Source organism: Streptomyces sp. H27-H1 (genome assembly GCF_026627445.1).
Classification (GTDB): domain Bacteria; phylum Actinomycetota; class Actinomycetes; order Streptomycetales; family Streptomycetaceae; genus Streptomyces.
In genome coordinates this window covers 1-223667 of sequence record NZ_JAPNLJ010000005.1, presented here as the reverse complement: position 1 = coordinate 223667, position 223667 = coordinate 1, and the positions used below count along the sequence as shown (strand labels likewise).

The following is a 223667-nucleotide window of genomic DNA, read 5'->3' as shown; positions in this document are numbered from 1 at the left end:
CGGTCGGTGACCGAGATCCCGATTCCCCAGCAGCCCGGCGGCAGTTGGTCCGATCCCTCCGCGGGGCGCCCTCCGGTGCACCCCTCCCTCAGCGAGGCCGGCCGCTTCCTCTGTGCGGGCACGTATCTCGACGCCGGGTACCGCGACCGGGTCATCGACGAGCTGTACGTCCACGAGGAACGGATAGTCGCCCCCTCCTACGGCTACGACGCCTCCCGGGTGCTCGCCCACGCGCTGCGCGCCCGCCGCGCCGAACTCGGCTGGGCCGCCGGCGTCCTCGGGGCCTGGTTCGTCGGCTCCCTGCTCACGGGCGGCGCTCTCGCGGCGCTGATCCTGCCCTTCCTGCTGCTGAGCCTGGCCGACTGGCTGCGCCCCCGCGGCGGAGCGGTGCTGCGCGTGCTGTCCGTGATCCTGCGGATCTACGCCTGGTGCGTGCTGGCCGTCATCCTGCTCGCCCTCGGATTCGGCGGGTTCGCGCCTGCCGGCGGCCTGGACGAGGTGGGTGGGAGCGTCTTCGTGCCGTTCTCGCCGGGGGGCGGGGGTCTCGTCGTCGCCGGATTCTGGTGGCCGCCGGTGGTCTTCGCCGGTGTGGTCACCGTCGTGGGACTCCAGCGCGGTCACGTCTTCCGGACCATTGCCGGCGACCTCTCCGAGCACCGCTACGCCGACCACGCGAACGACCCGGCCGAGGCCGGCGCCGGGGCCCGCTTCCAGCGGGTCCGCCAGCGCATCAGGGCCGAGCAGCACGCCCCGATGATCATGTACGACGTCAACGACCCGTTCTGCGGGGCGGGTGATTCCTTCCGGCCCTGGCAGCTGTCCGTGGAGCTGCGCCCGCGCGAGGACCTCGGCCCCGACCGCAAGCCGGTCCCGGTCACCAACGCCCACATCCTGGCGCGGATCGTGCCGCTGCTGGAGCGCCTGCGGGTGCCCTCCCCGCACGGTTCCCCGGCGCAGGCCGATGCCGTGGGCGACCGGATGCGCGAACTGGTCCTGGACGAGTGCGTGTTCCTGCCCGCGAGCGGCCTTCCGCACCGGGATACCGCGCAGGTCGTGCACGGACAGTTCGGCGAGCAGCGGGCCGCCTCCATCGAGGAGGGCGGCGAGCGCCGCCGGCACTTCCTGCGCGTACGGGTGGGCGGCTGGGACGAGAACCTCGTCGTCACCGTCTTCGTACGGGTCCACACGCAGGGCGGGATGATGATGCTCGAGGTGGCGCCGCACGTGCTGCTGCCCGTCCGGACCGCATTCCACAACGCGGACGCGGACGCCCAGCGCTACCGCAACAACAACGGCTTCGGCAAGGCCGTCTGGGCCCTGCGCCACACCCCCGGCTCCCTCGTGGCCTCCGCCACCACACTGGGCCGCGGTCTGGCGAGCTGGTGGCGGATCGCCACCGGCGGGCACGGCGGGGCCCGGCCCGAGGGACCGTGGGTGTCGGTGCGCGAGCTGGCTTCCCAGGACAACGGCTCGCTGTTCCACCTGATGGACCTCGACCGCTTCCTGAAGACCATTCAGGACCGCGTCGTCGGGGGCGTCGTCGTCGCACTGCACGAAGCGGGCTGGCACACGGAGGAGTTCGCGCAGCGCGCGGTCCACGTGGCCGAGGGCGGCGTGTTCATCCAGTCGGTGAACGGCAGTTCCTTCAGCGTCGGCGGTGGCAACAACACCAACAGCACCAAGGTCAGGGGGAGCACCGGTGGCAACTGAAAACGACGGTACGGGTAACGGTGCGGGCGCGGCCGGGCGGGAGCCCGCGGTCCGGATCGGCCAGGTCACGGGCAGCGCGTTCAGCATCGGCGGCGGCGACAACATCAACACCGTCCACCACGGGGGCGCGGGGGCGGACACCGTGGGGCCGCAGGAGTTGCTGGACGCGGTACTGGAGCTGCGCGCGGCCCTCGTGAGGCTGCCGCGCGGCGAGGACAGGGCGGCGCTCGACGCCGAACTGGACGGGGTCGCCGAGGGGCTGGAGGGGGCCGTGGAGATCACCCCCGGCCTGCTGCCCCGGCTGCGAGGCGCCCTGGAACGGTGGGCACCGCTGGTGGACTCGGTCAGCGCCGCCACGGCCCTGGCCGGCCTCCTGACCTCCCTGGGAGGCTGACCCGTGCCCCCGCACCCCCAGAACACCCCCCGCTGGGACCCCGCCGCCCAACGCTGGGTCACCGAGCCCCCGGCCCCGGGGCACGACCCGGGGGAGGCCCCGGCTCCGGCTCCGGGCCACGATCCGGATCAGGCTCCCGGTCCGGCTCCGGGCCACGACCCGGTGCCCGGCCCGGCTGCGGCACCCGCTCCCGGCCCGGACCCCGCACCCGCCCCGGGCTACGGCCCGGCCCCGGGCTACGACCCGATCCCGGGCCCGGCTCCGGCGTCCGGTCCCCGGCCCGCTCCGGCCTACGACCCGGCTGTCGGCCCCGCTCCGGCCCCCGGTTACGACCCGGGGCCGGCTCCGCAGTCCGGGCCGCAGTCCGGGCCGGGTGGGTACGGCCCTGCGGTGTCGCCGCAGGACCCGTACGCACCGCAGCCCCGTCCGTATCCGCAGCCCGTACTGCCCGCGTACCCCGATCCGCCCCGGCCCGAGCGGCCCCGGGGGCGGTGGCTGACGCCGGCCACGGCGGCCGTAGCGGTGGCCGCGCTCGCGATCGGCGCGGCCGCCGTGTGGTTCGTGCAGCGGGACTCGGGCGAGCCCGCGCACGCGGGGCCGACGGCTTCGAGCGCTCCGCCGAGCGGCGACGGGCCGGGCACACCGGCTCCTTCGGCCACCGGGACCCCCTCCCAGTCGCAGACCGGCGCCGGCACCGCATCCCCCACCCCCAGCCCGAGCGGCAGCGACCCCGCACGCGAGACCGTGCGCGACGCGAAGGGGTTCACCGTCGCCGTTCCCGCCGGGTGGGTCCGGGAGGACGGTCCCGCGGGAGTCTTCTACCGCTCTCCCGACCGCACCGCCCTGATCCAGATCTTCCAGGTGAGCGAGCCCGAACTGACCCCGCTCGCGGCCGTCCAGGGCGCCTCCTCCTACCTCCGCGCCCAGACCACCGGCTACCAGGAGATCGGTGTCGGCCCGGCCCCGGACGCCCCGGAGGGCGGGGAGCTCGTCTACGAGTACGACAGCGCGGAATCACACGGCCGGCGCCGCAGCGTGGAACGGGTCTTCGTCGCGGAGGACGGCAAGAAGTGGGCCGTCCTGACGGCCGGTCCGGCCGCCGGGTGGACGCTCACCCAAGCGCACCACAGGGCCGCGCTGGACGCCTTCCGCCCCACGGGCGGCTGACGCGGGAAAGGACCGGCTGCTACTTGTACATCCCCGCGGTGTAGTGCCCCGGGGACAGGCGCGTGGTGACACCGATGCGGTTCCACACGTTGATCACCGCGATCAGGGCGATCACCTGGGCCAGCTCCTCGTCCTCGAAGTGACGCGAGGCCCGCTCGTAGACCTCGTCGGGAACGAAACCGTCGGTCAGAACGGTCACGGCCTCCGTCAGCTCGATCGCCGCGAGCTCCTTCTCCGTGTAGAAGTGCCGCGACTCGTCCCAGGCGGCCAGGAGCAGCAGCCGCTCCACGTCCTCGCCCGCAGCGAGAGCGTCCTTGGAGTGCATGTCGATGCAGAAGGCGCAGTGGTTGATCTGCGAGGCGCGCAGTTTGACGAGCTCCACCAGGGCCGGGTCCAGCCCCTTGACGGCAGCCGCGTCCAGGGCCACGGCGGCCTTGTAGAACTCCGGGGCGAGCTTCGCCAGCTGCATGCGGGGGGTGCGCTCGGCCGCCTTCTTCGAGGCGTCCGTGTTGTCGGTGTTGTCCATGCCGTTCGTGTGGGTCATGGAACCAGCCTATGAGGCAGGCGGCCCGCCTATATGGTCCATATCCATGACGGAATCAAGGGCCACTTTCAGCGCTGACCTGCATCTGGAACCCGCTCCCGGGCGCGGTGTCCGGGCCGGGCTCAGCGAGGCGCTGCGCGAGGCCGCGCGCAGCGGCCGACTCGCCCCGGGGGCCCGGCTGCCCTCCTCGCGGTCGCTCGCCGTGGACCTCGGGATCGCCCGCAACACCGTCGCCGAGGCCTATGCCGAACTCGTCGCCGAGGGCTGGCTGACGGCCCGCCGGGGCTCCGGGACCCGGGTCGCGGAGCGGGCCCGGGTACGGCATCCCGCGGTGGCCGTTCCCGTACGGCGCCCCGTGCGCGCGCAGACCTCGTACAGCCTGAAGCCCGGTTCCCCGGACCTGGGCGGCTTCCCGCGCGCCGCCTGGCTGGCGGCGGCCCGGCGGGCGCTGACCGAGGCCCCGAACGAGGCCTTCGGGTACGCGGACCCGCGCGGCCGGGTGGAGCTGCGGGAGGCCCTCGCCGGGTACCTGGCGCGGGCCCGCGGGGTGTACGCGGACCCGGCGCACATCGTGCTGTGCGCCGGGTTCGGCCAGGCCCTGCTGCTGCTGGCGAGGATGCTGCGGGCGCGGCGGGTCCGGGAGGTGGCCGTGGAGGGGTACGGGCTGGACTTCCACCGGGACCTGCTGACCGGCGCCGGCCTGCGGACGCGGCCGCTGGCGGTGGACGCGGAGGGGGCCCGCACCACCGAGCTGGCCGGTTCGGGAGCGGGGGCCGTCCTGCTGACGCCGGCGCACCAGTTCCCGACGGGGGCCGCGCTGACGCCCCGTCGGCGGGCGGCGGCGGTGGACTGGGCCCGGTCCACGGGCGGGCTGATCCTGGAGGACGACTACGACGGGGAGTTCCGCTACGACCGCCAGCCGGTCGGCGCGCTCCAGGGGCTGGACCCGGACCGGGTGGTGTACCTGGGCACCGCGAGCAAGTCCCTGGCGCCGGGGCTGCGCATGGGCTGGATGGCGCTGCCCCGGCCGTTGATGGACGAGGTGCTCGCCGCGAAGGGCCGGACCGACTGGAGCTCCAGTGCGCTGGACCAGCTGACGCTCGCGGAGTTCATCCGGTCGGGGGCGTACGACCGGCACGTGCGGGAGATGCGGCTGCGCTACCGGCGGCGGCGCGACGAGCTGGTGGCGGCCGTCGGGGACCGTGCGGTGGTCTCCGGCATCGCCGCGGGCCTGCACGCGGTACTGGACCTCCCGCCGGGCGGCGAACGGGCGGCCCTGCGGTCGGCCGCCTGGCAGGACCTGGGCCTGCCACCGCTCTCGTTCTTCCGCCACCCGCAAGCGGCCATGCCCCCGCGCGAGGCCCTGGTCGTCGGTTTCGGCACCCCGTCGCAGAGCGCCTGGACCCCCACCTTGGCGGCCCTGGTGGCGTCCCTCCCGTAGCGACCGGACCGCCCGGGGCCGCAGGACCGGGCCAGGCTCGGCCGGGCTCCGGCCAGGGCCGGTCAGGGACAGCCTGGACCCCGGTCAGGGGCAGGCCGGACCCCGGTCAGGGCCCGGTCAGGGACCCGGGCGACGGCCCGGTCGGGGCCCCGGCGTCCGCAGGGGGCTCGCCGAAGCGGGCCAGGGCCAGGGCTCCGGCCACGGCCACCGCGAAGCCCGCGACCGCCAGCCAGGTCAGGCCGTCGCGGGTGCGGTCGCCCAGCCAGGCCACGCCCGCCACCGCAGGCCCGATCGTCTCGCCCAGCACCATCCCGGCGGTCGCCGCCGTCACCGAGCCCCGCTGGAGCGCCGAGGTGAGGAGCAGGAACGCGGAGCCGCCGCCGAGCAGCAGCGCGTACAGCGCCGGGTTCGCCAGTGTGGAGAGCGAGATGTCGTCGATGAGCCGGACCGCGACCTCCACCACCCCGAAGCCCGTCCCGGCGGCCAGGCCCAGGGTCAGTGCCCGGCTGCGGTCCGGCAGCCCGCCCGCCACGGCCCCGACGACCAGCACCAGCCCCGCCACCGCCAGCAGTCCCAGTTTCAGCGCGAGCGTGCCCTCCAGGGTGCCCTCCTCCCCGGAGGCCAGCCCCAGCATCACCAGCCCCACGCACACCACCGCGACCGCGCCCCACTCCGTCCGGCTCAGCCGCACCCGCAGCAGCCGCGCCGCGACCACGGCGGTCACCGCGAGGCTGGCCGCGAGCGCCGCGCCCACCGCGTAGATCGGGATGTGCCGCAGGGCGATGATCTGGAGGACGAAGCCGACCCCGTCCAGCCCGAGGCCGGCGAGATAGCGCCACTGGCGCAGTGCCCGCAGGAGGAGGGCGGTGTCGACCCCGGAGCCCGTTCCCGGCTCCGCCGCCCGCGCCGCCACCGCTTGCAGGACCGACGCCGTGCCGAAGCAGACCGCCGCACCGAGCGCGCAAATCATCCCAATGAGCACGAACCGACTCTAGGTCACGGATCCCGCGTCGGCCGGATTCCGTCGGCCCGGGCGGCCGTTCTAGTCTGTCCGGAGCCGGCCACCCAGGGGGAGCGAACAGTCCATGGACAGCAGCAGCACCGACACCACGCGCACCAAGCGCCGCATGCGCTCCGGCACCGTCGCGCTCGGCGGTATGGGCCTGCTCGCCGCGGCCCTGGTCGCCTGCGGCAGCAGCAACGAGCCCGACAAGCGCTGCGCGGACCGCGCCACCTTGGAGAAGCTGAACACCAAGGAGTGCAAGAGCGGCGGCCGCGGGGCCTACTACTACGGCGGCTCCGTCGCGCGGAACAAGGTCAGCGGCGGCAGCTTCGAGAAGTCGGCCGTCACCCGCGGCGGCATCGGCGGCAGCCACAAAAGCTCCTCGGGCGGCTGATCCCGCGTGCGACGCCACACCATCGAGCCCCGCCCCGACTGGCAGAAGACCGTCGAGGAGCAGGGGCTGATCTACCCCCTGACCCGCTACCCCGACGACTCCCTGCGCCCCTACTGGGACGAGAGCGCGTACTACTCCTTCACCCTCCCCGAGGTCGAGGCGCTGGAGAACGTCGTCGAGGAACTGCACGCCATGTGCCTGGCCGCGGCCGCGCACATCGTCGAGCACGACCGCTTCGCCGACCTCGGCATCACCGATCCGAAGCTCGCCGCGCTCATCGCCGAGTCCTGGCGGCGCCGCGCCGAACAGCCCTCGCTCTACGGGCGCTTCGACCTGCGCTACGAAGGCACCGGCAGCCCCGCCAAGATGCTGGAGTACAACGCCGACACCCCCACCTCCCTCGTGGAGGCGGCCAGTCCGCAGTGGTTCTGGATGGAGGAGCGCTTCCCCGGCGCCGACCAGTGGAACTCCCTCCACGAGCGGCTCGTCGAGGCCTGGCGCCGCCAGGCGGAGCTGCTGCCGCCCGGACCGGTGCACTTCGCGCACTCCGAGACCGACGAGCTCGGCGAGGACCTGATGACGGTCGCCTACCTCCAGGAGACCGCGGAGCAGGCCGGCATCGAGACGCGGGAGCTGTCGGTGGAGCGGATCGGCTGGGACGGCCTGTCCGGCCGGTTCGTCGACGAGAAGCTCGGCTTCATCCGCGCGATCTTCAAGCTCTACCCGTGGGAATGGCTGGCCACGGACGAGTTCGCCCCGCAGGTCCTCGGCACGTACGACCACGGCGGCGGCTCCGGCACCACCGCCTGGATCGAGCCGCTGTGGAAGATGCTGCTCTCCAACAAGGCGCTGCTGGCGGTCCTGTGGGAGCTCTTCCCGGAGCACCCGAACCTGCTGCCCGCCTACCTGGACGGCCCGCGCGAGCTCGCCGGAACGACCGGCTACGCCGCGAAGCCGCTGCTGGGGCGCGAGGGCGCGGGCGTCACCCTGCACCCGGTCGGCGGCGAGCCGTTCGTACCGGAGGAGGACGAGACCTACGTCTTCCAGGGCCTCGCCCCGCTGCCCGACTTCGACGGCAACCGGGTGGTGCTCGGCGCGTGGGTCGTCGAGGACGAGGCGGCGGGACTCGGCATCCGCGAATCGGCGGGGCCGGTCACGGACGAGTACGCCCGCTTTCTGCCCCACGTGATCCTCTAGTCCCGGCGGCCTTCCCGGCCGCCTGGTGCCGCGGCCGGGAGACCCGTCGGCGGGTCAGGCGCCGAGGACCGACCTGAGCTGGTCCAGCCCCCAGTCCAGGTCCTCCTTGGAGATCACCAGCGGCGGAGCGATCCGGATCGTCGACCCGTGGGTGTCCTTCACCAGCACCCCGAGCCCCATCAGCTTCTCGGAGATCTCCCGGCCGGTGCCGCGCGACGGGTCGATGTCGACGCCCGCCCACAGCCCGCGGCCCCGTACGGCCTTCACCGCGCCGCCGCCCACCAGCAGGTTCAGCTCCCGGTGCAGGTGGTCGCCGAGCTCGGTGGCGCGCTGCTGGTGCTCGCCGGTGCGGAGCATCGCGATGACCTCCAGGGCGACCGCGCAGGCCAGCGGATTGCCGCCGAAGGTGGAGCCGTGCTCGCCCGGCTTGAACACGCCGAGCACGTCCATGTCGGCCACCACCGCCGACACGGGCACGACCCCGCCGCCCAGCGCCTTGCCGAGGATGTACACGTCGGGGACGACGTCCTCGTGCTCGCACGCGAAGGTCTTGCCGGTGCGGCCCAGGCCCGACTGGATCTCGTCCGCCATGAACAGGACGTTCCGCTCGCGCGTCAGTTCCCGTACGCCCCGCAGGTATCCGGCGGGCGGTACGAGCACGCCCGCCTCGCCCTGGATGGGCTCCAGGAGCACGGCGACGGTGTTGGAGGTGACGGCGGCGGCGAGCGCGGTGAGGTCCCCGTACGGGACGATCTCGAACCCGGGGGTGTACGGGCCGAAGTGGTCGCGGGCCTCGTGGTCGGTGGAGAAGGACACGATGGTCGTCGTCCGGCCGTGGAAGTTGTCGGCCGCCACCACGATCTTGGCGTGGCCGTCCGGTACGCCCTTGACCTCGTAACCCCACTTGCGCGCGGTCTTCACCGCCGTCTCCACGGCCTCCGCGCCGGTGTTCATGGGAAGCACCGCCTCCTTGCCGCACAGCGCCGCGAGCTCGGTACAGAAGTCGGCGAAACGGTCGTGGTGGAAGGCGCGGGAGGTCAGGGTGACCCGCTCCAACTGGGCGCGGGCGGCGTCGAGGAGACGTCGGTTGCCGTGGCCGAAGTTCAGGGCGGAGTAGCCCGCGAGCATGTCGAGGTAGCGGCGGCCCTCCACGTCGGTCATCCACGCGCCTTCTGCCGTGGCCACGACGATGGGCAGGGGGTGGTAGTTGTGCGCGCTGTGCGCGTCGGCGGAGCGGATGGCATCTGCAGTTGTCGACACGGGGTCTCCGATCGTCCGTCAGGCCGGTGACGAGGGTGGCGTCACCCTCCATCCTCGCTCGTAGCGCGGACGGAGAAACCTTTCTCGCGGCGTGCCCGCTAAGGTGTCGGGTACGCACGGCGACTGGCGCACGGAGAACGGACTCCGGGGGAGTCGTGCGCGCACGACCGCATACAGGGCCGCTCGCCTGGGCCTCGCGGGGACGAGATCTGACATCGACCCCGGAGGAGCCGCCATGAGCGCGAACCACCACCACCCCGCCCTGCTTGCCACCGACCCCGAGCTGGCGTCCTTCATCGCCGCCGAGGAAACCCTCCAAGCGGAGACCCTGCGCCTCATCCCCAGCGAGAACTACGTGTCCGCGGCCGTGCTGGAGGCCTCCGGCACGGTGCTGCAGAACAAGTACAGCGAGGGCTACCCGGGCCGCCGCTACTACGAGGGCCAGCAGAACATCGACCGCATCGAGGCGCTGGCCGTCGAGCGGGCGAAGGGCCTCTTCGGAGTCGACCACGCCAACGTGCAGCCGTACTCCGGCTCGCCCGCCAACCTCGCCGTCTACCTGGCCTTCGCCAAGCCCGGCGACACGGTGATGGGCATGGCGCTGCCCATGGGCGGTCACCTGACGCACGGCTGGGGGGTCTCGGCGACGGGCTCCTGGTTCCGGGGCGTGCAGTACGGGGTCCGCGCCGACACCGGCCTCATCGACTACGACGCCGTACGCGACCTCGCGCTGGCCGAGCGCCCCAGGCTGATCTTCTGCGGCGGTACGGCGCTCCCGCGCACGATCGACTTCGAGGCGTTCGCGTCGATCGCGAAGGAGGCGGGCTCGGTCCTCGTCGCCGACGTGGCGCACATCGCCGGCCTGATCGCGGGCGGGGCCCACCCCTCGCCGGCCGGTCACGTGGACGTGATCTCGACGACCACGCACAAGACCCTGCGCGGGCCGCGCGGCGCGATGCTGATGTGCCGCGAGGAGCACGCGAAGGCCATCGACAAGGCGGTCTTCCCCGGCCTCCAGGGCGGGCCGCACAACCAGACGACGGCCGGTATCGCGGTGGCGCTCCACGAGGCGGCGCAGCCCTCGTTCGTGTCGTACGCGCACGCGGTCGTGGCCAACGCGAAGGCGCTGGCCGCGGAGCTCGTCGGGCGGGGCTTCGACCTGGTCTCCGGCGGTACCGACAACCACCTGATCCTGATCGACCTCACCGGCAAGGAGGTCTCGGGCAAGATCGCGGCGAAGGCGCTGGACCGGGCGGGGATCGTCGTGAACTACAACACGGTGCCGTTCGACCCGCGGAAGCCCTTCGACCCCTCGGGGATCCGGATCGGCACGCCGTCGCTGACCTCGCGGGGGCTGGCGCCGGAGCACATGCCGGTGGTCGCCGACTGGATGGCCCGGGCGGTCTCCGCCGCCGCGAAGGGTGACGAGCCGGCCCTGGCCGCCATCCGCGCGGAGGTCGCAGACCTCATGGCCGCCTTCCCGGCCCCGGGCCTCCCCCTCTCGTAACCCGCGGCCCGCCGCCCTGGGGCTCCGCCCACGGAGCCCCAGGGCGGCGGGCTCCGGCGGGAGCGGGGGAAAGCGGTCGCTCGGCCGAGGCAGGATCCGGACGGGTCGCTACCGTCCGGTACCCGTACGGGCGGCGGCAACCCGCGGAGCGACCCGTCCGGTTCAGGCCAGCGGCGGGCCCGAGCCCGCCACCGCACCTGAGAGAATGGAGCCATGGCTTTCGATCGTCCTCGCGCGCTCTCCGGCATCCAGCCCACCTCCGGTTCGTTCCACCTCGGGAACTACCTCGGAGCCATCCGCCAGTACGTCGCCCTGCAGGAGACGCACGACGCCTTCTACATGGTCGTCGACCTGCACGCGATCACCATGCCGCAGGATCCGAAGGATCTCCGCGCGAACACCCGGCTCTCCGCCGCACAGCTTCTCGCCGCCGGTCTCGACCCCGAGCGCTGCACCCTCTTCATCCAGAGCCACGTGCCCGAGCACGCGCAGCTCGGCTGGGTCATGAACTGCATCACCGGTTTCGGCGAGGCCAGCCGGATGACCCAGTTCAAGGACAAGTCCGCCAAGTCCGGCGCCAACAACGCCACCGTCGGCCTGTTCACGTACCCGATCCTCCAGGTCGCCGACATCCTGCTCTACCAGGCGAACGCCGTCCCCGTCGGCGAGGACCAGCGTCAGCACATCGAGCTGACCCGCGACCTGGCCGAGCGCTTCAACCAGCGCTTCGGCCAGACCTTCACCCTCCCCGCGGCGCACATCGTCAAGGAGGTCGCGAAGATCTACGACCTCCAGGACCCGGCGATCAAGATGTCGAAGTCGGCGTCTTCCCCCAAGGGCCTGATCAACCTCCTCGACGAGCCCAAGGCCACCGAGAAGAAGATCAAGAGCGCGGTCACCGACACCGAGGCCGTGGTCCGTTTCGACGCCAAGGAAAAGCCCGGCGTCAGCAATCTGCTCACGATCTACTCCACTCTTACGGGCGAGTCCATCCCCGCGCTGGAGGCCGCGTACGAGGGCAAGGGCTACGGCGCGCTCAAGACCGATCTGGCCGGCGTGATGGTCGATTTCGTCACACCCTTCAAGCAGCGCACCCAGGAGTACCTGGACGACCCGGAGACCCTGGATTCCTTGCTGGCCAAGGGCGCGGAGAAGGCCAGGGCGGTCGCCGCCGAGACCCTGGCACAGGCGTACGACCACCTCGGTTTCCTCCCCGCGAAGCACTGACGGGCACCGAAGAGAAAGTGGGCCCTGGCGATCTGGGGGGTGCTGCCGCCACACTGGGGCGGCAGCACCCGCGCGGCGCACACGCCGCGCACAGACGACGCACAGGACTACAGGCGGAGGAGAGACACGTGGGGACCGTAACGCTCGGCGTTTCGATCGCGGTCCCGGAGCCGTACGGCAGCAGCCTCCAAGAGCTGCGAGCCGGCTTCGGGGACGTCGCCGCGCACGGCATTCCCACGCACGTCACCCTCGTACCGCCGACCGAGGTGGCCGCGGACCGGCTTCCCGCTGTCCGCGCCCACCTGGCCGCGGTCGCGGCCGCCGGCCGCTCCTTCGCGATGCGGCTGACCGGCACGGGCACCTTCCGTCCCCTCTCGCCGGTGGTCTTCGTCCAGGTCGTCGAGGGCGGTCCCGACTGCACCCGGCTCCAGGGCCAGGTCCGCGACCCGAAGGGGCCGCTCGACCGGGAACTCTCGTTCCCGTACCACCCGCACGTCACGGTCGCCCACGGGATCTCCGAGGAGGCGATGGACCGGGCGTACAGCGAGCTCGCGGACTACGCGGCCGAGTGGATCTGCTCCGGCTTCGCCCTCTACGAGCAGGGCTCGGACGGGGTCTGGCGCAAGCTGCGGGAGTATCCGTTCGGCAGCGGCGCGAGCGGTGTGCCGGCGCAGCTCGGCTCGGTCACCGACAGCAGTGCGCCGGCCGGCGCCGGCGAGGCGACCGTACGCCGTTCCTGACGCAGGAACCGGAGCCGGAAGCTGATCCTTCGCAGGACCAGGGCATGGAACGGCCGAGCCGTCGGGCGAAAAGTCACAATCGACGACCGTAGTCCCCGCAAGCGGCAATCCCGGCTATTTACGACAGCTCATTTACGGTGACCGTATGGACTGGCTGACGAAACTCCCGCTGATCGGGTCCCTTGTGTCCGCCCTGATGCGGACGCACCTGTGGCGTTCGTACGAGCGGCTCGACCGCGTGCACTGGAGCCGCCTCGCCGCTGCCATCACCTTCATCAGCTTCCTCGCGCTCTTTCCGCTGATCACCGTGGCCGCCGCGATCGGCGCCGGACTGCTCACCCAGGACCAGCTCGACCGGCTCCAGAAGAACCTCGCCGAGCAGGTCCCCGGCATCTCCGACCAGCTGGACATCAACGCCCTCGTCGCCAACGCCGGCACGGTCGGGCTGGTCGCCGCCGGCCTGCTCCTCTTCACCGGCATCGGCTGGGTCGGCTCGATGCGGGACTGCCTGCGGGCGGTGTGGGACAAGGACGACGACGACCAGGGCAACCCCATCGTCCGCAAGGGCAAGGACGCGCTGGTCCTCATCGGCCTCGGCGGCGTCGGCGTGTGCTCGGCCGCCGCCTCGGTCTTCGGCTCCAGCGCCGTCGGCAAGGCCGGGGACTGGCTGGGCGTACCGCGCGAGGGCGCGGGCGGCGGCCTGCTGCGGGGTGGGGCCTTCCTCGTCGGAGTGCTGGCCGCCTTCCTCCTCCTGCTCTACGTACTGACCCTGCTCCCGGGCGTCGAGCCGCCCCGCCGCCGCCTGATCGAGGCGGCCCTCCTCGGCGCGGCCGGCTTCGAGCTGCTGAAGCTGCTGCTCAGCGGCTACATGCGGGAGGTCGCCACGAAGAGCATGTACGGGGCCTTCGGCGTGCCGATCGCGCTGCTGATCTGGATCAACCTGACGGCGAAGCTGCTGCTGTTCTGCGCGGCGTGGACCGCGAGCCGCGACGACGCGGACGGGGACGGCGTGGAGGACCCGGAACCGGACCCGGACGCGGAGCCCGGCTCCGACCCGGAGCCCGCCCCGGACCCGGACCCGACCCCGGACCCCGCAGGCTCCGCTACGCCCGGCCGCGAGCCCGGCGGCCGCGCCCCTGCGGCCAGCGCCGGTTGACCGCGTAGGCCCCGCCGGCCACCACGGCCAGCACCCCGCCCGCCACGCCGAAGGCGGTGCCCACGCCGCCGCCGGAGTCGGCGCCGGACGCCGACGGGTTGTTCTCGTGGGACTGGGCCGGGGAGCCGAGGGATGAGGTGTCCGCGCTCTTGGGCGGCACCAGCTCACCCACCGGCTTGACCTTGCCCACCGCCGCGAAGCCCCAGTCGAGCAGGTCGGCGGTCTCCTCGTACACGGAGTTGACGCCCCCGGTCCCCGGGTTCATCACCGTGACCAGCAGCTTCTTGTTGCCCTGCTGGGCGGCGCCGGTGAAGGTGGAGCCGGCCATCGTGGTGTTGCCGTTCTTCACCCCGGCGATCCCCTTGTAGGGGGGCAGTCCGCCGGCGCCGGTCATCAGCCGGTTGGTGTTCTGGATCTCGAAGGTCTCGCGCGGCTTCCCCGCGTCCTGCCGGCCGGGGAACTTCGCGCTGGCCGTGCCGCAGTACTCCCGGAAGTCCTGCTTCTGCAGTCCGGAGCGGGCGATGAGGGTGAGGTCGTAGGCACTGGAGACCTGGCCCGGAGCGTCGTAGCCGTCCGGGGACACCACGTGCGTGTCGAGGGCCTGGAGCTCCTCGGCGTGCGACTGCATGTCCTTGACGGTCTTCTCGACGCCGCCGTTCATGGCCGAAAGGACATGCACGGCGTCGTTCCCGGAGCGCAGGAACACCCCGAGCCACAGGTCGTGGACGCTGTACTCGGCGTCCTCCTTGATGCCCACCAGGCTGGAGCCGGAGCCGACCCCGGACAGCTCCTGCTCGGTGACCTTGTGGAGCTGCTCCTTGGGCAGGCCCGGCAGCACGGTGTCGGCGAAGAGCATCTTCATGGTCGAGGCCGGGGGGAGCCGCCAGTGCGCGTTGTGCGAGGCGAGGACCTCGCCGGTCTCGGCGTCGGCCACGATCCACGAACGGCCCGTCAGGCTCGTGGGTAGCGCCGGCGCGCCGGGCAGCAGGCTGACCTGCGTACCGGGCTGTCCGAGCGAAGCGCCGCCGACCGTCGACATCGACGCGGGCGGCGCGGGCGCCTTGGGCGCCTTGGGCGGCTGTCCCTTCCCGTCAGCGGGCGGCGTCGGTGACGGCGCGGCGTACGCCGGCGAGGCCAGCAGCGCCGGGACCAGCAGAGCGGGCAGTGCGGCGGAAAGGACCGTCAACGCGGTCTTCTTGGCAGACACGCAGGTGAAAGTACATCCCGATGCTGTGCTTAGCGTCACGGACCGGCCAACCCGCCGCAACCACCGCCGGGACAGCCCACCCCGGCGTGTCCGTCCTGGGGACGAAACCGATACTGAACCCATGAGACTCAGCCGCACCGCTTCCTGGTTCCTGCTCGCCTTCGGGGTGTGGAGCTGGTTCATCTGGGTGTCTTTCGTCCGGAACCTGTTGAAGGACGGCAGCGGTCTGGCCTTCGACGACGCGGGAGACCCGACCGGTTACTTCTGGGTCCACCTTCTCCTGGCGGTGGCTTCCTTTCTCCTGGGGACGGCCGTCGGAGTGATCGGGTTGCGCGGAGTGCGGGCTCTGCGGCGTGAATCACGTACGGAGGCGGGAGCGTGACGATCCTCCTCGTCGTGGCCGGGGTGCTGCTGGTACTGGCCCTCCTGGTCCTGGTGCACCGCTGGCTCTGGATCCGCCTGATCCGCGACACCACCGCCCCGGGCGGCCGGATCCGCCGGGCGGGCACCGCCCTGGCCTTCGCGCTCCCGCTGCTGTCCGTGGCCGCCCTCGTCGCGGGCCGCGCGGGCGCCCCCTTCTGGCTGGAGCGCACGGTCGCCTGGCCGGGCTACCTCTGGCTGGCCGTCCTGCTCTACCTCTCCCTGGCGATGCTGGTGGCGGAGCCCGTGCGGGCGCTGTGGCTCCGCCGGTCGGACGCGGCGGCCCGGCGCACCGGGGCCGACGGCCCCGCCGCGCCCGGAGCGGAGCCCCTGCTCGTGCCCGCCTCCGGCCCGGACCCCACGGAGTTTGCGGCGGAGCCCCACGCTCCGGCGCGGCGCGCGGGAGCGGGCAGGGCGACCGCCCCGCAGGCCACCCTCGCGGCAGTGGCCGGGCTCACGGCCGAACCCGCGGCCTCCGCCGGACCGGGGTCCGACGCGGACGCCCCGCGCGATCCCGAAACCGGGGCACGGACCACGGGGCCCGGCGCCGCCGGGAGCGGCGTCAGCCGCCGGCGCTTCGCACGCGTCGTTGCCGGGACGGCCGCCGCCGCGACGGTCGGCACCGTCGGCTACGGCACGTACGGCGTCCTGCGCGGCCCGCGCGTGAAAAGGGTCCAGGTCCCCCTCGCGAAGCTGCCCCGGGCGGCCCACGGCTTCCGCATCGCCGTGGTCAGCGACATCCACCTCGGCCCCATCCTCGGCCGCGCCCACACCACGCGCATCGTCGACACCATCAACCGCACGCAGCCCGACCTCATCGCCGTCGTGGGCGACCTGGTCGACGGCAGCGTCGAAGACCTCGGCCCCGCCGCCGAGCCGCTCCGCGGCCTGCGCGCCCGCCACGGCTCGTACTTCGTGACGGGCAACCACGAGTACTTCTCCGGCGCCCAGCAGTGGGTCGACCACGTCCGCGAGCTCGGGCTCACCCCGCTGGAGAACGCCCGCCGCCCGCTCCCGTACTTCGACCTCGCCGGGGTCAACGACATCGCGGGCGAGAGCGAGGGCCAGGGCCCCGACTTCCAGGCGGCCCTGGGCGACCGGGACCGCTCCCGCAGCGCCGTACTCCTCGCCCACCAGCCGGTGGTCATCGACGAGGCCGTCCGGCACGGGGTCGACCTCCAGCTGTCAGGCCACACCCACGGGGGCCAGCTCTGGCCCGGCGAGTACGTCGCCGAGCTCGCCAATCCCACCGTCGCCGGACTGGAGCGCTACGGGGACACCCAGCTGTACGTCTCGCGGGGCGCAGGCGCCTGGGGGCCGCCGGTCCGGGTCGGCGCGCCGTCGGACATCACAGTCGTCGAACTCGCCTCATATCAGGCCTGAACCGCCCGAACCGCCAATGACACACCGTTAATCGGCCTTCCCGAGGCCGAAATTCCATGATGGGATGACCGATAATCGGATAACTGGTCTCGCGCAGCGGTGCGCGGCCACATGGGGTGGAGTCAAGGATGTTGCGGTCTGTCCGCTCGAAAGTCATCGCGGCCGGGCTGGTCCTCGGCGTGGTCGGCGTCGGCACCTGGCAGTTGCTGCCGCAGGGTGTCGGCGGCGGGAAGACGGTCCGGGTCGGAACGAGCGACGTGGTCTCCTCCCTCGACCCCGCCGGGGCGTACGACGCCGGTTCCTGGGCCCTGTTCAGCAACGTCTACCAGTCGCTGCTGACCATCAAGCCCGGCTCGGACGCCCCGGTCCCCGACGCGGCCTCCACCTGCAACTTCATCGGGGACAAGCTCACCACCTACCAGTGCGAGCTGCGCCCGGACGTGAAGTTCTCCTCCGGCCGCCAGGTCACCGCCGAGGACGTCAAGTACTCCTTCGACCGGATCAAGGCGATCAACTCCGACCAGGGTCCGGGGCCGCTGTTCAACACCCTGGAGTCGGTCAAGGCCGAGGGCCGCACCGTCACCTTCAACCTCTCCGCCGGGGACGCCACCTTCCCGTTCAAGATCGCGACGGGCGCCGCCTCGATCGTGGACAAGGGCAAGTACCCGGCCAAGGGCCTGCGCGAGGACGAGAAGGTCGACGGCTCCGGCCCCTTCACCCTCGAGGACTACAAGGCCGGTGAGAGCGCCGAGCTCGAGCCCAACTCCTCGTACAAGGGCCAGGGCAAGATCTCCGACAGCGCCGTCACCGTGCGGTACTTCAAGGACTCCGCGCAGCTGGAGCAGGCCTGGGCCGACCACGGGATCGACGTCGCCCACCGCGACATGCCTCCCGCGGTCCTGGCCGGCCTGAACCCCGGCATGGAGGACACCCGGTACCAGGCCTCGGGCGGTACGGAGATCCGCAGCATGGTCTTCAACCTCCGCCCCGGCTCCCCGGTGGCCCAGCCCGCCATCCGGCAGGCCGTGGCCGCCGTCCTGGACCGCGCCAAGCTCGCCGGGGACATCTACAAGGGCACCGTCACCCCGCTCTACTCGCTCGTTCCGGCGGGCATCGCCGCCCACAGCACGCCGTTCTTCGACGCGTGGCCCTCGCCGAACGGCCTCACCGCGAAGAAGCTGCTCAAGGACGCCGGGATCAACACCGCGGTCTCCCTCACCCTCGGGGTCAACGCGCGCGGCGCGACCGTGGCCGAGGCGGAGGAGCTCAAGAGGCAGCTGGAGCTGACCGGGCTGTTCCATGTGACCGTCAAGCCGGTCGAGAAGTGGAGCGACTTCCAGAAGGCCTACGCGGCGGGCGAGTTCGACGCCTACACCATCGGCTGGATCGCCGACTTCCCGGACCCGGACAACTTCCTCGCCCCGCTCGTCGGCGCCGACTCCTCGATGAACAACGGCTACACCGACAAGGCCGTCGACGACCTCATCACCCGCACCCAGTCCTTCTCGGACCGCGGCGCCGCCGCCAACGACTTCCGCGACCTTCAGAAGCTGGTCGCGCAGCAGGTCCCGATGCTCCCGCTCTGGCAGAAGAAGGACTACGTGATGTCGCGCGAGGGCGTCACCGGCGGGCAGCACCTCTCGGACGGCACCGGCGTGTGGCGCCTGTGGGAACTCAACTGGCTGTAGAACCGGGGTCCGCGGCCGGGTCCGGGTCCGAGGCCCGCTTGCGGCCCGGCCGGGACACGGCGCTCTGCGCCATCCCCGGCAGGAAGTCCGCGAACAGCTCGTGCACCTCCCGCACCAGCGGCCGCAGTACGCGGAACCGGGCCAGGACGATGCCCCTGGTCGTCAGCTGCGCGCCGCGGTCGGCGAGCCGCCGGGTCTTCTCGCTGTTCGGAGAACGGTCGAAGACCCAGTAGAGGACCAGGCCCATCTGCGAGAGCCACATCAGCTCCGGCAGTACGTCGGCCAGCTCCTCGGGGACCTTCGTCTTCGCCCCGGCCAGCACCTCGCGGTGCATGTCGATCGCCTGCTTGCGTGCCGACTCCGACTCCGGGGAGAACGGGCTGAGCGGGCTCTCCGGGTCCGCGGCGTTCTTGAAGAACTGCGAGGCGAACTCGTGGTACGGCGCCGCGATGTCCAGCCAGCTGGTCAGTACGCCCGCGAGCCGCTTCTGCAGATCGCCCTCCCGGTCCAGGATCGGCCGGACCGCCGCCAGGTGGGCGGCGCCGATCCGGTCGTAGAAGCCCTGGACCAGGTGTTCCTTCGACTCGAAGTAGTAGTAGGCGTTGCCGACCGACACTCCGGCCTCCTTGGCGATCCCACGCATCGTCGTCTTGTCGAAGCCGCGCTCCTGGAAGAGGCGGAGCGCGGTTTCGAGGATGAGCGTACGGGTCTGTTCGCTCTTGGGAGCCTTCTGATCAGTCACGGTGCACGAGCCTATCGGGGCGTGGAGCAATGGTCGGCACAGGCCGGTTCCGCGAGGTCCGCCGAGCCGTCCCGCACGGCTTCGCGCCAGGTGGAGGCGGTGTACACGGCCGCCCTGGCGAAGGGCCGGCCGGCCGCGGTGGCCAGCCAGTTCGCCTTCGGCCGGTGCTCGGCCAGCGCCCACAGGCAGACGATGAAGGCATCCGTCCCGGTCCACACCTGCCCGGTGTCGGAGATGACGGTGATCTCCTTCAGCGTCGAGGCGTGGTCGAGCTGCGGGAACCGCCGCTGCGCCTCGAAGGAGGCCGCGGGGACGAGCCGTAGCGGCACCAGCCGGCGCTGGCCGAGCAGCCAGTGCCGGATGTGGACGCAGAGCGGGCAGTTCGCGTCGTAGAGCACCGTCAGGTGCCGGGTAGCGGTGGTGGTCACGGGGGATCAGACCCCGGCGGGCGCGGTCCACCCCTGGGGGGCGACCGGCGGGGTCTGCTGGCGCTCCATGATTCCCCGGCGGCGCATCTTGCTCAGCACCCAGACGTTCGCGAGGTGCATGAAGCCGAGGACCAGGAGCACGACGCCGAGCTTGACCGACAGTGCCTCGAAGAGGCCGCGGGCCGCGGTGATCTCCTCGCCCGACCGCAGGTAGAGGGTCACGAAGCCGATGTTGACGAGGTAGAAGCCGACCACCAGGAGCTGGTTGACGGCGTCCGCGAGCTTCTCGTTCCCCTGGAGGACGTCGCCGATGAAGACGCGGCCGTTGTGGCTGAGCGTGCGGGCCACCCAGACGGTGAGTCCGATGCTGATGAACAGGTAGATGACGTACGCGACAACGGTGAGGTCCATGGTCCCCAGCCCCCTTGAACGTGTTCAACTGCTGACAGCGCCGACTCTAGACCCATTTTTGAACAGGTTCAAGCGAATGCGCGGGGCCGCCTTCCCCGACGCCCGCGCGAGGCACCGCGCGGGTCCGGGGCGGCGCGGCCACCCGGCCCGGTCAGGCGCGGGGGAGGAACTCCAGCAGCATCCGGGTGGTCTCCGCGGGGCGTTCCAGGGAGGGGAAATGGCCCGCCCAGGGGAGGTCGACGTGGACCGTGCCGGGGATGAGGGCGGCGAGGTCGGCCGGGATGCGGCGGAACTCGGGGATGTCGTGCGCGCCGCTGACGGCGAGGACGGGCACGGTGAGGGCCGACAGGTCGACCGCGGGCTCGGGGAGCTCGTGGTCACCGGTGGCGGCCGGCTCCGACCGGAAGTTGCCCAGTTGCATGTCCCGTACGAGGCGCCCCGCCTCGGGGGAGGCCTCCGGGCCGAGCCACTGGCGGGCGTTGAGCTCGGCCGCCCCCACCAGGTCCCCCGCATCGAGCAGCGCGTCCTCGGCGGCCCCGAACGCCAACTGCGCCGGTCCCGGCCGGTGACCGGGCCGTACGGGGCACAGCAGGGCCAGCGCGCTCACCCGGTCCGGGTGCAGCGCGGCGAGCGTCAGGGCCACCTTGCCGCCGTAGGAGGAGCCGACGAGGGCGGCCCGCCGGATCCCGAGGTGGTCCAGCAGCTCCCGTACGTCCTCGTGGTCGCTGTACGGGACCTCGGAGGCGGGAGAGTCCCCGCAGGTCCGGAAGTCCGGCCGCACCACCCGCAATCCGGCGGCGGCCAGCGCCTCCCACTGCGGCTCCCACATCCGCCGGTCGCATACGGAGGAATGGAGCAGTACGACGGCCGGCGCGCCCGCGGGGCCGTCCACATCATGAGAAAGGATCATCCGGTGATCTTGCGCGACCGGGCCGCGGTCGCGCCACCGGGTTCCGCCGCGGACCGTGCTACATGCTCAGCGCGCGTGCCTGGTTGATCTGGCCCATGACCCACATGTACGTGCCCGGGTCGACGGCCTGGACCATCGTGGAGTGGTGTCGGCCGCCGCTGTTGACCGTGATCTGGATGTAGCCCGTCGTACGGCGCTCCTTCATCAGGAGGAAGAACAGGCCCAGCAGGCAGAACAGGAAGAAGATGACCGCCAGCACGATCGCGTGCGCCGGGATCTTCTCCTCGGTCCGGGAGAAGTCCGAGGCGTTCCAGATCGCGCCCCTGAGCGGCATGTTGCCCGACGGGGTGATGATCTGGTCCCCGGCGATGGTGATGTCGCCGAGGGAGAGCCCGGCGGCCGGGTACCCCCCGGGCGGCGCCGCGGGCATCGGGGCCGGCATGCCGGGCCCGCCGATGGTCGGCTGGTAGGCCGGCGGCTGCGGGTAGCCGTAGCCGGACTGGTCCGGCGCCGGGTAGCCGTAGCCGGGCTGCGGCGGGCCCGCGGCCGGGTAGCCGTAGCCGGGCTGCGCCGGGTAGCCGTAACTCGGCTGGCCCGGAGTGGCGTTGTGGTCCCCTTGGCCGCCCGGGCCGGAACCGCTCTTGTACGGATTGGGTTGCTGCTCGCTCATGCGCCCGATAATTCCACAGCCGTCGGCGGGCGAGTAGGCCGAACGGGGGTCACCCGCCCGATCCGGGGACACCGGCCCGATCCGCGGAGCCGATGTGCCGAGGGCCCCGCGCCCGGTGCGAACACCGGGCGCGGGGCCCTCGTACGGCAGACGGACTCAGCCGTTACCGCCGGACGGAGTCCGGCGCAGCGCCTCGAAGCGCGGGAGGCCCGCTAGGGCCGAGCGCTGCGAGAGGCGCGTCGAAAAGGTCAGAAGCGGCGGGTGATGAGCGCCCGCTTGACTTCCTGGATCGCCTTGGTGACCTCGATGCCGCGCGGGCACGCGTCGGTGCAGTTGAAGGTCGTGCGGCAACGCCACACGCCGTCCTTGTCGTTCAGGATCTCGAGCCGCTGCTCGCCCGCCTCGTCACGCGAGTCGAAGATGAAGCGGTGCGCGTTGACGATCGCCGCCGGGCCGAAGTACTGGCCGTCGTTCCAGAACACCGGGCACGAGGACGTGCACGCGGCGCACAGGATGCACTTGGTGGTGTCGTCGAAGCGCTCGCGGTCCTCGGCGGACTGCAGGCGCTCGCGCGTCGGCTCGTTGCCCTTGGTGACCAGGAACGGCATGACGTCCCGGTACGCCTGGAAGAAGGGCTCCATGTCGACGATGAGGTCCTTCATCACCGTCAGTCCCTTGATGGCCTCGACCGTGATCGGCTTCTCCGGGTTGATGTCCTTGATCAGCGTCTTGCAGGCGAGCCTGTTCTTGCCGTTGATCCGCATCGCGTCGGAGCCGCAGATGCCGTGCGCGCACGACCGGCGGAAGGTCAGCGTGCCGTCGAGGTCCCACTTGATCTTGTGGAGACCGTCGAGCACGCGCTCCTTCGGGTCGATCTCGATCTGGAAGTCCTGCCACTGCGCCTCGTCCGAGATCTCGGGGTTGAAGCGGCGGATCCGGAACGTGACCGTGATGAAGGGTGAGGCGGCGGCGGCCGCCTCCATCTCGTCCGTCTTGGACAGGGTCGGGGTGGCCATCAGTACTTACGCTCCATCGGCTGGTAGCGGGTGACGACGACGGGCTTGTAGTCCAGCCGGATCGAGTCCTGACCGTTGTCGTCGACCTCGCGGTACGCCATGGTGTGGCGCATGAAGTTGACGTCGTCGCGGTTCGGGTAGTCCTCGCGGTAGTGACCGCCGCGGGATTCCTTGCGCGCGAGCGCGGACACGGCCATGACCTCGGCCAGGTCGAGCAGGTTGCCCAGCTCGATGGCTTCCAGCAGGTCCGTGTTGAAGCGCTTGCCCTTGTCCTGGACGGACACGTTCTTGTACCGCGCGCGCAGCTCCGCGATCTTCTCGACCGCGGTCTTGATCGTCTGCTCGGTGCGGAACACCATCACGCAGGCGTCCATCGTCTCCTGGAGCTCCAGGCGCAGGTCCGCGACCCGCTCGTTGCCCGTGGAGGCGCGCAGGTGCTCGACCTGGTCGACGACCTGCTGCGCCGGGTTCTCCGGCAGCTCGACGTAGTCGTGCGAGTGGGCGTACGCGGCCGCCGCGATGCCCGAGCGCTTGCCGAAGACGTTGATGTCCAGCAGCGAGTTGGTGCCCAGGCGGTTCGCGCCGTGCACCGAGACGCACGCGACCTCGCCGGCCGCGTACAGGCCCGGGACGACGGTGGTGTTGTCGCGCAGGACCTCACCCTCGACGTTGGTCGGGATGCCGCCCATGGCGTAGTGCGCGGTGGGCTGGATCGGGATCGGGTCCGTGTACGGCTCGATGCCCAGGTACGTACGCGCGAACTCGGTGATGTCCGGGAGCTTCGCGTCGAGCTGCTCCGGCGGCAGGTGCGTCAGGTCCAGGTACACGTGGTCACCGGCCGGACCGCAGCCGCGGCCCTCACGGATCTCGGTGTAGATGGAGCGCGAGACGACGTCACGGGACGCGAGGTCCTTCATGACCGGCGCGTACTTCTCCATGAAGCGCTCGCCGTCCTTGTTGCGCAGGATGCCGCCCTCACCGCGGGCGCCCTCCGTCAGCAGGATGCCCATGCGCCAGATGCCCGTCGGGTGGAACTGGAAGAACTCCATGTCCTCGAGCGGCAGGCCGCGGCGGTAGCAGGCCGCCTGGCCGTCACCCGTGAGGGTGTGCGCGTTGGAGGTCACCTTGAAGAACTTGCCGGTGCCGCCGGAGGCGTAGATGACGGACTTCGCCTGGAACACGTGGATCTCGCCGGTGGCGAGCTCGTACGCGACCACGCCGGCCGACTTCTGTACGCCGTCCTCCTCGACCAGGAGCTGGTCCAGGACGTAGAACTCGTTGAAGAACTCCACGCCCTCCTTGACGCAGTTCTGGTACAGCGTCTGGAGGATCATGTGGCCGGTGCGGTCCGCGGCGTAGCAGGACCGGCGGACCGGCGCCTCGCCGTGGTTGCGGGAGTGCCCGCCGAAGCGGCGCTGGTCGATGGTGCCGTCCGGAGTGCGGTTGAACGGCAGGCCCATCTTCTCCAGGTCGAGGACCGCGTCGATGGCCTCCTTCGCCAGGATCTCGGCGGCGTCCTGGTCGACCAGGTAGTCACCGCCCTTGACCGTGTCGAAGGTGTGCCACTCCCAGTTGTCGTCCTCCACGTTGGCGAGCGCGGCGGCCATGCCGCCCTGCGCGGCGCCCGTGTGGGAGCGGGTGGGGTAGAGCTTGGTCAGCACCGCGGTGCGGCTGCGCTTCGTCGATTCGATGGCGGCGCGCATGCCTGCGCCGCCCGCCCCGACGATGACGGTGTCGTACTTGTGGATCTTCATTGGTTTCGCCTCAGCCCCGTTGCCTAGCGGATGTTCGGGTCGAAGGTGAAGATCACCAGCGTGCCCAGAAGAATGGTGAACACGGTGGCGGTGTAGAGCAGGCCCTTGAGCCACAGCCGCGTGTTGGCGCGCTCCGCGTAGTCGTTGATGACGGTACGCAGACCGTTCGCGCCGTGGAGCATCGCGAGCCACAGCATCAGCAGGTCCCAGCCCTGCCAGAACGGGGACGCCCAGCGGCCCGCCACGAAGGCGAAGCCGATCTTGGACACACCGCCGTCCAGGACGAGCTGGATCAGCAGGTGACCGAGGACCAGGACGACCAGCACGATGCCCGAGAGGCGCATGAAGAGCCACGCGACCATCTCGAAGTTGCCGCGCGTCGAGCGCGGGGTCCTGCTGGTGCGCTTGCGCGGGGCCTCGATGTACGGCGCCGGGTTGTCGGCGTCGTAGAGGGAGACTGCCTCCACGTCGCCGATGCCCTTGGTGAGGTTGGCGGGAGAAGTGTCAGAAGACATGCGTGTCACTTCCCGAACAGTTCGAGGTAGGCGTGTCCGAGGACGGGGTAAAGGGCCCCGACCATCAGCACGACCCAGATGCCCACCACGGTCCAGAGCATCTGCTTCTGGTAGCGCGGTCCCTTGGACCAGAAGTCCACGGCGATGACACGGAGACCGTTGAGCGCGTGGAAGAGGATTGCGGCGACGAGGCCGTATTCCAGCAGCGCGACGATCGGGGTCTTGTAGGTAGCCACGACATCGTCGTACGCCTCGGGAGAGACGCGGACGAGAGCGGTGTCGAGGACGTGTACGAACAGGAAGAAGAAGATGAGGACGCCGGTGACTCGATGAGCCACCCAGGACCACATACCTTCCCGGCCGCGGTACAGCGTTCCAGCCGGCACGGAAAACCCTCCGGAAGCGGGGCGGGGGCCAGCCGGCTTCTTTGTCGGTCGGGCCCGGCCGGGTACGGTCCTCCGGCCCCGGACATCGTAGCGACGCTTTGTCGGTTCCCTTGCGCGGGGGCCGCCGGTGTGATCAAACAGGCACGGACGGACTATCCCACAGGGGCGAATAGCCCGAATTCGGCAGCAGATACCCCATCTGCCGAGGTCAGCCAATGTGTCAGGTCGGACAGCCGGGCCTGCGCGACGCGGCGGAGCTCGTCCGCGGAGATCGCCCGCTCCTCGTCCACGTCGAGCTCCATCCGCCGCCGGATCGCGGCCAGCAGCTGGTCCGCCTGCTCCTCCGGAGGGTGCCCGTCGAGGCAGATCACGAAGGCGTGGCGATAGGTCCGCTCGTACTCCGCGTGGGCCGCGTCGAGCGCGAGGAGCGCGGCGTACGAGGCCCCGCGCTCCAGCTCCGGCGGGAACTCGCAGGCCAGGGCCTCGGAGAGGTCTGCTTGAGAGAGGTCGTACGAGGCTTCGTCCGCAGCGGCGAGTAGCGCGCCGAAGTCGGGGTACGGGCGGTGCGCGGCCACCCGGTGGGCCCAGCGCCGGCTGCCGCAGCAGTGCAACAGGGCGGAGTGGGCGGATTCGGGGGACAGGGTGTTGAACCGCGCGAGCCCTGAGCCGTGGAATGGGTCGGAGCCTCCGCGGGCCTGTGCCGGAAGGTGGCTGGACAGCGGGGGGCTCCTCGTGGCGTGGCGCGGGTGTCCCGCCACGCTATCGACGAGGGGCCGGGTGTGTCGTATTCATTCCGGGATTTCACCCGGAAGTGAGCCGAAAGGATGACGGGGGTGCGCGTGGGACCTGGTGCCGGGCCGCCGGGAGCACTCACGGAAGGCCGGGGGATGATGGCCCCGGAGGGGGCTGGAGAAGGGGAGGGCGACCGAGGCCGCCACCCCCCACAGGAGAGGCCCCGGCCGCCATCCGTCGCGGACTCGTGCGACAAGCCCGCACCCCTGTCAGCGTCGTCGGTGCGTTTTGTGTCACACCTCGCTCCGCGCAGGGATGGTTGCTCGTTGTACAACTCGTGGACGAAGGTGCTTGAAAGCCGTAACGTGCTGATTTGCGCCACACACACGGGACTGTGAACGGGTTGGGGATTTTGCTGGGGGACGACGCGGAGCTGACCACCGCGGTGCTCGCGGCACAAGACGGCGACGAGCTCGCGTTCCGTTCTGTGTACCGCTCCGTGCACCCGCGCCTGCTCGGGTACGTCCGCACGCTCGTCGGGGACGGCGAGGCGGAGGACGTCACTTCCGAAGCCTGGCTGCAGATCGCCCGCGACCTCGACTCCTTCACCGGCGACGCCGACCGCTTCCGCGGCTGGGCCGCCCGCATCGCACGCAACCGCGCCCTCGACCACATCCGCATGCGCGGGCGTCGGCCCGCCGTCGGCGGGGACGAGACCGAGCTGACGGGCCACGCCGCCGAGTCCGACACCGCCGGCGAGGCCATCGAGTCCCTCTCCACCTCCCGCACGATGGAACTCATAGCCCAGCTCCCGCAGGACCAGGCCGAGGCCGTCGTCCTGAGGGTGGTCGTCGGCCTGGACGCCAAGAGCGCGGCCGAGACCCTGGGCAAGCGCCCCGGCGCGGTACGCACCGCCGCGCACCGGGGCCTGAAGAAACTGGCCGAGCTGCTCGACGCGGACGACGGCTTCGAGCCCGGCTCCGACCCCGATGCCGGTATCGGCTCCGGTCGGGTGCGCGGCCTGGGCGATAATGACGGGAGTCGCGCACGGGGCGCCGGGGGCGGGCGGGACCTGGACGCCGTACCGGCGCAGCGAGCCAGGGGCGGAGGCCTCGTAGAACAAACCGGTGTGACGCATTCACGTTGGCGGACGCAGAAGGACATGTGATGGCCGACGAGCGCGACAGGTGGCTGAACAGAGCCGCGGCGGACAGGATGCTGCGCGGAGAACCGGCCGCACCTGACGCCGGGCACCTCGCCGGAGTCCGGGCCGAGCGGCTGCGCGCCGCCCTCGACGTACTGGCCGAGCCGCCGCCCGCGGACCCCGGCGCTCTGCCCGGGGAACTGCGCGGAGAGGCCGCCGCCGTGGCCGCGTTCCGCGCGGCGCGCGGCTCCGTACTCCAGGGGGAACTCCAGGCGCAGGCTTCGGACGCCGAGTTGTTCGGGTCCCGGGACACCGTGGTCGAGCTCGTCCCGCCGCCCGGCACGGGCGCGTCCCGCTCCCGGCGGGCCCGGCCGGTCCGCTTCGCCCTCGCGGCCGCGGTGGCCGGCGTCGCCGTGGGCGGCCTGGCGGCCGCCGCGGGCGCCGGACTGCTGGACCAGGACACCCGGGACTCCGCCGGCCAGGTGCCGGCCGTCTCGGTGACGGCCGGATCCTCCTCCGAGGCGCTCCAGGACGACGCGTACGCGAAGCCCTTCTCGTCGCCTCGCACCACCGTGCCGCCCGGCGGCAAGGGGTCGAGCGGCAGCCCGAGCCCGGGCAACACCCCCGGTGCGGACGGACGTACGACGACCGGCCCCGGCGACGGGCCCAGCGGCGGCGCCGGCACGGAACCCTCCGTGAGCGGCACCACCGGAGGCAGGGACGGCAGGGACCGTTCCCTCCAGGGCGGCTCCGACGGGGAGACGGCCGGAACCTCCGACGGGGACCGCGAGGGCCGCACCGGCGCGGTGCAGCTGTGCCGGGACTACCGGGCGGGGCGGCTCGACGAGGAACGCCGGGAGAAGCTCGTACGCCTGGCCAAGGGACTGCTGCGGGTCCCGCGCTACTGCCAGGTGGTGCTCGACGTGGCCACCGGCGGAGGACCGAGCGGCGACGCGCCGGGCTCCCCGTCGCGCTCGCTGGACCTGGCCCCGGCCAAGACGGCCCCACCGCTGCTCCCCGGCGCGGGCGAGCGCCGCTGAGAGAGGCCCCCGCCCGAGGGCGGGAACGGGTACCGGAAACGGGTGCCGGAGCGGGCACGGGACCGGTTATCGGACACTGGCCTGAAATGGCTCGCACCGCGCAGTAACACTTTTGGAACCGGTGGCGCAGTACGTAATGAGCCGACTGGTCATCGGCTGCGCATGAGCCGGGGTTCCCCCCGTACCCCTGGGCTCTGCGCAACTGGCGCGGGCGGGATTCGTTCCCCCGATCCCGCCCGCGCCCTCAACTTCCGGCCCCACACCGCCCGGCAGCAGGCATCCGGCCTTCGATGGCCGGCCGCTGACGTCCGGTGTCCGGCGCCCGGTGTCCGACCGCGAATGTCCGGCCTTCGATGGCCGGCCGCCGATGTCCGGCCGACTGCGGGCTCACCAGTAGACGACGACCTTGTCGCCGACCCGGACCGCGTCGAACAGCGTCGCCAGCTTGGCCTTGTCCCGGACGTTCACACACCCGTGCGAGGCACCGGCGTAGCCGCGGGCGGCGAAGTCCGCCGAGAAGTGCACGGCCTGGCCCCGGCTGAAGAACATCGAGTACGGCATCGGCGTGTGGTAGAGCGTCGAGGTCCAGGTGCGCTCCTTGCGGTCCACCTTGAACTCACCCTCGCGGGTCGGGGTGTTCTCCGAGCCGAAGCGCACGTCCAGCGTGGAGACGACCTTCCCGTCGATCATCCAGGCGAGGGTGCGGCTCTCCTTGCTGATGCACATCACCCGGCCCGTCATACAGCGAGCGTCGGGAGCGTCGGGCTCGTTGACGGTCGGCGGGCGCAGCTCGTCGGCGGTCGGCCTCTTGGTGAGGTTCTGGATCCTCTTCCAGGTGGCTTCGTCCACGCCGCCGGTGGCGGACAGGCCGTTCTTCGTCTGGAAGGACCTGACCGCCGCGGTCGTCTTCGAGCCGTAGAAACCGGTCGGAGCGACCGACATCAGCTTGAGCTGACGCAGCCGGGCCTGCAGTTCGCGGACCAGCTCGCTGTCGTCGCCGTTCGCCATGACCTGCTTCACGGTCGGCGAGGGCGAGGGCGAGGCGGAGGCCGAAGGCGACGGCGCCGCGGAACTGGACGCGGAGGCGGACGGCGAGGCATCGCCGGGCTTGCCGTCCGAGGAGGGTGAGGTCTCGGGGGAGGCGACCGCCGTGGGCGACGCGGGTGCGGAGGAACTGGAGCCCGTCGACTCCGTCCCCTGCGGCCCACAGGCGGTCGCGGCAAGTGCGACGGCGGTGGCCAGGCCCAGTGCGCGGACTATTGCTTTCTGGCGGTGCATTGCGGTCCCCCGATTTCTACGTGTGTATCTAGGTGATGCGACGTGGGCGTGGACAGTTGCAGGGAGTGCCGTGATGTTGCGCCATTGTGACCAGCGGCCGTCGCGCGGCCGCCGCGGGGACGTTTTATCAGCCCCGGACCGGCCCCGCGGACCCACGAAGGAGCGCGTCACATGGAGCGTCACAACGAGAGCGGGATCCCGGTCGCGCCCGTCTACCGCCCGGAGGACCTCGCGGGCTGGGACCCCGGGACCGAACTGGGGGAGCCCGGGGAGTACCCGTACACCCGGGGCGTCTACCCGACGATGTACACGGGACGGCCCGGACGGCCCTGGACCATGCGCCAGTACGCCGGCTTCGGCACTGCCGCCGAGTCCAATGCCCGCTACCGCCGGCTCATCCAGGGCGGCGCCACCGGGCTGTCCGTGGCCTTCGACCTGCCCACCCAGATGGGGCACGACTCCGACGCCCCGCTCGCGCACGGCGAGGTCGGCAAGGTGGGCGTGGCGATCGACTCGGTCGAGGACATGCGGGTGCTGTTCGACGGGATCCCGCTCGACCGGGTGTCCACGTCCATGACGATCAACGCGCCGGCCGCGCTGCTGCTCCTGCTCTACCAACTGGTCGCGGAGGAACGGGGGATCGAGGCCGTCCGGCTGACCGGCACGATCCAGAACGACGTGCTGAAGGAGTACGTCGCACGGGGGACCTACATCTTCCCGCCGGGCCCCTCCCTGAGGTTGACGGCCGATACCTTCCGCTACTGCCGGGCGGAGATCCCCAAGTGGAACACCATCTCCGTCTCCGGCTACCACATGGCCGAGGCCGGGGCCTCGCCCGCGCAGGAGATCGCCTTCACGCTGGCCGACGCGATCGCCTACGTACGGACCGCGCTGGCCGCCGGGATGGAGGTCGACGCGTTCGCGCCGAGGCTGTCGTTCTTCTTCGTCGCCCGCACCACCCTCCTGGAGGAGGTGGCGAAGTTCCGCGCGGCCCGGCGGATCTGGGCCCGCGTCATGCGCGAGGAGTTCGGGGCCCGGGACCCCAGGTCGATGATGCTGCGCTTCCACACCCAGACCGCCGGAGTGCAGCTGACGGCGCAGCAGCCGGAACTCAACCTGGTACGCGTCGCCGTGCAGGGCCTGGCCGCCGTGCTGGGCGGCACCCAGTCGCTGCACACCAACTCCTTCGACGAGGCGCTCGCGCTGCCCACCGAGAAGTCGGCCCGCCTCGCGCTCGGGACCCAGCAGGTGCTGGCGTACGAGACGGACGCGGCGCACACCGTCGACCCCTTCGCCGGGTCCTACGCGGTGGAGCGGATGACGGACGAGGTGGAGGCGGCGGCGCTCGCCCTGATGGCCCGGGTCGAGGCGATGGGCGGGGCGGTGGCCGCTATCGAGGCGGGCTTCCAGAAGGGGGAGATCGAGCGCAACGCCTACCGGATCGCCCGGGAGACCGAGAGCGGCGAGCGGGTGGTGGTCGGGGTCAACCGCTTCGCGCTGGACGAGGAGGATCCCTACGACCCGCTCAGGGTGGACCCGGCGATCGAGGACCGGCAGCGGGCGGCGCTGGCCGCGCTGCGCGCCGGGCGCGACGGGGCGGCCGTGGACGAGGCGCTGGCGGCGGTCAGGGAGGCGGCGGCGGGCACGGAGAACATGCTCTATCCGATGCGGGAGGCGCTACGGGCCAGGGCCACCGTAGGAGAGGTGTGCGGGGTGCTGCGGGAGGTGTGGGGGACGTACGTCCCGGCTGATTCGGGCTGGTGACCAGGCGGGTGACCAGGGCGGATTCCATTCTGTGAAATCGAGTGGCGCGACAGGTGCGTACTCATGGGACACTCCTGCACATGCTGGGTGTCACAGATCTTCCGACGTATCTCGCCGGCCTGGTGCTGATCATTTTGCTGCCGGGTCCGAACTCGCTCTACGTGCTGTCCGTCGCCGCGCGCGGCGGGGTGCGCACGGGGTACAGGGCGGCCTTCGGCGTGTTCTCCGGCGACGCCCTGCTCATGACCCTGGCCGCGGTCGGCGCCGGGGCCCTGCTGCAGACCAGCCCGATGCTGTTCGGCATCGTCAAACTGCTCGGCGCCGGGTACCTGACCTGGCTCGCCATCGGCATGCTGCGCGGAGCGTGGACCATATGGCGCGCCCGCCGCGAGCGCGCCGGGGCCGACGCCCCGGCGGCCCCCGCGGCTCAGGCCGTGGACACGGAGCGGCCCTACCGGCGCGCGCTGCTGATCAGCGTGTTCAACCCGAAGGCCATCCTCTTCCTGATGTCGTTCTTCGTGCAGTTCGTGGACCCGTCCTACGCCTACCCGGCGCTGTCCTTCCTGCTGCTGGGCGGCCTGCTGCAGATCGGCAGCTTCCTCTACCTGACCACGCTGATCTTCGGCGGGAACCGCCTGGCGGCCGCCTTCCGGAGCCGCAAGCGGCTCGCCGCCGGAGCCAGCTCGGCGGCGGGCGTGCTGTTCCTGGGCTTCGCGGCGAAGCTCGCGGTCAGCTGACCGGACCGCTTCCCCGTACGGCCGTCGGGACCGTGGCGCGGACCGTCGGCCGGCGGAGCGCCGGTCGGCTAGCGGACCGCCCTGCGCAACAGCCGGGCCACGCGGCGCGCCGCGCGGCTGCGGGGCAGGAAGGACAACTGCGCCGGGATGCCGCCCGGCAGGCCCAGGCCGGTGAGCCGGCGGCGGGTGAAGTAGCGCCAGGTGTCCGGGGTCAGGTTCGCGCTCAGCCAGCGCTCGGCCTCCGGGCGCCGCCGCGCCAGGATCTTGGGCTGCATGGTGAAGCCCACCGCCGTGAGCAGCCCCTGCAGTTCGGCCGCGACGCGGTCGGGCCCCGGCGGTGTCCAGGAGCGTACGGCCGCCGGGTCCGCGAGGTCGGGCAGCAGGACGTCGGCCAGCACGAGCGGGATCCGGTTGCTGTTCGGGTACGGGGACAGCCGCGCCAGCACGGCCCCCGTGCCGGTCCGGGCGACCGGGAGCCCGTACAGGGTGGCGGCGGTCAGCAGTCCCGTGGAGAAGCAGCCGACGACCAGGGCCGGGCGCAGCCGCGCGTAGAGGGTCTCGGCGAGCACCGGGGTGCTCAGCACGGTGAGCCGGACGCCGAGCCGCCCGGCCTCTTCCTCCGCCCGGCGGGAGTAGGCCGCGGGGGCGCTGGGGTGCGGTTTGAACACCAGCTCGCGGTGGCCCAGCGCGTGCGCGCCCCGGACCATCTCCGCGTGCAGTTCCTCCTCCTCGGCGGCCGGCACGAGGTCGAGCGCGGACAGGTACTGGCCCAGCAGGAGCGCGGGGGGCTCGGCGGACGCCGCCGGTGTTCCCGTCGGAGCCTCCGCCGCCGCCTCCACCGCCGCCTCGAGCTCGCCGATGACCTTGAGGAAGGCAGCGGCGGGAATCGCCTCGGCCCGTACGCCGAACTCGGTCAGCAGCAGCGGCTCCAGGCCCGGTACGAGGTCCAGGTGCAGCATCCGCCGTATGCGCATCCCGATCCCGGGGTCGATGCGGGAGCGGGTGGGGCCGTAGCTCATCAGCCCGTCGGCGTAGACCTCCACGGCCGCGCCGGGGAAGAGCCGGCACAGGCTCGGGGCGGGCGGCACCTGCAGGGATTCCACGATCAGCTCGACGCGATCGGTGCCGAGGTCCCAGGAGGCGCGCAACTGGCGTTCCCACAGGGGGACGTCGTCGGCGCGTGGGCTCCAGCTGCCGGGGTGCTGCGGGGCGATGAACGCGTTCCAGTCGAGGACCGTGTCGAAGCGGGAGCGCAGGGCGCCGAAGCCGGGCGCGCTGGTGAAACCGGGGGTGATCTCGGCGGTGACGGAGTGGTTGCTGGTCAGCAGGATCCGGCGGCCGGCGGGAGGGAAGAGGCCCGCGTCGAGGGCGGCGGCGAGGGTGGCCGTGCCGTAGAGGGTGGAGGCCTGGAAGATCTGGGTCACGCTCACGCCGTCACCCCGGCGGGGGCCGAGGGGGCGTCGAGGGCCGCGGGGGAGGATCCGGCCGTGGCGCGCCGTCGCAGCCGGCGGAGCAGGGCCGCGCGGTCGGCGTCCATCGTGTCCAGAGTCTGGTCCAGGACCTGCCGGGGCATTCTGCCGAGTGCGGCCGCGCTCATCGAGCGGAGTTTTCTGGCCACGGGTGGTTGGAACCTTTCGATGGACCCGATGTGGTGAGCGATAATTGCGCAGTATGTTCGGACGGCCTTCGGGAGAAGGAGATCGGATTCCCGGTCGGCGGCTGTCTCGAGAAGAACCTGATCGAATGCCCGAATGAAATCGAGCTGACGATCGTCCCCGATTTGCGTCAGCGAGGTGGAAACCCCACGTCGGTAGAAGATTCCAGGCAGGCCCACCGGCGCGAAGGACTCCGCCTCCCGGTGCAGTCGCCAGATCCACGGCCGGTCCTCCGCCGTCCGCAGACCGTCCGTGAAGTGCAGCAGCCCGCGGTCCAGCAGCCGCCGGTGGTACATCCCCGCCCAGGCGTACGGGTAGTCGACCGAGGTCGCGCGGTCTGCGGGCAGGATGCCGGTGCGCGGATCGGCCACCACCGACTCCGGCCCGTAGGGGACGCGCTGCACACTGCGCGTCCTGCCCGTGCACTGGACATGGTCGGTCCGGACGAAGTCGCAGTTCAGCGCCTCGATGGCGGCCAGGGTACGGGCGAGATGGCCCGGCGCCAGCCAGTCGTCCCCGTCCAGGAAGGCGATGTACTCGCCGCGGGCCGCGTCCAGACCGGTGTTCCGGGCCGTCGCCAGCCCGCCGTTGCGCTCGTGTCTGAGGTGCACGGCGCCGGGCAGCTCGCGGGCCGCCCGTTCCAGGAGCGCGGGCGTCCCGTCCGTCGAGCGGTCGTCGACGAGCAGGAACTCGAAATCGTCCCGAGCGTTGAGTTCCAGGCTTTTCAGGGCATCCGGCGCATACGTCTGCACGTTGAAGAACGGCACGACAACAGAGAGCTTGAGCACCTGCGAGACATTAGGGCGCCGTTCGGCATTCACTGTGGCCCGGACGCGGATTCCATGTGAACGACGAACGGCGGGGGCGTTAACCCGGACGCTTTCGCATTTCGTCGACGGGTTGTTAACCCGCTGTTGTGCGCTCGTTGGGCCGATCACCGGAAAGCCGGAATAGCTTCTGCCGGGTGCCAGCAAGCAACCGCACGGCCCATCGGGCCGCCCTCCGCGTGGCCGTACTCGCCGATTCCGACACCCGCTGGAAATGGGGAGCGCTCACCGCGCGCCGCCTCGTCCCGGAGCCGGACTCCCTTCACCTGACCGGATACCTGCTCCGCGGCCGGGCCACGCCCACCGCCCGCCAGCTCGGCGAGGTCGGGGTCCGGGCGGACCGGCTCACCGAGGTGACCTGCGCGGGGTTCCTCTCCGAACTGTCCGCGCCGGGAAGGCAGTCGTACGACGTGGTCGTCCTCGCCCTGGTCGGCGGCGCCGTGCAGGCGGTCCTGCACGGCGCGCGGGCCCTGTGGCCGGAGCCGGGTGCGCGGCCGGTGTTCGTCACCGGGTACGTCGGAGTCGTCTACGAGAGACTCGCCGACGGTCTGCTGCTGCGGCACGGGGCCGATCTCGTCCTCGCCAACTCCCGCCACGACGCGGGGCGGTTCCGCTCGGTGTACGAGGGTGTCGGCGCGGCCGCCGGGGCCGTCGTGGAGACCGCCCTCCCCTTCCTCGACGGAAAGCCGTACGAGCCCGTCGGCGCCACCGCCCACCGGGTGGTCTTCGCGGTCCAGCCGTCCGTGCCGGACACCCGCGCGGACCGCGCGTACCTGCTCGGGCGCGCGGCGCAACACGCCAGGCTGCACCCGGAGCGCGAGGTGCTGGTCAAACTCCGCAGCCGGCCCGGGGAGCACACCACACACCTGGAGGAGCTCCCGTACCAGCGCCTCGCGGAGCGGCTGCCGGGCGGCCTCCCCTCCAACTGCCGTCTGGGGTACGGGAACATGGGCGAGGTCCTGGACAGCACGGACCTGCTGGTCACCGTCTCCTCCACGGCGGCCCTGGAATCCCTCCACCGGGGCATCCCGACCGCCGTCCTGACCGACCTCGGCGTCCGCGAGAGCCTCGGCAACCACCACTTCCTGGGCTCCGGCTGCCTGGCCTCCTGGACCCAGCTGGACGCGGGCCTGCTCCCGAAGGGGGATCCGGACTGGCTGGCGGCCCAAGGCGTGGGCACCGGCTCGGGCACAGGCGTGAGCACCGGTTCGGGCACCGACGCGGCTACCGGCGCGGCCACCGGTGTGGGCGCCCCGGCGGCGGCCACACCGGCCGCGACCGCCGCCGGGCGGGACCCCTACGCCGCCGCGCGGGCTCGCCTCGCGGAGCTGCTGGCCCGGGCCCGCCTCCCGGCCGTGGCGCCCTACTACACGCAGGACACCGCGCCGGGATACCTGCCCGGAATCCTGGCCAGGCACCATCTCGGCCCGGACGGACGCCCGTTGCCCGGCGCCGTCCGCACCGGCGCCGGGAAGTCGCGCCTGCGCCGCCGGCTCCGGGCCCACCTGCGCGAAGCGGCCCGGGGCGCCTACCGCCACGGCGTCCAGCGCGTCGCACCGGTGATCCGCCGCCTGGGGGAGCTGTGAGCCCCCGCCCGGCCGGAGCCGGTAGGAACGCCTCCGCCGCCGGAGCCGGCGGCGAGGCCCGCGCCGTGCCCAGGGTGCTCGCCGTGATTCCCGCCCGCGGGGGGTCCAAGGGGGTGCCCGGGAAGAACCTGGCCGACGTCGGTGGGATGCCCCTCGTGGTGCGGGCCGTCCGGGCCTGCCTGGGGGCCGGGACCGTCACCGACGTCCTGGTGTCCACCGATTCCGAGGCCATCGGCGCCGCCGCCCGCGGGGCCGGGGCCGAGGTGCTGCGCCGGCCCGCCGGGATCTCCGGGGACACCGCCACCAGCGAGGCCGCCCTGCTGCACGCGCTCGACGCCTTCGAGGAGATGCACTGCGACACCGTCGACGTGGTCCTCCTCGTCCAGTGCACCAGCCCCTTCGTCACCGCCTGCGACGTGGAGTCCGTCGCCGCCGCCGTCGCGTCCGGCGACGCCGACTCCGCGCTCACCGCGGCCCCCTTCCACGGATTCCTCTGGCGGGCGGCCCCCGACGGCTCCGGGACCGGCGTCAACCACGACACCGCGCACCGCCCCCGCCGCCAGGACCGCCCCCAGGACCTGCTGGAGACCGGAGCCGCCTACGCCATGAACGCGGCCGGCTTCCGGACCGCCCGCCACCGCTTCTTCGGGCGGACCGTCCCGGTCGCCACCGACCCCGCCCGGGTCCTGGAGATCGACGACCCCCACGACCTGGCCCGCGCCCGCGCCCTCGTACCCGTACTCACCCCCGTGCCCGCTCCCGTGCCCGCATCCGCGCGTACACCCCACGCTCCTAAGGACAGCCCTGCCATGACGGTCAACCCCGCCTCCCGCCTCCGTGCCTTCGGCTCCCGCACCGCCGGCCCCGGCCGGCCCGTCTACGTCGTCGGCGAGATCGGCATCAACCACAACGGCGAGCTCGGCAACGCCCTCGCCCTCATCGACGCCGCCGCCGAGGCCGGCTGCGACGCCGTGAAGTTCCAGAAGCGCACCCCCGAGATCTGCACCCCCCGCGACCAGTGGGACATCGAGCGCGACACCCCCTGGGGCCGGATGACCTACATCGACTACCGCCACCGCGTGGAGTTCGGCGAGAGCGAGTACCGGGCCATCGACGAGCACTGCGCCAAGCGCGGCATCGACTGGTTCGCCTCCCCCTGGGACACCGAGGCCGTCGCCTTCCTGGAGAAGTTCGACGTCCCCGCCCACAAGGTCGCCTCCGCCTCACTGACCGACGACGAGCTGCTGCGCGCCCTGCGCGCCACCGGCCGCACCGTGGTCCTCTCCACCGGCATGTCCACCCCGAAGCAGATCCGGCACGCGGTGGAGGTCCTCGGCAGCGAGAACATCCTGCTCTGCCACGCCACCTCCACCTACCCCGCCAAGGCCGAGGAGCTCAACCTGCGGGTCATCAACACCCTGCGGGAGGAGTACCCGAACGTCCCCATCGGCTACTCCGGCCACGAGACGGGCCTGCAGACCACCCTGGCCGCCGTGGCCCTCGGCGCCACCTTCGTGGAACGCCACATCACCCTCGACCGCGCGATGTGGGGTTCCGACCAGGCCGCTTCCGTCGAGCCGGGCGGCCTGACCCGCCTGGTCCGCGACATCCGCACCATCGAGACCGCCCTGGGTGACGGCGTCAAGCGGGTCTACGCCTCCGAGCTCGGCCCCATGAAGAAGCTCCGCCGCGTCCAGGGGGAGCTCGCCACGGTGTGACCGGCCCGCCGCGGACGCGGGTGTGCGGCTCCGCGCGGCAAGTCCCCCACCTCCCTTCCACCGTTCCCCGGGCGCTGCCCGGACCCGTCCCGGGGCTGCGCCCCGGGCCCCGCGCCCAGAACCCCGGCGGGGCCGAATCCGACGAGGAGTACGTGGTGACCCCCTCAGACCCCGACCGCACCCTGGCTTTCGTGGAGAGCCCGGTCCAGCTCCTCAACGTCCTGGAGTGGGCCCACGCCCAAGGCGGCGGCCGGCTCCTCGGAGCCGTCCCCGGCCAGCCGGCCCGCGGCGGAGGCTCCGACGCCCGGCCCACCGGCCCGGCGGCCGGGCCGGGCCTGCGGATCGTCGTACTCCCGCCCACCGACCCGATGTCCAGGGGCCAGCTCCGCCGGATGGCCGGGCTGGCCCGGGACGAGGGGCACGAGGTGCGGTGGAAGGAGGCGCGCGGCGGCCGGTTCGCGCCGTTCAAGGCGCTCGCAGCCCTCGCGCGGGAGGTGCGGGCGGCCGAGCGGGTGGTGGTGGGGGACCCGTTCTCCCGCTACGTGCAGCTCCTGCTCACCCTGGTCCGGGCCGAGGAGCTCGTCGTGGTCGACGACGGCACCGCCACCATGGAGTTCGTCGCCCAGACCGCCCGCGGCGAGCGCCTCGTGCGCTGGCACCGGGTCGGCGGCGGGGGCCTCCCGGGCCGGCTTCGGGAGCTGGCGTACGCACCGGTCTCGGCGACGGCCCGCAGGCGGTTCACCCCCGGCCCGGCCGGCCGCCGCCGCGTCGAGGTGTTCAGCTCGATGCCGGTCACCGCCCACGGCGCGATGACCGTACGGCTCAACGACTTCGCGTGGACCCGGGCCCGCTTCGGCCCGCCGCGCCTGACCAAGGGCACCGACCTGGTCGGGACCTCGCTGGTGGAGACCGGCGTGGTCGACCCGGGCCGCTACCTGCAAGCCGTCCGCGCCCTGACCCTGGAACACGGCGCCACCCGCTACTTCGCCCACCGCCGGGAATCCCCGGAGAAGCTGCGCACCCTGAGCGAGGCGACCGGGCTGGAGATCGTACGTCCGGACCTGCCGTTGGAGCTGATCGCCCGGCGGGGTCCGGTCGGCCGGACGATCGTCAGCTTTCCGTCCACGGTCGTCCACACACTGCCCTACGCCCTGATCGGCACCGGGGTGACCGTGGCGGTATGCGATGTCGATCCGAGCTGGCTCACCCCCGCGGCCTCGGAGCGGGCCCGGGGATTCCTCGCCGGGGTCACCGCCGCGGCCCGCGATGTCCACAGACTTCCTGCTCAGGCGGCTCCGACGGCCGGATGAACGCTTGAGTGGGCCTGCGAGTTTACCCGCGCCGTCATCCGGTCATGCGTCCAGAGGCCGGGTTTCTTTCCCCTAACGGCATGAACTTTTTGTGATCTCCAGCCAGTTGACCCATGGGTGGGCCTACCCTTCAACGGGTGAACCAGTTGATGTCCCGCGAGTCCCAGCCCGCCCAGCCCGCCGCGCCCGACCGGCCCGAGCTGCCCGGCAAGCTTCCGGACCACCTGCGTGCCGAACTGATCGCCTTCCGCCGGGACTTGCACATGCATCCCGAGCTGGGACACCACGAGTTCCGCACCACGGCGGCGATCAAGGCCCGGCTGGAAAAAGCGGGCCTGCGGCCGAAGGTGCTGGAGTCGGGCACCGGGCTCATCTGTGACGTGGGCACGTGGGACGAAGGGGCGCGTAGCTCCGTTGAGGGTGGTGGTGGGCGACGGGAGGGCGGCGTACGCCCGATGCTGGCACTGCGCGCGGACATCGACGCCCTGCCCATCCCGGACGCCAAGACGCACGTCTCGTACCGCTCGACCGTCCCGGACCGCGCCCACGCCTGCGGCCACGACGTGCACACCGCCGTGGTGCTCGGCGCCGGCCTCGTCCTGGCCGAGCTCGACCGCCGGGGCGCGCTGCCCCGGCCGGTACGGCTGATCTTCCAGCCCGCCGAGGAGGTGCTGCCCGGCGGCGCCACCGAGGCCATCGACTCCGGGGTGCTGGACGGCGTGGGCAAGATCATCGCGGTGCATTGCGACCCGCGCGTCGACGCGGGCCGGATCGGCCTGCGCAGCGGGCCCATCACCTCGGCCTGCGACCGCCTCGAGGTCACCCTCGAAGGTCCCGGCGGGCACACCGCCCGCCCGCATCTGACCACCGACCTGGTGACGGCCGCCGCCCGGCTCGCCCTCGACCTGCCGGCCGTGCTGGCCAAGCGGATGGACGCCCGCTCGGGCATGTCCATCACCTGGGGCCGGATCGAGGCCGGGCACGCCTGCAACGTCATCCCGATGCACGCGGAATTGTCCGGAACCGTTCGCTGCCTGGACCTGAACTCCTGGCACGAGGCCCCCGACCAGATCCACGCGGTCATCGACGAGATCGCCTCGATGCACCGCGCCAAGCACGAGATCACCTACGTGCGCGGAGTGCCCCCGGTCGTCAACGATCCGGCGGTCACCGAGCTGCTGCGCGAGGCGATGAGCGCCCGGCGCGGAGCCGACTCGGTCGAGGACACCGATCAGAGCCTCGGCGGCGAGGACTTCTCCTGGTACCTGGAGCACGTCCCCGGAGCCATGGCGCGCCTGGGTGTCCGTACGCCCGGAGACACGGCGAAGAGGGATCTGCACCGGGGCGACTTCGACGTGGACGAGGCCGCGATCGCGGTCGGCGTGGAGTTCTTCACGGCCGCCGCGCTGCTCGACGGCCTCCCCCTCGAAGGACGCCACGCCAGGGTCTCGGACGGCCACTGACCTTGAGGGGCCGGGCAGGGACACGTCCCAGGCCGGCCCCTCCAACCGTGAGAATCAGTCGCCTATGCCGATTTTCCACCGCTGGTAGCCGAGCTTGTAGATGCCCACGTTCGGGCTGTCGGGGCACGAAGCCGCCGATGTCTGACCGTTTTCCCTGGCAGGTCCCCTGACTACTGCCTGCGAACCCCGGCTGTCAATACACGTGACCTTGACCTGGAAACGCTCGAGGATCGGGATCATGCCGGTGCATTTCGCGTAGCCGGTCCGGCCTGACGACCACGTTGTGCAGCTAAAGCTGGCGGTTCCGCTAGTTGCGGCTGATGCCGCGGGAGCAGAAATTAGAGAAGTCGCGGCCATCGCTATCCCGATGAATCCCGCCATCTTTACCCTATACATTCTCTTCCTCCATGGTTCGTTCCGGTGGGGTCGGCTAGCGCTTTCACGCGTTTTCTTCGGTACCTACAGTCAAAACGCCGACGTTCGGGTCCGTTGCGCAGATCGCACTGGATGTGTTGTTGGTTTTCTTCCAGGGGCCGTAGACGGTGAAGATTTGGCCGCGGTAGGTGACGCATGTGAGCTTCACGCGGAACTTGTCCCCCCAGGGCAGTCCGCTGCAGTACGCCGACCCGCCCCAAGGTGCGCGGTTGGTCTTCGTTAGGTTGCAGCTCGAGTTCACGCCAGAGGGTCCTGGCGTCGGACCGGCTGCGACGGCTGGTGTCGCAACAGTCAGTGAAATCGCGGCAATGACGACAGAGCTCAGCTGGGCAACAATTCTATTCTTCATTCTTTCTTCTACCCCCCAGGTAATCCGAACGATTGAGCCGACGTGCGAGGATATTCTGGTGTGAATAGGAACCTACGCCAAATGGCAGGCCTCTGCGCTGAATTCGTCGACCTTTTGGTTACTCCATCTGATCATGATGCTACGAGGCGTCGTCAATTGAAATTTCCCAAGTGTGACGTGAGTCATGCTCCAAAGGTGTGGAATTAGCCAGACCTTCAGTGAATCTGCGACGTGCTGGCTCGAATTGAATGCTCCATGGGCTGATTTCCGGATTGCTGAAATCCGCATACGTTCACGGTGTGCGAGAGATGCGAGAATTTCCTGATGTTCAAACGTGGGTGTCCGGGTTGCCGCCAGTGTTGCGGTCGCCTCTCAGGTCGCGTGGCTGAGGGCGCCTTCGCGCGCGCCGTACGCAGCGTGTTCCATCCAACGCGTTCTGTAGCCATCCGGCAGAGTGTGCGCGTCGATCCGGTAACGACTCATGAACAGGCCTTTAACTGACATCTACGCGCGTTACGATCGCCGCAAAACCAGCGCCGACCGTGGCGCTTCGGTCAGGTTTTGAAGGAGCCTCCCCTTGCGCCGGATCATCAGGATCGCCACAGTGGGCTTCGCGGCCTCCGCGCTGGCCCTCTCGGCCACCGCCTGTGGCGGTAAGAAGTCCTCGGACTCGTCTTCGCCGTCCTCTTCTGCGGAGAAGTCCGCCGCCATTGCGTACGACGTCGGCGGCCGCGGCGACCAGTCCTTCAATGACGCCGCCTATGACGGTCTCGCGAGGGCCGAGAAGGACCTGCAGATCAAGGGCGCCCAGGCGGAGCCCACCGACGGCGAGGGTGAGGCCGACAAGGTCCAGCGCCTCACCGAGCTGGCCCGCAAGGGCAACAACCCGGTCATCGGCGTCGGCTTCGCCTACGCGCCGGCCATCAAGAAGGTCGCTGAGAAGTACCCGAACACCACGTTCGGCATCATCGACGACACTTCGGTGACCGGGAAGAATGTAGCCAACCTCGTCTTCAATGAGGAGCAGGGCTCCTACCTGGCGGGCGTCGCCGCCGCCAAGGCGTCCAAGACCGGCACGGTCGGCTTCATCGGCGGTGTCGAGGTTCCGCTGATCAAGAAGTTCGAGGCGGGCTTTGTTCAGGGCGTCAAGGCCACGAACCCGAACGCCAAGGTGCTGACTCAGTACCTGACCCAGCCTCCCAACACGGATGGCTTCACGAAGCCCGACCTGGGCAAGGCCGCGGCCGAGGGCCAGCTCGACAAGGGCGCCGACGTGATCTACTCGGCCGCCGGTCTGGCCGGCTCCGGTGCCATCGAGGCCGCCGCCGCCAAGGGCAAGTGGGCCATCGGCGTGGACTCGGACCAGTACAACCAGGCCGGTCTGTCGAAGTACAAGGACTTCATCCTGACCTCGGTCACCAAGGACGTCTCCGACTCGGTCTACAACCTGATCAAGTCGGTCAAGGACGGCAAGCCCGAGTCCGGCGAGGTCCGCTACGGCCTGGACAAGGACGGCGTCGGCCTGGCCGACTCCAACCCGAAGTACAAGGCGATGGCTGACGTCGTCGCCGCGGTGGAGAAGGCCAAGGCCGACATCATCGCCAAGAAGATCGAGGTCAAGACCGCGCCGTAAGGCACCGTCTGACCTGCTGTAAGCGTGGTCCCCGGGGTCCGGGTAGCGGTCTCCATCGCTCCCGGGCCCCGGCCCGTATCACGTGGTTTCATGTGATCTTGTGGCCGGTTGGCCGCAAGTTTTCACTTTCGACAGTGCTACGCGCGTAGAAGCATCGTGGACGCGATACTTTCTCTCCCCGCCCTGTCCCTCCCTGCCTTCAGCTCCTTCCGCGCCAAGGAGAGTGCGTCATCAACGCGTCCAGCCCGCCCCCCGCCGTAGAACTGCACGGCATCACCAAGCGCTTCCCCGGCGTCGTCGCCAACAAGGACATCGCGATCACCGTCCGCAAGGGCACGGTCCATGCCCTCGTCGGTGAGAACGGCGCCGGCAAGTCGACGCTGATGAAGATCCTCTACGGCATGCAGAAGCCGGACGAGGGCACCATCGCCATCGACGGGGAACAGGTCTCCTTCAGCAGCCCCGGCGATGCCATCGCCCGCGGCATCGGCATGGTGCACCAGCACTTCATGCTCGCCGACAACCTCACCGTCCTGGAGAACGTGGTCCTCGGCGGCGAGAAGCTCTACGGCATCGGCGCGAAGGCCCGTAAGAAGATCAAGGAGATCTCGGACGCGTACGGCCTCGGCGTACGTCCCGACGCCCTGGTCGAGGACCTCGGTGTCGCCGACCGCCAGCGCGTGGAGATCCTCAAGGTCCTCTACCGCGGTGCGAAGATCCTCATCCTCGACGAGCCGACCGCCGTGCTCGTGCCGCAGGAAGTGGACGCGCTCTTCGACAACCTGCGAGAGCTCAAGTCCGAGGGCCTGACCGTCATCTTCATCTCGCACAAACTGGGCGAGGTCCTGAAGGTCGCGGACGACATCACCGTCATCCGGCGCGGCACCACGGTCGGCACCGCCGACCCCCGCACCACCACGACCAAGCAGCTCGCCGAGCTGATGGTCGGCTCCGAGCTGCCCTCCCCGGAGACCCGCGAGTCCACGGTGACCACCACTGCGATGCTCCAGGTCGAGCGCCTGACCATCGCCGAGGGGGGCGCGCCCGTCGCCACCGAGGACACCGCCCGCACGCCGGGCCTGCCGGACGCCAACCTGCGCGAGAGCGCGGTCGCCGGGCGCCTGCTGCTCGACGGGATCACCTTCACGATCCACAAGGGCGAGATCCTCGGCATCGCGGGCGTCGAGGGCAACGGCCAGACCGAGCTCATCGAGGCCCTCATGGGCATGATGACCCCCGACGCGGGCGTCATCACCCTCGACGGCAAGGACATCACCAAGTCTTCGGTGCGGGGGCGCCGCGAGGGCGGCATCGGCTACATCCCCGAGGACCGCCACCGCCACGGCCTGCTGCTGGAGTCCTCCCTCTGGGAGAACCGCATCCTCGGCCACGTCACCGAGGCCCCCAACTCCAAGCGCGGCATCCTCGACCCGAAGGCCGCCCGCAAGGACACCGAGCGGATCGTGCGCGAGTACGACGTCCGCACGCCCGGCATCGAGGTCACCGCGGCCTCGCTCTCCGGCGGCAACCAGCAGAAGCTGATCGTCGGCCGCGAGATGAGCCACAACCCGAAGTTCCTCATCGCCGCCCACCCCACCCGCGGTGTGGACGTAGGCGCGCAGGCGCAGATCTGGGACGCGATCCGCGAGGCCCGCCGCGAAGGCCTGGCGGTCCTGCTGATCTCCGCCGACCTGGACGAGCTCATCGGCCTGTCCGACACCCTGCGCGTGATCTACCGCGGCCGCCTGGTCGCGGACGCCGACCCCGCGACCGTGACCCCCGAGGAACTCGGCACCGCCATGACGGGCGCCGCCTCGGGTCACCTCGAAGCACCCGTCGACGAGACCGAAGCCACCGACAACCGCTCCGACGCCGGCACGGACGCCCGTACCGACTCCCCGGAGGACGAGGCCCGATGAAGAAACTCGACAAGGACCGGCTGCTCCTCGGCTTCGCCGGGCCCGCGCTCGCGCTGGTCACCGCCTTCGTGCTGACCATGGCCGTACTGGCGGCGACGGGTGTGGACCCGATCGAACCGCTGCGGCTCATGGTGGAGAACGCGGGCTACGAGGACGTCCAGGTCCTCATCGTCAACCAGGCCGGTACGTACTACCTGGCCGCCCTGGCCGTGGCCGTCGGCTTCCGGATGAACCTCTTCAACATCGGCGTCGACGGCCAGTACCGCCTCGCGGCGATGCTGTCGGCGGTCGTGGGCGCCGCGGTCTCGCTGCCCGGCCCGCTGCACATCCTGCTGATCGTGCTCGTCGCCATGCTGGTCGGCGCCTCCTGGGCCGGCATCGCCGGCATCCTGAAGGCCAAGCGCGGAGTCAGCGAGGTCGTCTCCACGATCATGCTGAACGCGATCGCCACCAGCCTGATCGCCTGGCTGATCCTGCCGAAGAACCTCGGCGTCCAGCCCGAGGGCTCGAACGACCTGACCACCGGCGAGATCGCCAAGTCCGGCTGGTTCCCGGCCGTCTCCCTCGGTGACGGCCTGGAGATCTACGGCTTCACCTTCCTCGCCTTCGCGCTGGGCATCGTCTACTGGTTCGTGCTGGGCCGCACCCGCTTCGGCTTCGACCTGCGCGCCACCGGCGCCAGCGAATCCGCCGCGCAGGCCTCCGGCGTGGACGCCAAGAAGATGATCATCACCTCGATGCTCATCTCCGGCGCCGTCGCCGGCCTCGCCGGCATGCCGGTGCTGCTGGGCGAGAGCCACACGTACAGCCTGTCCTTCCCGGTCGGTGTCGGCTTCACCGGCATCACCATCGCGCTGCTCGGCCGCAACCATCCGGTCGGGATCTTCTTCGCCGCGTTCCTGATGGCCTTCATCGACAAGGCCTCGGCCTCGCTCGACACGGCCGGGTACGCGAAGGAGATCGGCACGATCATGAAGGGCCTGATCGTGATCGCGGTGGTCGTCTCCTACGAGCTCGTCCGCCGCTACGGGATCCGACGCCAGCAGCAGAAGGTCGGCGAGGAACTCGCCGCCGGCGGCGCCATCAAGACCGACAAGGAGGTCGCGGCGTGAGCACCAGCACCGTTTCCGCGACGAGCGCCGCCCCCAAGAAGCAGGGCGGCCGCAAGAAGCTCACCCTGCCCTGGATCATGCTGATCATCGCGGGCGGCCTCGCGCTGGTCTCGCTGGTCCGCGTGATCAGCGGCGCCGACGACCTGACCTCCATCGGCCAGGTCTCCGGAGCACTCTCCCTCGCCGTCCCGATCGGCCTCGCCGGACTCGGCGGCCTGTGGGCCGAGCGCGCGGGCGTGGTCAACATCGGCCTCGAAGGCATGATGATCCTCGGCACCTGGTTCGGTGCATGGGCCGGCTACCAGTGGGGCCCGTGGACCGGCGTCATCGCCGGCCTGATCGGCGGCGCCATCGGCGGCCTGCTGCACGCGATCATCACGGTCACCTTCAACGTGAACCACATCGTCTCCGGTGTGGCCATCAACATCCTGGCCCTGGGCTTCACCCAGTACCTGTCGAACTTCACGTTCGCCGAGGCGCCCGGCGGCTCCTCCAAGCAGTCCCCGCGCGTCGAGCCGATCTACGAGATCACCGTGCCAGGGCTGTCGGACTGGATGGCCACCCTCCAGGGCAAGCACTGGTTCTTCGTCTCCGACGTCGCGGGCGTCGTCGGCGGCCTGGTCACCGGCCTGTCGCTGCTGACCGTCGTCGCGCTGCTGCTGATCCCCGGCACCTGGTGGGTGCTGTGGCGCACCACCTTCGGCCTGCGGCTGCGCTCCTGCGGCGAGAACCCCATCGCCGCCGAATCGCTCGGCGTCAACGTCTACAAGTACAAGTACATCGCCGTGATCGTCTCGGGCGCTCTGGCGGGCCTGGGCGGCGCGTTCCTGTCGATCGTGGCCAGCCCGATCTACCAGGAGGGCCAGACCGGCGGCCGCGGCTACATCGGCCTCGCCGCGATGATCTTCGGCAACTGGATGCCGGGCGGCATGGCACTGGGCGCCGGCCTGTTCGGCTTCACCGACAGCCTCAAGCTGCGCGGCGGCGCCGAGAACGTCCACGCGATGCTGCTGCTCATCGCGATCCTGCTCGTCCTGGTCGTGGCCTGGCAGCTCTACAAGAAGCGCTACGTCCCGGCCGGCATCTCGGCGGTCTTCGCCGTGCTGCTGTTCCTCTGGTACGGGTTCACCGACGCGGTGCCCAGCCAGTTCGTGGACGCCGCCCCGTACCTGACCACGCTGCTGGTGCTCGCGCTGTCCGCGCAGCGCCTGCGCATGCCCAAGGCGGACGGCATGCCGTACCGCAAGGGTCAGGGCAAGTGACGGCCGCCCCCGACTGGGACGCCCTGCGCGACGCCGCTCGGGAGGCCATGTCCCGGGCGTACGCCCCGTACTCGGGCTTCCCCGTCGGCGTCGCGGCGCTGGTCGACGACGGCCGCACCATCGTCGGCTGCAACGTCGAGAACGCCAGCTACGGCCTCGGCCTGTGCGCCGAATGCGGCCTGGTCTCCTCCCTCCAGGCCACGGGCGGCGGCCGCCTGACGCACTTCACGTGCGTGGACGGCAAGGGCGAGATCCTCGTCCCGTGCGGGCGCTGCCGCCAGCTGCTGTTCGAGTTCGGCGGCCCCGGACTCCAGGTGGAGACACCGGAAGGCGTCCTGCCGCTCTCCGCGATGCTGCCGCAGGCCTTCGGGCCGGACCACCTGAGATAGCCGTGACAACGGCCCTCCGCCCTGCCGGGCGGGGGGCCGTCGTCAACCCCTCTCCTCTTCTCTATGCGCGTAGAAGGAAGCACTTCCATGGACGTCATCTCCGTCATCCGCACCAAGCGCGACCGCGGTGAACTGAGCCCCGAGCAGATCGACTGGGTCATCGACGCGTACACGCGCGGCGTGGTCGCCGACGAGCAGATGTCGGCGCTGGCGATGGCCATCCTGCTCAACGGCATGAACCGGACCGAGATCGCCCGCTGGACCGCCGCGATGATCGCGAGCGGCGAGCGGATGAACTTCGACTCCCTCTCCCGCCCGACCGCGGACAAGCACTCCACCGGCGGAGTCGGCGACAAGATCACCCTGCCGCTGGCCCCGCTCGTCGCCGCCTGCGGCGCGGCCGTACCGCAGCTCTCGGGCCGCGGCCTCGGCCACACCGGCGGCACCCTGGACAAGCTGGAGTCCATCCCCGGCTGGCGCGCCCTGCTCTCCAACGAGGAGATGCTGCACGTACTGGACACCACCGGCGCCGTCATCTGCGCGGCCGGCGACGGCCTGGCCCCGGCCGACAAGAAGCTCTACGCGCTGCGCGACGTGACGGGCACCGTCGAGGCGATCCCGCTGATCGCCTCCTCGATCATGTCCAAGAAGATCGCCGAGGGCACCGGCTCGCTCGTCCTGGACGTGAAGGTCGGCACCGGCGCCTTCATGAAGAACATCGAGGACGCGCGCGAGCTGGCACGCACCATGGTGGGCCTGGGCACCGACTCGGGAGTCAAGACCGTCGCCCTGCTCACCGACATGTCCACCCCGCTCGGCCTCACCGCCGGCAACGCCCTGGAGATCCGCGAGTCGGTCGAGGTCCTGGCAGGCGGCGGCCCCTCGGACGTCGTCGAACTGACCCTGGCCCTGGCCCGGGAGATGCTGGACGCGGCGGGCATCAAGGACGCCGACCCGGCGAAGGCCCTGGCCGACGGCTCCGCGATGGACGTGTGGCGCCGGATGATCGCGGCGCAGGGCGGCGACCCCGACGCGGCGCTGCCGGTCGCGCGCGAGCAGCACGTGGTCACCGCCTCCGCCTCGGGCGTCCTGACGCGTCTGGACGCGTACGGGGTGGGCGTGGGCGCCTGGCGCCTGGGCGCCGGCCGCGCGCGCAAGGAGGACCCGGTCCAGGCGGGCGCGGGCATCGAGCTGCACGCGAAGCCGGGCGACACGGTGGTCGCGGGCCAGCCGCTGATGACCCTGCACACGGACACCCCGGAGAAGTTCGACTACGCCCTGGCGGCACTGGACGGCATCGCCGACATCGCCCCGGCGGGCACGCCCTTCTCCGCCACGCCGATCGTGCTGGACCGCATCGCCTGACCTGCGGCTTCCCTTTCGGGCGAACGGGACCGGTGGACGCCCACCGGTCCCGTTCTGCACGCTGGGACCGGTGACGAACGATTGAGGAGCACACCCATGAGCGCACTCACCGTCCGACACGAACCACAGAGCGACGACGGCTGGGGAGCAGACCGTCCGTCTCTGGGAGGAGACGGATTGGCCCGAGGGCTTCAAGGTGGAGATCATCGAGGGGATCACTCCGTAGCCGGGACCCATCGGCACCGATGAGTTCGTGCGGGTCGGGCAGTCACCCTCATGTGGAGACCACCCGACTCGTACTGCCCGGCCCCAGCCCGACCGCCCGCGACGCCTTACTGCTCTGCACGCGCCTCGCCAGGCTCTACGAGGACGGGGCGGCGGCCGTGGTCTGCGACGCCTCAGGCGTCACGGCGCCGGGCCTCGCCGCCGTAGAGGCACTGGCCCGGCTGCGGCTCACCGCCGCCGCCCGGCCCTTCCGGGTCATCGGGGCCGGGCCCTCCCTACGCGCCCTGCTGGGCCTCGTAGGACTCGTCGAGCTGCTCGGGGAGCCCGAAGAGCGGGAACCACCGGGCGGTGTCGAGGAAGGCGTTGAGCCCGACGATCTTCCCGTCTGAGATCTCCAGGACCTGGAGCGCCCAGGGGGTCCAGCCCGGCTGCCCGTCCTCGCGCGGCCGGTACTGGCCGAAGGCCGGCATGCCGTTCGCCGTGGTCGGGAGCATCCGCGAGCCCTTGCAGCCGATGCCCTGGTTCAGGTGCCAGGCCGCGATGTCCTCGTGGCCCTGGAGCCACAGGTCGAACGGCGGCATCGACAGCACCGCGTCCTCGTGGAGGAGGGCGGTCAGCCGGGTGATGTCGTACGCCTCGAAGGCGGCGAGGTACTGCCCCAGCAGCTTCACCTGGTCCGCGTCCAGCGGGTCCGCGGCTTCGCTCTCGCGGATGCGGGTGGCGGCGAGCGTCGCGCGGGCCCGCTGCAGGGCGCTGTTCACCGATGCGACGGTGGTGTCCAGCAGGGTGGCGACCTCGTCGGCCTTCCAGGCCAGCACCTCGCGCAGGATCAGCACCGCCCGCTGCTTGGCCGGCAGGTGCTGCAGCGCCGCGACGAAGGCCAGCCGTACGGACTCCTTGGCCAGCGCCATCTCCGCCGGATCGGCGGTCTGCGGCAGCACCCGCCCGTCGGGCACCGGCTCCAGCCAGGTCACCTCGGGCCGCTCGCTCAGTACGGCGGACGCCTGGTGCTGCGGAGCGGTCAGGTCCATGGGCCGGGCCCGCTTGTTCCCCGCGTTCAGCAGGTCCAGGCAGACATTGGTGGCGATCCGGTACAGCCACGACCGCAGGGAGGAACGCCCCTCGAACTTCTCGAAGCTCCGCCAGGCACGGATGTACGTGTCCTGCACCGCGTCCTCGGCGTCGAAGGAGGAGCCGAGCATGCGGTAGCAGTACCCGGTGAGCTCGACGCGGTAGCGGTCGAGCGCCGCATCCAGCTCGGGTCCGAGGTCGGTGGCTTCGGTCATGTCCCTTGATCCCCCTGATAGTTCCCGGTCCTTCGGAAACTACCCGAGGGGTCTGACAACCGCAGCCCGGCACGCGGCGCCCCGTCCGCTACACCTGCCACCGGGCCCGCACCACCCCGTCCGCGTCCGGCAGCACACCGGTGAACAGGGGGTCGTGCTCGTGGGCGTAGACCGGCAGCAGCGCGGCGGCCCGGGCACCGGCGAGAGCCCCGCGATCGGGTTCTCGTCGACCAGCTCCGCCGCACCGCACGCCTCGGCGGCCCGCACCCGTTCCCAGAACTCCTCGTCCGCGCGGCGCAGCTCGTACTCGCCGTCCTGGGAGGGGTCGTACGGCGAGGCCTCGATGGTCTCCGCGAAGAGCCCGAGTTACCGGGTGCGGGCCACGGCCGCCGGGCAGGGCACGTACTGGTCCCACCCGACGTGCACGGCGAAGGCACCCACCGAGTCCGCGTCCGCGTTCGCCTGAGCCTGCGCCTCCAGCCGGCACGAGGCGCCGTGCTCGCGCAGCATGCCGCGCAGGAGTTCCAGCGCGAGCGGCACCGGCACGCTCGCACCGTCGTGGAAGCCACCCACACCGTCCGGGAAGAGCCAGGCCAGGCCGCCCCCCTCCACCGCGGCCTTCCGGCCGAAGTTCGCGAACCGTCATCTCAGAGCGCGGCATCCTCGTCGGGCACGTACGCCGGGACGGTCCAGCGCAGGACGGCCTCGCCCGCCCGCTCCTCCAGGGTGACCGGGTACACCTGCCCGTGCGCACGTTCCCCGCGGTGCCGCATCGAGTGGTCCCCGGGGTCCCACCCGAGGCCGAGCACCCGGCAGCCGCCGACCTCGATGGTTCCGGCCAGCAGCGGGCGGCTCCATCCGGCGCGCTTGAAGCGGTGGAAGTCGGTGTGGGCGTCCACCGAGACCATCAGGCCGTTGCCCGGGCCCTCGCGGACCCAGTCCTCGATCCGCCTTTTCAGGGCCCGTGCCTCGGCGAGGGGGATGTCGAGGAAGCCGTGCGGACCGGTACCGCCGGGATGCGGGAGTACCAGCTCCCCGCCGAACACCGCGTGGGCTTCCTCCCAGTACCTGCCCCAGTACGTGACGTCGGCCAGCCCGTCCACCGACTCTCCGGACAGCCCCTCGAAGCGGTCCAGCGCCCGCGCGTCGCCGAGGACCGTCCCGCAGCGGTCGACCGGGAGGTCGCCGAGGGGGACCGGGCCGTCGCCGTGCGCGTCCCGGTCCCACTGGAGGCCGAGTTCCACCTCCAGGGCCGAGAGCACCGGCTCGCCGTCGAAGGGAGAGGGAGAGGTCCAGGCCCGTACCGGCAGCGGCCGGTCGAGGGCGGCCGGGACGGCTATCGCCTCGTACCCCCAGGCCAAGGGCTCGGCGCTCTCGCCCTCGTGGATGTGGCCGCCGCCCGCCGCCGCTGCGGCCAGGGCGCGCTCCGACCAGGGCCGACTGCCGTCCTGCCGGTGGCCGATCCAGCTCGCCTTCCCCAGGACGAGCGCCCCCGAGGGGGCGGTGACCGGGCCGAGGGGGAGGGGCGGGCGGTCCGGGACGGGCCATGACGCCGGTGGGCGGAAGTCGCACCAGGTGCCGTCGAAGGGGTACGAGGCCGAGTCGATGAGCCGGGTGACGCGGACCCCCTCCGCACGGATGGCGGCGGCCTCGGCCGCCGTCCAGTACACCGGGTGGCCCGTCTTCGCGGCGAAGGCCTCCTCGTCCTTCCACTCCCACGCGCGGTCCGGAGCCACCGTGATGTCCAGCTCCTGGTCGGTGACGTGGACGTCCGCGCCGTCCCGGGTACGGGTGCGGGATTCGAGGTTCACGTACCAGCTGCGGAACTCCTGCTCCTCCGTGAAGCTCCACCACACCGCGTGCCCCGCCCCCGCCGGCTGCAGGATCAGCGCGCCCGCGTGCCGCCACCGGTCCGCCCGCAGCGGGTACGAGCCCTCCGTCGGCAGGTCCCGCAGATGGGTGCCGGGCGGGATGGTGGCGCGCCAGAGCGGAGTGCCCGGGGCCACCCACAGCAGCAGGCCGTCGGCGCCGGCCTCCACCACGCGGGCCGGGCAGACCAGGCTGACCGTGCTGCCGAGGATGAGGTGAACGTTGACTATGGCCATGACCGGCGATCATGCCATCCGGGTCGGTGGCCCCCCCGGCCCCCGGGCCCTTCATCAGCGGGCGGGCAGCGCCGCGATCCGGGCCGTACGGGCCGCGCGGGACCCGTACAGGGTGATCGTGACGACTCCGGCGACCGCGAGCAGCGCGAGGGTGACCGTGGCCGCCCAGCCCGCCGAGTGGTAGGCGAGGGCGCCCAGCGTGCCACCGGCGCTGGAGCCGGCGTAGTACGCCGACTGGTAGAGCGCCGAGGCCTGCGCGCGGCCCGTCTTCGCCGTACGGCTCACCGCCGCGGAGGCCACCGCGTGGCCCGCGAAGAAGCCCGCCGTGATCAGGACCAGGCCCAGCAGGATCGAGGTGAGCGAGTCCGCGAGGGAGAGGAACAGGCCCAGTGCCGTCGTGGTCACCGCCAGGTACAGCGCGCCGCGCCGGCCCAGCCGGGCCACGAGCTGCCCGGCCGCCGCCGAGGAGGCCGTACCGACCAGGTAGACGAGGAAGATCGAGCCGATGAGGCCCTGCCCGAGCGAGAACGGCTCGTCCACCAGGCGGTAGCCGATGACCGTGTAGACCGCCCCGAACACGGTCATGAACAGCGCGCCGATCCCGTACAGCCGCAGCAGCAGCGGATCGCGCAGATGGCCGGAGACGGTACGTCCCACCGCGCGCGGGTTCAGCGAGGCCGGGCTGAAGAACCGGGCCCGGGGGAGGAGGACCAGGAACGCCACCGCGCAGGCCAGTGACATCAGGCCGACGGCCAGCAGACCGCCGCGCCAGCCCCAGGCCTGGGCCGCCCAGCCCGTGACGAGGCGGCCGCTCATGCCGCCGATGGAGTTGCCCGCCACGAACAGGCCGATCGCGGCGACCAGCGCCTTCGGCTTGACCTCCTCCGCCAGGTACGCCATCGCGGAGGCCGGGATGCCGGCGATCGCCGCGCCCTGGACGGCGCGCAGCGCGATCAGCCACTCCAGGTTCGGCGCGAAGGGTACGAGGAGGCCGACGCCGACCGCGAGCACCATCGAGCAGGTCATCATCCGGGTCCGCCCGAACCGCTCGGAGAGCGCGCTGAGCGGCAGGACGAAGAGGGCGAGCGCGCCGGTGGCCGCGGAGACCGTCCAGCTGGCCTGACCCGCCGTCACGCCGAACCCGTCGGAGATCGCGGGCAGCAGCGCCTGGGTGGAGTAGAGGAGGGCGAAGGTGGCCAGTCCGGCGGCGAAGAGCGCGAGGCTGAGGCGGCGGTAGCCGGGACGGCCGGGCTCGTGCGCCTCGGGTGCGGAGGCGGGGAACGACGGGGTGGAGGCACCCGGGATGACGGGTGCCCCGGTATGAGCGGGAGGCATGGTGACGACGGTAGAGCCGTCGTTTTCATGCGTCCAATGCACGAATTCGCGATAATCAATCCAGCCCTGCATCAACACAGGTCAGATGGGTGCCTATCGATGAGTCGTTACGAAGAAGACATGGCAGTGACACATGTGCTGGCCCCGCGCCTCGCGTACTTCGTCGCCGTCGCCCGGCACGAGCACGTCACCCGCGCCGCGCACGAGCTCGGTGTTCCGCAGTCCACCCTGTCGCGGGCCATGGTCCGCCTCGAACAGGACCTGGGTGTCACGCTGTTCGCCCGCAAGGGCCGTACGGTCGCGCTCACCACCGCCGGCCGCACCTTCCTCGCCTCGGCGGAACGCTCGCTGGCCGAGATCGCCCGCGCCGCCGGTTCCGTACAGCAGGACGCGGACCCCTCCTTCGGCAAGGTCGCCTTCGGCTTCCTGCACACCCTGGGCCCCGAGACCGTGCCCGGCCTGATCCGGGCCTTCCGGGCCGACCATCCGGGCGTGCGGTTCTCCCTGGTCCAGAACTACGGCGAGGCCATGCTGGAGAAGCTGCGGGCCGGCGAGCTCGACCTCTGCCTGACCTCGCCGCTGCCGGACGCCCCGGGTCTGGTGACCCGGCGCCTCGACGAGCAGCGGCTGCGCCTGGTGGTCCCCGACGACCACCGGCTCGCCGCGCGCAAGCGGATCCGCCTCGCGGAGGCCGCCGAGGAAACCTTCGTCACCCTGGAGCCCGGCTACGGACTGCGCCGCATCACCGACGACCTGTGCGCGGAGGCCGGGTTCACGCCCCGGGTCGCCTTCGAGGGGGAGGAGGCCGAGACCCTGCGCGGGCTCGTCGCCGCCGGTCTCGGCGTGGCGCTGCTGCCGCCGCCCGCGGTGCCCCGGCCCGGGGTCGTGGAGCTGACGGTCACCGCCCCGCGTGCGGTCCGCGAGATCGGGGTGGCCTGGCGCGAGGGGCATCCGGACACACCGCCGGTGGCGGAGTTCAAGCGGTTCCTGCTGTCCCGTCGGGGGCGGCTGATTCCGGAGCTGCAGCCGGGGGCGTGAGCGGGGCGCGGGAAGCCGCGGAGGCCGCCGCCGTGGCCGACAGCAGGAACCCGGCCTGGAAGCGGGACTTGGCCCCCACCGCCCGCATGATCTCGGCGATGTGGCGCTGACAGGTCCGTTCCGACATGCCCAGCCGGCGGGCGATGACCTTGTCCTCCAGCCCCTCCGCCAGGAGCCGCACGATGGTCTGACGCAGCTCGTCGGAGATGGAGCGGGCCTGGTCCGGACCGACGGTGGTGCTGAAGGGCTCCGCCTCCGCCCAGCAGCGTTCGAAGGTCTGCTCCATGAAGCGGACGACGTTGGGCTCGCGCACGATCAGTGCGGCCTTGATGTCGTCCTGCACCTCCATCAGCCCGGTGTGCCCGTCGACGAGGATCATCCGCATCAGCCCGTCACCGACGGTACGGACCTGCGAGCCGAGCGCGGTCACCCGCTCGACGTAGGCGGCCGTGGGGCGGGAGTAGCGGGCGGTGTGCTGGTAGAGGGTGCGCATCCGCACGCCCCGGGCCAGCATCGCCTCGTCCCGGACCACCGCCCCCTCCAGGGTCTCCGGACGGCGGCCGCCGCCCGGGTGGCAGGTCAGCACCTCGGACTCGGCAGAGGCGATGAGCTCCCCGATCATGATCTGCAGCGCGGCCGGGTCGGTGACCAGCTCCAGGGCGTTCGCCCCGCCGCGGTTGCGCAGGTCGGTGCCCGCCTCGTACTCGGGGAGCAGCTTCTCCAGCCGGACGCGCAGCCGGTCCATCTCGTCGTGGGCCTCACGCACCTGCAGGGCCAGCGGGGCCAGTGTCCGGGCCACCGCGGCCTGTGGGGACACCGCGCTCCAGCACACGCCCACCGGCCCGCCGGGGCAACCGTCCGCGGTGGCGGGGTCCGGACGCGGGCGGGGCTGGATCAGGTGCGCCGCCGCGAGTTCGGCGATGGCGGCGCCGACGGATTCACCGAGGGCCTCGCCGGCTTCCGATTCGGAAAAGGCGTGCCTTTCGGCCGCGTACCCGTAGAGACGCCGGGCCACGGAGCTCAGTTGGTCCGTTTCATCCGATGGCATATGCATATTCGTCCCGGATTGCGCCGATTCGTAAACCCCTCGTGTTCCCGCAAGGCACCAAGACGATGCCCTCCGATCTTCGTGAGGATAGGCCGAACCGGCACAGTGGTACCACGGCGTTCTCGGGGGAGGGCGCGGGCATCCTGAGTCCGCGCTTCGCCGGCCTGGCACAGCGCCCTCGCGCGGGCGTGTGCCCAAGGTGGTCGCGCCGGGCCCGCCCGTGTCATCCGACCGGGAGGGGGCGGCGCGGCCGGCACGTGCGGCCCCGCGCGACCACCGCGGCATCAGGGCGCCCGCGGCCGCGGCTCCTCGGCGCGCCCCGGGGCCTCCCGCGGTCCCCTCACATCCCGTGCGGGCGCTCGCGGTCACTCGCAGCCCCTCGCCCGCTGCCTTCCGGCGCGCCCGCTGCCTTCGCCGGGTCCGTCGCCCTGCGCCGCGTCCACGCCGTGTCAGCGGCGCGGGGACCGCCCGTAGCCGGAGGCCAGCGGCATCCGCAGGCCCAGCGGCGGGGGAGCCGCCAGCGCGTCGGTGACCGGCCGGGAGTAGGGGCCCGAGAACACGGAGCCCAGTACGAAGTCCACGGACAGTGCCACGACTTCGGCCTGGTGCTCGCGCAGGCCGTGCCCGTCGGAGTGCACCTCGAAGCGGCACGTCGTACGGTTCGCCTTCTTCGCCCGGGTCGCCAGCCGGAAGGACAACTCCGGGTCGCTGCGCGCGTCGTTGGTGCCGTGCACGATCAGGACCCGGCGGCCCGAGAGCTGTTTCACCGGTTCGGGGGTGTCCGCCGCGGACTGCTCGGGGAGCGAAGGGGCGAGCGCCAGAACGGAGTTGACGGCTTCGTGGCCGGCCGCGGCGAGCGCCGCCCGGCCTCCCGCGCCGTAGCCGGCCAGGCACACCGGGACGTCCCCGTACAGCCGGACCACCTCGTCCGCGGCCCATTCGGCGTCCCCTTCCCGGGTGCCCGCGCCGTGGATGACCTGGTGCGTGACCAGCCCGTCCGCAGCGCCGGCCCGAGCCAGGGCCCGGGCCAGCGGGCGCACCGGACCGGGGGACAATCTGGACGCTCCGGGGAGAAGGAGCACCACACCACTGACCGTTGAGACCGAGCCGGTCGCGCCGGCCGCCCGCCCCAGGCGGGCCCCGCGCGCCGGCGGCGCATGCTGTGCCATGACGGAACAGTCTCAGACGCCGAGGTGTACGCCACCCGTCCGCGCGGTCACTGTTACATATCGGGGGTGGGCACCGTCTCACCGCTCTACGCGCGTAGGAGCTAGAGTGCCCAGATGACGAGCGAGACCCCCAACCTGCCCACCCCGGATCAGATCCGCCGCTCCCCGAAGGTGCTCCTGCACGACCACCTCGACGGTGGACTGCGCCCCGGGACCATCATCGAGCTGGCCCGCGAGGTCGGCTACGAGAACCTTCCCGAGACCGATGCCGACAAGCTCGGCATCTGGTTCCGGGAAGCGGCCGACTCCGGTTCCCTTCCGCGCTACCTGGAGACGTTCGCCCACACCTGCGCGGTCATGCAGACGAAGGCGGCCCTCTTCCGGGTGGCCGCCGAGTGTGCCGAGGACCTCGCCGAGGACGGCGTCGTCTACGCCGAGATCCGCTACGCGCCCGAGCAGCACCTGGAAGCCGGCCTGAGCCTCGAAGAGGTCGTCGAGACGGTCAACGAGGGCTTCCGCGAGGGTGAGCGCCGTGCGAAGGCCAACGGCCGCCGGATCCGCGTCGGCGCACTGCTGACCGCGATGCGGCACGCGGCCCGCGCGCTGGAGATCGCCGAACTGGCCAACCGCTATCGCGACAAGGGCGTCGTCGGCTTCGACATCGCCGGCGCCGAGGCCGGGTTCCCTCCCACCCGCCACCTCGATGCCTTCGAGTACCTCAAGCGCGAGAACAACCACTTCACCATCCACGCGGGCGAGGCCTTCGGCCTGCCGTCCATCTGGCAGGCCCTGCAGTGGTGCGGCGCGGACCGGCTCGGCCACGGCGTGAAGATCATCGATGACATCGAGGTCGCCGCCGACGGTTCCGTGACGCTGGGCCGCCTGGCGTCCTACGTCCGGGACAAGCGGATCCCGCTGGAGATGTGCCCGACGTCGAACCTGCAGACGGGTGCGGCGCTCTCCTACGCCGAGCACCCGATCGGCCTGCTGCGGAAACTGCACTTCAGGCTGACCGTCAATACCGACAACCGGTTGATGAGCGGGACCAGCATGAGCCGCGAATTCGAGCACCTGGTCGACACCTTCGGCTACTCCCTCGACGACATGCAGTGGTTCACTGTCAATGCGATGAAGTCTGCGTTCATTCCTTTCGATGAACGGCTGGCCATGATCAACGACGTGATCAAGCCTGGTTATGCGGAGCTGAAGTCGGAATGGCTGTTCCGTCAGACCGCTTCCACCAGCGGTTCTGTTTCAGCCTAGGGCAAGGCTTGACGGACTGAAAGCGCCCGGGAGGAGCAATTCCCGGGCGCTTTCTCGTATTTAATGATGTTTGCGGGAGAGGGTTTGAAGTGACTAGCTTGCAGAGCCGCTCAATTCCCCGTCGCAAGGACGATTCTTCATGAAGCAGTCAGCTGCCAAGACCCTCGGTGTCGCCGCTCTCGGTGCCGCCTTCGCCGCCGTCGCCGCCGGCACCGCCTCGGCCGCCGTCCCCGCCGTCGGTCTCACTGACGCGCTGGGCACCGTCACGGGCGCCGTCCAGGGCGCCACCAGCCAGCAGCACGTCAGCCCCGAAGACGGCCAGCAGGCCCCCGAGGCGACCGACCCGGCCGCCGCGCTCGGCTCGGTGACCGGACTGCTCGGCGGCCTGCCGACCAGCGGCCTCGGCGCCTGATCCCCTCCGGCTCCCCGACGGATCCGTACGCGACCCGTACGTGATTCGTACGCACGACCACGCGGCGCACGCCTCTTCGACCAGGTGTGTGCCGCGTCGCCGCGTGTGCCAGGATCACCGCCAACTGCCCGCCGACACCCTGGGTATGAGGTTTCGATCATGCGCATGAAGGCACGAACGGCCACGGCCGTACTGCTCCCCGCCCTGCTGGCCGCGATGGCGGGATGCGGCGGTACGAACACGCCCTCGTCCGGCAAGGACCCGGACCCGAAGGGCTCCGCGAGCGCACCCGGCCAGTCCGCGTCGGCCGGCTCCTCGGGGTCGACGGCAGCCCCCGGCTCCGCAGGCACCGGCGACGCCGGTGGTACGGGCGGTACGGGCGCCTCCAGCCGGCTCGAGCGCTCCGCCCTGGAACAGGGCGACCTGCCCGGCTACCAGATCTCCGCGGGCGGCAAGAACCCGAACGCCCCCGACGGCCAGCCCCAGGCGGACCGCAAGGCCTGCCAGCCGCTCGCCGACATCATGGGGGACAAGCCCGACCCGGCGGCGCGCGAGACGGTCAACCGCGGCATCGGCTCCCAGAAGCGGATGGGCCTGGCCGTCTCCGCCTCCGTCAGCTCCTACGCCGAGTCCGACGCCAAGGCGCTGATCGCCCGGCTGAAGAACGCCGTGGCCGCCTGTGCCACGGGCTTCAACGCCACCGTCGAGAAGCAGAGCGGTGCGTACAGCGAGGTGAAGGCCGCGGAGTACAAGACGGGCGGCGACGAGAGCGTCAGCTGGACCACGACCGCGTCCGCCGAGGGCGTCACCGCCCAGGTGCACCTGGTCGTCGTACGCCAAGGGGACACTGTCGTGCGTCTCATGGCCCTCAACGTCGCGGGCGGCCGTCAGACCCCCCAGGTCCCGCACGAGGTGGCCGACAAGCAGCTCCAGAAGGTCGGCGCCGCCGGCTGAATTCCCGGTCCGGCCGGCTACCAGCCGGTGGCGGCGGAGGAGGTGCTCGACTTCTCGTTCGGCAGGAGCACCCACAGCGCCAGGTAAAGGAGGAACTGCGGGCCGGGCAGCAGGCACGAAACGACGAAGATGATCCGCATCGTGTTCGCGGATATTCCGAACCGGCGCGCCAGACCGGCACAGACTCCGCCGATCCATCGTCCGTCACGGGGGCGGGCAAGGGCGCTCATGGTCTCTCCTCTGTCGGTTCTGTCGGTTGTGTCGATGTGCGGCTTCGCGGGACGCTTTCCCGCGATGCCTCAATACTCCCGCTGAACAGAGGACAGAACGTCGGTCCAGGGGCCGAGCGCGACCCTGGTAATTCTCGGGGTCGCCCCCTGAGAACGCCGCCGCCGGGCCCGCAGGGCCGGGACCACGGCCAGGTGCGCGAGCATCACGCCGAGGGTGTTCAGCAGCACCGAATCCACATCGACCACCTGCCCCGGGACCGCCGTCTGGAGCATCTCGATGCCGACCGAGACCAGCACGCCCGCCGCGGCGGTCCGGGCCGGCGAGGACCAGGTGGCCAGCGGCGAAAGCTCCACACGGCCACTGATCAGCGGCAGCAGCACCCCGAGCGGGGCCAGCAGCGCCAGCCCGCCGCCGATCCGGCGAGCGGCCTCCAGAGGACCGTAGGAGAGGTCCGCCCTGATCCCCTCCAGCGGGGTCAGATTGGCCGCCGCCGCCCACGGCACGTCCAGTGGGCGCAGCATCAGCCAGCAGACGAGGAGGAGATGGGAGGCCAGCAGGACCCCGGCGAGAAGCCGGATCCGGGGGTGTACGGCGGCCCTGCCGCTGCCCTTGGCGCGGCTGCCCTTGAGACGGTTGCCCTTGAGACGGTGCACGCCAGTGGAGACGCGGGTTCCGGTGCCCGTGGTTCCGGGGAAACCGCCGGTCAGCCGGTGGCGAGCAGCACAATCAGGATCAGGGCGCCGATCACCGCGGGCGCGATGATTTCGTACGACCAGGAGACCTTCACGGGGCCCTGGGCGCCGGGCCGCGAGGCGCAGCGCTCCTGCAGTTCCCGCAGTTCGTTCACGGTCGTGTCCGCCGCCGCCCGCCGTACCTCCTCCTCCGGAGTCCTGCCCTGGCTCCCGCCCGAGCCGATCCGGCCGGCCTGGCGGCGGTTGGCCTTCTTGCGCTCGCGCAGGGAGACCGGCACGGACCACAGCTGGTACGTCGCCCCCTCGGCCAGCACCTCGGCGGAGAACCGGGCCCGCACGGTGTCCACCGCGGCCCAGGGCAGTTCGATGATCCGGAAGGGGTTGCGCACCCGCAGCCGGTCGTCGTTGGCGAAGACCGCGGGGCGGACCGTGAACGCCACGATGACCGGGGCCAGGCACAGGGCGACGGCGAGGGCGATCCACGGGACGTTCCCGGAGCCCCGCACCACCGCGTCCCCGCAGAGCCACCCGAGCAGCGCCAGCAGCACCACCCCGGTGACCGTGGCCATCGGGGAGCGGTAGACCCGGTCGTCGTACGCCGGCTCGTCAGTGGGCTGCTCGCTGCTCATGCGGCCGATTCTGCCTCAAGCCGTCTCACCCCACGAGATCGGCATACAGAATGATGTTGTCCGGGCGGTGACCGTCGGTGATCTCACCGCCGCAGGTGATCACGCGGAGCTCGGGTCGGGCGGTGTCCCCGTAGACCTTGTCGGTGGGGAACCGCTGCTTGTCGACCTGCTCCAGCTCGCGGACGCGGAAGACGGCGGTGCTGCCGTCCTTGCGGGAGACGGTCACCTCGTCGCCGATGCGGACCTTGGAGACGTCCTTGAGCACGGCCGGGCCGCGGGCGGTGTCGAAGTGGCCGATCAGCACGGCGGGCCCGGTCTCCCCGGGGGTCACGCCCTTGTCGTACCAGCCGATCTTGTCCCCGTCGGCCACGGAGGGCACCTCGACGGTGCCGTCGGCGGCCAGACCGAGCGACAGCAGCGGCGAGGCGTCGACCCCGGCTGCCGGGATCCTTACGCGTACCGGCGCGGAGGCGGGCTTCGGGGCGGCCGGGGCCGGGGCCGGCGGAGCGGAGGTGGGGGTGACGGCGGGCGGTGCGGAGGCCGCGGCCGGGGCGGCGGGCGTGGCACCGCCGCATCCGGTCAGCACGGTGGCGAGGAGAGCGGCGGCGATCAGCGGGCCGGCGGTGCGGCGGTTCATGGGAGGCTCCGGCGAAACGGGCCGCGGCGGGCCACCGAGGGTGGCCCGCCGGAGGCGAGTCGAGATCTGGACGGGGTGGTGTCAGCCCTGGGCGCGGTGGCGGCGCAGGAACACGCTCGCGCCGAGCGCACCGAAGACCGCGACCAGACCGGCGCCGGCCGCCGCCGTGGTGGTGTTGTCGGTGTCGGCGACGACCGACAGCTCGGCACCCGCGGCCACCGGGCCCTTGGGGACGACGGTGGTCTGCGTGCCCGTCTTCGGCTTCGGCTTCGGCGCGGGCTTCGAGCCCTGCTCCTCGGTGATCTGGTAGTCGAGCTTGCAGCCCTTGGGGAGCGCGGGGAAGGAGGCGCTCTTGAACGAAGACTCCTCGACCTGGTACTTCCACCGGAACACGGGCTTGGCGCCGCTCGGGTTGTCGATGCGCACGGAGTCCGACTTCGGGCTCTTGGGGTGGGTGCGGTCCAGGGTCACCGTGAAGGGCGCCCCTTCCAGGTTGTTCACCACGGCCTTCGGGCCCTTGGGGGACATCGTCAGGTCTGCGGCCTGGTACTCGCCGAGCCGCACCGTCTTGACCTCGGAGACGCAGGACGCGGGCGAGGTGGCAGTGCCCTTCGGCAGCGGGTAGGACTTGGTGGTGCCGCCCTCGGCCGTCACCACGACCACGGTGAGGACCGGCTCGGCCGTCAGGGCCTTGGTGAGGGTGAAGGTGGTGCCCTGGCGCGAGAAGACCGTGTGGGAGCGGTCGAGGGTCGTCATCGTCTTGGGCTGGGTCACGCCGTCCACCACGATGTGGATGGCGACGCGCGGGCCCTGGGCCGCGGAGTTGCTCATGTGCGCCATCAGGTTGTCGCCGATGTCCACCTTCACGACAGACGCGGCCGCTGCCGTCGTCCCTGCCACGGTGTGCGGAACAGGTGCGGCGAACGCGGAACCGGCGGCGGGTGCGAGCAGAGCGCCGGCGAGCGCGGCGGTGACGATCGAGGTGCGGAGGGCGGTACGCATAACGACTCCAGAAGCGTGGGTGAGGAAAGTGGAAGAGAGTCGCATGCCGCGTTGAGTCTGTTCGGTCTGGTTCACCGGGTCAGGTGTGGCGGGCTGCTGAGAAAGAATTTACGGATCTTGTGCGTGCGAACGATCTGCTCCCTGTCATGGCCGCGTAACAGCAAACGGGGTGTCCGATTCCGAATGAATCGAGGGGAGGGGGTGACAGGTCGCTACGCGCGTAGATATGCTCATGTGGTGACCATGCCCACCACCCTCACCGCATTCGCTGACGTGACGACGTCCGACAGTGCGCTACGCCGCTTCCTGCACGGGCTGCCCGGCGTCGACGCTGTCGGCCTGGAGGCCCGTGCGGCCTCCCTCGGCACCCGCTCGATCAAGACGACGGCCAAGGCGTACGCCATCGACCTCGCCATCTCGATGATCGACCTGACGACGCTGGAAGGCGCGGATACCCCGGGCAAGGTCCGGGCGCTCTCCGCCAAGGCAGCCAACCCCGATCCGACCGACCGCACCACGCCCATGACGGCCGCCGTCTGCGTGTACCCCGACATGGTGGCCACCGCCAAGGCCGCCCTGAACGGCGCCGACGTCAAAGTCGCCTCCGTTGCCACCGCCTTCCCGGCCGGCCGCGCGGCCCTGCCCGTCAAGCTCGCCGACACGGCCGACGCCGTGGCCGCCGGCGCCGACGAGATCGACATGGTCATCGACCGTGGCGCCTTCCTCGCCGGCCACTACCTCGACACCTACGAGCTGATCCGCTCCGTCAAGGAGGCCTGCGTCCGCCCCGACGGCAGCGCGGCCCGACTCAAGGTGATCTTCGAGACCGGCGAGCTGTCCACGTACGACAACATCCGCCGCGCATCCTGGATCGGCATGATGGCCGGGGCCGACTTCATCAAGACGTCCACCGGCAAGGTCGGCGTCAACGCGACCCCCGCGAACACGCTCCTCATGCTCGAAGCCGTCCGCGACTTCAAGGCGCAGACTGGAATCCAGATCGGCGTGAAGCCGGCCGGAGGCATCCGGACCACCAAGGACGCGATCAAGTTCCTGGTCCTGGTCAACGAGACCGCGGGCGAGGACTGGCTGACCAACCACTGGTTCCGCTTCGGAGCGTCCAGCCTGCTCAACGACCTGTTGATGCAGCGCCAGAAGCTGAGCACCGGCCGCTACTCCGGTCCCGACTACGTGACGGTGGACTGATCGCCATGGCATCTGCATTCGAGTACGCACCCGCCCCCGAGTCCCGCTCCGTCGTCGACATCGCCCCCTCCTACGGGCTCTTCATCGACGGCGAGTTCACCGACGCGGCGGACGGCAAGGTCTTCAAGACCGTCTCCCCGGCCTCCGAAGAGGTCCTCGCCGAGATCGCGCAGGCCGGCGCCGCCGATGTGGACCGCGCCGTGAAGGCCGCCCGCAAGGCCTTCGAGAAGTGGTCCGCGCTGCCCGGCTCCGAGCGCGCCAAGTACCTCTTCCGCATCGCCCGGATCATCCAGGAGCGCAGCCGCGAGCTGGCCGTCCTGGAGACCCTCGACAACGGCAAGCCGATCCGGGAGACCCGCGACGCGGACCTCCCGCTCGTCGCCGCGCACTTCTTCTACTACGCGGGCTGGGCCGACAAGCTCGACCACGCCGGCTACGGGGCCAACCCGCGGCCCCTCGGCGTGGCCGGCCAGGTCATCCCGTGGAACTTCCCGCTGATGATGCTCGCGTGGAAGATCGCCCCGGCGCTCGCCACCGGCAACACGGTCGTCCTCAAGCCGGCCCAGACGACCCCGCTCTCCGCGCTCTTCTTCGCCGACATCTGCCGCCAGGCGGGCCTGCCCAAGGGTGTCGTCAACATCCTCACCGGGTACGGCGACGCGGGCGCGGCCCTCGTCGAGCACCCGGACGTGAACAAGGTCGCCTTCACCGGCTCCACCGCCGTCGGCAAGGCCATCGCGCGCCAGGTCGCCGGTACGTCCAAGAAGGTCACCCTGGAGCTGGGCGGCAAGGGCGCCAACATCGTCTTCGACGACGCCCCCATCGACCAGGCCGTCGAGGGCATCGTCAGCGGCATCTTCTTCAACCAGGGCCAGGTCTGCTGCGCGGGCTCGCGCCTCCTGGTCCAGGAGTCGATCCACGACGAGCTGATCGACTCCCTCAAGCGCCGGCTGACCACGCTGCGCCTCGGCGACCCGCTCGACAAGAACACCGACATCGGTGCGATCAACTCCGCCGAGCAGCTCGCCCGGATCGCCGCCCTCGCGGACACCGGCGAGGCGGAGGGAGCCGAGCGCTGGTCCGCCCCCTGCGAACTGCCCTCCGCGGGCTACTGGTTCGCACCGACGCTCTTCACGAACGTCTCCCAGTCGCACACCGTCGCCCGCGACGAGATCTTCGGCCCGGTGCTGTCCGTACTGACCTTCCGTACGCCCGACGAGGCCGTCGCCAAGGCCAACAACAGCCAGTACGGCCTGTCCGCCGGCATCTGGACGGAGAAGGGCAGCCGCATCCTCGCGGTCGCGAGCAAGCTCCGCGCGGGTGTGGTGTGGGCCAACACGTTCAACAAGTTCGACCCGACCTCGCCCTTCGGCGGCTACAAGGAGTCGGGCTTCGGGCGCGAAGGCGGCCGTCACGGCCTGGAGGGCTACCTCGATGTCTGAGCGAAGTGTGGAAAAGGGCGGCTCCGCCGCCGGGCGTCTGAGCGTCTTCAAGACCTACAAGCTGTACGTGGGCGGGAAGTTCCCGCGATCCGAGAGCGGCCGGGTGTACGAGGTGAGCGACTCGAAGGGCAAGTGGCTGGCCAACGCCCCGCTGTCCTCCCGCAAGGACGGCCGTGACGCGGTCGTCGCCGCCCGCAAGGCCTTCGGCGGCTGGTCGGGCGCGACCGCGTACAACCGCGGCCAGATCCTCTACCGCGTCGCCGAGATGCTGGAGGGCCGCCGCGAACAGTTCGTCCGCGAGGTCGGCGAGGCCGAGGGCCTGTCCAAGCAGAAGGCCGCGGCCGTCGTCGACGCGGCGATCGACCGCTGGGTCTGGTACGCGGGCTGGACCGACAAGATCGGCCAGATCGTGGGCGGGGCCAACCCGGTCGCCGGCCCGTTCTTCAACCTCTCCACCGCCGAGCCGACCGGCGTGGTCACGGTCATCGCCCCGCAGACCTCGTCCTTCCTCGGACTGGTCTCCGTGATCGCCCCGGTGATCGCCACGGGCAACACGGTCGTCGTCATCGCCTCCGAGGAGGCGCCGCTCCCGGCGCTCTCCCTCGGCGAGGTACTGGCCACCTCCGACCTGCCCGGCGGCGTGGTCAACATCCTGTCCGGCAAGGCCGCAGAAATGGGCCCGCACCTGGCATCCCACCAGGACGTCAACGCGATCGATCTGGCGGGCGCCGACGAGGCGCTGGCCAAGGAGCTGGAGATCGCGGCCGCGGACAACCTCAAGCGCGTCCTGCGTCCACAGCCTGTGGACGACTGGAGCGCGGACCCGGGGACGGCGCGCATGACGGCGTTCCTGGAGACCAAGACCGTCTGGCACCCGACCGGGTCGCTGGGCGCGGGCGGCTCCTCGTACTAGCGGACCCTCCCCCCGAAGACCGGCCCCGGCAGCGTCCCCCGCGCTGTCGGGGCCTCTTCGTGCCCGCGGGAGCTACCGGACGGCGCCCGGCAGCAACGGGCCGAGCAGCGAGGAGGCCGCCGCGGTCGGCAGTTGGCCGATCGACGAGCCGCGGGTCAGGCTGCCGGTCACCATGCCCGTGCCGACCGACGGGAAATCCGCGACCTGGGTGGCGACCCCGTTGTCCAGCGGGTCCACCCCGGTGTTGGCCAGCGGATTCACCTTGAGGTTCGCGATCGGATCCGCCACTCCCGACAGGGCCGCCGGAACCGAGAGCTCCCCCGCCTGCGCACCGCCGGCGGCCATCGCGAGGGCCGCGCCGGCCATCGAGAGGGTCAGGCCTGCGGTGCGCAGCGCCTTGGGGTGGGGCGCTTTGGGGGCTGCGTGACGTGCCATGGGTTCCCGCCTGTGGGCTCGTACGGAGTCGTGGTCGCGTGCGCACGCAGCGTAGTGGAGGTGTGATCCTGGATACCAACGGGCCTTTGGGTAGGTCCCCTGCGCGAGGTAATAGTTCACACTTGTCTCCCGTGAGCCGTTCCTCTCCTTCGCCGACGCGTGTCGTCCTGCTGACCGGACCCTCGGGATCCGGCAAGTCCTCGCTCGCGGCCCGTTCAGGGCTGCCCGTGCTGCGCCTGGACGACTTCTACAAGGACGGTGACGACCCCACCCTCCCGCTCGTCGAGGGCAGCGCCGACATCGACTGGGACTCCCCGCTGTCCTGGGACGCGGAAGCCGCCGTGGCCGCGATCGTCGCGCTGTGCGCGGCCGGGCGGACCGAGGTTCCCGTCTACGACATCGCCACCTCCTCGCGGACCGGTACGGAGGCGCTGGACATCTCCCGTACCCCGCTGTTCATAGCCGAGGGCATCTTCGCGGCGGACGTCGTGGGGCGGTGCCAGGAGCTCGGGCTACTGGCCGACGCGATCTGCTTGCGCGGGCGGCCCAGTACGACCTTCCGGCGGCGGCTGGCCCGTGATCTGCGGGAGGGGCGCAAGTCGGTGCTGATGCTTTTGCGGCGGGGGTGGCGGCTGATGCGGGCCGAGCGGGGGATCGTGGCTCGGCATATCGCGCTGGGCGCGCATGCCTGTGGTCGTGACGAGGCCCTCGGGCGGCTCGCCGCTGCGGCGGCCGGGCGTCATCGCGCGGCCGCTCCCGCCTGACCGGGGCGTTTCGGCTTCGCGCCGCTGCCGGGGACCAGCCCCCGGACCCCCGCGCCTCAAACGCCGGCGGGGCTGGGTTTGGCCCGGGCGGGGCTGAAGGGTCGTCTCAAACGCCGGCGGGGTTGGGTTGGTGTGGCCGGCGCCGGGCTCCGGATGTGAAAAGGCGGGATCCTGCGGACCCCCGGCCGCATGATCCCGCCTTTTTCCCCCGTGGCCCCCGTCCCACCCCCGTGGGACGGGCCCCCTGGCCCGATGGCTTTTGTGTGGTCGTCTACGCGACCAGGTCCTCGAAGGACTCCGCGTCGTCGCGGCCGAAGCTCAGCGCCTCGTCCTCCCGCATGCGGCGCAGCGAACGCCAGATGCTCGACTTCACCGTGCCGACGCTGATGCCCAGGATCTCGGCGATCTCCGGGTCCGTGCGGCCCTCGTAGTAGCGGAGCACCAGCATCGTGCGCTGCGGCTCCGGGATGCGGGTGAGTGCCTGCCACAGCACGGCGCGCAGCTCCGTACCGCCCATGGCGTCCGTGTCCGAGGCCGTCTCCGGCAGCTCTTCCGTCGGGTACTCGTTGAGCTTGCGCCGGCGCCAGGCGCTGATGTGCAGGTTCGTCATCGTGCGCCGCAGGTACCCGCCGACGGCGGCCTTGTCGCTGATGCGGTCCCAGGCGCGGTACGTGGAGAACAGCGCGGTCTGCAGCAGGTCCTCGGCCTCGTAGCGGTCGCCGGTCAGGTGGAAGGCCGTCGCGTAGAGGGCGGCCCGCCGCTCCTGGACGTAGGCCGTGAACTCGGCTTCGTTGGAGGAGTCCGGGGAGCCCGCCGTGCGCTGGGCGGGGACGGAGGGGCGCTCGTAGGTCTTCGCGTCGATGGCCACCACGTGCGCCGGCCGCCGGGCGGGGGCCGTCACCGTACGGATTGCCGTGCGGCGGTTCACATCGTGCAGCCGCGTGACAACCGCGCTGGTGGTGATGCTGTGCAGCGTGTTCATCTCGCGCCCCCCGTCGTGGAGTCTGTCTGGTCCGTTGCCAAGAAGACTGCCCGCCCGACATAACCGCGGTGTCCTTCGACTGTCACAGGCCTGTCACAGGGGGCCCGGCGGGGACGGTTCCGCAACGACGCCCGGATTGCACGTGCAGGGCGGTCGAAGTCCCGCGGAGCGATGGGACAGAATGAGCCCGTGCCCTTCCTGTTGCTCATCGAGGACGACGACGCCATCCGCACGGCCCTCGAACTCTCCCTGACCCGTCAGGGCCACCGTGTGGCCACCGCGGCGACGGGCGAGGACGGCCTCAAACTGCTGCGCGAGCAGCGGCCCGACCTGATCGTGCTCGACGTCATGCTGCCCGGCATCGACGGCTTCGAGGTGTGCCGGCGTGTCCGCCGCACCGACCAGCTGCCGATCATCCTGCTGACCGCGCGCAACGACGACATCGACGTGGTCGTCGGCCTGGAGTCGGGAGCCGACGACTACGTCGTCAAGCCCGTCCAGGGGCGGGTGCTCGACGCCCGCATCCGGGCCGTGCTGCGCCGCGGCGAGCGCGAGGCCACCGACTCCGCCGTCTTCGGCTCGCTGGTCATCGACCGCTCCGCCATGACGGTGACCAAGAACGGCGAGGACCTCCAGCTCACCCCGACCGAGCTGCGGCTGCTCCTGGAGCTCAGCCGACGGCCCGGCCAGGCGCTCTCCCGCCAGCAGCTGCTGCGGCTGGTGTGGGAGCACGACTACCTCGGTGACTCGCGCCTCGTCGACGCCTGCGTGCAGCGGCTGCGCGCCAAGGTCGAGGAAATCCCCTCGTCGCCCACGCTGATCCGTACCGTCCGGGGTGTCGGCTACCGACTGGACTCCCCTCAGTGATCAGAGCCCTGTTCGCGGGCCGGCGCTGGACCAGCCTGCGGCTGCGGCTCCTCGTGGTGTTCGCACTGGTCGCGCTGACGGCCGCCGTTTCCGCGTCCGGGATCGCGTACTGGCTCAACCGCGAGGCCGTCCTCACCCGGACCCAGGACGCCGCCCTCGGCGACTTCCGGCAGGAGATGCAGGACCGGGCCGCGGCGCTGCCCGCCGACCCGACCCAGGAGGAACTGCAGCACACCGCCGAGATGATGGCGGGCAGCAGCCCCGGTTACAGCGTGCTCCTGGTGGACGAGAAGGACGGCCGGAAGGTGGCCGGGGCGGCCGGGCCCGACGCCTTCTCGCTGGCCGACGTACCGAAGTCCCTCCAGCACGCCGTCGACGACCGGCAGAAGACGACCTCGGCCAACGACGCCGAGTACCACATGTACTGGCAGCGGACGAAGCCGCACGGGAACCCGTACCTGGTCGGCGGCACCCGGATCGTCGGCGGCGGGCCGACCGGCTACATGTACAAGTCCCTCGCCCAGGAACGCGACGACCTCAACGCCCTGGCCTGGTCGCTGACCATCGCCACCGGGCTCGCGCTGCTCGGCTCCGCGCTCCTCGCGCAGGCCGCGGCCCGTACGGTGCTGCGGCCCGTGCAGCGGCTCGGCGACGCGGCGCGGCGGCTCGGCGAAGGGGAGCTCGACCACCGGCTGGAGGTGTCTGGGACGGACGAACTCGCCGACCTGGCACACACCTTCAACAAGACGGCCGAGGCGCTGGAGAAGAAGGTCGCCGACATGAGCGCGCGGGAGCAGTCCAGCCGGCGTTTCGTCGCGGACATGTCCCACGAACTGCGCACGCCGCTGACGGCGTTGACGGCGGTCGCCGAGGTGCTGGAGGAAGAGGTCGACGGCCTCGATCCGATGATCGCACCGGCGGTGGGCCTGGTCGTGAGCGAGACCAGGCGGCTGAACGACCTCGTGGAGAACCTCATGGAGGTCACCCGCTTCGACGCGGGAACGGCGCGGCTGGTGCTCGACGACGTGGACGTCGCCGACCAGGTGACGGCGTGCATCGACGCGCGGGCGTGGCTCGACGCGGTCGAACTCGACGCGGAGCGCGGGATCATGGTGCGGCTCGATCCGCGGCGGCTCGACGTGATCCTGGCCAATCTCATCGGCAACGCCCTCAAACACGGCGGATCGCCGGTCCGGGTCTCCATCCGGGTGGAGGGGGAGTGGCTGGTCATGGCCGTACGGGACAACGGACCGGGCATCCCCGAGGCCGTACTGCCGCACGTCTTCGACCGGTTCTACAAGGCGAGCGCGTCGCGGCCGAAGTCGGACGGCAGCGGGCTCGGCCTGTCCATCGCGATGGAGAACGCGCACATCCACGGCGGCGACATCACCGCGGAGAACGGGGCGGAGGGCGGTGCGCTGTTCACGCTGCGGCTGCCGGTGGACGTGGGGAAGGTGATCGCCGATGACGAGGCGTAGCGCTACGGCCGCGGTGGCGGCCCTGAGCCTGTTGTCCGTGGGCCTCCTGTCGGGGTGCGGGATCCGGGCGACCACCGTGCCGGTGGACGTGGGCGCGGCGCCCTCCAGGGTGTCGTGCAAGACCCCGGCGGGTACGTCGGCCTCGGCCGGAACGGGCGGGGTGCAGGGCGTGCGGGCCACGGTGGAACTGGTCTGCGGGGCGCAGCTGGTGGGCGTCCAGCGGGTGGTGCAGGTGCCGGAGAAGAGGCCCTCGCGGGACGCGGCGCTGCTCGTCGGCCGAGCACTGCTGGAAGCGCTCCAGCGGGAGCTGTCCGCGGAGGACCGGGAGGCCGGCTTCACGACGGAGGTCCCGGCCGGGCTGACGGCCGGGGCGCCGCGGCCGGGTGATCCGGCGGGCACGCTACGGCTGAGCCGCAAGCCGGAGGACCTGCCGCCGGTGGCGCTGTCCCAGCTGGTGTGCACGCTCGCGGCGAGCGACGTGGTGTCGCCGGGGCCGGGGCCGGGGCCGGTGGTCCTGGGCGGCCCGGACACGGATCCGCCGAGGGCATGGGAGTGCACGGACGCCGTCCGCTCCCGCCCGGAGTCGGTCACGACGCTGGGCGACGTGGTGCGCCCCACGGCGAGTCCGGCCCCTTCGCCTTCCTGAGGCTCTGCCCGGACGGGCCCCGGACGGCTGGAACCGGCGCGGCCCCCCGAGCGGTGCTCGGGGGGCCGATGGTGCCTGGTGCCTGGGGGCGGGTGTCAGATGCCCATGGCCGCGGCGAGGTCCTTCTTGACCGCGTCGAGGACTTCCCGGCCGCGTGCGCGGGCCGGGGCCAGGTCGGAGGCCTCCGCCACCGGGACCACGACCTCCAGGTAGCACTTCAGCTTGGGTTCCGTACCGGACGGGCGGACGATCACCCGGGCCTTGTAGTCGCCCTCCAGCTGGTAGCGCAGCCCGTCCGTGGGCGGGAGGGTCGCGGTGCCCCGGCTCAGGTCCTCCGCCGAGGCGACCCGCAGGCCCGCCAGCGAGACCGGGGGCTCCGCGCGCAGCGCCGCCATCGCCGAGGCGATGACCGACAGGTCCTCCACGCGGACCGAAAGCTGGTCGGTGGCGTGCAGCCCGTGGGCCATCGCCAGGTCGTCCAGCAGGTCGGTGAGGGTACGGCCCTGCTCCTTGAGCTCCGAGGCCAGTTCGGTGACGAGCAGGGCGGCGGTGATCCCGTCCTTGTCGCGGACGCCCTCGGGGTCCACGCAGTAGCCGAGCGCCTCCTCGTACCCGTAGCGCAGGCCCTCGACGCGGGAGATCCACTTGAAGCCCGTGAGGGTCTCCTCGTAGCCCACGCCCGCGGCCTCCGCGATCCGGCCCAGCAGGCTGGAGGACACGATGGACTCGGCGAAGACGCCGCGCGCGCCCTTGTGCACCAGGTGTGCGGCCAGCAGCGCGCCGACCTCGTCGCCGCGCAGCATCCGCCAGCCGGAGGCCGAGGCCTCGTCCGGGACGGCCACCGCGCAGCGGTCGGCGTCCGGGTCGTTGGCGATCACGATGTCGGGGCGGACCTCGGCGGCCTTCGCGAAGGACAGGTCCATCGCGCCCGGCTCCTCCGGGTTGGGGAAGGCGACCGTCGGGAAGGCCGGGTCCGGCTCCGCCTGCTCGGCCACCAGGACCGGGGCGGGGAAGCCGGCGCGGGCGAAGGCGGCCAGGACCACGTCCTTGCCGACACCGTGCATGGCCGTGTAGACGGTCCGCGCGCCCCGCGGGGAGCCGGGGGTCAGGACGGCGTCCGTTCGCGCCAGGTAGGCCTCCAGGACCTCGTCGCCGAGGTCCTGCCAGCCGCCCTCGGCCCGCGGTACGTCGGCCAGCGCGGCGATCGCGTCGATCTGCGCGGCGATCTCCGCGTCGGCCGGGGAGACGATCTGCGAGCCGTCGCCGAGGTAGACCTTGTAGCCGTTGTCCCGGGGCGGGTTGTGGCTCGCGGTGACCTCGACGCCGGCGACGGCGCCCAGGTGCCTTATGGCGTACGCGAGGACGGGCGTCGGCAGCGGGCGGGGCAGGACGGCCGCGCGCAGCCCGGCGCCGGTCATCACCGCGGCGGTGTCGCGGGCGAAGTCGGCCGACTTGTAGCGGGCGTCGTAGCCGACGACGACCAGGCCGCCGTCGTGGCCCCGGGCCTTGAGGTAGGCCGCGAGGCCCGCCGCGGCCCGGATCACCACGTTGCGGTTCATCCGCATCGGGCCCGCGCCCAGTTCGCCGCGCAGCCCGGCGGTGCCGAACTGCAGCATGCCGGAGAAGCGGTCCGCGAGCTCGGCCGTGTCACCGGCGTCGATGAGCTTCGCGAGCTCGTCCGCCGTGTCCGGGTCCGGGTCCTCGGCCAGCCATGCCCGGGCCCGGGTGATCAGATCGTCCTGCACGTCCTGCACTACTTCCGCCTTACCTCTCGTACGGTCGGTGGCCGATCAGATCCGGGCGAGGACCTGGGTCAGCAGTTTGCCCATGCGCGCGGCCGAGTCGCGGCCGGCCTGGAGCACCTCTTCGTGGTTGAGCGGCTCGCCGGAGAGGCCCGCCGCCAGGTTGGTGACCAGCGAGATGCCGAGCACCTCGGCTCCGGCCTCACGGGCGGCGATGGCCTCCAGCACGGTGGACATGCCGACCAGGTCGGCGCCCATGACGCGGATCATGTTGATCTCGGCCGGGGTCTCGTAGTGCGGGCCGGGGAACTGCACGTAGACGCCCTCTTCGAGGGTCTCGTCGATCTCCTTGCACATCGCGCGCAGGCGCGGCGAGTACAGGTCGGTCAGGTCCACGAAGTTCGCGCCGACGATCGGCGAGGTGGCCGTGAGGTTGAGGTGGTCGCTGATCAGGACCGGCTGGCCGGGCTTCATGCCCTCGCGCAGACCACCGCAGCCGTTGGTCAGGACGATGGTCTTGCAGCCGGCGGCGACGGCCGTGCGCACGCCGTGGGCGACGGCGGCGACGCCGCGGCCCTCGTAGTAGTGGGTCCGGCCGAGGAAGAGCAGCGCGCGCTTCTCGCCGATCTTGTACGAGCGGATCTTGCCGCCGTGGCCCTCGACGGCGGGCGGCGGGAAGCCGGGCAGCTCGGTCACGGAGAACTCGGCCTCGGGGGCGCCGAGCGCCTCCGCGGCGGGGGCCCAGCCGGAGCCCATCACGAGGGCGACATCGTGGGTCTCGGAGCCGGTCAGCTCGCGCAGACGGGCGGCGGCGGCGTCGGCGGCGGCGAAGGGGTCGGTAACAGATGCGTTCACGCGGAAGAGCGTAGCCGCTCTCTGCCTACGCGCGTAGATGGCGCAGCTCACGGTGTTCGGATCGTTGCCTTGTCGTTTCCGCCGAAACGTCCCGGATGGGTGTTCGAGGGAAGGTGCGGCGCCGCTCCCGGGGCTCCGCGCCCCAGCTGTCGCCGGGACGGGCCCCGGCCTGGCCGGATTGGGCTCAGCAGGGGCGCTTGCGGAGTTCCATCACGTAGTCGTGCGGGGCGCCCGCGGATTCGGCCGCGTCGGCGAGTTCACCGAGGTAGCGGGCAGAGGGGAGACCGCCCTCGTAGCCGTTGAGGACGTACACCCAGGCCGCTTCCTCGCCGTCCAGCGTGTGCACGCGCACCCGCATGCGCCGGTAGATGTCGAGCCCGACGCCCTCCCAGCGGTCCAGGGAGTCCTCGTCCAGCGGTGCGACGTCGTACAGCGCGACGAAGATCTGGTGGCGCGGCGCTTCGACGATCGTCGCCAGCGCGCCCTCCCAGCCCATCTGCTCGCCGCCGAACGTCAGCCGCCAGTCGTTGATCCAGCCCGTGCCGCGCAGCGGCGAATGCGGAGCGCGGCGCGTCATCAGCCGCGGGTCGAGGTTGCCGGCGTACGCGGCGTAGAGCGACATGAGGTCGAGGGTACGGGAGGGGCGGACCCGGCCGCGCTCCCGGCCGCGTACGGGGCCGCCGTCCCGGATGGTGGGACCGGGCGTGAAGCACCTTGATGAGTGCGGGACAATGGGGCACGCAATGCATCTCCCGGGGAGACTCCCCGGAAGCCCCGGCCGGGGCGGCAGCCGGCCGGGTAGACGTGAGGCGGAGTTTTCGTGACCCGGATCGTGATCATCGGCGGCGGCCCCGGCGGGTATGAGGCGGCCCTCGTGGGGGCCCAGCTCGGCGCGGAGGTGACCGTCGTGGACTGCGACGGTCTGGGCGGAGCGTCGGTACTCACCGACTGCGTGCCCTCCAAGACTCTCATCGCGACCGCCGAGGTCATGACGACCTTCGACTCGTCGTACGAGGAACTCGGCATCGTCGTCGCCGACGACACCCCGCACATCGAGCAGGCCGCGCGCGTCGTCGGCGTGGACCTCGGCAAGGTGAACCGGCGCGTCAAGCGTCTGGCGCTCGCCCAGTCCCACGACATCACCGCCTCCGTCACCCGGGCCGGCGCCCGGGTCGTGCGGGGACGCGCCAAACTCGGCGGCCCGCAGGGCATCGACGGCACGCGGGACGTCATCGTCACCGCCGCCGACGGCTCGGAGACGATCCTCACCGCCGACGCCGTGCTCATCGCGACCGGCGGACACCCCCGCGAGATCCCCGACGCGATGCCCGACGGCGAGCGGATCCTGAACTGGACCCAGGTCTACGACCTCGAAGAGCTCCCGGAGGAGCTGATCGTGGTCGGCTCCGGCGTGACCGGCGCCGAGTTCGCCGGCGCGTACCAGGCCCTCGGCTCCCGGGTGACCCTCGTGTCCTCCCGCGACCGCGTGCTCCCCGGCGAGGACCCGGACGCCGCCGCCGTACTGGAGGACGTCTTCCGCCGCCGCGGCATGAACGTCATCGGCCGCTCGCGCGCCGAGTCCGCCAAGCGGGTGGGCGACCGGGTCGAGGTCACCCTCTCCGACGGCCGGGTCCTCAGCGGTACGCACTGCCTGATGGCGGTCGGCGCGATCCCGAACACGAGCAACATGAACCTGGAGGAGTCCGGGGTCAAGCTCAAGGAGTCCGGGCACATCTGGACCGACAAGGTCTCCCGTACCTCCTCGCCCGGCGTGTACGCGGCCGGCGACGTGACCGGGATCTTCGCGCTGGCCTCGGTGGCCGCCATGCAGGGGCGCATCGCGATGTACCACTTCCTCGGCGACGCGGTGGCCCCGCTGAACCTGAAGACGGTCTCGTCGAACGTCTTCACCGACCCCGAGATCGCCACCGTCGGCTACACCCAGGCCGACGTGGACTCCGGCAAGATCGACGCCCGGGTCGTGAAGCTCCCGCTGCTGCGCAACCCCCGCGCCAAGATGCAGGGCATCCGCGACGGCTTCGTGAAGATGTTCTGCCGGCCCGGCACCGGGATCGTCGTGGGCGGAGTCGTCGTCTCCCCGCGCGCGAGCGAGCTCATCCACCCGATCTCGATCGCCGTCGACAACAACCTGACGGTCGAGCAGATCGCAAACGCGTTCACCGTGTACCCCTCGCTGTCCGGTTCGATCGCCGAGGTCGCCCGCCAGCTGCACACGCGCAAGGCCGCCGACGAGGCGTAGATACCGATAACGGCCCTTGTGCGCAAGGGTTTTGGAACGGCCGGTCGGCCCGTCGCGGAGCAGGTGCGCGGCGGGCCGACCGCGTATACCACTAGTTGCCGCACGGTATGGACAACTTCGGAATTCCAGCGCAAAGAGCTGAAAGCAGATGGTCGTTGGGGTTACTGTCAGTTTCGTGTTCGCTGCAGAACGTCGCCAATTGATCCTCGAAATGGTGCGGGCCAACGGAGCGGTATCGCTCCGGGAGCTCGCCCGCGTCGTCCAGACCTCCGAAGTGACCGTACGGCGGGACGTGCGGGCGCTGGAGGCAGAAGGACTCCTCGACCGCCGGCACGGCGGTGCGGTACTGCCGGGCGGTTTCACGCGGGAATCCGGCTTTCCGCAAAAGTCCCATCTCGCGACGGCGGAGAAGACCGCCATCGCCGATGTCGCGGCCGGTCTCGTCGAAGAAGGCGAAGCCGTGGTCGTCGGCGCCGGCACCACGACCCAGGAGCTGGCCCGCCGGCTCGCCCGGGTGCCCGGACTCACCGTCGTCACCAACTCCCTGCTCGTCGCACAGGCGCTGGCCCATGCGAACCGGGTGGAAGTGGTGATGACGGGCGGAACCCTCCGCGGGTCCAACTACGCGCTGGTCGGCAGCGGTGCCGAGCAGTCCCTCCAGGGGCTGCGGGTCTCGCGGGCCTTCCTGTCCGGCAGCGGTCTCACCGCCGAGCGCGGGCTGTCCACGTCCAACATGCTCTCCGCGAGCGTGGACCGGGCGCTGGTGCAGGCCGCGGCGGAGGTGGTGGTCCTCGCCGACCACACGAAGCTCGGTACGGACACCATGTTCCAGACCGTGCCGACCGATGTGATCACACGGCTGGTCACGGACGAGCCGCCGGCGCACGACGACCGGGCCGGTACGGAGTTGCAGGCCCTGGCCGACCAGGGTGTGCAGATCACCGTGGCGGGCGGGGCCAGTGCCTCCGGCGGCGGTGAGGGGATGGCCGGCCGGCGTCCGCGCCGGGAGTCCCCGCTCCCCGTCCAGCGGCGGGGCGGCCCCACGGCCCAGCTGCGTAGTGCGGGTGCGCCCCTGCATGAACAGCAGGCGGGGGAGAGGGCCAGAGTCGCGGACATGCGGCGCCGCTAGCTGAACATGGTCGCCTCAAGCGCCGGCGGGGCTGGATTTATCCAGCCCCGCCGGCGCTTGAGGCGCGGGTCTGGGCGGAGCCCAGGGAACGGTGGAAGGGCGGGTAGGGAACTCCGCCCCGCGCAGCGGACGAGCGTGCCCGCGGCGGGTTGCCCGGGGGCGGTGCCCCCGGGCAACCCGGACAAGGACGTCAGTCCTTGATCTCGCAGATGGTCGCGCCGGAGGTGAGCGACGCGCCGACCTCCGCCGACAGACCGACGATCGTGCCCGAACGGTGGGCGTTCAGCGGCTGTTCCATCTTCATGGCCTCGAGGACGACGATCAGGTCGCCTTCGTTGACCTGCTGGCCTTCCTCGACGGCGACCTTGACGATCGTGCCCTGCATGGGCGAGGCCAGGGTGTCGCCGGAGGCGGCCGGGCCGGACTTCTTGGCGGCGCGGCGCTTGGGCTTGGCGCCACCGGCGGCGGCGGTGCGGGCCAGGGTCATGCCCAGGGAGGACGGGAGGGAGACCTCCAGGCGCTTGCCGCCGACCTCGACGACCACCGTTTCGCGGCCCGGCTCGTCCTCGGAGTCGTCCGCGGCGGGGACCACGAACGCCGGGATCTCGTTGACGAACTCGGTCTCGATCCAGCGGGTGTGGATCGTGAACGGGTCCGAGGTGAAGGCCGGGTCGGCGACGACCGCGCGGTGGAAGGGGATGGCGGTGGCCATGCCCTCCACCTCGAACTCCGCCAGCGCGCGGGCCGCCCGCTGCAAGGCCTGCTCGCGGGTGGCACCCGTAACGATGAGCTTGGCGAGCAGGGAGTCCCATGCCGGTCCGATGACCGAGCCGCTCTCGACGCCCGCGTCGAGGCGAACGCCGGGGCCGGACGGGCCGTTGAACTTGGTGACGGTGCCCGGTGCGGGCAGGAAGCCGCGGCCGGGGTCTTCGCCGTTGATGCGGAACTCGAAGGAGTGGCCGCGCAGGACCGGGTCTGCGTAACCGAGTTCTTCGCCGTCGGCAATGCGGAACATTTCCCGGACCAGGTCGATGCCGGCGACCTCTTCGGTGACGGGGTGTTCGACCTGCAGGCGGGTGTTGACCTCGAGGAAGGAGATCAGGCCGTCGGCGGAGACGAGGAACTCGACGGTGCCGGCGCCGACGTAGCCGGCTTCCTTCAGGATCGCCTTGGAGGCGGCGTACAGCTCCGCGTTCTGGGCGTCGGTCAGGAACGGGGCCGGGGCCTCTTCGACCAGCTTCTGGTGGCGGCGCTGCAGCGAGCAGTCACGGGTGGAGACGACGACCACGTTGCCGTGGGAGTCGGCCAGGCACTGGGTCTCCACGTGGCGGGGCTTGTCGAGGTACTGCTCGACGAAGCATTCGCCGCGGCCGAAGGCGGCGACGGCCTCGCGGACGGCGGAGTCGTAGAGCTCGGGGATCTCTTCGATGTTGCGGGCGACCTTCAGACCACGGCCGCCGCCACCGAAGGCGGCCTTGATCGCGACGGGCAGGCCGTGCTCCTTGGCGAAGGCGACGACCTCGTCGGAACCCGAGACGGGGTCCGGCGTGCCCGCGACGAGCGGTGCGCCGGCGCGCAGTGCGATGTGGCGGGCGGCGACCTTGTCGCCGAGGTCGCGGATGGCCTGCGGGGGCGGGCCGATCCAGATGAGGCCCGCGTCGGTGACGGCCTGCGCGAAGTCGGCGTTCTCGGAGAGGAAGCCGTATCCGGGATGGATGGCGTCCGCACCGGAATCGGCTGCGGCCTGCAGGATCTTGGAGATGTCCAAGTAGCTGGCGGCCGGGGTGTCACCGCCCAACGCGAAGGCTTCGTCGGCGGCCCGGACGTGCAGAGCGTCCCGGTCCGGATCGGCGTAGACGGCTACGCTCCCGATTCCGGCATCCCGGCAGGCCCGAGCAACGCGGACTGCGATTTCGCCACGGTTGGCGATGAGCACCTTGCGCACGATGGCTCCCTCCTTGGAACAAGCTGAGTTTAGGGACAGCCCACACGGCCTTTCGACCCTTTCCCGGTGGTGACCTTGCCCACACGGACTGTTATCCGAGTCGACTCGGAGTCGAGAAAACCCTTGTGGCGCCCCATGTCAGGGGGATCCCCGACTGCACAGTAACCCTGCCGCGTGTCCGGGGTCTCTGTTCCCCCGGTCAGCGGGCCGGGGTGATTCTTTGTCGAATCCCTACGAACGGCCCATCCGCTCCTCGCGCGGGCGCGCCTCCGGAGCGGGGCGGCCCCGTGCGGCAGCCTCACCGTAACGAAGCGGTCCCGGCCCCTTGTCCCGAGGATTACCCGTTAGTAGCCTCCAGGCGTCGAACGGGCTTGTGCATACGGGGTGGGGGCGTCGTGGCTGGTGTGGGTGGCGTGGTGCTGCGGAGATCCGTGGCCGGAGCGACCGCGGTCGTACTCGTCGTGGAGGCGGCGGTGCTCGGCTTCGTCCACCTCGTGCTGGGCCGGACCACCGCGAACCAGTCGATGTCCATCGCGGGCGCCGATCCGGACGTCATGTCCAAAGCCACCTATGCGCTGGGCGCGGGCATGGCCGCTTTCCTGTTGGCCTGCGCGGTGTTCCTCGTCATGTCCGCGGTCCGGGACCGGGCCCCGGGCACCTTCGCGCGCGTGCTCCTTGTGAGCGCCGCCGTCACCCACGGAGTGCTCGGCGCTCTCGTCGTCGGCCTGGTGGGCTGGGGCGCCTTCGCGGCGATGATGCTGATCCTCTGCCTGCTGGTGCTCAGCCTGACGCTCTACGCGGCCAAGGGCGCGGCCGGGGCCGACGGCGCGGGCCGGGGCGCGGACGGCCCGGACGCCCCCGGCGACGGGCCCGAGATCCGGGACACGCCGCCGGGCCACCCGCTCGCGGATTTCGGGGACTTCGGCAAGTTCGGGGACGTCAAGCCCACAAGTCCGTGATCGAAACGCCCAGTTCGGCCAGCAGCGAGCGCAGCAGCGGCAGGGAGATTCCGATCACATTGCCGTGATCCCCGTCGATGCCGTCGATGAACGGGGCCGACAGCCCGTCCAGGGTGAACGCCCCTGCCACGTGCAGCGGTTCCCCGCTCGACACGTATGCCGCGACTTCGGCGTCCGTCGGCTCGCCGAAGCGGACCGTCGTCGACGCCGTGGCCGAAACCCGGCGGCCGCTCACCGTGTCGATCACGCAGTGCCCGGTCCGCAGTACCCCGGCCCGCCCGCGCATCGACTTCCAGCGGGCCGTGGCCTCCTCGGCGTCCGCCGGCTTGCCCAGCGCCTCGCCGTCCAGCTCCAGCACGGAGTCGCAGCCGATCACCAGGGCGCCCGCGGCCTCGTCCAGGGCCGCCACGACGGCCGCCTTCGCCTCGGCCAGCGCGAGCGCCAGGTCGGCGGGGGAATCGGCGTTGACGGAGTCCTCGTCGAATCCGCTCACGATCACGTGCGGGGAGAGCCCGGCCTGCCGCAGCAGGTTCAGCCGGGCGGGGGAGGCGGAGGCGAGGACGAGGGCGTGGCGGGGGTCAGCAGTCATGCCTGACATCGTAGGGGCGCCAGGCCCGGCCCCCGGCGGGTCCCGGGCGGGTCAGGCGGTGGGGTCCGCGGCCCGGCGGCGGGGCCCGGCGGCGGCTCAGAAGCCGCCCACGCCCAGTACGTACACCACGACGACCATCGCGATGACGACGATCACCGTCATCCGCCGGACCATCGCCGCGGCGTCGCGCATGTCCTGCGGCGGCTCGTTCTTCGGGTCTGACCAGAGCATGCCTCGATCCTGGCCCCGAGCACACGAGTGGCGCCTGAGTACGGGTACTCAGGCGCCACAGGCGGTTCACGTCATCTTCGCGCGGCTCGCGCCGCACGGCCTCGTGCTAGCCGGGCCAGTACGTACGGCCCCACGCGCCCGGCCCGGGGCGCGGCAGCGTCCGCCGGGCCACCCGGCCCGGGGCCGCCCACGCGTCGTCCACGCGCGCCGCGTCCGACGGCACCGACGCGAGTGCCGCCGCGCGCGCCCGGACCACCGCCAGTGCGGCGGCCAGCTCCTCAGGGGTCGGGTTCCCCTTGACGACCTTGATCACCACGGGACTGCCTCCTAACGTCCTAGCGTCCTAGAGGGGGATGTTGCCATGCTTCTTCGGGGGCAGGGACTCCCGCTTGGTGCGCAGCTGCCGCAGTCCCTTCACCACGTGCGCCCGGGTCTCGGACGGCATGGTCACCGCGTCGACGTACCCGCGCTCGGCGGCCGTGTACGGGTTCAGCAGCGCGTCCTCGTACTCGGTGATGAGCCGCGCCCGGGTCTCCTCGGCGGTACCGGCCTCCTCGGCCTCGGCGATCGCACGGCGGTGCAGGATGTTGACGGCTCCCTGCGCGCCCATGACGGCGATCTGCGCCGTCGGCCAGGCCAGGTTGAGGTCGGCGCCCAGGTGCTTGGAGCCCATCACATCGTAGGCACCGCCGAAGGCCTTGCGCGTGATGACGGTGATCAGGGGGACGGTCGCCTCGGCGTACGCGTAGATCAGCTTGGCGCCGCGCCGGATGATTCCGTTGTACTCCTGGTCGGTGCCCGGCAGGAAGCCCGGTACGTCGACGAAGGTCAGCACCGGGACGTTGAAGGCGTCGCAGGTCCGCACGAAGCGGGCCGCCTTCTCGGAGGCGTCGATGTCCAGACAGCCGGCGAACTGCATCGGCTGGTTGGCGACGACCCCGACCGGGTGCCCCTCGACGCGGCCGAAGCCGGTGAGGATGTTCGGCGCGAACAGCGACTGCGTCTCCAGGAACTCGGCGTCGTCGAGGACGTGCTCGATCACCTTGTGCATGTCGTACGGCTGGTTCGCGCTGTCCGGGATCAGTACGTCGAGCTCCCGGTCGGTCTCGGAGACCTCGGTGTCGGCTTCCTCGGGGAAGGCCGGGGGCTCGGAGAGGTTGTTCGACGGGAGGTAGGAGAGCAGCGACTTCACGTACTCGATGGCGTCCTTCTCGTCACCCGCCATGTGGTGTGCGACGCCTGACGTGCTGTTGTGCGTGCGCGCCCCGCCCAGCTCCTCGAAGCCGACGTCCTCGCCGGTGACCGTCTTGATGACGTCGGGGCCGGTGATGAACATGTGCGAGGTCTGGTCGACCATGACGGTGAAGTCGGTGATGGCCGGGGAGTACACGGCCCCGCCGGCGCAGGGGCCGACGACCAGACTGATCTGCGGGATCACGCCGGAGGCGTGCACGTTGCGGCGGAAGATCTCGCCGTACATGCCGAGCGCGCTGACGCCCTCCTGGATGCGGGCGCCGCCGGAGTCGTTGATTCCGATCAGCGGGCAGCCGGTCTTCAGCGCGAAGTCCATCACCTTCATGATCTTCTGGCCGTAGACCTCGCCGAGGGCCCCGCCGAAAACGGTGAAGTCCTGCGAGAACAGGGCGACGGGCCGCCCGTCGACGGTTCCGTAGCCGGTGACCACACCGTCCCCGTAGGGACGGGTCTTCTCCAGCCCGAAGTTCGTCGACCGGTGCCGGGCGAACTCGTCCAGCTCGACGAAGGACCCCTCGTCCAGCAGCAGGGCCACCCGCTCACGCGCCGTCAGCTTGCCCTTGGCGTGCTGCTTCTCCACCGCCCGCCCGGACCCGGCGTGCGTGGCTTCCTCGATGCGGCGCTGCAGATCCGCGATCTTCCCCGCGGTGGTGTGCATGTCGATCGGCTCTGACGGTTGTGACATCGGGGTCGCGGCTCCCTGCGTGGTGTCAACTGCCTGGTGACTTACTTGGTTTTTACTAGCTACTGGTGCGTAGCGTATCGGCGGGCATGGCGCTCGGCGGTGCGGCGTTTGACACACCTAATCTGGGTTGCATGACGCCATCAGATGCATCAGGCGGGGCTTCGACCGGAGCTTCCGCAGGCCGCTGGTCGAGTTTGGACCGGCCGCCCTTGAACGCCGTCGCGCTGCAGCGGGCCCTCGTGGTTCCGGGCGGGCTGTGGACTTCGGTGGAGGTGGTGGACTCCACCGGCTCCACCAACAGCGATCTCGCCGCGCGGGCCGCGGAGCTGCCCGAGGGTGCCGTGCTCGTCGCCGAACAGCAGACCGCCGGGCGGGGCAGGCTCGACCGGAGCTGGGTCGCGCCCGCGCGCTCCGGGATGTTCTTCTCCGTACTGCTCAAGCCCGGGCCGGACGTGCCGCAGGAGCGGTGGGGGTGGCTGACGCTGCTGGCCGGGGTGGCCACCGCCACCGGGCTCTCGCGCGCCGCCGGGGTGGACACCGCCCTCAAGTGGCCCAACGACCTGCTGGTCACCGTGGACGGGGACGAGCGCAAGACCGGCGGGATCCTCGCCGAGCGGGTCGGCGACGGGGTCGTCGTCGGCATCGGGATCAACGCGACGCTGACCGAGGACGAGCTGCCCGTGCCCACGGCGGGATCGCTGATGCTCGCCAAGGCCACCGTCACCGACCGGGACCCGCTGCTCAGGTCCGTACTGCGCTCCCTGGAGCAGTGGTACGAGCGCTGGCGCGCGGCCGGCGGCGATCCGGCGGCCAGCGGGCTGCAGGAGACGTACGCGGCGGGCTGCGCCACCCTCGGCAGGCACGTGCGGGCGGAGCTGCCCGGAGGGCGCATCCTCACCGGGACGGCCGAAGCGGTCGACACGGACGGACGGCTGGTCGTAAGGACGGCGGACGAGGCGCACGAGGCCGTGGGGGCAGGGGACGTCATCCATTTGCGGTCCATCCACTAGCCCGCCGGGCGGCCCGCCCCGGGTGACGGCGTGGGGAGTGAGCTACGGCACACCTGCCGTATGGTTTAGGCGATCCCGGTCCTCCCGGTGATCACCCGGTTCGGCAGTGCGCACGGAATGGACAGGAGGCGGCCCTTGACCGTCGACGACCCTCAGTCCGGCGCGTCCGCCCCCGCAGAGGCGGCGGGCGGTGCGGGCGGCTCCGGCGGCTCGGGAGTCCACGCCGCCCCGATCGGGCGCGAGCAGCACACTCCCCACCACGAGGTGGACCACACGGCCCAGCCGACGGCCGATCCGCTCGCCATCCGGCTGGAGCAGCTGATCCTGGGCGCCGAGCGCCGGTACACGCCGTTCCAGGCGGCCCGCAGCGCCGGGGTCTCGATGGAGCTCGCCTCCCGCTTCTGGCGGGCCATGGGCTTCGCGGACATCGGCCAGGCCAAGGCCCTGACGGAGGCGGACGTACTGGCGCTGCGCCGGCTCGCCGGCCTGGTCGAGGCCGGGCTGCTGAGCGAGCCGATGGCGGTGCAGGTGGCCCGGTCCACCGGGCAGACCACGGCCCGGCTCGCGGAGTGGCAGATCGACTCCTTCCTGGAGGGGCTGACGGAGCCGCCGGAGCCGGGAATGACCCGTACCGAGGTCACGTACCCGCTGGTCGAGCTGTTGCTGCCGGAGCTTGAGGAGTTCCTCGTCTACGTGTGGCGGCGCCAGCTGGCGGCCGCGACCGGCCGGGTCGTGCAGGTGGCGGACGACGAGGAGATGGTCGACCGGCGGCTCGCGGTGGGCTTCGCCGACCTGGTGGGCTTCACCCGCCTGACGCGGCGGCTGGAGGAGGAGGAGCTCGGCGAGCTGGTCGAGTCCTTCGAGACGACTTCGGCGGACCTGGTGGCGGCGCACGGCGGCCGGCTGATCAAGACCCTGGGCGACGAGGTGCTGTACTGCGCCGACGACGCGGCGACGGCCGCGGAGATCGCGCTGCGGCTGATCGAGACGATGAGCGCCGATCCGCAGATGCCCGAGCTGCGCGTGGGGATCGCCTTCGGGACGGTGACCACGCGGATGGGCGATGTCTTCGGGACCACGGTGAACCTGGCCTCGAGGCTGACGTCGATAGCGCCGAAGGACGCGGTCCTGGTGGACGGCGCGATGGCCGAGGAGCTGGGCCGCACGGGCGCGGCGCCGGTGTCGGAGAAGGAAGCGGAGAACGAGGAGGGCGGCGGCGCCTACCGTTTCGCGCTCCAGCCGATGTGGCAGCGGCCGGTGCGCGGGCTCGGGGTCGTGGAGCCCTGGTCGCTGACGCGGCGGAGCCCTAAGATCCCCGGGTAACGTTCGTTAACCCGGAGGGTCGCCCTGTGTACGAATCCACTGAGTCCTCCGAATCCGCGGCGGTCCCGGGATCCTCGGAATCCTTGGGGTCCTTCGGTTTCGTGGCCGTGCGCCGCCACGAGGGCGGGGTCGCCGAGCTGGTCCTGGACCGGCCCAAGGCGATGAACGCCGTATCGACGGAGATGGCGCGCGGCATCGTCGCCGCGTGTGCGCAGCTGGCCTCGGACCCCTCGGTACGGGTGGTCGTGCTCTCCTCGACCGCCGAGAGGGCATTCTGCGTGGGCGCGGACCTCAAGGAGCGGAACTCGTTCTCGGACGCCGAGCTGCTGCGCCAGCGGCCGACCACGCGGGGCGCGTACGGGGGAGTGCTGGAACTCCCGATGCCGGTGATCGCGGCGGTGCACGGGTTCGCGCTGGGGGGCGGCTTCGAGCTGGCCCTCGCGTGCGATGTCATCGTGGCCGACGAGACGGCGGTCGTGGGCCTGCCGGAGGTGTCGGTGGGGGTGATCCCCGGAGGCGGCGGTACACAGCTGCTGCCCCGGCGCGTGGGGGCGGCGCGGGCCGCGGAGCTGATCTTCACCGCCCGGCGGGTGGAGGCCGGTGAGGCGCTCGCCCTGGGCCTGGTGGACTCCGTGGTCCCGGCGGGGTCGGACCGGGAGGCCGCTCTGGCGATGGCGGCGGCGATGGCCGCGAACTCCCCGGTCGGGCTGCGGGCCGCCAAGAGGGCGCTGCGGCTGGGGCACGGCATGGACCTGACGGCCGGGCTCGAGATCGAGGACGCGGCGTGGCGGACGGTGGCCTTCTCGGGGGACCGGGCCGAGGGTGTGGCGGCGTTCAACGAGAAGCGGAAGCCGCGGTGGCCGGGGGTCTGACCCCCTTGGAGCCCCTGGGCCCTGTGTGGGCCCGCGGGCGCACCCCGGATCGTGACCGCGCGTGATCTTGATACCACCGAATGTCGCGCTAATTATCACTAAAGCGGATAAAACTCCCTAACCTGGGGTGATGGGTGTCAACGGGCGGCTTCGAGCCGTTGTGGGCCTCGCGCAGGCCATGGCGGCAGCGTGCGAGCCGCGGGACAGTGTCCGGGCCGCCGCGCGCGGGGCGAGGCTGGCGATGGACGGATCGTTCGCCGCGATCTCCGCGTGGGAACGGGAGCGCGGGCGCCTGCGCGTGCTCGTCAACGAGGGCGAGCGCAGGTCCGGGGAGGAGGAGTTCCCCGAGGACGAGTCGTACCCCGTGCACGACTTCCCCGAGATCACGGAGTTCCTGCACGAACGCTGGGTCGGCGGGGGCGGGCCCCACGCCTGGGTGGACAGCGCGGCCGGCAGCCGGCCGGGACGCAGGGGCGAGGCGCTGCGGCGGCGCGGGCGCGGCACCTGTGTGGTCGCCCCGATCGTGCTGAACGGGCGTGCCTGGGGAGAGCTGTACGTGGCCCGGGACGAGGGGATGGCGGACTTCGACGAGGACGACGCGGAGTTCGGATCCGTCCTCGCGGCGGTGATCGCGGCCGGGCTCGCGCAGAGCGACCGGCTGGAGGAGGCCCGGCGGCTCGCCTTCACCGACCCGCTGACCGGGCTGGCCAACCGGCGGGCCGTGGACATGCGGCTCGACGAGGCGCTGGAGGAGCACCGGCGGAGCGGGGCCGAGACCGTCGTGAGTCTGGTCGTCTGCGACCTGAACGGCCTCAAGAGGGTCAACGACACCCTGGGCCACGCCATGGGCGACCGGCTGCTGGAACGGTTCGGCTCCGTGCTCAGCCTGTGCGGGGCGATGCTGCCGGGTGCGCTGGTCGCACGGCTGGGCGGCGACGAGTTCTGCCTGGTCAGCGTGGGGCCTTCGGCGGACGAGGTGGTACGGGTCACCGAGGAGGTGTGCCTGCGGGCCGCCGAGCTCGAGCTGGGCGAGGGGGTCGCCTGCGGGGTCGCGTCCACGGGGGACCCGATCGGCCCGGTGCAGTCCTCGCGGCGGCTGTTCCGGCTGGCGGACGCGGCGCAGTACAAGGCGAAGGCGGCGCGGTCGGCGAAGCCGGTGGTGGCGGGGCGGGACACGGCGGTGGTCCGGCTGGCCGACGCGGAGCCCGGGGGGCCGGGGGAGCGGCGGCGGTTCCGGGGGCGCGCGTAGCCCGTGCGCCGGGGTGCTGCCCGGGCCCGGCCCTCAAGCGCCGGACGGGCTGAACCCGCCCCGGGGGCCGGCCCCCGGGAGCGGCGCCGCACGTGGCGTCGAGAGGGGCCGTGCGAGTGGCGCGTCACGAGGGAGTGACATGAAGAGATTCAGTCCGTAGTGTGCTGAATATGGATATGCACACTGTCGTGGTGGGAACGTCCGGGACCACCGCCGAGGACGTGATCGCCGTCGCCCGCGGCAACGCCCGCGTCGAGCTCTCCGCGGAAGCACTCGCCGCGCTCGCCCGCGCCCGCGAGATCGTGGAAGCCCTCGCCGCGAAGCCCGAGCCCGTCTACGGGGTGTCCACCGGGTTCGGGGCGCTCGCCTCCCGCCACATCAGCCCCGAGCTGCGCGCGCAGCTCCAGCGCAACATCGTCCGCTCGCACGCCGCCGGCATGGGCCCGCGCGTCGAGCGGGAGGTCGTGCGCGCGCTGATGTTCCTGCGGCTGAAGACCGTCGCCTCCGGGCACACCGGCGTCCGCCCGTCCGTCGCGCAGACGATGGCCGACGTGCTCAACGCCGGGATCACCCCCGTCGTGCACGAGTACGGCTCGCTCGGCTGCTCCGGAGACCTCGCCCCGCTCTCGCACTGCGCCCTCGCGCTCATGGGCGAAGGTGACGCGGAGGGCCCCGACGGGACCGTCCGGCCGGCCGGGGAACTGCTCGCCGAGGCCGGGATCACCCCCGTCGAACTCCGCGAGAAGGAGGGCCTCGCCCTCCTCAACGGCACCGACGGCATGCTCGGCATGCTGGTCATGGCCCTCGCCGACCTCGGCAAGCTGTACACCTCCGCCGACATCACCGCCGCACTGACGCTGGAGGCGCTGCTCGGCACCGAGAAGGTGCTGCAGCCCGAGCTGCACGCCATCCGCCCGCACCCCGGTCAGGGCGCCTCCGCCGCGAACATGGCCGCCGTCCTGAAGGACTCCGGGCTCACCGGGCACTTCCAGGAGGAGTCCGCCCCGCGCGTCCAGGACGCCTACTCCGTGCGCTGCGCCCCGCAGGTCGCCGGCGCGGGCCGCGACACCATGGCGCACGCCGCCCTCGTGGCCTCCCGCGAGCTGGCCGCCGCCGTGGACAACCCGGTGGTGCTGCCCGACGGCCGCGTGGAGTCCAACGGCAACTTCCACGGCGCCCCGGTCGCGTACGTCCTGGACTTCCTGGCCATCGCCGCCGCCGACCTCGGCTCCATCGCCGAGCGCCGCACCGACCGGCTGCTCGACAAGAACCGCTCGCACGGCCTGCCGCCGTTCCTCGCGGACGACGCCGGCGTGGACTCCGGTCTGATGATCGCCCAGTACACGCAGGCCGCCCTGGTCAGCGAGATGAAGCGGCTCGCGGTCCCGGCCTCCGCCGACTCGATCCCCTCCTCCGCCATGCAGGAGGACCACGTGTCGATGGGCTGGTCGGCCGCGCGCAAGCTCCGTACCGCCATCGACAACCTCACCCGGATCCTCGCGATCGAGATGTACGCGGCCACCCGCGCCATCGAGCTGCGCCACGGGCTCACCCCCGCGCCGGCCAGCCGGGCCGCCATCGCGGCGGCGCGCGCGGCGGGTGTGGAGGGTCCCGGGCCGGACCGCTTCCTCGCGCCCGACCTGGCCGCGGCGGACGCCTTCGTCCGCTCGGGCGCCCTCGTGGACGCCGTCGAGGCCGTGACCGGACCCCTCGCCTGAGCGGGTCCCGTAGCGGCGGTACGTCCAGCACACGCGGTACGTAGAAGGGTGCGGGCCGGGGGATGCCCCCGGCCCGCACCCTTTCGTCTGTCCGCCGCCGCTACGCCGTGCGCGCGCGGCGTACGGAGAAGGCCACGAAGCCGGCTCCGGCGCCCAGGCAGAGGGTGCCGCCCAGCAGGTACGGCGTGGTGTCGACGCCGCCCGTGTCGGCGAGCGCGAGGGTGGGCCCTGTCGCCGAGGCGGCCTGTATCCGGGTGTTCGCGGCGGCGGGCGCGCCGGCCCCGGTCTTCGCGTGCCCGGGTGCGGTGGCGTTGGCCGAGGGGACGAACCACAGGACGGCGAGCAGGGTGGTCGCTCCGAGAGCGGTGACTGTTGATCGGCGTGCGGACACGGTGCGATCCCCCTTGTGGCAGCAGCGAATTGACCCCGTGCGGTGATGCTACGGAAAGGGGCGGGTCGTGGGAAAGTCGGGGCTGTCGCGGGATTACTCTCCGTCGTATGAACCCTTCTGAGACCTCACGATACGTTCGCCTTCGGGTGGATTTGGTGCTTGAAGTACCGGACGTCGACGCGCTCACCGGAGCCGCCCTCGCGCACATCAAGGCCGACGAGTTCATGCCGGACGAGGAGCGCGGCCACGCCGAGGCGGCGGTCCGCGAGGACGAGTCGGAGGCCCTGGCCTACCTGGTGGACCCCACCGACCTGGTCGCGGACATCCCCGGTGTGGAGCTCGCACAGGCCTCGTGGAGCAGCGAGCCCGTGGAATACGACCCCGAGTCCATGGAGTGGGACCTCGACGAGGAAGATGGGGACAGCGACGAAGAGACTGACAACGCCTGACGGTGGGGTTGACCACATTCGAACCGGATGTGGCAGCACCTTGGGGTGTAATGCGTTGTCAGGACGAGGCAGGGGGGTCATGCCCCCTGCCCGGGGAGTTCGGGGTTCAGGCAACGATGGAGTGGCGTGTGAGGACGGACAGCAAGCGGCGGAGAAGGTCCCTGGTGGCCATATCCGCCGTACTCGGCGGCGTACTGGTGCTCGCGGGATGCAACGACGCGGGGGGCGGCGGTGAGCCGAAGGCCAACGGCGAGGCATCGGCCAAGTCCCAGGCGGACGTGGACGCGGCCGCGGCCAAGGACGCGTCCAAGGCGAAGATAGCCATCACGCCCAAGGACGGCGCGACCAATATCGGCCTGAACGACGCGGCCGCCGTGGCCGTCAGTGACGGCACGCTCACCCAGGTCGAGCTGAAGAGCTCCGAGGGCACGGTGGTGGCGGGGAAGATAGCCGCCGACGGCAAGAGCTGGAAGCCGCAGGGCGCTCTGAAGCGCTCGACCAAGTACGCGCTGTCGGCGACCGCGAAGGACGAGGCGGGCCGCGAGGCGCACGAGAACGCCTCCTTCACCACGGTCTCCCCGGAGAACAGCTTCGTGGGCTCCTTCATCCCGGACGAGGGCCAGACCGTCGGCGTGGGCATGCCGGTCTCGATCACCTTCAACAAGCCGATCAAGGACAAGAAGGCCGTCCAGGCGGGCATCACGGTCAGCTCCAGCAGCGGCCAGGAGGTCGTGGGTCACTGGTTCAGCACCCAGCGCCTGGACTTCCGCCCGGAGAACTACTGGAAGGGCGGCTCCACCGTCACCCTGAAGCTGGCGCTGGACGGGGTCCAGGGCGGCCCGGGCATCCAGGGCGTGCAGAGCAAGACCGTCACCTTCAAGATCGGCCGGAACCAGGTCACCACGGTCGACGCGAAGACGAAGAAGATGACGGTCACCCGGGACGGCGCGGTCCTCAGGACCATCCCGATCTCGGCCGGCTCCCCGGAGAACCCGACGTACAACGGCCAGATGGTGATCTCCGAGAAGTTCAAGGAGACCCGGATGAACGGCGCCACCGTCGGCTTCACGGACGACGACGGCAAGGGCGAGTACGACATCAAGGACGTTCCGCACGCGATGCGCCTGTCGAACTCCGGCACCTTCGTCCACGGCAACTACTGGGGCGCGGACTCGATCTTCGGCACCGCCAACACCAGCCACGGCTGTGTCGGCCTGAACGACGCCAAGGGTGCGAACGACCCGAACCAGCCGGCAGCCTGGTTCTACGACAACTCCCTCATCGGAGACGTCGTCACGGTCGTCAACTCCCCCGACAAGACCATCAAGCCCGACAACGGCCTCAACGGCTGGAACATGAGCTGGGCGGACTGGAAGGCGGGCGCGGCCGCCTGACGCACCGGTAGCAGCGCGGCCGGCGCCGGTGGAGTCCACCCGCCCGGGTGGCGGTCCACCGGCGCCAACGAGAACAGAACCCCGCGACGAACGGCGGGGAGCCCCGGCCAGGGGGCTCCCCGCCGTTCGCGTTCTCATCCGACTCTTATCGTCGGCTTATCCGGCCATCACGGGCGCTGCCTACCTTCGGCCCCATGTTCTTCCCCTACCTCCGGCGCGAGCTGCGCCGTCGCAGGAAGGCGGCGCTCGTCGTCGCCTCCGGACTCGCCCTGGGCATCGCCCTCGTCATCGTCGTCACCTCCGTGTCGGCCGGCATGGTGCGGGCCCAGGACAAGGTCCTCCAGTCGCTCTACGGCCTCGGCACGGACATGACCGTCACCAAGGCCCAGACCCCGCCGGCCGAGGGTGACGCCGCGGCCCGGCCCCGCTTCAGGTTCGACGCGAAGGGCGAGGGCGACACGAACGCCGAGGCCGAGCAGAGCAGCGACCTCGTGATGCCGCAGGGCTTCGAGACGCTCGACGCCGCGATCGTGGACAAGGTGTCCGGCCAGACCGGTGTCGCGCAGGCCGTCGGTGGCCTCAGCCTCCAGGTGATGAAGGTCAACGGGCAGTTCAAGCGCGGGGAGTTCAAGCGCTCGCAGGGCGCCGAGGGCGGCGCCACGGGCGCCAAGCCGGGCGCCGCGGGCGGCTCGGGCGCCGCGAACGGCACGGTCGAGGGCGGCGGCGCGGACTTCGACGTCAACTCCTTCTCCGTCTACGGCGCGGACGTCACCCGGACCGGGCTGGGCCCGCTCACCACCTCCGAGATCACCTCGGGCCGCACCTTCGCGGCCGGCGAGTCCGACGCCGCCGTCGCGGTCCTCGACAGTGCCTACGCCACGAAGAACAAGCTCGCCGTGGACTCCGAAGTCACCGTCAAGGGTGCCAAGTTCAAGGTGATCGGGATAGCCACCGTCGACAGCGGTGACGCGGCGGCCAACGTCTACGTCCCGCTCAAGCAGGCCCAGACCCTCGCCGAAACCCCCGGCAAGATCACCACGGTGTACGTCCAGGCCAAGGACTCCCAGGCGATCGGCTCCGTCAAGGAGGCCATCCAGAAGAACGTCCCGGACACCACCGTCACCACCTCGGCCGACCTGGCCGACACCGTCTCCGGATCGCTCTCCACCGCCGCCTCCCTCGCCTCCACCGTCGGCACCTGGCTCTCGTACGCGGTACTCCTCGCCGCCTTCCTCGTCGCCGGTCTGCTGACCTCCTCCGCGGTGTCCCGGCGCGTCCGCGAGTTCGGCACCCTCAAGGCGCTCGGCTGGAAGAGCGGCCGCGTCACCGGCCAGGTCGCCGGCGAGGCCCTGGTCAACGGCCTCATCGGCGGAGCACTGGGCATCGGCCTCGGGCTCGGGGCCGCGTACGCCATCACCGCGATCAGCCCGAACCTGACCGCGCAGCTCGCGGGCGGGGCCGGCCGGACACAGGGCCCGGGCGGCGGGGGCGGCGGGATGATGCGCTCCGCGCGCCAGCCCGCCGGCAAGGCCCTCGACATCGCGCTCACCGCGCCCGTCTCGCTCGCCACCATCGCACTGGCCGTCGCCCTCGCCGTCGCGGGCGGACTCATCGCGGGCGGCTTCGGCGGCTGGCGCGCCTCCCGGCTGCGACCCGCGGACGCCCTGCGCCGCGTCGAATAGGCCGCCCGCGTCCGCACGCCCGCCCAAGGGCCCGTCCGCGCCCGTCCCACCGCCCCGCAACCCGAGGGAACGAACCAGATGTACCAACTCACCGGTGTCACCAAGCGCTACCGGCGCGGCAAGGAATCCATCGACGCGCTCGCCGGCGTCGACCTGACCATCGAGGACGGCGGCCGCCTCGTCATCCAGGGCCCCACCGGCGGCGGCAAGTCCACCCTGCTCCAGATGCTCGGAGCCCTGGACCGCCCGACGGCGGGACAGATCGTCCTCGACGGACTCGACCTCGCCACCGTCTCCGAATCCCGCCTCACCCGGGTCCGCGCGGAGAGCATCGGCTTCGTGTTCCAGTCCTTCAACCTGATCCCGACGCTCACCGCACAGGAGAACGTCGAGACGGCCCTCGTCCCGCTCGGCCTCAAGGCCCGCGAGCGGCGCGACCGCGCCGCCGAGGCACTGGACTCCGTAGGCCTCGGCGAGCGGATGAGCCACCTGCCCGGGGAGATGTCCGGCGGCCAGCAGCAGCGCGTGGCCATCGCACGGGCGCTGGTGAAGCGGCCGAAGGTGCTGCTGGCCGACGAGCCGACCGGCAACCTCGACGAGTCCATGCGCGACGAGGTCATGGAACTGCTCGAAGGGCTGTGGAAGGAACACGGCCTGACCTTCGTCATGGTCACCCACGACAGCGCGCTCGCGAAGCGGGCCCCGCGGGTGGCGACGATCCGCCGGGGAAGGGTCACGGTCACCGAAAACGCCTGAGCGCGCCGCCGCGCTCCGGATTAGGGTCCGGAACATGACGATCACCCCGCTCTCCGTGCCCCCGACCGACACCGAGGTCGACCACTGGTGGGCCGTCCTGGCCTCCGCCCGGACGGCCGACCTGCCGGGGACACCGCCGCCCTCCCGGACGGAGGTGGCCGGACGGCTGCGCGTGCCATCGGCGCGGGGCCGCGCGGTGCACTGGGCCGCGGAGGGCGCCATCGCCTCCCTGGTCCTCTTCGCGGACGGCAGCAACGACCACACCGCGTTCCTGGACGAGCTGACCGTACGCCCGGACGCGCGGCGGCGCGGCGAGGGCACGGCCCTGTGGGAGCGGGTCCGCGAGGAGCTGCGCGCGCAGGGCCGTACCTCGGTCTCCGCCGAGGTGGACCTCGGCGGACCGGGCCAGGCGTTCGCGGAGTCACTGGGGTTCGAGAACGTCCTGCCGATGGCCTGGTACGTACAGGAGGTGCCCGGCGTACGGAACCTCCCGGCCGCCGGCCCGGCCGCCGGCTACGAGCTGCGCTGCTGGCCCGGACCGGTCCCCGAAGACTGGGCACAGGCGGTGGCCGTCGCCCACGGGGCGATGGACGACGCGCCGAGCGGGGACCTGGACCAGCGGATCCAGACCTGGACGGCGGAGCGCCTGCACGCGGCCCACGGGCTGATCCTGGCCCGCGGCGGCGCGCTGACCACGGTCGCCGCCGTCACCCCCGACGGCGAGGTGGCCGCCTACACGGAACTGGTCCTCCCCGACCCGGCGGGCCCGCGCGGGCTCCAGTACGACACGGTGGTGGTCCCCGCCCACCGGGGCCACGGCCTCGGCCGCACCGTCAAACTCCGCATGCTCGCCGAGGCGGCGGCCCTCCACCCCTCGCTGCGCACCATCGCCACCTCGGTGGCGGACGACAACACCCCGATGCTCGCGGTCAACGCCTCCCTGGGCTACCGGCGCGAACGCCCGGCCGGGTACTTCCAGCTGAAGCTCTAGTGCTGTGACCGGGATGGTTCACCGTGTCGCGGTGGACGGTGCGACGGGCGGTGGCCGCCCTCACGGACCGGAGGCCGGGACGTCGCGGGGCGGCGCGGACTCCGGGGCGGGGTCCGCGGCACGGTCCGGGGTGCGGTCAGGGGCGGCGGGCGACGCGGACCAGGAGGCCAGGAGGCGCAGGGCGTCGGCCGAAGGGGAGCCCGGGGGCGCGTGGTAGGTGACCAGGAACTGCGCCGGGTCGTCCGGGAGCGCCAGGGTCTCGAAGGAGAGCTGGAGCTCGCCGACCAGCGGATGACGCAGCCGCTTGACGCCGTGCGTCTTGTTGTCCGCCACCGTGTGGGCCGCCCACAGCCGGCGGAACTCCTCGTTCTTCACCGACAGCTCGCCGACCAGCGCGGACAGCCGCTCGTCGTCCGGATACTGCCCGGCGTACATGCGCAGATTGCTCACCACCTCGCACGCCCGGCACTCCCAGTCCGCGTACAGCTCCGCCGTCGCCGGGTCCAGGAACACCAGCCGCACCAGGTTGCGCTCCTGCGCCGGGAGCGTCCCGAAGTCGCCGAAGACCGCCGCGGCCAGCCCGTTCCAGCCGATGACGTCCTGGCGCCGGCCGACCAGGTACGCCGGAACCCCGTCCATCGCGTCCAGCAGCGTGCGCAGCTCCGGCCGCACCCTCTCGGCGCGCGGGGCCTGGCGGCGCTTGCGCGACCTCGGGCCGGCCAGGTGGCTCAGGTGCGCGCGCTCCGTGCCGTCCAGGCGCAGCGCCCGCGCGATGGCGTCGAGGATCTCCGCCGACACGTTCTGCCCGTGGCCCTGCTCCAGCCGGGTGTAGTACGCCACCGACACCCCGGCCAGCTGTGCCAGCTCCTCGCGGCGGAGCCCCGGTACCCGGCGGTGGCGCCCGTAGTCGGGCAGGCCCACGTCCTCGGGGCGCAGCCGGGCACGCCGGGATCGCAGGAATTCGCCGAGCTCGGCTCGCTGATCAAGCTGGTCCATTACCCCAGTATCGCCGCGCGGGCGCGTCGGCCGGGTGGGTGAGCCTGACCCCGCCAAGGGTAGGTTCACCGTTCCTACGCAGGACAGGGGGATGGGTGACGGGACCCGGATCGGGCAGGGTGACGATTGGCAGAAACGAATCACCGCAGTCTTCCGAGGAGCCCCACCGTGTCCGTCACCCAGGTCGCCGCCTACGCCGCTCCCGCACCCAAGGCCCCGCTGGAGCGCACCACCGTCCCGCGCCGTCCGGTCGGCGCACACGACGTCCTCATCGACATCAAGTTCGCCGGCATCTGCCACTCCGACATCCACCAGGCCACCGACGGCTGGGGCGAGGGCATCTTCCCCATGGTCCCGGGCCACGAGATCGCCGGTGTCGTCACCGAGGTCGGCGCGGGCGTCACCAGGTTCGCGGTCGGCGACCGGGTCGGCGTCGGCTGCTTCGTCGACTCCTGCCGCGAGTGCGCGCAGTGCCTCGCCGGGCAGGAGCAGTTCTGCGCCAAGGGCATGACCGGCACGTACAACGGCCTCGACAAGACCGGCGAGCCCACGTACGGCGGCTACTCCACGCACATCGTCGTCGACGAGAACTACACCGTCCGCATCCCCGACGGCCTCGCCCTCGACGTCGCCGCCCCGCTGCTGTGCGCCGGCATCACCCTCTACTCCCCGCTCAAGCGCTGGCAGGCCGGCCCGGGCAAGCAGGTCGCGATCGTCGGCCTCGGCGGCCTCGGCCACATGGGCGTCAAGATCGCCCACGCGCTCGGCGCGGAGGTCACCGTCCTCTCGCAGACCCTGCGCAAGAAGGAGGACGGCCTCAAGCTGGGCGCCGACCACTTCTACGCCACCAACGACGAGACCACCTTCGAGCAGCTGGCCGGACGCTTCGACCTGATCGTCTCCACCGTCTCCGCGCCGCTCCCCCTCGACGCCTACCTGGGGCTGCTCAAGGTGGACGGAGCCATGGTGAACGTCGGTGCCCCGGAGGAGCCGGTCTCGCTGAATCTGTTCTCCGTCATCGGCGGCCGCAAGACGCTGGCCGGCTCGATGATCGGCGGGATCGCCGAGACCCAGGAGATGCTCGACTTCTGCGCCCAGCACGGGCTCGGCTCGGAGATCGAGGTGATCCGCGCCGAGGAGGTCAACGAGGCCTACGAGCGCGTCCAGTCGGGCGACGTCCGCTACCGCTTCGTCATCGACACCTCGACGATCTGAGCCGCCTGAACCCCACCTGAACCACCTGAACCACCTGGACCGTCTGACGGTCGGACCCGGCCCCGAGCCGTCCGCGCCGTCCGTCCCGGCCTCACGCCGTCGGCCCCCTGGGGCGAGCTCACCGCTCGCCCCAGGGGGCCGTCACGCGTTCTTCGTGCCCCGTGCATGGTCCCGATGCCCGTCCGCGCGGACGATCTTCCTACCGGCCATCGCCACCGGGGAGCCGATTCCGCCATGCCCAGCCGCCGCCACTTCCTCGCGGGTTCCGCGGCCGCCGCCACCGGCCTGGCGACCTTCCCGCAGCTCGTCCCGCCCGCGCAGGCAGCCGCCGTCGCCGAACCGCAGACACCGCCGAACCTCGTGGTGATCCTGGCCGACGACCTCGGCTACGGCGACCTGGGCTCCTCCACCTGGTGGTGGAGGACGCGAACGCGAACTCCGCCTTCGGCCACACCTCGTGGGCGCGGGCCCGGGTGACGCCGGCCTGAGCCCCCGCGCACGACGGAGCCCCCGGGGGCTCCGTCTCCCGGACCCTCAGCCGTCGCCGCGGGCCACGCCGACCGGGCAGGAGACACCGGTGCCGCCGATGCCGCAGTAGCCGCCGGGGTTCTTGTCGAGGTACTGCTGGTGGTGCGCTTCCGCAGGCCAGAAGGGCCGCTCCGCCGCGGGCAGTACGGCCGTGCTGATCTTGCCGTAGCCGGAGCCGGTCAGCACGCGCTGGTAGGCCTCGCGGGAGGCTTCGGCGGTGGCCTGGTCGGCGGCGGAGTGGGTGTAGGCCGCCGAGCGGTACTGGGTGCCGACGTCGTTGCCCTGGCGGAAGCCCTGGGTGGGGTCGTGGGACTCCCAGAACAGCTTCAGCAGGGCCTCGTAGGAGACCAGCGACGGGTCGAAGACGACCCGGACGACCTCCGTGTGACCCGTGCCGCCCGAGCACACCTCCTCGTAGGTCGGATTCTCGGTGAAGCCGCCCTGGTACCCGGCGAGCGTGGTCCACACCCCCGGGGTCTGCCAGAACTTGCGCTCGGCACCCCAGAAACAGCCGAGGCCGAAGTCCGCGACGTGCAGGTGGGCGGGGTAGGGGCCCGCGAGCGGGTTGCCGAGCACGGTGTGTACGGCGGGCAGTGCGAAAAGCGGCTCCGCGCGGCCGGTCAGGGCTTCCTCGCGGGTGGGGAGCTCGGGCGTGCGGCGGTACGAAAACATGGATGGCCTCCTCGTGGTCTACCGATAACGGGGAACGACGGGCCGGGATTCCCCCTCCGGCCGCCGCTCCGTCGCCGTCAGTGCGGCAGCGTCGCCGGGGAGCCGCCGTTGGCTTCGTAGCCCGCGACGGCCAGGGCGCGGTAGACCGCGTACGAGGCCGCCGGGTCCGGGTCGGCCGACCAGGGGAGGGCGCCGACGTAGCCGTCGATGTGGCGGATCTGGTCCATGGCCTCGGCCCAGCGTTCGCCGCCGACCAGGAAGAGGAGCAGGAGGTGGCGTACGTGCGCCAGCATCGGGTCGTCGGGACGCGCGCTGTGGACCGCGTACAGGGCGCCCTCCACCGCCCGGGTGACGGTCGCGCTCTGGTGGAAGCTGCGGATCAGGACCACGTCGGGGATGTGCTCGTAGAGCGCGAAGAGGGGGAGCGCCGCGAGGAGCGAGCCCTGCGGGTCGCGGGCCGCCGCGTGGTGGGTGAAGGCGTCGGCCTTCTCGCGGGAGCCGTGCCACTTCTCGCACCAGTAGTTCAGCGCCGCCAGGTGCGCGCCCATGTGCTGCGGGGCCCTGTCGATGATCTTCGCCCACAGTGCGTCGTACTCGGGCTCCGGGTAGTGCAGCATGCGGGCGACGCCCAGCTCGACGACGTACGGGACCGGGTCGCCCGGGGCCAGCAGCGCGGCCTTGGCGCAGGACTCCCGGGCCTCCTCCGCGATGATCCGGACATCGGCCTCGCTCATGCCCTCCGGGCGCCGCCACATCTGCTGCGCCAGCAGCTCCGCGTGGACCTGGGCACCGCCCGCGTCCTTCGGGGCCTCCAGCCGCCACGCCTTCAGCCACCCGGCGCCCGCCCTGGGCTCCCGGGCCAGCTCCAGCGCCGCCGAGCCGGCGAAGGCCTGGACGCGCTGCCAGCGCACCTCACCCTCCCGGGCGGTGCCGGCCAGCAGCTGGGAGGCGGCCTGCCACTGCCCGGTCCGCCGCACGTTCTCGAGGGCGTCCATCAGGTCCTGGTCGGGGCCGGGGATCCGGATGTCGAGCTCTTCCTGGAGGGCGAATCCGTAGTCCGCCGGGTCGGCGGCGTCCGGGCTCCCGGGCGCGACCAGGCGCAGTCCGCCGCGCCTGCGCCGCAGGAACGGTCCGACGGCGGCCAAGAGCAGCGCCATCGCGAGCAGGAACCACAGAATCTCCATCCCCCCAGCGAACCAGACCCACCCCGGGAAAGGCCAATAGGCGGCAAGGAGGAGGCAAAGGAGGATGCGAAACGGTCTCCCGGCGGACCCGCGCCGGGCACCCCGCGGGCGGGGCCGCGCCAGGTCCGGACGGGGCATAGCATCGGGCCATGAGCGACCACAGCCACGAGCACCAGAGCTTCGAGACCCGCGCCATCCACGCGGGCAATACGGCGGACCCGCTGACCGGCGCGGTCGTACCCCCGATCTACCAGGTGTCCACGTACAAGCAGGACGGCGTCGGCGGACTGCGCGGCGGCTACGAGTACAGCCGCAGCGGCAACCCGACCCGTACCGCGCTGGAGGAGAACCTCGCGGCGCTGGAGGGCGGCCGGCGCGGCCTCGCCTTCGCGTCCGGGCTCGCCGCCGAGGACTGCCTGCTGCGCACGCTGCTCTCCCCGGGCGACCACGTGGTCATCCCGAACGACGCCTACGGCGGCACCTTCCGCCTCTTCGCGAAGGTCGTCTCCCGCTGGGGCGTCGAGTGGTCGGTCGCCGACACCTCCGACCCGGCGTCCGTACGCGCCGCCCTCACCCCGAAGACCAAGGTCATCTGGGTCGAGACCCCGTCCAACCCGCTGCTCGGCATCACCGACATCGCGCTCGTCGCCGATATCGCGCGGACCGCCGGCGCCAAGCTGGTCGTGGACAACACCTTCGCGTCCCCCTACCTCCAGCAACCCATCGCGCTCGGCGCGGACGTGGTCGTGCACTCGCTCACCAAGTACATGGGCGGCCACTCCGACGTCGTCGGCGGCGCGCTCGTCGCCGCCGACGCGGCGCTGGGCGAGGAACTGGCCTACCACCAGAACGCCATGGGCGCCGTCGCCGGACCCTTCGACTCCTGGCTGGTGCTGCGCGGCATCAAGACGCTCGCCGTCCGCATGGACCGGCACGCGGAGAACGCGGGCAAGATCGCCGAACTGCTGACCCGCCACCCCAAGGTCCACAAGGTCCTCTACCCGGGCCTGCCCGAGCACCCGGGCCACGAGATCGCCGCCAAGCAGATGCGCAACTTCGGCGGCATGATCTCCTTCCGCGTCACCGGCGGAGAGGAAGAGGCGGTCGCGATCTGCGACCGCACCAAGATCTTCACGCTGGGCGAGTCCCTCGGCGGCGTCGAGTCCCTCATCGAGCACCCGGGCCGCATGACCCACGCCTCGGTGGCCGGCTCGGCCCTGGAGGTGCCGGGCGACCTGGTCCGCCTGTCGGTCGGCATCGAGAACATCGACGACCTGCTGGCCGACCTGACGCAGGCGCTGGGTTAGCAACTCCGCCGGCCGGCCCGCCAGCTGGCCGGCCGGTCGCAGGGTCGCCCCTGCGCACCACCACCGGCGGGCGTACGAAGCCACGCGCCCCCGTCCCGAGCCGCAGACCCCGGCTCCGGGCGGGGCCGCGTACCCGCCGGCCGCCTACCAGGGCGGGGAGACCTCGCTCGACGGCGGCGTCCACGCCCGGGTCAGCGAGGCCCACACCACGAAGGCCACCACCGCCGCCCACAGCAGGACCCAGCCGATCCGGTGCACGACCCTGCGACGCCGCAGCAGCCGGTCGCCGCGGGCCGCCGCGCCCGCCGCCAGATCGGGCGGCACCGCCGGGTACGGGCCCTCCAACAGCTGCTTGACCTGGGCTTCCCTGGGATCGGCGGGACTCATGCCGCCTCCTGCCCGCGCTTGTCCGGGCGTGGTCCGGGATCGGCGCCGGGGCGGGAGCGCAGTTCGCCCACGGCCCGGTCGCACAGGGCGCGCAGCCGCTCGGGCGCCAGCCCCAGCTGCGCCGCCGTGACCTCCTCCGCGACCCCTTCGTAGAGCCGCAGCACCACGACGAGCCGCTCCAGCGGACCCAGCCGCGCGAGCACCCCGCTGCCCCCGTGGTGGCGGCGGCCGGTGCGCGCGAAGGCGGCGCACAGCTCCTGGCGCGTGTAGTCGTACGGGTCGTCCCCGCGCAGCCTGCGCCAGTTCGCGTAGGTACGGGCCAGCGCGCCGCCGAGCAGTCCGCGGGCGGCCGGGGCGTCGGCCGCGGTCGTCGCGGGCTCCGCCGTCAGCAGGATCGCGACGCGCAGGAGCCGCCCCGCCGCACCCGCGACGAAGGCTTCGAACTCCGCGTAGGGGCCCGGGCCGTGGTCCACAATCCACATAGTGCGGCCAGGCGGACCGACCCGGAAGGGGTCGGGCGTCAGGAGGCGGGGCCGGCCTCGGAACCGGGCTCGGCGCCGGCCGACATCAGCTCGGACAGCGAGACGTTGAAACGGGTCAGCAGAGCGGTGAACGACTCGCGCTCCTCCTCGATCCAACCGTCCGTCACCCGGGCCATCAGCTCGCGCCGCGAGGAACGGACCTCCTCCAGCCGCGCCAGCCCGCGCGGGGACAGCGCGAGCACCACGGCCCGGCCGTCCTCGGGGTGCGATGTCCGCTTGACCAGGCCGCTGTCGACGAGGGGCGCGACCTGGCGGGTGACGGTGGAGGAGTCGATGCCCATACCGCCGGCGAGCGCCTTGACGCCCATCGGGCCTTCCAGGTCGAGCCGGTTCAGCAGCAGGTACGCGGCCCGGTCCATGGAGTTGCGGGCCTGGCCGACCCCGCCCAGGCGGGTCTGCTCGGCGCGCCGGGCGAAGACCGCCACCTGGTGCTGGAGCGCGTCGAGGAGAGCGGCTTCGGCGGGCGCGCCGGCCGGCGCGGGCAGGTCGGAACTGGCCGGAGTGGAGGGCATGGCCGTGGGCTCTCTTCGCATGGGGCCGACAAGGATGGGGGACAGAGTACGCGGCCGTGCGACGGCTCGTACTCCTCGTACGAGAACTGATACGGCAGCGGTGGAACGGGGACCACGACCCGTCCCGCATGGCGAGATTCCGCCTCTCCCGCACCCCGGCCGCCCGCCTCTCCCGCGCCTGCGGCGGCCGCCTTCCCGCCCGCGGGCGCCGACCCCTCCCGTCCGACCTTCCGGGCCCGCTGACGCCCGCTCTTCCCGCCCGCTGACGCCCGCACCTCCCGTATCCCGCCGCCAGGCCCTCCCGCACCCCCGGCGGCCCGGCCCGCTCACCCGTCCCGCCCAGCACAGCGGAACGCGCGGCGGACCGGCTGCGAGACTGGCCGAATGAACTACCGCGTGCCGCAGCCCGTCCCTCAGGTCATCCTCGACGACATCCGGGGGGCCCAGAAGATGCTCTCCGGCGTCTCCCGGGTGACCGCGATGGAGGGCAGCCGGTACCTCTCCTCGCTCACCGGCTCCCCGGTCCACCTCAAGTGCGAGAACCTCCAGCGCACCGGCTCCTTCAAACTGCGCGGCGCCTACGTGCGGATCGCCGGCCTGCGCCCCGAGCAGCGCGCCGCCGGCGTCGTCGCCGCCAGCGCCGGCAACCACGCGCAGGGCGTGGCGCTGGCCTCCTCGCTCCTCGGGGTCCGCTCGACCGTGTTCATGCCGGTCGGGGCGCCCCTGCCGAAGGTGGCCGCGACCCAGGACTACGGCGCCGAGGTGCGGATGTACGGGGAGGTCGTGGACGAGACGCTGGCCGCGGCCCAGGACTACGCGGACCGTACGGGCGCGGTGTTCATCCACCCCTTCGACCACCGCGACATCATCGCGGGCCAGGGCACGGTCGGCCTGGAGATCCTGGAGCAGTGCCCCGAGGTCCGCACGATCCTGGTCGGCATCGGCGGCGGCGGGCTCGCCGCCGGGGTGGCGGTCGCGGTGAAGGCGCTGCGCCCCGACGTCCGGGTGATCGGGGTGCAGGCGGCGGGGGCGGCCGCGTACCCGCCCTCGCTGAAGGTCGGGCACCCGGTGTCCATCGACAACCCGAACACGATGGCGGACGGCATCAAGGTCGGCCGCCCCGGGGACATCCCCTTCAAAATCATTGGCGAACTGCTCGACGACGTCCGTACGGTGTCGGAGGACGCGCTCTCCAGCGCCCTCCTGCTCTGCCTGGAGCGGGCGAAGATGGTGGTCGAGCCGGCCGGGTGCAGCCCGGTGGCCGCGCTGCTGAGCGAGCCCGAACTGTACGGGGACGGCCCGGTGGTGGCCGTCCTGTCCGGCGGCAACGTCGACCCGCTGCTCCTGCAGCGGATCCTGCGCCACGGCATGGCGGCCGCCGGCCGCTACTTGTCGCTGCGGCTGCGGGTGACCGACCGGCCGGGGGCGTTGGCAGGTCTGCTGGGGGAACTGTCAGTGGTGGATGCGAACGTGCTGGACGTGAGCCACGTACGGACGGACCCGAGGCTGGGGCTCACGGAGGTGGAGGTGGAGCTGCACCTGGAGACGAAGGGGCCGGAGCACTGCGCGCAGGTCGCGCGTGCGCTGCACGGCGCCGGGTACAAGGTCATCGGCTGAACTCCCTGGCGAGACGCGATATGACGCGATATTTTATTGCCGATCGGGCGGGGTCGACCAGACGATCGTACGATTTGCCCAATAATCCGAGTTTCAGTCGAGGAAGGAATCGCTTCCCCGAGTGGTGGTAGCTTCTGCCTGTTCCGTAAGGAATCGGTTCGGGCTGGACCGCAACCCTCGGGTTGGAAGCCCCTTCCCAGTAAGGGAGCGGAGTCACATGCCAGGCGCCATCTACGCCGAAGGCCTGGTCAAGACCTTCGGCGACGTACGGGCTCTGGACGGGGTGGACCTCGATGTCCCCGAAGGTACGGTCTTGGGCTTGCTCGGCCCCAACGGTGCGGGCAAGACCACGACCGTGCGCGTCCTGACCACCCTCCTCCAGCCCGACAGCGGCAAAGCGGTCGTCGCGGGCATCGACGTCCTCAAGCACCCCAACGAAGTCCGGCGCGCGATCGGCCTCTCCGGCCAGTTCGCCGCCGTCGACGAGTACCTCACCGGCCGCGAGAACCTCCAAATGGTCGGCCAACTCTACCAGATGAGCTCCAAGGCGGCGAAGGTCCGGGCCGCCGAACTGCTGGAGCGCTTCAACCTCGGCGACGCCGCCGACCGCACGGCCAAGACGTACTCCGGCGGCATGCGCAGGCGCCTCGACCTCGCCGCGGCCCTCGTCGTCAGCCCGCCCGTGATGTTCATGGACGAGCCCACCACCGGCCTCGACCCGCGCAACCGCCAGCAGCTGTGGGGGATCATCCAGGAGCTCGTCGCGGGCGGCACCACCCTGCTGCTCACCACGCAGTACCTGGAGGAGGCCGACCACCTCGCGCACGACATCTGCGTGGTCGACCACGGCAAGGTCATCGCCCGCGGCACCTCCGACCAGCTCAAGGCCCAGACGGGCGGCGAGCGCGTAGAGGTCGTCGTGCACGACCGCGAACGCATGGCCACCGCCCGCGAGGTGCTCGCGGGCTTCGGCAAGGGCGAGACCACCGTCGAGGAGCACACCCGCAAGCTGACCGTGCCGGTCTCCGGCGGCGCCAAGCTGCTCGCCGAGGTCATCCGCGAACTCGACGGGCGCGGCATCGAGATAGACGACATCGGCCTGCGCCGTCCCACCCTGGACGACGTGTTCATCTCCCTGACCGGCCACGCGGCGGAACTGGCCGCAGAGGAGAACGGCGAGGCGCCCGCCGAGGCGAAGCCCAAGGGCGGCCGCAAGGCCCGTAAGGAGGCGGCGAAGTGACCCTCACCTCCACGACCCCGGATCTGAAGGCACCCCGCCCGCGCGGCGGCATCGTCCAGGGGGTCAACGACTCCCTGGTGATGGCCAAGCGGAACCTCATCCGCATGTCCCGCATCCCCGAGATGATCATCTTCGGCGTCATCCAGCCGGTGATGTTCGTCGTCCTCTTCAGCTACGTCTTCGGCGGCTCGATCGCCGTCGGCGGAAACACCTCGCCCGCCGCCTACCGCGAGTTCCTGATGGCGGGCATCTTCGCCCAGACCGTCACCTTCGCCACGGCCGGCGCGGGCGCGGGCATCGCGGACGACATGCACAAGGGCCTCATCGACCGCTTCCGGTCGCTGCCCATGGCCCGCGGCGCGGTCCTGACCGGCCGCACCCTCGCCGACCTCGTGCAGACCACCCTCACGCTCGTCGTCCTGGCGATCGTGGCCCTGCTCGTCGGCTGGCGCACCCACACCAACATCGGGGAGGTACTGGCCGGCTTCGCGCTGCTGCTCCTGCTCGGCTACGCGTTCTCCTGGATCGGCGCCCTCATCGGCCTGTCGGTGCGCACCCCGGAGGCGGCCACCTCGGGCGGGCTGATCTGGCTCTTCCCGCTCACCTTCATCTCGAACGCCTTCGTCCCCTCCGACAACATGCCGACGTTCCTGCGGCACATCGCGGAGTGGAACCCCTTCAGCGCCACCGTCCAGGCGGCCCGCCAGCTCTTCGGGAACCTCCCCGACGGCTATCCGGTCCCCGACGCCTGGCCCATGCAGCACCCGGTCATCGCTTCCATCATCTGGTCGGTGCTGATCATCGTGGTGTTCCGGACCCTGGCGGTACGCAAGTACCGCTCGGCAACGGCGTAGGGCAACCACCGGGGCCGGCGCCGCCACTGCGACCCGCGGCAAGCACGACGCCCACGGCAAGTACGACGCCCCACAGCAAGCACGACGCCCCGCCGGGCAGCAGCCCGGCGGGGCGTCGTGCTTGGTAAAAGAAGGGGGGTGATCAGCCGGTGAAGGGCTTGACGTCAAGGATCTTGACCGAGGCCAGCTTGCCGTTCGGCAGCTCGTACTGGGCGTCCTCGCCGATCTTCTTGTCCATCACACCGCTGCCCAGCGGGGACTGCGGCGAGTAGGTCTCGAAGTCCGAGGAGGCGTACTCGCGCGAGGCCAGCAGGAACTCCATGGTGTCGTCCTCGTCGCCGTCGAAGGCGATCTTGACCAGGGTGCCGGGGGCCACCACACCGTCGGAGGCGGGGGCCGTGCCGACCTTGGCCTTCTCCAGCAGCTGCGTGAGCTGGCGGATGCGCAGCTCCTGCTTGCCCTGCTCCTCCTTGGCCGCGTGGTAACCGCCGTTCTCGCGGAGGTCGCCCTCCTCGCGGGCGGCGGCGATCTTGACCGTGATCTCACTGCGCGCGGGACCAGAGAGGTACTCCAGCTCGGTCTTCAGCTGGTCGTACGCCGCCTGCGTCAGCCAGGTGACGCTCTCGCTCGTCTGGGTCACGGGTTGCTCCTCGTCGGTACAGGGGACTGCAAAGCCGCCAGCGGCGGACGAAACCACGAGCCTAACAATTCGGGAAGAAAAGGGGGAGGACGCCAGGTGTGTGAACTGCGTCGAGTCAGCCCGCGGAGCCGGCGGGGCGACAGCCCACCAGTTCGATCATCGTGGCGCGGGCGGTGGTCTTCAGCGTGACCACCCGGTCCACGCGCTTCGTGTTCTCCGCGAAGGTGAAGTCGGCCCGGCCCACTTCGCCGTGCCCCTCGTCCTGCGAACTCAGCGTGCACACCCCGGTGACCGAGGCCTCCTTGCGCACTTCCAGGTGCACGTCGACCGCGGTGTCGGAGACGACCTTGAACTTGATGACCTCGGCGCTCACGCTCTGCCCGGCCACGTAGTCCCAGCCGATCCAGCCGACCACACCCAGCAGCGCGACCCCGAGAACCGATCCGATGATCTTCAGCCTGCGGTCCGCACGCTCGTCCGCCGACCGGCCGTAGCGGCCCTCGGGCAGCTCTTCGCGCACCGCGCTCATCGATCGTTCCCTTCGAGGTGGGCGAACACCGGAATCCCGAGGTGACCCCCCGGAATTTTTCCACCCCCCGATTCGGTCACTATAGAAGGCGCCCGCCCTGACGACTCAAAGAGGATCCTGTCTTGACCGAGCAGCTTCGACTGATGGCCGTCCACGCCCACCCCGACGATGAGTCGAGCAAGGGCGCGGCCACCATGGCCAAGTACGTGTCCGAGGGGGTGTCCGTGCTGGTCGTGACCTGCACGGGCGGTGAGCGCGGCTCCGTCCTCAACCCCAAGCTCCAGGGCGACAAGTACATCGAGGAGCACATCCACGAGGTGCGCGCCAAGGAGATGGACGAGGCGCGCGAGATCCTCGGCATCGACCAGGAGTGGCTGGGATACGTCGACTCCGGGCTGCCCGAGGGCGACCCGCTGCCCCCGCTGCCCCAGGGCTGCTTCGCCCTCGACGACATCGACGAGGCGGCCGGCCGCCTGGTGAAGAAGATCCGCGGCTTCCGGCCGCAGGTCGTCACCACGTACGACGAGAACGGCGGCTACCCGCACCCCGACCACATCATGACCCACAAGATCTCGATGGTGGCCTTCGAGCACGCGGCCGACACCGAGAAGTACCCCGAGGCCGAGTTCGGCCCGGCGTACCAGCCGCAGAAGCTCTACTACAACCAGGGCTTCAACAAGCCGCGCACCGTCGCCCTGCACGAGGCACTGCTCGCCCGCGGCCTGGAATCCCCCTACGGGGAGTGGCTGGAGCGGTGGAAGGAGTTCGAGCGCACGGAGCGGACCCTGACCACCCACGTGCCCTGCGCCGACTTCTTCGAGATCCGCGACAAGGCACTCATCGCCCACGCCACGCAGATCGACCCCGACGGCGGCTGGTTCCGCGTCCCGATGGAGATCCAGAAGGAGGTCTGGCCGACGGAGGAGTACGAGCTCGTGAAGTCCCTCGTGGACACTTCCCTCCCCGAGTCCGACCTCTTCGCGGGCATCCGGGAGAATGCGTAGCTATGAGCGCTACGCAAGCAGCAATCGTCCAGCTCCTTCCGCTGGCCGGCGACACCTTCGACAAGAACAAGGTGACCCCGGGCCTCCTCGGCTTCCTCGTGTTCGCCGCCCTCGCCCTCGGGGTGTGGGGCCTGATGAAGTCGATGAGCCGGCACATGGGCCGCGTCGACTTCAAGGAAGCCCCCGAGCCCTCCCCGGCAGAGAGCCCGCGCACCCCGTAGGGGAGCCCGCAAGGGACCTTCGCCCGACCGCCGCCCCGCCGTGCACCGCGGGGCGGCGGGCACTCGCGCGCCCTACGCCTGAGCCACGCGCGGCCTACGCCGAAGGCAGTGGAACCGGGACGCCCATGATCTCCCGCGAGTGCAGGTTCGGTACGAGCGACAGCCGCCACGCCTGCCAGCCCTCCGCCGGGTCCACCCCCCGCCCCAGGATCACCGCGTAGGACTCCAGACAGTCCTCCAGCCGCCCGTCCCGCATCGGGTGCGGGGCCGCCGACAGCCGCGCCAGCTCCGTCCGCGCCTCCTCCGGGGCCCCCGGAAGCGCGTACGGCAGGAGCGTGCAGCGCAGGAAACGCGCCCAGTCCTCCCCGCGCCGGTCCCCGTAGGAGATGAACAGACGCACCGCCTCCTCGCACAGGCCCAGCGCCTGCGCGACCCGGCCGTTGCCCGCGTCCACCACCGCCAGCTCCAGACAGGTCCACGCCTCACCGTGGGCCAGCCCGATCCGCCGGAAGTCCGCCCGTGCGTCCACCAGCAGCTGGCGGGCGAACCCCGAGTTCTTCAGGTTCCCCGTCTGCGCCGCCCGCTGGTCGCGCGTGACCCGGCCCGAATGGTGGCGGGCGTGCGCCAGCCCGTACACGTCCCGCATCCGGGAGAACATCGTGCGGGCCCGCTCCAGCTCCCGTACCGCCCGGTCCCGCTCCCCGGCCTCCTCCAGCGCCTGCCCGAGGTAGTACAGCGTCCACGCCTCGCCGCGCGCGTCCTCCGCCTCCCGGTGCCGGGCCAGCGCGTCCCGGAGCCGCTCCAGCGCCGGCCCCGGATCCCCGTCGACGACCCGGGCCCGCCCCAGCTGCGTCAGCGCCCAGGCCTGGCCGCGGTCGTCGCGGGTGCGCCCGTACAGCTCCAGCGCCAGGCGCAGCTCCGCCTCCGCAAGCGGCACCGCGCCCAGCCGCAGGTACACCTGGCCCAGCTGCAGGTGCGCCCAGGCCTCGCCGTGCACGCTCTCGCTCTCACGGTGCAGGACCAGCGACTCGCGCAGCAGCCGCAGCGCCTCCGCGAGGTGCGCACGGTCGCGTTCCACGGCGCCGAGCGCGTGCAGCCCCCACGCCCGGTCACCCGCCAGCTCGTCCGAGGCCTGGAGCGCGAGCGCCTCGCGGATGCGGGCCGCGGCCTCGGGAAGGTTGCCCTGGTGGTGCAGGGTGATGCCCAGCGAGACCAGCGCCATGCCCGCGCCGGCCTCCTGGTCGGCCTCCCTGTACTGGTCGACCAGCGAGGTCAGGGTGGTGCGCGACTTGTCCAGCTCACCGAGCTGGCGGGCCGCGATACCCGTACGCCACTGCACCGAGCGGACCAGCAGCCCCTGGTCCACGGCCTGCGTGAGCTCGTTGATCTCACCGAGCCGGTACAGGTCCCCGCGCAGCAGACAGAAGTCGCAGAGCGCGCCCAGCAGATCGAGTACCGCCTGCTGGTCCACCCCCTCCGAGTGCCGCAGCGCCGCCGTGATGAAGCTCGACTCGTCGTCCAGCCAGCGCAGGGCCGCATCCAGGGAGGCGAACCCGTGCCCGCCGACGGTGCTCGCCTTGGACAGGGCATTGGCCCGCGTGGACATCTTCCCGTCGACCATCCGGATCACCGAGTCGGCGAGCTGCGCGTACGTACGGATCAGCCGCTCGTGCGCCGCCGATGCCTCGGCCCGGTCCTCGTCCCGCGCCAGGCGCGCCGCCGCGTACGCGCGCACCGCGTCGTGCATCCGGAACCGGTCCCCGCGCACGTGGTCCAGCAGCCCCGCCCGCGCCAGCTCGCGCAGCAGCCGCCCGGCCTCCACCTGGTCCGCGTCGATCAACGCCGCCGCGGCCGCCGCGCCCAGCGAGGCCCGGCCCGCCAGGGTCAGCCGCCGGAGCAGCCGACGCCGCTCCTCCGGCAGCGCCGCGTAGGCCAGGTCCAGGGCGGCCTCCAGGGAGCCGCCGGCCACCGGGGGCGGGGCGGCCGCCCCGCCGAGGGCGGCCAGCACGCGCAGCGCCAGCGGCAGACCGGCACCGAGCGCGAGCAGCCCCCGCACCGTCTCCTCCTCCGGGTACGGGGCCCCGGCCGCGGCCCCTCCCGGGTCCGCTGCTCCCGGCGACTGCGCCCCCGCCGCCGCGGCTCCCGCCGCCCGGACCAGCTCGGCGCCCGCCTCCTGCGCCAGCCGCGTCACCGGCAGCTGGTACACCCAGGCCGCCAGATCGGCGGGCAGCTCCAGCGGCTCCCGGGCCGTGACCAGCACCAGGCTCTCCGAACGCTCGGGCACGAGCATCCGTACCTGCGCGGAGTCCACGGCGTCGTCCAGCACCACCGCCACCGGGGTGCCCTGCACATGCTGGTGGTACAACTCGCCCAGCCTGCGAACCTGTTGCTCAGCAGACGAGCCCTCGCGGAACAGCAGCTGCTCACGCGGGGCGCCGAGCCGGTTCATCAGGTGCAACAGCGCCTCGCGGGTCGGCAGCGGACTCTCGGAGGCCCCGCCACCCCGCAGGTCCACCACACAGGCCCCCCGGAACTGGTCCCGCAGCGCGTGCGCGACATGCAGCGCGAGCGTGGTGCGACCCACCCCGGGCTCCCCGTGCAGCACCACGACCACCGGTCGGGTCTCCGTACTGGCCCGGGCGCTGTGCACCCACTGGGCGATCCGCGCCAGCTCGGCCTTACGGCCCACGAACGTGGCGTCCAGCGACGGGAGTTGCCCGAAGCTCTGCTCCAGCATGCTCCGCCGCCGGGCCTCCGCACTGCGGTTGGCGCCGCGCAACTGGAGGCCGGAGCCGCCCTTCCCGACCCCGTTCACCTTGTGCGGGGCCGCGGCCACCTTGCGCTGCTGCTCCAGGAAGGGCCGTATCCCGCGCACCTCCAGCGCCGACAGCCACTGCAGCTTCAGCTGCTCCGCACCGCCGGGGCGGCCCAGTTCCCCGGCGCGCCGGTTCGCCGCGGGCAGGTGCAGGGCGGTCACCTTGACCACGGTCGCCGTCGCCCCGGCGACACCCACGACGGTGCCCGCGGTCAGCGCCGTACCGACCGCCACACCGAAGGCCAGGTCGGCCCCGACCGCGGCCGCCGCCGCGACCGCCGTCACCAGCAGCGCCGTCGAGGTGTTCGCACGCCGGAACGCCTCACCGAGCGACTCGTCCCCGGCCGCAGCCTCGTCCAGCGCGCGCGTGTACGCCTCGTACTCGGTGGACGCACTCTCCGCGAGCGCGTCCAGAGCCTGCTTGCCGCGCGCCAGCAGCGCAGCCTTTGCCTCCGCACTCCCGGCCGCCCCGCCCGCTCCCCGCCGGGACTCCTCCTCCACGGCCCGTCCCAGCAGCCGCTCGGCCTCACCGCGATGACTGTCCCGCATCGGGATCCCCCTCAGAGAGCTCCGGCATGGTGACCCAAGTGTCCTTCGGGACGCTCGCGAGCGCGAGGGAATCTGAGCTAGTTCAGAGGGAGTTGGCGTGCAACCGGACGTTTATGGTGACCTGGTGAACAGACGGTGGGGGACTCCGGGACTGTGCGCGGCGATGACGGCGCTGCTGCTGGCGGTGCCCGGATGTAAAATCCTGCCGGAGGAACAACCACCCGAGCGGGGCTTCTGGCTCCACTACGAGAAGCCCGCGCCGGCCGACGAACTGAACGCCCGCTTCCTCCAGGACCGGCACCTCGCGGAGTTCACCCTCACCGACCTCAACGCGTACGTCGAACTTCCCCACCTCGTCACCGTCCTCGCCAAGTCCTGCCACGGCGAAGGCAGCGGCTACGACCCGGAAACCCACCGCATCCAGCTCTGCTACGACGACCTGACCGAGCAGCGCGAGCTGCCCGCCCACGACGACGAGGACCTCGCCGAAGTAGTCCGCGAGACCCTCTACCACGAGGCCGGCCACGCCCTCATCGACGCCCTCGGCCTCCCGGACGACGGAGCCCGGGCCGAGGAGGACGCCGCCGACCGCTTCGCCCAAGTGGCCCTGCTCCTACACGATCCCGAGGGCGACGAGACCCTCCTGGCCGCGGCCCGGGCCTACGACCTGCTCGCCGCCGCCGACCCCACCCCCGACCCCACGGACGAACACGCCCCGGACGCCACCCGCGCGCAATCCCACCGCTGCGCGGTCTACGGCGCGTTCCCCGCCCGCCACAAGAACCTGGCCACCCCGCCCCGCGCCGACTGCGCCGCCACCTGGACCCAAACCCGCGACACCTGGACCGACGACCTGGCTCCACTGCTACGGGACTGACCGGGTCGTGGACGCCATGCCGCAACGCGTTGTCTAATCAAGATCTGCGAGACCGATGCATTTCCCGGCCTGAGGGATCTGCTCCACGGCTTCGTTCAATCGGATCAAGACGTCGCCGGCGGACTGTGCGGGATTCGTGAAGGAAACCTCGACGGACGGAATTCGACCGTAGGTGACCAATTTCCGAATGGCGCCGGCTGATTCGGTGGCGGTCTTCTCGTCCAGCACCCAGTCCACGCCATTGACCGTCATGCAGCTGTCGGTAGTGGGCGGAACGGGGGTAACCCCGCAACGCAGGACCACCGAGCCGTCTCCCCACGCCGCTGCACCAGCCGCGGAGACCTTGCTCCTGCTCAGTTGCTGGAGCTCCCCGGGAAGGCGTGCCACGACGGAAGAGCATGCGGGATCGCCAGCGTGCGCCGCAGCCTCGACGGTCACGTCGGGAGCCCACGCGAAGTAGCCGCCGATCGCGACTGCCGCTCCCAGGCCCAGGGCGAGGGCTGCTGCTCCTGTACGACGGCTCGTGCGCATGTGGTCAATATATGGTTCTCCCCGGTATGGAAATGGGCTGACCGCATAGAGGCCGCCGAACCGGCGGCCTGACGGCCCCGTAACCAGGCGCACGCTGGGCGGTGCGGCAGGATGGCCCCATGTCGAACCGCCTCGCGAACGAGACCTCGCCGTATCTGCTGCAACACGCGGACAACCCCGTCGACTGGTGGCCCTGGTCGCCCGAGGCGTTCGCGGAGGCACGGGGGCGGGGGGTGCCCGTTCTGCTGAGCGTTGGCTACAGCAGTTGCCATTGGTGTCATGTACTCGCCAAGGAAAGCTTCGAAGATGAACTAGTCGCCGCCTACATGAACGAGCACTTCGTCAACGTCAAGGTCGACCGCGAAGAGCGGCCCGACATCGACTCCGTCTACATGGAGGCCGTGCAGGCCGCCACCGGGCAGGGTGGGTGGCCGATGACGGTGTTCCTGACCGCCGACGCCGAGCCCTTCTACTTCGGGACCTACTTCCCCCCCGAGCCCCGGCACGGGATGCCCTCCTTCATGCAGGTGCTCGAAGGGGTGCGTACCGCGTGGGTCGGGCGGCCCGAGGAGGTGGCCGAGGTCGCGCAGCGGATCGTACGGGACCTCGCGGGGCGGCAGCTGGACTACGGGAAGGCCGGTACTCCCGGTCCCGAGGAGCTCGCGCAGGCGCTGCTCGGGCTGACGCGGGAGTACGACGAGGCCCGGGGCGGATTCGGGGGGGCGCCGAAGTTCCCGCCGTCCATGGTGCTGGAGTTCCTGCTGCGCCACCATGCCCGGACCGGGTCGGAGGGGGCCCTGCAGATGGCCGCCGACACGTGTGAGGCCATGGCCCGGGGCGGGATCTACGACCAGCTCGGGGGCGGGTTCGCGCGGTACTCCGTGGACCGGGAGTGGGTCGTTCCGCACTTCGAGAAGATGCTCTACGACAATGCGCTGCTGTGCCGGGTCTACGCCCACCTGTGGCGTGCCACCGGGTCGGACCTGGCGCGGCGCGTGGCCGTCGAGACCGCCGACTTCATGGTCCGTGAACTGCGCACCCAGGAGGGTGGTTTCGCCTCCGCCCTGGACGCCGACAGCGAGGACCCGCAGAGCGGTGCGCACGTGGAGGGGGTCTACTACGCCTGGACCCCCGCCCAGCTGCGGGAGGTGCTGGGTGAGGAGGACGGGGACCTGGCCGCCGCCTGCTTCGGGGTGACGGAGGAGGGGACCTTCGAACACGGGATGTCCGTGCTGCAACTCCCGGCTCAGGGGCCGGACATCGACGCCGAGCGGCTCGCCGGGATCAGGGAGCGGCTGCTCGCCGAGCGGGGGAAGCGGCCCGCGCCCGGCCGGGACGACAAGATCGTGGCCGCCTGGAACGGGCTGGCCATCGCGGCGCTGGCCGAGTGCGGGGCCTTCTTCGACCGGCCCGACCTGATCGAGCGGGCGACGGAGGCCGCCGACCTCCTCGTACGGGTGCACATGGACGGGCGGGCCCGCCTCGCGCGGACGAGCAAGGACGGGCGTGTCGGGGTCAACGCCGGGGTGCTGGAGGACTACGGCGACGTCGCCGAGGGATTCCTCGCGCTGGCCGCGGTCACCGGTGAAGGGGTCTGGCTGGAGTTCGCCGGCTTCCTCGTGGACCTGGTCCTGGACCGGTTCACCGCCGAGGACGGCTCGCTGTACGACACCGCGCACGATGCGGAGCGGCTGATCAGGCGGCCGCAGGACCCGACCGACACCGCGGCCCCCTCCGGGTGGACCGCCGCCGCAGGGGCCCTGCTCTCCTACGCCGCGCACACCGGCTCGGAGCCGCACCGTACGGCGGCCGAGCGGGCGCTCGCCGTGGTGCACGCGCTCGGGCCGCGCGCGCCGCGCTTCATCGGGCACGGGCTGGCGGTCGCCGAGGCGCTGGTCGACGGGCCGCGCGAGGTCGCGGTGGTCGGCCACATGGAGGATCCGGCGCGGGCGGAGCTGCATCGGGTCGCGTTGCTGGGGACGGCTCCCGGGGCGGTCGTGGCGACGGGACTGCCGTGGGCGGCGGACGGCAGCGGCGGGGAGTTCCCCCTGCTGGTGGAGCGCACGCTGGTGGACGGCCTTCCGACGGCGTACGTGTGCCGGCATTTCGTCTGCGCGCGGCCCACGGCCGATCCGGCAGAGCTGGCGGAGCAGTTGGGAGCGGTCCGCTCCTGAAGGGGCTGAGCGTGCGACAGGGCCCCGGCGCATCGCGCCGGGGCCCTGTCGCGTACGTGCTCCCAGTCTGGAGGACCGCCTAGTGCGAGTAGGCCGCCATCGAGATGCCCACGTAGTGGGCCACGAAGGCGGCGAGCGTCAGCGAGTGGAAGACCTCGTGGAAGCCGAAGAAGCGGGGGGAGGGGTTCGGCCGCTTCATCCCGTAGATGACGCCGCCGACGCTGTAGAGGAGGCCGCCGACGATGACCAGGACCAGGACGGCGATGCCGCCGGTGCGCATGAAGTCGGGGAGGAAGAAGACCGCCGCCCAGCCCATGGCGATGTAGCAGGGGGTGTAGAGCCAGCGCGGGGCGCCGACCCAGAAGACACGGAAGGCGATGCCGGCCGTGGCCGCGATCCAGACCGCCCAGAGCAGGGTCCGGCCGGTGGAGTCCGGCAGGAGCAGCACGGTCAGCGGGGTGTACGTGCCCGCGATGATCAGGAAGATGTTGGCGTGGTCGAGCCGCCGCAGGATGGCTTCGCCGCGCGGGCCCCACGTACCGCGGTGGTAGACGGCGCTGACTCCGAAGAGGAGGCAGGCGGTGAGGATGTACACCCCGCACGCCACCCGGGCCCGGGTCGAGTCGGTGAGGGCCATCAGGACGAGGCCGGCGATCACGACGGCGGGGAACATGCCGGTGTGGAGCCAGCCGCGCATCAGCGGCTTGGCCTCCTGATCGGCGAGTTCGACCACCGGAGCGGCCACGGCAGCGGCGTCAGAAGTCATACCGGCCATGCTACCTACGGTTGCGTAGGTTTCCGTTAGTGCGCTTTACGGAAGATTGACCGGAGTGGCGATGCTCACGTGAGAGGCCCTCTGGACATATGCGCACACGCACCGGATGATCAGATGAGTGCGGTCGACACCGGATGAGCGGAGCGCGAAGCGTCCGGGTCGCGGCCCCCACGGGGCAACACCTGTCAAACCCCTCAACAAGGAGCGATCGTGGCGCGCGACATCGCGGCTGGCACCACTTCCGAAGTCCCGACCAAGCACGAGGAGCTCGTCTCCTGGGTCGGTGACATCGCAGCCCTCACCCAGCCGGACCGCATCATCTGGTGTGACGGCTCCGAGGCCGAGTACGAGGCCCTCTGCGAGGAGCTCGTCTTCAAGGGCACCTTCAAGAAGCTGGACCCGGCCAAGCGCCCGAACTCGTACTACGCCGCCTCCGACCCCTCCGACGTCGCGCGCGTCGAGGACCGGACCTTCATCTGCTCCGAGAAGGAGGAGGACGCGGGCCCGACCAATCACTGGAAGGCCCCTTCCGAGATGAAGGCGCTCTTCGCCGGAGAGGGTGCGCAAGGCGGCATCTTCCGCGGCTCCATGAAGGGCCGCACGATGTACGTCGTCCCCTTCTGCATGGGCCCCCTCGGCTCCGAGCTCTCCGCCATCGGCGTCGAGATCACCGACTCCGCCTACGTCGCGGTCGCCATGCGCACCATGACCCGCATGGGCCAGGCCGTCCTCGACGAACTCGGCACCGACGGGTTCTTCGTCAAGGCCGTCCACACCCTCGGCGCTCCGCTCGCCGAGGGCGAGAGCGACGTGCCGTGGCCGTGCAACACCACCAAGTACATCTCGCACTTCCCCGAGAGCCGCGAGATCTGGTCCTACGGATCGGGCTACGGCGGCAACGCCCTGCTCGGCAAGAAGTGCTACGCCCTGCGCATCGCGTCCGTCATGGCCCGCGACGAGGGCTGGCTCGCCGAGCACATGCTGATCCTCAAGCTCACCCCGCCGCAGGGCGAGTCGAAGTACATCGCCGCCGCCTTCCCCAGCGCCTGCGGCAAGACCAACCTGGCCATGCTGGAGCCCACGATCCCCGGCTGGACCGTCGAGACCGTCGGTGACGACATCGCCTGGATGCGCTTCGGCGAGGACGGTCGCCTGTACGCGATCAACCCCGAGGCCGGCTTCTTCGGCGTGGCCCCCGGCACCGGCGACCACACCAACGCCAACGCCATGAAGACCATGTACGCGAACACCGTCTTCACCAACGTCGCGCTCACCCCCGACGGCTCCGACGTCTGGTGGGAGGGCATGACCGAAGAGGCGCCCGCGCACCTGATCGACTGGAAGGGCAACGCCTGGACCCCGTCGAGCGACAGCCCGGCGGCCCACCCCAACGCCCGCTTCGCCGTCCCCGCCTCGCAGTGCCCGACGATCGCCGCCGAGTGGGAGGACCCCAAGGGCGTCCCGATCTCCGCGATCCTCTTCGGCGGCCGCCGCGCCTCCGCCGTGCCGCTGGTCACCGAGTCCTTCGACTGGAACCACGGCGTCTTCATCGGATCGAACATCGCCTCCGAGAAGACCGCCGCCGCCGAGGGCAAGGTCGGCGAACTGCGCCGCGACCCCTTCGCCATGCTGCCGTTCTGCGGCTACAACATGGGCGACTACATGGGTCACTGGGTCGACGTGGCCAAGGACAAGGACCAGTCCAAGCTCCCGAAGATCTACTACGTGAACTGGTTCCGCAAGAACGACGCGGGCAAGTTCGTGTGGCCCGGCTTCGGCGAGAACAGCCGCGTCCTGAAGTGGATCGTCGAGCGCCTCGAGGGGACCGCCGAGGGCGCCCTGACCCCCATCGGCATCCTGCCGACCGTCGCGTCCCTGGACACCGACGGCCTGGACCTGCCCGCCGCCGACCTGGAGTTCCTGCTCACGGTCGACAAGGAGGTCTGGCGCGACGAGGCCTCGCTCGTCCCCGCGCACCTGAACACCTACGGCGACCACACGCCGAAGGAGCTGTGGGACCAGTACGAAGCGCTCGTCGAGCGCCTGGGCTGACCCCGGCCCCACCGAACTCCTGCGGCCGGCTGTCCCCGGCCACGGGTTGACGCGGGATTCCCCGACCTAGGATTCCCTGCGACCTTCCAAATAGGTCGTGTGCGTCTGCTGACGGCGGGCCTCCGTTTCACGGAGGTCCGCCGTCATGCGTTCCGCTTCCTCCCGGAGCAGCGACAGCTGCCGCTCGAGGTGTCGCTCGGGCGATTCGCCGCCCGCCGTGAGCCGGGTCCACCAGCGGGTCCGGTTGAAGGTGTCCACGCACTCCGGCACGTCCGTGCGGATGGCCCGGGTCAGCGCGTGCACCGCCTCCGCGTCGGCGGCCAGCACCCCCGCCACCCAGCCCGGCTCCAGCATCGCCGAGTACAGCTCCAGCAGCCCGGCCAGTGCGGCGGCCGCTTCCTCCGGCAGGTCCACCTCGCCGAGGTACTCCCGCAGCCGCGCGAAGTCCTCCCGTACGAAGCCCAGCTGCTCGGCGGGGACCGGAGGCGTCGGGGGAGCGGGCCGGTCCGGCGGGGCGATCAGCGCGCCCGCCGCGTACAGCCCGGCGACCACCACCGGCCAGTACGGGCCGGCCACCCCGGTGAGGGTCAGGCCCAGCCCGAGGACCCCGCAGGCGCTGCCGGTCAGGTTCTTCTTCGACTCCAGGTAGCGCAGCGCCCCTTCGGCCGGCCTACTGGTAGCCACGGATCTCCTCGAAGGCGCCGTCCAGCGAACCGTTGCCGTCGGTGGCGTCGAAGAGCCGACCGCCGGTCAGCTCGGTGATGTGGACGAGTTCCCTGCGGTCCGAGTCGCCGAACAGGATCGCGAAGACCGGTGTGTGCTTCTGGGCCGCAGGCAGCTGCGCGTAGAAGCGGTCGAAGTCCTTGACCTTGTCGCCGCTCTGCCCGTCCGTCATCAGCACGATCGAGGTGAACGCGTCCTCGCTGCCCCGGCCCAGGTGGTGGTAGGCCGCTTTCAGACTCCCGTACACGGCCGTGCCGCCCTCCGGCTTCAGCGCGCTCACGTCCCCCCGGATCGCGTCCAGGGCGGGTCCGGGGTTGCCCGGCTCGACCACGTGCGTCAGGACCTTCTTCACCTTGTCCCCGAAGGGCAGCAGGGTCACCTCCTCGCGGTCCCGGAACCGCTGCCCGGTGCCCGAACTCCCGCTCCCCGTAAGGTCGGTGAGGGTCGACTTCAGTCGTCCGATCCGGTCCTCCTCGGCCATCGACCCCGAGGTGTCCAGCACGTACACCGTGCGCGAGGGCCGGCGCAGCTCGTTCTCGTAGCTGGCCAGCAGCCCGTCCGCGACCGGCCGGGTGCCCGGGAAGGGCAGCTCGCGGCGCTTGTCCGCGTCCAGCCCGGACGCCGGACCCACCCCGGCCGCGACGGGCCGCCGGAAGGTCTGCTCGGTGATCGCCTTCTGGGCCTCGGCGCCGCGCAGGTACTCGGTGAGCGCGCGCCCCGACTCGCGGGCCCCGGGCGGGGCCGAGGTCAGCAGGGTCAGCGGGTAGTGGGCCGTGACCACGCCGTCGACCGGCCGGATCACCGTGAGGTCCGTCTTGGCGTCCCGGTTCATCGACAGCAGCACCGACTCGTAGTTCACCAGCGCGTCCACGTCCCCGCGCTGGGTGTACGCCGTCGCCAGCCAGCCCGAGGAACCCGAGGTCAGCTTCTGTCCGGTGAAGAACTCCTTCAGCTTCGGCTGCGCCTTCGCCACGTCCGCGCCGGTCAGCGCCGCCTGCGCGCCCGACAGCGCGGAGGCCACCGAAACCAGTGCGGAGAAACCCGAGTTGGAGCGCACCGGATCCGTCATCCCGTACGTCAGTTTGCCGCCGGTGACGGCCTCGTGGACCGCTGACCAGGTGACCGCCCCGGGCTTCCAGCCGAGCCGGGCCAGCGCCTCGGGCTTCACGCCGAGGGCGACGGGCGAGGACATCACCGGCGTCTCGCTCGACAGCTTGCCCGCGGCCTCGGGCCGTAGCCGCAGGTAGTCGTTGGAGGAGAGCCAGACGGCGTCGTACTTCCCGTCGGCCGTGCCGGAGACGATCTGCTCGACCGCGTCGAGGGTGCCCGACATGGTCAGCTCCACGCCCACCCCGGTGGCCGCCTTCGCCGCCTTCAGCACCTCGTCCATGTCGGACAGCTCGCTGGAGGCCAGTACGCGCAGCGTGCCCTCCTTGTACGCCGACCGCTCCGGCTTCCGCGGGGAGTCCCCGGACGTGCAGGCGCTCGCTCCCAGCAGGGTCGCGGCGAGCGCCACCGCGGCGGCCGGGCGTCTGCGCATCACAGCGCTGAGGATGTTCATCGGTCGCCGCCTTCCAGGGCGCTCGCGGTACGGGTGCGCGCCAGGTACGCGGAGGCGTGCCGGAGTTCGCCGGTCAGGGATTCCACGGTGGCGGCCATGTTCTCGGTGGCCTGCGTCTTGAAGGTGTCGATGGTGTCGAGCGTCTTGTAGATCTGGGCGAAGGCCGTCCGCAGTGTCTCCGCGCCCACGGCCGGGTCGGCGGCGATCCGCTGGATCTCCCCGCTCTGCGTGGACAGCATCTGCGCGTTGCCGCGGATCAGACTCTCGGTGGTGTCGCGCAGGGTGTCGATCTGCTTGATCACCTCGCCCTGGGTCTTCAGCGCCTGCGCCAGCATCACGGCGATCCGCAGTGCGGACACCGTCGTGGTCGCGGCCCGGTCGACGCCCTTGATCAGCTCTTCGTTGTTGCGCCGGACCACGTCCATCGCCAGGTAGCCCTGCGCGCAGACGGCCAGCTGGGTCAGCAGGTCCTGGTGCTTCTGCCGTACGGGGAAGAGCACGTCGGCGCGCAGCGCGTCGGCCTGCCCGGGGTCGCCGTGGTCGGCGATCCGCTGTTCGACGGCCGCGTCCAGGGCTTCGGTGAGGACCGCGTACTCCTGGAGCTTGCCCATGGTCTCCCACAGGCGGGCCCGCTCGGTGTGCAGGGCCGCGTTGTCGCGCCGCAGCTCGTCCTGGCCGCCGCGCAGTGCGCCGACGATCCGGTTGAGGGTGGTCTGCGAGGAGGCGTACTTGGCCACGTGGTCGCGGAACCTGTTGCCGCCGGGCAGCTTGGAGAAGAGCTTGCCGAACCCCTTGGCCGAGCTCTCGCCCGGATCCAAGTCCGTCACCGTGCGGCGCAGTTCGACCAGCGAGCCCGCGACGCGGGCCTGGGCGTCGCCGCCGCCGTCCGCGGCGAGGGAGCGTACGGCCCGCTCCAGCATCCGGTTGGACTGCTGGGCGGCGCCGCGGATGTCGGCGGAGCCGAGGCCGGAGATCTCCCCGATGCGCTGCGCGAAGTCCGGGGAGCGGCTGTCGATGCCGGCCAGCGAGCCGACGTACTCCCCGGCCCGGCGGGCCATCTCCTCGCGCACCCCGTCCTGGAGCGGTACCAGGCCGGAGGCCTGCTCCCGCTTGACGGGGGCCACGGGAGCAGGGGCGGTGAGGATGAGCGGCGTGTCCTCGGGCGGTGTCAATGACATGGTGTGGTCCCCCTAGCCCTTGGCGCGCGCGGCCAGCGCCATCAGGATCTGGACGGTGGGTGCGCCGACCTGGCGGATGCCGGTCAGCCCCGGGTTGAGGTACGCGGCGTGCGGCGCGGTGGCGGCGGTGAACTCGGCCACCCCCTCCTGCGGCCGGAACCCGTGGCGGATCGCGAGGGCGCGCAGCTTCGGGTCGGTGGCCAGCAGGGGGCCGAGGCCCTTGGCGTTCTCGCTGATCGGCACGAAGGTGTGCGGGGAGTTGACCGTGGTGTCCGGGTAGAGGACCACCATGGTGGCGATGTCCCCGGCCGTCTGCTTCTGCTGGAGCAGGCTGGCCACCTGGGATTCGTAGGCGAGGATGAGCGGTTCGCCGCTGCCGCTGATGAAGGACCGGAAGGGGTCGTCCGTGCTCTGTTCCAGGGCGCCCTGGACGGAGATCAGTTTGCGCATCAGGGGCGCGGTCCGCTCGATGCCGGCGTCGTCGGAGACCACGGTCGAGTTGTTGGCGACGTTCGAGGCGGTGGCGAGGAAGAGCGCGCCCGAGTTGGAGGTGGCGGGGTCGGTGGTCTTGATGAACACCGTGCCGGCCAGTTCGGGGTGGGCGGTGGCGCCGCCCTGGAGGCCCTGCCAGGTCTCGTCCTCGGCGGCGGCCTTCAGGAAGGGGCCGAGGAGGAGGGTGCCGGAGTTCTTGCCCGTCATCTTCGCGAGGCCGTGGCCGGTGAGGACCTCGGCCGCGTTGGCCCGGGCGATGACGACGAGCGGGGAGAAGAAGGGCTTGGTGTTCTGGGCGCCCTTCACGCCGGCCGCGGCCTCGATCTCCTTGGCCGGTTCATTGCTGCTGGGGAAGGCGAAGTCGAATTCCTTCAGGGCGAGTTGGTCCATCGCCCAGGAACCCGAGGTTTCGGTCTTCACGGTGTAGCCCTTGTCAGCAAGGGCCTTGACGACGTCGGGGTCGCGGAAGAACTCGGACTTCTCCGAACCGATGACGCCACGCACGGTCTTCGTTGCCGTGCCCTCCGGCTTCTTTCCCCCGATGGCGATGGCGGCTATGACGCCGCCGACCAGGAGGACCGCCAGGGCGATTCCTAGGATGCGTCTCACGGGTGCAGCGTGCTCGCGGAAACCCACATTCCGCGCTGAGTTGAATGAACGGAAGGTGACCAGGCGGTCCCACTTCGAAATGCTGTGTGGGCCCGTGGGTGCTGGTGACCGGGGCGGGTGGCCGGGAGGATCGTGGCATGGGCGTAGTTGCGTTGAAGTGGCAGGGCTGGCTGGTCGCATTGGTGTTCGTGGCGGGACTGCTGGTCTTCGCCCCGCTGGGGCTGTACGTGTGGGCAGGCGGGGCGCCGGCCGCGCGGCCGGCCGGGTCCGCACGGGACGATGTACGGATCTCGGGCTGCCGAATCGATCCGGCGAGCCGGCGCGTGGTCGCCTCCGTCGAGGCGGTGAACCGCTTCCCCGGGCCGGGCGCGTACGTGGTCACGGTGGAGTTCCGCGACCATCCGACTCGGGACCTGGACGGGGGGCAGGCCTCGGGTTCGGCCCGGGCTGCGGCCTCGGGCTCGGCCGGGGCTCCGGCCTCAGGACCGGATCAGGTGTCGCCCCCGACTCCGGAGCGGGCTGCGGCCTCGGGCTCGGCCGGGACTCCGGATCGCGCGCCGGGTGCGGCTGCGGACCGGGTGGCGGATCCGGTGGTGGCTCCGGCGGCGGGGGTGTCCGGCTCGGCGGCTCCGGCGGTCATGGGACCGCAGGTGCTGGTGCGGATTCCGGGCGTACGCGCGGGTGCGGCAGAGCATGCCGATGTCCTCGGGCCGGTGTGGCCCCCGGCCACGGTCCCCTGGTGCGGTATCGCGGCGGCGGATTTCACCCTTGCCCCGTAGCGGGGCCGCCGGCACGGCGTACGGGGGCCGGTCCGGGCCCCACGGGCCGGGCCGAGGCGGGTCGCGGTTTCAGCCCCGCAGGGTAATGGCACCCGGTCCGGAGCCTCCGCGGCCCCGGACCGGGGCCGTCAGTGGGCGCCGACGAGGTCGAGCGCGGCGGCGTGCGCGTCCATGCGCTCGGCGGCGAGGATCGCGACCGTGGTGTCGGCGCGGGATGCGGCGACGAGCAGGGCGCGGGCGGCGAGGTCGTGGGCGCGCTGGTGCAGCGAGGCGGTGGTCTCGGCGTCGCGCTCCTGGCCGGAGTGCCGGGGCGCGCGGGCGGGCTGCGCCCCGCGCAGGCGGGTCACCTGGGCGGCGATGACGGCGGCGGCTTCGTCGAGGCCGAGCTCGTCGGTGACGGTGAGCAGCGCGGCGAGATGTCCGGCGAGCTGGATGTCCAGGGCTTCGGCGCGGCTGCTGCGGGGGTAGTCGCTGCGGTGGACGCCTATGCGGGGGTCGACTGCCTTGGTGCGAATCGGCTCGTACATGAGGGCGCCTCCTGCGTGGTCAGGAGACCATCCTACATTGGATGCGTTCTAAAGTTGAGCTGAATCCTAATCTGGTGTGTCGGCGTAAACGGTGCGGCCCCCGTCAGCGGCCCCGCACTCACAAGGTCTGCTCACGGGGGCCGCACGCGGGGCCGGGGGCCTACGGCTGGCTGTAGCCGTCGAGGAAGTTGCCGATGCGGGTGACCGCGTCGGCCAGGTCCTTGGCGTTGGGCAGGGTCACGATCCGGAAGTGATCGGGCTCGGGCCAGTTGAAGCCCGTACCGTGCACGACCATGATCTTTTCCTCGCGCAGCAGGTCGAGGACCATCTGCCGGTCGTCCTTGATCTTGTAGACCGACGGGTCCAGCTTCGGGAACAGGTACAGCGCGCCCTTGGGCTTCACGCAGGTGATGCCGGGGATCTGCGTCAGCAGGTCGTAGGCCGTGTCGCGCTGCTCCAGGATCCGCCCGCCGGGCAGGACGAGTTCGTTGATCGACTGTCGTCCGCCGAGCGCGGTGGCGATGGCGTGCTGGGAGGGCATGTTGGCGCAGAGCCGCATGTTCGCCAGGATCGTCAGACCCTCGATGTACGAAGAGGCGTGCTTCTTGGGCCCGCACACCGCCATCCAGCCGGACCGGTAGCCGGCGACGCGGTAGTTCTTGGAGAGCCCGTTGAAGGTGAGCGTCAGCAGGTCCGGCGCGATGGCGGCGGTGTTCGTGTGAGTGGCGCCGTCGTAGAGGATCCGGTCGTAGATCTCGTCCGAGCAGACGATCAGGTTGTGGCGGCGCGCGATGTCCGTCAGCCCGCGCAGCATCTCGTCGTCGTAGACGGCGCCGGTCGGGTTGTTCGGGTTGATGATCACGATCGCGCGGGTGCGGTCGGTGACCTTGCGCTCGATGTCGGCGAGGTCCGGCATCCAGTCGGACTGCTCGTCGCACCGGTAGTGCACGGCGGTGCCGCCGGCCAGGCTGACGGAGGCGGTCCACAGCGGATAGTCCGGCGCCGGGACGAGCACCTCGTCGCCGTCGTCGAGCAGCGCCTGCATCGACATCTGGATCAGCTCGGAGACCCCGTTGCCGATGTAGATGTCCTCGACGTCCAGCTCGATGCCCTTGGTCTGGTAGTGCTGCATGACCGCGCGGCGCGCCGACAGCAGCCCCTTCGCGTCCCCGTAGCCGTGGGCGTTGCCCAGGTTGCGGAGCATGTCCTCAAGGATCTCCGGCGGGCACTCGAAGCCGAAGGCCGCGGGGTTGCCGGTGTTGAGCTTGAGGATGCGATGACCTGCTGCTTCGAGCCGCATCGCCTCTTCGAGGACGGGTCCGCGGATCTCGTAGCAGACATTGGCGAGTTTCGTTGACTGGATCACCTGCATGACGGGAGCTTACGGGGCCGGGTGCGGGCGCGCCCCGCTATTTGAACCGGAGGGGAGGGGTGGACGGCGGACCGATATGTCCCCTTTCGTGCGAAGGCTTGGCGCGAGTGCCGCACGCCCTTGGAAACCGGGGCCGGTCCGCCGCTCCGGCCTGCGTAATGAGTGGGGAGGAGGAGGGGGCCGGACCGGGTGTTGCGCTCGTCACCCCGTCCGCTCCCGGGTGCGCGCGGGAACGCGAAAAGGGGCGGGCCACCACCGTCGGTCAGTGGTGTCCCGCCCCCGCTTTCGGGGTGGAACTCAGTCCATAGCGGCCGTGGCGGCCGCCCCGGCCGTCGTCGCCGCTCCGGAGCGGATCCGGCGGATCCGGCCCTGGGCGTCCAGGTGCTGGAGGTCCCGGTGGATCGTCATCCGGCTCACGCCCAGTTCCCGTACGAGGTCCGCGACCCGTACGCGGCCCTTGGCCCGTACCGCGCCGGCGATCAGGTCCCGGCGCTCTCCGCAAGGCATTGCCTGTCCGGGAGTGCGCTGCGCGGGCACGGCTACTTGGCCTCGGCCTTGAGGATCTCGGCGAGCTCCTCGTCGGATTCGCGGCCCGGAGTGGGGAGGTTCCACTTGGTGATCGCGAAGCGGAAGATGAAGTAGTACAGCGCCGCGAAGCAGAGCCCGATGCCGGCCAGGCCCCACGGGTTGGACGCGATGCCGAGGTTGAGGAAGAAGTCGATCGCGCCGGCCGAGAAGCCGAAGCCGTCCTTCATTCCGAGCGCCCAGGTCAGCGCCAGGGAGACGCCGGTCAGGACCGCGTGGATCGCGTAGAGGACCGGGGCGATGAACATGAAGGTGAACTCGATCGGCTCGGTGATGCCCGTGACGAAGGCGGTGAGCGCGAGGGAGAACATCATGCCGCCGACGACCTTGCGGCGCTCGGGGCGCGCGCAGTGGGTGATGGCGAGGCAGGCGGCCGGGAGGGCGAACATCATGATCGGGAAGAAGCCCGTCATGAACTGTCCGGCGCTCGGGTCACCGGCGAGGAAGCGGGCGATGTCGCCGTGCTTGCCGTCGAACTCGCCGGCCTGGTACCAGGGGAAGGAGTTCAGCAGGTGGTGCATGCCGACGGGGATGAGCGCGCGGTTGGCGACACCGAAGATGCCCGCGCCGACGGCGCCCGAGTTGACCAGCCACTCGCCGAAGCCGTGGATGCCCTTGCCGAGGACCGGCCAGATCAGACCCATGACGATGCCGATGGCCAGGCCCGCGAAGGAGGACAGGATCGGGACGAGGCGGCGGCCGCCGAAGAAGCCAGCCCAGTCCGGCAGCTTGGTCCGGTAGAACTTCTGGTAGAGCAGCGCGGTGACGATGCCCATGACGACGCCGCCGAGGACGCCGGCGTTGACCGGCGCGTCGACCAGGGCGACCTGGTGGTCGACGACCTTCTCGATCTGCGGCACGTTGCCGTCGGTGAAGGTGCCGAGCACGTTCGAGAAGACGAGGTAGCCCGCGACGGCCGCGAGGCCGGTGGAACCGTCGGCCTTCTTCGCGAAGCCGACCGCGATGCCCACGGCGAAGAGCAGCGCCAGGTTGTTGAAGACGGCGTTGCCGCCGGCCGCCATGTACTTGGCGATCTCGTTGCACCAGCCGGGCAGGGAGGCGCTGCCCAGCATGTCCCCCTGGCCGAAGCGCATCAGCAGCGCGGCGGCCGGCAGCACGGCGATCGGCAGCATGAGGCTGCGGCCGAGGCGCTGCATGACCGCCATCGCGGCGGAGTTCTTCTTGGCAGACGGGGCCGTCTGCTCGGCTGTACTCACGTTGCTTCCTCCAGAGGAAACGGGTGTGTTGCCAAGGCGGGCAGCGCTTGTGTGGGCTGGGCAACAGCTAAGGAAAATGCGCCATTTGCAGCGCGATGTTCCAGTTGTAACACGGTTAAAACCGCATAAACTCATGGTCGGACAGACTGTGGACCTACGTCCCGAAGGGTGGGGTCGCAAGCCTCGGCGGGCCGGTGCCTTCCGGCGGTGTCACAGGGGCCGGGTACCTTCCGGGCATGTCAGAGCTGAAGATCATCGCTGGAGACGCGAGCAGTCCGCAGGCCAGGGGGCCGAAGATCATCGCGCACGTCTGCAATGACCTCGGAGGCTGGGGAAAGGGCTTCGTCCTCGCGCTCTCGAAGCGCTGGAGCGAGCCGGAGGCCGCGTACCGGGCCTGGCACCGGGCGCGCAGCGGAAACGACTTCGCGCTCGGCGCGGTCCAGCTCGTCCAGGTCCGCCCGGACACCTGGGTCGCCAACATGGTCGGCCAGCGCGGCATGCGCACCGGCAGCGGCGGCCCGCCCGTCCGCTACGAGGCGATCGAGCACTGCCTCGCGCTCCTGGCGGCCCACGCCGCCGAGCTCGAGGCCTCCGTCCACATGCCGCGCATCGGCTGCGGGCTCGCGGGCGGCAAATGGTCCCGCATCGAGCCGCTGGTCCTGGAGCAGCTGTGCGCGAAGGGCGTGCCGGTCACGGTGTACGACTTCGGCTAGCCGGGACCCACAGGGTGAAGGGTCGGTGCGCAGGGGTTCGCGCGTACATGGGGAGGCGGGGCGGGGCCGCTCCGTGGAGCGGTTCCCGCCCCGCCTTCTCGCCGGTTCCCGGGGCTCCGCCCGCAAAGCGGGAGGGGCCCCGGGCGAGGCTTGTCCGGGGCTTGACCGGCTAGGGGAGGTAGCGTTCGAGCGCCCTCGCGCCCTCCTTCTCGATCAGCTTGCGGGCCTTCTCGACCCGTTCCGGGGTCACGTCCTGGCCGCGTGCCATGACGAGGTCCTCGGGGTCGAAGGGGTGCTCCGAACCCGTGTAGAGGTGCGCGGGGCGCTTGGGCTGCTGGTCCGATCCACTGTCCATGGCTACCTCCTGCGGTGTCCCCCTGGCCCCATCCTGCGGCGGCGCCCCCATGAACGCACCTCGGCCGTCAGACCGACAGGGCCATCGCCACCGACAGGGCGACGATCGAGCCGCAGATGCCGACGTTCACGGCCCTGTGCTCCCAGAACACCGCCACGAACTCGCGGATCGTCGAGCTCGGCCAGAAGTACTTCGCCGTCGGCGATCCGAGCACCTGGCCGTTGACGCCGGCCTTGCGGGCCATCATCGCGGCGCGGAAGGCGTGGAAGTTGTTGGTGACCACGACGCAGCGGTAGGAGGGGTCGTCCGCCTCCATGACCGTCCGGCTGAACTGCAGGTTCTCCTCCGTCGTGCGGGAGCGGTCCTCCAGCCGCAGGTGCTGCTCGGGCACGCCCTCGGCGATCAGCCAGTCGGCCATCGCCCGCGCCTCGGCGACCTTCTCGTCGTTCCCCCTGCCGCCCGAGGTGAGCAGGAGCGGCACGCGTCCGCCCCGGGCGATCTGGGCGTCGTGGATGGCCCGTCCCTTGCGCAGTCGCGAGGCCAGCAGCGGTGGGACCCGGTCGCCGCCGGTGAGGCCGCAGCCGAGCATCACCACGTAGTCGACGTCCCCGCGCACCTTGGTCCGGCCGTAGAGGATGGCGTAGGCGAGGAAGCACAGGAAGAGGAAGGAGACGTACCCGGTCAGGAGGACCACGCCGACGGCCACGGCGTCCCATACGGCGGAGCCCTGGTTGGCCACGGTCAGGACGAACAGGATCAGGGCGATGATCCCCGCCCCCGCCATGAAGGAGAGCAGGTTGCCCGGGCTGCGGCCCTCCTTGCGGACCATCGTCAGGCCGTTGCCGATCAGGAACACGGAGAGGGCGACCGTGCCGAGGGAGGGGATCAGGAAGACCAGCGCGACGATGACCGTGGCGAGGTCGTGGGGCAGGCCCGGGACCAGGGTGAGCAGGCCGATCGACAGGAAGATGAGGGTGAGGCCCAGGTAGACCGCGTTGCGGAAGAGCCTGCGGTCCTCCCGGACGCTCACGCCGAAGAGGACGAGGAAGAGGGCGGCGGGGACGAAGGCCAGCATGTCGTTCATCGTAGGTGGGAAGTGTGAACGGCTAGCGGCCTCGGTGCGGGGTGCGACGGACGGCCCGCCCGGCCAGGACGTCGGTCCTGCGGCCGTCCCGCACGACGAAACGCCCGTCGATCAGGACGTGCGGGATCCCGGTCGGCAGTGCGCGCGGATGCTCGTACGTCGACCCGGCCGCGACCGTCAGCGGATCGAAGAGGACGAGGTCGGCCCGGTGGCCGACGCGCACCAGTCCCCGGTCCGGCAACCGCAGGCGGGCGGCGGGGCGGCCGCAGAGGTGGGCGACGCACTCCTCCAGGGAGAGGACGCCCAGCTCGCGCACGTAGTGCCCGAGATAGTGCGGGAAGGTGCCGTAGGCCCGTGGATGCGGTTTCGCGCCCTGCAGGATGCCGTCCGAGCCGCCCGTGTGGACCGGGTGGCGCATGATGGCCCGTACGTTCTCCTCGTGCCCGACGTGCTGCAGGATGCTCGGGCCGAGCCGGTCGCCCAGCAGCAGCCGCCGGGCCGTGTCCCAGTCGGGGACGCGCGTGCCCACGTACGCGCCGAAGGCCGGATCGGTGGTCCCGGCGATCTCGATCGTCGACCAGTCGACCGGCACCCCGTGGCAGCCGTCGGCGCCCTCCACCTCCAGCGCGTACCGGATCCGCTCGGCCACGGCGTCGTCGCGCAGGCGCGCGAGGACCGCTTCGGGACCGCCCTCGTTCGCCCAGCTCGGCAGCAGGGCGACCAGGGTGGTGCAGCCCGGGGTGTACGGGTAGCTGTCGAGGGTGATGTCGGCGCCGCCGGCCAGCGCCCCGTCGAGGAGGGCGAGCAGCTCGCCCGCCCGGCCCTGGTTCTCCCCGAAGTTCATCGTGGCGTGCGCCAGGTGCAGGGCGCAGCCGGCCTCGCGGGTCAGCTCGACCATCTCCGCGTAGGCGGCCAGGGCGCCGCGGCCGTACGAGCGGTGGTGCGGGCAGTAGTAGCCGCCGTAGGCCGCCACGACCCGGCACAGCTCGGTCAGTTCGGCGCCGGACGCGTACATGCCCGGGGTGTAGGTGAGCCCGGAGGACATGCCCACGGCGCCCTGCGCGAGGCCCTCGGCGACCAGGCCGCGCATCCGGTCCAGCTCGGCCGGGGTCGCGGGCCGGTCGCCCCAGCCGACCACGTGGGCGCGGACGGTGCCCTGGGGGACGAGGTAGGCGGCGTTGACGGCGATGCCCTGCGCGTCGAGCCGGTCCAGGTAGCCGCCGACCGTCCGCCAGTCGAAGTCGATGTCCTCGCCCGTGCCGTTCCAGCCGGCGATGGCCGCCCGCACCTCGTCCAGCGTGCGGTCGTCGACGGGGGCGTAGGACAGGCCGTCCTGGCCGAGGACTTCGAGGGTCACGCCCTGCGCGGCCTTCGCGCTGTGGTCCGGATCGCGGAGCAGGGCGAGGTCGCTGTGGGCGTGCATGTCGATGAACCCGGGTGCGAGGACGAGACCGTGGGCGTCGAGCGTCCGCCGTCCGCCGCCCGCGATCCGGCCCAGTTCGGCGATGCGCCCCTCGTGGATGCCCACGTCGGCGGTGTACGAGGGCCCGCCCGTGCCGTCGACGACGCGGGCCCCGCGAATGACCAGGTCCATGGTTCTAGAAGAACGTCCGGACGTACTCGGTGACCGTGCCGTCGGCCTCCACCACCGGGATCAGCGGCCACTTCTCGAAGATCGTGCACGGGTGGGACATGCCGAGCGCCACCCAGTCGCCGACGTCCAGGTCCTCGGCGCCGTCCGTCTCCAGCCAGGTGTGCTGGTCGGAGAGCTTGAGGACGCGGACACCCGGGGCGGGGCGCTCGGCGCCGCTGAGGGGATCGCGTACGAGCTCCACCTCGGGCAGGCCCAGGTCGTAGGCGATGTCGCGCTTGCCGGCGTTGATGAACGCCTGGGTGGGGGAGGGGCGGGAGACGACCTGCGCCCAGAGCCGGAAGGCGGGACGCAGGCCGCCCTCCTCGGGGATCCGGTTGAAGGGGGTGAGACGGGTGTACCAGCCGTGGTCGTGGGAGACGTACGCGCCGGAGCGCAGCAGCTTCAGGACCGGCTTCGACAGCTCCGGAATCTCTGCGAACACGTCGGCGACGGCGTCGAACCAGGCGGAGCCGCCCGCGCTCACCACGATCTCCTCCGTACCCGTGAACCGGCCCGACTTGTCGAACTCGACGGCGAGGCCGGTGAGCCGGCGCAGGTACGCGTGCACGGAGTCCGGGTCGGCGCCGGGGACCTCGGCCTCGTACCCGGCGATGCCGACCAGGCGCAGCGTGTCCGTCCCCGCCACCGCGTCGGCGACGGCCCGGCAGTCCTCGTCGCTACGGGCCCCCGTGCGGGCGCCCTCGCCGGCACCGAGCTCCACGACCACGTCGACGCGCACGGAACCGCCCCGCAGGGCCCGGTCCATCAGCTCGACCCCGCGCACGGAGTCCACGTAGCAGACGAACCGGAAATCGGGGTCGGCGGCGAGCTCGGCGGCGACCCAGCGCAGGGCGGCGGCGTCGACGAGCTCGTTGGCGAGGAAGATGCGCCGGATGCCGAAGGCGCGGTAGACACGGGCCTGGTGGGGGACGGCGGCCGTGATGCCCCAGGCGCCGTGCTCCAGCTGACGGTGGAACAGCTGCGGCGCCATGCAGGTCTTGCCGTGCGGGGCGAAGGCGAGGCCGTGCCGCTCGGCGTAGCTGCCGAGGGCGGCGAGGTTGTGGCTCAGGGCCTCGGCGTCGAGGGTGAGCACGGGCGTGGTGAACCCGCCGGTGTGCAGATTGCGCCGCTCGGCGGTGAGCTGCCCGACGGTGAGGCCCGCCTGCCCCGCGTCCGGGGGGAGGCCCTTGAACCGGTGGTCGACCGGCTCCTGGGCGAGGGCCTGGACGGGGTCGCTGGGCATGTGCGTGCCTCCCGGGGCGTGGCGTGCGCTGCGTCTGCTGCTGGTTCTACGACTTCTACTTCTACTTCTACTTCTACGACTTCTACGACGTTTGCGGCTCTTGCTGTTGCATGCACCGCAACGGCCGTTGCGTGCGTCGCTGCATGCTGTCTAACATCCCGGATGACGGCGGGTCAACGGGGCCCACGGACCCGGAGGTGCACGGCGTGAGCCAGTCGGTGGAGCGGGCGCTGCGGATCATGCCTGCCCTGGCCAAGGGCCCGGCCGGGCTCGGCGCGGTCGCCGAGCTGCTCGGCGTGCACAAGAGCACCGCACTGCGGCTGCTGCGCACCCTCCAGGAACACGGCTTCGTCTACCGGCAGGGCGACGGACGCTACCGGCTCGGCGCCGCCCTCTTCGCCCTGGCCGCCGAGTCCATCGAGAACCTCGACATCCGCGACATCGCGCATCCGCACCTGCTGGAACTGAACCGGGTCACCGGGCACACCGTGCACCTCGCCCTCCACCAGGACGACGAGGTGGTCTACGTCGACAAGGTCGACAGCCGCTACCCGGTGCGGATGTACTCGCGCATCGGCCGGCCCGTCCCCCTCACCGTCGCCGCCGTGGCGAAGCTGCTGATCGCCGACCTGCCGCAGGAGGAGCGCCGGGCCCTCGCACGGCGCATCGAGTACCCGGCCTACACCGCACGCTCCACGCCTGACGCCGACGCCTACCTGCGCGAGCTGGAACTCGTCCGCGCCCAGGGGTGGGCCACCGACCTGGGCGGCCACGAGGAGGCCCTGAACTGCCTGGCCGCCCCCATCCGCGGGCCCGGAGGCCGTGTGGTCGCCGCCATGTCCGTCTCCGCCCCCGGAGTGGTCCTCTCCACCGAGGGACTGCTCGAACTGCTCCCGCTCGTACGGGAGTCCGCCGATACCATCGGCCGCGAGTACTCAGGCTCGGGCCCCGCACAGGAAGAAGGCAGACCGTGACCGAGAAGATCGCCATCACCCCCGCCACCCACACCGCGCCGCCCGCGAAGTTCTCGCACGGCGTCCGCAAGGGCAACATCCTCCAGGTCGCCGGCCAGGTCGGCTTCCTCCCGCACGTGGACGGGCAGGAGCCCACCTCGGCCGGCCCGACCCTGCGCGAGCAGACCCTCCAGACGCTGGAGAACGTCCGCTCCGTGCTGGAGGCGGGCGGGGCCACCTGGGACGACGTGATGATGCTGCGCGTCTACCTCACCGACACCACCCACTTCGAAGAGATGAACGGCATCTACAACGCCTACTTCGAGGAGCAGAACCTGAAGGAGGTCCCGTCCGCCCGCACCACCGTGTACGTGGGCCTCCCGGGCGGCCTGCTGATCGAGATCGACGCTCTTGCGGTCCTGGACCCTGCGGTCTGAAGCGAGTTGGGTACGCTCTCGGGTGACTTCGGGGCGCAGGCGGGGCCGGTCCGCCGCTAGCAGGGATGGTTTCTCATGGGCAGTGCACCTTCGGCCGGCTTCTTCCAACCGCTGGCGGCGGACGATCCGGCCGTCGTGGGCGGTTACCGCCTGACGGCGGTCCTCGGCGCCGGCGGCATGGGCAAGGTGTACCTCTCGTACACGCCCGGCGGGCGGCCCATCGCCATCAAGGTGATCCGGGCCGAGTTCAGCGAGGACCCCGAATTCCGGCGGCGCTTCCAGCAGGAGGTGCGGGCCGCGGAACGGGTCCAGGGCCTCTACACGGCTCCGGTCATCGACTCCGACACCGAGGGCTCGCAGCCATGGCTGGCCACCGCCTACGTTCCCGGCCCCTCGCTCTCGCACGCCGTGGGCCTGCACGGTGCACTGCCCGTGCGCAGCGTGCTGCTGCTGATGGTCGGGGTCGCCGAGGCCCTGACCGTCATCCACGGCGCGGGCATCGTCCACCGCGACCTGAAGCCGGCCAACGTCCTCCTCGCCTCCGACGGCCCCCGCGTCATCGACTTCGGCATCGCCCGCGCGGCCGACTCCACCGCCCTGACCAGTACGGGCGTCAGCGTCGGCACCCCGGCGTTCATGGCGCCCGAACAGGCCTCGGTGGGCACCATCACCCCGGCCACCGACATCTTCGCCCTCGGCCAGATCGCCGCCTTCGCGGCGACCGGATCCTCCGTCTACGGCGACGGCCCCTCGCACGCGGTGCTCTACCGGATCGTGCACGAGGCCCCCGACCTCAGCGCACTGCCCGACGAGCTGCGGCCCGTGGTGACCCGCTGCCTCAGCCGCGACCCGGCCGACCGCCCGACCCTGACCGAGATCATCGAGCTGTGCCAGGCCGCCTCGGCGGAGCCGCTGCGGCAGGGGGAGGACTGGCTGCCCCGCGCGGTCGCCGGTTCCCTCACCGAGCGGCTGCAGCAGCTGCCGGCCCCGGCCCCCACCCCGCCGCCGCAGCCGTACACGCCGACCGCCCTGGCCTCGGAGCAGCAGCAGGCCGCTCCGACGCAGACGGCGCCGCCGAAGGCCGGTCCTGGCCAGGCCGTGTCGGCGCCGTCCGCGCCGGGCGCGGTGCCGCCCGGCTACCAGACGCCGCCGCCGTCCGCGCAGCCCTCGTACGCGTACCCGCAGCCCTCGTACCCGCAGCCCTCGTACCAGCAGCCCAGGTACTCCCAGCCGACGTACTCGCAGCCCAACTACACCGCCCCGGGCTACAACCCGCCGCCGCCCTTCCACACCCAGGGCTTCGCGCCGCCCCCGGCCCCCCGCAAGCGGACCGGGCTGATCGCCACCGGGGTCATCGTGGCCTGCTTCATCGGACTCGTGGTTCTCGGGTCCCTGCTGCCGGACGACTCCGACAAGGGCGGCGCCAAGGGGTCCGGCGGCGCCACGGCCGGCACCGGAGCCCCGTCGGGGGCCCAGAAGCGGCCCGACCCGCAGCCGGTCTCGTACAAGGGCATCGACGTGCCCGAGGACCACCAGCTGATGTTCGCCGACAATCCGCCGCGCCCGGCCGAGGAGCCGACCGGGGCCGGAGTGTCCTACGGGGACGCGGACCTCTACTACTACCGGGACAGCCTCTTCGGCGAAGAGAGGTTCGGCACCGCGAACGGGAAGCTCGTCCTGCTGAACAACTCGGAGAAGGGCTCGCTGGAGACCTGCCGCGCGGTGACCCGCTTCACCGAGAAGATCGGCATGGACCAGCTCACGGACGGATCGCAGGTCTGCATGCTGAGCAAGGCCGGGCACATCGCGCTGGCGACGTTCCGCGGCAAGTCGGGAGCGAAGGACGCGAGCAGGTACATCACCGTCGACCTCACGATCTGGCGCAACGCCGAGGCCCCGTCGAAGGACTGACCGGCCCCCAGCGAAGGGGCGGGGCCGCAGCCGAGGGGGCGCACCACACGTGAAAGGGGCGCCCCCCTGGCGGTGGGGCGCCCCGGCTCATGCGGCGGAAGCCGCTACGGGCAGTACTGCGCCTGCTTGCCGATCGACCGGTACATGCAGTCGGCGTTCTCCAGCAGCTGCAGCACCGCGTCCTTGTTGCGCGCCGTCTCGCGGTCGATGACCTCGTCGGGCGGGTAGAAGCCGCCGCCGCCGGAGCCGGTCGGGTACATCTCGAAGGTGTAGGCGAAGATCTTCTGGCTGCCCCACAGCCAGTCGTCGATCGTCCCGTCGGTGATGTACAGGTCGCTCGACTGCTCCGGCGTGTAGCCGTTGCTGGCCGCCATGCTGGTGCCGATCTTCTTGTACACGGCCAGGTCGTCGGCGGTCAGCCCGGGCGCCGTGTCGTTGTACGTCCACCCGAACGGCCACAGCACGAGCTCGCTGTACGTGTGGAAGTCGATGGCGGCCGTGATCTGCTGCTTGCCGCTGATGACGCGGCTGCGCACGAAGTCCGAGACCACCTTCACCTCGGGCGCCGACTCGGCCGCCGCGCCCCGGTAGGTCTCGGAGCTCTTGCTGGAGCTGGAGCCGCCGCAGCAGCCCCACTTGTAGTTCCAGTTGCGGTTCTCGTCCGTGCCGATGTAGGAGGAGCCGGCGTTGGGCTGCCGGTTCTTGCGCCAGGAACGGTAGGAGCCGGAGGCGATGTCGTACTCGCCGCCGTCGGGGTTCAGGTCCGGCACGATCCAGATCTCGCGGCCGTTGACCGCGTTCGTGATCCGGGAGTCGGTGCCGTACTTGGAGCCGAACTCCTTGAGCAGGTAGAGGGCCATCTCGACCGTCAGGTGCTCACGGGCGTGCTGGTGCGCGGTGAAGAGCACCTCGGGCTCGGCCTCGTCCGTGGCCACGTTGTCACTGATCTTGATCGCGATCAGGTCCCGGCCTTGGTAGGACTTCCCGATGACCTTCTTGCTCATGATCGAGGGGTACTGGGCGATGCGCTGGTCGATCTCCGCGTTCGCCTCGGCGTAGTTGTGGTAGAGCGCGTCCTTCGTCGGGAAGTCGTTGATCCCGGCGGCGATGGCGCGCCCGTCGGAGCGGTCCGGCGGTCCGGGCAGGGCGGTGAGCTCATAGCCGAGTGCGCGCAGGCCTCTGGCCTGCATCGTGTCGGCGCTGACGACGACCGAGCGGGCGTCCACCTCGTCGATGGAGACGCCGGTACGGAGCAGGGCGGTGCGTTCGGCCGCCGAGGCCGGGCCCTGGATCTCGTACTGGACGATCGACTCGTCCTGGGTGGCGGTCGAGGGGGTGGGCGGCGGGGCTGCCGTCGCGCTCAGGCCGTAGGCGGGTGCGCCGAGCGCGAGCGCGAGAAGGGCCGCCGTGACGGCGGCCCTTCGGCGGTGGTGGAGCCGCATGCGTTCTCCTGGGTGGGAGTGTGGGGGTAGCCGTGCGGACGCGCACAGCGTGCTCTCGTGGCATGTTCGGGTCAAGAATCCGAAATCAGCCAACAGGCCGGCACCGGCCATCCCCCCACACCTACCTGCTACGGCAGGCCGTGGACCTTGGGACCCACCGCGTTGGACCAAGCGCTACCCGCCTTGGCATCCCAGTTGGTCGACCAGGTCATCGCGCCGCGCAGACCCGGGTAGGTCTTCGACGGCTTGAAGGTTCCACAGCTCGTGCCCTTGGCCAGGCAGTCCAGCGCGTTGTTCACGACGGTCGGCGCGACGTAGCCGCTGCCCGCGCCGCTGGGGGAGGCCGGGACCCCGATGCCCACCTGTGAGGGGTCGAGCCCGCCCTCGAGCTGGATGCAGGCCAGCGCGGTGAGGAAGTCCACCGAGCCCTGGGAGTACACCTTGCCGTCGCAGCCGAGCATCGCCCCGCTGTTGTAGTACTGCATGTTGACGACGGTCGGGATGTCCTTCACCGCGAGCGCCGTCTTGAAGTAGCCGCCCTGCGTCGACTGCATGTCGATGGTCTGCGGGGCCATCGTGAGGACGAAGGAGGAGCCGGCCTTGGCCGCCAGCGCGCGCAGCGCCTGGGTCATGTAGGTCGGGTTGAGGCCGTTCTCCAGGTCGATGTCGATGCCGGTGAAGCCGTACTCCTGCATCAGCGCGTACGCGGAGTTCGCGAGGTTGGCCGCGGACGCCGAGTCGTTGACCGAGATGGTGCCCTTCTCGCCGCCGATGGAGAGGATGACCGACTTGCCGGCCGCTTTCTTCGCGGCGATGTCGGCCTTGAACTGCGGGACCGTGTAGCCGCCGAGTCCCGCCGAGTCGAGGTTGAAGGTGATGCCGCCGGGCGTGGTCGTGGCGTCGGCGAAGGAGACGGCGATGATGTCGTACTGCGCGGACACGTCCGAGATCTTCTGGACGGTCGCGCCGTTGTTGAAGTTCTGCCAGTACCCGGTCAGCGCGTGCTTGGGCACGGACGGGCTCGGGTTGCCGCCCCCGCCGCTCGTGGTGGTGCCGGTGACGGCCGCGCCCTTCGTCCCCTCGCCGGCCGCGTTGTACGCGCTCACCTGGAAGGAGTACGAGGTCGATGCGGCGAGCCCGGTGATCTGCGCGGAGGTTCCCGAGGTCACCGTCTTGACCCGGACGCCGTCCTGATACACGTAATACCCGGCCGCTCCGCCGACCGTGTTCCACGAAAGGGTGAGCCCGCTGGCGCTCTGGCCGGAAACGGCGCTGCCGGCGGGGGCTGCGGGGATGGTCGGGGAGGGATCGGTGCCGCCTCCGCCGTCGGGGCCGAAGACGCTGAACTCGTCCACGACGAAGCCCGGCTGGCCGTACCAGCCGTGCGTGTAGACGGTGACCTGGGTGGTACTCGGTCCCGTGGTGAAGGTGGTGGACAGCTTCTGGAAGCCGCCGCCGGTGCCGGGGGTCCAGGTGGAGACGTCCTGGGTGCCGGTCCCGGTCGCGCCGAGGTACACGTACGAGCCGTTGACCTGCTCGCTCAGCGTGTAGGTCGAGTTCGGCTTGACCGTGACGACCTGGCTGCACTGGCCCTTGTCCTGGCCCGCCGGGGTGGCCTTGAGGGCGGCGGCCCCCGCGAAGACGGGGGAGGAGACGGTGGCGCCGCTGCCGGCGGTGCACGTCCAGTTGGCGAGGCCGGACTCGAAGCCGCCGTTGCGCACGACGTTGACGTCGGCGGCCTGGGCGGTGCCCGCGGCGAGGGCGGTGAGCCCGCCGGCGGCGAGGGTGACGGCGAGCGGGATGGCGAGGGAGCGTATGCGGTTCACGTGGGCTCCGGTGGGGGGAGTGGGGACATGAGGGCGCGTCAGCGAGCAAGTGGGGTGCTCAGCGGCCAAGTTGGTCTAGTCCAATGCCCATGTCAAGGGTGTTTGCGATATGGCTTGAACCGATCGGCCCGCACACCGCTTTCCGATCCCAGATGTCCAGATATTCCCGCCCCTGGTGACACGTGCCCGTGGCACGGGAATCGACAAGGCCCTGCCCTGTCAGGAAGGACGCGGATATGGTGCTGGGGCAAGGGGGAAAGGTGTTGATCGTTTGCGGTCGCGCAGTATGCGCGCACGCACCACGGTCAGGGGAACACCCGTGGATTGCCGGGTGAACGGGGGGATGCGCATGCCGACCGCCATTGCTGTCACCAGTGCCGATCTGGTGCTGCCCGCCCCGGACCGGCACACCCCGGCCGCCGCCGTACTGCCGCCGCCCGAAGAGCTCGACCTGGAGGGCGCGCTCGCCCAGACGGCCTCCCTGCTGGAGCGCCACGGCCACCTCGTGGTCCTCGTACCGGCCTGGCTGCGGACCTCCGCCGTCCGCCGTCTGCACACCGTCCGGGCCATCCTGGAAACCGACCGGATCGCACTCGTGGACGTCGACCTCCCGCCGCTGGGAACCGCGCTGCTGGCGCGTCAGCTGCGCCAGCTCAGCGTCTGCGACTTCAGCCCCGGAGTCCTCGCCTCCGCCGCCCGGCTGCTCTCGCACTACGTCTACGCGGGCGCGCTGCTCGGCTCGGTCGCCAAGCTGGACCGGGTACCGGTCGGGCTCAAGGCGCACGCCAAGTCCTGGTCCCCGAGCGCACAGTTCGCCGTACTGGCCCATCCGACCCCGCACCTGGTCAAACTGGGGTCGGGGTCCGGCGGTACGCACGGCGGCGGCGCGACGCTCCCCCCGGGCCCGGACTTCGCCACCCACCTCACCTTCGCCCGCGGCCAGCTCGCCGGCGACTGGGTGGCCTCCGACCTGGCCCCCGCCTGGAAGGTCCAGGGGGTGATGGAGAACCCGCTGCCGGCCGACTCGCCCGCCTGGTGGGCCACACCCAAGCTGGTCGAGTTCGCCGCAGGCATCCCGGACCCCTCGGTCCTCTACCAGCTCGTCGCCTCGGTCCGCCGCGAGGAATGCCGCTGGTGCGGCTTCGAACTCATCGGAGACCGCTGCGGGTTCTGCGCGGCCCCGCTCATCGCACCGCCCCCGCCCCCGGCGCAGACAGCCGCGGGCTCCCGCCCCAGATCCGGACTCCGATGATGACCGGCCCGAACGAACGAAGAACGGCGAGGTAGTACGGCCATGAACTCACGCCAGCGCCGCGGCGTCATCCTGCTGATCCTGTCGGTCCTGTGCGCCCTCGCGGCCTTCGGCGGAGTCCTCGTGGTGATCGGCGACGTCAATTCCAAGGTAGGCGCCGAGGTCGTCGCCTACCGGGTGAAGGGCGACATAGCCCCGTACACCCCTCTGGCGGCCGCCCAGTTCGAGCAGGTCACGGTCCCCCAGCGGTGGCTGTCCGGTACCGCCGTCACCGACCTGGGCGTCCTCAAGGACAAGCTGGCGCTCACCACCCTGAAGAAGGGCTCGCTGCTCCAGATCGACATGTTCGTCGACAAGCCGAAGCTCCAGGCCGGCGAGCAGGAGATCGCCATCATGATCGACGCCTCGACGGGCGTGGCCGGCAAGGTCACCCCCGGCGCCAAGGTCAACATCCTGGGCACCTTCAAGGGCAAGAAGCAGACCGACCCCGACGTCTCCGTGGTCATGGTGGCCAACGCCCGCGTCATCAACGTCGGCAAGCTCACCCCCCTCGACAAGGACAGCGACAAGGACGGCCCCGCCGAAGCCGTGCCGATCACCTTCGCCCTGACCACCAAGGACACCCAGCGCGTCGCCTACGCCGAGTCCTTCGCCGTGCACGTGCGCCTGGCCCTGGTGGCCCCCGGCACCAACTCCTCGCCCAACCCGAACGACCACTTCTACACCCTCGAAGGGGACAGGTGAGGCGCCGATGACCACCCGAATCATCCCCGCGGTCGGCGACCCCGAGGCCGCCCGCGTCATCGCCACGCTCCTCAGCCAGCTCCCGGGCGCCGAGCCGGCCGCCCCGGTCCCCGACTCCACCTTCCTCCTCGACATGCTGGCCCGGCTCGCCACCGAGTCGATCGACGAGCTGCCCGAGGTGGTCCTCGTACACGAGCGGATCGCCCCGCTCCCGGCCCTCGACCTCATCCGCGAGGTCGCCCTGCGCTTCCCCGCGGTCGGCGTCGTCCTCGTCACCTCCGACGCGAGCCCCGCGCTGTTCTCCGCCGTCATGGACTCCGGCGCCCGCGGCCTGATCGGCCTGCCCCTCACCTACGAGGAGCTCGCCGCCCGCGTCCAGGGCGCCGCCCAGTGGTCCGTGGGCGTACGCCGCCACCTGGGACGGGGCCCGGAACTCCCCACCGGCCCGGGCGGCAAGGTCGTCACGGTCACCGGCGCCAAGGGCGGAGTCGGCGCCACCTTCACCGCCGTCCAGTTCGCCTTGGCCGCAGCGGCCGCGGGACGGCGCACCGCCCTGGTCGACCTGGACCTCCAGGCCGGCGACGTCGGCTCCTACCTCGACGTACAGTTCCGGCGCTCCATCGCCGACCTCGCCGGCATCCAGGACATCTCCCCGCGCGTCCTGCAGGACGCCGTCTACGACGACCGCACCGGCCTGGCCCTGCTGCTGGCCCCGGCCGACGGCGAACGCGGCGAGGAGGTCGACGACCGCGCCGCCCGGCACGTGATCGCCGCCCTGCGCGCCCGCTACGAGCTCGTCGTCATCGACTGCGGCACCCAGGTCACCGGCGCCAACGCGGCGGCGGTCGAACTGGCGGACGTGGCCGTCCTGGTCACCACCCCGGACGTGGTCGCGGTACGGGCGGCCAAGCGGATGGTCCGGATGTGGGAACGGCTCCAGGTCAGGAAGGCCGAGGAAACGACCATGGTCGTCAACCGCTGGAGCAAACAGACCGAGATACAGCCCGCCCTGATCGAGAAGATCACCAAAACCCGGGCGGTACGCACCCCCGTCCCGGCCGCGTTCAAGGAACTCCAGGCCGTAGTGGACGCGGGCCGGGTCCAGGACCTGGACAACCGCTCGACGGTGAAACAGGCCCTGTGGGCGGTGGCAGGGGAACTAGGCCTCCTGGCCGCTCCCGACGCCGACCCCGCGGCCTCCCCGCAGCAGCCCGGAGCGGCCCTGGCCGTACGCGGCTCCGGCCCGGTGGCCCGACTGCGCGGCGGCGACCGGGGCACGCTCGGGCCCTGGCTGCGGCGCGGGCGGGAGGGCTGAGGGGTGGCGGGTCTTGGACGCCGCCGGGTCCGGTGCCGGGGGGATCAGGGGCAGGTGGTGTTCGAGTTCGTCGGCATGCTGCCCTACATCCTGCTGACCGTGGTGGCGGTCTGGGAGTGCGTACTGATCGGCTACGCCTACTCCCTGGCCGGGAACGCGGCGGACGAGGCGGCGCGGGTGGGGGCGGTGCACGGCGTAGGCGCGTGTCAGGAGGCTGCGGGGGAGCACATCTCCGGGGCCTGGACCATGCCCCCCGCGAGCTGCGGGAAGTCGGGGAACCTCTTCAAGGCCGAGGTCCGTCTCAACCTCCCGATCCTGTTCCCGGGGTTCAACATCGGCGTCCCCATCATCGGTACGGGCGGCTCCCCGAACGAGGAGAAGGAGGAGTGAGATGAACCGGATCCGCACCACCCGCACCACCCGCACCATTCGCGAAGGCCGTCGCGACAAGGGCCAAGTCGCGCTGGAATACATCGGGTTCCTCCCCATCCTGCTCCTGGTCGGGCTCGGCGGTATTCAGCTGGGCTGGTCCGCGTACGTGGTCCAGCAGGCCCAGACGGCCGCGCGTACGGCGGCGCGCGTGGAAGCGCGCGAGCCGGGCGAGGGGGCGCAGGCCGGCCTGGCGGCGATCAGGCCGAGCCTCGTGGCCGGTGCGGTGGTCGACGTGAACAAGACCCCGGACGCGGTGCGGGCGACGGTGCGGCTCACGATCGATTCGATTGTGCCCGGGGTGGGCCAGAAAACCGTCACCCGGACCGCCGTCATGCCCAACGACGACCCTGAGGTGACCGGACCATGAGCCTGCGTTCCAGGGTCAACACCCCCGACGACCGGCACAACCCGCGCGAGGACGGCCGCCTGGTCTCCTCCTACCGCGCGAAGCTGCTGGAGGAGATCGACCTCGCCGAGATGTCCGCGCTCGCGCCCGCCGAGCGCCGCGCGCGCCTGGAGCGGGTGCTCGGCCACATCATCAGCCGCGAGGGCCCGGTCCTCTCCACCGCCGAGCGCGCCCAGCTCATCCGCCGGGTCGTGGACGAGGCCCTCGGCCTCGGCGTGCTCGAACCGCTCCTCGAAGACCCCACCATCTCCGAGATCATGGTCAACGGTCCCGACCAGATCTTCGTGGAACGCTCCGGCCGCGTGGAGCAGCTCCCGCTGCGCTTCGCCTCGCACGAGCAGCTGATGCAGACCATCGAGCGCATCGTGTCCACCGTCAACCGCCGGGTGGACGAGGCCAATCCGATGGTCGACGCCCGCCTGCCCAGCGGTGAGCGCGTCAACGTCATCATCCCGCCGCTGTCCCTGACCGGCGCCACCCTCACGATCCGCCGCTTCCCCCGGGCCTTCACCCTGGCCGAGATGATCGGACTCGGTTCGCTGGACGAACAGATGCTGCTCCTGCTGTCGGGCCTCGTGACGGCCAAGCTGAACGTGATCGTCTCCGGCGCCACCGGCACCGGCAAGACCACCCTCCTCAACGCCCTCTCCGGCCTGATCCCGGAGGGCGAGCGCATCATCACCATCGAGGACTCCGCGGAGCTCCAGCTCCAGCAGGCGCATGTCATCCGACTCGAATCCCGCCCGGCGAACGTGGAGGGCAAGGGCCAGATCACCATCCGGGACCTGGTCCGCAACTCCCTGCGCATGCGCCCCGACCGCATCATCGTCGGCGAGGTCCGCGGCGGCGAGACGCTCGACATGCTCCAGGCGATGTCCACCGGTCATGACGGCTCGCTCGCCACCGTGCACGCGAACAGTGCGATCGACGCCCTGATGCGCCTGCAGACCCTCGCCTCGATGTCCGAGGTGGAGGTCCCCTTCGAGGCCCTCCAGGACCAGATCAACAGCGCCGTCAACATCATCGTCCAGCTGACCCGCTTCGGTGACGGCACCCGCCGCATCACCGAGATCTCGCTGCTCGACTCGCACGGCCGCGAACCGTTCCGGATCACGACGGTCTGCCGCTTCGCGGCCATGCCCATGAGCGCGGACGGCCGGGTCCACGGCCGCTTCGAGTACTACCCGCTGCCGCGCTGGCTCGCCGACCGCCTCTACATGAACAACCAGCCGATCCCGCAGGCCTTCGGGGTCGCACCGGAGGACGCCCCCTTCACCGATCCCCTCACCGGTCCCCTCACCGCTCGTACCACCCGGACTGCCCTGTGAACCCGCTGATCCTCCTCGCCCTCGGCGCCACGCTGCTGACCTGCGTACTGGCGGTCCTCGGCATCCACGCCTACGCCACGGGCCGCGCCCAGCGCGCCGCGCTCATCGAACGCCTCTCGGCGACCGGCCTGCCCGAACCCCTCGGCCGCACGCGTCGCTTCCGGGGCGTGGACCGGCGCCTGCGCAAGACCAGGCTGGGTCGCGCCATCGAGACCAAACTCGCGGTGACCGGCCTGGACCTCACCGTCGGCGAGTACTTCGTCTACATGCTGGCCACGGTCGCCGGGATCTGGCTGGTCTCGGCCTCCTTCCTGGCCCCGTTCTTCGGCCCGGTGGCCGGCCTGATCGCTCTGTGGGGGGCCAACGCCTTCCTCAACTGGCAGCGCGCCCGGCGTACCGAGCGGTTCATCAACCAGCTCCCCGACCTGGCCCGGATCCTCGCCAACGCCACCCAGGCCGGCCTGGCCCTGCGCACGGCCATCGGCATGGCGGCCGAGGAGCTGGACGCACCGGCCGGCGAGGAACTGACACGGGTGGCCGACCGGCTCGCCGTGGGGCACTCCATGGAGGATGCCCTGGGCGAGATCGAGGAACGGCTGCCCTCCCGGGAACTGGTCGTCCTCGTCTCCACCCTCGTCCTGTCCGCCCGAGCGGGCGGCGCCATCGTGGGGAGCCTGCGCAACCTGACGGTGACGCTGGAACAGCGCAAGGAAACCCGCCGTGAGGTCCGTACACAGCTGTCCCAGGTGACGGCCACCGCGTACCTGGTGCCGGTGATGGGGGTCGGCTCGCTGCTCCTGGTGGACTCGATGATGCCGGGCGCACTGGACCGCATGACGGGGTCCGTCATCGGGCAGACCGCCGTGCTGGTGGCCCTCGGGCTCTTCGCGCTCGGCTTCCTCTTCATCCGCCGCCTGTCCAAGATCGCCGTCTGAGGAGGCCGGAATGATCGCGCTGCTCCTGGCCCTCGCCGTGGCCCTGTCGGTCTTCGGTGTGTTCCACGGCATCCGGCTCTACCGCGCCGACACCAAACTGCCGAGCGACCTGATGCTGGCCCTGGAAGTCGGCGCCACCCGCACGACGGCCGTCGGCTCGCTCATCGACCGCGTCGGGATCCGCTACGCACCGCTGGTACTGCGCCTGATGGGCCCGGACCGCGTCGCGCGCAAACGCCGCCAGATCGACACGGCGGGCAACCCCTCCGGCCTGACCATCGACCGCTACGCCGCCCGCCGCGCGGTCTACGCCTTCCTGGGCGGCGTGGGGGCCTTCGCCATGCTGATCAACGGCCGGCTGATCCTCGCCCTGCTCATGGTCGCCTTCGGCCTGTTCTGGATCGAGGCCGGGCTCTGGTCGGCGATCCGGATCCGCCGCGACCACATCGAGCGGACGCTCCCGGACTTCCTGGACGTGCTGGCCGTCGTGGTGAGCGCCGGGATCGGTTTCCGGCCCGCGCTGGAACGGGTCGCGGACAAGTACGAGGGCCCCTGGTCCGACGAGATCCGGATCACCCTCCAGCAGATGACCATGGGTGTCAGCCGCCGCCAGGCCTTCGACGAGCTGCGCCGGCGCAACGACTCCGAGCAGGTGGCGCAGTTCGTCACCGCCCTGCAGCAGGGCGAGGAGCTGGGCTCCCCCATCGTGGACACGCTGATCGCCATCGCCGAGGACATGCGGCGCACGGACGCCCAGAACGCCCGCCGCCGGGCCGCCAGGGCCGTTCCGCGGGCGACCTTCGCCGTCACGACGTTCATGCTGCCCGGGACGATGATCCTGCTGATCGGCGGGTTCGTGTACGGCGCGGACGTCGACTTCGGCCTCCTGTTCGGGGGCGGCTGAGTCATGGCCACCTCACTGGACGCCACGGCGTTCGCCGCCGCCCGGGACCGGCCGTCCGCACGCCCCGCGGTGCAGCTGCCGATCGCCCTCCAGGTCAACGCCCTTCAAGCACTGTGCCGCCAGGTCTTCGCGTTCCGCCTCGTGATGATCGCCCTGGGGACTCCGCTGGTGCTGAGCCGCACCCCGCGCGGGGCGCCGACGTACCTGGTGGCCGGCGCGATCCTGCTCACCTTCATGGTCTCCTACGTCCTGTTCCGTGACTGGGAGCGCTTCGGTCCGCTGCTGCTGCGCCACCGCTGGCTGCTGGCGGTGGACTGGGCCTTCAGCGGGCTGCTGCTGTTCGCGGCGACGCCCGAGTCCCCGCTCGGCCTCGCCTCGGCGTGTACTCCGCTGCTGGCCGGGCTGGTGTACGGCTGGCGCGGCGCGGCGGTCTACGCGGGCATCCAGGCGGCGGCCGTGGCATGGGTGGCCGAGGGGCTGATGCTGTCGACGCTCTGCGTACTGGCGGGCGCGGCCGGGGCCTGCCTGCGCGACCTGCTGTTCCGCTTCGGGACCGCCGGCCAGGCCCTGCTGGAAACCCGGGCCCGCCTCGCGGTGGCCCAGGCGGTCCAGGCCGAACGGGACCACCTGGCCCGCGAGATGCACGACTCCGTATCGAAGACCCTGCACGGCCTGGACCTCGCCGCGCAGTCCCTGACGCGTACCACCGACCCGGCGGAGCTCCGCAGTCAGGCCGCCCTGGTGGCCGGCGCCGCCCGTCGCGCGGTCGCCGAGTCCCGGGAGGTACTGGCCGACCTGCGGCGGGACCTGGACGCCCCGGGGGTCTCGCTGGCCTCCCAACTCCGCGCCCGCATAGACCCCGACACCGCCGAGCTGCACGTGAGCGGCACCCTGCCGGTGCTGCCCTCCCCGGTGGTCCGTCACCTGCTGGCGGTAGCGGCCGAGGCACTGGAGAACGCCCGCCGCCACGCGGGCGCCACCCGGATCACGGTCGAGGCGACCGTCGACGACGCCGACCTGCTGCTCGTGGTCGAGGACGACGGACGCGGCCTGCCCGGCGGCGTAGACCTCCCGGCCCTCCAGGGCGCGGGCCGCTTCGGCCTGCTGGGCATGACGGAACGCGCGGCCGCGATCGGCGCCCGCATCCACATCGGCGCCCGCCCCGCCGGACGGCCGGGCACCCAGGTCCGCCTGGCCCTCCCACTGGCGGCCCTCACGGCGGGGAGGCCCGTATGACGCCGTCCGTGCTGACGCCCCCCCTGCGCGTCCTGATCGCCGACGACAACCCGGTCGTACGGGCCGGCCTGGCGGCCCTCCTGGCCACCACCAGGGACATCGAGGTGGCAGCGGATGCGGCGGACGGCCGCGAAGCCCTCCACCTGACCCGGCTCCACGCCCCCGACGTGGTCCTGCTGGACGTCCGCATGCCGGGCGTCGACGGCATCTCGGCCCTGCCCCACCTCGTACGGCTCGCACCGGTGCTGATGCTGACATACAGCCAGGAGACGGAGATCGTCCGCGAAGCCCTGCTGCTGGGCGCGGGCGGCTACCTGGTGCACGGCGAATTCACGCCGGACCACCTCGTCGCCGCCGTCCGCGACGTCCATGCGGGCCGCGCACATTTCAGCCCTACGGCGGCGAGCGCGGTACTCGCGGAACTCCGGGCCTCTTCGCATCCGCAACGAACTGTGGGACAGTCTTCGGAGCGCCTTCCCAACCACAGTGTGTTCGGGCTGAGTTCACGTGAGGAGGAGGTCATGGATCTCATCGCTTCCGGCATGAACAACCAGCAGATCGCGGCCACCTGCTTCATCAGTGAGAAGACGGTCAAGAACCACATCAACCGGATCTTCGCGAAGCTCCAGACCGCCACGCGCAGCGAGGCGATAGCCCGTTGGCTGGGAACCGCCCGTCCCGGGGTGGCTGGCCATGGGTAGACAGAGTGCGCAGTGGGTCCGTAATTGGGTCCCGGGACCCTTTGCAACTGCTGGGGTGTCGACGTACCGTCCGCGAATCGACATCGGCGCCGGCCCTGGAGAGGACCCTCATGCAGAACAACAAGCTGCTCAAGGCGATCGTCGAACGGCAGAACCGGATGAAGCGGGGCGGGGACGAGGGCCAGACGGTCTTCGAGTATCTGGGGATCATCGTGATCATTGCGCTGATCATCGCGGCGATCATCGGAACCGGCCTCGCAGCCAGCATCGCGAACGCCATCACGCAGGTCTTGGCGGACATTACAGGCTGATGATCGCGGCGGGCTCGCGTGACCGGGGGCAGGTCTTCCCCTTCTACATCGCGATGGTGGCGTGCCTGCTCTTCGCAGCACTGGCCTTCGTCGTGGTCGGGATGGCGGGGGCAACCCGTAGTGACGCGCAAGGTGCCGCCGACGCGGCGGCACTCGCGGCCGCCCGTGAGACCAGGGACCACGTGCTCGTGGGGAGAGATCTCCTCACTCTCACACCGGAGCAGTGGGGGGAAATCCTCAGGGGCATTCGCTTCGATGGCGGCGAGCCCTGCGCCAAGGCGCAGGCCTTCGCTGCCTCGAACGAGGCCACCGCAGAATGTGACTTCGACATCCCGGAGTTCACCGTCACAGTGACCACCAACGGAACGGTCGGGGAATCGGTCATCCCGGGGAGCGAGACCATGCAAGGCCACGCCACGGCGACGGCCCTGATCGAACCGCGCTGTTCCCTGCAACCGGCAGCCACCCCGTCACCTACGCCGCCTGAAGGTGGCGACGCGGTGCCGGTGCCTGTTGGTATTCAGTGCAGGGACGGGTCGGTGATCACGATGGATCCGTCGAACCCAGGGTCGTTGTCCAAGCTGGCGAGGAAACTCTTCAGCGTGCGACTGGCCGACTGACAGCGAACGAGAGACAAGGAAACGGCGTACATGGGCATTCGGCAGAAGGTGAAGGTCCGCGGGGGAGCGGCCGTTGCGGTTGCGGCGGTCTTGGCCCTTGCGCTGGCCGGGTGCGGCGGAGGCGCCGAGAAGACGAAGGAGCCGGAGAAGTCCGCCACTCCTCAGAGCCAAGAGAGTGGCTCTCCCAAGCCCGCATCCTCTGAGGCGAAGGGGTCGGCTCCTCTTGAGGTGATCGCCACGGCGCAAGGGCCGTCCGGTGTCTTGATGGAGATCAATTCGGCTGCGCGCGACCAAGACGGATACCTGACAGTCAGCGGCCTCATCAAGAACACGGGGTCCTCAACGTTCGCGCAGATGGCTACGTGGCGCGGTGACGAGAAGACTGCCAGCCCAGGGTCGATCGCCGGGGCAACTGTCGTCGACACCGCAGGCAAGAAGCGCTACTACGTGCTGCGAGACACAGAGGGCAGGTGCGCATGCACGACCGGCCTTACGACCATCAAGGTCGGCGAGAGCGTTCCCTTCTTCGCCCAATACCCCGCACCGCCGACCACCACGACCGAGATCGTGTTCGGCCTGCCGTCCTTTACCGCGGCCACCATCAAAATATCTGGGTGACCCCATGACCAAACACTGCCGCACCACCGCAGCCACAGCCGTCGCCGGTCTCGTCATCGCCGGCGCCCACTTCATCGGCGCGACCAGCGCCTACGCCGACGACGTCACGCCCTCCGTGCCTCCGGGTACGGAGGTCTCCGCCTCCCCGCCCGTGGCCATCAAGGCGGACTCTCCGGGTCTCAAGCTCCCCCAGGGCGGCACGCTCGCCCCCTCCAAGGTGCTGGACATGGTCGAAGTCGTCGAGGACCTCGGCGGTGAGGAACGCCGTCAAGAGACGAACCAGACCGTCATGATGGCCCTCCAGTCCGAGGTGATGTTTCCGGAGGACAGCGCGGTCTTCAACGCTCAGGCCTCCGCCCGTATCCAGGCCATCGCGCAGGAGATCAACTCTCAGAAGGCCACCGCCGTTCGGGTCTTCGGGTTCACCGACGACCAGGGAAGCTACGAGCACGGCAAGGAGCTCTCCAAGAAGCGCGCCGATGCCGTTCAGGCCGAGCTGGCGAAGACGGTTACCAATCCGTCCGTCCAGTTCGATGTGCGCGGCTACAGCGAGGACTACCCGATTGCCGACAACGGCACCGAGGAAGGCCGCAAGAAGAACCGCCGGGTTGAGATCACCTTCCCGCGCGGTTCGGGCCAGTAGGGCGCGCTCAAAGCGAACCGGCGGTCACCGTCGACGATGTCGACCGTGACCGCCGGAAGAGGCCGTGTGGAATCCCCGAACCCGCCCTCACCGCTTCGGATCTGCACGTGGTGATGTGCCGTGTGTTGTGCACCGTTACTTGTACGCCGTACTGAGCTGCACTGTGACAGGGGAATCGAACCCCAGCGTTGCTCTTCACGCGCCAAGGGGGTGGGCCGGAAAACCGCCGGCCCCCGGTCTGTGCTCGCCTCCGAAGCGACTACCTGCTCCACACGGCCCCGTCCTGCCGGGACCGTTCATCAGTCCAGCAGGTCGGCCTCCCAGTTCGTACGCTGGATGCGTACGTCGATCTCGCGGATCTCCCGCGCGAGCACATCGGCTTGGCCGCGCAGCTCCGCGACCGGCAGCGCGGAGAGCGTCACCAGTTCGGACCGCAGCTGCCTGCCGTAGCCCCGCTCACCGGTACCCGCCGCCGCGTCCGCCGCGGCCGTGACCACGGAGTGGCGCAGCCGCAGTACGTCCCGCCGTGCGAGCGCGTCGGTGAGGGTGCCGTCGGTACCCATGTCGATCGCCGCGTTGGTCCGGTTGATCCGCCGGATCAGGGCCTCGAGGGTGTCCAGCGCCTCACCCGCGTCCGCCAGCAGTTGAGCCGCGTCCTCGGCGGGCGGCTCGCCCTCCTGGTAGCGGGCATTGCTGACCACGCGTGCGCGTAGTTGTTCCACGCGTCGTGTCGTGTCCTTGCGTTCCGCAAGTGCCTCGGCAAGCTTCACCGGCCCCACCTCCTGTCCCTTGTCCCTGGCGTATCTCGCACCAATATAAGGATGCGAACCCGCTCGGACGCAGGCATTTCCGGTGGGCGGGGAGTCACTCCGCCAGCAGGTGGTCGGCCTTGCCGGCCTTGATGTCCCGGATCATCTGCCTCAGGGCCTCGCGGGTATCGGTGAGGTACGTGTCCTCCTGGCCGGAGAGGGCGATGTAGCTGTTGCCGTCCCCGTCCACCCCTATCCGGTAGCAGCTAGCCCCTTCGCCGCAGAAGGCGTCTTCCCAATCGATGGCAGCCATCGTTCTCCTCCTCAGAGTTCGCGGGCAAGGTTGCGGATGAGGTCCCTTGATGGGGCGGGCGGCAGGCTGAGCCGTTCCATCCAGTCCAATTGGGCGCGGTACTTGGATAGTTGCGCCGTGGTGTGCAGGAAGTCGGCGCCGTGCGTGCTGTCGATCTGGACCGTGTCGAGCTGAGCGACCGGTCCCTTCACATAGTTGACGGTCTGCCCTGCCCCGGGGAACCCCTCCGCCTCGAAGGGCAGGACGTGCAGGGTGACGTTGTCTCGCTCGGAGGCGTGGAGCAGGTGCTCCAATTGGGCCCGGGCGACCTGACGTCCGCCGAATCGCATCCGCAGCGCGGCCTCGTGCACGACGGCGATGTACTCGGGGGCCGAATCGCCCTCCAGTACTTGCTGGCGCTCCAATCGGTGGGCAAGGCGCAGGGCGACTTCTTGCTCCGGCAGGCCGGGGACGACGAACCTGAAGACGGCGAGAGCGTGATCGCTGGTTTGGAGCAGCCCTGGGATGTGCACCGAGTGTGCACACCTCATCTGGGTCGCGTGGACTTCCAACTCGGCGATGTCGAGCATCGCGGCCGACAGCGAGCCTCGATAGCGCTCCCACCAACCACGTTTCTGCGGGAGCGCCATGGCGACCAGCGCGTCGATGTACTGCTCGTCCGCGCAGTCGCAGTGGCAGGCCAATGACCGGAGTCGTTCCTCGCTGATGGCCCGGTTGCCCTGCTCGATCGCCGAAATCTTGGAACGGTCGAGGCCGAGAAGGCCGGCGGCGGATTCGGCGGACACATCTGCAGCCAGCCTCATCCTGCGCAGCTCGTAGCCCAGTCGCTTCTGCCGTTCGGTCGGTGAGGTCCTTGGTGGCATGGGTGCAGTGTGCCGTGTGACCCGACTCAGTATCCACGGGGGGACCAATCTCCGTAGATAGGTGGCCAATAGTCCACCTGGATCGCTACAGTTCGTAATGCGCCGCTCACACAAGGGAGTTGGAAGTGCATCGCCGCGGCATGCGCAGACGCGTAGGCGCACGTGTTGCGGCGACAAGCCACTGCTCCCACCGCGAGAGCCACCCCACGTCACGTCATCCACATGTCACGGCAAAGGGAGTCCGTCATGCTCAGCCCCCTCACCCCGCCCGCCCCCAGTCACTTCGCCGCCTGTCCGGGGGCTCCGCCCGTACCGGACGCGGCCGAGCCTCCGTACCCCGACGGGTTGGCGTGCAGCCTGACCGTGCCCGGGGAGCCGTACAGCGCCCAGATCGCGCGCAGTGCCGTACGGTCCGTCCTGCACGCCCACCGGCTCGACCGGGTCATCCCCGCCGCGGTCCAGGTGGTCGGTGAACTCATCGCCACCTCCTGGTACTTGGACCCGGGCCGGAGCCTGTACCTCGCCCTCCGCCACCGCGAGTCCGCGCTCCGCGTCACCGTCTACGACGGGCACGTCACCCACACCCACCCCCGCCTCGCCGCCCACTGCGAGGCCCGCCGACGGGCCGCGCTGCGCGTGATGTCCGCCGTGGTCCGGGACTGCGGCGGGGCGTGGGGGTTCGGGGAGTCCAGGGAGCCCGGTGGCGGTACGCGGACCTGGGCGAGTCTGCCGGTGGCGGGGGCCGCCGGGTACCTGGCCGGGTCAGTGGCCTCGACGGAGTGAGACCCGCAGGTTGTTGTTGTCGTCGCGGGCGAGGAAGAGGCCACCGCCGCCCACGCCGGTCAGGAGCGGGATGTCCACGCCCGCGCCCAGCACCTTCGGGTCGCCGGAAGCGGAGTTGAGGTCGACCTGGGCGACGACCGCTTCGGAGGCCGGGGCCTCGGCGTTGTCGACCACTCCGTAGGCCGCCCCGTCGTCGCGGATCGAGGCGAGCGTGATCGTCTTGCGGTTGCCGTCGCCCCCCACGCAGATCCCCTGCTTCCGCTCCAGGTCGAAAGCGACCGGGCCGGCCGCGAGGTAGCGGCCCGAGGGGGAAGCGATGGTCGGGTGCTCGGGGGACTGGTCGAGGATGGTGGGGGTCTCCTCGTACGCGCACTCCATGCGGGCCAGGAGCGCGCCGGTCCGGACGTCGTGCACCGACCACGTGGGAGGACGGTTCGCCCCGTCCTTTCCTCCGTTGTCCCACGAGGCGAGGAGGCGGCCGGACGCCACCCCGTAGGCCCTGCCGTTCCAGTATTCGTGGAAGGAGGTCTTCGGCTGGACCCCGTCGGGGCGGACCGTGTCGCTGAACCAGCGACCGGGAACGCCGAAGCCGTACCCGAGGCCCATCGAGACCAGGGGGCCGTCGGGGCTCACCGCCATCACGCGGCTCCTTTGGCAGAGGGTGGCCCGAGTGCACTGGGGCAGGAGCTCGTTCGGGTCCTTGTACGGGGTGACGGAACCGGTGGTCACGTCCACGACGGCCGCGGAGCGCGGGTACGGTCCGCGCTCCCCGTACGCGACGAGCAGCCGCCCGCCTTCCGCGCTGACCTGGACCTGGCGCGGTGACCCCGACACCGGGACGTCCACCTCCCGCAGCGGCTTGACCCCCGTGCCCGAGGCGTCGGCGGGGAACACCGCCAGCCGCACCACCTCGGTGCCCTCGTGCAGTGCGTCCTTGCCGCTCATCCCGTGGGCGTACGCGACGACGTAGCCGCGGCCGTCCAGCTCGACGTCCCTCAGGTCGGGGATCTCCGCCTGCTCGTCGGACGAGGTGCCCCCCTCGGTGGCTCCGACAGGTGTCGGGGCCTTCCACGGGGCGGAGCTCCAGCCGACCTTCCCGTCGGCGGCCTTGGCCTGCACGGTGTACCCCTCGGCGGACGCGTACAGCAGCGCGACCCGATCGCTGTGGGGTACGGATGTCACCGGCAGGGTGCCCACCGATTCGGGCACCCAACCGAGGGTCTCGTCCCAGCCCTTGGACCCGTCGTACTGCGGCGGCACGCTCAGCTTGACCGTCGGCTTGGCCCCTTCGGTCTCGCCGAAGGCGCCGGTCGCGCCTTTGCCGTCCGTGGCATCCGTAGCGCCGGTGCCGCCCGAGCCGCCGCAACCGGCCGCCAAGGTGGCCGACAGGACGACGCCGGCCAGTGCTTTCCCCGTTCGCATGTTCCCCCGCTTTTGCCTTTGTTGATCAATGCCGGGCGAGGTTAACAGCGGCCACGGACGGAGGAGTGCGTTTCCGGACACCAGGCCGGACCGCCGTCAGCCGGGCCGGCGGGCGGAGTTCAGGCGGGCCGCCTGACGGGTCAGATGATCGCGTTCCGCGAGGTTGGGGGCCTGGTGGGCCGCCTCGGCGTACAGACGGGCCGCCGTGGTCAGGTCGCCGTCGCGCTCGTGGAGGTACGCGGCCACAGCCGTGTGGCGGGGCAGCGACGCGTCCAGCACCGCGAGCGCCGCCAGGCCCGCACGCGGTCCGTCGGCCTCGCCGACGGCCACCGCGCGGTTGAGCCGTACGACCGGGCTGTCGGTCAGGCGCACGAGCTCGTCGTACCACTCCACGATCTGCACCCAGTCGGTCTCCCCGGCGGTGGGCGCGTCGGCGTGCAGGGCCGCGATGGCCGCCTGGGCCTGGAACTCGCCCAGCCGGTCGCGGGCCAGCGCCGGGTGCAGGATGGCGATCCCCTCGGCGATCAGGGCCGTGTCCCAGCGGCCGCGGTCCTGTTCGGCGAGCGGGATCAGGCTGCCGTCAGGAGCGGTCCGGGTGGCCCGCCGGGCATGGTGGAGCAGCATGAGGGCGAGCAGTCCCGCGACCTCGGGGTGGTCGATCGAGCCCGCGAGCCCGCGGGTCAGCCGGATGGCCTCGGCGGCGAGGTCCACGTCGCCGGAGTAGCCCTCGTTGAAGACCAGGTAGAGGACGCGCAGCACGGTGGCGACATCGCCGGGCCGGTCGAACCGTACGTCGGAGACGGTGCGTTTGGCCCGGCTGATGCGCTGCGCCATGGTCGCCTCGGGGACGAGATACGCCCCGGCGATCTGCCGCGTCGTCAGCCCGCCGACCGCCCGCAGGGTCAGCGCGACGGCGGAGGAGGGGCTCAGCGAGGGGTGGGCGCACAGGAAGTACAGCTGGAGCGTGTCGTCCACCGCGGGCGCGGGGCCGGGACCCGGCTCCTCGTCCACCCGGTCCTCGCGCCGCCGACGGGCGGTGTCCGACCGGGCAGCGTCGAGGAACCGGCGCCAGGCCACCGTGACCAGCCAGGCCTTCGGATCCTTCGGAGGGTCGGCCGGCCAGACGCGGACCGCCTCGAGAAGTGCGTCCTGTACGGCGTCCTCGGCCGCCGCGAAGTCTGCTCCGCGGCGGACGAGGATCCCGAGCACGCCCGGTGTGAGACCCCGGAGCAGGGCCCCGTCCATCGGGGTGCTCACTCGGTGATGGTGGGCGGCGCGGCCAGGAACGGGCGCAGCTCCAGCCACTCGTGGATCGGCTTCCCGCCCGCCCCGGGGGCGGCCGACAGCTCCCCGGCCAGCTCGAGGGCGCGGTCGTAACTGTCCACGTCGATCACCATCCAGCCGGCGATCAGGTCCTTCGTCTCCGCGAAGGGGCCGTCGGTGACCGGCGGGCGGCCCTCGCCGTCGTAGCGGACGAAGGTTCCCTCGGGGGCGAGCGCCTGCGCGTCGACGAACTCTCCGGTGCCCTCCAGCCGGGCCGCGAAGTCGTGCATGTACTGGATGTGGGCCGTGATCTCGTCCGGCGTCCACTTGTCCATGCACACGTCGTTGGCCGGAGCCGGGGCGCCGCGGTAGTGCTTGAGAAGCAGGTACTTGGCCATGATGCTCTCCTCGGTGCTGGGCGGCCCATTGTGGCCGCCTTCATCGAGGAGACGGAGCCGGTCACGGGTTCTCGACATCGATCGACGGGGATTGCGGAATTTCTTTTCGGCGGGGCGGCGGGGCGGCGGAGTGGTGCGGCGGCAGGGCGGCTGGGCGGCGGTCCCGGGGCGGAAACGACTCCGGTGCGCACCGGGGCTCGGGGGGCCTCGATGCGCACCGAAGGGTTGGGGGTGGGGTCCGGGCCCGTCAGGACCGGTCCCCATCGTCGGGTCAGGTCCCGGCAGGTCCCGTCAGGTCGGGTCCCGCCAGGTCCGGTCCCCGGTCAGCAGGTGGGGATGCGGTTCAGGTTCTCGGCGTAGCGGGCGGCGATCCAGCCGCGGCCGTCGGCGAGCTTGTACCAGAGCGAGTTGCCCTCGACCGTGGTGCCGTTGGTCTTGCACATCACCTGGACCTCGGTGCCGTGCTTGATCACGCCGGTCTTCCCGTAGTGGGTGCCGGGGCCGGTGCGGACGTGCAGCTTGTGGCTGACGATGCGGGCCGTCGGCTTGCCGGGCTTGGTGCCCTTGCCGCCGTGCTCCTTACCGCCATGGTCCTTGCCGCCGTGGTCCTTGCCGCACTTGCAGTTGCCGGGCTTGCCCTGGTCACCCTTCGGGCCCTGGTTGCCCTTCGGCCCGCCGGGTCCGCGGTCGCCCTTCACGCCCTTGTCACCCTTGTCGCCCTTGTCGCCCTTGGGCCCGCCGGTTCCCCGGTCGCCCTTGACGCCCCTGTCGCCCTTGTCGCCCTTGGGTCCGCCGGGTCCGCGCGATCCGGTCGGTCCGGCCGGGCCGGTGTTGCCCGTGTCGCCGCGGTCGCCCTTCTCGCCCTGCGGGCCGCCGGCCGGACCGGTGTCGCCCTTCGGGCCCTGCGGTCCGCCCGGTCCGGGAACCCCGGCCGGCCCCACCGATCCGGTGTTGCCCGTGTCGCCCTTGGGCCCGGCCTCGCCGGTATCGCCCTTCGGGCCTCCCGCAGGGCCCGTCTCGCCCCTCGGCCCGGGTGCCCCGGTGTCGCCCTTCGGGCCCTGCGGGCCTCCGGACGGCCCCTGGGGCCCGGTGTCACCCTTCGAGCCCTTCGGACCCCTGGGGCCCTGGGGCCCCTTCGGCCCGTGGTCGCCCTTCTCGCCGCGCTCGCCCTTCTCGCCGCGGTCACCCATGTGCCCGCGGTCGCCCTTCTCGCCCCGCTCGCCCTGGTCGCCCTTGGGCCCGGGGCGGCCCGGCTTGCCGTGGTGGCCGGGCTTGCCCTCGTGCCCCTGCTGGCCGTCGTGGCCGTCGTCGCCCCGGTCGCCCTTCGGGCCCGACACGGGGGTGGAGACCGCGTACGGGGCGGAGGAGCCCTGACCGGCCGACCACTCGCCACCGTCGAGCGTCGTGCCCTCGGGGGCATTCGCGTCCACCCGTACGAGTACGCCCAGCCGGGTGTCGCTCTGCGCCGGGAAGGAGAAGCCCGCGCGGGTCCCCGCGTCGCAGGTCAGCTGCCGCGCGTCGCCGGAACGCGTACAGGGGGCACCCGCACGGTCGCCGTTCCAGTAGAACCGGGCCTCGGGGAAGGTCGTCCGCTCCGGCGCCGTGATCCGGAAGCTGCTGCTGAGCGCCGGATCGCCACCGGTCTCCGCCACGATCACCACGCGGCCGGTCTTTCCCGCGGCGATGGAGGGGACGTACGGCTGGGAGAACCGGATGTGCGGCGAGCCGGCGGCGAAAGCCGGCGCGACCGGCAGCAGGCAGGTCGCGGTGACGGCCGCGACAACCAGGGCGGCCGACGTGCAGCGGGAAGCAGACAAGGGTGTTTCCTCCGCGAGGAAAGGCGACGGAACCGGTGCGACCGCCGAATGCGGTCTCCCGGTGGACAAAAAGCCCAACGCCAGTTAAAAGCTGACAATGCGACCCGGCTGCGCGCAACGCGCAACCGATCACTCGGCAGCCGCGTAAATCCCTCCCCCGGCCCCTTTGTCGGCAGCTCCGCGGGGCCCTGCGCCGGTCCTTTGCCGCGCCTGCGCCGACCTCTCCGACCGGCCCCGGCGTCGATCGCTTCGCCCGGTCCCTTCGCCGACCCCTGCGTCGATCCCGCCGCCCGGCCCCTGCGCCAGCCCCTGGGTCGACCCTCTCCGCCCGGTCCCTGCGCCGGTCCCTTCGCCCGGTCCCTACGCCCAGTCCCCTCCCGCCGGTCCCTCAGCCGACCGCTCGGCCCGCCCCCGCGCCCGCCCGGACCAGGACGTACGCCGCCTCGCGCGCCCGTACGGCCGCCCCCGGGCCCGGCTCCAGGGCCGCGACCACCGTCGCGCCCTCGACCAGCAGCAGGAGCTGCTCCGCCAGATCCTCCCGGCCCGGACCGGCGATTTCGGCCAGCAGCGCCCGTAGCTCCGCCTTGTGCCGGCGTACGGCGTCCAGCACCCCGGCGGGGCCCGTGCCCAGCTCCCCGTACGCGTTCAAGAACGCGCAGCCGCGGAAGTCCGGCTCGCAGAACCACTCGGCCAGCCAGTCGAAGACGGCTCCGACGGGGTCGGCCCGCCCCGCGACCGCTGCGCGCAGGCTCGCCGTCCAGCGGCGGTCGCGCCGTTCCAGGTAGGCGGTGACCAGGGATTCCTTGGCCGGGTAGAGGCGGTAGAGCCGCTTGAGCGGGATGCCCGACTCCGCGCGGATGCGGTCCATGCCCACGGCCTGGATGCCGTCGGCGTAGAACAGCGACTCGGCGGCGTCCAGCAGGCGCGTGCGGGCCTCTACGTCGTTCATCGGGGCGGCGGGCATGAAAGCAGCGTAGACCAGAAACGCTTGCGCCGAGAACGCTCGTTCTCTAGGCTCGCTCCCATCGAGAACGCCCGTTCTCCCCCACCTGTCACCCGACCCGGTCGAGAGGCGCATCCCATGACTGCCAATGTCGCTGCCAACGCCACTGCCACCGATTCCGTGCGACCGCCCCTGCCGCCCTTCACCGAGGAGTCCGCCCGCGCCAAGGTGCAGGCCGCCGAGGACGCCTGGAACAGCCGCGACGCCGAACGCGTCGCCCTCGCCTACACCGAGGACTCCGCCTGGCGGAACCGCGACCGCTTCCTGAACGGCCGCGCCGAGATCCGCGCCTTCCTCGCCGACAAATGGCAGCGCGAGCTGGAGTACCGGCTGCGCAAAGAACTGTGGGCCTACACAGGCAACCGCATCTCGGTGCGCTTCGAGTACGAGTGGCACGACGCGAGCGGCCAGTGGTGGCGCAGCCACGGCAACGAACAGTGGGAGTTCGACGCCGCGGGCCTGATGCGCCGCCGCGAGGCCAGCATCAACGACATCCCGATCGATGAGTCGGACCGGCGCCTGCGACCCTAGGCCGCACGGGTCGTCAGGGAGCCTTCACGCACTTGAAGGCGCAGATTGACGGGGTGGCGTAACCGGTCCTCCAGGCTGCTCGCGTCGAGCGTGGGCAGCCGTCTACGGAGTGGATCCGCGGTCGGTGCGGTCGGTGCGGGCCGGGGTGGCGGGGTCGTGGGTCATCAGGTCTCCCGGCTGGCACCGGAGGACCTCGCAGATCCTCGACAGGGTCGAGAAGCGGATGGCCTTGGCCCGATCGTTCTTGAGTACGGACAGGTTGGCGACGGTGATGCCCACCTGCGCGGACAGCTCGGTCAGTGTCATGCCGCGCTCGGCGAGAAGCCGGTCCAGGTGGATCCGGATCGCATGGCGTTCCTCTTCGGGCATCAGATGGTGCCTTCGAGGTCCTCTCGCATGCGCACGCCCTCCCGCATGATCCTCCCCATGATCACTGCGGCGAGGCCGGCGAGGACGAGCACCAGCGGCCCGGAGAGGGTCGGCCCGGAACCCACCATCGGCGCCATGCTCCCGACGAGCCAGGATTGAGACCAGCCCACGACGAGGCCGGTCAGCAGCGTGCCCGAGGTGACGAACCAGCCGAGAACGGAGAGTCGCCGCGACACCGGATCGGTGAACGGCCCCTGCAGCAGCACGCCTTTCAGCAGCCGGGAGAAGAGAAACAGTGCGAGGGCGCCGAAAAGCAGCCAGGGCAGCTCGCCCCCGAGGTCGGCGGCGCGCTGCCCCACGGAGGGGCTGTCCTGGCACAGGCGCGTGGCACTGCTGGACGCCTTCACCCCGTCACCGATCGGCAGATCGTGCTCCAGCGAGCTGTTTGCCCAGAAGCCCGTCTGTACGCAGACCGCCCCGTCGTCGAGCATGTGCGTAGCCCCCGTGCCGATGAAGGCGAGCCCGCAGAGCATCGCCAGCGCAAGGGTCGCCGAGGCCAGCGTCCTCGTGAGTCTCATGTTCACCACATTGCTCCTATCGATTTTCGATATGCTCAAGATAGGGGAACATATCGATATTCGACAAGTCCGCGACTGCTGATGAGACCGGCCCAGCCGACCGGAAGGCCAGTTGGTCGCAGTCGAGACGCCCTGCACGAGGCCGACCACCCGCCCCGGTCGGGCAGCTGTGCCGCCCGACGCGACCCGGCCGGTGCGGGCCGGACGACAGTAGGCTGGCAGGGATTCCGAGGAGGCAATGTGACCGAGCGCAAACCGCCTGGTGTCAGCTTCGAATCCTTCGTGGACCGCCAGATCAGACAGGCCGACGAACGCGGCGAGTTCGCGGAACTCCCCGGCTTCGGCAAACCGCTCGCCTCGCTCGACGCCCCGTACGACGAGCTGTGGTGGATCAAGGGCAAACTGCACCGCGAGGGCTTCGCTGTCCTCCCGCCGGCCCTCGCCCTCCGCAAGGAGGCGGAGGACGCCCGCGAGGCACTCAAGGCGGCCCGCACCGAACGCCGGGCCCGCGACCTCCTCACCGAAATCAACGACAAGATCCGCAAGGCCCTGCGCATGCCCCCGCCCGGACCCCCGCTGAACCTCCGGGAGTTCGACGTCGAAGCCGAACTCACCCACTGGCGCGAGTCCCGGAACCCCGGCTGACCCTCAGCCCAGGGAGCGCGGCGCCTCGTGGACGGGGAGGCGGTCGGAGGTGACCTCCAGCATGCGGTCGTACGCGGCCGGGGCCTCCGGGCATTCGACGGTGGCCGCCGCGAGGTCGGCGCGGGCGGGGAGCGCCGTCGATTGCGACGCCGGCCCCGGTTTTGCTCGCCTCCCGTGTCAGTGGCCGGCCGCCCCCAGGGCGGTCAAGGTCTCCGTGACGCGGTCCGCCTGGTGGGTGGTGCCGTGGAGGTTCGGGTGTAGGACGGTGCAGGCTTCGCCGCGGGCCGGGATGGAGCGGCAGAGCTCGGAGGGTGGGTCGCTCTGGGCGCCCGGGCCGGTGAGGTTGTCCTTGATCCCGTACATCCAGCGCTGCTCGCCGCTCGCGCACACTCCGTGCCCGGTGCTGGATGAGTACGTGTCCACGAACGCCGCGCCGGCCCGCCGGGCCTGGTCCCGCAAGAGGGTGTTGACCCGGCGCTCCAGGGTGTCGAGCCAGGGCATGTCGCCCTTGGCGACGGTTCCGAGCTGGTGCCAGGACCCCCAGGCGCAGCCCGCGGCCCCGTCCACGACGGCCGGATATCCGACGACCGCCACCCCGGCGCGCGGAGCGCGCGTGCGGATCTCCTTCAGCAGGGCCGCGAAGTCGGCCTCCAGTGCGGTGAACCGGGCGTCGAGCCCGGCGGCGCCGCTGCCCCGGGCGTAGTGATCGGCGCACGGGGTGCCCGTACCGAAAGAGGCCAGGCCACGCTTGACGCAGGTCTCGACGATCTCGGAGAAACCCACGGAGTTGCCGCCGGCGCCGACCGTGACGAGATCGGCGGTCGCCGTAACGGCCCTGATCTGCGGAGGCTTGGCGGTCCAGCCCCCCGGTGGTGGCACGGACGGTGGCCCCTTCAGCTCGGACTGCGGGCCCAGCAGCCCCGCTCTGACCTCGGCGGCGGAGCAGGTGACATCGGTGAGGTGCAACTTCAGCCGCCGGGCGGCCTGGTGGGGGTAGTCCTGCTCGGAGCGGCCGCACCCGTCGGTGTTCCAGGGACGCACGAAGGAGCCGGCGCTGTACGAGTCCCCGAGGGCCACGTAGGACAGAGGGGCGGCAGCCTGGGCGTGGGTCTGGGGGGCGAGCGCGGCGGTGAGGACGGCTGTCGCGGCGGCGGTGGCGAGGGCGAAACGCATCATGGCGGTGCCTTTGGCTCGGGCGCCGCGGCCCTTCCACAGCGCACATCACCAAAAGTAGCCGCCTTGACTACGGAGAGTAATGATTCATGGTCCGGGTTCGCTTGATCGAGTGAACGGGCGTCCCGGCCGCTGCGCCTACGGGCGCTGGTGGGCCTGGACGATCAGGTCCGTCGCGACCTCCAGGGCGGCCTGGCGGGTCTCCTCCGGGTCCCCGTCCACGTGCTGGAGGAACATCATTCCCGCGTGCAAGGTGAACAAGGCGCTCACGCACCGGACCTGGTCGGTCAGCGGGGCGTCCTCCTGGCCCGTGCGGAGCAGCTCCACCAGGGCGAAGAGGCGCTTCTTCACCGTCTCGCCGATGCTGAGCTCCCGCAGCGAGGCCTGGTTCTCCTGCATGAAGCGGTACAGCGAGGCGCCGCCCGCCATCGCCTCGCTGTAGCGGCGCAGGACCTCCCGCTTCATCTCCAGCGAGCGCGGCTCCCCCTCCGCCCACTGGATCAGCTCGTCGATGGGCCGGGTCAGGTCCTCGAACAGGCTGATGATGATGTCTTCCTTGGTCTTGAAGTGGTAGTACAGCGCCGCCTTCGTGACCTCCAGCCGCTCTGCGATCTCGCGCAGCGACGTCTTCTCGTACCCCTGTTCGGCGAAGAGTTCCAGTGCGACGTCCTGGATGCGCTGCCGCGTATTGCCGCGGCGCTGCTGCGGACTGCTGCTGGACATGACGCTCCTATTTGCTTACTTGACGCCCGGCTAGTTACGGGTCTACCTTCCCCAGTGTAGTGAACTAGCCGGTCGGCAAGTAAGTCCCACGGCCGGTGCGTATGCGCCAGGGGAGTGGAACATGGTGAAGAAGACGAAGAACACGGACACCTCGGGGGAGGTGAAGCCGCGCAGCGTGCGGGTCGTCCTGATGGCCCTCATGATCGCGATGCTGCTGGCCATGCTCGACAACATGATCATCGGCACGGCCATGCCCACGATCGTCGGCGAGCTCGGCGGCCTGGAACACCTCTCCTGGGTGGTCACCGCGTACACGCTGGCCACCGCCGCCTCCACCCCCATCTGGGGCAAGATCGGCGACATGTACGGGCGGAAGGGCTCCTTCCTCGTCTCCATCGTCATCTTCCTGATCGGCTCCGCACTCAGCGGCATGGCCCAGGACATGGGCCAGCTCATCGGCTTCCGCGCGATCCAGGGCCTCGGTGCGGGCGGTCTGATGGTCGGCGTCATGGCGATCATCGGCGACCTGATCCCGCCCCGCGAGCGCGGCAAGTACCAGGGCATGATGGCCGGCGTGATGGCCCTCGCCATGATCGGCGGACCGCTGGTCGGCGGCACCATCACCGACCACATGGGCTGGCGCTGGTCCTTCTACATCAACCTCCCCCTCGGCGCCGTGGCCCTCGCCATGGTCACCGCGGTCCTGCACCTCCCGAAGAAGGATCAAGGGGAACGCCCCAAGATCGACTACCTCGGCGCGGCACTGCTGACCACCGCGATCACCTCCACCGTCCTCCTCACCACCTGGGGCGGCACCGAGTACGCCTGGGGCTCCGTCGAGATCATCGGCCTGATCGCCGTCGCCGTCGTCTCCCTCGCGGGCTTCCTCTACGCCGAGACGAAGGCCGCCGAGCCGGTCATGCCGCTGCACATCTTCCGCAGCCGCAACTTCACCCTCATGTCCGTGATCGGCTTCCTGGTCGGCTTCGCGATGTTCGGCGGCGTGCTCTACCTGCCGCTCTTCCAGCAGTCGGTCCAGGGCGCCTCGGCCACCAACTCCGGCCTGCTGCTCCTGCCGATGCTGCTCTCGATGATGGTCGTCTCGCTGATCGCGGGCCGGATCACCACCAGCAGCGGCAAGTACAAGATCTTCCCGATCCTCGGCGGCGGGCTCATGGTCGTCGGGCTCTTCCTGCTCGCCACCATGGACACCGGCACCAGCCGCCTGATGTCCGGCGTGTACATGGCCGTCCTCGGCGCCGGACTCGGCTTCCTGATGCAGATCACGATGCTGGTCGCGCAGAACAGCGTCGACATGAAGGACATGGGCGTCGCGTCCTCCTCCGCGACCCTGTTCCGTACGCTCGGCGGCTCCTTCGGCGTGGCCCTGATGGGCTCCCTCTTCACCGGCCAGGTCACCAGCACCATGACCGACCGGCTCGGCCCCGAGGCCGCGGTCAAGGCCGGCTCGGCGCAGCTGGACGCGGCGAGCCTCGCGAAGCTTCCGGAGGTCGTACGGGAGGCGTACCAGCACGCGGTGGCTGCCGGGACGCACTCCGCGTTCCTGCTCGGAGCGGGTATCGCCGTACTGGGCTTCGTGGCCGCCTGGTTCGTGAAGGAGGTTCCGCTGCGCGGGGCGGGTGCCTCCGGCGGTGGGGCGGGGAAGGAAGCTTCGGCTCCGGAGCCCGTTGTGGTCGCTCACTGACCTGGAGCGGGTGGGCTGCGCGTACGCGCGCTGGCGAATGACGGGCCCGGCCCGGTGGATCTGCGGATCCATCGGGCCGGGCCCGCTGCGTGTGCGTGTCCGGGCGGCCCCCGGACCCCGCCGCGGCCCCGGCCGCGTGCCGGGCCCGCTGCGCGGAGCCTTCCCCCACCCCGCCCCGCCCCTTCCCGAAACCGGGGTCTGCCCGGGCCCGCGCCTCAAGCGCCGGCGGGGCTGGGGGTTGCGGGTCTCCGCCCCGTACCCCGCGCCTCAAACGCCGGCGAGGCTGGATATGCCCGTTACCTCGAAGACGTCGCCGGTCTTGGCCTGGGCGTAGCCTCGCCGTCGCGCTTCAGCGTGGGTGAGTGCCTCCGTCACCCAACCCCACGCGCCCTCGGTGTCGTTGTTCGTGGTCACCTTCAGCCGCCGCTCGACCTCGGCCTTGTTCTTCACCGGGTGGTCGAAGGTGAGGGAGGGCGGCTGGCCCACGCCCACGGTCGTGTTGCCCGCCGGAAGCACCGTCGCCCAACTGGAGAGGGGGTCTTGGGATCGGCCGTCCGGTATGAGGCCGGTCCGATCGCCCCCGGTTTCAGTCGGGACGGAATCGGGACGATGGAGGATCAAAGTCCTACAACCAGGAATTTATGGTCCATTCGGCTGGAACCTCGTATCCCCGACTGACGTCCTGATCATTGCGAGCTCACACGGCGGATGTCGACAAGGGGAGTTGAGACAGCACATGGGGTTCATGGCGCGCACGCAGATGCGGGGCACGAAGACGCGGATCGCCGTAGCCGGGGCGGTGGCGGCGGTGGCCGCGACGGCGTGGGGGGTGACGGTGCTCGCCGACCCGGGTCACGACATCAACCGTCAGAACGTCTCCCGGCAGTCGGACGACCCCGCGAAGGGAGGCGACGGCGAGCCGCAGGCGCCCGGGATGCCGGGCGGCCAAGTCCCGGACGGCATAGCCCACGCGTCGGAGAGCGGCGGCAACGCGGTCAACATCACCGTCGACGACGGACCCGACCCCAAGTGGACCCCGAAAGTGCTCGAGGTGCTGAAGAGGCATGAGGTGAAGGCGGTCTTCTGCATGATCGGACCGCAGGCCAAGGACCACCCCGACCTGGTCAAGAAGGTCGTCGCCGACGGCCACCGGCTCTGCGACCACACCATGGACCACAACACCGGGATGGACAAGAAGCCCCTCGCCTACCAGCAGCAGCAGATCCTCGACGCGAAGAAGCTGATCGAGGACGCGGCGGGCGGCGGGGCCAAGGTGGAGTACTACCGGGCCCCCGGCGGCGCGTTCACCCCCGAGAGCCGGGCCCTGGTCGCCGCCGACGGCATGCGCCCGCTCGGCTGGAACATCGACACCAAGGACTTCAGCAAGCCGGGGGTGGCCGCGATCGTGGGCGCGGTCAAGGCCGAGATCGGCAACGGCCCGACCATCCTCTTCCACGACGGCGGCGGCGACCGCACCCAGAGCGTCGAAGCCCTCGACCAGGTCCTGGACTGGCTGAAGGAGCAGGGCCGGCCCACCGGTTTCCCGGTGGTCACCGGCCCCAGCGCCTGACGTGCCGTCCGGCGGCGACGGGTACGCGCCGGCCCCGGCGCCGCCCGATCCCGTACGGGTGAAAGCGCGCCCGGCGTCGTTCCGGCCCGCCGGAGGGTCCCGTTGGTCCGGGCATGAAGCGCACCCGTACCACCGCCCTCGTCCTCGCCGCCGCCGCGGCGGCCCTCGCCCCCGTCCTCTCGGGCGCGGCCACCGCCGCGGAAGGCACGGCGTACCTCCAGGACCCGAGCGGAGGGGAGAAGGCGATGAAGTCGATGTGGACCAAGGACGACATGCACAAGGTGGAGGCGCAGTTCCGCTTCCACCCCGGCATCCAGTACAAGACGATCACCCGCCCCGGACCGAAGGGCGCGGAGTCCTACGAGCGCCAGATCCCGGACGCCAAGACCCTGGCCTGGCAGCCCGGTTACGAGTTCGCGTGGTCGGTGGCGGATTCGCAGGGCGTCAAGAAGGTGCTGACGACCAAGGACGGCAAGCAGCTGATCGTCGTGCACGCCGTACTGCGCGACTCCCGCCGCGCCGAAGTGGCGAAGGTGCACCAGGAGCTCAAGAACCAGCCCGCGACGGCGCGCGCCAAGGTCCCCGGGGGCAAGCGCATCGCGTGCGACACAGGGAAGTACACGGTGGAATGGTCGGTCACCCGCACCGGCTACGGCACCCTCACCGGCTCCCTGGCCTGGGACTCCAGCTGCGAGCAGCACCGCACGGCGTTCACCCCGGAGAACCAGGGCGCCAGCTAGGGCTGTGTCACGTGGCGATGCCCACCCCGGACGTCGACGGCATGGCCGGACCGTGTGGCGGCCGCGTCCGGTTCATCGGGGTCCGAGTCGTCCGTCCGGCCGCATGGCGTGGTGCGTCGCATCGCGTGCCCGGAGGAGGTGGGCCGGCCGCCTCGCGCGCCTTGTGGGCGCTCGCGGGCGACTGGGCCGCGGCCTTGGATCAAGAGCCGTACCAGCCATGATGCCGCAAGGGGTGGGGGTGCGGCATGGGGCGAAGGTCCCTTTTCGGCAGGGGCGTTCGGGGGCTTTTCCGTCCGTGCGACCAGGTGCTCGTGCGCGTGCTGTCGCACGTCAGCCCTTCTTGGCCTCGTTCGCCTTGGCGGCGATCTCCTCGAGGACGGCCTTCGGGTCGCCGGCGGGGTCCACGGCGCGCCCGATGTTGCGCTTGATGGTGTCGCTGATCGTCATCCACGACGGGTCGTCGACCGGGTAGAGCTGCGCGCTGCGCAGGGCGGTGAGGAACTGCTGGTCGTTCTCGTCCATGCCCGAGGAGCCGGCCATGGTGCGGGAGGCCGAGACGGTGGACGGCAGCAGGTGGTAGCGGCCGGCGAAGTCCGACAGGTTCTTGTCCCGGTAGACGAAGTCCAGGAACTTGCCGATCTCCTCGCGGTGGCCGTTCTGCTTGAAGGCCATCATCCAGTCGGCCACGCCCACGTTCGGCGGGAGCTCTCCTGAGCCCAGCATGTCCGAGACGGGCATCGTGACGGCGCCGACCGTGATCCCCTTGGAACGCGCCTCGTGGGCGAGCGAGGGGTAGCCGTTGAGCATGCCGACCTCGCCGCGCGCGAACGCGGCGAAGGCGTCGGCGCGGTTGAGCTGGGACGGGGGCGTGGGGCCGAGCAGCCCGGGTACGACCAGGTTGGCCTTGATCCACCTGAAGGTCTCGATGTTCTGCTCGGAGGCCAGGCTGTAGTTGCCGCTGTTGTCGGCGTAGCCGCCGCCGTTGCTGAGCTCCCAGATCATCGCCTCGGCGTGCGCCTCCTCCGGGCCCAGGGGCATGGCGTACGGGAACTTCACGCCCTTCTCCTTGAGCGCCTTGGCGGCGGACTTCAGGTCCTGCCAGGTCTTGGGCTGCCACCCGTTCTTGGCGTCCTTGCCGATGACCCCGGCGTCGGTCAGCAGCTTCTCGTTGTAGAAGAGGAGGCGGCTGCTCGCCACGAAGGGCAGGCCGTAGAGGGTGTTGCGGACGGATCCGGCGTCGGCGAGGGGCTGGAGGAAGTTCGCCTCCGCGCTGACCGAGAGGAGCTCGGGCGCGGAATAGAGCTTGCCCTGTGCCGCGAAGTCCGAGTAGCTGCCCATGAGGGCCATGTCCGGGGCGTCGCCGGCCTTGACCATGCGGGAGACTTCACTGTCGATGTCGGCCCACGGCAGTAGCTGGACCTCGACCTTGATGCCGGGGTTCGAGGCGGTGAACTCGGCCGTCATCTTGTCCCAGAAAGCCTTGGAACTGGTGGCCGGGCTGTCGCCGTATTCGGCGGCGACGAGGCGGATGGTGCCGCTGTCATCAGCGTTTCCGCCGGAGCTGCCGCAGCCCGCCAGCGGTATCAGCAGACCGAGCGCGACCGTGGTGGCGGCCGCCCCGAAGTTTCTTCGTCGCACGGGTGTATTCCCCTGATTTTCTTTTGAGTCCCGTTGTTACTTATGAGTTACTCCGGGCTGCGGTGTCCCTCAGTGGCCCGTTGGTCGGAATTCTCTCCCGCGAGGGAGTGGCTGGTTCCATTGGGTTGGCATTTGTGGTCAAAGCTCCAACTCGGGCATTTCCGAATGGTGTTTTCCGATATGTGATCAACAATTCGGACGCGCGTAGACATGCCGAAACGCCCGTTTCCGGCCACAGGGCAGGCCGGAAACGGGCGTGAGGGGGAGCGGAGATGGGAGGGGGAGTGGCGGAGTCTCAGTCCGCGAAGTCACCCGCGTACGGATCGGGTTCGCCCGTTTCGGGGTTGCGCCCCTCCTGCCAGCGCCGCTGGGCTTTGCGCCAGTGCACGAAGCTGAGGTGGCCGCCGTCCCAGAAGGTGATGCTGACCGGGCTCATGTCGAACTCGTCGGAGCACAGCAGGAAGAGGAACTCGCCCATGCCGTACGGGTACACCGCGAAGGAGTCGGCCGTGTGCCGGCCGACCACCAGGACGGGCCAGCGGTCGGGGTCGGGGTCGGCCGTCAGCCAGCACAGGATGTCGGAGCCGCCGGTGACGCCCCAGGCGAGGATCGACTCCGGGTCCACGTCGAAGGCGGCCCGGCCGCCCTGCGACTCCCAGACGTGGCGGGCGTTGGCCGTCTCCTCCGCCATCTCCGCGGGGTCCCACTGGAGGCCGGGCTTGGGCAACGGCAGCAGCACGCTGGCCTCGCCGTTGATCGAGCCCGCGCCGTAGCGGCCCATGAAGGCGATGAAATCGGCGGGGAACCGGCTGCCCCAGACGGCCTCGGCCGCCTGCCAGTCGATGTCCTCGTCGGCTCCGTGGGTCGCCGGCATGATCTGCTCAAGCGCCTTGATGCGCGCGTTCTCGGTCATGCCGCTCCCCTGCCACCCCAGCTCAACCGCCTCAACCTACCGCCGGGGCGCGGTGGCGCCTAGCGCGAGGTGAGACGCACCCGCAGGGAGGACCCGACGCGCAGGCCCCAGCCGGCCATGGCATCGGCCTCCGCCTCCAGGACGTGGCGGGCGCGGAGCCGGGGGAGACCGAGCCGCCCGGGGGTCATGGTGGTCAGCGCGATGACCCGGAGCCGGCGGTCCAGGTAGGCCACGTCGATGGCGAACCGCATCCGGAAGGTGTGCACGCTCGCGGCCGGGGTGAGGAGCATCGCCCCTTCGATCCCGTCCCGCCCGAGCAGTCCGCGCGTACGGGCCCGGTAGGAGGCGGCCACCTCCAGCGGCACCTCGTACGGCGCCTGCAGTGCCACCTCGTACGGCGCCTCCGGAGCCACCCCCAACGGCGCCTCCGGAGTCACCCCCGCCGCCGGCGCCTCCGGGCCGACGCAGAGCACGGCCCCACCGTTGTACCACTGCTCCCTGGTCCCCATGCGGGCCACCCTAGGGCCGGGAGCCGGGGCCCGGGGGCCCGTCCGGCCGAGCCCCGTCGTCAAGGCGGTGCACCGCCCGGGGTCCCCCCTGGGAGGGAAGGGCGTCCGATGGTCCGTACGGGCCTGCGGCCGGGCCCCACAAGGGCTGTGGGGCCGTTTCGACTCACCGCAGCGCTCCCGGCCGGTTCCGGAGGGTAATCGTTTCGCGGCAATGCACGCAGCACGCTTTACGAAGGGTTATGGTGGAACCCCCCCCTCGGGCCGGTCCGTATCCCCCCCACGGACCGGCCCGTTTTTTGTGCCCGCGCCGCGTTGGGCGAAGTCGCAGGTCAGCCCCGCTGGGCCCAGATGTTGGCGCCGGGGGTGGACACCGCGAAGGAATCGATCTCCTTCAGCTCCTGCTCCGACAGCGGTGCGCCGGACAGGGAAGCCACGTTTTCCTCGAGCTGCCGCACGCTCGACGCACCGATCAGCGCCGAGGTCATCCGCTCGTCCCGCAGCACCCAGTTCAGCGCCAGCTGGGCCAGCGTCTGCCCGCGCCGCGCCGCGATGTCGTTCAGCCCGTTCAGCCGGCGCACGACCTCGTCCGACAGCAGGTCCGGGTTGAGGGACTTGCCCTGAGTGGCCCGCGAGCCCTCGGGGATGCCCTTGAGGTACTTCCCGGTCAGCAGCCCCTGCGCGAGCGGCACGAAGGAGATGCAGCCCATGCCGGCCTCCTCCAGGGTGTCCAGCAGGCCGTCGTCCTCCGTCCAGCGGTTGATCATGGAGTAGGAGGGCTGGTGGATGAGCGGGCGCACGCCCATCTCCCGCAGCAGCCGGGCCGCCTCGGCGGTCTGCTCCGCGGTGTAGGAGGACACGCCCACGTACAGCGCCTTGCCCTGCTGGACCGCGGACGCGAGCGCACCCATGGTCTCTTCCAGCGGGGTGTCCGGGTCGAAGCGGTGCGAGTAGAAGATGTCGACGTAGTCGACGCCCATCCGCTTCAGCGACGCGTCCAGCGACCCGAGCAGGTACTTGCGGCTGCCCCACTCGCCGTAGGGGCCTTCGTGCATGAGGTAGCCGGCCTTGGTGGAGAGGACCAGCTCCTCGCGGTGGGACGCGAAGTCCCGCGCGAAGATCTTTCCGAAGTTGAGCTCGGCCGAGCCGGGGGGCGGCCCGTAGTTGTTCGCCAGGTCGAAGTGGGTGACGCCGAGGTCGAAGGCCCGGCGCAGGATCGCCCGCTGGGACTCCAGCGACTTGTCGTCGCCGAAGTTGTGCCAGAGGCCGAGGGAGATCGCGGGGAGCTTGAGGCCGCTGCGGCCGGTGCGCCGGTACTCCATGGAGTCGTAGCGCGAGGGCTCTGCCCGATAGGGATTGTTTTCAGTCACGTTGTCCTCCCTATCACGGACTTGTGACAGGACCGAGTTGGGTGCCGGATCCCGTCGCGCAGTACTGTGGCGGACTTGGGGGACCGCATTCCGCACGGGGGCATCGCTCGGAGGGGCTGGAAGATCGTGAAGCTGCGCGACCTGGTGTACAGGCTTTACGCACGCCGGGTGGAAGGCCGCATCGACCATGATGCGGCACCCAAGCACATCGGTGTCATTCTCGACGGGAACCGCCGCTGGGCCAAGGCCTCCGGAGGCACGACGGTGCAGGGCCATCAGGCCGGCGCCGACAAGATCTCCGAGATGCTGGGCTGGTGCACCGAGACGGACGTCGAGGTCGTCACCCTGTGGATGCTCTCCACGGACAACCTGGACCGGCCCGAGGTCGAGCTCCGCCCGCTGCTCAACATCATCGAGAACACCGTCCGGGGCTTGGCCTCCGACGGCCGCTGGCGCGTCCACCACGTCGGCAACCTCGACATCCTGCCCGCCGGGACCCAGAGCGTCCTGAAGGAGGCCGAGGAAGCGACCCGGCACGTCGACGGGATACTCGTCAACGTCGCCGTCGGCTACGGCGGCCGCCAGGAGATCGCCGACGCGGTCCGCTCGCTCCTGCTGGAGCACGCCTCGAAGGGCACCTCCTTCGAGGAGCTCGCCGAGATCCTCGACATAGACCACATCGCGGAGCACCTCTACACGCGCGGCCAGCCCGACCCGGATCTCGTGATCCGCACCAGCGGCGAGCAGCGGCTGTCCGGATTCATGCTGTGGCAGAGCGCGCACTCCGAGTACTACTTCTGCGAGGTCTTCTGGCCGGCCTTCCGCAAGGTCGACTTCCTGCGCGCCCTGCGCGACTACGCCGCCCGTCACCGGCGCTACGGCAGCTGATCCGCCCCGTGGGCCCCTCGTACCGCATCTGACCTGCGGTTCTCTGAAGCCCCCTCGGCACCTCACGGCGCGCCCGGACTCCTCCGCGGCGCGCCGTCCCCGTGTTCCCGTACGCCCTGCCCGCCTCCGGGGGCCCTCCGCGCGAGCCCTTCACCAGGGATTCACCGAGCGTCCGTCATATGCCGTGGCATGGCTGGACCCAATCGGGGAATACCCCTTGCAGGTCGATGCCCGATCAACGGGTGTCGAGTCTCAGCGGACGGCATGGGGCCGTCCGCCCGGGAGGCCCTTTGCACCAGGACGTACGTGCGGTTCGCACGGTCGGAGTGGAGGGCCGGAAGTCGGCCCGCGCAGGGGTGCCGATGACCGGTCCGGTCTTCATGGCCCGACCTCATCCGAGGGGGTACGTCCTTCCGTGGTGACCAGCACTAAGAGCCGCCTGCCCGACAGGCGGACCTATGTCCTCGACACCAGCGTCCTGCTGGCAGACCCCAATGCGATCACCCGTTTCGAGGAGCACGAGGTTGTGCTCCCGATCGTGGTGATCACCGAGTTGGAGGCAAAGAGGCACCATCCCGAGCTCGGCTACTTCGCCCGGCAGGCCCTGCGCCTGCTCGACGACTTCCGGGTTCGCTACGGCCGCCTCGACGCACCCATCCCGCTGGGCGATCTCGGTGGCACCCTGCGTGTCGAGCTCAACCACTCCGACCAGAGCGTCCTGCCCGCGGGCTTCCGGCTGGGGGACAACGATTCGCGCATCCTCGCGGTCGCCCGCAACCTCCAGGCCGAGGGCTACGACGTCACGGTCGTCTCGAAGGATCTCCCGCTGCGCATCAAGGCCTCCTCCGTGGGGCTGATCGCCGAGGAGTACCGCGCCGAGCTCGCGATCACGGATGCCGGCTGGACCGGCATGAGCGAGTTGGCGCTCTCCGGGGAGCAGGTGGACCTCCTCTTCTCCGAGGAGCGTCTCTACGTACCGGAGGCCGCGGAACTGCCCGTGCACACCGGTCTGGTCCTGCAGTCCGAGCGCGGCAAGGCGCTCGGCCGGGTCACGGCCGACGGCAACGTGAAGCTCGTACGGGGCGACCGGGAGGCCTTCGGGCTGCACGGCCGCAGCGCCGAGCAGCGGATCGCGCTCGACCTCCTGCTCGACCCCGAGATCGGGATCATCTCGATGGGCGGCCGGGCCGGCACCGGAAAGTCGGCGCTGGCGCTGTGCGCGGGGCTGGAGGCCGTACTGGAGCGGAGGCAGCATCAGAAGGTGATGGTCTTCCGGCCGCTGTACGCGGTCGGCGGCCAGGACCTCGGCTACCTCCCCGGGGACGCCTCCGAGAAGATGAGCCCCTGGGCCCAGGCGGTGTTCGACACCCTCTCGGCGGTCGCCGGGCGTGCCGTCATCGAGGAGGTGCTGAACCGCGGGATGCTGGAGGTCCTGCCGCTCACGCACATCCGCGGCCGCTCGCTGCACGACGCGTTCGTCATCGTGGACGAGGCCCAGTCGCTGGAACGCAATGTCCTGCTGACCGTTCTGTCCCGTATCGGGGCCAATTCGCGGGTGGTTCTCACCCACGACGTGGCCCAGCGGGACAACCTGCGGGTCGGCCGGTACGACGGAGTCGTCGCCGTGGTCGAGAAACTGAAGGGGCATCCGCTCTTCGCGCACGTCACGCTGACCCGTTCCGAGCGCTCCCCGATCGCCGCGCTGGTCACCGAGATGCTGGAGAACCTGTAGGGCCCGGGCGGCCCCCACGGGTCGCAAAGCAGGTAAAACACCCATAGCGGGAAGGCGAGTTGGCGCCGTCCGGCAAAGGCCGAAGAGCCTAGCCGGGCGGCGCCTTCACGCACAGGGGTTTGAAGAAAACAGCGGCGACCTGACTGGTGTGACCTTTCCCACGCAACGGATAATTGCCCTGCGGTGTCGCGGTCCGGCAGAGTCTGTTTTCCGTCAGGCCCCGCATACGGCACGCCCCCAGACTTCGTCCGGGGGGACCCCCGGTATCTCCCGTGAGGTACAAGCAGTACTGCTAACTCCACAGTCGATCGCCGTATGCCGCCCGGAGCATCACGCGGCACTCCCGCAAGGGAGTTGCCCACGGGCCCGCGCTTCCAGTGACCGAACCATCATGGAAGCCAGTGTCGAGGGGCACTATTGCTGCCGCGCAGTCACTGCGGACGCTGCTGGAAGGACACCGTGTGAGCCGGATCTCGGTCCGGGGATTCGCTGTGGCTTCGGCCACGGCGGTCACCACCGTTGGCGCAGTCGTGGGCGTCGCCACTGGCGACCCCACGAACGATCTTGAGACGACCGCGTCCGGGACGACGCTCCTCACCGACATCCCGGTCGGCGAGCAGGCTGAGGTCCAGAACGCTTCCCTGACGCAGCAGGCGGACTCCATCGCCCACGCGGCCGATGTCGACGCCAAGCGCTCGGCGGAGGAAGCGGCCCGCATCCAGGCCGCCCAGGACGCCAAGTCCAAGAAGGCAGACGCGCAGAAGGCCGCGGACGACAAGGCGAAGAAGGAGCGTGAGGAGAAGGAGCAGGCTGCCAGCCGTTCCGCCTCCCGCGACGGATCCGACTTCGCGCCCCAGGCCTCCTACACGGTTGCCCAGGTCAAGGCGATCGCCCAGCAGATGGTCCCGGCGGGGCAGTTCCAGTGCTTCTCCAAGATCATCAACCAGGAATCCACCTGGAACTACCAGGCGGTGAACAAGTCCTCGGGCGCATACGGTCTCGTCCAGGCCCTGCCCGGTTCGAAGATGGCCACGGCCGGCGCCGACTGGCGCACCAACCCCGCCACGCAGATCGAGTGGGGTCTGAACTACATGAACAAGAGGTACGGCGGCCCGTGCGGCGCCTGGAGCTTCCACCAGGCCAACAACTGGTACTAGCCCGGTCGCGAGACCGCGCCCGCGCGCCTCAACCTCGAAGAGCCCCGCACCGTCCTACGGTGCGGGGCTCCTCGCGTGTACGGTCTTTCGAGGTAATGGCCCGGCATACGGACCAGAGCGGGGGGAAGGAAACGACATGGCGAAAACAGGCTGGCTCGGACGACTCGGCAAAAGGCTGACCCACGTGGAGGCCCGGCTCGCGGAGCGGCGCGCCGAGGTCGAGGCCGAGACCTCCGGCGACCTGCCGTCGCGTCCCCCCGCCACCGGCGCCGGCGCGGGGACCGGCTCGGAGGCCGCTCCCGACCCCGGCTCCGGCGTCTCCGCCGGCGCGGCCGGGACGACCGCAACCGCCGTTGCCACCCCGGAGTCCCCGGCCACCACCTCCCGGCCCCCCGTGGCCCCGGGCGCCGAACACGTCGACTACGCCGCCCCCCGGCGCCCCGACCCGGTGAGCGTCATCCCGTGGGGTGTGCGCGTCGCCGCCGAAGCGAGCTGGCGGCTGCTGCTCCTCGCCGGGATGCTCTGGGTGCTGATGCGGGTGATCAGCGAAGTCCGCCTGGCCGTCCTCGCCTTCGCCGCCGCCCTCCTCGTCACCGCACTGCTCCAGCCCTTCGTGGTCCGGCTGCGCCGCCTCGGCATGCCCCGCGGACTGGCCACGGCCGTCACCGCGATCCTCGGGTTCGTCGTCATCGGCCTGGTCGGCTGGTTCGTGGTCTGGCAGGTCATGGACAACCTCGACCAGCTCTCCGACCGGCTGCGCGAAGGCATCAACGACCTGAAACTCGCGGTCCTGGACAGTCCGTTCCACGTGACCGAGAAGCAGATCAACGAGATCGCCAAGAACCTCAGCGAGACCATCGGCACCAACACCGAGCAGATCACCTCCGCCGGCCTGCAAGGCGTCACGGTCCTCGTCGAAGTGCTGACGGGCATGCTGCTCGCGATGTTCTCCACGCTCTTCCTGCTCTACGACGGCAAGCGCATCTGGATCTGGACCACGGGCCTGCTCCCGGCGGCCGCCCGCCCCGGCGTCGCCGGCGCCGGTCCGCGCGCCTGGCGCACCCTGACCGCGTACGTGCGCGGCACGGTCCTCGTGGCCCTCATCGACGCCGTGTTCATCGGACTCGGCCTCTACTTCCTCGACGTGACGATGGCCGTTCCGCTCGCCGTCTTCATCTTCCTGTTCGCCTTCATCCCGCTCGTCGGCGCGGTGATCTCCGGCGCCCTCGCCGTGGTCGTGGCCCTGGTGACCCAGGGGCCGTTCACCGCGCTGATGGTGCTGCTGGTGGTCCTGGCCGTGCAGCAGATCGAGGGCCATGTGCTCCAGCCCTTCATCCTGGGCCGGGCGGTACGGGTCCACCCGCTCGCGGTGGTGCTCTCGGTGGCGGCGGGCGGTCTGGTCGCCGGCATCGGCGGAGCGGTGGTCGCGGTTCCGCTGGTCGCCGTCACCAACACGGTGGTCGGCTACCTGAGGGCCTACTCCCGCGAACAGTTCCACCACGGGCACTCCCCGGTCGGCCCCGGGCCGCACGGTGCGACGGCCCTGGGCCGCGTGGTTCCCGATCCGGAGGAGACACGTAAGGGTGATATCGGAGCCTGAGTTCGACGGCGGGGCGCCCGGCGTACCGGAGCCCCAGGGCCCGCAGGGGCCCCGGCCCCGGACGCACGAGGGGTCCCCGTGGCGGCGGCCCGGCCGCAGCCCCTGGCGGTGGGCGCTCGGCGGCGCCCTGCTCGCCTCCGCCCTGTGGGCGGGCGCCTGGTGGGCGGCGGCCCCGCAGGACGACAGCCCGCCGCTGCGGTACGCACTGCCCCTGAGCCTGTGCGACGAGGCGAAACTGCCCGGGGTGGCCCGGCTGGGGGAGATCATCGAGTGGGACTCCAGCCCGAGGCGATGGGAGCACCCGGGCGTGGACCGGGCGATGTGCCTGCTGAACACGCAGCCCGCCCAGTCGGAGGGGCCCGGGCGCTGGCTCGCGTACGGGGCCCAGGTCTCGATGGCGCTGCACAAACGCAGCGACCCCGCGCCGGAGTTCGGCTCGGACCCCGGAGCTGGGGGCTGGATCGGCATGAGCGATCCGGACGTCCGCTCGGTGCCGGGGCTGGGAGAGCGGGCGCTGATCTCCGAGGTGCAGCACGGGAGCAACTGGCGGCTCACGGTGCTCGACGGGGGAGCGGTGTTCACCATGGACGTGTCGGCGTGGACGGGCGGCGAGAGCGAGCCGGGCGCCGGCGACGGCACCCAAAAAGATCCGCCGAAGCCCGATTCCGACGCGGTACAGGCTGCGATGATCGACGATATGCACGGCCTGATGAAGGCGTTGCGCAGGTAGGTGCGGCGGGCGCGGGGGCGCGGGGGCACGGGGAAGACGGGGGACACGGGGATGATAGGCGAGCCCGAGATCGACGGGGGCTGGGACAAGGCGCACCCGGTGGAGGAGGCCGAGCCGGACCTTCCGCGCGAGCACGCCCGGGGTCCGCGCGCCCCGTGGCGGTGGGCGCTGGGCGGGGTGCTGGCGGCCTCGGCGGTCTGGGCGGGCACGCTGGCGATGCAGGACCGTTTCACCGGTACCCCGCGCATCGACTACCGGCACTCGGCCGAACTGTGCGAGGAATCCCCGCTCAAGACGCTGGGCCAGACCATCGGCCGGACCTTCGAGGGATCGGAGGACAGTGAGGGGGTAAGCCCCGTGCAGGACTGGGCGTACTGCCGCGCCCGGATGACGTACGAGGAGGACTCCGTCTCGTACGGGGCCGAGGTGCAGGTCCAGCTGCACAAGCGGACCGATCCGGTGCCGGAGTTCGCCACCGGCCCCGGGAACAGTCCCTATGCGCAGATCGACCCCGCGGAGCGCCGCGAGGTGCCGGGCCTGGGCGAGCGGGCGGTGATCGACCGGTACTACGGGTTCGGCGGGGTGCGGCTGATGGTGCTGGACGGCGGGGCGGTCTTCTCCCTGACCGTGCAATGGTTCCTCGGCGACGAGGAGGGCTCGGCCGTCGACGGGGACGCGGTCGACGCGGCATTGATCGAGGACGCGCGGGCGCTGATGGAAAAGCTGCGACGCTAGTGCTGTGACCGGAAAGGTTCACCGTGTCGCGGCGCCCGGCACGGCACCTCTCCCCCAGCTACCGCTGGGAGGTGCCCCCTGCGTTGTCGGACCGGGCAAGTACGTCCAGTACGAGCCTCGGCCCTCCGCCTTGCGATGCACCGCACCGGACACCGCGACCCGGCACACCTTCCCGGCCACAGCACTAGGGCCCGTCCTTCGGATCAGGCCGGGCCCGCGGTGTCCGGCCGGCCGGCCGGAAGCGTGCAGGGCCCCCGCGGCCGGTGTCGGATGCGGGGGCCCTGGAGCGCGTACCGCCGGTCGTCACTCGCCCGCGAGGGCGGCCTCGGAGTCGAGGGTGACGGCCACGGCCTGGATCACCGAGGCGATCTTGAAGGCCTCCTGGACCGTCTCGCGGTCCACACCGGCCTTGCGCAGCACCTGCTCGTGCGAGTCCAGGCACTGGCCGCAGCCGTTGATCGCGGAGACGGCGAGCGACCACAGCTCGAAGTCGACCTTCTCCACGCCCGGGTTGCCGATGACGTTCATCCGCAGGCCCGCGCGCAGGTTGCCGTACTCCGGGTCGGAGAGCAGGTGGCGGGTGCGGTAGAAGACGTTGTTCATCGCCATGACCGCGGCGGCCGACTTGGCGGCGGTGTACGCCTCCGGCGACAGGGCGGCCTTCGCCTCCGGCTCCAGCTCACGCAGGACGCGCGGGGAGCGGGCGGCGATCGCGCAGGACAGGACCGTGCCCCACAGCTGCTGCTGCGTCAGGGTGTCCTGATTGCCGATGACCGAGCCGAGGTTCAGCTTCAGGTCCTTGGCGTAGTCCGGTATGGCGGACTTGAGGGAGTCGAGGGACATCGCTCACTCACCGGCCAGCAGCGCGCCGGCGTCGAGGGTGCCCTCGCCCTTGTTCCAGTTGCAGGGGCACAGCTCGTCGGTCTGCAGGGCGTCGAGCACCCGCAGGACCTCCTTGGGGTTACGGCCCACGGAACCGGCGGTCACCATCGTGAACTGGATCTCGTTGTTCTGGTCGACGATGAAGACGGCGCGCTGGGCGAAGCCGTCCTCGCCCTGGACCCCGCAGTCCTTCATGAGCTCGTGCTTGGAGTCCGCCAGCATCGGGAAGGGCAGGTCGCGCAGGTCGGCGTGGTCCTTGCGCCAGGCGTGGTGGACGAACTCGGAGTCACCGGAGACGCCGAGGACCTGGGTGTCGCGGTCCAGGAACTCCTCGTTGAGCTTGCCGAAGGCGGCGATCTCGGTCGGGCAGACGAAGGTGAAGTCCTTCGGCCAGAAGAACACCACGCGCCACTTGCCCTCGTAGGTCTTGTGGTCGATCTGCGCGAACTCCGCTCCGGACTCCAGCGAGACGCAAGCGGTCAGATCGTAGGTGGGGAACTTGTCGCCGACAGTGAGCACGTGCTCTCCTTGCGAACAGGAAAGTGACCTTTTTGAGGGCTTTCCGGCGGGGTTGGACGTATCTCACATGCTGACACAGCTGCATTGATTGCGGAAATAGCTAGTGTGGAGAACAGTGATCGGAGGTGGTTATCAGTGGCTGTGGGTAACAGGGGAGCGAAGCAGGCGACGCTCGCGCAACTGCGGGCCTTCGTCGCCGTGGCCGAGTTCCTCCACTTCAGGGACGCGGCCGCCGCCATCGGCATGAGCCAGCCGGCGCTCTCCGGATCCGTCTCCGCACTGGAGGAGGCGCTCGGGGTGCGGCTCCTGGAGCGGACCACGCGCAAGGTGCTGCTCTCGCCCGCCGGGGAGCGGATCGCGGTCCGGGCGCGGGCCGTGCTCGAAGCCATGGGCGGACTGCTGGAGGAGGCCGAGGCGGTACGGGCCCCCTTCACCGGGGTGCTGCGCTTCGGCGTGATCCCCACCGTGGCGCCGTACCTGCTGCCGACCGTGCTCGGGCTCTTCCGCCGGCGCTACCCCCGCCTCGACCTCCAGGTGCACGAGGAGCAGACGGCCTCGCTGCTGGAGGGGCTGGCGGGCGGACGGCTCGACCTGCTGCTGCTCGCCGTACCGCTCGGGGTCCCCGGCGTCACCGAACTGCCCCTCTTCGACGAGGACTTCGTCCTGCTGGCGCCGCGCGGGCATCCGCTCGCCGGACGCAAGGACATCCCGCGCGAGGAGCTGCGCCACCTGCACCTGCTGCTGCTCGACGAGGGGCACTGCCTGCGCGACCAGGCCCTGGACATCTGCCACGACGCGGGACGCACCGCCGGCGCGGACGTCACCACGACCGCCGCCGGACTGTCCACCCTCGTACAACTGGTCGCCGGGGGGCTCGGCGTCACGCTGTTGCCGCGCACCGCTCTGCGGCTGGAGACCACCCGCAACGAATACCTGGCCACCGGGTACTTCGCCGAGCCGGCGCCCTCACGGCGGATCGCGCTGGCCATGCGGACGGGAACGGCCCGCGAGGAGGAGTTCCGCGCCGTCGCCGACGCGCTGCGCGAAGCCGTACGCCCGCTCCCCGTCTGGCTGACGGACTGAGCGGGCGTGGGCGTGGGCGTTGGCCTGGGCGTACGGGGCCGCGTGCGCGCGGGAGTTACTCCGTGCGCAGCCCGTCCGGACGCATCAGGCGCAGCAGCGGCGGCAGGCTGAGCAGGGTCACCACGATGGCGACCCCGGCCCCGATGCCCGCCATCGCGGCGACCGAACCCCAGTCGATCCGTACGTTCATGGCCGCCATCCGCATCAGGACCGCGCCCAGCGCCAGCCCCACCACCGTGGCCAGGCCGATGCCCAGGCCGATCGGCAACGCGGTCTGCCACAGCACGGACAGGCTGAGGGTGGAGCGCTTCGTACCGAAGGCGACCAGTGCGGCCAGCAGCTTCTTGCGGTCGCGCAGCTGCTCCAGCTGAGAGACCAGCAGGCTGGCGCCGATCAGCATCAGGACACAGGTCGCGCCGATGAACAGGCCGGTGCGGATGCCCGCGAAGCGGCCGCTGGTGGCGGTTGCCTGGAGGGTCATGGCGACGGCCATCGGCTCGGCCTTGTAGGCCGAATTGCGGGCCAGCTCCAAGGCGTCGGGCACCTTCGGGTCGAGCTTCACGTACACCTGCGCGTACGCGTTGGAGCCCAGGCCCTTGGGGGCGGCGGCCGGGGTGACCAGCAGACCGGTTCGCAGGCCGCCGACCGGGTCCTTGCGGGGCGCCACCGTCTTCGCGCCGGCGGGGACGGTCCAGGGGACGGGCGGGGGACCGTCGGTCCGACCCCAGACGTTCCCGGTGAAGAGCTTCTCGCCCGCCGCGGCGGAGGAGTCGCGGTTGACCTCGGCGCCGGGGGCCGGGGCGAGCACGAACACGTCGCCGTCCTTGCAGGAGGGCAGTACGGCCAGCTCGGACAGGGCCGAGCAGGAGCCGATCTCGAGCGAGACGTCCGCGGTCTCGACCTCGGCGGCGCGCGCCGCCGAGACGGAGGTCAGCGCCAGCACCCCGGTGACGCCCTCGGTGGCGGCCAGGCCCTTGGCGAGCACGTCGAGCCGCTCGGGGGAGGAGCTGCGGCTCAGGACCGACAGCGCGGCGCGCGAGGGGTCCTGGCCGGTCTCCTCCGTGTACTGGCCCGAGGTGCCGGCGAACATCATCTGCAGGGCGATGGCTCCGGCGACCGCGACCGCGATGCCGTTGACCAGGCGTGCGGCGCTGCCGCTGGTGACCTGGAGCCGGCGCACGGCCAGCTGGCAGGAGACCGATCCGCGGCCGCCGAGGCCGCCGACCACGCGTTCCAGGATCCAGGGGAGCAGGGCGGTGACCCCGACGAGCAGCAGCACCACGCCGCCGGACACCTGCCACTGGTTGAAGGCCCCGCCGTCGTTGCCGCGGCCGATCATCGGAGCCAGCAGGCCGATGCCCGCCACGGGCAGCAGCAGCCGCCACCAGATCCGGCGCCGGCCGGGGGTGGCGGTGCGGACCACGCCGAGCGGCTCGATGACCATGCCGCGCAGGGCGAACAGGGTCACCGCGACGGCCGCGGCGGGCACCGTGAGCGCGACGAGCGCGACCAGCCAGGGCGTCGGGTCGAGGTCGGCGGGGAAGACGCTGCGCTGGTACATGCTGAAGACCGGCGCGAGCTGACGGACGGCAAGGAAGAACCCGGTGCCCAGTGCCAGGCCGATCAGCGATCCGGCGAGCGCCTCGCCCGCCGCGATCCGGCGGACCATCCTGCCGTCGGCGCCGACCAGGCGCAGGGCGGCGAGCCGGCGGTCCCGCCGGTCGCCGCCGAAGCGGACGGCCGCGGCGATGAACACGGCGACGGGCATCAGGAGCGCGACGAACACGAGCACCACGAGGAGGGCCAGGACCGGGTCCAGGGACTCCGACTCGTAGCTGTTGTCGAAGCCGGTGATCCGCTTCACGTACGGGCTCTCGACGGCCCCGTCGGCGACCGCGGCCAGCTGGTCGCTGCCCTCGTAGAAGTAGAGGTCGCCGGGGCCCACCAGGCCGGAGTCGCCGATGGTCGAGACGATCTCCCCGTCGAGGCGCTCGCGCAGCAGTTTGCCCTCGGTGGTCTTCATCAGCTTGTCGAGGGCGGGGGAGACCGCGAGTTCACCCGGTCCGGGGTACTTCTTCAGGCCGGGCGGCAGCGCCGGGTCGGCGCCCTCGGGCTGGACGAGCAGCCCGTCGACCCCGTACGAGCGGTACGTCTGGTCCGCGCGCGCGGTGAGCACGGTGTCGGGCCCGGCGCGTCCGGCGGTCGGCGCGGTGGCCGTGTCACGCGCGGAACCGCGGTCGTCGCGGGCGCCCATGGCGCTCGGTATGGCGCTGGTGACCAGCAGCAGGGCCACGCCGAGGCCCACGCCCACACCGGTGAGCAGGGTGCGGGTCCAGCCCTCCCGGCCGCCGCCGAGGGCGAAGCGGGCGCCGAGTCCGAGGTCGCGGAGCCAGACGCGGACCATGCCCTGCCGGCCGGGGCTGCCGGGAGCGCTGTGCTTGCCGTCACTCATACCGCGCGCTCCATGTCGCGGGACTTGCCGTCGCGCACGACGATCTCCCGGTCGGAGTACGCGGCGACCCGGGTCTCGTGCGTGACGAGGACGACGGCGGCGTTCGTGGACCGGGCGGCATCGGTGAGCAGCTGCATGACGAGCTCGCCGTTGAGGGAGTCGAGGGCGCCGGTGGGCTCGTCGGCGAAGATCAGCCGGGGGCTGGTGACGAGGGCGCGGGCGACGGCCACGCGCTGGCCCTGCCCGCCGGAGACCTCGCCGGGCCGCTTGCCGCCGAGGTCGTCGACCTGGAGGCGCTCCATCCACTCCAGGGCGGTCCGTTCGGCCTGCTTGCGCTTGACGCCCGTGAGGCGGAGCGGCAGGGCGACGTTCTCTACGCAGGTCAGCTCGGGGACGAGCTGGCCGAACTGGAAGACGAAGCCGAACTCGCCGCGACGCAGGGCGCTGCGCTCGGCGTCGTTCATGGCGGAGAGTTCGCGGCCCGCGTAGGTGATGGTGCCGCAATCCGGGGTGACGATTCCGGCGAGGCAGTGCAGCAGGGTCGATTTGCCGGAGCCGGAGGGGCCCATGACGGCGACGACCTCGCCGGCGTGGATGGAGAATTCGGCGCCGTCGAGGGCGTTGGTGCTCCCGTACGCCTTGCGGAGGTCCGTGGCGCTGAGCAGTGTGCCGGCGGGGGTCATCGGCGTACCTCCTGGGCGAGCTGGTCGAGGCGGGCGGCGGCGAGTTCGAGCCACCGCAGGTCCGCTTCGAGGTGGAACAGGGCGTGGTCGCAGACGAGCTGGTCCGCGAGGTCCCCCTTGCGCTTGCGCTGGGTGAGGATGCGCATCAGTCGCAGGTGCTCGGCGCGCTGGGTGTCCAGCAGCTCCTGGGCGCTGCGGCCGGTCAGGAGGGCCAGTACGACCTTGGTGTAGAGGGTGGTCTGGAGGTACGGCTCGGGCTTCTCGGGCTGGGCGAGCCAGCCCTCGACGTCGGTCACGCCGGCGTCGGTGATGGCGTACCGCTTGCGCTCGGGACCACCGCCGCTCTCCACTCCGTCGACCTCGACGAGGCCGTTCTTCAGCAGCCGCGACATGGTCGAGTAGACCTGCCCGTAGGCGAGGGGCCGGTCGTGGCCGAATCTCTCGTCGAAGGTCCGCTTGAGGTCGTAACCGTGCCGGGGACCGGCCTCCAGGAGGCCGAGGAGTGCGTGACTGATGGACATGCGGACGACTATACATGCGGTGTATACCCTCGATGTATACACACAGTGCAGAGATGATCTTCAGGTGGTTTGCGCCCATTCGTAGGGACTCCGGTCGTACGGAGCCCGGCTCCGGCCGGGGGGCCGTGGGCGGCTGGCACGTTGTGGGCGTCGGCCCCCGCGTCCGAAAGGCCCGCCATGCAAGCACCCCCCACCGGCGCCACCACCGCGCTCCCACCTCAGCAGTCGGGGCCCACGGGGCGGCCGGAGGCGGAGCCGTCCCGGAAGGCCGCGCCCGCGATCCCGTGGTGGGTGTGGACCCTGGCCGGCGGGCTCTTCTTCGTCTACACGCTGCTGTCGCTGCGGACCCACGCGCGGCTGCACTCCCACAGCTTCGACCTGGCCATCTTCGAACAGGCCGTCCGCTCCTACGCCGAGGGCCGGCTGCCGGTCTCGGAGGTCAAGGGGCCGGGCTTCCCCGTCCTGGGCGACCACTTCTCCCCGGTCCTGGCCGCCCTGGCACCCCTGTACCTGCTCTTCCCCTCACCACGGACCCTGCTCGTGGCGCAGGCCGCGCTGGTCGCCGCGAGCGTGCTCCCGCTGGCCCTCTGGGCGCGCCGCACACTGGGCGACGCGGCGGCCGTGGTGACCGGGCTCTGCTACGGGCTCTCGTGGGGCATCGCGAACGCGATCGGCTTCGACTTCCACGAATGGGCCTTCGCCGTCCCGCTCCTGGTCTGCTCACTGGCCGCGCTCGGCAGCGGACGGCTGCGCGCCGCCGCGTGCTGGGCGCTGCCGCTGGTCCTGGTGAAGGAGGACCTCGGGCTGACCGTGGCCGTGATCGGAGGGCTCATCGCGTGGCGCGGCGGCCGGGGCGGGCGCCGGCTGGGCATCGCCCTCGCCGTGACGGGCGCGGCGTGGACACTGCTGGCCGTGACGGTGGTGCTGCCGGCCCTGAGCCCGAGCGGCTCGTACTTCTACGCCTCCTTCCTGGGCGGGGGCGCGGACGCGGCCGCGGGCACCGCAGGCGGTGCGGGCGGGGGCTTCGGCGACCTGCTGTTCAAGGGCACGGTCGGGCTCGTCACCCCCGACGCCAAGGTGGCCACGCTGCTGACGGTGCTGGCCCCGACGCTGTTCCTGGCCCTGCGCTCCCCGCTGGTGCTGGTCGCCGTGCCGGGCCTGCTGTGGCGCGGGATCTCCGACTATCCGGCCCACTGGGGGACCGGCTACCACTACTCCTTCACGGTGATGCCCATCGTCTTCGCCGCCTTCGTCGACGCCCTGGCGCGGCGCGGCACCACCACCGCCGGACTGCGGCGCTACCTGGCGGGCGCGGCCGGGGTCTGCGTGCTGCTGCTGCCGGTGCACTCGCTGGGCCAGCTGTTCCAGCCGGCCTTCTGGCGTACCGACCCGCGGGTCGCCGTGGCGCAGCGGCTGATGGACCGGATCCCGGACGGGGCCACGGTCCAGGCCTCGGACGGGCTGGTCCCGCACCTGGCGAACCGTACGAGCGTCAGCCTCTACGGCTGGGCGGCGAGCCGGCCCGACCCGGAGTGGATCATCGTGGACACCGGGGTGGCGCCGGAGCTGCGGTGGCCGCTGTCGGTGATGGAGGAATCCGTCACCCTCGGCGCGGCGCGCAGCCAGGGGTACCGGACCGCGGCCCAGGAGGACGGCTTCGTCCTGCTGAACCGCCGTTCCTGAAGGGCCGGTCCGGGGTGGTCCGGTCGGGGCATACGAAGATCCCGCTCGTGGTGAGCCGGTGGCAGGCGCCGCCGTCGAAGTACCGCTTCCCGGCGAGGAAGGCGAACGAGGTGGTGGAGCAGGACGCCGCCTCGGTGAACGCCTCGATGACGACCTTGCGCTGGTCGGTGGCCAGTTCGGCGGTGTACGGGCGGACCCGCGCGGGATCGTGCACCGGCAGGGCGGTGGCTCCTGCCTCGGCTCCCGCCGTGGCTCCACCAGTGGCCGTGCAGGAACAGGCCGCGGTGGAGGGGGGCTTGGAGCCGGCCGTGGCGCCGGTCAGGGAGAGCGCGGCCCAGGTCAGCCCGGCGCACGGAGTCCGGGGCCCGGGCCGGTTCGGGGTTCCCGTCCGTCGACTGCATCCGAGCCTCGCATTCGGTGAGACCCCCGGGGTGACGGGCGGAGCGTACCGATGCGGCTTCAGGAATCCGGAGAGGCGCGGGGGCGGCCCCGGGGCGGGATGGGGCCCGCCCCGCCGGGGAGGCGGCCGGCTTCGGCCAGGGCGCGGCGGAGCAGGAACTCGATCTGCGCGTTGGCGCTGCGCAGTTCCTCCCCGGCCCACCGCGCGAGCGCGTCGTGCACCTGCGGGTCGAGCCGCAGCAGCACCTGCTTGCGGGCCTGCCGCCCGGCCTTGGGGGCCGCCGCCGGCCCCTCGGCCGCGCCGGTGCGTCCCGGGTCGGCCGGGCCGGGTTCGGCGGAGTCCCGGCCGGCGTGGGGGTCCGTACCGCCGCCGTCGGGGCTCACTGGTAGAGGGTGCCCGTGTTGACGACAGGCTGGGCCGCGCGGTCACCGCACAGGACGACCATCAGGTTGGACACCATCGCCGCCTTCCGTTCCGGGTCGAGGTCCACGATGTCCTGCTCCGCGAGGCGGTTCAGGGCGAGCTCGACCATACCGACAGCGCCCTCGACGATCTGCTTGCGCGCCGCGACGATCGCACCCGCCTGCTGGCGCTGGAGCATCGCGGAGGCGATTTCCGGGGCGTACGCGAGGTGGGTGAAGCGGGACTCGATGATGTGGACGCCGGCCGCCTCGACGCGGGCGGACAGTTCGACGGCGAGCCGCTCGGTGATCTCCTCGGCGTTGCCGCGCAGCGACAGGCCGCCGTCCTCGTGGGCGTCGTAGGGGTACTCGATCGCGATGTGCCGGACGGCCGCCTCGGTCTGGGTCTCGACGAACTCGGTGAAGTCCTCGACCTCGAAGACGGCTCGCGCGGTGTCCTCGATCCGCCACACCACGACGGCCGCGAGCTCGATCGGGTTGCCGTAGGCGTCGTTGACCTTCATGACGGCCGTCTCGTGGTTGCGGACCCGGGTGGACAGGCGCTGGCGGGAGGTCAGGGGGTTGACCCAGCGCAGTCCGTCGGCGCGGATGGTGCCGCGGTAGCGGCCGAACAGCTGGACCACGCGGGCCTCGCCCGGTGCGACCGTGTTGAGCCCGCCCATGGCGATGAGCGCGGCCAGGGCCAGGACGACGCCCGCCGCGATCAGGGCCACCTTGGCGCCGTCGGTCCCGGACACCGCGCCGAGCGCTATCAGGCCCGCCCCGCCGGCCACTCCCGCCAGTCCGAGCAGCAGCGCGAGCCCGCCGCCGACGCTCCGCGCGGGGAACTCCCGTACGCCGCTCTCGGTGCCGCCCGTGGTGTTCGTCATCATCTGCCCCGTTTCCTTCGGTGGACGGCTGATCGAGCCGCCTAGCAAAGTGATATCACTTTTTAGGGATCGGCGACAGGCCGGCGACAGGCCGACGGCGGGTGGGGCGTGGAATCCGGCAACCCCAAGGGCTCCGATTGCGTCGGTTCCGATGGGGTGGGTGCTCATTCTCACGTCCGAATTGCCCGCTATGGGTATCGGTTGACCGGTTTTTGTCACAGCCTGCGGTGTTAGCTTGCTGAGCTGACGTCGGGGGGTTATCGAGCGGAGCGGGAGCGATGGGCCGAGCAGAAGCGCGAAAGGCGCAGCAGCAGCGCGGTGCGCGACGAGCGCCGCGCGGGCGCGTCAAGGGCAAGGGCAAGGGCGGGCGGGCGGGCGGAAAACCGGCCGGCATACGCCGCTTCTTCACCTGGAGGAAGATCCTCGGCACCTTCTTCGGGGCGGTGCTGCTCGGCATGGCGGCCCTGGTCGGCCTCTACTTCTACGTGGAGACGCCCAATCCCAAGGCCGACGCGCTGACGCAGAACAACGTCTACAAGTTCTCCAACGGCACGGTCATGGCCCGCGTCGGTGCCAAGAACCGTCAGATCGTGTCGATCGACAAGATCCCGGAGGAGGTGCAGACGGCCTTCATCGCGATCGAGAACAAGTCCTTCTACAGCGACCGGGGCATCGACCTCAAGGGCATGGCCCGGGGCCTGTTCAACACCGTCACCGGCAGGGGCAAGGCCGGCGGTTCGACGATCACCCAGCAGTACGTCAAGAACTTCTACCTGACGCAGGACCAGACGGCGACCCGCAAACTGAGGGAGCTGATCATCTCCCTCAAGGTCGACCAGGAGATGGAGAAGCCCGAGATCCTCGCGGGCTACATGAACACCAACTTCTACGGGCGCAACGCCTACGGCATCCAGGCCGCGGCCCAGGCCTACTACGGGGTCGACGCCGAGAAACTGACCCTGGAACAGGGCGCGTACCTCGCAGCCGTCCTCCAGGCCCCCAGCCAGTACGACTGGTCGACCGCCGGCCCGAACGGCAAGGCCCTGGTCATGATCCGCTTCAACGGAGTCCTCGACAACATGGTCGAGATGGGCAAGCTGGACCCGGCCCGGCGCAAGGCGATGAAGTTCCAGGAGCCGATCAAGCCCAAGGCCGCGCCCGGTTCGGAGGGCCAGAAGGGCTACCTGATCCAGGCCGCCGACGAGGAGCTCAAGCGGCAGACCGGCATGGACGACGCCCAGCTCAAGGCCGGCGGCTGGGAGATCACCCTCAACATCGACCCGAAGAAGCAGGCGGCGCTGGAGGCGGCGGTCCAGGACGAGCTGGAATCCAAGCTCGACCGCAAGGGCCGCGCCGTCGACGCCGCCGTCCAGGCGGGCGCCACCTCCGTGGATCCCAAGACCGGCGCGATCGTCGCGATGTACGGCGGCACCGGGCAGAGCGAGCAGTGGGCCAGCAACGCCCTGCGCAAGGACTTCCAGCCGGGCTCGACCTTCAAGCCGGTCGTGCTCGCCTCCGCCCTGGAGACCGGGGCGAGCACGCAGGACGGCAAACCGATCACCCCGAACGCCCTCTACGACGGCACCAGCAAGCGCCCCGTGGTCGGGAGCACCGTCCCGTTCAACCCGCAGAACCAGGACGACCGCGACTACGGCACCCCGATGATGACGGTCCAGTCCGCCACCAACTCCTCGGTGAACTCCGTGTACGCCCAGATGATCGTGGACGTGGGGCCGAAGAACGCGAAGAAGACCGCCCTGGAACTCGGCATGCAGGACCGCGACGGCTGGCCCGAGGACAAGCCCGCCATGTCGCTCGGCACCATGAGCGCCGACACCCTGGAGATGGCCGGCGTCTACGCCACCTTCGACAACCACGGCAAGAAGGTCACGCCGAGCATCATCAAGTCCGCCGAGCACGCGACCCGCGAATACAAGCCGGTCCGCGCCGTCGGATCCCAGGCCATCAGCCGCAAGACCGCCGACACCGTCACCAAGGTGCTCACCGGCGTCGTCGAGGACGGCTCCGGCAAGGCCGTGAAGAGCTCGGCCTACGAGGCCGCGGGCAAGACCGGCACCACCGAGAAGAACGTGGCCGCCTGGTTCACCGGCTTCACCCCGGAACTGGTCACCGTCGTCGCGATGTTCGGAGACGAGCCCGGCACCCACACCCAGACCAGCCTGACCGGTACGGCCGGCGGCGGACGCGCGGGCGGCTCCAGCTTCCCGGCCGCGATCTGGAAGGAGTACACGCTCGCCGCGCTCAAGGGCGGCGACACCGGCTCCTTCGACCTGGACGAGGCGGAGATGGGCAAGGTCCAGTCGCAGAGCTCCAGCACCTCCCCGACGCCCACGCCGAGCCACCCCACGAGCACCCCGCCGCCGGCCAGCAGCACGCCGCCCAAGCCCACCCCGAGCCGGACGCCGCCGACCCACAGGCCGACCCCGACGCCGACCCCGACGCCGACACCCACCCCGACCCCGACACCGACGCCGTCGAAGACCACGTCGCACAAGCCCGTACAGCCGGACCCCCAGGTGCCCCGGCTGTAGCTGCCGGAGCACCACACACCACTGCCCCGCCGGCACGAAGCCGCGGGGCAGTGGTGTGTGGTCCGGCCGACGGGGAGGTCAGTGCTTCTGCGGCGGGCCCGGCGTGGTCGGCAGTGCGAGCTCGAACCAGACGACCTTGCCGCTGCTCAGCCGGGTGGCACCCCATCGGCGGGCCATCCGGTTGACCAGGAACAGACCGCGGCCGCCCTCGTCGTCGTCCCGCGCCCGGCGCTGGCGCGGCAGTTGCGGGGAGTCGTCGCCGACCTCGCAGCGCAGTACGTCCGTGCGCAGGAGACGCAGGGTCACGGGCCGCTCGGCGTACCGCACGGCATTGGTGACGACCTCGCTGACCAGCAGCTCCAGGGAATCCTCGAGCTCCTCCAGCCCCCAGCGGGCCAGTGCGCGGCGGGCGAACCGGCGGGCCCGGCCCGGAGCGGTCTCCTCCGGGTCCAGGAACCAGTACGCCACGTCACTGGGCGCGATCCCGTCGAACCGGGCCGCGAGCAGCGCGATGTCGTCGTCCCGGTCACCGGGGCCGAGCATGTCCAGGATGTCGTCGCACAGGGCCTCCAGGGGCGGCGGGTGGTCCAGGCCCGTCAGTTGAGCGGTGGTGGCCAGGCGCTCGCGAAGCTGCTCGATGCCGGTCCAGACGTCGCGCAGCCGGGACTCGACGAGGCCGTCGGTGTACAGCACGAGGGTGGCCCCGGCCGGGGCGTCCAGCTCCACGGCCTCGAAGTCCACGCCGCCGACGCCGATGGGGGCGCCGGGGGGTACGCGCAGCACCTCGGCGCGGCCGCCCAGGTGCAGCAGCACCGGCGGCGGGTGGCCGGCGTTGGCGATGGTGATCCGGTGCGAGACCGGGTCGTAGACGGCGTAGAGGCAGGTGGCCATCCGGTCGGAGCCCAGGCGCTGCGCCTGCTCGTCCAGGTGGTGCAGGACCTCGGCGGGCGGCAGGTCGAGCTGCGCCAGCGTCTGGGCCGTCGTACGGAGCTGTCCCATGATCGCGGCGGAGGTCATGGAGTGGCCCATGACGTCGCCGACGACGAGCGCGACCCGGCTGCCGGGCAGGGGTATGGCGTCGTACCAGTCGCCGCCGACCCGGGCCGTCTCGGCGGCGGGCAGGTAGCGGCTGGCGAGGCGGACGCCGGTGGGCTGGGGGAGGCTGTCGGGCAGCATCGTGCGCTGGAGCTCGTCGGCGATGTAGGCCTCGCGGCCGTAGAGCACGGCCTTGTCGATGCCCAGCGCGGTGTGGGTGGCCAGCTGGGCGGCGACCAGCAGGTCGTTCGTCTCGAAGGCGGGCCGCTCGGGGGTGCGCAGGAACACCGCCGCGCCGATGACGCGGCGCCGGCCGCGCAGCGGGGCCAGGATGGCCCGCTGGCCGCGCGGCACCGGATGGTCGGCGCCCAGCAGCTCCGGCAGGGCCGCCCGGGCGGCGGCGGAGGACCCGAAGACGGGCCGTACGCCGCGCAGCACCTCGGCGAGTGCCCCGCCGGGGCGGATCTCGCACAGCTCCGCCGCGGGCAGGTCGCCCTGCGGGCCGACCAGGGCCAGCTGGCTGAAGTCGAGCTCGCCGTCGGGGGTCAGCGCGCCGGCCGCGGCGGCGCTGCCGGTGAACTCGTCGATCGGCCGGAGCCGGTCGGTTCGCCGGAGCCGCAGAACGACCGGCCCGACGGGCCGCTCGTCGCCGACGGGGAGGGGATCGCGCAGGTAGACGAGGATGGCGTCGGAGAAGGTGGGCACGGTGGCCCGGCACAGGCCGAGGACGATCTCGTCGAGGTCGATCCCGCGCGCGATCCGCCGGGTGGCCGCTCCGACGAACCGCAGCCGGTCGCCTTCGCGCCGCGCGATGCTCGTATCGGCCCCGGTACCGGCGCCCTGGCCGGAGGTGGCGGTGAACCCGGCGCCGGCCGGGCCGGATGCTCCGGGTCCGGCCGCCTCGAGGGCGGTTTCGCCCTCGCGGGTGCGCGCGCTGCCGGCCTCGGAGGCCGCGGCCTCGTCGCGCAGGGCCCGTACCCGGTCCGTGCCGGAGGCCGGAAGCGGGGGTTCGCCCGGCTTCGCCGCGCCGGGGGCTTCGGGGCCCGGGCCCGGCTCGCCGCCGGGGGCCGTTCCTCTGGTCCGGCCGGGATCCGCGGCGGAGGCGGCCGGGGCCTGTGCGGTGCCGCGGGGGCGGGGCAGGTCCGCCGCCTGGGGCTGCGCATGCGTGCGTACGGCCTCGGCCGCCGGGAGCGGGGCCTTGCCGTGGCCCAGTTCCTCCGTGCCGTGGCCGGGCTCGTCCGTCCGACCGCCGGAGGCAACCGGCTGGGGGCCCTCCTGAGAGGTGGGGTACTCCGTCACGCGTGGCATTCCGTCCGTTTGCGCTCGATGTGCGCTGCACTCAACTCGGTCAGTCGCGGTATACCCGCTCAGCGGCGGGGACACCATCACCCCGCGGATCCTCCCCCAAACTTCGTTCGGGGGGACCCCCGCCCGCTCGTTACCTTTCGATATCGCGTCGACCTGGATCAAATGCTGCGTGGATGGCGACATTTGACCGCCCGCGTCCCGGCGTAGGACGATCCTACGATCGCCCCCCGGGGGCGCATCAAGGGTCTCATGAGGTCATATGCGCCGGGGTGCGGTCCCAGTCCTCGGGTAGCGCCGGTACGCCCCAGGACGGGTCCGGCCGCCAATCCTGCCAGCCTTCGGAGAACGGCGGACCCCAGGCCCGGATCACGTCCACCGCCGCCCGGCCGGCCGCGCGCACGCGGCGCGCCTGGTCCGGGTCCATCAGGCCGGACCGCTGGGCCTGCGCGAACTCGTCCTCGTCCCGCCACTTCCAGGTGCGGTCCGGGTAGACGGAGATGTCCAGGAAGTGGTCCTCGGAGTCGATGCCGCCGGACCACCGGGTCCGCGGCTCCTCCAGATTCACGTACCAGCTCCTGAAGAGCCAGCCGTGGTCCCAGAACAGCCACACCGACCAGGGGTCCCCGGGCCGTGCCAGCTTCAGCACGCCCGCCCCGAACCAGCGCGACCGTACGGTGGTGCGCGGCGCGGTGTACCGGGTGGCGAGCGGCTCCTCGTGGACCGGGGTCCCGTCGGCGAGCACCGGCTTGACGCACTCGGTCCCGGGGGCCATCCACACCGCGAGGAGCTCGTCGGTGTCGGTCACCACGGTCACGGGCCGGCAGATGTGGACGGCGCCCTTCGGGCCGGGCGCGTGATCGCGGTAGCGCCAGAGGATCTGCTCCCCGGGCGCCCAGCGGGTGCCTTCCGGGGCACTTCGCTCCACGCTCCGTGCCGAGCCTCGTGCCGAGCCCGGTGCGGAGCTCCGCGCCGAGCTCCGCGCACTGCCGCCCCCGCGGCCTCCGGTACCTGTCATGGGCAGATCTTAGGGCGGGGGTCCGGGGGATGGCTGCGGTGCAGGTCATCGAGGTGTTCGGGGACGGGAAACGACCGGATCCTGACCCCCCGGGCGGAGCGGCCCCGGCGGGGTCAGGGGTGGGTCATCCGCAGGACGTCCAGTGCTTCGTCGAGCTGTTCCAGGGTGAGGTCGCCGCGGTCCACGTAGCCCGACTCCAGGACGACCTCCCGGATCGTCTTCTGCTCCGCGAGGGACTTCTTGGCCACCTTGGCGGCCTCCTCGTAGCCGATGTACCGGTTCAGCGGGGTCACCACGGAGGGCGAGGACTCGGCGTACTGCCTGGCCCGGGCCGTGTTGGCGGTGATTCCGTCCACGGTGCGGTCGGCCAGCAGGCGGCTCACGGAGCCCAGCAGCCGGATGGACTCCAGGAGGTTGCGGGCCATCACGGGGAGCATCACGTTGAGCTCGAAGTTGCCCGCGGCGCCCGCCACCGCGACCGCCGTGTCGTTGCCCATCACCTGGGCGGCGACCATCAGCGCGGCCTCCGGGACGACCGGATTGACCTTCCCGGGCATGATCGAGGACCCCGGCTGGAGATCCGGGAGGTTGATTTCGGCCAATCCTGTGCGCGGGCCCGAGGCCATCCAGCGCAGGTCGTTGCAGATCTTGGTGAGCGAGACGGCGACCGTACGGAGCATTCCGGAGGTCTCGACGAGGGCGTCCCGGGCCCCCTGGGCCTCGAAGTGGTCCCGGGCCTCGGTCAGCGGCAGCCCTGTCGCGGCGGCCACTTCGGCGATCACGGCCGCGGAGAACCCGGGCGGGGTGTTGATCCCGGTGCCGACGGCGGTTCCGCCCAGGGGAAGTTCGGCCAGCCGGGGCAGCGCCGCCCGCAGCCGCTCCACGCCGTAGCGGATCTGGACGGCGTACCCGCCGAACTCCTGGCCCAGGGTGACCGGGGTGGCGTCCATCAGGTGCGTCCGCCCGGCCTTGACCACCTGGGAGAACTCGGCGGACTTGCGCTCCAGCGCGCCGGCCAGGTGCTCCAGGGCGGGGACGAGTTCACCGGTCACGGCGGCGGTGGCGGCGATGTGGATGGAGGAGGGGAAGACGTCGTTGGAGCTCTGCGAGGCGTTGACGTGGTCGTTGGGGTGGACGGCGCGGCCGAGCCGTTCGGTGGCCAGGGTGGCGATCACCTCGTTGGCGTTCATGTTGGACGAGGTGCCGGAGCCGGTCTGGAACACGTCGACGGGGAAGTGCTCGTCCCAGCGGCCCTCGGCGACCTCGGCCGCGGCCGAGCCGATCGCCGCGGCGATGTCCTCGTCGACCACGCCGAGCCGGGCGTTGACGGCCGCCGCCGCGGCCTTGATCCGGGCCAGCGCCTCGATGTGGGCGCGCTCCAGGCGCTGTCCGGAGATGGGGAAGTTCTCCACAGCGCGCTGGGTCTGAGCTCGCCATTTGGCGTGCGCGGGGACGCGTACGTCTCCCATGGAGTCGTGCTCGACGCGGAACCCCTCGGGGCCGTCGCCGGTCTGCTGACTTCCGGTCATCTGTGGTGCCTCCTGAAAAAGTTGAGCAATTGTCTTGTTCGGACTGTTCCCAACTCGCCTACCGACCAGTAAATACCGGGGGTAACACCGAGATCTGGGAGGCGTTCATGGCACGTGCCCGTACACAATCAAAGATCCGACTCAGATCTACCCTCGCCGCCGTCGCGGCGGTCGCGGCCGCCCTCGGGGGCGTCACCGCCATCACCCCCACGGCCCACGCGGCCACCGGCGCCGGGGCTGCCGGGACGGCCGCCGGGGCCGCCGCCACTGCGCTCACGCCCGAACTGGAGGCCATCCGGGCCGCCGAGGCCGTCAAGATCTACGGCGACTCCGCGATCCGCCCGCTCGCGGACCGCAAGACCGGCCTGATCTCGCTCGGAGACAGCGAGATCTCGGGCGAGGGCGTCGGCAACTACGACCCCGCGACCAACACCCCGTCCAACCAGTGCCACCGCTCGCCCGACTCGGCGATCCACCGCACCGGCATCGCGGCCGACTACACCTTCAACGCGGCCTGCTCCGGCGGCTACACGGGCAACATCAAGATCGGCGGCAGCAAGCAGTACGCCGACGAGCTGGTGCAGAGCGACAGCCTTGCCATCAAGGCCCGCAACACCAAGATCAAGATGGTGCTGCTGGTCGCCGGCGCCAACGACGACCTGCAGTTCGGCCCGGTCATGACCGACTGCGTCACCCGCTGGGTGCTCAGCCAGGGCACCTGCGAGCCGAAGTACGGTCCGGGCTGGCAGGCGCGCGTCGACGGGCTGAAGCCCAAGGTCCAGTCGACGGTCGGCGACCTCAAGACGGTCATGCGCGACGCCGGTTACGCCGACTCCGACTACAAGCTGGTCGTGATGGGCTACCCCAGCCCGATCGGCCCCGACTTCAACGACAACCCCGACTTTCCCGGCAAGCTCCCCGGAGGCTGCGCCGGCTACGACTCGGACGCCGCCTGGGGCCGCAACTACGCGGTGCCCACCTTCGAGAAGGGCATGCGTGCGGCCGCCCTCGCCGCGGGAGCGACCTACCTCGACAACTCGCGGCTCTTCCAGGGCCACGAGGTCTGCATGGAGGACCCCTGGGCCCGCGGCCTCTACCTCGACCTCGGGGACCACTTCCCGTGGGACGAGAACACCGCCCGACAGTCCTTCCACCCCAACTACCGCGGCCACGGCGCCTTCGCGTCCTGTCTGACCCAGCTCTACGCCTCCGGCCTGCGCGAGGCCTCCTGCGCCGACCCGGCGAGCACCGGCACCCCCGTCCTGCAGGCCGGGGCCTGGGACGACCTGTACAAGCCGCTGAAGAACGAGGCGACCGGCAACTGCCTCGACGCCAACGGCAGCTCCAGCGCCAACAACACCAAGGTCCTCGGCTGGGACTGCCACGGCGGCCGCAACCAGAGCTGGTGGTACGACTCCGCGAAGAAGTCGGTCCACGTCGAACTCACCCATGACCGCTGCATAGACGCGCCCGGCGCCACCTACGGCAACGGCACCGCGTTGATCATCTGGAACTGCCACGGCGGCGCCAATCAACAGTTCGTCCGCGACGGAGCCACCCTGCGGCCCGCCGCCGCCCCGGGCATGTGCCTGACGGTGGCCGCGGCCCACGACCCGCTGCGCCTCCAGACCTGCAACGGCTCGGCGAACCAGCGCTTCGTCTAACCCCCACGCCTGACCTCCACGCCGTACCCGTACCGCCTACGGACCCGTACCCCCGTCGGGTTCGATGCCCCCACACCCGGCCGGCGCACCCCGGCCGGGTCCTCACAGGTCGCGCAGCAGTTTCCGTACGTCCCGGGGCCGGTTGGTGATGACCGTGTCCACGCCCAGGCGTACACAGAGCTCCACGTCCTCCGGCTCGTCCACGGTCCACACGCGCACCTGGAGCCCCTTCGCCCTCAGCCGGCCCACCAGTCCCGGATCCTGCCGGACCAGTTCGATGCCGGGACCCGCGTGGAGGGCGTACGGGGGACGGACCGGCCGTACCCTGCGCTCGATCAGGTACACGGCGGGCAGCCCCGGCGCGAGACGGTGCATCCGGGTCAGCGCGGTGCGCGAGAAGCTCATCACCTCGACCCGGCCGGCGCCGCCGTGGGCGAGCCCGTACTCCCTTAGCAGCCGCACGAGTTCGGCCTCCAGGCGGCCGCCCGCACGGGTGGGGTGCTTGGTCTCGACGGCCAGCCCGACGGGGTAGGGCGCGCCGAGGGCCTCCTTGAGCAGGTCCTCGAAGAGCAGCACCCGGGCCCCCGCGTGCCCGGGACCCTTCCACGCCCCGAAGTCCAGGGCGCGCAGCTCCTCGTACGTCATCTCGGAAACGACCCCCCGGCCGTCGGAGGTCCGCTCGACGCGCCGGTCGTGCACGCAGACCAGCTTGCGGTCGGCGGTGAGCCGGACATCGCACTCCAGCGCGTCGGCCCCGTCGATGATGGCCTGCCGGTAGGCGGCCATGGTGTGCTCGGGATGCTCGTGGGAGGCCCCGCGATGGGCGATGACCCGCGTGCGGTGGGCCGGGGGGAGGGAGGAGCTCGTCGCTGCCATGCGGAAATCCTTGCAAACCGGGGTGAACGCACAGGTCCGGGGTCGTGTCCCCGACGTTAACCGGCTGCGGCCCGTCTCCCCGGCAGGGCGGGGCCGCCACGGGTGTCGGTGCGGGTGGCGACAGGGGTGAGGGCCCCTTCGCCGCGCGGCGAAAGGGCCCTCGGGGTGCCGCTCGGGGGCCGGGTTACAGGCCCGGGCCGCGGACCGGGATGTGGGTGAAGGTCGGTTCCGGGGCGGGGACCTGGAAGAAGTCGTTGCCCTTGTCGTCGACCACGATGAAGGCCGGGAAGTCCTCGACCTCGATCTTCCAGACGGCCTCCATGCCGAGCTCCTCGTACTCCAGGACCTCGACCTTCTTGATGCAGTCCAGGGCGAGGCGCGCCGCCGGTCCGCCGATGGAGCCGAGGTAGAAGCCGCCGTGCGTGCCGCACGCGTCCGTCACCTGCTGGGAGCGGTTGCCCTTGGCCAGCATGACCTTGGAGCCGCCAGCCGCCTGGAACTGCTCGACGTAGGAGTCCATGCGGCCGGCCGTGGTCGGGCCGAAGGAACCGGAGGCGTAGCCCTCGGGGGTCTTCGCGGGGCCCGCGTAGTACACCGGGTGGTCCTTCAGGTACTGCGGCATCTGCGCGCCCGAGTCCAGCAGTTCCTTGATCTTGGCGTGCGCGATGTCGCGCGCCACGACCAGCGGGCCGGTCAGCGACAGCCGGGTCTTGACCGGGTGCTTGGTGAGGGTGGCGAGGATCGACTCCATCGGCTGGTTCAGGTCGATCGAGACGACGTCCGAGGCCTCGGCCAGGTGCTCGTCCGTGGTGTCCGGCAGGAAGCGCGCCGGGTCCGTCTCCAGCTGCTCCAGGAAGACGCCCTCGGCGGTGATCTTCGCGGTGGCCTGGCGGTCCGCGGAGCAGGAGACGGCGATCGCGACGGGCAGCGAGGCGCCGTGGCGGGGGAGGCGCACGACGCGGACGTCGTGGCAGAAGTACTTGCCGCCGAACTGCGCGCCGATGCCGATGCGCTGGGTCAGCTCGAAGACCTGCTGCTCCAGTTCGAGGTCCCGGAAGCCGTGGCCGAGCACCGAGCCCTCGGTGGGCAGCTCGTCCAGGTAGTGGGCGGAGGCGTACTTCGCGGTCTTGAGCGCGTGCTCCGCCGAGGTGCCGCCGACCACGATCGCCAGGTGGTACGGCGGGCAGGCCGCGGTGCCCAGCGAACGGATCTTCTCCTCCAGGAACTTCATCATGGAGGTCTCGTTGAGGACCGCCTTGGTCTCCTGGTAGAGGAAGGACTTGTTGGCGGAGCCGCCGCCCTTGGCCATGAAGAGGAACTTGTACGCGCCGCCGTCGGTCGCGTACAGCTCGATCTGCGCGGGCAGGTTCGAGCCGGTGTTCTTCTCCTCCCACATGGTGACCGGGGCCATCTGCGAGTAGCGCAGGTTCAGCCGGGTGTAGGCGTCGAAGATGCCGCGGGACAGGGCCGCCTCGTCGCCGCCCTCGGTGAGGACGTTCTGGCCGCGCTTGCCCATCACGATCGCCGTGCCCGTGTCCTGGCACATAGGCAGGACGCCGGCCGCCGCGATGTTCGCGTTCTTCAGCAGGTCCAGCGCGACGAACTTGTCGTTGGCCGAGGCCTCGGGGTCGTCGATGATCCGGCGCAGCTGCGCGAGGTGCGCGGGGCGCAGGAAGTGCTGGATGTCGTGGATCGCCTCTTCGGCGAGCTTGCGCAGCGCCTCCGGCTCGACCTTGAGGAACGTACGGCCGTCGGCCTCGAAGGTGGAGACGCCCTCGGAGGTCACCAGCCGGTACGGGGTGGAGTCCTCGCCCAGGGGCAGCAGGTCGGTGTACGCAAACTCTGGCATGACGGCAGTCATTCCCTCACTCGGCAGACGGCGCTGACGACCGTTTGGCAGCGCGGTATCCAGCGTAGGACCTCTGCCGGGGGCTTTGGTTGTGAGGTAAGGCTCACTGGGCAGTATCGCGATCTATCGTGTCTGGCTATGCTGGGTCCCGTGGACCTGGAAAAGCACCCCTCATCAGCGGCGGCCCCCCGGGCCGCCGCGCCCGCGACCGCCGTCGGACTGCGCGCCTCGGACGCGGACCGGGACCGTATCGCGTCGATCCTCGCCGACGCCGTCGCCGAGGGCCGGCTGACCGCCGAGGAGCACTCCGAGCGCCTCGACTCGCTGTACGCGCTGAAGACGGTCGGCGAGCTGGACACGCTCGTACGGGACCTGCCCGCGCCGGGCGCCGGCGTCCGGCAGGAGCCCGCGTACGCCGCGGCGGGCGTCCCCGGCGAGGCGATCGTGTCCGTGTGCAGCAGTTCCTCCCGCAGGGGCCGCTGGCGGCCCGGCGCGCACACCCGCGCGGTCTGCGTCATGGGCGACATCAGCATCGACCTGACCCGGGCGGTCTTCGAGCAGCAGGTCACCGAGATCAACGTGACCTGCCTCCTAGGCAACGTGGAGATCCTCGTCCCGGAGAACGTCACCCTGCGCGGCTACGGCAGCGGGGTCCTCGGCAACGTGGAGGTGCACGGCGAGGGCCGCGGCGGGACCGACCCGCACGCCCCGGTCGTGATCGTCCGCGGCTTCGCGCTGCTGGGCAACATCGAGGCCCGCCCCAAGGCCGGTGCCCGCCTGGTGGACCTGGCGGGCAGGCTCCGCAAGGGGCGGGAGGGCGGCCTGTAGGGGCGCTCGCCGATCGGGCCGATCGGGCCGGAGCGGGCGGAGTCGGCGGACCGGCCGGAGAAGGCCGTCGCGTCCGCAACTCGCCGCAAAATCAAGCCCTTTGGCCGGTAAGCAGTCGTAGGGTCGGCCCATGACGGTATCCAAGTGGGACCTGCTCGACCAGGCGTACGAGGCGCTGCGCGCCGTCACCGGCGGCGTGACGGCCGACGCCCTGCGCGCGCCGACTCCGTGCGACCAGTGGAATGTCGGCCAAGTGCTCCAGCACGCGGCCGGCGACCAGCTCGCCTACGCGGGCCGCCTCACCGGCGGGCCGGGACCGGCACAGGACCCCTTCGCGCCCACCGGCACCCTGGCCGGCAGCCCCGCCGAGCTGCTGGAGCCCGCCCTCGCCGCCGCCGCCGAGGCCTTCTCCGGGGTCGAGCCGGGCGCCGCCGAAGTGGCCGTCCCACTGCCGCCCTTCACCCTCCCCGCCGAGACCGCGGTCGCCGCGGCCGCCCTCGACGCGGCCGTCCACGCCTGGGACATCGCGGTCGCCACCGGCCAGGACTCCCCGCTGAACCCAGCCCTCGCGGCGGCCCTGCGCCCGGCCGCGCAGGCGCTCGCGGAGCCGCTGCGCGGGTTCGCGTACGCCCCGGAGCTCAGCCCCGGGCCCGATCCGGACACCGACCCGGCCGGCTCGCTGCTCGCCTTCCTGGGCCGCCGCCCCGACTGGACACCGCCCGCCCCATGACGGGGCCGGGCGTCGCCGGGGCGGGATCACCTTTCGGTCGAACCGGCCGGATCGGCGGCACTCGGCGCATAGGGGCGCGCACAGCGGGTAGGGACAGGTGCGTCGTCTCTCGCTCGCGTATACGTCGTCAGGAGTAGACCGTGCCGCATCCGCCGCGCCAGTCCCTGCAGGTAGCCGCCGTCCAGAGCCTTCAGGGGCGCCCGGCTGCCACCGTGCCGCAGCCGCGGGTTCCGGCCAGGCAGGAGGACGGCCCATGGCACGCGGACGCCGTGTGCCGAAGGGACGAGGCCGGGCTGTTCTTCGCCCCCTCCAAGGAGCCGACCGCCGCCCGGCTGTCCCGTGAGGACGCCGCCAAGCGGGTCTGTGCCCGCTGCCCCGTCATGGTCGCCTGCCGGGAGCACGCACTGATACAGCCCGAGCCGTACGGTGTCTGGGGCGGGCTGACGGCCGCCGAGCGCCGGGTGGTGCTGGCCCGCCGCCGGCGCCGGGCGGGGGAGCTGCGCGAAGCCTCGTAGGCGCGAAGTCCCGTAGGCCCGGAGCCTCGTGGCGCGCGGCCCTCGCAGGAGGGCATACGGAAAGGGGCGCCCCCGCCGCACGCGGGAGCGCCCCTTCCGGTTGCCGTGCCGTATTCGGCCTACTGGGCGCGGTCGAAGTCGATCGCGCTGTACGCGCGGAGCTTCGAGAGGCGGTGGGTCGAGTCGATCTGCCGGATCGTGCCCGACTTCGAGCGCATGACCAGCGAGGAGGTCGTCGCGGTCTCCGAGCGGTAGTGGACGCCGCGCAGCAGCTCGCCGTCCGTGATGCCCGTGGCGACGAAGAAGACGTTGTCGCCGGAGACCAGGTCGTTGGTGTGCAGGACGCGGTCCAGGTCGTGGCCCGCGTCGATGGCCTTCTGGCGCTCTTCCTCGTCCTTGGGCCACAGCTTGCCCTGGATGGTGCCGCCGAGGCACTTGATGGCGCACGCCGAAATGATGCCCTCGGGGGTGCCGCCGATGCCCAGGAGCAGGTCGACGCCCGTGCCCTCGCGGACCGCCATGACCGAGCCGGCGACGTCGCCGTCGGAGATGAACCTGATGCGGGCGCCGGTCTCGCGGATCTCCTTGACGATGCCTTCGTGGCGGGGGCGGTCGAGGATGACCACGGTGACGTCTTCCACGGCCATGTTCTTGGCCTTGGCGACACGGCGGATGTTGACGGAGACCGGGGCGTTGATGTCGACGAAGTCGGCGGCCTCGGGACCGGTGACCAGCTTCTCCATGTAGAACACCGCGGACGGGTCGAACATGGTGCCGCGGTCGGCGGCGGCCAGGACGGCGATGGCGTTCGGCATGCCCTTGGCGTTCAGGGTGGTGCCGTCGATGGGGTCCACGGCGATGTCGACCTCGGCACCGGTGCCGTCGCCGACCCGCTCGCCGTTGAAGAGCATCGGGGCTTCGTCCTTCTCGCCCTCGCCGATGACGACGACGCCGTTCATCGAAACGGTGGAGATCAGGGTCCGCATCGCGTTGACGGCGGCGCCGTCGGCGCCGAGCTTGTCGCCGCGCCCGACCCAGCGGCCGGCGGCCATGGCGGCGGCCTCGGTGACCCGGACGAGCTCCAGGGCGAGGTTGCGGTCGGGTGCCTCCGGAGAGACTTCGAGCTGGGGCGGCAGGTTGTGCTCGGTCATCGGAGCGCACCTTTCTGTACGGCGACGGCCGGGAGTGAGGGTCCCTGGACTCTATCGGTACGTCGACATATTGAGCAGACCGGGTCACGTATGAGCGCCATATCGGTCAGTCTTTTGTCCTGAGCGGACATCTTGCGCGGCCTTTGGCGCGGCATGCGGACCCCGGCGGTGATCGCCCGGGGCCATGCGGGACCATGGTGTCGTGGCAGGTATGAAGGGCAAGCAGACGGTCTTGGACATGGTCCGGTCGCTGGTGGTGATCGGCCTCGTGGTCGGGGGGATCTATTTGGTCATCCCACATGACGAGAAGGCCGATCCGACGAAGGTGGTCGACTACCGCATCGAAACCATCACCGCGCGGCGGGCGGCTCCGTATCCCGTGGCGGTGCCCGTCGGGCTGCCGGAGCGGTGGCGGGCGACCTCGGTGGCGTACACGCGCAAGGAGGCCAGCTCCTGGCACCTGGGCTTCGTGGACCCGCAGCAGCAGTACGTGGCGGTGGAGCAGTCCGCGGACGCCACGGACGGTTACGTGGGCAGGGTCACCCGGAGGGCGCAGGCCACCGGACAGACGCAGCAGGTCGGGGACCAGGTCTGGGAGCGCTGGGACGGCGAGAAGTACGACGCCCTCGTACGCCGCGAACAGGGCTACGTCACGGTGGTGACGGGCACGGCCTCCTTCGAGCAGCTCGGGGCGATGGCCGCGGCGCTGGAGTTCAAGCAGGGGGCCTAGGGCAGGTCCCGGGGCCAGGACAGGTCCCGGGGCCAGGGCGGCCCCCAGGGCGCCTGCGGCCCCTGCGCCGGACGCTGGGCGTCGCGCAGACGGCACGCGAAGAGGCCGCGCCCCCGGAATTCCGGGGGCGCGGCCTCTTTCGCGTACTGCCGGCGCGGCCGGGCTCAGACGGTCGCGATGACCTGGTCGAGCTCCAGGCGCGGGGAGCGCGCGAACCAGGCGTCCTCGCCCGGCTTGCCGATGTTGACGACCATCACCGGGGTGTGGTCGGCGTCCAGGAACTCCTTCTGGAGGCCGGCGAAGTCCGCACCGGTCATCGGGCCGGCGGCCAGGCCGGCGGCGCGGATGCCGATGATGAAGTACGCGGCCTGCAGCGAGGCGTTGACCAGCGCGGAGTGCTCGCGGACCGGGCGCTCGGAGAAGAAGGCGTCCTTGGCCTGCGGGAAGTGCGGGAGCAGCTGCGGGAGCTCCTCGTGGAACTCGTTGTCCGCGGACAGGATCGCGACCAGCGGGGCGGCGGCGGTCTTGGCCCGGTTGCCCTCGGCCATGTGCGCCACGAGGCGCTCGCGGGCCTCGGGGGAGCGGACCAGGGTGATGCGCAGCGGCGTCTGGTTGAAGGCGGTCGGGCCGAACTTCACCAGGTCGTAGATCGCCTGGATCTGCTCCTCGGTCACCGGCTCGTCGGAGAACGTGTTGGCGCTGCGGGCCTCACGGAAGAGGAGGTCCTGAGCGGCGGCGTCGAGAACGAGAGACATCGGAAAGCCTTCTTCTGTGCGGGGCTGCTGAAGCGATACCCGGAGACTACGACGCAGATAGATGAAAGTTCAACTAAATCTGCTTCCGGGTGGCAGGCATCACTCCTCGGGGGCCTGCTCCGCCGCCTCCCGCGACGCGAGCGCCGAGTCCAGCCGGGCGCGCGCACCCTCCAGCCAGTGGCGGCACACCTTCGCGAGCTCCTCGCCGCGCTCCCAGAGCGCGAGCGAGTCCTCCAGTGAGGTGCCGCCGGCCTCCAGTTTGCGGACGACCTCGATCAGCTCGTCCCGGGCCTGCTCGTACCCCAGCGCCGTATCGGTCTCGGCCATTCCCGCTCCCACCTTAAATGTGTAGTACACCGAATTCTGTCGCGGCAGTGTGAACTGTCGCTGTCGCTGTCGCTGTTGCCGTTGTCCGCCGCCGCCGTACCGCCCGCCGCGTGCCCGCCGTGGCGGCGTGGCCTGCGGTTCCGCGCTACGAGGACTCCTCGGCGACCCGCACCGCGAACTCCCCCTCCGCCACCCGCGCCCGCAGCACGTCGCCCGCCGCCACGTCCTCGGGTGAGCGCACCACGTGCCCGTCGGCCCCCTGGAGCACCGCGTACCCGCGCTCCAGCGTGGACGCCGGGGACAGCGCCACCACCCGGGCGAGCGTGTGCGCCAGCTCCGAGTCGGCCCGGTCCAACAGGTGCCCCAGGGTCCGGCGGCCGCGTGCCAGCAGTGCGTCCAGCTCCGCCTCCCGGGTCTCCACCATCCGCTGGGGATGGACGAAGACCGGCCGCGCGAGCGCGTGCGCGAGGCCCCGCTCCTCCCGGTCGAGCAGCCCGCGCACGGCGCGCAGCCCCCGGCCCTGCAGCTGGCGTACCCGCTCCAGCTCCTCGCCGACGTCCGGGACCACCTTCTTCGCCGCGTCCGTGGGCGTGGACGCCCGCAGGTCCGCGACCAGGTCCAGCAGCGGGGAGTCGGGCTCGTGCCCGATCGCCGAGACCACGGGGGTACGGGCCGCTGCCACGGTCCGTACGACCTCCTCGTCGGAGAAGGGCAGCAGGTCCTCCACGCTGCCGCCGCCGCGCGCCACGATGATCACGTCGACCTCGGGCAGCGCGTCCAGCTCCTTGACTGCCTGGATCACCTGGGGCACCGCGTGCACCCCCTGGACCGCGACGTTGCGGACCTCGAAGCGGACCGCCGGCCATCTGCGCCGGGCGTTCTCCAGCACATCGCGCTCGGCCGCCGAGGCCCGCCCCACCACCAGCCCGATCAGCTGCGGCAGGAACGGCAGCGGCTTCTTGCGGTCCAGCGCGAAGAGCCCCTCGGAGGCGAGGGCGCGCTTGAGCCGCTCCAGCCGGGCGAGGAGCTCGCCGATGCCGACGGGCCGTATCTCGGTCGCCCGCAAGGACAGCTGCCCGCGCGGGGCGTACCACTCGGGCTTGGCGAGTACGACGACGCGCGCTCCCTCCGTCACCGAGTCCGCGACCTCGTCGAAGACCTGCCGGAAGCAGGTCACGCTCAGGGAGATGTCGTGCGAGGGATCGCGCAGCGTCAGGAAGACCACCCCCGCCCCCGGCCTCCGCGAGAGCTGCGTGATCTGCCCTTCCACCCACACCTGACCGAGCTTGTCGATCCAGCCCCCGATGAGCCGGGACACCTGACCGACCGGCAGCGGCGCGTCAGCCGACGTATTCAGACCCATGCACGCAGGCTAGCCGCCAGAACCGACACCCGCGTCGGGCCCGGAACCCCGGCCCTCCGCGCGTCGCCCGCGCTGGGCCACCAGGATGCCCAGGCCCACCAGCAGCCACACCGCCCCCACCAGTTGCGCCGTCCACGAGGCCTCGACGATCACCGTGATGGTCACGGCGGCGCCGAGGACCGGGATCACCAGGTGCTTGAGCCAGTTCGGGGCGCCGCCCCGCCGCTTGACCACGAACCAGCCGACCACCGAGGCGTGCAGCAGCGTGAACGCCACCAGCGCCCCGATGTCCACGACGGACACCAGGTGGTCCAGGCCGTCGTCGCGCCGGGCCGCCCACACGGCCGCGATCAGCGTGACCGTCGCCGCCACCAGCAGGGCCGGGCGCGGGGTCCCGTGCGAGGTGTGGGCCAGCACGCGGGGCAGCCGCCGCTCGCGGGCCATCGCGAAGAGCAGCCGGCCCGCCGCGGCCTGCCCGGCCAGCGCGGCGAAGGCGGCCCCGATGGCCTTGCTGATGGCGACCAGATCGTGCAGCCAGGTCCCTACGGAGGCCTCGACGGTCGTGTAGAAGGCCGGCCCCTGCTTCGCCGGGTCGGCCGCCAGCTCCGCCGCCGACAGGGGGCTGAGGAGGGCCGCCAGATAGGTCTGGGCGATGAACAGCACCCCGGTCAGCGCCAGGCAGAACAGCACCGCCCGGGCCACCTTCGCGCTGCCGCCCGTCACCTCCTCCGCGAAGGAGGCGATGGCGTCGAAGCCCAGGTAGGACAGGACCGCGACGGAGACCGCGCCGAGCACGGCGGCCATCGAGAATCCGCCGAGCGAGCCGTCGCCGGTGAAGGGGGAGAGCCAGTCGCGGTGCGCCGCGCCCCGGGCCAGTACGGTCACGGCCGAGACCAGGAACACCAGCAGGACCGCGATCTCCATGGCCAGCACGGCGAAGCCCACGCGCGCGGCGGCCCGTACGCCCCACAGGTTGAGCAGGGTGGTCACGACCACCGCCAGGGCCGTCCACACCCACCGGGAGACCTCCGGGACCAGGGCGTTCATGGCGATCCCGGAGAACAGGTACGCGACCGCCGGGATCAGCAGGTAGTCGAGCATCGCCATCCAGCCGGCGATCAGACCGGGACCCTCGCCGAGGCCCTTGCGGGCGTAGGTGAAGACCGAGCCGGCCTGCGGGGCCACCCGCACCATCTGCGCGTAGGAGAAGGCCGTGAAGGCCATCGCCACCGTCGCGACGAGGTAGACGAGGGCGACGGCGCCGTGCGATTTGGCGTCGAGGGTGCCGAAGACGCCGACCGGGGCCATGGGGGCGATGAAGAGCAGCCCGTAGACGACCAGGTCCCGGAATCCGAGGGTGCGGCGCAGCGAGGTGCCCGGTGCGGCGGAGGGGCTGCCGGGTGAGCCGGGCGGCTCGGTGGGATCCGTCGCGGACGCCATCGTTCCTCCGAGGGGGATAGCCGGTGCGTACGTTCGACCCAAGTCTGTGCCGAGCGGGGGACGCCCGGCCTGCTGGACACCCCCGTACGATGGAGCCCATGACTGCTGCCACCCCCGCTCCCGCATCCCGCCGCGTCCTGCTCGCCGCCCCGCGCGGCTACTGCGCGGGCGTGGACCGAGCCGTGATCGCCGTCGAGAAGGCACTCGAACAGTACGGTTCGCCGGTCTACGTCCGGCACGAGATCGTGCACAACAAGTACGTCGTCCAGACCCTGGAGAAGAAGGGGGCCATCTTCGTCGAGCGGACGGAAGAGGTTCCCGAGGGTTCCATCGTGATGTTCTCCGCGCACGGCGTGGCCCCCGTGGTGCACGAGGAGGCGGCGCGAGGCAAGCTCGCGACGATCGACGCCACCTGCCCGCTGGTCACCAAGGTCCACAAGGAAGCGATCCGCTACGCGAACGAGGACTTCGACATCCTCCTCATCGGCCACGAGGGCCACGAGGAAGTCGTCGGCACCTCCGGCGAGGCCCCGGACCACATCACCATCGTGGACGGCCCGCACGACGTGGAGAAGGTCACCGTCCGCGACGAGTCGAAGGTCGTCTGGCTGTCGCAGACCACGCTCTCCGTCGACGAGACGATGGAGACGGTCGACGCGCTGAAGACCCGCTTCCCGCTGCTCGTCTCGCCGCCGAGCGACGACATCTGCTACGCCACCTCGAACCGCCAGGAGGCGGTCAAGGTGATGGGCGCGGACTGCGACCTGGTCATCGTCGTCGGCTCCAAGAACTCCTCGAACTCGATCCGGCTGGTCGAGGTCGCCCTCGACGCCGGCGCGGGCGCCGCGTTCCTCGTGGACTTCGCGAGCGAGATCGACGAGGCCTGGCTGCAGGGCGTCACCACCGTCGGTCTGACCTCGGGCGCCTCGGTGCCGGAGGTACTGGTCGACGAGGTGCTGGAGTGGCTGGCCGCGCGCGGGTACGCCGACGTGGAGATCGTCAAGACGGCCGAGGAGTCCATCGTCTTCTCCCTGCCCAAGGAGCTGCGCCGCGACCTGCGCGCGGAGGCGGCGGAGCTCGTGGCGGCGCCGGGCGCGGCGGCGAGTGCGGCGTCGGTCGAGCAGAAGTAGGCCCGTTCACGACAGGGCGCTGAGGCAGGTCGTTTCGTACGGTGTGTCCATGGAGATCTTCGGCGTGGACATCGGCGGTTCCGGGATCAAGGGCGCTCCCGTGGACCTCAACCGTGGCGACCTGGTGCAGGAGCGCCACAAGGTACTGACACCGCAGCCGGCCACCCCCGACGGGGTGGCCGGCTGCGTCGTCGAGGTGGTGCGCCACTTCGAGTGGGACGGCCCGGTGGGGGTGACCTTCCCCGGGGTGGTCACGGGCGGGGTGACCCGGTCGGCGGCCAACATGGACAAGGCCTGGGTCGGCGTGGACACGGCGGCGCTGCTCTCCGCGAGCCTGGGGGGCCGCCCGGTGACGGTCCTGAACGACGCGGACGCGGCCGGGGTCGCGGAGATGGCCTACGGGGCGGGGCGCGGGGTCGGCGGCACCGTCATCCTGCTCACGCTGGGCACCGGGATCGGCAGCGCGCTCTTCACGGACGGGCGGCTGGTGCCCAACACCGAGCTGGGCCACCTGGAGCTGAAGGGCCACGACGCGGAGACGCGGGCCTCGGTGAAGGCGAAGGAGGACGGCGACCTGACCTGGGAGCGCTGGGCGCACCGGGTGGGGAAGTACCTGGCTCACGTGGAGATGCTGTTCTCCCCGGACCTCTTCATCATCGGCGGGGGCGTGAGCCGCAAACCGGAGAAGTTCCTGCCGTTGATCGAGGGCGTCCGGGCCCGGATCGTGCCGGCGGAGCTGCAGAACAACGCGGGCATCGTGGGTGCGGCGATGGCGGCGCGGTCGGCGTCGGAGGCGCGGGCGCGGTAACGGCTGCTCGGGGCACCCCACCCCACCCCACCCCACCCCACCCTCCCGGTCAGGCGACGCGGCGGGGCATGCGCCGGCGGCCGATGAGGACGGCCTTGCGCACCACCGCGATGAGCGCGGCGACGAGCGTGCCGGCGTACAGCCAGCCGGCGTGCAGGGACAGCGCGGACACCAGCCCCATCACCTCGCCGGCGAAGCCGCCGGAGCCGCCCGACACGGGCCACACTCCGGCGGCGAAGGCGATCGGGGCGGTGATCGGCGCGGTGATCAGGTCGGCGGGCCGCACCCACAGGGCGGTGACGGCCGCCACCGGCAGGAAGAACAGCCCGTAGACGAACAGCGAGGCGTCGAACAGCAGCCAGTCCAGGCCGCCGACCAGGAACATCGCGGCGCAGGCGAAGAGCCCGCCGCCGATCCCGGTCAGCCGGGGCCGCGGCAGCCGGCGTACCGCTGAGGGCGCTCGCTGGGCGGACCGCTCCGCTGGGTGACGTACCGTACGCGCCTTGTATCGCTCCACTCCCCAAAACTAGGCGGGGAGGCCGCCGATCGTGTGCCCGGACACGCGTACATCCGTGCCCCCTCATCGGAAAGTAAACTGTCCGATGGCCCACTCCGGGCCGCCGCCCCCTCCAGCCCTACGGGAAGTCGCCAACGTGTCGCTCACGATCGGAATCGTCGGCCTGCCGAATGTCGGCAAGTCGACCCTTTTCAACGCCCTGACCAAGAACGACGTGCTGGCGGCCAACTACCCGTTCGCCACGATCGAGCCGAACGTCGGCGTCGTCGGCGTTCCGGACGCCCGCCTCGGCGTCCTGGCCGGCATCTTCGGCTCGCAGAAGCTCCTCCCGGCGACGGTCGACTTCGTCGACATCGCCGGCATCGTGCGCGGTGCGTCGGAGGGCGAGGGCCTCGGCAACAAGTTCCTCGCCAACATCCGCGAGTCGGACGCGATCTGCCAGGTCATCCGCGCCTTCAAGGACGAGAACGTCGTACACGTCGACGGCAAGGTCTCGCCGAAGGACGACATCGAGACGATCAACACCGAGCTGATCCTCGCGGACCTCCAGTCCATCGAGAAGGCCGTGCCGCGCCTGACGAAGGAGTCCCGCCTCCAGAAGGAGAAGGTCGCCGTCCTCGGCGCCGTCGAGAAGGCCCAGAAGATCCTCGAAGCGGGCGACACCCTCTTCTCCCACGGCATCACCAAGGGCACGGAGCAGGGCGACCTCCTCCACGAGCTCCACCTCCTCACGGTCAAGCCGTTCCTCTACGTCTTCAACGTGGACGAGGACGAGCTGACGGACGACGCCTTCAAGGCCGAGCAGAGCGCGCTGGTGGCCCCGGCCGAGGCGATCTTCCTGAACGCCAAGCTGGAGGCCGAGCTCATCGAGCTCGACGACGACGAGGCGCTCGAACTCCTCCAGTCGGTCGGCCAGGAAGAGCCCGGCATGGCCACCCTCGGCCGCGTCGGCTTCGCAGTCCTGGGCCTGCAGACCTACCTGACGGCAGGCCCGAAGGAAACCCGCGCCTGGACCATCAGGAAGGGCGCCACCGCCCCCGAGGCCGCCGGCGTGATCCACACGGACTTCCAGCGCGGCTTCATCAAGGCCGAGGTCATCTCCTACGCGGACCTGGTCGAATGCGGCTCGGTCGTCGAGGCCCGCTCCAAGGGCAAGGCCCGCATGGAGGGCAAGGACTACGTCATGCAGGACGGCGACGTGGTGGAGTTCCGCTTCAATGTGTAGTCGGTTCGTTACTGCATGTTAGCTAAATGCGTCAAACGGGCAGGTGAGAAGGGGGCGGACTCTGACGAATCCGGCCCCTTCTGCGTTCCCGTGCTGACGTGGTGCCGACTTTTCAGGCGCTTCGGGGCGGCGTGAGCTTGTCGAGGTCCAGGATGACCTGGAAGGGTACCGGGCGCTGGAGTGTGCCTCGGAAAATCCCGGCGGGTGCGTAGACCCCGGTCGGTTCGTCGAGCTCGTAGACGTGCACGACGGGTGCCCCGTCCTCGTCCTCGATGCACCAGTAGTGAGGGATGCCGGCCTCCGCGTACTTGCGGAGCTTCACTGTGCGATCGCGATGGGCGGACTCGGGTGACGCAGCCTCCACGACGAGCTTCACGGCCTCCGGCGCGTACCAAGTGCGGTCGGGGTCGTAGGGCAGGTCGGTCAGCAAGAGGTCCGGCTCGGGGCGGTTGCGGGCATCGAGGCGGATCGTCATCTCCCGTTCGACCTCGAAGCCGGTCGGTGCCTGTGCCATGAGCGTGGTGGTCAGGGCGGTGAAGAGGCGGCCATGCCAGGACCGCTGTGGCGACATCATGAAGACGAGGGCTCCGTCGATGAGCTCGGTGTGGCGTGGCGCCTCGGGGAGACGGTCCAGGTCCTCCGCGAACCAGCCTTCCGCGCGCGGCGGGCGCATCCAGTCGGGCAGTGCGGTCATGAGCCAACCCTAGCGATTGAGGCCGTCAAGGGGGCGTTGTGCCGCTGATCCGTAATCGGCGCATAAATGTCGTCGGGATGCTTGAGGCCGCCTCGCTGCTGGTGCCCGACGGGCGATCGGATCGCGCTGTACGAGACCGCAGTGAGGGAGGTACGGCGACGCTCTTGAAGGTCCAGCCTCCGTCGCGGTGCGAGGGGCATGCGACACCGTGCTGACCTGGATGCCTCAAAACCACGTTTCCGCAGGTGAGAGCGTTGTCGTGCACGTTCGCTTCAACGTCTGATCGGACGTGGACAAACGGCCTGACCTGCGAGAAAGCAGGTCAGGCCGTTGTGCTGTCCGCAGCAGTCCGCAGAACTTGGATCAGTTACGTGTCGTAGACCGTGGAGCGGTGTCCGACGTGTACGACCCAGACCACCAGTTCACCGTTGTCGATCGTGCAGACGACACGGTAGTCGCCGACTCGCAGACGACGGCGTTCTGGCTGCGACACGAGTGCGGTGGTGTCGAAGCCGAAAGGGTCACCCTCCAGCTCCGTCAGCTTGGCCAGGATGCGAAGCGCCATGTCGCGAGGGATCTTCCGAAGCTCGGCCTGCGCCTCGGGCCGGAAGACGGTTCGGTACTCACTCACCGCGCGCCAGCGTCTCCCTCATGATGTCCTCGATCGGGATGCCGGGAGCCGGGTTGGCCAGGCGTTCATCGATGATCCGGTTGATCTCGCGCTCTTCCCACTCCTGGTACTTGCGCAGCACCTCGATGGAGACGATGGCGGCGACTTCCTTGCCACGGCGTGTGATTACCGTGGGCACGTCGTGCCGATCGGCTCGCTCCACGACCTCGGCCAGATGCGCGCGCACATCGCGGATGGACTCTGTGGGCAGCGGCTGCGTCATGCACTCAAGCGTACCAAGCGTCCCATGTGTACACCACCGCCTTGCCGGGCAGGTGAGAGACCCGCGCTCCACGACCTCTGAACAGGACGCCGGTCCGCCCCGAGCACCTCACCGGGTCCTGACCGGCGGCGCAGCCGCGGACCCTCGGGCGAGGCCAAGCGGACGCCAACTCGGGGGTCAGTTCCGACCAAGTCCGCAGGCGGATGCTGGAGCTCCGAAGTGTCGTTACACAGACCGCCGTTGTCCAGCGAGCACCGGGAGCGACGCGGGTCTGGACGGAGGTCTCATGAGACGCAATTCCATACACAAGCAGGGTCTCTATCTCGGGTCCGTGGCGGAGCGGGCGGCGGTCGCGAACGGCTCCACGCCACTCACCCTCGACCACGACCTCGATGTTCTGCCCGAGGCCGGGCGGCGTCTGACGGTGGCCGGTCTCGCCGGTCACGTGGAGGACCTCGCGGGCCGGATCGCGGCGGCCGGGGTGAAGGCCGGCGAGCACGTGGTGGTCCACAAGGGGGCGAACTTCGACGTCTGGCTGCTGGCCACCGCGGTGGCGCGGGCGGGCGCGGTCCCGGTGATGCTGTCGCACACGCTGGACGGCCCGACCCTCGCCGCCCTCATGGAGCGGCTCGACAGGCCGTACCTGCTCACCGACGGGCCCAAGCTCGAGGCGCTGGCCGAGCTGCCGCTCGCCGAGCTCACCCGGGGCGTGATCAGCGTGGGCGGCTCCGCCCCCGGGGTGGTCTCGCTCGCCGAGCTCGCCGGATCGCCGCCGGTGCGGCCCATGCTCCAGGGCCTGGACGAGCCGGCGATGATCACGCACACGTCCGGTACCACCGGGGTACCCAAATTGGTGGTGCACACTCCGCGGACGATGCGCGTCCGGCTGCGGCCGCAGCTGTTCCTGCTGGCCCTGATGCGGGGGCGCGAGACGGTCGCGATCCACATCGCCTTCGGGCATTCACGGATGTTCGCGGCGATGGCGCTGTGCCTCTCCAAGGGCATGCCGGTGCTGCTGGTCAACCGCGGCGCTCCCGAGGAGGTCGCGGACTTCTTCCTGGAGCACCGGCCCGGGCTGATCGAGGCCCTCCCCAACTCCTTCCTGGCGTGGGAGCACCTGGCCGACGATCCGCGCAAGCCCTTCGCCTCGGTGAAGTACTTCAGCAGTACCTTCGACGCGATCCACCCCAGGACGGTCCGCCGGCTCCTCGGGGCCTCCGCGCGGAAGGCGCAGTTCTTCCAGATCTACGGGCAGAGCGAGGTCGGCCCGGCGGTCGGCCGCCCGTACTACCGCTCGTCGGCGCACCGGATGGACGGGCGCTGCGTGGGCTACCCGCTGCCGGGCAGTGCGCGGGTGAGGCTGGTGAGCCAGAACGGCAAGCGGCCCTCGGCGCAGAACCCCGGGCTGATCGACGCGCGTTGGGAGGGCATAGCCAAGACGTACCACGGCGAGCAGGAGCGCTACGACGCCAATGTGCACGGCGGCTGGTGGCGGACCGGGGACGTCGGCTACCGCAGCAAGTTCGGCTGCCTGCACATGCTCGACCGGGAGATCGACATGATTCCCGGGGTGGGCAGCAGCCTGGAGATCGAGGACCTGGTGCTGGACCGGCTGGAGGAGCTGGTCGAGCTCGTCGTCGTACTGGGCCCGGATTCCCGGGGCGTCCCGATCGTCTGCACCACCAAGGACGAGCCGCTCGACCCGGACCGCTGGCGCGCGGCCGTCGCCGCCTATCCCCAGCTGGCCGATCCGATCCAGATCCCGCTGGCCGAACTGCCCCGTACGGCCACGATGAAGACGCGCCGGGTCGAACTGTCCCGCCGGCTCCAGGAGCAAGTCCTGCGGCAGGCCTGAACCGGGCGCGGGCACGAGCCGGGCTCCCGGCGGACGGGTTCTCGAACGAGAGCGCCCCGTCCGCCGGGAGTTCGGCGTGCCCGCACGCACGCATCCGACTGCCGCCGCACGCTCCCGCATGCCCTTACCGGATCGCGCCGGATCGCGCCGGATCGCGCCGGATCCCGCCAAGTCGGCGTCAAGTCGCGGAACAGTCGACGGCAAGATCCGTGGCCGACTCTTGCCCACATGAAGCGTCAAGATGATGACAGCCATGAGTGAGGCGACCGGGGGCACCGAAGAAAGCCCGGTGCAGGTTCTCTACGCGGCCATCGAGGAATCGGCCGGCCTGCTGGACGTGGAGTGCGCGCGGGACAAGGTCCTGCCCATCCTGGACATGTACGGGGACGCCCTCGCGCAGGCCGTGGTCGCGTTCCGGCTCGGGACGGGCCAGAAGCACGAGGGCGAGCTCGACTGCCGGTTCACGACCCCGCTGGACGTGGACCCGTACGCGCTGGCCGTGGAGAGCGGGCTGACCCCGCGGACGGACCACCCCGTCGGGTCGCTGCTCTCGGACATCCGGGAGAGCTGCCCGATCGACAGCTACGGAATCGACTTCGGGGTCGTCGGCGGATTCAAGAAGATCTGGCTGGTCTTTCCCCGGAACGACCTGCAGGCGATTTCCAAGCTCGCCGGAATCGCGTCGATGCCGCAGAGCCTCGGCAAGAGCATCGAATTCTTCGGCCGGTACGGAATGGGCGACACGGTCGGCCTGCTCGGTATCGACTACCGGCACAAGACCGTGAACGTGTACTTCGGCGAGCCCCCCACGGGCGGCTTCGGACCGGATGCCGTGCGGTCGATGCTCCACGAGGTCGACCAGGCGGAACCGAGCGACCAGATGCTCGAACTCGGCCAGCAGGCCTTCGGCATCTACGTGACCCTGAACTGGGATTCCCCCAAGGTCGAGCGGATCTGCTTCGCCGTGGCGACCGGGGACCCGACGTCGCTTCCCGTGCGGCTCGACGCGAAGGTCGAGCGATTCGTGAAGCACGTGCTGCAGGCGGATCCCGATACGAAGTTCGTTTATGCCGTCGCCTCCCAGCCCGACGGCGAGTACTACAAGCTCCAGTCCTATTACCGGTGGCAGCCCGGAGTGCTCGACATCATGCAATTGGAAGACGGGGCGCTGGCGAACCCGGTTTAGCAGGTCTCCCCCCAACCGCAATGGGTCCGCGGGCGGTTCGCGGTGCCTTTTCGCCCGGGTTGCCTGGGCTGTCATCTTCTGGAAGAACGAGGACGAACATGGGAACCATCGAAGTTCCGGTTTTGATCGTGGGCGGGGGCGGGACCGGTCTGTCGGCCTCCGCCTTCCTGTCCGACCACGGAGTCGGCCACGTGCTGGTGGAGCGCCGCGCGGACACCTCGCGGCTGCCGAAGGCGCACTACCTCAACCAGCGCACGATGGAAGTCTTCCGCCAGCATGGCCTCGACGCGGAGGTGCTCGAACAGGGCGCGCCGCTCGAGAAGTTCGGGAAGGTCCGCTACCAGACCACGCTGACCGGCGCCGGACCGCTGGACGCGCGGCTGATCCACGAGATGGACGGCTTCGGCGGCGGCGCGCTGAGCGAGACGTACGCGGCGGCCGGGCCCGCCCTGTCGGCCAAGCTGCCGCAGGTGCGGCTGGAGCCGATCCTGCGCGAGGAGGCCGAGCGGCGCAATCCCGGACGCGTCCTGTTCGGCCACGAGCTGACCTCGCTCTCCGAGGAGGGCGACCGCGTCACCGCCGAGATCCGTGACGTCGAGACCGGCGAGATCACCACGGTCGTGGCCCAGTACGCCATCGCGGCGGACGGCGGCCGCACGGTCGGCGCGGCCCTCGGTGTGAACATGCAGGGTCTGCCCGCCCTCTTCGACGCCACGACGGTCTACTTCTCCGCCGATCTGTCCCAGTGGTGGAACGAGGGCTCGCTCATCACCTGGTTCCTCAACCCCTACCGCCAGGACCTCTCCAGCGCCCTCATCGAGATGGGGCCGACCTGGGGCAAGAACTGCGAGGAATGGGGCCTGCACCTCTCCCTCGTCGGCGTGGACCGCTCCGACGAGCAGGCGGTGACCGCCAGGGTCCGCGAGGTGCTCGGCCTGCCCGAGCTCGAGCTGACCCTGCACGACGTGACGAGCTGGACCGTGGAGGCGGTGCTCGCCGAGCACTACCGCTACGGGCGGGTCTTCCTCGCCGGCGACGCCGCGCACCGCCAGCCGCCCGCCGTCGGGCTCGGCCTGAACACCGGTATCCAGGACGCGCACAACCTCGCGTGGAAGCTGGCGACGGTCGTGGCCGGCAACGCGCCCGACAGCCTGCTCGACACCTACGAGGCGGAGCGGCGGCCGATCGGCCAGTTCAACCTGGGCTGGGCCATGTCCGCGGCCTCCCACCACCAGGTCGTCATCGACGGGGCAGTCGGCCTCGGCCAGCACATCCCGCCGGAGCGCCGTACGCCGGTGTTCTTCGGCTACTTCGCCCCGACCCCGGTCGGTGCCGCCCAGCGCGCCCGGGCCGCGGAGATCTTCGCGACCCACCGCGGCGAGTGCCAGGCCCACGACGTGGAGATCGGCTTCGCCTACGAGGCGGGCGCGATCGTCCCCGACGGCAGCAGGCCGCCGGCCCGCGCGGCCCTGGGCGATGTGTACGAGCCCACCACCCGCCCGGGTCACCGCCTGCCCCACGCCTGGATCGAGCAGGACGGCCGACGCCTGTCCACGCACGACCTGACCGGCGCCTGGACCGGCTTCGTGCTGATCACCGGCCCGGACGGGGCGGCGTGGTCCGAGGCGGCCGCCCAGGTGGCCCAGAAGCTCTCGGTCCCGGTCGTCGCGGTGAGCATCGGCGAAGGCGCCGAGTACACCGACGTCGACGGCGTGTGGGAGGCGGTCCGTCAGACGGCCGCCGACGGCGCCGTCCTGGTCAGGCCCGACAACCACGTGGGCTGGCGCAGCGTGGGCGGCGCGCAGAACCGGGCAGAGGTGCTGGCCGCCGCCATCGCGCAGGTCCTGGAGCAGAAGGCCCCGTAAGCGGGGCTCCGCAAGCAAGGACCCGTAGGCAGGGACCCGTAACAGGACTCCGTAGCAGCGCTCCGAACAGGGAGGGCGTGCGCGCAGCGCCCTCCACCGAGTGCCCCGGCACTCACCCATCCGGCAGGCAAGATCTCCTCGGCAAAAGAGGCAGTGCAGCACATGATCAATCGCAGATCCTTCCTTGTCGGCGCCGGCGGCGCCGCCCTCGCCGCGACCGGCGCTTCCGCCGTGTTCCCCGCCACCGCGAACGCCCGGACCCGGTCCGGCATCCGCTGGGGACGGCTGGACGACAAGCTCCGCGGACACCTGGTCCTGCCCTCCGACGCGGACTACCAGCGGGCCAAGCAGCTCTACCAGGTCCAGTTCGACGCCGTGAACCCCCGCGCGGTCGCCTACTGCACCACCCCCTCCGACGTGGCGAACTGTCTGCGCTTCGCCCAGGACAACGGCATCGAGGTCGCCGCGCGCAGCGGTGGCCACAGCGCGGCCGGGTACTCGACGACCCAGGGCCTGGTCGTCGACGTGTCCGGGCTCAACACCGTCACCCTCGGCACCGGAACCGCGAAGATCGGCACCGGCGCGCAGCTGGTCGACATCGCCAACACCCTCGCGCCGGCCGGTCTGGGCATATCCGGCGGCTACTGCCCGACCGTGGCCGCGGGCGGGTTCCTGCAGGGCGGCGGCATGGGCCTGTTCACCCGGCACATCGGCATGGCCTCGGACAAGGTGACCGCGGCGAAGGTCGTCCTCGCCGACGGCCGCATCGTCACCGCCTCGGCGGACCAGCACAGGGACCTCTTCTGGGCGCTGCGCGGCGGCGGTGGCGGCAACTTCGGCATCGTCACCTCCTACGACGTCGCCCCCACGCCCCTGACCAACGTGGCGGCCATCAATATCGTCTGGCCCTACGCCCAGGCGCTGGAGATGCTGGACGGCTGGGCGCGCTGGCTCGTCGACGCGCCGCACTCCATCGGAAGCGGCATGAACGTCACGCTCACGGACGCCGCCCCCGGTACCGTCCCGACCGCGTCGATCTTCCTCGGCTCCGTGGACACCGGTCCGGCCTTCGACGCGGAGATCGCCCGTCTCATCTCGGTCGTCGGCAAGCCCCCGGTGTTCCAGCAGAAGTTCACCGCGCCCTACCAGGCCGTGATGATGCAGCTCTACCGCTGCTCCGAGCTCACCGTGGACGAGTGCCACCGCTCCGACACCAGCCCGGGCGGCAAGGTCCCGCGCGCCGCCTTCGGCGCCTGGCGCAGCCGTCTGTTCCGCCAGACGATGCCGCGCGAGGGCTGGGCGAAGGCCCTGCAGGTCTTCGAGAGCGACCGGATGCCCGGCCAGATGCGCCAGCTCCAGATCTCCGCCCTGGGCGGAGAGGCCAACAAGGTGGCGCGCACCGCCACCGCGTACGTCCACCGCGACAGCCTCTTCTCGGTCAGCTACCTCACCGCGAACGCCGAAGCGCCCGTCTCCGACGAGGCCAAGGCCTCGGCGAACCGGTGGGTCGACGCGGGCTTCGCCGCCATCGACCCCTACTCGAACGGCGAGACGTACCAGAACTTCATCGACCCGCGGCTGCCCGACTGGGAGCGCTCGTACTACGCCGAGAACTACCAGCGGCTGCGGCAGGTCAAGGAGCGGTACGACCCGTACAAGTTCTTCCGCTTCGCGCAGAGCGTCCGCTGATCACAGGCCCGGCCGGCCGCGCCCCGGGACGCCCGGCCGGCCGGGCCCCGCGGTGGCGCCCCCGGCACCCGGTGCCGTTCCCGAACCCATCACCGCTCCCCAGCCGTTCAGATAGGAGCATTCCGTGTACATAGCGGACCTGGCGTACGCGGCCCCGATGCCGTGGCCCGCCGAAGTCGACCCCGATCACGTGCGCGAGGCCACGGACCGGCTGATCGCACACGTCGCCCGCAGGGTCGACGCCGACGGCGCGCTGCGCGAGGAGTGCCAGAGCCGGGTGCTCGAGTCGGCGCTCGCCCTTTCGCTGATGACGCGCACCGGTACGGACTCCCCGGCCCGGGACCGCCTGCTCGCCTACCTCCGGGCCCACCAGGAGACCCCGGACAAGCTCGAGCGCGTACTCGCGGCGCTCGCCGTCGCGCGGGCCACCGGCCGGACCACCGCCGGTGACGCCGGGCTCGTCGCCAAGCTGACGGACGGCGTGCTCGGCGACGCGCCGGGATTCATCTCCGCCCGCCGCCGCATGATGGTGTGCGCGGTGCTGTCGGTGCTCGGCTGCCCGCTGCCGACCGAGGTGCTCTCCGCGGTCGCCGACGAGGTTCCGTCCGACCCCCTGCACTCCTGGGCCGCCGTACAGCAGGCTTCCGTGACCCTGATCCTCGCCGCCGCCGCGGGCGTCGACAACGGGGTCACCGCCGCCGCGCTGGAGACCCTGGCCGCCACGCACCCGGCGTCGACGGTGTGGGAGGGCTACGCCCTGATGCACCTGCTGGTGCTGCACGGGCTCGCCGGTTTCCCCGGGAACGAGGAGACCGTACGCAGCGGCCTGCAGACGCTGCTGCTCCACCAACGCCCCGACGGCGGCTTCCCGTTCGTCCTGGAAATGCACAACTGGTGTACCTCGACCGCCGGAACGGCCCTCGCCGCGGCGGGCGCCCCCACGGAGCTGCTGCGCAAGATGGCGGGGATGCTCGTCGCCCACCAGGGCGGCGCCCCGACCCGCTCGCTCTCGCGCGGCGCGACGCTCACCGACGGCTGGTCGATGTCGGCCATCGTGGCGCAGAACGACGTGGACGACACCTCGTGCGCCCTGGAGTTCCTCCAGGCCATCGACCCGATCGCCTACGGGGACTCCGTGCGGCGCGCGGTGGACGCGCTGCTGGCCGTCCAGGGCGCCGACGGCGGCTTTCCCACGTACGTCGCCGGGGCCTCCTCCGAACCGTGCATGACGGCCGCTGCCATCTGCGGGCTCGCACCGCACCCGCACACCCTGCCCGCACGGGAACGGGCCCTGGCCTTCCTCGCCGAAAGCCAGTTCGCCGACGGCGGGTTCGAGTCGGGGTGGAGCCGCAGCCGGCTGCACACGATCTTCCGCGCGCGGCTCGCCGCGTGCACGGCGGGCCCGCAGGACCATCACGTGGCCCGCATGGCCGAGCGGATCGAGCGGACGGTGCGCGAAACGCAGAACGAGGACGGCGGCTGGGGGATGCAGCCGGGCGATCCCAGCGACGACATCAGCACCGCCTACGGACTGATCACGCTGTGCTACGGGACCGACCACCGGCCCATCGGGCGCGCACTGTCCTGGCTGCTCGCGCACCAGAACGCGGACGGCGGCTACAGCGGCCCGCCCGACATGGTCGGCCCGCGCCCGTTCCCGTACAGCTTCCCCATCCTGACCGACGCTCCCGTGCTCCTCGCCTTCGGGCACGTCCGCGCCCGGGCCTGGGACACGGCGGCCGTGCTCCAGGGAGCGCGCTGACAGGTCGGCCCGGACCGCTCGCGGCACACGAGGAGCCGAGCACCCACTCAGCGTCACCGCGGCCGCTGAAGGTACCCACCGGAGGAGGAGGTCTTGGACCTCCTCCTCCCTTCGTGCGGGCTCAACGTGCCCTAGCCTCTTGACCGTTAACGAATCAGAAGCACCACCGCGCTCTTTGCCCTTCGACTTACCCTTCGACGGAAGACCGAGGAATTGACATGATGCGCAAGATAGCGGCCCTACCCAGTGGAAGGCTGGGCAAATGGGTCGTCATCGCCCTTTGGGTGGTCCTGCTGGTCCCGGCCCTCATGCTGGCCGGCAAGCTCGGTGACGTCGAAGAGAACGACAACTCGGCCTGGCTCCCCAGCAACGCGGAATCGACCAAGGTCGTCGAACGCGCGGAGAAGTTCCAGCTCGCCGACACGCTGCCCGCGGTCGTGCTCTACGACCGGTCCGGGGGCGTCACCGACGCCGACCTGGCCAAGGCCAAGGCCGACGCCGAGGCCTTCCAGGGCATCGAGAACGTCGTCGGGCAGGCCCAGGGCCCGGTGAAGTCCGAGGACGGCAAGGCCATCCAGACGGTGGTCCAGGTCAAGAAGGACAAGGCCGGCTGGGAGGGGATCGGCACGGTCGTCGACAAGATGACCGAGGTCGGCAAGAAGAACGCCGACGGCCTCGGCTTCCACGTCGCCGGCCCGTCCGGCTACGCCTCCGACTCCATCAAGGCGTTCAGCGGGGGCGGGGCCCTGACGACGATCACCGCGCTCGTGGTCGTCGCGATCCTGCTGCTCACCTACCGCAGCCCGCTGCTGCCGCTGCTGCCACTGCTGACCGTGGGCGTCGCCCTGGTCACGTCGGAGGCGGTGATCTACGTACTGGCGAAGAACGCCGGCCTCGTCGTCAACAAGCAGACCAGCTTCATCTTGACCGTATTGGTGTTCGGCGCCGCCACCGACTACGCGCTCCTGCTCATCTCCCGCTACCGGGAGGAGCTGCTCCGGCACGAGGACCGGCACGAGGCGATGGCGGAGGCCCTGTACCGCTCCGGCCCCGCGATCATCGCCAGCGCCGCGACCGTCGCGGTCAGCCTGATGCTGCTGATGCTGGCCACCCTGAACTCCACCCAGGGGCTCGGTCCGGCCTGTGCGGTCGGCGTCCTCGTCGGGCTGCTCGCCATGGTCACCCTGATGCCGGCGCTGCTCGTGGCCTGTGGCCGCTGGATCTTCTGGCCGGTGAAGCCCTCGTACGGAGCGGCCCCCACCGCCGAAAGCGGAATCTGGACCCGGGTCGGTACCGCCGTATCCGGCCGGCCGCGGCTGGTGTGGATCGGTACCGCGCTCGCGCTGGGCGTCATGGCGTTGGGCGTGCTCGGACTCAAGGCCGACGGACTCGCCAACAAGGACCAGTTCACCAACACCCCGCAGATGGCCGTCGGCGAGAAGATCCAGACGGAGCACTTCCCGGCCGGCTCCGGCGATCCCATCTTCGTCGTGGCCAAGGCCGCCTCGGCGGAGCAGGTGAGCGCCGCGCTGTCCGCGGTCCCCGGAATCGCGAAGGTCACCCCCCTCCCGGTGGTCAAGGACGGCGAGGCCGTCATGCTCGGGGAGCTCAAGGACGAACCCAGCAGCACGACCGCGATGAGCACCGTCGAGCAGGCCAGGACCGCGGTCCACCGGATCGAGGGCGCCGAAGCCCAGGTCGGCGGCAGCACGGCGGTCATGCTCGACACGCAGACCGCGGCCGCCCGCGACTCCAAGGTGATCATCCCGATCGTCCTGGTCGTCGTACTCCTCATCCTGGGGCTGCTGCTGCGCTCGATCGTGGCGCCGCTGCTGCTCATGGGCACCGTTGTGCTGTCGTTCGGAGCGGCCCTCGGTGTGAGCAGCCTGGTCTTCAACCACGTGTTCGGCTTCGCCGGCGCCGAGGCCTCCTTCCCGCTCCTGGCGTTCGTGTTCCTGGTCGCCCTCGGCATCGACTACAACATCTTCCTGGTCACCCGGGTGCGCGAGGTGGCGATGGAGCACGGCACCCGGCGCGGCGCGCTGCTCGGCCTGTCCACCACCGGCGGAGTCATCACCTCGGCGGGCCTGGTCCTGGCCGGCACCTTCGCGGCGATGGCCTCACTGCCCCTGGTGTTCGCGGCCGAGCTCGGATTCACGGTGGCGTTCGGCGTCCTGCTGGACACCATGATCGTGCGCTCGGTGCTGGTCACCGCGCTGACCCTGGACGTGGGCCGGTGGATGTGGTGGCCCAGCAAGCTGTTCCTGCGGCAGGACGACCCCGAGCCCCTGGCGCGGACGCCCGATCTGGAGCCCGCCCTCGGCGGTAAGTGAGGATCTAGCACACAGGGCCTCCCGGCACCGGCCGGGAGGCCCTTCGCGTTTCCGCGGGGGCGGTGGCGGGGGCGGTGG

At 71.3% G+C, this 223667-nt stretch carries 212 protein-coding genes and 2 pseudogenes; 112 read left to right on the top strand and 102 right to left on the bottom strand.

Annotated features, from left to right (window positions below; genetic code table 11):
* The first annotated feature begins 6 nt into the window (after positions 1–6).
* From OTB20_RS07410 to OTB20_RS07400, 3 genes are read left to right on the top strand one after another with little or no spacing between them, the layout of a single operon-like run.
* Positions 7–1710 carry a hypothetical protein gene (locus tag OTB20_RS07410; RefSeq protein ID WP_267815780.1) on the top strand — a complete coding sequence of 568 codons (1704 nt, stop codon included), beginning with the start codon at positions 7–9 and terminating at the stop codon, positions 1708–1710.
* Entirely contained in the window at positions 1700–2104 is a 405-nt protein-coding gene (locus OTB20_RS07405) for a hypothetical protein (RefSeq protein ID WP_267815779.1), read from the top strand. Before OTB20_RS07410 ends, OTB20_RS07405 begins: the two co-directional genes overlap by 11 nt.
* Before the next feature lie 3 nt (positions 2105–2107).
* A complete protein-coding gene (locus OTB20_RS07400; protein WP_267815778.1) occupies positions 2108–3271 on the top strand; it encodes a hypothetical protein in 1164 nt (387 codons plus the stop codon).
* Between the two features lie 19 nt (positions 3272–3290).
* Here the strand turns inward: OTB20_RS07400 and OTB20_RS07395 are convergent, their stop codons facing one another.
* Positions 3291–3815 carry a carboxymuconolactone decarboxylase family protein gene (locus tag OTB20_RS07395; RefSeq protein ID WP_267815777.1) on the bottom strand — a complete coding sequence of 175 codons (525 nt, stop codon included), beginning with the start codon at positions 3813–3815 and terminating at the stop codon, positions 3291–3293.
* A gap of 46 nt (positions 3816–3861) precedes the next feature.
* Here OTB20_RS07395 and OTB20_RS07390 point away from each other — a divergent pair, with 46 nt between their 5' ends.
* Positions 3862–5256: a PLP-dependent aminotransferase family protein gene (locus tag OTB20_RS07390; protein WP_267815776.1), complete on the top strand. Its 1395-nt coding sequence runs from the start codon at positions 3862–3864 to the stop codon at positions 5254–5256.
* A 106-nt stretch (positions 5257–5362) separates the two neighbouring features.
* Here OTB20_RS07390 and OTB20_RS07385 read toward each other — a convergent pair whose 3' ends face one another.
* On the bottom strand, positions 5363–6226 hold the full coding sequence (locus tag OTB20_RS07385; protein WP_267815862.1) for a hypothetical protein: 864 nt from the start codon (positions 6224–6226) through the stop codon (positions 5363–5365).
* A gap of 115 nt (positions 6227–6341) precedes the next feature.
* Between OTB20_RS07385 and OTB20_RS07380 the strand changes: the two genes are divergently transcribed.
* Entirely contained in the window at positions 6342–6653 is a 312-nt protein-coding gene (locus OTB20_RS07380; protein WP_267751458.1) for a hypothetical protein, read from the top strand.
* A gap of 6 nt (positions 6654–6659) precedes the next feature.
* Entirely contained in the window at positions 6660–7850 is a 1191-nt protein-coding gene (locus OTB20_RS07375; protein ID WP_267815775.1) for a glutathionylspermidine synthase family protein, read from the top strand.
* 54 nt (positions 7851–7904) lie between these two features.
* On the opposite strand, the gene rocD is transcribed toward OTB20_RS07375, so the two are convergent.
* Positions 7905–9110, bottom strand: a complete 1206-nt coding sequence (gene rocD, locus OTB20_RS07370; protein WP_267815774.1) for an ornithine--oxo-acid transaminase — start codon at positions 9108–9110, stop codon at positions 7905–7907.
* A gap of 235 nt (positions 9111–9345) precedes the next feature.
* Between rocD and glyA the strand changes: the two genes are divergently transcribed.
* The 4 genes from glyA (at position 9346) to OTB20_RS07350 (ending at position 13740) form a co-directional block, all read left to right on the top strand.
* Positions 9346–10617, top strand: a complete 1272-nt coding sequence (gene glyA, locus OTB20_RS07365; protein WP_267815773.1) for a serine hydroxymethyltransferase — start codon at positions 9346–9348, stop codon at positions 10615–10617.
* Positions 10618–10830: 213 nt separating this feature from the next.
* Positions 10831–11844 carry a tryptophan--tRNA ligase gene (gene trpS / locus OTB20_RS07360; RefSeq protein ID WP_267815772.1) on the top strand — a complete coding sequence of 338 codons (1014 nt, stop codon included), beginning with the start codon at positions 10831–10833 and terminating at the stop codon, positions 11842–11844.
* 128 nt (positions 11845–11972) lie between these two features.
* Positions 11973–12584, top strand: a complete 612-nt coding sequence (locus OTB20_RS07355; RefSeq protein ID WP_267815771.1) for a 2'-5' RNA ligase family protein — start codon at positions 11973–11975, stop codon at positions 12582–12584.
* 145 nt (positions 12585–12729) lie between these two features.
* Positions 12730–13740, top strand: coding sequence for a YihY/virulence factor BrkB family protein (locus OTB20_RS07350; RefSeq protein ID WP_267815770.1), 1011 nt, complete (start codon positions 12730–12732; stop codon positions 13738–13740).
* Here the strand turns inward: OTB20_RS07350 and OTB20_RS07345 are convergent.
* Complete coding sequence (locus OTB20_RS07345; protein ID WP_267815769.1) at positions 13688–14947, bottom strand: D-alanyl-D-alanine carboxypeptidase family protein; 1260 nt, start codon at positions 14945–14947, stop codon at positions 13688–13690. The genes OTB20_RS07350 and OTB20_RS07345 overlap by 53 nt on opposite strands.
* Before the next feature lie 121 nt (positions 14948–15068).
* Here OTB20_RS07345 and OTB20_RS07340 point away from each other — a divergent pair, with 121 nt between their 5' ends.
* The 3 genes from OTB20_RS07340 to OTB20_RS07330 all read left to right on the top strand — a co-directional run bounded on the left by OTB20_RS07340 (position 15069) and on the right by OTB20_RS07330 (position 18438).
* Positions 15069–15329, top strand: coding sequence for an SCO4848 family membrane protein (locus tag OTB20_RS07340; RefSeq protein ID WP_267815768.1), 261 nt, complete (start codon positions 15069–15071; stop codon positions 15327–15329).
* Positions 15326–16750, top strand: coding sequence for a metallophosphoesterase (locus tag OTB20_RS07335; RefSeq protein ID WP_420716345.1), 1425 nt, complete (start codon positions 15326–15328; stop codon positions 16748–16750). Before OTB20_RS07340 ends, OTB20_RS07335 begins: the two co-directional genes overlap by 4 nt.
* A gap of 131 nt (positions 16751–16881) precedes the next feature.
* Complete coding sequence (locus tag OTB20_RS07330; RefSeq protein WP_267815860.1) at positions 16882–18438, top strand: ABC transporter substrate-binding protein; 1557 nt, start codon at positions 16882–16884, stop codon at positions 18436–18438.
* Here OTB20_RS07330 and OTB20_RS07325 read toward each other — a convergent pair.
* The 10 genes from OTB20_RS07325 to OTB20_RS07280 all read right to left on the bottom strand — a co-directional run bounded on the left by OTB20_RS07325 (position 18425) and on the right by OTB20_RS07280 (position 26028).
* Entirely contained in the window at positions 18425–19180 is a 756-nt protein-coding gene (locus tag OTB20_RS07325; protein ID WP_267815767.1) for a TetR family transcriptional regulator, read from the bottom strand. The genes OTB20_RS07330 and OTB20_RS07325 overlap by 14 nt on opposite strands.
* An 11-nt stretch (positions 19181–19191) precedes the next feature.
* Positions 19192–19608, bottom strand: coding sequence for a thiol-disulfide oxidoreductase DCC family protein (locus OTB20_RS07320; protein WP_267815766.1), 417 nt, complete (start codon positions 19606–19608; stop codon positions 19192–19194).
* A 6-nt stretch (positions 19609–19614) separates the two neighbouring features.
* Positions 19615–20019: a hypothetical protein gene (locus OTB20_RS07315; RefSeq protein WP_267815765.1), complete on the bottom strand. Its 405-nt coding sequence runs from the start codon at positions 20017–20019 to the stop codon at positions 19615–19617.
* A gap of 151 nt (positions 20020–20170) precedes the next feature.
* A complete protein-coding gene (locus tag OTB20_RS07310; RefSeq protein WP_267815764.1) occupies positions 20171–20929 on the bottom strand; it encodes an alpha/beta fold hydrolase in 759 nt (252 codons plus the stop codon).
* A 58-nt stretch (positions 20930–20987) separates the two neighbouring features.
* Complete coding sequence (locus OTB20_RS07305) at positions 20988–21599, bottom strand: hypothetical protein (RefSeq protein WP_267815763.1); 612 nt, start codon at positions 21597–21599, stop codon at positions 20988–20990.
* Positions 21600–21847: 248 nt separating this feature from the next.
* A complete protein-coding gene (locus tag OTB20_RS07300) occupies positions 21848–22615 on the bottom strand; it encodes a succinate dehydrogenase iron-sulfur subunit (protein WP_267815762.1) in 768 nt (255 codons plus the stop codon).
* Positions 22615–24369, bottom strand: a complete 1755-nt coding sequence (sdhA, locus tag OTB20_RS07295; protein WP_267815761.1) for a succinate dehydrogenase flavoprotein subunit — start codon at positions 24367–24369, stop codon at positions 22615–22617. The genes OTB20_RS07300 and sdhA overlap by 1 nt, the downstream gene beginning before the upstream one ends.
* Positions 24370–24392: 23 nt before the next feature.
* The gene (locus OTB20_RS07290; protein ID WP_267815760.1) at positions 24393–24884 is read right to left on the bottom strand and encodes a succinate dehydrogenase hydrophobic membrane anchor subunit; all 492 of its coding nucleotides are present in this window, start codon (positions 24882–24884) and stop codon (positions 24393–24395) included.
* Between the two features lie 5 nt (positions 24885–24889).
* Positions 24890–25270 carry a succinate dehydrogenase, cytochrome b556 subunit gene (gene sdhC, locus OTB20_RS07285; protein WP_266880720.1) on the bottom strand — a complete coding sequence of 127 codons (381 nt, stop codon included), beginning with the start codon at positions 25268–25270 and terminating at the stop codon, positions 24890–24892.
* Between the two features lie 152 nt (positions 25271–25422).
* Positions 25423–26028, bottom strand: a complete 606-nt coding sequence (locus OTB20_RS07280; protein ID WP_267815759.1) for a 2-oxo-4-hydroxy-4-carboxy-5-ureidoimidazoline decarboxylase — start codon at positions 26026–26028, stop codon at positions 25423–25425.
* Between the two features lie 386 nt (positions 26029–26414).
* On the opposite strand from OTB20_RS07280, the gene OTB20_RS07275 reads away from it, so the two are divergent.
* Together OTB20_RS07275 and OTB20_RS07270 are read left to right on the top strand one after the other, a co-directional pair.
* On the top strand, positions 26415–27170 hold the full coding sequence (locus tag OTB20_RS07275) for an RNA polymerase sigma factor (RefSeq protein WP_267815859.1): 756 nt from the start codon (positions 26415–26417) through the stop codon (positions 27168–27170).
* Positions 27170–28186 (top strand): hypothetical protein, encoded by a 1017-nt coding sequence (locus OTB20_RS07270; RefSeq protein WP_267815758.1) that lies wholly within the window; start codon positions 27170–27172, stop codon positions 28184–28186. The genes OTB20_RS07275 and OTB20_RS07270 overlap by 1 nt, the downstream gene beginning before the upstream one ends.
* Positions 28187–28573: 387 nt before the next feature.
* On the opposite strand, the gene OTB20_RS07265 is transcribed toward OTB20_RS07270, so the two are convergent.
* Positions 28574–29464: a L,D-transpeptidase family protein gene (locus OTB20_RS07265; protein WP_267815757.1), complete on the bottom strand. Its 891-nt coding sequence runs from the start codon at positions 29462–29464 to the stop codon at positions 28574–28576.
* Positions 29465–29635: 171 nt separating this feature from the next.
* On the opposite strand from OTB20_RS07265, the gene OTB20_RS07260 reads away from it, so the two are divergent.
* Both OTB20_RS07260 and leuE read left to right on the top strand, forming a co-directional pair.
* Positions 29636–31228, top strand: coding sequence for an acyl-CoA mutase large subunit family protein (locus OTB20_RS07260; protein WP_267815756.1), 1593 nt, complete (start codon positions 29636–29638; stop codon positions 31226–31228).
* Between the two features lie 80 nt (positions 31229–31308).
* Entirely contained in the window at positions 31309–31965 is a 657-nt protein-coding gene (leuE, locus tag OTB20_RS07255; RefSeq protein ID WP_267815755.1) for a leucine efflux protein LeuE, read from the top strand.
* A gap of 68 nt (positions 31966–32033) precedes the next feature.
* Here leuE and OTB20_RS07250 read toward each other — a convergent pair whose 3' ends face one another.
* Positions 32034–33395: a polysialyltransferase family glycosyltransferase gene (locus OTB20_RS07250; RefSeq protein WP_267815754.1), complete on the bottom strand. Its 1362-nt coding sequence runs from the start codon at positions 33393–33395 to the stop codon at positions 32034–32036.
* On the bottom strand, positions 33392–34408 hold the full coding sequence (locus tag OTB20_RS07245) for a glycosyltransferase family 2 protein (protein ID WP_267751433.1): 1017 nt from the start codon (positions 34406–34408) through the stop codon (positions 33392–33394). Before OTB20_RS07245 ends, OTB20_RS07250 begins: the two co-directional genes overlap by 4 nt.
* 176 nt (positions 34409–34584) lie before the next feature.
* On the opposite strand from OTB20_RS07245, the gene OTB20_RS07240 reads away from it, so the two are divergent.
* The 12 genes and pseudogenes from OTB20_RS07240 (at position 34585) to OTB20_RS07180 (ending at position 49602) form a co-directional block, all read left to right on the top strand.
* Complete coding sequence (locus OTB20_RS07240) at positions 34585–36033, top strand: DUF6716 putative glycosyltransferase (RefSeq protein WP_267815753.1); 1449 nt, start codon at positions 34585–34587, stop codon at positions 36031–36033.
* Positions 36030–36476, top strand: a pseudogene (locus OTB20_RS07235) (cytidylyltransferase domain-containing protein); the annotation flags it as partial. The gene OTB20_RS07240 and the pseudogene OTB20_RS07235, both read left to right, overlap by 4 nt.
* Before the next feature lie 366 nt (positions 36477–36842).
* Positions 36843–37751, top strand: a complete 909-nt coding sequence (locus tag OTB20_RS07230; protein WP_267751650.1) for an N-acetylneuraminate synthase family protein — start codon at positions 36843–36845, stop codon at positions 37749–37751.
* 155 nt (positions 37752–37906) lie between these two features.
* Positions 37907–39061 carry a hypothetical protein gene (locus OTB20_RS07225; protein ID WP_267815752.1) on the top strand — a complete coding sequence of 385 codons (1155 nt, stop codon included), beginning with the start codon at positions 37907–37909 and terminating at the stop codon, positions 39059–39061.
* 149 nt (positions 39062–39210) lie between these two features.
* Positions 39211–40524 (top strand): amidohydrolase, encoded by a 1314-nt coding sequence (locus OTB20_RS07220; RefSeq protein WP_267815858.1) that lies wholly within the window; start codon positions 39211–39213, stop codon positions 40522–40524.
* Between the two features lie 1361 nt (positions 40525–41885).
* Entirely contained in the window at positions 41886–42941 is a 1056-nt protein-coding gene (locus OTB20_RS07215; RefSeq protein ID WP_267815751.1) for a BMP family lipoprotein, read from the top strand.
* Between the two features lie 230 nt (positions 42942–43171).
* The gene (locus OTB20_RS07210; protein WP_420716349.1) at positions 43172–44860 is read left to right on the top strand and encodes an ABC transporter ATP-binding protein; all 1689 of its coding nucleotides are present in this window, start codon (positions 43172–43174) and stop codon (positions 44858–44860) included.
* The gene (locus OTB20_RS07205; protein WP_267815750.1) at positions 44857–45972 is read left to right on the top strand and encodes an ABC transporter permease; all 1116 of its coding nucleotides are present in this window, start codon (positions 44857–44859) and stop codon (positions 45970–45972) included. The genes OTB20_RS07210 and OTB20_RS07205 overlap by 4 nt, the downstream gene beginning before the upstream one ends.
* Entirely contained in the window at positions 45969–47234 is a 1266-nt protein-coding gene (locus OTB20_RS07200; protein WP_267751427.1) for an ABC transporter permease, read from the top strand. The genes OTB20_RS07205 and OTB20_RS07200 overlap by 4 nt, the downstream gene beginning before the upstream one ends.
* Positions 47231–47623, top strand: a complete 393-nt coding sequence (locus OTB20_RS07195) for a cytidine deaminase (protein ID WP_267815749.1) — start codon at positions 47231–47233, stop codon at positions 47621–47623. Before OTB20_RS07200 ends, OTB20_RS07195 begins: the two co-directional genes overlap by 4 nt.
* An 87-nt stretch (positions 47624–47710) precedes the next feature.
* Positions 47711–48988: a thymidine phosphorylase gene (locus OTB20_RS07190; RefSeq protein WP_267751425.1), complete on the top strand. Its 1278-nt coding sequence runs from the start codon at positions 47711–47713 to the stop codon at positions 48986–48988.
* A gap of 278 nt (positions 48989–49266) precedes the next feature.
* Complete coding sequence (locus OTB20_RS07180) at positions 49267–49602, top strand: STAS domain-containing protein (protein WP_267815748.1); 336 nt, start codon at positions 49267–49269, stop codon at positions 49600–49602.
* Here the strand turns inward: OTB20_RS07180 and OTB20_RS07175 are convergent.
* The 4 genes from OTB20_RS07175 to OTB20_RS07160 all read right to left on the bottom strand — a co-directional run bounded on the left by OTB20_RS07175 (position 49489) and on the right by OTB20_RS07160 (position 53939).
* Positions 49489–50499 carry a sigma-70 family RNA polymerase sigma factor gene (locus OTB20_RS07175; RefSeq protein WP_267815747.1) on the bottom strand — a complete coding sequence of 337 codons (1011 nt, stop codon included), beginning with the start codon at positions 50497–50499 and terminating at the stop codon, positions 49489–49491. The two genes, OTB20_RS07180 and OTB20_RS07175, sit on opposite strands and share 114 nt — an antisense overlap.
* A 366-nt stretch (positions 50500–50865) precedes the next feature.
* Positions 50866–51111 (bottom strand): hypothetical protein, encoded by a 246-nt coding sequence (locus OTB20_RS07170; RefSeq protein ID WP_267815746.1) that lies wholly within the window; start codon positions 51109–51111, stop codon positions 50866–50868.
* Between the two features lie 35 nt (positions 51112–51146).
* Complete coding sequence (locus tag OTB20_RS07165; RefSeq protein ID WP_267815745.1) at positions 51147–52604, bottom strand: DUF402 domain-containing protein; 1458 nt, start codon at positions 52602–52604, stop codon at positions 51147–51149.
* A 54-nt stretch (positions 52605–52658) separates the two neighbouring features.
* Complete coding sequence (locus OTB20_RS07160) at positions 52659–53939, bottom strand: MFS transporter (protein ID WP_267815744.1); 1281 nt, start codon at positions 53937–53939, stop codon at positions 52659–52661.
* Between the two features lie 99 nt (positions 53940–54038).
* Between OTB20_RS07160 and OTB20_RS07155 the strand changes: the two genes are divergently transcribed.
* Positions 54039–54977, top strand: coding sequence for a LysR family transcriptional regulator (locus OTB20_RS07155; RefSeq protein WP_267751417.1), 939 nt, complete (start codon positions 54039–54041; stop codon positions 54975–54977).
* Here the strand turns inward: OTB20_RS07155 and OTB20_RS07150 are convergent.
* Together OTB20_RS07150 and OTB20_RS07145 are read right to left on the bottom strand one after the other, a co-directional pair.
* Positions 54916–56025, bottom strand: a complete 1110-nt coding sequence (locus OTB20_RS07150; RefSeq protein WP_267815743.1) for a helix-turn-helix transcriptional regulator — start codon at positions 56023–56025, stop codon at positions 54916–54918. The two genes, OTB20_RS07155 and OTB20_RS07150, sit on opposite strands and share 62 nt — an antisense overlap.
* A gap of 449 nt (positions 56026–56474) precedes the next feature.
* Complete coding sequence (locus OTB20_RS07145; protein ID WP_267815742.1) at positions 56475–57194, bottom strand: alpha/beta hydrolase; 720 nt, start codon at positions 57192–57194, stop codon at positions 56475–56477.
* 114 nt (positions 57195–57308) lie between these two features.
* Here OTB20_RS07145 and OTB20_RS07140 point away from each other — a divergent pair, with 114 nt between their 5' ends.
* The 3 genes from OTB20_RS07140 (at position 57309) to OTB20_RS07130 (ending at position 59823) form a co-directional block, all read left to right on the top strand.
* Positions 57309–58457, top strand: coding sequence for an adenosine deaminase (locus tag OTB20_RS07140; RefSeq protein ID WP_267815741.1), 1149 nt, complete (start codon positions 57309–57311; stop codon positions 58455–58457).
* Positions 58458–58596: 139 nt separating this feature from the next.
* Entirely contained in the window at positions 58597–58869 is a 273-nt protein-coding gene (locus tag OTB20_RS07135) for a hypothetical protein (protein ID WP_267815740.1), read from the top strand.
* A 165-nt stretch (positions 58870–59034) separates the two neighbouring features.
* Positions 59035–59823 carry a hypothetical protein gene (locus OTB20_RS07130; protein ID WP_267815739.1) on the top strand — a complete coding sequence of 263 codons (789 nt, stop codon included), beginning with the start codon at positions 59035–59037 and terminating at the stop codon, positions 59821–59823.
* 17 nt (positions 59824–59840) lie between these two features.
* On the opposite strand, the gene OTB20_RS07125 is transcribed toward OTB20_RS07130, so the two are convergent.
* The 5 genes from OTB20_RS07125 to OTB20_RS07105 all read right to left on the bottom strand — a co-directional run bounded on the left by OTB20_RS07125 (position 59841) and on the right by OTB20_RS07105 (position 63014).
* The gene (locus tag OTB20_RS07125) at positions 59841–60053 is read right to left on the bottom strand and encodes a PspC domain-containing protein (protein WP_267815738.1); all 213 of its coding nucleotides are present in this window, start codon (positions 60051–60053) and stop codon (positions 59841–59843) included.
* Positions 60054–60122: 69 nt separating this feature from the next.
* Positions 60123–60707 (bottom strand): VanZ family protein, encoded by a 585-nt coding sequence (locus OTB20_RS07120; protein ID WP_420716344.1) that lies wholly within the window; start codon positions 60705–60707, stop codon positions 60123–60125.
* A gap of 50 nt (positions 60708–60757) precedes the next feature.
* Entirely contained in the window at positions 60758–61375 is a 618-nt protein-coding gene (locus OTB20_RS07115) for a PH domain-containing protein (RefSeq protein WP_267815737.1), read from the bottom strand.
* A 25-nt stretch (positions 61376–61400) separates the two neighbouring features.
* Complete coding sequence (locus tag OTB20_RS07110; RefSeq protein WP_267815736.1) at positions 61401–62012, bottom strand: class F sortase; 612 nt, start codon at positions 62010–62012, stop codon at positions 61401–61403.
* Between the two features lie 81 nt (positions 62013–62093).
* Entirely contained in the window at positions 62094–63014 is a 921-nt protein-coding gene (locus OTB20_RS07105; protein ID WP_267815735.1) for a hypothetical protein, read from the bottom strand.
* 243 nt (positions 63015–63257) lie between these two features.
* Between OTB20_RS07105 and deoC the strand changes: the two genes are divergently transcribed.
* The 3 genes from deoC to OTB20_RS07090 are packed head-to-tail and all read left to right on the top strand — an operon-like array spanning position 63258 to position 66575.
* On the top strand, positions 63258–64220 hold the full coding sequence (gene deoC, locus OTB20_RS07100) for a deoxyribose-phosphate aldolase (protein ID WP_267815855.1): 963 nt from the start codon (positions 63258–63260) through the stop codon (positions 64218–64220).
* A gap of 5 nt (positions 64221–64225) precedes the next feature.
* Positions 64226–65662 carry an aldehyde dehydrogenase family protein gene (locus tag OTB20_RS07095; protein ID WP_267815734.1) on the top strand — a complete coding sequence of 479 codons (1437 nt, stop codon included), beginning with the start codon at positions 64226–64228 and terminating at the stop codon, positions 65660–65662.
* Complete coding sequence (locus OTB20_RS07090; RefSeq protein WP_267815733.1) at positions 65655–66575, top strand: aldehyde dehydrogenase family protein; 921 nt, start codon at positions 65655–65657, stop codon at positions 66573–66575. The genes OTB20_RS07095 and OTB20_RS07090 overlap by 8 nt, the downstream gene beginning before the upstream one ends.
* Before the next feature lie 72 nt (positions 66576–66647).
* On the opposite strand, the gene OTB20_RS07085 is transcribed toward OTB20_RS07090, so the two are convergent.
* Positions 66648–67010 carry a hypothetical protein gene (locus tag OTB20_RS07085; RefSeq protein ID WP_267815732.1) on the bottom strand — a complete coding sequence of 121 codons (363 nt, stop codon included), beginning with the start codon at positions 67008–67010 and terminating at the stop codon, positions 66648–66650.
* Between the two features lie 65 nt (positions 67011–67075).
* On the opposite strand from OTB20_RS07085, the gene OTB20_RS07080 reads away from it, so the two are divergent.
* The gene (locus OTB20_RS07080; protein WP_267815854.1) at positions 67076–67774 is read left to right on the top strand and encodes a uridine kinase family protein; all 699 of its coding nucleotides are present in this window, start codon (positions 67076–67078) and stop codon (positions 67772–67774) included.
* A gap of 271 nt (positions 67775–68045) precedes the next feature.
* Here OTB20_RS07080 and OTB20_RS07075 read toward each other — a convergent pair whose 3' ends face one another.
* The gene (locus OTB20_RS07075; RefSeq protein ID WP_267815731.1) at positions 68046–68756 is read right to left on the bottom strand and encodes a SigE family RNA polymerase sigma factor; all 711 of its coding nucleotides are present in this window, start codon (positions 68754–68756) and stop codon (positions 68046–68048) included.
* Positions 68757–68945: 189 nt separating this feature from the next.
* On the opposite strand from OTB20_RS07075, the gene afsQ1 reads away from it, so the two are divergent.
* Genes afsQ1 through OTB20_RS07060 form a run of 3 tightly spaced genes read left to right on the top strand, consistent with a single transcriptional unit; the run spans position 68946 to position 71747 of the window.
* On the top strand, positions 68946–69623 hold the full coding sequence (gene afsQ1 / locus OTB20_RS07070; protein WP_267751401.1) for a two-component system response regulator AfsQ1: 678 nt from the start codon (positions 68946–68948) through the stop codon (positions 69621–69623).
* Positions 69620–71101, top strand: a complete 1482-nt coding sequence (locus tag OTB20_RS07065) for a sensor histidine kinase (protein WP_267815730.1) — start codon at positions 69620–69622, stop codon at positions 71099–71101. The genes afsQ1 and OTB20_RS07065 overlap by 4 nt, the downstream gene beginning before the upstream one ends.
* Complete coding sequence (locus OTB20_RS07060) at positions 71088–71747, top strand: hypothetical protein (RefSeq protein WP_267815729.1); 660 nt, start codon at positions 71088–71090, stop codon at positions 71745–71747. Before OTB20_RS07065 ends, OTB20_RS07060 begins: the two co-directional genes overlap by 14 nt.
* 95 nt (positions 71748–71842) lie before the next feature.
* On the opposite strand, the gene OTB20_RS07055 is transcribed toward OTB20_RS07060, so the two are convergent.
* The 3 genes from OTB20_RS07055 to OTB20_RS07045 form a co-directional block, all read right to left on the bottom strand.
* Positions 71843–73492 (bottom strand): phospho-sugar mutase, encoded by a 1650-nt coding sequence (locus tag OTB20_RS07055; RefSeq protein ID WP_267815853.1) that lies wholly within the window; start codon positions 73490–73492, stop codon positions 71843–71845.
* A gap of 45 nt (positions 73493–73537) precedes the next feature.
* Positions 73538–74344 carry a purine-nucleoside phosphorylase gene (locus OTB20_RS07050; protein WP_267815728.1) on the bottom strand — a complete coding sequence of 269 codons (807 nt, stop codon included), beginning with the start codon at positions 74342–74344 and terminating at the stop codon, positions 73538–73540.
* A 184-nt stretch (positions 74345–74528) separates the two neighbouring features.
* Positions 74529–74966 (bottom strand): gamma-glutamylcyclotransferase, encoded by a 438-nt coding sequence (locus tag OTB20_RS07045; protein WP_267751397.1) that lies wholly within the window; start codon positions 74964–74966, stop codon positions 74529–74531.
* Positions 74967–75164: 198 nt separating this feature from the next.
* Here OTB20_RS07045 and OTB20_RS07040 point away from each other — a divergent pair, with 198 nt between their 5' ends.
* Positions 75165–76604, top strand: a complete 1440-nt coding sequence (locus OTB20_RS07040; RefSeq protein ID WP_267751396.1) for an NAD(P)H-quinone dehydrogenase — start codon at positions 75165–75167, stop codon at positions 76602–76604.
* Between the two features lie 175 nt (positions 76605–76779).
* Positions 76780–77733 carry a DeoR/GlpR family DNA-binding transcription regulator gene (locus OTB20_RS07035; RefSeq protein ID WP_267815727.1) on the top strand — a complete coding sequence of 318 codons (954 nt, stop codon included), beginning with the start codon at positions 76780–76782 and terminating at the stop codon, positions 77731–77733.
* A 190-nt stretch (positions 77734–77923) separates the two neighbouring features.
* Here OTB20_RS07035 and OTB20_RS07030 read toward each other — a convergent pair whose 3' ends face one another.
* Positions 77924–79678, bottom strand: a complete 1755-nt coding sequence (locus tag OTB20_RS07030) for an acetyl/propionyl/methylcrotonyl-CoA carboxylase subunit alpha (RefSeq protein ID WP_267815726.1) — start codon at positions 79676–79678, stop codon at positions 77924–77926.
* A gap of 431 nt (positions 79679–80109) precedes the next feature.
* Between OTB20_RS07030 and OTB20_RS07025 the strand changes: the two genes are divergently transcribed.
* On the top strand, positions 80110–80637 hold the full coding sequence (locus tag OTB20_RS07025) for a hypothetical protein (protein WP_267815725.1): 528 nt from the start codon (positions 80110–80112) through the stop codon (positions 80635–80637).
* On the opposite strand, the gene OTB20_RS07020 is transcribed toward OTB20_RS07025, so the two are convergent.
* From OTB20_RS07020 to OTB20_RS07005, 4 genes are all read right to left on the bottom strand, one after another.
* Positions 80618–81226: a Maf family protein gene (locus OTB20_RS07020; protein WP_267815724.1), complete on the bottom strand. Its 609-nt coding sequence runs from the start codon at positions 81224–81226 to the stop codon at positions 80618–80620. The two genes, OTB20_RS07025 and OTB20_RS07020, sit on opposite strands and share 20 nt — an antisense overlap.
* 96 nt (positions 81227–81322) lie before the next feature.
* Entirely contained in the window at positions 81323–81457 is a 135-nt protein-coding gene (mmpB, locus tag OTB20_RS07015; RefSeq protein WP_267815723.1) for a morphogenic membrane protein MmpB, read from the bottom strand.
* A gap of 106 nt (positions 81458–81563) precedes the next feature.
* Positions 81564–81773: an acyl-CoA carboxylase epsilon subunit gene (locus tag OTB20_RS07010; protein WP_267815722.1), complete on the bottom strand. Its 210-nt coding sequence runs from the start codon at positions 81771–81773 to the stop codon at positions 81564–81566.
* A 27-nt stretch (positions 81774–81800) separates the two neighbouring features.
* Positions 81801–83396, bottom strand: coding sequence for an acyl-CoA carboxylase subunit beta (locus OTB20_RS07005; protein WP_267815721.1), 1596 nt, complete (start codon positions 83394–83396; stop codon positions 81801–81803).
* Positions 83397–83527: 131 nt separating this feature from the next.
* On the opposite strand from OTB20_RS07005, the gene OTB20_RS07000 reads away from it, so the two are divergent.
* The 5 genes from OTB20_RS07000 (at position 83528) to hutH (ending at position 89568) form a co-directional block, all read left to right on the top strand.
* Positions 83528–84406, top strand: a complete 879-nt coding sequence (locus OTB20_RS07000) for a biotin--[acetyl-CoA-carboxylase] ligase (RefSeq protein ID WP_267815720.1) — start codon at positions 83528–83530, stop codon at positions 84404–84406.
* Positions 84407–84541: 135 nt separating this feature from the next.
* On the top strand, positions 84542–85729 hold the full coding sequence (locus OTB20_RS06995) for an adenylate/guanylate cyclase domain-containing protein (RefSeq protein WP_420716343.1): 1188 nt from the start codon (positions 84542–84544) through the stop codon (positions 85727–85729).
* Between the two features lie 83 nt (positions 85730–85812).
* On the top strand, positions 85813–86601 hold the full coding sequence (locus tag OTB20_RS06990; protein ID WP_267815719.1) for an enoyl-CoA hydratase/isomerase family protein: 789 nt from the start codon (positions 85813–85815) through the stop codon (positions 86599–86601).
* A gap of 130 nt (positions 86602–86731) precedes the next feature.
* The gene (locus OTB20_RS06985) at positions 86732–87850 is read left to right on the top strand and encodes a sensor domain-containing diguanylate cyclase (protein WP_267815718.1); all 1119 of its coding nucleotides are present in this window, start codon (positions 86732–86734) and stop codon (positions 87848–87850) included.
* Between the two features lie 176 nt (positions 87851–88026).
* Entirely contained in the window at positions 88027–89568 is a 1542-nt protein-coding gene (hutH, locus tag OTB20_RS06980; RefSeq protein ID WP_267815852.1) for a histidine ammonia-lyase, read from the top strand.
* Between the two features lie 100 nt (positions 89569–89668).
* On the opposite strand, the gene OTB20_RS06975 is transcribed toward hutH, so the two are convergent.
* Positions 89669–89959 (bottom strand): hypothetical protein, encoded by a 291-nt coding sequence (locus tag OTB20_RS06975; protein WP_267815717.1) that lies wholly within the window; start codon positions 89957–89959, stop codon positions 89669–89671.
* A gap of 155 nt (positions 89960–90114) precedes the next feature.
* Here OTB20_RS06975 and OTB20_RS06970 point away from each other — a divergent pair, with 155 nt between their 5' ends.
* The 5 genes from OTB20_RS06970 (at position 90115) to OTB20_RS06950 (ending at position 95231) form a co-directional block, all read left to right on the top strand.
* A complete protein-coding gene (locus OTB20_RS06970; RefSeq protein ID WP_267751382.1) occupies positions 90115–90408 on the top strand; it encodes a hypothetical protein in 294 nt (97 codons plus the stop codon).
* A 116-nt stretch (positions 90409–90524) separates the two neighbouring features.
* Positions 90525–91802 (top strand): L,D-transpeptidase, encoded by a 1278-nt coding sequence (locus OTB20_RS06965; protein ID WP_267815716.1) that lies wholly within the window; start codon positions 90525–90527, stop codon positions 91800–91802.
* 194 nt (positions 91803–91996) lie between these two features.
* Positions 91997–93484 (top strand): ABC transporter permease, encoded by a 1488-nt coding sequence (locus OTB20_RS06960; protein ID WP_267815715.1) that lies wholly within the window; start codon positions 91997–91999, stop codon positions 93482–93484.
* Positions 93485–93562: 78 nt separating this feature from the next.
* Positions 93563–94240, top strand: a complete 678-nt coding sequence (locus OTB20_RS06955) for an ABC transporter ATP-binding protein (protein WP_267815714.1) — start codon at positions 93563–93565, stop codon at positions 94238–94240.
* Between the two features lie 34 nt (positions 94241–94274).
* On the top strand, positions 94275–95231 hold the full coding sequence (locus tag OTB20_RS06950) for a GNAT family N-acetyltransferase (RefSeq protein ID WP_267815713.1): 957 nt from the start codon (positions 94275–94277) through the stop codon (positions 95229–95231).
* Between the two features lie 60 nt (positions 95232–95291).
* Here OTB20_RS06950 and OTB20_RS06945 read toward each other — a convergent pair whose 3' ends face one another.
* The gene (locus OTB20_RS06945) at positions 95292–96227 is read right to left on the bottom strand and encodes a helix-turn-helix transcriptional regulator (protein ID WP_267815712.1); all 936 of its coding nucleotides are present in this window, start codon (positions 96225–96227) and stop codon (positions 95292–95294) included.
* A 168-nt stretch (positions 96228–96395) separates the two neighbouring features.
* Here OTB20_RS06945 and OTB20_RS06940 point away from each other — a divergent pair, with 168 nt between their 5' ends.
* Positions 96396–97442 carry an NAD(P)-dependent alcohol dehydrogenase gene (locus OTB20_RS06940; RefSeq protein WP_267815711.1) on the top strand — a complete coding sequence of 349 codons (1047 nt, stop codon included), beginning with the start codon at positions 96396–96398 and terminating at the stop codon, positions 97440–97442.
* A gap of 234 nt (positions 97443–97676) precedes the next feature.
* Complete coding sequence (locus OTB20_RS06935) at positions 97677–97919, top strand: twin-arginine translocation signal domain-containing protein (protein ID WP_267815710.1); 243 nt, start codon at positions 97677–97679, stop codon at positions 97917–97919.
* A gap of 57 nt (positions 97920–97976) precedes the next feature.
* On the opposite strand, the gene msrA is transcribed toward OTB20_RS06935, so the two are convergent.
* Together msrA and OTB20_RS06925 are read right to left on the bottom strand one after the other, a co-directional pair.
* Positions 97977–98642, bottom strand: a complete 666-nt coding sequence (gene msrA / locus OTB20_RS06930) for a peptide-methionine (S)-S-oxide reductase MsrA (protein ID WP_267815709.1) — start codon at positions 98640–98642, stop codon at positions 97977–97979.
* A gap of 77 nt (positions 98643–98719) precedes the next feature.
* On the bottom strand, positions 98720–99826 hold the full coding sequence (locus OTB20_RS06925; RefSeq protein ID WP_267815708.1) for a hypothetical protein: 1107 nt from the start codon (positions 99824–99826) through the stop codon (positions 98720–98722).
* 149 nt (positions 99827–99975) lie between these two features.
* Here OTB20_RS06925 and OTB20_RS06920 point away from each other — a divergent pair, with 149 nt between their 5' ends.
* The gene (locus OTB20_RS06920; protein WP_267751374.1) at positions 99976–101133 is read left to right on the top strand and encodes a cystathionine gamma-synthase; all 1158 of its coding nucleotides are present in this window, start codon (positions 99976–99978) and stop codon (positions 101131–101133) included.
* 144 nt (positions 101134–101277) lie between these two features.
* Here OTB20_RS06920 and OTB20_RS06915 read toward each other — a convergent pair whose 3' ends face one another.
* Genes OTB20_RS06915 through OTB20_RS06905 form a run of 3 tightly spaced genes read right to left on the bottom strand, consistent with a single transcriptional unit; the run spans position 101278 to position 102574 of the window.
* Positions 101278–101520 (bottom strand): hypothetical protein, encoded by a 243-nt coding sequence (locus tag OTB20_RS06915; protein WP_267815707.1) that lies wholly within the window; start codon positions 101518–101520, stop codon positions 101278–101280.
* A complete protein-coding gene (locus tag OTB20_RS06910; protein WP_267815706.1) occupies positions 101517–101993 on the bottom strand; it encodes an RNA polymerase in 477 nt (158 codons plus the stop codon). Before OTB20_RS06910 ends, OTB20_RS06915 begins: the two co-directional genes overlap by 4 nt.
* A gap of 47 nt (positions 101994–102040) precedes the next feature.
* Entirely contained in the window at positions 102041–102574 is a 534-nt protein-coding gene (locus OTB20_RS06905; protein WP_267815851.1) for a MarR family winged helix-turn-helix transcriptional regulator, read from the bottom strand.
* Positions 102575–102958: 384 nt separating this feature from the next.
* Between OTB20_RS06905 and ilvA the strand changes: the two genes are divergently transcribed.
* The 3 genes from ilvA to OTB20_RS06890 all read left to right on the top strand — a co-directional run bounded on the left by ilvA (position 102959) and on the right by OTB20_RS06890 (position 106285).
* A complete protein-coding gene (ilvA, locus tag OTB20_RS06900; RefSeq protein ID WP_267751369.1) occupies positions 102959–104191 on the top strand; it encodes a threonine ammonia-lyase in 1233 nt (410 codons plus the stop codon).
* A 217-nt stretch (positions 104192–104408) separates the two neighbouring features.
* On the top strand, positions 104409–105431 hold the full coding sequence (locus OTB20_RS06895; RefSeq protein WP_267815705.1) for an ATP-binding cassette domain-containing protein: 1023 nt from the start codon (positions 104409–104411) through the stop codon (positions 105429–105431).
* On the top strand, positions 105428–106285 hold the full coding sequence (locus tag OTB20_RS06890) for an ABC transporter permease (RefSeq protein ID WP_267815704.1): 858 nt from the start codon (positions 105428–105430) through the stop codon (positions 106283–106285). The genes OTB20_RS06895 and OTB20_RS06890 overlap by 4 nt, the downstream gene beginning before the upstream one ends.
* Before the next feature lie 142 nt (positions 106286–106427).
* On the opposite strand, the gene greA is transcribed toward OTB20_RS06890, so the two are convergent.
* Together greA and OTB20_RS06880 are read right to left on the bottom strand one after the other, a co-directional pair.
* Complete coding sequence (greA, locus tag OTB20_RS06885) at positions 106428–106925, bottom strand: transcription elongation factor GreA (protein WP_267751366.1); 498 nt, start codon at positions 106923–106925, stop codon at positions 106428–106430.
* A gap of 115 nt (positions 106926–107040) precedes the next feature.
* The gene (locus OTB20_RS06880) at positions 107041–107454 is read right to left on the bottom strand and encodes a DUF4307 domain-containing protein (protein WP_267815703.1); all 414 of its coding nucleotides are present in this window, start codon (positions 107452–107454) and stop codon (positions 107041–107043) included.
* A 122-nt stretch (positions 107455–107576) separates the two neighbouring features.
* Between OTB20_RS06880 and mca the strand changes: the two genes are divergently transcribed.
* Together mca and OTB20_RS06870 are read left to right on the top strand one after the other, a co-directional pair.
* Positions 107577–108458, top strand: coding sequence for a mycothiol conjugate amidase Mca (gene mca / locus OTB20_RS06875; RefSeq protein ID WP_267815702.1), 882 nt, complete (start codon positions 107577–107579; stop codon positions 108456–108458).
* Positions 108459–108460: 2 nt separating this feature from the next.
* Positions 108461–108679 carry a hypothetical protein gene (locus tag OTB20_RS06870; protein WP_267815701.1) on the top strand — a complete coding sequence of 73 codons (219 nt, stop codon included), beginning with the start codon at positions 108461–108463 and terminating at the stop codon, positions 108677–108679.
* Between the two features lie 94 nt (positions 108680–108773).
* Here OTB20_RS06870 and OTB20_RS06865 read toward each other — a convergent pair whose 3' ends face one another.
* On the bottom strand, positions 108774–112043 hold the full coding sequence (locus OTB20_RS06865) for a tetratricopeptide repeat protein (protein ID WP_267815700.1): 3270 nt from the start codon (positions 112041–112043) through the stop codon (positions 108774–108776).
* A 124-nt stretch (positions 112044–112167) separates the two neighbouring features.
* Between OTB20_RS06865 and OTB20_RS06860 the strand changes: the two genes are divergently transcribed.
* The gene (locus OTB20_RS06860) at positions 112168–112920 is read left to right on the top strand and encodes a DUF4344 domain-containing metallopeptidase (RefSeq protein WP_267815699.1); all 753 of its coding nucleotides are present in this window, start codon (positions 112168–112170) and stop codon (positions 112918–112920) included.
* Between the two features lie 33 nt (positions 112921–112953).
* Here the strand turns inward: OTB20_RS06860 and OTB20_RS06855 are convergent, their stop codons facing one another.
* Positions 112954–113451 (bottom strand): DUF3515 family protein, encoded by a 498-nt coding sequence (locus tag OTB20_RS06855; protein WP_267815698.1) that lies wholly within the window; start codon positions 113449–113451, stop codon positions 112954–112956.
* A gap of 119 nt (positions 113452–113570) precedes the next feature.
* On the opposite strand from OTB20_RS06855, the gene OTB20_RS06850 reads away from it, so the two are divergent.
* Complete coding sequence (locus OTB20_RS06850; protein WP_267815697.1) at positions 113571–115625, top strand: thioredoxin domain-containing protein; 2055 nt, start codon at positions 113571–113573, stop codon at positions 115623–115625.
* A 79-nt stretch (positions 115626–115704) separates the two neighbouring features.
* Here the strand turns inward: OTB20_RS06850 and trhA are convergent, their stop codons facing one another.
* The gene (gene trhA / locus OTB20_RS06845; protein WP_267815696.1) at positions 115705–116391 is read right to left on the bottom strand and encodes a PAQR family membrane homeostasis protein TrhA; all 687 of its coding nucleotides are present in this window, start codon (positions 116389–116391) and stop codon (positions 115705–115707) included.
* A gap of 219 nt (positions 116392–116610) precedes the next feature.
* On the opposite strand from trhA, the gene OTB20_RS06840 reads away from it, so the two are divergent.
* Positions 116611–118452: a phosphoenolpyruvate carboxykinase (GTP) gene (locus OTB20_RS06840; protein ID WP_267751351.1), complete on the top strand. Its 1842-nt coding sequence runs from the start codon at positions 116611–116613 to the stop codon at positions 118450–118452.
* Between the two features lie 66 nt (positions 118453–118518).
* Here the strand turns inward: OTB20_RS06840 and OTB20_RS06835 are convergent, their stop codons facing one another.
* From OTB20_RS06835 to OTB20_RS06820, 4 genes are read right to left on the bottom strand one after another with little or no spacing between them, the layout of a single operon-like run.
* Positions 118519–119136, bottom strand: coding sequence for a hypothetical protein (locus OTB20_RS06835; RefSeq protein WP_267815695.1), 618 nt, complete (start codon positions 119134–119136; stop codon positions 118519–118521).
* Entirely contained in the window at positions 119123–120736 is a 1614-nt protein-coding gene (locus tag OTB20_RS06830; RefSeq protein WP_267815694.1) for a substrate-binding and vWA domain-containing protein, read from the bottom strand. Before OTB20_RS06830 ends, OTB20_RS06835 begins: the two co-directional genes overlap by 14 nt.
* Positions 120733–121914: a toxic anion resistance protein gene (locus OTB20_RS06825; protein ID WP_267815693.1), complete on the bottom strand. Its 1182-nt coding sequence runs from the start codon at positions 121912–121914 to the stop codon at positions 120733–120735. Before OTB20_RS06825 ends, OTB20_RS06830 begins: the two co-directional genes overlap by 4 nt.
* A 12-nt stretch (positions 121915–121926) precedes the next feature.
* Positions 121927–123015, bottom strand: a complete 1089-nt coding sequence (locus OTB20_RS06820) for a substrate-binding domain-containing protein (RefSeq protein ID WP_267815692.1) — start codon at positions 123013–123015, stop codon at positions 121927–121929.
* A 137-nt stretch (positions 123016–123152) separates the two neighbouring features.
* Here OTB20_RS06820 and OTB20_RS06815 point away from each other — a divergent pair, with 137 nt between their 5' ends.
* Entirely contained in the window at positions 123153–123794 is a 642-nt protein-coding gene (locus OTB20_RS06815; protein WP_267815691.1) for a hypothetical protein, read from the top strand.
* A gap of 128 nt (positions 123795–123922) precedes the next feature.
* On the opposite strand, the gene OTB20_RS06810 is transcribed toward OTB20_RS06815, so the two are convergent.
* The 4 genes from OTB20_RS06810 to OTB20_RS06795 form a co-directional block, all read right to left on the bottom strand.
* Positions 123923–124321: a hypothetical protein gene (locus OTB20_RS06810; RefSeq protein ID WP_267815690.1), complete on the bottom strand. Its 399-nt coding sequence runs from the start codon at positions 124319–124321 to the stop codon at positions 123923–123925.
* 160 nt (positions 124322–124481) lie between these two features.
* Complete coding sequence (locus OTB20_RS06805) at positions 124482–125693, bottom strand: pyridoxal phosphate-dependent aminotransferase (protein WP_267751342.1); 1212 nt, start codon at positions 125691–125693, stop codon at positions 124482–124484.
* Positions 125694–125990: 297 nt separating this feature from the next.
* Positions 125991–126200: a DeoR family transcriptional regulator gene (locus OTB20_RS06800; RefSeq protein ID WP_267815689.1), complete on the bottom strand. Its 210-nt coding sequence runs from the start codon at positions 126198–126200 to the stop codon at positions 125991–125993.
* A gap of 32 nt (positions 126201–126232) precedes the next feature.
* On the bottom strand, positions 126233–127444 hold the full coding sequence (locus tag OTB20_RS06795; protein ID WP_267815850.1) for a PTS transporter subunit EIIC: 1212 nt from the start codon (positions 127442–127444) through the stop codon (positions 126233–126235).
* Positions 127445–127731: 287 nt separating this feature from the next.
* On the opposite strand from OTB20_RS06795, the gene OTB20_RS06790 reads away from it, so the two are divergent.
* Positions 127732–128208 carry a macro domain-containing protein gene (locus tag OTB20_RS06790; protein WP_267815688.1) on the top strand — a complete coding sequence of 159 codons (477 nt, stop codon included), beginning with the start codon at positions 127732–127734 and terminating at the stop codon, positions 128206–128208.
* A gap of 169 nt (positions 128209–128377) precedes the next feature.
* Here OTB20_RS06790 and OTB20_RS06785 read toward each other — a convergent pair whose 3' ends face one another.
* From OTB20_RS06785 to OTB20_RS06770, 4 genes are all read right to left on the bottom strand, one after another.
* Positions 128378–128563, bottom strand: coding sequence for a hypothetical protein (locus OTB20_RS06785; RefSeq protein WP_267751338.1), 186 nt, complete (start codon positions 128561–128563; stop codon positions 128378–128380).
* 67 nt (positions 128564–128630) lie between these two features.
* Positions 128631–129638 carry a YdcF family protein gene (locus OTB20_RS06780; RefSeq protein WP_267815687.1) on the bottom strand — a complete coding sequence of 336 codons (1008 nt, stop codon included), beginning with the start codon at positions 129636–129638 and terminating at the stop codon, positions 128631–128633.
* A 31-nt stretch (positions 129639–129669) separates the two neighbouring features.
* Positions 129670–131241, bottom strand: a complete 1572-nt coding sequence (locus OTB20_RS06775; protein WP_267815686.1) for an N-acyl-D-amino-acid deacylase family protein — start codon at positions 131239–131241, stop codon at positions 129670–129672.
* A 4-nt stretch (positions 131242–131245) separates the two neighbouring features.
* The gene (locus OTB20_RS06770) at positions 131246–132523 is read right to left on the bottom strand and encodes an amino acid deaminase (protein ID WP_267815685.1); all 1278 of its coding nucleotides are present in this window, start codon (positions 132521–132523) and stop codon (positions 131246–131248) included.
* A gap of 206 nt (positions 132524–132729) precedes the next feature.
* Between OTB20_RS06770 and OTB20_RS06765 the strand changes: the two genes are divergently transcribed.
* The 3 genes from OTB20_RS06765 to OTB20_RS06755 all read left to right on the top strand — a co-directional run bounded on the left by OTB20_RS06765 (position 132730) and on the right by OTB20_RS06755 (position 135824).
* A complete protein-coding gene (locus tag OTB20_RS06765) occupies positions 132730–133497 on the top strand; it encodes an IclR family transcriptional regulator (RefSeq protein ID WP_267815684.1) in 768 nt (255 codons plus the stop codon).
* On the top strand, positions 133494–133913 hold the full coding sequence (locus OTB20_RS06760; RefSeq protein WP_267815683.1) for a RidA family protein: 420 nt from the start codon (positions 133494–133496) through the stop codon (positions 133911–133913). Before OTB20_RS06765 ends, OTB20_RS06760 begins: the two co-directional genes overlap by 4 nt.
* Positions 133914–133988: 75 nt before the next feature.
* A complete protein-coding gene (locus OTB20_RS06755) occupies positions 133989–135824 on the top strand; it encodes a serine/threonine-protein kinase (RefSeq protein ID WP_267815682.1) in 1836 nt (611 codons plus the stop codon).
* A 104-nt stretch (positions 135825–135928) separates the two neighbouring features.
* On the opposite strand, the gene OTB20_RS06750 is transcribed toward OTB20_RS06755, so the two are convergent.
* Both OTB20_RS06750 and OTB20_RS06745 read right to left on the bottom strand, forming a co-directional pair.
* Positions 135929–137266: a M14 family metallopeptidase gene (locus tag OTB20_RS06750; protein WP_267815681.1), complete on the bottom strand. Its 1338-nt coding sequence runs from the start codon at positions 137264–137266 to the stop codon at positions 135929–135931.
* Positions 137267–137394: 128 nt separating this feature from the next.
* Entirely contained in the window at positions 137395–139092 is a 1698-nt protein-coding gene (locus tag OTB20_RS06745; protein WP_324290344.1) for a chitinase, read from the bottom strand.
* A 349-nt stretch (positions 139093–139441) separates the two neighbouring features.
* Between OTB20_RS06745 and OTB20_RS06740 the strand changes: the two genes are divergently transcribed.
* The 14 genes from OTB20_RS06740 to OTB20_RS06675 all read left to right on the top strand — a co-directional run bounded on the left by OTB20_RS06740 (position 139442) and on the right by OTB20_RS06675 (position 150537).
* Positions 139442–140344: a hypothetical protein gene (locus OTB20_RS06740; RefSeq protein ID WP_267815680.1), complete on the top strand. Its 903-nt coding sequence runs from the start codon at positions 139442–139444 to the stop codon at positions 140342–140344.
* Between the two features lie 42 nt (positions 140345–140386).
* On the top strand, positions 140387–141088 hold the full coding sequence (gene cpaB, locus OTB20_RS06735; RefSeq protein WP_267815679.1) for a Flp pilus assembly protein CpaB: 702 nt from the start codon (positions 140387–140389) through the stop codon (positions 141086–141088).
* A gap of 7 nt (positions 141089–141095) precedes the next feature.
* Positions 141096–142403: an AAA family ATPase gene (locus tag OTB20_RS06730; protein WP_267815678.1), complete on the top strand. Its 1308-nt coding sequence runs from the start codon at positions 141096–141098 to the stop codon at positions 142401–142403.
* 57 nt (positions 142404–142460) lie between these two features.
* Positions 142461–142793, top strand: a complete 333-nt coding sequence (locus tag OTB20_RS06725) for a TadE/TadG family type IV pilus assembly protein (protein ID WP_267815677.1) — start codon at positions 142461–142463, stop codon at positions 142791–142793.
* Between the two features lies 1 nt (position 142794).
* Positions 142795–143202 carry a TadE/TadG family type IV pilus assembly protein gene (locus tag OTB20_RS06720; protein WP_267815676.1) on the top strand — a complete coding sequence of 136 codons (408 nt, stop codon included), beginning with the start codon at positions 142795–142797 and terminating at the stop codon, positions 143200–143202.
* Positions 143199–144569: a CpaF family protein gene (locus tag OTB20_RS06715; protein WP_267815675.1), complete on the top strand. Its 1371-nt coding sequence runs from the start codon at positions 143199–143201 to the stop codon at positions 144567–144569. Before OTB20_RS06720 ends, OTB20_RS06715 begins: the two co-directional genes overlap by 4 nt.
* On the top strand, positions 144566–145504 hold the full coding sequence (locus tag OTB20_RS06710; RefSeq protein ID WP_267815674.1) for a type II secretion system F family protein: 939 nt from the start codon (positions 144566–144568) through the stop codon (positions 145502–145504). Before OTB20_RS06715 ends, OTB20_RS06710 begins: the two co-directional genes overlap by 4 nt.
* A gap of 13 nt (positions 145505–145517) precedes the next feature.
* A complete protein-coding gene (locus OTB20_RS06705; protein WP_267815848.1) occupies positions 145518–146408 on the top strand; it encodes a DUF5936 domain-containing protein in 891 nt (296 codons plus the stop codon).
* A 3-nt stretch (positions 146409–146411) separates the two neighbouring features.
* Positions 146412–147644, top strand: a complete 1233-nt coding sequence (locus tag OTB20_RS06700; RefSeq protein ID WP_267815673.1) for a sensor histidine kinase — start codon at positions 146412–146414, stop codon at positions 147642–147644.
* A complete protein-coding gene (locus OTB20_RS06695; protein WP_420716342.1) occupies positions 147641–148345 on the top strand; it encodes a response regulator in 705 nt (234 codons plus the stop codon). The genes OTB20_RS06700 and OTB20_RS06695 overlap by 4 nt, the downstream gene beginning before the upstream one ends.
* A gap of 110 nt (positions 148346–148455) precedes the next feature.
* A complete protein-coding gene (locus tag OTB20_RS06690) occupies positions 148456–148656 on the top strand; it encodes a hypothetical protein (RefSeq protein WP_267815671.1) in 201 nt (66 codons plus the stop codon).
* Positions 148656–149276 carry a pilus assembly protein TadG-related protein gene (locus OTB20_RS06685; RefSeq protein ID WP_267815670.1) on the top strand — a complete coding sequence of 207 codons (621 nt, stop codon included), beginning with the start codon at positions 148656–148658 and terminating at the stop codon, positions 149274–149276. Before OTB20_RS06690 ends, OTB20_RS06685 begins: the two co-directional genes overlap by 1 nt.
* 30 nt (positions 149277–149306) lie before the next feature.
* A complete protein-coding gene (locus tag OTB20_RS06680) occupies positions 149307–149894 on the top strand; it encodes a hypothetical protein (RefSeq protein ID WP_267815669.1) in 588 nt (195 codons plus the stop codon).
* Between the two features lie 4 nt (positions 149895–149898).
* Positions 149899–150537, top strand: a complete 639-nt coding sequence (locus tag OTB20_RS06675; RefSeq protein WP_267815668.1) for an OmpA family protein — start codon at positions 149899–149901, stop codon at positions 150535–150537.
* A gap of 299 nt (positions 150538–150836) precedes the next feature.
* On the opposite strand, the gene OTB20_RS06670 is transcribed toward OTB20_RS06675, so the two are convergent.
* From OTB20_RS06670 to OTB20_RS06660, 3 genes are all read right to left on the bottom strand, one after another.
* Entirely contained in the window at positions 150837–151307 is a 471-nt protein-coding gene (locus tag OTB20_RS06670) for a DIP1984 family protein (protein WP_267815667.1), read from the bottom strand.
* A 94-nt stretch (positions 151308–151401) separates the two neighbouring features.
* Complete coding sequence (locus OTB20_RS06665; RefSeq protein WP_267751302.1) at positions 151402–151599, bottom strand: hypothetical protein; 198 nt, start codon at positions 151597–151599, stop codon at positions 151402–151404.
* Between the two features lie 11 nt (positions 151600–151610).
* Positions 151611–152462 (bottom strand): helix-turn-helix domain-containing protein, encoded by an 852-nt coding sequence (locus OTB20_RS06660; protein WP_267815666.1) that lies wholly within the window; start codon positions 152460–152462, stop codon positions 151611–151613.
* 246 nt (positions 152463–152708) lie between these two features.
* Here OTB20_RS06660 and OTB20_RS06655 point away from each other — a divergent pair, with 246 nt between their 5' ends.
* Positions 152709–153245: an ATP-binding protein gene (locus OTB20_RS06655; protein WP_267815665.1), complete on the top strand. Its 537-nt coding sequence runs from the start codon at positions 152709–152711 to the stop codon at positions 153243–153245.
* Here OTB20_RS06655 and OTB20_RS06650 read toward each other — a convergent pair.
* From OTB20_RS06650 to OTB20_RS06630, 5 genes are all read right to left on the bottom strand, one after another.
* A complete protein-coding gene (locus tag OTB20_RS06650; protein WP_267815664.1) occupies positions 153225–154667 on the bottom strand; it encodes a hypothetical protein in 1443 nt (480 codons plus the stop codon). The genes OTB20_RS06655 and OTB20_RS06650 overlap by 21 nt on opposite strands.
* A 96-nt stretch (positions 154668–154763) precedes the next feature.
* On the bottom strand, positions 154764–155912 hold the full coding sequence (locus OTB20_RS06645) for an RNA polymerase sigma factor (protein ID WP_267815847.1): 1149 nt from the start codon (positions 155910–155912) through the stop codon (positions 154764–154766).
* Between the two features lie 8 nt (positions 155913–155920).
* Positions 155921–156328 (bottom strand): YciI family protein, encoded by a 408-nt coding sequence (locus OTB20_RS06640; RefSeq protein WP_267815663.1) that lies wholly within the window; start codon positions 156326–156328, stop codon positions 155921–155923.
* A gap of 323 nt (positions 156329–156651) precedes the next feature.
* Positions 156652–158145 carry an SH3 domain-containing protein gene (locus OTB20_RS06635; protein ID WP_267815662.1) on the bottom strand — a complete coding sequence of 498 codons (1494 nt, stop codon included), beginning with the start codon at positions 158143–158145 and terminating at the stop codon, positions 156652–156654.
* A gap of 388 nt (positions 158146–158533) precedes the next feature.
* A complete protein-coding gene (locus tag OTB20_RS06630) occupies positions 158534–159109 on the bottom strand; it encodes a TetR/AcrR family transcriptional regulator (RefSeq protein ID WP_420716341.1) in 576 nt (191 codons plus the stop codon).
* 117 nt (positions 159110–159226) lie between these two features.
* Here OTB20_RS06630 and OTB20_RS06625 point away from each other — a divergent pair, with 117 nt between their 5' ends.
* Positions 159227–159679 (top strand): nuclear transport factor 2 family protein, encoded by a 453-nt coding sequence (locus tag OTB20_RS06625; protein WP_267815661.1) that lies wholly within the window; start codon positions 159227–159229, stop codon positions 159677–159679.
* A gap of 102 nt (positions 159680–159781) precedes the next feature.
* Here OTB20_RS06625 and OTB20_RS06620 read toward each other — a convergent pair whose 3' ends face one another.
* Both OTB20_RS06620 and OTB20_RS06615 read right to left on the bottom strand, forming a co-directional pair.
* On the bottom strand, positions 159782–160048 hold the full coding sequence (locus tag OTB20_RS06620) for a helix-turn-helix domain-containing protein (RefSeq protein ID WP_267815660.1): 267 nt from the start codon (positions 160046–160048) through the stop codon (positions 159782–159784).
* Entirely contained in the window at positions 160048–160626 is a 579-nt protein-coding gene (locus OTB20_RS06615) for a DUF2975 domain-containing protein (protein ID WP_267815659.1), read from the bottom strand. Before OTB20_RS06615 ends, OTB20_RS06620 begins: the two co-directional genes overlap by 1 nt.
* Positions 160627–160866: 240 nt before the next feature.
* Between OTB20_RS06615 and OTB20_RS06610 the strand changes: the two genes are divergently transcribed.
* Entirely contained in the window at positions 160867–161271 is a 405-nt protein-coding gene (locus OTB20_RS06610; protein WP_267815658.1) for a DUF1992 domain-containing protein, read from the top strand.
* Positions 161272–161448: 177 nt separating this feature from the next.
* Here OTB20_RS06610 and OTB20_RS06605 read toward each other — a convergent pair whose 3' ends face one another.
* Complete coding sequence (locus OTB20_RS06605; protein WP_267815657.1) at positions 161449–162447, bottom strand: SGNH/GDSL hydrolase family protein; 999 nt, start codon at positions 162445–162447, stop codon at positions 161449–161451.
* 135 nt (positions 162448–162582) lie between these two features.
* Positions 162583–163167, bottom strand: a complete 585-nt coding sequence (locus OTB20_RS06600) for a TetR/AcrR family transcriptional regulator (protein WP_267815656.1) — start codon at positions 163165–163167, stop codon at positions 162583–162585.
* Positions 163168–163288: 121 nt separating this feature from the next.
* On the opposite strand from OTB20_RS06600, the gene OTB20_RS06595 reads away from it, so the two are divergent.
* Positions 163289–164872 carry an MDR family MFS transporter gene (locus tag OTB20_RS06595; protein ID WP_267815655.1) on the top strand — a complete coding sequence of 528 codons (1584 nt, stop codon included), beginning with the start codon at positions 163289–163291 and terminating at the stop codon, positions 164870–164872.
* Positions 164873–165139: 267 nt separating this feature from the next.
* Here the strand turns inward: OTB20_RS06595 and OTB20_RS06590 are convergent.
* Positions 165140–165382, bottom strand: a pseudogene (locus OTB20_RS06590) (Ig-like domain-containing protein); the annotation flags it as partial.
* A gap of 235 nt (positions 165383–165617) precedes the next feature.
* Here OTB20_RS06590 and OTB20_RS06585 point away from each other — a divergent pair.
* Both OTB20_RS06585 and OTB20_RS06580 read left to right on the top strand, forming a co-directional pair.
* Entirely contained in the window at positions 165618–166442 is an 825-nt protein-coding gene (locus OTB20_RS06585; RefSeq protein WP_267815654.1) for a polysaccharide deacetylase family protein, read from the top strand.
* Positions 166443–166555: 113 nt separating this feature from the next.
* On the top strand, positions 166556–167182 hold the full coding sequence (locus tag OTB20_RS06580) for a hypothetical protein (RefSeq protein WP_267815653.1): 627 nt from the start codon (positions 166556–166558) through the stop codon (positions 167180–167182).
* Between the two features lie 330 nt (positions 167183–167512).
* Here OTB20_RS06580 and OTB20_RS06575 read toward each other — a convergent pair whose 3' ends face one another.
* The 4 genes from OTB20_RS06575 to mgrA all read right to left on the bottom strand — a co-directional run bounded on the left by OTB20_RS06575 (position 167513) and on the right by mgrA (position 171609).
* Entirely contained in the window at positions 167513–168820 is a 1308-nt protein-coding gene (locus OTB20_RS06575) for an extracellular solute-binding protein (protein WP_267815652.1), read from the bottom strand.
* Between the two features lie 295 nt (positions 168821–169115).
* The gene (locus OTB20_RS06570) at positions 169116–169733 is read right to left on the bottom strand and encodes an SMI1/KNR4 family protein (RefSeq protein ID WP_267815651.1); all 618 of its coding nucleotides are present in this window, start codon (positions 169731–169733) and stop codon (positions 169116–169118) included.
* Between the two features lie 59 nt (positions 169734–169792).
* The gene (locus OTB20_RS06565) at positions 169793–170242 is read right to left on the bottom strand and encodes a DUF192 domain-containing protein (RefSeq protein ID WP_267815650.1); all 450 of its coding nucleotides are present in this window, start codon (positions 170240–170242) and stop codon (positions 169793–169795) included.
* 329 nt (positions 170243–170571) lie between these two features.
* Positions 170572–171609 (bottom strand): L-glyceraldehyde 3-phosphate reductase, encoded by a 1038-nt coding sequence (gene mgrA, locus OTB20_RS06560; RefSeq protein ID WP_267815649.1) that lies wholly within the window; start codon positions 171607–171609, stop codon positions 170572–170574.
* Positions 171610–171735: 126 nt separating this feature from the next.
* Here mgrA and OTB20_RS06555 point away from each other — a divergent pair, with 126 nt between their 5' ends.
* The 6 genes from OTB20_RS06555 (at position 171736) to OTB20_RS06530 (ending at position 178451) form a co-directional block, all read left to right on the top strand.
* Complete coding sequence (locus tag OTB20_RS06555) at positions 171736–172497, top strand: isoprenyl transferase (RefSeq protein WP_267815845.1); 762 nt, start codon at positions 171736–171738, stop codon at positions 172495–172497.
* Positions 172498–172912: 415 nt separating this feature from the next.
* The gene (locus tag OTB20_RS06550) at positions 172913–174229 is read left to right on the top strand and encodes a PhoH family protein (protein ID WP_267815648.1); all 1317 of its coding nucleotides are present in this window, start codon (positions 172913–172915) and stop codon (positions 174227–174229) included.
* 461 nt (positions 174230–174690) lie between these two features.
* The gene (locus OTB20_RS06545) at positions 174691–175386 is read left to right on the top strand and encodes a transglycosylase SLT domain-containing protein (RefSeq protein ID WP_420716340.1); all 696 of its coding nucleotides are present in this window, start codon (positions 174691–174693) and stop codon (positions 175384–175386) included.
* Between the two features lie 136 nt (positions 175387–175522).
* Complete coding sequence (locus OTB20_RS06540; RefSeq protein ID WP_267815647.1) at positions 175523–176986, top strand: AI-2E family transporter; 1464 nt, start codon at positions 175523–175525, stop codon at positions 176984–176986.
* Complete coding sequence (locus tag OTB20_RS06535; protein ID WP_267815646.1) at positions 176970–177716, top strand: hypothetical protein; 747 nt, start codon at positions 176970–176972, stop codon at positions 177714–177716. The genes OTB20_RS06540 and OTB20_RS06535 overlap by 17 nt, the downstream gene beginning before the upstream one ends.
* A gap of 51 nt (positions 177717–177767) precedes the next feature.
* A complete protein-coding gene (locus OTB20_RS06530; protein WP_267815645.1) occupies positions 177768–178451 on the top strand; it encodes a hypothetical protein in 684 nt (227 codons plus the stop codon).
* A 303-nt stretch (positions 178452–178754) separates the two neighbouring features.
* On the opposite strand, the gene OTB20_RS06525 is transcribed toward OTB20_RS06530, so the two are convergent.
* Together OTB20_RS06525 and OTB20_RS06520 are read right to left on the bottom strand one after the other, a co-directional pair.
* A complete protein-coding gene (locus OTB20_RS06525) occupies positions 178755–179294 on the bottom strand; it encodes an alkyl hydroperoxide reductase (protein ID WP_267815644.1) in 540 nt (179 codons plus the stop codon).
* A 3-nt stretch (positions 179295–179297) separates the two neighbouring features.
* Positions 179298–179852, bottom strand: coding sequence for a peroxiredoxin (locus OTB20_RS06520; RefSeq protein ID WP_267751263.1), 555 nt, complete (start codon positions 179850–179852; stop codon positions 179298–179300).
* A 135-nt stretch (positions 179853–179987) separates the two neighbouring features.
* Between OTB20_RS06520 and OTB20_RS06515 the strand changes: the two genes are divergently transcribed.
* Positions 179988–180935 carry a hydrogen peroxide-inducible genes activator gene (locus OTB20_RS06515; protein ID WP_267815643.1) on the top strand — a complete coding sequence of 316 codons (948 nt, stop codon included), beginning with the start codon at positions 179988–179990 and terminating at the stop codon, positions 180933–180935.
* A 55-nt stretch (positions 180936–180990) separates the two neighbouring features.
* Here the strand turns inward: OTB20_RS06515 and OTB20_RS06510 are convergent, their stop codons facing one another.
* Genes OTB20_RS06510 through OTB20_RS06500 form a run of 3 tightly spaced genes read right to left on the bottom strand, consistent with a single transcriptional unit; the run spans position 180991 to position 184591 of the window.
* Positions 180991–183387, bottom strand: coding sequence for an FtsX-like permease family protein (locus OTB20_RS06510; protein ID WP_267815642.1), 2397 nt, complete (start codon positions 183385–183387; stop codon positions 180991–180993).
* Positions 183384–184070: an ABC transporter ATP-binding protein gene (locus OTB20_RS06505; protein WP_267815641.1), complete on the bottom strand. Its 687-nt coding sequence runs from the start codon at positions 184068–184070 to the stop codon at positions 183384–183386. The genes OTB20_RS06510 and OTB20_RS06505 overlap by 4 nt, the downstream gene beginning before the upstream one ends.
* Positions 184067–184591, bottom strand: a complete 525-nt coding sequence (locus tag OTB20_RS06500) for a PadR family transcriptional regulator (protein ID WP_267815640.1) — start codon at positions 184589–184591, stop codon at positions 184067–184069. Before OTB20_RS06500 ends, OTB20_RS06505 begins: the two co-directional genes overlap by 4 nt.
* Before the next feature lie 177 nt (positions 184592–184768).
* Between OTB20_RS06500 and OTB20_RS06495 the strand changes: the two genes are divergently transcribed.
* Complete coding sequence (locus OTB20_RS06495; RefSeq protein ID WP_267815639.1) at positions 184769–186274, top strand: DUF2079 domain-containing protein; 1506 nt, start codon at positions 184769–184771, stop codon at positions 186272–186274.
* 459 nt (positions 186275–186733) lie between these two features.
* Here OTB20_RS06495 and OTB20_RS06490 read toward each other — a convergent pair whose 3' ends face one another.
* The gene (locus tag OTB20_RS06490) at positions 186734–186919 is read right to left on the bottom strand and encodes a hypothetical protein (protein WP_267751621.1); all 186 of its coding nucleotides are present in this window, start codon (positions 186917–186919) and stop codon (positions 186734–186736) included.
* A gap of 134 nt (positions 186920–187053) precedes the next feature.
* On the bottom strand, positions 187054–187968 hold the full coding sequence (locus tag OTB20_RS06485) for an SPFH domain-containing protein (RefSeq protein ID WP_267815638.1): 915 nt from the start codon (positions 187966–187968) through the stop codon (positions 187054–187056).
* Between the two features lie 275 nt (positions 187969–188243).
* On the opposite strand from OTB20_RS06485, the gene OTB20_RS06480 reads away from it, so the two are divergent.
* Positions 188244–190517, top strand: a complete 2274-nt coding sequence (locus tag OTB20_RS06480; protein WP_267815637.1) for a transglycosylase domain-containing protein — start codon at positions 188244–188246, stop codon at positions 190515–190517.
* 78 nt (positions 190518–190595) lie between these two features.
* Here the strand turns inward: OTB20_RS06480 and OTB20_RS06475 are convergent, their stop codons facing one another.
* The 3 genes from OTB20_RS06475 to OTB20_RS06465 all read right to left on the bottom strand — a co-directional run bounded on the left by OTB20_RS06475 (position 190596) and on the right by OTB20_RS06465 (position 195404).
* The gene (locus OTB20_RS06475; RefSeq protein ID WP_267815636.1) at positions 190596–192851 is read right to left on the bottom strand and encodes an ATP-binding SpoIIE family protein phosphatase; all 2256 of its coding nucleotides are present in this window, start codon (positions 192849–192851) and stop codon (positions 190596–190598) included.
* 256 nt (positions 192852–193107) lie between these two features.
* Positions 193108–193875, bottom strand: a complete 768-nt coding sequence (locus OTB20_RS06470; RefSeq protein WP_267815635.1) for a DUF402 domain-containing protein — start codon at positions 193873–193875, stop codon at positions 193108–193110.
* 113 nt (positions 193876–193988) lie between these two features.
* The gene (locus OTB20_RS06465; RefSeq protein ID WP_267815634.1) at positions 193989–195404 is read right to left on the bottom strand and encodes a class II fumarate hydratase; all 1416 of its coding nucleotides are present in this window, start codon (positions 195402–195404) and stop codon (positions 193989–193991) included.
* Between the two features lie 107 nt (positions 195405–195511).
* Between OTB20_RS06465 and OTB20_RS06460 the strand changes: the two genes are divergently transcribed.
* Entirely contained in the window at positions 195512–197068 is a 1557-nt protein-coding gene (locus OTB20_RS06460) for a ricin-type beta-trefoil lectin domain protein (protein WP_267815633.1), read from the top strand.
* 102 nt (positions 197069–197170) lie between these two features.
* On the opposite strand, the gene OTB20_RS06455 is transcribed toward OTB20_RS06460, so the two are convergent.
* Both OTB20_RS06455 and OTB20_RS06450 read right to left on the bottom strand, forming a co-directional pair.
* On the bottom strand, positions 197171–197944 hold the full coding sequence (locus OTB20_RS06455; RefSeq protein ID WP_267815632.1) for a glycerophosphodiester phosphodiesterase: 774 nt from the start codon (positions 197942–197944) through the stop codon (positions 197171–197173).
* Between the two features lie 184 nt (positions 197945–198128).
* On the bottom strand, positions 198129–199793 hold the full coding sequence (locus OTB20_RS06450) for a fumarate hydratase (RefSeq protein ID WP_267815631.1): 1665 nt from the start codon (positions 199791–199793) through the stop codon (positions 198129–198131).
* A gap of 150 nt (positions 199794–199943) precedes the next feature.
* Here OTB20_RS06450 and OTB20_RS06445 point away from each other — a divergent pair, with 150 nt between their 5' ends.
* From OTB20_RS06445 to OTB20_RS06435, 3 genes are all read left to right on the top strand, one after another.
* Entirely contained in the window at positions 199944–200621 is a 678-nt protein-coding gene (locus tag OTB20_RS06445; RefSeq protein WP_267815630.1) for a DUF1707 SHOCT-like domain-containing protein, read from the top strand.
* Between the two features lie 130 nt (positions 200622–200751).
* On the top strand, positions 200752–201351 hold the full coding sequence (locus OTB20_RS06440) for a TIGR03086 family metal-binding protein (protein WP_267815629.1): 600 nt from the start codon (positions 200752–200754) through the stop codon (positions 201349–201351).
* Positions 201352–201491: 140 nt separating this feature from the next.
* Positions 201492–201866: a WhiB family transcriptional regulator gene (locus OTB20_RS06435; protein WP_420716339.1), complete on the top strand. Its 375-nt coding sequence runs from the start codon at positions 201492–201494 to the stop codon at positions 201864–201866.
* 119 nt (positions 201867–201985) lie between these two features.
* Here OTB20_RS06435 and glpX read toward each other — a convergent pair whose 3' ends face one another.
* Entirely contained in the window at positions 201986–203017 is a 1032-nt protein-coding gene (gene glpX / locus OTB20_RS06430) for a class II fructose-bisphosphatase (protein WP_267815628.1), read from the bottom strand.
* Between the two features lie 211 nt (positions 203018–203228).
* On the opposite strand from glpX, the gene OTB20_RS06425 reads away from it, so the two are divergent.
* On the top strand, positions 203229–203747 hold the full coding sequence (locus OTB20_RS06425; protein WP_267815843.1) for a DUF4245 domain-containing protein: 519 nt from the start codon (positions 203229–203231) through the stop codon (positions 203745–203747).
* A gap of 164 nt (positions 203748–203911) precedes the next feature.
* Here OTB20_RS06425 and OTB20_RS06420 read toward each other — a convergent pair whose 3' ends face one another.
* The 4 genes from OTB20_RS06420 to OTB20_RS06405 form a co-directional block, all read right to left on the bottom strand.
* Entirely contained in the window at positions 203912–204502 is a 591-nt protein-coding gene (locus tag OTB20_RS06420; protein WP_267815627.1) for a malonic semialdehyde reductase, read from the bottom strand.
* A 99-nt stretch (positions 204503–204601) separates the two neighbouring features.
* Complete coding sequence (locus OTB20_RS06415; protein ID WP_267815626.1) at positions 204602–204829, bottom strand: exodeoxyribonuclease VII small subunit; 228 nt, start codon at positions 204827–204829, stop codon at positions 204602–204604.
* A gap of 145 nt (positions 204830–204974) precedes the next feature.
* A complete protein-coding gene (xseA, locus tag OTB20_RS06410; RefSeq protein ID WP_267815625.1) occupies positions 204975–206192 on the bottom strand; it encodes an exodeoxyribonuclease VII large subunit in 1218 nt (405 codons plus the stop codon).
* A 9-nt stretch (positions 206193–206201) separates the two neighbouring features.
* Positions 206202–207632, bottom strand: coding sequence for an APC family permease (locus OTB20_RS06405; protein WP_267815624.1), 1431 nt, complete (start codon positions 207630–207632; stop codon positions 206202–206204).
* Between the two features lie 89 nt (positions 207633–207721).
* Between OTB20_RS06405 and OTB20_RS06400 the strand changes: the two genes are divergently transcribed.
* Both OTB20_RS06400 and ppgK read left to right on the top strand, forming a co-directional pair.
* On the top strand, positions 207722–208762 hold the full coding sequence (locus tag OTB20_RS06400) for a 4-hydroxy-3-methylbut-2-enyl diphosphate reductase (protein ID WP_420716338.1): 1041 nt from the start codon (positions 207722–207724) through the stop codon (positions 208760–208762).
* A gap of 49 nt (positions 208763–208811) precedes the next feature.
* Positions 208812–209570, top strand: coding sequence for a polyphosphate--glucose phosphotransferase (ppgK, locus tag OTB20_RS06395; RefSeq protein ID WP_267815622.1), 759 nt, complete (start codon positions 208812–208814; stop codon positions 209568–209570).
* Positions 209571–209619: 49 nt separating this feature from the next.
* Here ppgK and OTB20_RS06390 read toward each other — a convergent pair whose 3' ends face one another.
* Complete coding sequence (locus OTB20_RS06390; protein WP_324290342.1) at positions 209620–210087, bottom strand: DUF6542 domain-containing protein; 468 nt, start codon at positions 210085–210087, stop codon at positions 209620–209622.
* A gap of 136 nt (positions 210088–210223) precedes the next feature.
* On the opposite strand from OTB20_RS06390, the gene ychF reads away from it, so the two are divergent.
* The gene (gene ychF / locus OTB20_RS06385; RefSeq protein ID WP_267815621.1) at positions 210224–211312 is read left to right on the top strand and encodes a redox-regulated ATPase YchF; all 1089 of its coding nucleotides are present in this window, start codon (positions 210224–210226) and stop codon (positions 211310–211312) included.
* Positions 211313–211424: 112 nt separating this feature from the next.
* Here the strand turns inward: ychF and OTB20_RS06380 are convergent, their stop codons facing one another.
* The 3 genes from OTB20_RS06380 to OTB20_RS06370 all read right to left on the bottom strand — a co-directional run bounded on the left by OTB20_RS06380 (position 211425) and on the right by OTB20_RS06370 (position 212899).
* Positions 211425–212006 carry a Uma2 family endonuclease gene (locus tag OTB20_RS06380; RefSeq protein ID WP_267815620.1) on the bottom strand — a complete coding sequence of 194 codons (582 nt, stop codon included), beginning with the start codon at positions 212004–212006 and terminating at the stop codon, positions 211425–211427.
* A gap of 367 nt (positions 212007–212373) precedes the next feature.
* A complete protein-coding gene (locus tag OTB20_RS06375; protein ID WP_267815619.1) occupies positions 212374–212637 on the bottom strand; it encodes a type II toxin-antitoxin system RelE family toxin in 264 nt (87 codons plus the stop codon).
* Positions 212630–212899, bottom strand: a complete 270-nt coding sequence (locus OTB20_RS06370) for a type II toxin-antitoxin system Phd/YefM family antitoxin (protein ID WP_267815618.1) — start codon at positions 212897–212899, stop codon at positions 212630–212632. Before OTB20_RS06370 ends, OTB20_RS06375 begins: the two co-directional genes overlap by 8 nt.
* Before the next feature lie 286 nt (positions 212900–213185).
* On the opposite strand from OTB20_RS06370, the gene OTB20_RS06365 reads away from it, so the two are divergent.
* From OTB20_RS06365 to OTB20_RS06340, 6 genes are all read left to right on the top strand, one after another.
* Entirely contained in the window at positions 213186–214754 is a 1569-nt protein-coding gene (locus tag OTB20_RS06365; RefSeq protein WP_267815617.1) for an AMP-binding protein, read from the top strand.
* A 253-nt stretch (positions 214755–215007) separates the two neighbouring features.
* A complete protein-coding gene (locus tag OTB20_RS06360) occupies positions 215008–215940 on the top strand; it encodes an aromatic prenyltransferase (protein ID WP_267815616.1) in 933 nt (310 codons plus the stop codon).
* A gap of 98 nt (positions 215941–216038) precedes the next feature.
* A complete protein-coding gene (locus OTB20_RS06355; RefSeq protein ID WP_267815615.1) occupies positions 216039–217805 on the top strand; it encodes an FAD-dependent monooxygenase in 1767 nt (588 codons plus the stop codon).
* 162 nt (positions 217806–217967) lie between these two features.
* The gene (locus OTB20_RS06350) at positions 217968–219494 is read left to right on the top strand and encodes an FAD-binding oxidoreductase (RefSeq protein ID WP_267815614.1); all 1527 of its coding nucleotides are present in this window, start codon (positions 217968–217970) and stop codon (positions 219492–219494) included.
* Between the two features lie 124 nt (positions 219495–219618).
* A complete protein-coding gene (locus OTB20_RS06345; protein WP_267815613.1) occupies positions 219619–221256 on the top strand; it encodes a prenyltransferase/squalene oxidase repeat-containing protein in 1638 nt (545 codons plus the stop codon).
* A gap of 218 nt (positions 221257–221474) precedes the next feature.
* Positions 221475–223589, top strand: a complete 2115-nt coding sequence (locus OTB20_RS06340) for an MMPL family transporter (RefSeq protein WP_267815612.1) — start codon at positions 221475–221477, stop codon at positions 223587–223589.
* Positions 223590–223667: the final 78 nt, after the last annotated feature.

Bases quoted from the DNA above. Each gene is read 5' to 3' on its own strand.
- OTB20_RS07395 (WP_267815777.1), bottom strand. From the start codon at position 3,815: ATGACCCACACGAACGGCATGGACAACACCGACAACACGGACGCCTCG.
- OTB20_RS07390 (WP_267815776.1), top strand. From the start codon at position 3,862: ATGACGGAATCAAGGGCCACTTTCAGCGCTGACCTGCATCTGGAACCC.
- OTB20_RS07385 (WP_267815862.1), bottom strand. From the start codon at position 6,226: ATGATTTGCGCGCTCGGTGCGGCGGTCTGCTTCGGCACGGCGTCGGTC.
- OTB20_RS07380 (WP_267751458.1), top strand. From the start codon at position 6,342: ATGGACAGCAGCAGCACCGACACCACGCGCACCAAGCGCCGCATGCGC.
- glyA (WP_267815773.1), top strand. From the start codon at position 9,346: ATGAGCGCGAACCACCACCACCCCGCCCTGCTTGCCACCGACCCCGAG.
- trpS (WP_267815772.1), top strand. From the start codon at position 10,831: ATGGCTTTCGATCGTCCTCGCGCGCTCTCCGGCATCCAGCCCACCTCC.
- OTB20_RS07350 (WP_267815770.1), top strand. From the start codon at position 12,730: ATGGACTGGCTGACGAAACTCCCGCTGATCGGGTCCCTTGTGTCCGCC.
- OTB20_RS07340 (WP_267815768.1), top strand. From the start codon at position 15,069: ATGAGACTCAGCCGCACCGCTTCCTGGTTCCTGCTCGCCTTCGGGGTG.
- OTB20_RS07315 (WP_267815765.1), bottom strand. From the start codon at position 20,019: ATGGACCTCACCGTTGTCGCGTACGTCATCTACCTGTTCATCAGCATC.
- OTB20_RS07310 (WP_267815764.1), bottom strand. From the start codon at position 20,929: ATGATCCTTTCTCATGATGTGGACGGCCCCGCGGGCGCGCCGGCCGTC.
- OTB20_RS07305 (WP_267815763.1), bottom strand. From the start codon at position 21,599: ATGAGCGAGCAGCAACCCAATCCGTACAAGAGCGGTTCCGGCCCGGGC.
- OTB20_RS07300 (WP_267815762.1), bottom strand. From the start codon at position 22,615: ATGGCCACCCCGACCCTGTCCAAGACGGACGAGATGGAGGCGGCCGCC.
- sdhA (WP_267815761.1), bottom strand. From the start codon at position 24,369: ATGAAGATCCACAAGTACGACACCGTCATCGTCGGGGCGGGCGGCGCA.
- OTB20_RS07290 (WP_267815760.1), bottom strand. From the start codon at position 24,884: ATGTCTTCTGACACTTCTCCCGCCAACCTCACCAAGGGCATCGGCGAC.
- OTB20_RS07270 (WP_267815758.1), top strand. From the start codon at position 27,170: ATGGCCGACGAGCGCGACAGGTGGCTGAACAGAGCCGCGGCGGACAGG.
- OTB20_RS07265 (WP_267815757.1), bottom strand. From the start codon at position 29,464: ATGCACCGCCAGAAAGCAATAGTCCGCGCACTGGGCCTGGCCACCGCC.
- OTB20_RS07260 (WP_267815756.1), top strand. From the start codon at position 29,636: ATGGAGCGTCACAACGAGAGCGGGATCCCGGTCGCGCCCGTCTACCGC.
- leuE (WP_267815755.1), top strand. From the start codon at position 31,309: ATGCTGGGTGTCACAGATCTTCCGACGTATCTCGCCGGCCTGGTGCTG.
- OTB20_RS07230 (WP_267751650.1), top strand. From the start codon at position 36,843: ATGACGGTCAACCCCGCCTCCCGCCTCCGTGCCTTCGGCTCCCGCACC.
- OTB20_RS07220 (WP_267815858.1), top strand. From the start codon at position 39,211: ATGTCCCGCGAGTCCCAGCCCGCCCAGCCCGCCGCGCCCGACCGGCCC.
- OTB20_RS07205 (WP_267815750.1), top strand. From the start codon at position 44,857: ATGAAGAAACTCGACAAGGACCGGCTGCTCCTCGGCTTCGCCGGGCCC.
- OTB20_RS07190 (WP_267751425.1), top strand. From the start codon at position 47,711: ATGGACGTCATCTCCGTCATCCGCACCAAGCGCGACCGCGGTGAACTG.
- OTB20_RS07175 (WP_267815747.1), bottom strand. From the start codon at position 50,499: ATGACCGAAGCCACCGACCTCGGACCCGAGCTGGATGCGGCGCTCGAC.
- OTB20_RS07165 (WP_267815745.1), bottom strand. From the start codon at position 52,604: ATGGCCATAGTCAACGTTCACCTCATCCTCGGCAGCACGGTCAGCCTG.
- OTB20_RS07160 (WP_267815744.1), bottom strand. From the start codon at position 53,939: ATGCCTCCCGCTCATACCGGGGCACCCGTCATCCCGGGTGCCTCCACC.
- OTB20_RS07155 (WP_267751417.1), top strand. From the start codon at position 54,039: ATGAGTCGTTACGAAGAAGACATGGCAGTGACACATGTGCTGGCCCCG.
- OTB20_RS07150 (WP_267815743.1), bottom strand. From the start codon at position 56,025: ATGCCATCGGATGAAACGGACCAACTGAGCTCCGTGGCCCGGCGTCTC.
- OTB20_RS07145 (WP_267815742.1), bottom strand. From the start codon at position 57,194: ATGGCACAGCATGCGCCGCCGGCGCGCGGGGCCCGCCTGGGGCGGGCG.
- OTB20_RS07140 (WP_267815741.1), top strand. From the start codon at position 57,309: ATGACGAGCGAGACCCCCAACCTGCCCACCCCGGATCAGATCCGCCGC.
- OTB20_RS07135 (WP_267815740.1), top strand. From the start codon at position 58,597: ATGAAGCAGTCAGCTGCCAAGACCCTCGGTGTCGCCGCTCTCGGTGCC.
- OTB20_RS07130 (WP_267815739.1), top strand. From the start codon at position 59,035: ATGAAGGCACGAACGGCCACGGCCGTACTGCTCCCCGCCCTGCTGGCC.
- OTB20_RS07125 (WP_267815738.1), bottom strand. From the start codon at position 60,053: ATGAGCGCCCTTGCCCGCCCCCGTGACGGACGATGGATCGGCGGAGTC.
- OTB20_RS07115 (WP_267815737.1), bottom strand. From the start codon at position 61,375: ATGAGCAGCGAGCAGCCCACTGACGAGCCGGCGTACGACGACCGGGTC.
- OTB20_RS07110 (WP_267815736.1), bottom strand. From the start codon at position 62,012: ATGAACCGCCGCACCGCCGGCCCGCTGATCGCCGCCGCTCTCCTCGCC.
- OTB20_RS07105 (WP_267815735.1), bottom strand. From the start codon at position 63,014: ATGCGTACCGCCCTCCGCACCTCGATCGTCACCGCCGCGCTCGCCGGC.
- deoC (WP_267815855.1), top strand. From the start codon at position 63,258: ATGCCCACCACCCTCACCGCATTCGCTGACGTGACGACGTCCGACAGT.
- OTB20_RS07095 (WP_267815734.1), top strand. From the start codon at position 64,226: ATGGCATCTGCATTCGAGTACGCACCCGCCCCCGAGTCCCGCTCCGTC.
- OTB20_RS07090 (WP_267815733.1), top strand. From the start codon at position 65,655: ATGTCTGAGCGAAGTGTGGAAAAGGGCGGCTCCGCCGCCGGGCGTCTG.
- OTB20_RS07085 (WP_267815732.1), bottom strand. From the start codon at position 67,010: ATGGCACGTCACGCAGCCCCCAAAGCGCCCCACCCCAAGGCGCTGCGC.
- OTB20_RS07075 (WP_267815731.1), bottom strand. From the start codon at position 68,756: ATGAACACGCTGCACAGCATCACCACCAGCGCGGTTGTCACGCGGCTG.
- OTB20_RS07060 (WP_267815729.1), top strand. From the start codon at position 71,088: ATGACGAGGCGTAGCGCTACGGCCGCGGTGGCGGCCCTGAGCCTGTTG.
- OTB20_RS07045 (WP_267751397.1), bottom strand. From the start codon at position 74,966: ATGTCGCTCTACGCCGCGTACGCCGGCAACCTCGACCCGCGGCTGATG.
- OTB20_RS07020 (WP_267815724.1), bottom strand. From the start codon at position 81,226: ATGACTGCTGACCCCCGCCACGCCCTCGTCCTCGCCTCCGCCTCCCCC.
- mmpB (WP_267815723.1), bottom strand. From the start codon at position 81,457: ATGCTCTGGTCAGACCCGAAGAACGAGCCGCCGCAGGACATGCGCGAC.
- OTB20_RS07005 (WP_267815721.1), bottom strand. From the start codon at position 83,396: ATGTCACAACCGTCAGAGCCGATCGACATGCACACCACCGCGGGGAAG.
- OTB20_RS07000 (WP_267815720.1), top strand. From the start codon at position 83,528: ATGACGCCATCAGATGCATCAGGCGGGGCTTCGACCGGAGCTTCCGCA.
- OTB20_RS06985 (WP_267815718.1), top strand. From the start codon at position 86,732: ATGGGTGTCAACGGGCGGCTTCGAGCCGTTGTGGGCCTCGCGCAGGCC.
- hutH (WP_267815852.1), top strand. From the start codon at position 88,027: ATGCACACTGTCGTGGTGGGAACGTCCGGGACCACCGCCGAGGACGTG.
- OTB20_RS06965 (WP_267815716.1), top strand. From the start codon at position 90,525: ATGGAGTGGCGTGTGAGGACGGACAGCAAGCGGCGGAGAAGGTCCCTG.
- OTB20_RS06960 (WP_267815715.1), top strand. From the start codon at position 91,997: ATGTTCTTCCCCTACCTCCGGCGCGAGCTGCGCCGTCGCAGGAAGGCG.
- OTB20_RS06955 (WP_267815714.1), top strand. From the start codon at position 93,563: ATGTACCAACTCACCGGTGTCACCAAGCGCTACCGGCGCGGCAAGGAA.
- OTB20_RS06950 (WP_267815713.1), top strand. From the start codon at position 94,275: ATGACGATCACCCCGCTCTCCGTGCCCCCGACCGACACCGAGGTCGAC.
- OTB20_RS06945 (WP_267815712.1), bottom strand. From the start codon at position 96,227: ATGGACCAGCTTGATCAGCGAGCCGAGCTCGGCGAATTCCTGCGATCC.
- OTB20_RS06935 (WP_267815710.1), top strand. From the start codon at position 97,677: ATGCCCAGCCGCCGCCACTTCCTCGCGGGTTCCGCGGCCGCCGCCACC.
- msrA (WP_267815709.1), bottom strand. From the start codon at position 98,642: ATGTTTTCGTACCGCCGCACGCCCGAGCTCCCCACCCGCGAGGAAGCC.
- OTB20_RS06925 (WP_267815708.1), bottom strand. From the start codon at position 99,826: ATGGAGATTCTGTGGTTCCTGCTCGCGATGGCGCTGCTCTTGGCCGCC.
- OTB20_RS06920 (WP_267751374.1), top strand. From the start codon at position 99,976: ATGAGCGACCACAGCCACGAGCACCAGAGCTTCGAGACCCGCGCCATC.
- OTB20_RS06915 (WP_267815707.1), bottom strand. From the start codon at position 101,520: ATGAGTCCCGCCGATCCCAGGGAAGCCCAGGTCAAGCAGCTGTTGGAG.
- OTB20_RS06905 (WP_267815851.1), bottom strand. From the start codon at position 102,574: ATGCCCTCCACTCCGGCCAGTTCCGACCTGCCCGCGCCGGCCGGCGCG.
- ilvA (WP_267751369.1), top strand. From the start codon at position 102,959: ATGAACTACCGCGTGCCGCAGCCCGTCCCTCAGGTCATCCTCGACGAC.
- OTB20_RS06895 (WP_267815705.1), top strand. From the start codon at position 104,409: ATGCCAGGCGCCATCTACGCCGAAGGCCTGGTCAAGACCTTCGGCGAC.
- OTB20_RS06880 (WP_267815703.1), bottom strand. From the start codon at position 107,454: ATGAGCGCGGTGCGCGAAGAGCTGCCCGAGGGCCGCTACGGCCGGTCG.
- OTB20_RS06870 (WP_267815701.1), top strand. From the start codon at position 108,461: ATGAGCGCTACGCAAGCAGCAATCGTCCAGCTCCTTCCGCTGGCCGGC.
- OTB20_RS06865 (WP_267815700.1), bottom strand. From the start codon at position 112,043: ATGCGGGACAGTCATCGCGGTGAGGCCGAGCGGCTGCTGGGACGGGCC.
- OTB20_RS06855 (WP_267815698.1), bottom strand. From the start codon at position 113,451: ATGCGCACGAGCCGTCGTACAGGAGCAGCAGCCCTCGCCCTGGGCCTG.
- OTB20_RS06850 (WP_267815697.1), top strand. From the start codon at position 113,571: ATGTCGAACCGCCTCGCGAACGAGACCTCGCCGTATCTGCTGCAACAC.
- trhA (WP_267815696.1), bottom strand. From the start codon at position 116,391: ATGACTTCTGACGCCGCTGCCGTGGCCGCTCCGGTGGTCGAACTCGCC.
- OTB20_RS06830 (WP_267815694.1), bottom strand. From the start codon at position 120,736: ATGAACATCCTCAGCGCTGTGATGCGCAGACGCCCGGCCGCCGCGGTG.
- OTB20_RS06825 (WP_267815693.1), bottom strand. From the start codon at position 121,914: ATGTCATTGACACCGCCCGAGGACACGCCGCTCATCCTCACCGCCCCT.
- OTB20_RS06815 (WP_267815691.1), top strand. From the start codon at position 123,153: ATGGGCGTAGTTGCGTTGAAGTGGCAGGGCTGGCTGGTCGCATTGGTG.
- OTB20_RS06810 (WP_267815690.1), bottom strand. From the start codon at position 124,321: ATGTACGAGCCGATTCGCACCAAGGCAGTCGACCCCCGCATAGGCGTC.
- OTB20_RS06805 (WP_267751342.1), bottom strand. From the start codon at position 125,693: ATGCAGGTGATCCAGTCAACGAAACTCGCCAATGTCTGCTACGAGATC.
- OTB20_RS06800 (WP_267815689.1), bottom strand. From the start codon at position 126,200: ATGCCTTGCGGAGAGCGCCGGGACCTGATCGCCGGCGCGGTACGGGCC.
- OTB20_RS06795 (WP_267815850.1), bottom strand. From the start codon at position 127,444: ATGGCGGTCATGCAGCGCCTCGGCCGCAGCCTCATGCTGCCGATCGCC.
- OTB20_RS06790 (WP_267815688.1), top strand. From the start codon at position 127,732: ATGTCAGAGCTGAAGATCATCGCTGGAGACGCGAGCAGTCCGCAGGCC.
- OTB20_RS06785 (WP_267751338.1), bottom strand. From the start codon at position 128,563: ATGGACAGTGGATCGGACCAGCAGCCCAAGCGCCCCGCGCACCTCTAC.
- OTB20_RS06780 (WP_267815687.1), bottom strand. From the start codon at position 129,638: ATGCTGGCCTTCGTCCCCGCCGCCCTCTTCCTCGTCCTCTTCGGCGTG.
- OTB20_RS06775 (WP_267815686.1), bottom strand. From the start codon at position 131,241: ATGGACCTGGTCATTCGCGGGGCCCGCGTCGTCGACGGCACGGGCGGG.
- OTB20_RS06770 (WP_267815685.1), bottom strand. From the start codon at position 132,523: ATGCCCAGCGACCCCGTCCAGGCCCTCGCCCAGGAGCCGGTCGACCAC.
- OTB20_RS06755 (WP_267815682.1), top strand. From the start codon at position 133,989: ATGGGCAGTGCACCTTCGGCCGGCTTCTTCCAACCGCTGGCGGCGGAC.
- OTB20_RS06750 (WP_267815681.1), bottom strand. From the start codon at position 137,266: ATGCGGCTCCACCACCGCCGAAGGGCCGCCGTCACGGCGGCCCTTCTC.
- OTB20_RS06740 (WP_267815680.1), top strand. From the start codon at position 139,442: ATGCCGACCGCCATTGCTGTCACCAGTGCCGATCTGGTGCTGCCCGCC.
- cpaB (WP_267815679.1), top strand. From the start codon at position 140,387: ATGAACTCACGCCAGCGCCGCGGCGTCATCCTGCTGATCCTGTCGGTC.
- OTB20_RS06730 (WP_267815678.1), top strand. From the start codon at position 141,096: ATGACCACCCGAATCATCCCCGCGGTCGGCGACCCCGAGGCCGCCCGC.
- OTB20_RS06720 (WP_267815676.1), top strand. From the start codon at position 142,795: ATGAACCGGATCCGCACCACCCGCACCACCCGCACCATTCGCGAAGGC.
- OTB20_RS06715 (WP_267815675.1), top strand. From the start codon at position 143,199: ATGAGCCTGCGTTCCAGGGTCAACACCCCCGACGACCGGCACAACCCG.
- OTB20_RS06700 (WP_267815673.1), top strand. From the start codon at position 146,412: ATGGCCACCTCACTGGACGCCACGGCGTTCGCCGCCGCCCGGGACCGG.
- OTB20_RS06695 (WP_420716342.1), top strand. From the start codon at position 147,641: ATGACGCCGTCCGTGCTGACGCCCCCCCTGCGCGTCCTGATCGCCGAC.
- OTB20_RS06690 (WP_267815671.1), top strand. From the start codon at position 148,456: ATGCAGAACAACAAGCTGCTCAAGGCGATCGTCGAACGGCAGAACCGG.
- OTB20_RS06685 (WP_267815670.1), top strand. From the start codon at position 148,656: ATGATCGCGGCGGGCTCGCGTGACCGGGGGCAGGTCTTCCCCTTCTAC.
- OTB20_RS06680 (WP_267815669.1), top strand. From the start codon at position 149,307: ATGGGCATTCGGCAGAAGGTGAAGGTCCGCGGGGGAGCGGCCGTTGCG.
- OTB20_RS06675 (WP_267815668.1), top strand. From the start codon at position 149,899: ATGACCAAACACTGCCGCACCACCGCAGCCACAGCCGTCGCCGGTCTC.
- OTB20_RS06665 (WP_267751302.1), bottom strand. From the start codon at position 151,599: ATGGCTGCCATCGATTGGGAAGACGCCTTCTGCGGCGAAGGGGCTAGC.
- OTB20_RS06660 (WP_267815666.1), bottom strand. From the start codon at position 152,462: ATGCCACCAAGGACCTCACCGACCGAACGGCAGAAGCGACTGGGCTAC.
- OTB20_RS06655 (WP_267815665.1), top strand. From the start codon at position 152,709: ATGCTCAGCCCCCTCACCCCGCCCGCCCCCAGTCACTTCGCCGCCTGT.
- OTB20_RS06650 (WP_267815664.1), bottom strand. From the start codon at position 154,667: ATGCGAACGGGGAAAGCACTGGCCGGCGTCGTCCTGTCGGCCACCTTG.
- OTB20_RS06645 (WP_267815847.1), bottom strand. From the start codon at position 155,912: ATGGACGGGGCCCTGCTCCGGGGTCTCACACCGGGCGTGCTCGGGATC.
- OTB20_RS06640 (WP_267815663.1), bottom strand. From the start codon at position 156,328: ATGGCCAAGTACCTGCTTCTCAAGCACTACCGCGGCGCCCCGGCTCCG.
- OTB20_RS06630 (WP_420716341.1), bottom strand. From the start codon at position 159,109: ATGCCCGCCGCCCCGATGAACGACGTAGAGGCCCGCACGCGCCTGCTG.
- OTB20_RS06625 (WP_267815661.1), top strand. From the start codon at position 159,227: ATGACTGCCAATGTCGCTGCCAACGCCACTGCCACCGATTCCGTGCGA.
- OTB20_RS06620 (WP_267815660.1), bottom strand. From the start codon at position 160,048: ATGCCCGAAGAGGAACGCCATGCGATCCGGATCCACCTGGACCGGCTT.
- OTB20_RS06615 (WP_267815659.1), bottom strand. From the start codon at position 160,626: ATGAGACTCACGAGGACGCTGGCCTCGGCGACCCTTGCGCTGGCGATG.
- OTB20_RS06605 (WP_267815657.1), bottom strand. From the start codon at position 162,447: ATGATGCGTTTCGCCCTCGCCACCGCCGCCGCGACAGCCGTCCTCACC.
- OTB20_RS06600 (WP_267815656.1), bottom strand. From the start codon at position 163,167: ATGTCCAGCAGCAGTCCGCAGCAGCGCCGCGGCAATACGCGGCAGCGC.
- OTB20_RS06595 (WP_267815655.1), top strand. From the start codon at position 163,289: ATGGTGAAGAAGACGAAGAACACGGACACCTCGGGGGAGGTGAAGCCG.
- OTB20_RS06585 (WP_267815654.1), top strand. From the start codon at position 165,618: ATGGCGCGCACGCAGATGCGGGGCACGAAGACGCGGATCGCCGTAGCC.
- OTB20_RS06580 (WP_267815653.1), top strand. From the start codon at position 166,556: ATGAAGCGCACCCGTACCACCGCCCTCGTCCTCGCCGCCGCCGCGGCG.
- OTB20_RS06570 (WP_267815651.1), bottom strand. From the start codon at position 169,733: ATGACCGAGAACGCGCGCATCAAGGCGCTTGAGCAGATCATGCCGGCG.
- OTB20_RS06565 (WP_267815650.1), bottom strand. From the start codon at position 170,242: ATGGGGACCAGGGAGCAGTGGTACAACGGTGGGGCCGTGCTCTGCGTC.
- OTB20_RS06540 (WP_267815647.1), top strand. From the start codon at position 175,523: ATGGCGAAAACAGGCTGGCTCGGACGACTCGGCAAAAGGCTGACCCAC.
- OTB20_RS06530 (WP_267815645.1), top strand. From the start codon at position 177,768: ATGATAGGCGAGCCCGAGATCGACGGGGGCTGGGACAAGGCGCACCCG.
- OTB20_RS06525 (WP_267815644.1), bottom strand. From the start codon at position 179,294: ATGTCCCTCGACTCCCTCAAGTCCGCCATACCGGACTACGCCAAGGAC.
- OTB20_RS06510 (WP_267815642.1), bottom strand. From the start codon at position 183,387: ATGAGTGACGGCAAGCACAGCGCTCCCGGCAGCCCCGGCCGGCAGGGC.
- OTB20_RS06505 (WP_267815641.1), bottom strand. From the start codon at position 184,070: ATGACCCCCGCCGGCACACTGCTCAGCGCCACGGACCTCCGCAAGGCG.
- OTB20_RS06500 (WP_267815640.1), bottom strand. From the start codon at position 184,591: ATGTCCATCAGTCACGCACTCCTCGGCCTCCTGGAGGCCGGTCCCCGG.
- OTB20_RS06495 (WP_267815639.1), top strand. From the start codon at position 184,769: ATGCAAGCACCCCCCACCGGCGCCACCACCGCGCTCCCACCTCAGCAG.
- OTB20_RS06485 (WP_267815638.1), bottom strand. From the start codon at position 187,968: ATGATGACGAACACCACGGGCGGCACCGAGAGCGGCGTACGGGAGTTC.
- OTB20_RS06480 (WP_267815637.1), top strand. From the start codon at position 188,244: ATGGGCCGAGCAGAAGCGCGAAAGGCGCAGCAGCAGCGCGGTGCGCGA.
- OTB20_RS06470 (WP_267815635.1), bottom strand. From the start codon at position 193,875: ATGACAGGTACCGGAGGCCGCGGGGGCGGCAGTGCGCGGAGCTCGGCG.
- OTB20_RS06465 (WP_267815634.1), bottom strand. From the start codon at position 195,404: ATGACCGGAAGTCAGCAGACCGGCGACGGCCCCGAGGGGTTCCGCGTC.
- OTB20_RS06460 (WP_267815633.1), top strand. From the start codon at position 195,512: ATGGCACGTGCCCGTACACAATCAAAGATCCGACTCAGATCTACCCTC.
- OTB20_RS06455 (WP_267815632.1), bottom strand. From the start codon at position 197,944: ATGGCAGCGACGAGCTCCTCCCTCCCCCCGGCCCACCGCACGCGGGTC.
- OTB20_RS06450 (WP_267815631.1), bottom strand. From the start codon at position 199,793: ATGCCAGAGTTTGCGTACACCGACCTGCTGCCCCTGGGCGAGGACTCC.
- OTB20_RS06440 (WP_267815629.1), top strand. From the start codon at position 200,752: ATGACGGTATCCAAGTGGGACCTGCTCGACCAGGCGTACGAGGCGCTG.
- glpX (WP_267815628.1), bottom strand. From the start codon at position 203,017: ATGACCGAGCACAACCTGCCGCCCCAGCTCGAAGTCTCTCCGGAGGCA.
- OTB20_RS06425 (WP_267815843.1), top strand. From the start codon at position 203,229: ATGAAGGGCAAGCAGACGGTCTTGGACATGGTCCGGTCGCTGGTGGTG.
- OTB20_RS06420 (WP_267815627.1), bottom strand. From the start codon at position 204,502: ATGTCTCTCGTTCTCGACGCCGCCGCTCAGGACCTCCTCTTCCGTGAG.
- OTB20_RS06415 (WP_267815626.1), bottom strand. From the start codon at position 204,829: ATGGCCGAGACCGATACGGCGCTGGGGTACGAGCAGGCCCGGGACGAG.
- xseA (WP_267815625.1), bottom strand. From the start codon at position 206,192: ATGGGTCTGAATACGTCGGCTGACGCGCCGCTGCCGGTCGGTCAGGTG.
- OTB20_RS06405 (WP_267815624.1), bottom strand. From the start codon at position 207,632: ATGGCGTCCGCGACGGATCCCACCGAGCCGCCCGGCTCACCCGGCAGC.
- OTB20_RS06400 (WP_420716338.1), top strand. From the start codon at position 207,722: ATGGAGCCCATGACTGCTGCCACCCCCGCTCCCGCATCCCGCCGCGTC.
- ppgK (WP_267815622.1), top strand. From the start codon at position 208,812: ATGGAGATCTTCGGCGTGGACATCGGCGGTTCCGGGATCAAGGGCGCT.
- OTB20_RS06380 (WP_267815620.1), bottom strand. From the start codon at position 212,006: ATGACCGCACTGCCCGACTGGATGCGCCCGCCGCGCGCGGAAGGCTGG.
- OTB20_RS06370 (WP_267815618.1), bottom strand. From the start codon at position 212,899: ATGACGCAGCCGCTGCCCACAGAGTCCATCCGCGATGTGCGCGCGCAT.
- OTB20_RS06365 (WP_267815617.1), top strand. From the start codon at position 213,186: ATGAGACGCAATTCCATACACAAGCAGGGTCTCTATCTCGGGTCCGTG.
- OTB20_RS06360 (WP_267815616.1), top strand. From the start codon at position 215,008: ATGAGTGAGGCGACCGGGGGCACCGAAGAAAGCCCGGTGCAGGTTCTC.
- OTB20_RS06355 (WP_267815615.1), top strand. From the start codon at position 216,039: ATGGGAACCATCGAAGTTCCGGTTTTGATCGTGGGCGGGGGCGGGACC.
- OTB20_RS06350 (WP_267815614.1), top strand. From the start codon at position 217,968: ATGATCAATCGCAGATCCTTCCTTGTCGGCGCCGGCGGCGCCGCCCTC.
- OTB20_RS06340 (WP_267815612.1), top strand. From the start codon at position 221,475: ATGATGCGCAAGATAGCGGCCCTACCCAGTGGAAGGCTGGGCAAATGG.